Annotated in this window: 203 protein-coding genes, 1 tRNA gene and 3 pseudogenes (1 of these 207 running past the window's edge); 86 read left to right on the top strand and 121 right to left on the bottom strand. The window is 71.1% G+C overall.

The window, feature by feature from the left end; all coding sequences use genetic code 11:
* The 3 genes in view from OG456_RS29850 to OG456_RS29840 are tightly spaced (at most 6 nt apart) and all read right to left on the bottom strand, a layout consistent with a single transcriptional unit that may run on beyond the window.
* Positions 1–136, bottom strand: partial view of a 3-oxoacyl-ACP reductase gene (locus OG456_RS29850; RefSeq protein WP_266566344.1) — the 5' end (the start) only. The gene continues 644 nt to the left of window position 1, outside the view; only the first 136 of its 780 coding nucleotides appear in the window; it begins with the start codon at positions 134–136; the stop codon falls past the left edge of the window.
* Positions 137–142: 6 nt separating this feature from the next.
* Positions 143–1,507 (bottom strand): aldehyde dehydrogenase, encoded by a 1,365-nt coding sequence (locus OG456_RS29845; protein ID WP_266566342.1) that lies wholly within the window; start codon positions 1,505–1,507, stop codon positions 143–145.
* A gap of 1 nt (position 1,508) precedes the next feature.
* The gene (locus OG456_RS29840; protein ID WP_266566340.1) at positions 1,509–2,885 is read right to left on the bottom strand and encodes a glutamine synthetase family protein; all 1,377 of its coding nucleotides are present in this window, start codon (positions 2,883–2,885) and stop codon (positions 1,509–1,511) included.
* An 86-nt stretch (positions 2,886–2,971) separates the two neighbouring features.
* On the opposite strand from OG456_RS29840, the gene OG456_RS29835 reads away from it, so the two are divergent.
* The 3 genes from OG456_RS29835 to OG456_RS29825 all read left to right on the top strand — a co-directional run bounded on the left by OG456_RS29835 (position 2,972) and on the right by OG456_RS29825 (position 5,976).
* Positions 2,972–3,697 carry a FadR/GntR family transcriptional regulator gene (locus OG456_RS29835; RefSeq protein WP_266566338.1) on the top strand — a complete coding sequence of 242 codons (726 nt, stop codon included), beginning with the start codon at positions 2,972–2,974 and terminating at the stop codon, positions 3,695–3,697.
* Positions 3,698–3,808: 111 nt separating this feature from the next.
* Positions 3,809–5,257 (top strand): ethanolamine permease, encoded by a 1,449-nt coding sequence (gene eat / locus OG456_RS29830; protein WP_266566336.1) that lies wholly within the window; start codon positions 3,809–3,811, stop codon positions 5,255–5,257.
* A 26-nt stretch (positions 5,258–5,283) separates the two neighbouring features.
* The gene (locus OG456_RS29825) at positions 5,284–5,976 is read left to right on the top strand and encodes a gamma-glutamyl-gamma-aminobutyrate hydrolase family protein (RefSeq protein ID WP_266569482.1); all 693 of its coding nucleotides are present in this window, start codon (positions 5,284–5,286) and stop codon (positions 5,974–5,976) included.
* Positions 5,977–5,991: 15 nt separating this feature from the next.
* Here OG456_RS29825 and OG456_RS29820 read toward each other — a convergent pair whose 3' ends face one another.
* Entirely contained in the window at positions 5,992–6,933 is a 942-nt protein-coding gene (locus OG456_RS29820; RefSeq protein ID WP_266566334.1) for a LysR family transcriptional regulator, read from the bottom strand.
* A 70-nt stretch (positions 6,934–7,003) separates the two neighbouring features.
* Between OG456_RS29820 and OG456_RS29815 the strand changes: the two genes are divergently transcribed.
* The gene (locus OG456_RS29815; RefSeq protein ID WP_266566332.1) at positions 7,004–8,161 is read left to right on the top strand and encodes a TDT family transporter; all 1,158 of its coding nucleotides are present in this window, start codon (positions 7,004–7,006) and stop codon (positions 8,159–8,161) included.
* Here the strand turns inward: OG456_RS29815 and OG456_RS29810 are convergent.
* The 4 genes from OG456_RS29810 to OG456_RS29795 all read right to left on the bottom strand — a co-directional run bounded on the left by OG456_RS29810 (position 8,088) and on the right by OG456_RS29795 (position 13,295).
* Positions 8,088–8,822: a helical backbone metal receptor gene (locus tag OG456_RS29810; protein ID WP_266569481.1), complete on the bottom strand. Its 735-nt coding sequence runs from the start codon at positions 8,820–8,822 to the stop codon at positions 8,088–8,090. The genes OG456_RS29815 and OG456_RS29810 overlap by 74 nt on opposite strands.
* Positions 8,823–8,824: 2 nt before the next feature.
* Positions 8,825–9,400, bottom strand: a complete 576-nt coding sequence (locus OG456_RS29805) for a helix-turn-helix domain-containing protein (RefSeq protein WP_266566330.1) — start codon at positions 9,398–9,400, stop codon at positions 8,825–8,827.
* 159 nt (positions 9,401–9,559) lie between these two features.
* Positions 9,560–12,178: an ABC transporter permease/substrate binding protein gene (locus tag OG456_RS29800; RefSeq protein WP_266566328.1), complete on the bottom strand. Its 2,619-nt coding sequence runs from the start codon at positions 12,176–12,178 to the stop codon at positions 9,560–9,562.
* Positions 12,171–13,295, bottom strand: a complete 1,125-nt coding sequence (locus tag OG456_RS29795) for a glycine betaine/L-proline ABC transporter ATP-binding protein (protein ID WP_266566326.1) — start codon at positions 13,293–13,295, stop codon at positions 12,171–12,173. Before OG456_RS29795 ends, OG456_RS29800 begins: the two co-directional genes overlap by 8 nt.
* Before the next feature lie 249 nt (positions 13,296–13,544).
* On the opposite strand from OG456_RS29795, the gene OG456_RS29790 reads away from it, so the two are divergent.
* Both OG456_RS29790 and OG456_RS29785 read left to right on the top strand, forming a co-directional pair.
* On the top strand, positions 13,545–14,492 hold the full coding sequence (locus OG456_RS29790) for a 5'-3' exonuclease (protein WP_266566324.1): 948 nt from the start codon (positions 13,545–13,547) through the stop codon (positions 14,490–14,492).
* 51 nt (positions 14,493–14,543) lie between these two features.
* Positions 14,544–15,377 carry a siderophore-interacting protein gene (locus tag OG456_RS29785; RefSeq protein ID WP_266566318.1) on the top strand — a complete coding sequence of 278 codons (834 nt, stop codon included), beginning with the start codon at positions 14,544–14,546 and terminating at the stop codon, positions 15,375–15,377.
* A gap of 61 nt (positions 15,378–15,438) precedes the next feature.
* On the opposite strand, the gene OG456_RS29780 is transcribed toward OG456_RS29785, so the two are convergent.
* From OG456_RS29780 to OG456_RS29765, 4 genes are all read right to left on the bottom strand, one after another.
* Positions 15,439–16,215 (bottom strand): ABC transporter permease, encoded by a 777-nt coding sequence (locus tag OG456_RS29780; RefSeq protein WP_266566316.1) that lies wholly within the window; start codon positions 16,213–16,215, stop codon positions 15,439–15,441.
* The gene (locus OG456_RS29775; protein ID WP_266566314.1) at positions 16,212–17,240 is read right to left on the bottom strand and encodes an ATP-binding cassette domain-containing protein; all 1,029 of its coding nucleotides are present in this window, start codon (positions 17,238–17,240) and stop codon (positions 16,212–16,214) included. The genes OG456_RS29780 and OG456_RS29775 overlap by 4 nt, the downstream gene beginning before the upstream one ends.
* Before the next feature lie 306 nt (positions 17,241–17,546).
* Positions 17,547–18,194 (bottom strand): PadR family transcriptional regulator, encoded by a 648-nt coding sequence (locus OG456_RS29770; RefSeq protein ID WP_266566312.1) that lies wholly within the window; start codon positions 18,192–18,194, stop codon positions 17,547–17,549.
* 182 nt (positions 18,195–18,376) lie between these two features.
* Positions 18,377–18,973 carry a GNAT family N-acetyltransferase gene (locus OG456_RS29765; RefSeq protein WP_266566310.1) on the bottom strand — a complete coding sequence of 199 codons (597 nt, stop codon included), beginning with the start codon at positions 18,971–18,973 and terminating at the stop codon, positions 18,377–18,379.
* A 78-nt stretch (positions 18,974–19,051) separates the two neighbouring features.
* Here OG456_RS29765 and OG456_RS29760 point away from each other — a divergent pair, with 78 nt between their 5' ends.
* Entirely contained in the window at positions 19,052–20,026 is a 975-nt protein-coding gene (locus OG456_RS29760; protein ID WP_266566308.1) for an RluA family pseudouridine synthase, read from the top strand.
* A gap of 18 nt (positions 20,027–20,044) precedes the next feature.
* Here the strand turns inward: OG456_RS29760 and OG456_RS29755 are convergent, their stop codons facing one another.
* From OG456_RS29755 to OG456_RS29670, 17 genes are all read right to left on the bottom strand, one after another.
* Positions 20,045–21,535, bottom strand: coding sequence for a cytochrome P450 (locus OG456_RS29755; protein WP_266566306.1), 1,491 nt, complete (start codon positions 21,533–21,535; stop codon positions 20,045–20,047).
* A 74-nt stretch (positions 21,536–21,609) separates the two neighbouring features.
* The gene (locus OG456_RS29750; RefSeq protein ID WP_266566305.1) at positions 21,610–22,242 is read right to left on the bottom strand and encodes an ATP/GTP-binding protein; all 633 of its coding nucleotides are present in this window, start codon (positions 22,240–22,242) and stop codon (positions 21,610–21,612) included.
* Positions 22,223–22,621 (bottom strand): DUF742 domain-containing protein, encoded by a 399-nt coding sequence (locus tag OG456_RS29745; protein ID WP_266566303.1) that lies wholly within the window; start codon positions 22,619–22,621, stop codon positions 22,223–22,225. The genes OG456_RS29750 and OG456_RS29745 overlap by 20 nt, the downstream gene beginning before the upstream one ends.
* Positions 22,618–23,025 carry a roadblock/LC7 domain-containing protein gene (locus OG456_RS29740; protein WP_100597102.1) on the bottom strand — a complete coding sequence of 136 codons (408 nt, stop codon included), beginning with the start codon at positions 23,023–23,025 and terminating at the stop codon, positions 22,618–22,620. Before OG456_RS29740 ends, OG456_RS29745 begins: the two co-directional genes overlap by 4 nt.
* Positions 23,022–24,644, bottom strand: coding sequence for a sensor histidine kinase KdpD (locus OG456_RS29735; RefSeq protein ID WP_266566301.1), 1,623 nt, complete (start codon positions 24,642–24,644; stop codon positions 23,022–23,024). Before OG456_RS29735 ends, OG456_RS29740 begins: the two co-directional genes overlap by 4 nt.
* Before the next feature lie 651 nt (positions 24,645–25,295).
* Entirely contained in the window at positions 25,296–28,121 is a 2,826-nt protein-coding gene (locus OG456_RS29725) for an RNA helicase (protein WP_266566300.1), read from the bottom strand.
* A gap of 138 nt (positions 28,122–28,259) precedes the next feature.
* Entirely contained in the window at positions 28,260–29,150 is an 891-nt protein-coding gene (locus OG456_RS29720; protein WP_266566299.1) for a diacylglycerol kinase, read from the bottom strand.
* A 30-nt stretch (positions 29,151–29,180) separates the two neighbouring features.
* Entirely contained in the window at positions 29,181–30,125 is a 945-nt protein-coding gene (gene tatC / locus OG456_RS29715; RefSeq protein ID WP_266566297.1) for a twin-arginine translocase subunit TatC, read from the bottom strand.
* Positions 30,126–30,175: 50 nt separating this feature from the next.
* A complete protein-coding gene (tatA, locus tag OG456_RS29710) occupies positions 30,176–30,463 on the bottom strand; it encodes a Sec-independent protein translocase subunit TatA (RefSeq protein ID WP_266566295.1) in 288 nt (95 codons plus the stop codon).
* A gap of 261 nt (positions 30,464–30,724) precedes the next feature.
* Positions 30,725–30,922 carry a hypothetical protein gene (locus OG456_RS29705; protein ID WP_266566293.1) on the bottom strand — a complete coding sequence of 66 codons (198 nt, stop codon included), beginning with the start codon at positions 30,920–30,922 and terminating at the stop codon, positions 30,725–30,727.
* Positions 30,923–30,931: 9 nt separating this feature from the next.
* Entirely contained in the window at positions 30,932–31,177 is a 246-nt protein-coding gene (locus tag OG456_RS29700; RefSeq protein WP_266566291.1) for a hypothetical protein, read from the bottom strand.
* Between the two features lie 138 nt (positions 31,178–31,315).
* Positions 31,316–32,284, bottom strand: a complete 969-nt coding sequence (locus OG456_RS29695; RefSeq protein ID WP_266566289.1) for a YafY family protein — start codon at positions 32,282–32,284, stop codon at positions 31,316–31,318.
* A 15-nt stretch (positions 32,285–32,299) separates the two neighbouring features.
* Complete coding sequence (locus OG456_RS29690) at positions 32,300–33,253, bottom strand: YafY family protein (RefSeq protein ID WP_266566287.1); 954 nt, start codon at positions 33,251–33,253, stop codon at positions 32,300–32,302.
* Positions 33,254–33,472: 219 nt separating this feature from the next.
* Complete coding sequence (locus tag OG456_RS29685; RefSeq protein WP_116503132.1) at positions 33,473–33,847, bottom strand: FKBP-type peptidyl-prolyl cis-trans isomerase; 375 nt, start codon at positions 33,845–33,847, stop codon at positions 33,473–33,475.
* A gap of 59 nt (positions 33,848–33,906) precedes the next feature.
* Positions 33,907–34,923, bottom strand: coding sequence for an FKBP-type peptidyl-prolyl cis-trans isomerase (locus OG456_RS29680; RefSeq protein WP_266566283.1), 1,017 nt, complete (start codon positions 34,921–34,923; stop codon positions 33,907–33,909).
* 144 nt (positions 34,924–35,067) lie between these two features.
* The gene (gene pafA, locus OG456_RS29675) at positions 35,068–36,429 is read right to left on the bottom strand and encodes a Pup--protein ligase (protein ID WP_030606492.1); all 1,362 of its coding nucleotides are present in this window, start codon (positions 36,427–36,429) and stop codon (positions 35,068–35,070) included.
* A 9-nt stretch (positions 36,430–36,438) separates the two neighbouring features.
* On the bottom strand, positions 36,439–37,698 hold the full coding sequence (locus OG456_RS29670; protein ID WP_266566281.1) for an MFS transporter: 1,260 nt from the start codon (positions 37,696–37,698) through the stop codon (positions 36,439–36,441).
* Between the two features lie 123 nt (positions 37,699–37,821).
* Between OG456_RS29670 and OG456_RS29665 the strand changes: the two genes are divergently transcribed.
* A complete protein-coding gene (locus tag OG456_RS29665) occupies positions 37,822–38,859 on the top strand; it encodes a LacI family DNA-binding transcriptional regulator (protein ID WP_266566279.1) in 1,038 nt (345 codons plus the stop codon).
* 66 nt (positions 38,860–38,925) lie between these two features.
* Here the strand turns inward: OG456_RS29665 and prcA are convergent, their stop codons facing one another.
* The 6 genes and pseudogenes from prcA to arc form a co-directional block, all read right to left on the bottom strand.
* On the bottom strand, positions 38,926–39,684 hold the full coding sequence (gene prcA / locus OG456_RS29660; protein WP_266566277.1) for a proteasome subunit alpha: 759 nt from the start codon (positions 39,682–39,684) through the stop codon (positions 38,926–38,928).
* Positions 39,685–39,767: 83 nt separating this feature from the next.
* Complete coding sequence (gene prcB / locus OG456_RS29655; RefSeq protein ID WP_266566275.1) at positions 39,768–40,610, bottom strand: proteasome subunit beta; 843 nt, start codon at positions 40,608–40,610, stop codon at positions 39,768–39,770.
* Positions 40,562–40,718 (bottom strand): annotated as a pseudogene (locus OG456_RS29650) (endonuclease domain-containing protein); the annotation flags it as partial. The pseudogene OG456_RS29650 and the gene prcB, both read right to left, overlap by 49 nt.
* Before the next feature lie 114 nt (positions 40,719–40,832).
* Positions 40,833–41,051 carry a ubiquitin-like protein Pup gene (locus OG456_RS29645; protein WP_011027899.1) on the bottom strand — a complete coding sequence of 73 codons (219 nt, stop codon included), beginning with the start codon at positions 41,049–41,051 and terminating at the stop codon, positions 40,833–40,835.
* A 120-nt stretch (positions 41,052–41,171) separates the two neighbouring features.
* Positions 41,172–42,683, bottom strand: a complete 1,512-nt coding sequence (gene dop / locus OG456_RS29640; RefSeq protein ID WP_341483354.1) for a depupylase/deamidase Dop — start codon at positions 42,681–42,683, stop codon at positions 41,172–41,174.
* 278 nt (positions 42,684–42,961) lie between these two features.
* Positions 42,962–44,728, bottom strand: a complete 1,767-nt coding sequence (arc, locus tag OG456_RS29635; RefSeq protein ID WP_266566270.1) for a proteasome ATPase — start codon at positions 44,726–44,728, stop codon at positions 42,962–42,964.
* A gap of 254 nt (positions 44,729–44,982) precedes the next feature.
* Here arc and OG456_RS29630 point away from each other — a divergent pair, with 254 nt between their 5' ends.
* Positions 44,983–45,297, top strand: coding sequence for a ferredoxin (locus tag OG456_RS29630; protein ID WP_227293762.1), 315 nt, complete (start codon positions 44,983–44,985; stop codon positions 45,295–45,297).
* Positions 45,298–45,397: 100 nt separating this feature from the next.
* Here OG456_RS29630 and OG456_RS29625 read toward each other — a convergent pair whose 3' ends face one another.
* The 3 genes from OG456_RS29625 to OG456_RS29615 all read right to left on the bottom strand — a co-directional run bounded on the left by OG456_RS29625 (position 45,398) and on the right by OG456_RS29615 (position 48,678).
* A complete protein-coding gene (locus OG456_RS29625; protein ID WP_266566266.1) occupies positions 45,398–45,976 on the bottom strand; it encodes a hypothetical protein in 579 nt (192 codons plus the stop codon).
* A gap of 219 nt (positions 45,977–46,195) precedes the next feature.
* A complete protein-coding gene (locus tag OG456_RS29620) occupies positions 46,196–47,101 on the bottom strand; it encodes a tRNA (adenine-N1)-methyltransferase (RefSeq protein WP_116503110.1) in 906 nt (301 codons plus the stop codon).
* Positions 47,102–47,163: 62 nt separating this feature from the next.
* Positions 47,164–48,678 carry a site-2 protease family protein gene (locus OG456_RS29615; RefSeq protein WP_266566263.1) on the bottom strand — a complete coding sequence of 505 codons (1,515 nt, stop codon included), beginning with the start codon at positions 48,676–48,678 and terminating at the stop codon, positions 47,164–47,166.
* 206 nt (positions 48,679–48,884) lie between these two features.
* Here OG456_RS29615 and OG456_RS29610 point away from each other — a divergent pair, with 206 nt between their 5' ends.
* Together OG456_RS29610 and OG456_RS29605 are read left to right on the top strand one after the other, a co-directional pair.
* Positions 48,885–49,742, top strand: a complete 858-nt coding sequence (locus OG456_RS29610) for a RecB family exonuclease (RefSeq protein WP_266566261.1) — start codon at positions 48,885–48,887, stop codon at positions 49,740–49,742.
* Between the two features lie 38 nt (positions 49,743–49,780).
* Positions 49,781–50,452: a response regulator transcription factor gene (locus OG456_RS29605; protein ID WP_116503106.1), complete on the top strand. Its 672-nt coding sequence runs from the start codon at positions 49,781–49,783 to the stop codon at positions 50,450–50,452.
* An 83-nt stretch (positions 50,453–50,535) separates the two neighbouring features.
* Here OG456_RS29605 and OG456_RS29600 read toward each other — a convergent pair whose 3' ends face one another.
* From OG456_RS29600 to metH, 4 genes are all read right to left on the bottom strand, one after another.
* Positions 50,536–52,125: an ABC transporter substrate-binding protein gene (locus tag OG456_RS29600; protein WP_266566257.1), complete on the bottom strand. Its 1,590-nt coding sequence runs from the start codon at positions 52,123–52,125 to the stop codon at positions 50,536–50,538.
* A gap of 77 nt (positions 52,126–52,202) precedes the next feature.
* Positions 52,203–53,807: an ABC transporter substrate-binding protein gene (locus OG456_RS29595; RefSeq protein WP_266566255.1), complete on the bottom strand. Its 1,605-nt coding sequence runs from the start codon at positions 53,805–53,807 to the stop codon at positions 52,203–52,205.
* Between the two features lie 369 nt (positions 53,808–54,176).
* Complete coding sequence (locus tag OG456_RS29590; protein WP_266566253.1) at positions 54,177–54,872, bottom strand: HAD family phosphatase; 696 nt, start codon at positions 54,870–54,872, stop codon at positions 54,177–54,179.
* A gap of 142 nt (positions 54,873–55,014) precedes the next feature.
* On the bottom strand, positions 55,015–58,536 hold the full coding sequence (metH, locus tag OG456_RS29585; protein ID WP_266566251.1) for a methionine synthase: 3,522 nt from the start codon (positions 58,534–58,536) through the stop codon (positions 55,015–55,017).
* Between the two features lie 288 nt (positions 58,537–58,824).
* On the opposite strand from metH, the gene OG456_RS29580 reads away from it, so the two are divergent.
* From OG456_RS29580 to OG456_RS29560, 5 genes are all read left to right on the top strand, one after another.
* A complete protein-coding gene (locus tag OG456_RS29580; protein WP_266566249.1) occupies positions 58,825–59,589 on the top strand; it encodes an IclR family transcriptional regulator in 765 nt (254 codons plus the stop codon).
* 366 nt (positions 59,590–59,955) lie between these two features.
* Positions 59,956–60,747: an MIP/aquaporin family protein gene (locus OG456_RS29575; RefSeq protein ID WP_266566248.1), complete on the top strand. Its 792-nt coding sequence runs from the start codon at positions 59,956–59,958 to the stop codon at positions 60,745–60,747.
* A 60-nt stretch (positions 60,748–60,807) separates the two neighbouring features.
* Positions 60,808–62,352, top strand: coding sequence for a glycerol kinase GlpK (gene glpK / locus OG456_RS29570; RefSeq protein WP_266566246.1), 1,545 nt, complete (start codon positions 60,808–60,810; stop codon positions 62,350–62,352).
* Positions 62,353–62,355: 3 nt separating this feature from the next.
* A complete protein-coding gene (locus OG456_RS29565) occupies positions 62,356–63,978 on the top strand; it encodes a glycerol-3-phosphate dehydrogenase/oxidase (protein ID WP_266566244.1) in 1,623 nt (540 codons plus the stop codon).
* A gap of 125 nt (positions 63,979–64,103) precedes the next feature.
* The gene (locus tag OG456_RS29560) at positions 64,104–65,162 is read left to right on the top strand and encodes an LLM class flavin-dependent oxidoreductase (protein ID WP_266566242.1); all 1,059 of its coding nucleotides are present in this window, start codon (positions 64,104–64,106) and stop codon (positions 65,160–65,162) included.
* A gap of 68 nt (positions 65,163–65,230) precedes the next feature.
* Here the strand turns inward: OG456_RS29560 and OG456_RS29555 are convergent, their stop codons facing one another.
* From OG456_RS29555 to OG456_RS29535, 5 genes are read right to left on the bottom strand one after another with little or no spacing between them, the layout of a single operon-like run.
* The gene (locus OG456_RS29555) at positions 65,231–65,767 is read right to left on the bottom strand and encodes a MarR family winged helix-turn-helix transcriptional regulator (RefSeq protein WP_266566241.1); all 537 of its coding nucleotides are present in this window, start codon (positions 65,765–65,767) and stop codon (positions 65,231–65,233) included.
* Between the two features lie 56 nt (positions 65,768–65,823).
* Positions 65,824–66,450: an SRPBCC family protein gene (locus OG456_RS29550; RefSeq protein ID WP_266566239.1), complete on the bottom strand. Its 627-nt coding sequence runs from the start codon at positions 66,448–66,450 to the stop codon at positions 65,824–65,826.
* Positions 66,451–66,488: 38 nt separating this feature from the next.
* A complete protein-coding gene (locus tag OG456_RS29545) occupies positions 66,489–68,900 on the bottom strand; it encodes a xanthine dehydrogenase family protein molybdopterin-binding subunit (RefSeq protein ID WP_266566237.1) in 2,412 nt (803 codons plus the stop codon).
* Between the two features lie 5 nt (positions 68,901–68,905).
* On the bottom strand, positions 68,906–69,478 hold the full coding sequence (locus OG456_RS29540) for a (2Fe-2S)-binding protein (protein WP_266566235.1): 573 nt from the start codon (positions 69,476–69,478) through the stop codon (positions 68,906–68,908).
* Positions 69,475–70,344, bottom strand: a complete 870-nt coding sequence (locus tag OG456_RS29535; RefSeq protein WP_266566233.1) for a xanthine dehydrogenase family protein subunit M — start codon at positions 70,342–70,344, stop codon at positions 69,475–69,477. Before OG456_RS29535 ends, OG456_RS29540 begins: the two co-directional genes overlap by 4 nt.
* A gap of 117 nt (positions 70,345–70,461) precedes the next feature.
* On the opposite strand from OG456_RS29535, the gene OG456_RS29530 reads away from it, so the two are divergent.
* Together OG456_RS29530 and OG456_RS29525 are read left to right on the top strand one after the other, a co-directional pair.
* Positions 70,462–71,556: an XdhC family protein gene (locus tag OG456_RS29530; protein ID WP_266566231.1), complete on the top strand. Its 1,095-nt coding sequence runs from the start codon at positions 70,462–70,464 to the stop codon at positions 71,554–71,556.
* A 170-nt stretch (positions 71,557–71,726) separates the two neighbouring features.
* Positions 71,727–72,866 carry a TetR family transcriptional regulator gene (locus OG456_RS29525; RefSeq protein ID WP_266566229.1) on the top strand — a complete coding sequence of 380 codons (1,140 nt, stop codon included), beginning with the start codon at positions 71,727–71,729 and terminating at the stop codon, positions 72,864–72,866.
* A 101-nt stretch (positions 72,867–72,967) separates the two neighbouring features.
* Here the strand turns inward: OG456_RS29525 and OG456_RS29520 are convergent, their stop codons facing one another.
* Positions 72,968–74,329, bottom strand: coding sequence for an MFS transporter (locus OG456_RS29520; RefSeq protein WP_266566227.1), 1,362 nt, complete (start codon positions 74,327–74,329; stop codon positions 72,968–72,970).
* Positions 74,330–74,611: 282 nt separating this feature from the next.
* On the opposite strand from OG456_RS29520, the gene OG456_RS29515 reads away from it, so the two are divergent.
* The 14 genes from OG456_RS29515 (at position 74,612) to OG456_RS29450 (ending at position 87,940) form a co-directional block, all read left to right on the top strand.
* Positions 74,612–76,099 (top strand): aldehyde dehydrogenase, encoded by a 1,488-nt coding sequence (locus OG456_RS29515; protein ID WP_266566225.1) that lies wholly within the window; start codon positions 74,612–74,614, stop codon positions 76,097–76,099.
* A 26-nt stretch (positions 76,100–76,125) separates the two neighbouring features.
* On the top strand, positions 76,126–77,064 hold the full coding sequence (locus OG456_RS29510) for a VOC family protein (protein WP_266566223.1): 939 nt from the start codon (positions 76,126–76,128) through the stop codon (positions 77,062–77,064).
* The gene (locus tag OG456_RS29505; protein WP_266566221.1) at positions 77,061–77,858 is read left to right on the top strand and encodes an aspartate dehydrogenase domain-containing protein; all 798 of its coding nucleotides are present in this window, start codon (positions 77,061–77,063) and stop codon (positions 77,856–77,858) included. The genes OG456_RS29510 and OG456_RS29505 overlap by 4 nt, the downstream gene beginning before the upstream one ends.
* A complete protein-coding gene (locus OG456_RS29500; protein WP_266566219.1) occupies positions 77,855–78,634 on the top strand; it encodes an alpha/beta fold hydrolase in 780 nt (259 codons plus the stop codon). Before OG456_RS29505 ends, OG456_RS29500 begins: the two co-directional genes overlap by 4 nt.
* A 10-nt stretch (positions 78,635–78,644) precedes the next feature.
* The gene (locus tag OG456_RS29495; protein ID WP_266566217.1) at positions 78,645–79,166 is read left to right on the top strand and encodes a cupin domain-containing protein; all 522 of its coding nucleotides are present in this window, start codon (positions 78,645–78,647) and stop codon (positions 79,164–79,166) included.
* The gene (locus tag OG456_RS29490) at positions 79,159–79,911 is read left to right on the top strand and encodes an SDR family oxidoreductase (protein ID WP_266566215.1); all 753 of its coding nucleotides are present in this window, start codon (positions 79,159–79,161) and stop codon (positions 79,909–79,911) included. The genes OG456_RS29495 and OG456_RS29490 overlap by 8 nt, the downstream gene beginning before the upstream one ends.
* Before the next feature lie 19 nt (positions 79,912–79,930).
* Complete coding sequence (locus OG456_RS29485; protein ID WP_266566209.1) at positions 79,931–80,713, top strand: SDR family oxidoreductase; 783 nt, start codon at positions 79,931–79,933, stop codon at positions 80,711–80,713.
* A 10-nt stretch (positions 80,714–80,723) separates the two neighbouring features.
* Positions 80,724–82,349, top strand: coding sequence for a thiamine pyrophosphate-binding protein (locus OG456_RS29480; protein ID WP_266566206.1), 1,626 nt, complete (start codon positions 80,724–80,726; stop codon positions 82,347–82,349).
* Positions 82,350–82,364: 15 nt separating this feature from the next.
* On the top strand, positions 82,365–83,309 hold the full coding sequence (locus OG456_RS29475; protein ID WP_266566204.1) for a PDR/VanB family oxidoreductase: 945 nt from the start codon (positions 82,365–82,367) through the stop codon (positions 83,307–83,309).
* Between the two features lie 20 nt (positions 83,310–83,329).
* Complete coding sequence (locus OG456_RS29470; protein ID WP_266566202.1) at positions 83,330–83,554, top strand: recombinase-like helix-turn-helix domain-containing protein; 225 nt, start codon at positions 83,330–83,332, stop codon at positions 83,552–83,554.
* A 4-nt stretch (positions 83,555–83,558) separates the two neighbouring features.
* A complete protein-coding gene (locus OG456_RS29465; RefSeq protein WP_266566200.1) occupies positions 83,559–84,581 on the top strand; it encodes an aromatic ring-hydroxylating dioxygenase subunit alpha in 1,023 nt (340 codons plus the stop codon).
* Entirely contained in the window at positions 84,578–85,846 is a 1,269-nt protein-coding gene (locus tag OG456_RS29460; protein WP_266566198.1) for an MFS transporter, read from the top strand. Before OG456_RS29465 ends, OG456_RS29460 begins: the two co-directional genes overlap by 4 nt.
* A 197-nt stretch (positions 85,847–86,043) precedes the next feature.
* Positions 86,044–86,715: a FadR/GntR family transcriptional regulator gene (locus OG456_RS29455; RefSeq protein WP_266566196.1), complete on the top strand. Its 672-nt coding sequence runs from the start codon at positions 86,044–86,046 to the stop codon at positions 86,713–86,715.
* A gap of 184 nt (positions 86,716–86,899) precedes the next feature.
* Positions 86,900–87,940 carry a PAC2 family protein gene (locus OG456_RS29450; RefSeq protein WP_266566194.1) on the top strand — a complete coding sequence of 347 codons (1,041 nt, stop codon included), beginning with the start codon at positions 86,900–86,902 and terminating at the stop codon, positions 87,938–87,940.
* Between the two features lie 160 nt (positions 87,941–88,100).
* Here the strand turns inward: OG456_RS29450 and mshC are convergent, their stop codons facing one another.
* The 5 genes from mshC to OG456_RS29425 all read right to left on the bottom strand — a co-directional run bounded on the left by mshC (position 88,101) and on the right by OG456_RS29425 (position 92,163).
* A complete protein-coding gene (gene mshC, locus OG456_RS29445) occupies positions 88,101–89,330 on the bottom strand; it encodes a cysteine--1-D-myo-inosityl 2-amino-2-deoxy-alpha-D-glucopyranoside ligase (RefSeq protein WP_266566192.1) in 1,230 nt (409 codons plus the stop codon).
* A gap of 92 nt (positions 89,331–89,422) precedes the next feature.
* Positions 89,423–89,863, bottom strand: coding sequence for an SRPBCC domain-containing protein (locus OG456_RS29440; protein WP_116503052.1), 441 nt, complete (start codon positions 89,861–89,863; stop codon positions 89,423–89,425).
* A 122-nt stretch (positions 89,864–89,985) separates the two neighbouring features.
* Complete coding sequence (locus OG456_RS29435; protein WP_266566187.1) at positions 89,986–90,822, bottom strand: SCO1664 family protein; 837 nt, start codon at positions 90,820–90,822, stop codon at positions 89,986–89,988.
* On the bottom strand, positions 90,786–91,376 hold the full coding sequence (locus OG456_RS29430; RefSeq protein WP_266566185.1) for a DUF3090 domain-containing protein: 591 nt from the start codon (positions 91,374–91,376) through the stop codon (positions 90,786–90,788). The genes OG456_RS29435 and OG456_RS29430 overlap by 37 nt, the downstream gene beginning before the upstream one ends.
* A gap of 100 nt (positions 91,377–91,476) precedes the next feature.
* Positions 91,477–92,163 carry a histidine phosphatase family protein gene (locus OG456_RS29425; protein WP_266566183.1) on the bottom strand — a complete coding sequence of 229 codons (687 nt, stop codon included), beginning with the start codon at positions 92,161–92,163 and terminating at the stop codon, positions 91,477–91,479.
* 62 nt (positions 92,164–92,225) lie between these two features.
* On the opposite strand from OG456_RS29425, the gene corA reads away from it, so the two are divergent.
* Positions 92,226–93,224 (top strand): magnesium/cobalt transporter CorA, encoded by a 999-nt coding sequence (gene corA / locus OG456_RS29420; protein WP_266566181.1) that lies wholly within the window; start codon positions 92,226–92,228, stop codon positions 93,222–93,224.
* Positions 93,225–93,243: 19 nt separating this feature from the next.
* Here the strand turns inward: corA and OG456_RS29415 are convergent, their stop codons facing one another.
* Positions 93,244–94,032: a ferritin-like domain-containing protein gene (locus OG456_RS29415; RefSeq protein ID WP_266566179.1), complete on the bottom strand. Its 789-nt coding sequence runs from the start codon at positions 94,030–94,032 to the stop codon at positions 93,244–93,246.
* A gap of 237 nt (positions 94,033–94,269) precedes the next feature.
* A complete protein-coding gene (locus OG456_RS29410; protein WP_266566177.1) occupies positions 94,270–95,325 on the bottom strand; it encodes an LLM class F420-dependent oxidoreductase in 1,056 nt (351 codons plus the stop codon).
* A gap of 128 nt (positions 95,326–95,453) precedes the next feature.
* Here OG456_RS29410 and OG456_RS29405 point away from each other — a divergent pair, with 128 nt between their 5' ends.
* Both OG456_RS29405 and OG456_RS29400 read left to right on the top strand, forming a co-directional pair.
* Entirely contained in the window at positions 95,454–96,437 is a 984-nt protein-coding gene (locus OG456_RS29405) for an aldo/keto reductase (RefSeq protein WP_266566175.1), read from the top strand.
* Positions 96,434–98,722, top strand: a complete 2,289-nt coding sequence (locus OG456_RS29400; protein WP_266566173.1) for a helix-hairpin-helix domain-containing protein — start codon at positions 96,434–96,436, stop codon at positions 98,720–98,722. Before OG456_RS29405 ends, OG456_RS29400 begins: the two co-directional genes overlap by 4 nt.
* A gap of 82 nt (positions 98,723–98,804) precedes the next feature.
* On the opposite strand, the gene OG456_RS29395 is transcribed toward OG456_RS29400, so the two are convergent.
* A complete protein-coding gene (locus OG456_RS29395; protein WP_266566171.1) occupies positions 98,805–99,506 on the bottom strand; it encodes a hypothetical protein in 702 nt (233 codons plus the stop codon).
* 47 nt (positions 99,507–99,553) lie between these two features.
* Between OG456_RS29395 and OG456_RS29390 the strand changes: the two genes are divergently transcribed.
* Positions 99,554–99,742 carry a DUF5703 family protein gene (locus OG456_RS29390; RefSeq protein ID WP_067429589.1) on the top strand — a complete coding sequence of 63 codons (189 nt, stop codon included), beginning with the start codon at positions 99,554–99,556 and terminating at the stop codon, positions 99,740–99,742.
* A gap of 76 nt (positions 99,743–99,818) precedes the next feature.
* Here OG456_RS29390 and OG456_RS50545 read toward each other — a convergent pair whose 3' ends face one another.
* The 3 genes from OG456_RS50545 to OG456_RS29370 all read right to left on the bottom strand — a co-directional run bounded on the left by OG456_RS50545 (position 99,819) and on the right by OG456_RS29370 (position 102,413).
* Positions 99,819–100,562 (bottom strand): chaplin, encoded by a 744-nt coding sequence (locus OG456_RS50545; RefSeq protein WP_323136364.1) that lies wholly within the window; start codon positions 100,560–100,562, stop codon positions 99,819–99,821.
* 140 nt (positions 100,563–100,702) lie between these two features.
* The gene (locus tag OG456_RS29375) at positions 100,703–100,936 is read right to left on the bottom strand and encodes a chaplin (protein ID WP_266566167.1); all 234 of its coding nucleotides are present in this window, start codon (positions 100,934–100,936) and stop codon (positions 100,703–100,705) included.
* A gap of 151 nt (positions 100,937–101,087) precedes the next feature.
* Positions 101,088–102,413: a M20/M25/M40 family metallo-hydrolase gene (locus OG456_RS29370; RefSeq protein WP_266566165.1), complete on the bottom strand. Its 1,326-nt coding sequence runs from the start codon at positions 102,411–102,413 to the stop codon at positions 101,088–101,090.
* Between the two features lie 188 nt (positions 102,414–102,601).
* On the opposite strand from OG456_RS29370, the gene OG456_RS29365 reads away from it, so the two are divergent.
* Positions 102,602–102,689 (top strand) — tRNA-Leu (locus OG456_RS29365).
* A gap of 79 nt (positions 102,690–102,768) precedes the next feature.
* On the opposite strand, the pseudogene OG456_RS29360 reads toward OG456_RS29365, so the two are convergent.
* The 15 genes and pseudogenes from OG456_RS29360 to tkt form a co-directional block, all read right to left on the bottom strand.
* Positions 102,769–103,929 (bottom strand): annotated as a pseudogene (locus OG456_RS29360) (ROK family protein); the annotation flags it as partial.
* The gene (locus OG456_RS29355; RefSeq protein WP_266566163.1) at positions 103,926–104,912 is read right to left on the bottom strand and encodes an ABC transporter ATP-binding protein; all 987 of its coding nucleotides are present in this window, start codon (positions 104,910–104,912) and stop codon (positions 103,926–103,928) included. The pseudogene OG456_RS29360 and the gene OG456_RS29355, both read right to left, overlap by 4 nt.
* Complete coding sequence (locus OG456_RS29350) at positions 104,909–105,880, bottom strand: ABC transporter ATP-binding protein (protein ID WP_266566161.1); 972 nt, start codon at positions 105,878–105,880, stop codon at positions 104,909–104,911. The genes OG456_RS29355 and OG456_RS29350 overlap by 4 nt, the downstream gene beginning before the upstream one ends.
* On the bottom strand, positions 105,873–106,796 hold the full coding sequence (locus OG456_RS29345) for an ABC transporter permease (RefSeq protein ID WP_266566159.1): 924 nt from the start codon (positions 106,794–106,796) through the stop codon (positions 105,873–105,875). Before OG456_RS29345 ends, OG456_RS29350 begins: the two co-directional genes overlap by 8 nt.
* A 7-nt stretch (positions 106,797–106,803) precedes the next feature.
* A complete protein-coding gene (locus OG456_RS29340; protein ID WP_266566157.1) occupies positions 106,804–107,793 on the bottom strand; it encodes an ABC transporter permease in 990 nt (329 codons plus the stop codon).
* Between the two features lie 10 nt (positions 107,794–107,803).
* Positions 107,804–109,498: an ABC transporter substrate-binding protein gene (locus tag OG456_RS29335; protein WP_266566155.1), complete on the bottom strand. Its 1,695-nt coding sequence runs from the start codon at positions 109,496–109,498 to the stop codon at positions 107,804–107,806.
* Positions 109,499–109,529: 31 nt separating this feature from the next.
* Positions 109,530–110,396, bottom strand: coding sequence for an ROK family protein (locus OG456_RS29330; RefSeq protein ID WP_266566153.1), 867 nt, complete (start codon positions 110,394–110,396; stop codon positions 109,530–109,532).
* A gap of 197 nt (positions 110,397–110,593) precedes the next feature.
* Positions 110,594–112,285: a carbohydrate binding domain-containing protein gene (locus tag OG456_RS29325; RefSeq protein ID WP_266566151.1), complete on the bottom strand. Its 1,692-nt coding sequence runs from the start codon at positions 112,283–112,285 to the stop codon at positions 110,594–110,596.
* Positions 112,286–112,397: 112 nt separating this feature from the next.
* A complete protein-coding gene (locus OG456_RS29320) occupies positions 112,398–112,997 on the bottom strand; it encodes a histidine phosphatase family protein (RefSeq protein ID WP_266566149.1) in 600 nt (199 codons plus the stop codon).
* Positions 112,998–113,016: 19 nt separating this feature from the next.
* Positions 113,017–113,892: a phosphogluconate dehydrogenase (NAD(+)-dependent, decarboxylating) gene (gnd, locus tag OG456_RS29315; RefSeq protein ID WP_266569480.1), complete on the bottom strand. Its 876-nt coding sequence runs from the start codon at positions 113,890–113,892 to the stop codon at positions 113,017–113,019.
* Positions 113,893–113,909: 17 nt separating this feature from the next.
* Positions 113,910–115,556 (bottom strand): glucose-6-phosphate isomerase, encoded by a 1,647-nt coding sequence (pgi, locus tag OG456_RS29310; protein ID WP_266566147.1) that lies wholly within the window; start codon positions 115,554–115,556, stop codon positions 113,910–113,912.
* Entirely contained in the window at positions 115,549–116,484 is a 936-nt protein-coding gene (gene opcA / locus OG456_RS29305; RefSeq protein ID WP_266566145.1) for a glucose-6-phosphate dehydrogenase assembly protein OpcA, read from the bottom strand. The genes pgi and opcA overlap by 8 nt, the downstream gene beginning before the upstream one ends.
* On the bottom strand, positions 116,481–118,013 hold the full coding sequence (gene zwf / locus OG456_RS29300; protein ID WP_266566143.1) for a glucose-6-phosphate dehydrogenase: 1,533 nt from the start codon (positions 118,011–118,013) through the stop codon (positions 116,481–116,483). Before zwf ends, opcA begins: the two co-directional genes overlap by 4 nt.
* Positions 118,010–119,155, bottom strand: coding sequence for a transaldolase (gene tal / locus OG456_RS29295; RefSeq protein ID WP_266566141.1), 1,146 nt, complete (start codon positions 119,153–119,155; stop codon positions 118,010–118,012). Before tal ends, zwf begins: the two co-directional genes overlap by 4 nt.
* Positions 119,156–119,184: 29 nt before the next feature.
* Complete coding sequence (gene tkt, locus OG456_RS29290; RefSeq protein WP_266566139.1) at positions 119,185–121,269, bottom strand: transketolase; 2,085 nt, start codon at positions 121,267–121,269, stop codon at positions 119,185–119,187.
* Positions 121,270–121,462: 193 nt separating this feature from the next.
* On the opposite strand from tkt, the gene OG456_RS29285 reads away from it, so the two are divergent.
* From OG456_RS29285 to OG456_RS29250, 8 genes are all read left to right on the top strand, one after another.
* Positions 121,463–122,377, top strand: coding sequence for an AraC family transcriptional regulator (locus OG456_RS29285; RefSeq protein WP_266566137.1), 915 nt, complete (start codon positions 121,463–121,465; stop codon positions 122,375–122,377).
* Positions 122,378–122,556: 179 nt separating this feature from the next.
* Positions 122,557–123,837 carry an ABC transporter substrate-binding protein gene (locus tag OG456_RS29280; protein ID WP_266569479.1) on the top strand — a complete coding sequence of 427 codons (1,281 nt, stop codon included), beginning with the start codon at positions 122,557–122,559 and terminating at the stop codon, positions 123,835–123,837.
* A gap of 40 nt (positions 123,838–123,877) precedes the next feature.
* Entirely contained in the window at positions 123,878–124,816 is a 939-nt protein-coding gene (locus OG456_RS29275) for a carbohydrate ABC transporter permease (protein ID WP_266566135.1), read from the top strand.
* A gap of 14 nt (positions 124,817–124,830) precedes the next feature.
* Entirely contained in the window at positions 124,831–125,676 is an 846-nt protein-coding gene (locus OG456_RS29270) for a carbohydrate ABC transporter permease (protein WP_266566133.1), read from the top strand.
* A 47-nt stretch (positions 125,677–125,723) separates the two neighbouring features.
* Positions 125,724–126,722 carry a LacI family DNA-binding transcriptional regulator gene (locus OG456_RS29265; RefSeq protein WP_266566131.1) on the top strand — a complete coding sequence of 333 codons (999 nt, stop codon included), beginning with the start codon at positions 125,724–125,726 and terminating at the stop codon, positions 126,720–126,722.
* A 31-nt stretch (positions 126,723–126,753) separates the two neighbouring features.
* Positions 126,754–128,688 carry a cellulase family glycosylhydrolase gene (locus OG456_RS29260; RefSeq protein WP_266566129.1) on the top strand — a complete coding sequence of 645 codons (1,935 nt, stop codon included), beginning with the start codon at positions 126,754–126,756 and terminating at the stop codon, positions 128,686–128,688.
* Positions 128,685–130,946, top strand: a complete 2,262-nt coding sequence (locus OG456_RS29255; protein ID WP_266566127.1) for a glycoside hydrolase family 3 N-terminal domain-containing protein — start codon at positions 128,685–128,687, stop codon at positions 130,944–130,946. Before OG456_RS29260 ends, OG456_RS29255 begins: the two co-directional genes overlap by 4 nt.
* A gap of 49 nt (positions 130,947–130,995) precedes the next feature.
* Entirely contained in the window at positions 130,996–131,388 is a 393-nt protein-coding gene (locus tag OG456_RS29250) for a YchJ family protein (RefSeq protein ID WP_266566125.1), read from the top strand.
* 15 nt (positions 131,389–131,403) lie between these two features.
* Here the strand turns inward: OG456_RS29250 and OG456_RS29245 are convergent, their stop codons facing one another.
* The gene (locus OG456_RS29245; protein ID WP_266566123.1) at positions 131,404–132,105 is read right to left on the bottom strand and encodes a FadR/GntR family transcriptional regulator; all 702 of its coding nucleotides are present in this window, start codon (positions 132,103–132,105) and stop codon (positions 131,404–131,406) included.
* Between the two features lie 130 nt (positions 132,106–132,235).
* Between OG456_RS29245 and OG456_RS29240 the strand changes: the two genes are divergently transcribed.
* The 4 genes from OG456_RS29240 to OG456_RS29225 all read left to right on the top strand — a co-directional run bounded on the left by OG456_RS29240 (position 132,236) and on the right by OG456_RS29225 (position 136,096).
* Complete coding sequence (locus OG456_RS29240; RefSeq protein WP_266566121.1) at positions 132,236–132,748, top strand: gluconokinase; 513 nt, start codon at positions 132,236–132,238, stop codon at positions 132,746–132,748.
* 72 nt (positions 132,749–132,820) lie between these two features.
* A complete protein-coding gene (locus OG456_RS29235) occupies positions 132,821–134,218 on the top strand; it encodes a gluconate:H+ symporter (RefSeq protein WP_266566119.1) in 1,398 nt (465 codons plus the stop codon).
* Between the two features lie 46 nt (positions 134,219–134,264).
* Entirely contained in the window at positions 134,265–135,038 is a 774-nt protein-coding gene (locus OG456_RS29230; RefSeq protein ID WP_266566117.1) for an SDR family oxidoreductase, read from the top strand.
* Positions 135,039–135,064: 26 nt separating this feature from the next.
* On the top strand, positions 135,065–136,096 hold the full coding sequence (locus tag OG456_RS29225) for an L-idonate 5-dehydrogenase (RefSeq protein WP_266569478.1): 1,032 nt from the start codon (positions 135,065–135,067) through the stop codon (positions 136,094–136,096).
* Positions 136,097–136,106: 10 nt separating this feature from the next.
* Here OG456_RS29225 and OG456_RS29220 read toward each other — a convergent pair whose 3' ends face one another.
* From OG456_RS29220 to OG456_RS29200, 5 genes are all read right to left on the bottom strand, one after another.
* The gene (locus tag OG456_RS29220; protein ID WP_266566115.1) at positions 136,107–136,712 is read right to left on the bottom strand and encodes a cytochrome b/b6 domain-containing protein; all 606 of its coding nucleotides are present in this window, start codon (positions 136,710–136,712) and stop codon (positions 136,107–136,109) included.
* A complete protein-coding gene (locus OG456_RS29215; RefSeq protein ID WP_266569477.1) occupies positions 136,696–137,361 on the bottom strand; it encodes a molybdopterin-dependent oxidoreductase in 666 nt (221 codons plus the stop codon). The genes OG456_RS29220 and OG456_RS29215 overlap by 17 nt, the downstream gene beginning before the upstream one ends.
* Before the next feature lie 141 nt (positions 137,362–137,502).
* Positions 137,503–139,065, bottom strand: coding sequence for an APC family permease (locus tag OG456_RS29210; protein ID WP_266566113.1), 1,563 nt, complete (start codon positions 139,063–139,065; stop codon positions 137,503–137,505).
* A 71-nt stretch (positions 139,066–139,136) separates the two neighbouring features.
* Positions 139,137–140,096, bottom strand: coding sequence for a hypothetical protein (locus tag OG456_RS29205; RefSeq protein WP_266566111.1), 960 nt, complete (start codon positions 140,094–140,096; stop codon positions 139,137–139,139).
* 236 nt (positions 140,097–140,332) lie between these two features.
* A complete protein-coding gene (locus tag OG456_RS29200; protein WP_266566109.1) occupies positions 140,333–142,000 on the bottom strand; it encodes an FAD-binding dehydrogenase in 1,668 nt (555 codons plus the stop codon).
* A 186-nt stretch (positions 142,001–142,186) separates the two neighbouring features.
* Here OG456_RS29200 and OG456_RS29195 point away from each other — a divergent pair, with 186 nt between their 5' ends.
* From OG456_RS29195 to OG456_RS29180, 4 genes are read left to right on the top strand one after another with little or no spacing between them, the layout of a single operon-like run.
* The gene (locus tag OG456_RS29195; protein WP_266566107.1) at positions 142,187–143,077 is read left to right on the top strand and encodes a DMT family transporter; all 891 of its coding nucleotides are present in this window, start codon (positions 142,187–142,189) and stop codon (positions 143,075–143,077) included.
* A 37-nt stretch (positions 143,078–143,114) separates the two neighbouring features.
* Positions 143,115–143,693, top strand: a complete 579-nt coding sequence (locus OG456_RS29190; protein WP_266566105.1) for an NUDIX hydrolase — start codon at positions 143,115–143,117, stop codon at positions 143,691–143,693.
* Between the two features lie 10 nt (positions 143,694–143,703).
* Positions 143,704–144,096, top strand: coding sequence for a YidH family protein (locus OG456_RS29185; RefSeq protein WP_266566103.1), 393 nt, complete (start codon positions 143,704–143,706; stop codon positions 144,094–144,096).
* Positions 144,093–144,449 (top strand): DUF202 domain-containing protein, encoded by a 357-nt coding sequence (locus OG456_RS29180; protein WP_266566101.1) that lies wholly within the window; start codon positions 144,093–144,095, stop codon positions 144,447–144,449. Before OG456_RS29185 ends, OG456_RS29180 begins: the two co-directional genes overlap by 4 nt.
* A gap of 80 nt (positions 144,450–144,529) precedes the next feature.
* Here OG456_RS29180 and OG456_RS29175 read toward each other — a convergent pair whose 3' ends face one another.
* On the bottom strand, positions 144,530–145,465 hold the full coding sequence (locus OG456_RS29175) for an NADP-dependent oxidoreductase (RefSeq protein WP_266566099.1): 936 nt from the start codon (positions 145,463–145,465) through the stop codon (positions 144,530–144,532).
* 86 nt (positions 145,466–145,551) lie between these two features.
* On the opposite strand from OG456_RS29175, the gene OG456_RS29170 reads away from it, so the two are divergent.
* The gene (locus tag OG456_RS29170; RefSeq protein WP_116502976.1) at positions 145,552–145,848 is read left to right on the top strand and encodes a hypothetical protein; all 297 of its coding nucleotides are present in this window, start codon (positions 145,552–145,554) and stop codon (positions 145,846–145,848) included.
* A 99-nt stretch (positions 145,849–145,947) separates the two neighbouring features.
* Here the strand turns inward: OG456_RS29170 and OG456_RS29165 are convergent, their stop codons facing one another.
* The 3 genes from OG456_RS29165 to OG456_RS29155 are packed head-to-tail and all read right to left on the bottom strand — an operon-like array spanning position 145,948 to position 148,999.
* Entirely contained in the window at positions 145,948–146,541 is a 594-nt protein-coding gene (locus OG456_RS29165) for a TetR/AcrR family transcriptional regulator (RefSeq protein WP_266569476.1), read from the bottom strand.
* A gap of 26 nt (positions 146,542–146,567) precedes the next feature.
* Entirely contained in the window at positions 146,568–148,235 is a 1,668-nt protein-coding gene (locus OG456_RS29160; protein ID WP_266566097.1) for an AMP-binding protein, read from the bottom strand.
* Positions 148,232–148,999: an SDR family oxidoreductase gene (locus OG456_RS29155; protein ID WP_266566095.1), complete on the bottom strand. Its 768-nt coding sequence runs from the start codon at positions 148,997–148,999 to the stop codon at positions 148,232–148,234. Before OG456_RS29155 ends, OG456_RS29160 begins: the two co-directional genes overlap by 4 nt.
* 149 nt (positions 149,000–149,148) lie before the next feature.
* Between OG456_RS29155 and OG456_RS29150 the strand changes: the two genes are divergently transcribed.
* Together OG456_RS29150 and OG456_RS29145 are read left to right on the top strand one after the other, a co-directional pair.
* Positions 149,149–150,399 (top strand): DUF1343 domain-containing protein, encoded by a 1,251-nt coding sequence (locus tag OG456_RS29150; RefSeq protein ID WP_266566093.1) that lies wholly within the window; start codon positions 149,149–149,151, stop codon positions 150,397–150,399.
* An 87-nt stretch (positions 150,400–150,486) separates the two neighbouring features.
* Positions 150,487–151,812 carry an MFS transporter gene (locus tag OG456_RS29145; RefSeq protein ID WP_266566091.1) on the top strand — a complete coding sequence of 442 codons (1,326 nt, stop codon included), beginning with the start codon at positions 150,487–150,489 and terminating at the stop codon, positions 151,810–151,812.
* Positions 151,813–151,856: 44 nt separating this feature from the next.
* On the opposite strand, the gene OG456_RS29140 is transcribed toward OG456_RS29145, so the two are convergent.
* Positions 151,857–154,712 (bottom strand): penicillin acylase family protein, encoded by a 2,856-nt coding sequence (locus OG456_RS29140; protein ID WP_266566089.1) that lies wholly within the window; start codon positions 154,710–154,712, stop codon positions 151,857–151,859.
* 257 nt (positions 154,713–154,969) lie between these two features.
* Between OG456_RS29140 and OG456_RS29135 the strand changes: the two genes are divergently transcribed.
* Positions 154,970–155,572, top strand: coding sequence for a hypothetical protein (locus OG456_RS29135; RefSeq protein WP_266566087.1), 603 nt, complete (start codon positions 154,970–154,972; stop codon positions 155,570–155,572).
* Positions 155,573–155,679: 107 nt separating this feature from the next.
* Here the strand turns inward: OG456_RS29135 and OG456_RS29130 are convergent, their stop codons facing one another.
* The 3 genes from OG456_RS29130 to OG456_RS29120 form a co-directional block, all read right to left on the bottom strand.
* Entirely contained in the window at positions 155,680–156,192 is a 513-nt protein-coding gene (locus OG456_RS29130) for a hypothetical protein (protein WP_266566085.1), read from the bottom strand.
* A 111-nt stretch (positions 156,193–156,303) separates the two neighbouring features.
* The gene (locus OG456_RS29125; protein WP_266566083.1) at positions 156,304–157,146 is read right to left on the bottom strand and encodes an ABC transporter permease; all 843 of its coding nucleotides are present in this window, start codon (positions 157,144–157,146) and stop codon (positions 156,304–156,306) included.
* A complete protein-coding gene (locus OG456_RS29120) occupies positions 157,143–158,081 on the bottom strand; it encodes an ABC transporter ATP-binding protein (protein WP_266566081.1) in 939 nt (312 codons plus the stop codon). Before OG456_RS29120 ends, OG456_RS29125 begins: the two co-directional genes overlap by 4 nt.
* A gap of 133 nt (positions 158,082–158,214) precedes the next feature.
* Between OG456_RS29120 and OG456_RS29115 the strand changes: the two genes are divergently transcribed.
* Positions 158,215–159,444 carry a sensor histidine kinase gene (locus tag OG456_RS29115; RefSeq protein WP_266566079.1) on the top strand — a complete coding sequence of 410 codons (1,230 nt, stop codon included), beginning with the start codon at positions 158,215–158,217 and terminating at the stop codon, positions 159,442–159,444.
* Entirely contained in the window at positions 159,441–160,103 is a 663-nt protein-coding gene (locus tag OG456_RS29110; protein ID WP_266566077.1) for a response regulator transcription factor, read from the top strand. Before OG456_RS29115 ends, OG456_RS29110 begins: the two co-directional genes overlap by 4 nt.
* Before the next feature lie 11 nt (positions 160,104–160,114).
* On the opposite strand, the gene soxR is transcribed toward OG456_RS29110, so the two are convergent.
* Positions 160,115–160,582: a redox-sensitive transcriptional activator SoxR gene (gene soxR / locus OG456_RS29105; RefSeq protein ID WP_266566075.1), complete on the bottom strand. Its 468-nt coding sequence runs from the start codon at positions 160,580–160,582 to the stop codon at positions 160,115–160,117.
* A 125-nt stretch (positions 160,583–160,707) separates the two neighbouring features.
* Between soxR and OG456_RS29100 the strand changes: the two genes are divergently transcribed.
* The gene (locus OG456_RS29100; protein ID WP_266566073.1) at positions 160,708–161,169 is read left to right on the top strand and encodes a MaoC family dehydratase; all 462 of its coding nucleotides are present in this window, start codon (positions 160,708–160,710) and stop codon (positions 161,167–161,169) included.
* A gap of 12 nt (positions 161,170–161,181) precedes the next feature.
* Here OG456_RS29100 and OG456_RS29095 read toward each other — a convergent pair whose 3' ends face one another.
* The 3 genes from OG456_RS29095 to OG456_RS29085 all read right to left on the bottom strand — a co-directional run bounded on the left by OG456_RS29095 (position 161,182) and on the right by OG456_RS29085 (position 163,490).
* The gene (locus OG456_RS29095) at positions 161,182–161,820 is read right to left on the bottom strand and encodes a TetR/AcrR family transcriptional regulator (protein ID WP_266566071.1); all 639 of its coding nucleotides are present in this window, start codon (positions 161,818–161,820) and stop codon (positions 161,182–161,184) included.
* A gap of 74 nt (positions 161,821–161,894) precedes the next feature.
* Positions 161,895–162,185 carry a YiaA/YiaB family inner membrane protein gene (locus OG456_RS29090; protein ID WP_266566069.1) on the bottom strand — a complete coding sequence of 97 codons (291 nt, stop codon included), beginning with the start codon at positions 162,183–162,185 and terminating at the stop codon, positions 161,895–161,897.
* Positions 162,186–162,338: 153 nt separating this feature from the next.
* On the bottom strand, positions 162,339–163,490 hold the full coding sequence (locus OG456_RS29085) for an acyl-CoA dehydrogenase family protein (protein ID WP_266566067.1): 1,152 nt from the start codon (positions 163,488–163,490) through the stop codon (positions 162,339–162,341).
* A 79-nt stretch (positions 163,491–163,569) separates the two neighbouring features.
* On the opposite strand from OG456_RS29085, the gene OG456_RS29080 reads away from it, so the two are divergent.
* The 3 genes from OG456_RS29080 (at position 163,570) to OG456_RS29070 (ending at position 166,215) form a co-directional block, all read left to right on the top strand.
* Positions 163,570–164,217, top strand: a complete 648-nt coding sequence (locus OG456_RS29080; RefSeq protein ID WP_266566066.1) for a TetR/AcrR family transcriptional regulator — start codon at positions 163,570–163,572, stop codon at positions 164,215–164,217.
* Positions 164,218–164,260: 43 nt separating this feature from the next.
* Positions 164,261–164,971 (top strand): helix-turn-helix transcriptional regulator, encoded by a 711-nt coding sequence (locus OG456_RS29075; protein ID WP_266566065.1) that lies wholly within the window; start codon positions 164,261–164,263, stop codon positions 164,969–164,971.
* Between the two features lie 188 nt (positions 164,972–165,159).
* Complete coding sequence (locus tag OG456_RS29070; RefSeq protein WP_266566064.1) at positions 165,160–166,215, top strand: urea transporter; 1,056 nt, start codon at positions 165,160–165,162, stop codon at positions 166,213–166,215.
* Here OG456_RS29070 and OG456_RS29065 read toward each other — a convergent pair.
* The 3 genes from OG456_RS29065 to OG456_RS29055 all read right to left on the bottom strand — a co-directional run bounded on the left by OG456_RS29065 (position 166,181) and on the right by OG456_RS29055 (position 170,190).
* On the bottom strand, positions 166,181–167,509 hold the full coding sequence (locus OG456_RS29065) for an MFS transporter (RefSeq protein ID WP_266566062.1): 1,329 nt from the start codon (positions 167,507–167,509) through the stop codon (positions 166,181–166,183). The two genes, OG456_RS29070 and OG456_RS29065, sit on opposite strands and share 35 nt — an antisense overlap.
* 193 nt (positions 167,510–167,702) lie before the next feature.
* Complete coding sequence (locus tag OG456_RS29060; RefSeq protein WP_266566060.1) at positions 167,703–168,785, bottom strand: Zn-dependent alcohol dehydrogenase; 1,083 nt, start codon at positions 168,783–168,785, stop codon at positions 167,703–167,705.
* Positions 168,786–168,801: 16 nt separating this feature from the next.
* Entirely contained in the window at positions 168,802–170,190 is a 1,389-nt protein-coding gene (locus OG456_RS29055; protein ID WP_266566059.1) for an aldehyde dehydrogenase family protein, read from the bottom strand.
* A gap of 268 nt (positions 170,191–170,458) precedes the next feature.
* Between OG456_RS29055 and OG456_RS29050 the strand changes: the two genes are divergently transcribed.
* The 3 genes from OG456_RS29050 (at position 170,459) to OG456_RS29040 (ending at position 179,264) form a co-directional block, all read left to right on the top strand.
* Positions 170,459–173,023 (top strand): S8 family serine peptidase, encoded by a 2,565-nt coding sequence (locus OG456_RS29050; RefSeq protein WP_266566057.1) that lies wholly within the window; start codon positions 170,459–170,461, stop codon positions 173,021–173,023.
* The gene (locus tag OG456_RS29045; protein ID WP_266566055.1) at positions 173,020–175,932 is read left to right on the top strand and encodes an FG-GAP-like repeat-containing protein; all 2,913 of its coding nucleotides are present in this window, start codon (positions 173,020–173,022) and stop codon (positions 175,930–175,932) included. Before OG456_RS29050 ends, OG456_RS29045 begins: the two co-directional genes overlap by 4 nt.
* 89 nt (positions 175,933–176,021) lie before the next feature.
* Positions 176,022–179,264 (top strand): AAA family ATPase, encoded by a 3,243-nt coding sequence (locus OG456_RS29040; RefSeq protein ID WP_266566053.1) that lies wholly within the window; start codon positions 176,022–176,024, stop codon positions 179,262–179,264.
* 127 nt (positions 179,265–179,391) lie between these two features.
* Here OG456_RS29040 and OG456_RS29035 read toward each other — a convergent pair whose 3' ends face one another.
* The 3 genes from OG456_RS29035 to OG456_RS29025 all read right to left on the bottom strand — a co-directional run bounded on the left by OG456_RS29035 (position 179,392) and on the right by OG456_RS29025 (position 182,921).
* Positions 179,392–180,666 carry an MFS transporter gene (locus OG456_RS29035; protein ID WP_266566051.1) on the bottom strand — a complete coding sequence of 425 codons (1,275 nt, stop codon included), beginning with the start codon at positions 180,664–180,666 and terminating at the stop codon, positions 179,392–179,394.
* Positions 180,667–180,671: 5 nt separating this feature from the next.
* Positions 180,672–182,102 carry a CitMHS family transporter gene (locus OG456_RS29030; protein WP_266566049.1) on the bottom strand — a complete coding sequence of 477 codons (1,431 nt, stop codon included), beginning with the start codon at positions 182,100–182,102 and terminating at the stop codon, positions 180,672–180,674.
* Positions 182,103–182,306: 204 nt separating this feature from the next.
* Positions 182,307–182,921 carry a TetR/AcrR family transcriptional regulator gene (locus tag OG456_RS29025; protein ID WP_266569475.1) on the bottom strand — a complete coding sequence of 205 codons (615 nt, stop codon included), beginning with the start codon at positions 182,919–182,921 and terminating at the stop codon, positions 182,307–182,309.
* A 119-nt stretch (positions 182,922–183,040) separates the two neighbouring features.
* Here OG456_RS29025 and hmgA point away from each other — a divergent pair, with 119 nt between their 5' ends.
* The 3 genes from hmgA to OG456_RS29010 are packed head-to-tail and all read left to right on the top strand — an operon-like array spanning position 183,041 to position 186,390.
* Positions 183,041–184,366, top strand: a complete 1,326-nt coding sequence (hmgA, locus tag OG456_RS29020) for a homogentisate 1,2-dioxygenase (protein ID WP_266566047.1) — start codon at positions 183,041–183,043, stop codon at positions 184,364–184,366.
* Between the two features lie 41 nt (positions 184,367–184,407).
* Entirely contained in the window at positions 184,408–185,157 is a 750-nt protein-coding gene (locus OG456_RS29015) for a GntR family transcriptional regulator (protein WP_266566045.1), read from the top strand.
* Positions 185,158–185,169: 12 nt separating this feature from the next.
* Positions 185,170–186,390 carry a type ISP restriction/modification enzyme gene (locus OG456_RS29010; RefSeq protein WP_266566043.1) on the top strand — a complete coding sequence of 407 codons (1,221 nt, stop codon included), beginning with the start codon at positions 185,170–185,172 and terminating at the stop codon, positions 186,388–186,390.
* A gap of 22 nt (positions 186,391–186,412) precedes the next feature.
* On the opposite strand, the gene OG456_RS29005 is transcribed toward OG456_RS29010, so the two are convergent.
* Positions 186,413–187,123: a TetR/AcrR family transcriptional regulator gene (locus tag OG456_RS29005; protein ID WP_266566041.1), complete on the bottom strand. Its 711-nt coding sequence runs from the start codon at positions 187,121–187,123 to the stop codon at positions 186,413–186,415.
* 63 nt (positions 187,124–187,186) lie between these two features.
* On the opposite strand from OG456_RS29005, the gene OG456_RS29000 reads away from it, so the two are divergent.
* Entirely contained in the window at positions 187,187–188,137 is a 951-nt protein-coding gene (locus OG456_RS29000; RefSeq protein ID WP_266566039.1) for an ATP-binding cassette domain-containing protein, read from the top strand.
* A 43-nt stretch (positions 188,138–188,180) separates the two neighbouring features.
* Entirely contained in the window at positions 188,181–188,966 is a 786-nt protein-coding gene (locus OG456_RS28995) for an ABC transporter permease (RefSeq protein WP_266566037.1), read from the top strand.
* Positions 188,967–188,992: 26 nt separating this feature from the next.
* Here the strand turns inward: OG456_RS28995 and OG456_RS28990 are convergent, their stop codons facing one another.
* Together OG456_RS28990 and OG456_RS28985 are read right to left on the bottom strand one after the other, a co-directional pair.
* Positions 188,993–190,744: an amidohydrolase gene (locus OG456_RS28990; RefSeq protein WP_266566035.1), complete on the bottom strand. Its 1,752-nt coding sequence runs from the start codon at positions 190,742–190,744 to the stop codon at positions 188,993–188,995.
* 506 nt (positions 190,745–191,250) lie between these two features.
* Positions 191,251–191,523 carry a hypothetical protein gene (locus OG456_RS28985; RefSeq protein WP_116502944.1) on the bottom strand — a complete coding sequence of 91 codons (273 nt, stop codon included), beginning with the start codon at positions 191,521–191,523 and terminating at the stop codon, positions 191,251–191,253.
* A 341-nt stretch (positions 191,524–191,864) separates the two neighbouring features.
* Here OG456_RS28985 and OG456_RS28980 point away from each other — a divergent pair, with 341 nt between their 5' ends.
* On the top strand, positions 191,865–193,412 hold the full coding sequence (locus tag OG456_RS28980) for a serine/threonine-protein kinase (protein ID WP_266569474.1): 1,548 nt from the start codon (positions 191,865–191,867) through the stop codon (positions 193,410–193,412).
* A gap of 32 nt (positions 193,413–193,444) precedes the next feature.
* Here OG456_RS28980 and OG456_RS28975 read toward each other — a convergent pair whose 3' ends face one another.
* Positions 193,445–194,254: an SGNH/GDSL hydrolase family protein gene (locus OG456_RS28975; protein WP_266566032.1), complete on the bottom strand. Its 810-nt coding sequence runs from the start codon at positions 194,252–194,254 to the stop codon at positions 193,445–193,447.
* Between the two features lie 442 nt (positions 194,255–194,696).
* Between OG456_RS28975 and OG456_RS28970 the strand changes: the two genes are divergently transcribed.
* The 6 genes from OG456_RS28970 (at position 194,697) to OG456_RS28945 (ending at position 202,964) form a co-directional block, all read left to right on the top strand.
* Positions 194,697–195,035 (top strand): hypothetical protein, encoded by a 339-nt coding sequence (locus OG456_RS28970; protein WP_266566030.1) that lies wholly within the window; start codon positions 194,697–194,699, stop codon positions 195,033–195,035.
* Between the two features lies 1 nt (position 195,036).
* Entirely contained in the window at positions 195,037–196,131 is a 1,095-nt protein-coding gene (locus OG456_RS28965; protein WP_266566028.1) for a GNAT family N-acetyltransferase, read from the top strand.
* A 375-nt stretch (positions 196,132–196,506) separates the two neighbouring features.
* On the top strand, positions 196,507–197,307 hold the full coding sequence (locus OG456_RS28960; protein WP_266566026.1) for a glycosyltransferase family 2 protein: 801 nt from the start codon (positions 196,507–196,509) through the stop codon (positions 197,305–197,307).
* Entirely contained in the window at positions 197,304–198,317 is a 1,014-nt protein-coding gene (locus OG456_RS28955; RefSeq protein ID WP_266566024.1) for a glycosyltransferase family 2 protein, read from the top strand. Before OG456_RS28960 ends, OG456_RS28955 begins: the two co-directional genes overlap by 4 nt.
* On the top strand, positions 198,314–199,114 hold the full coding sequence (locus tag OG456_RS28950; RefSeq protein WP_266566023.1) for a polysaccharide deacetylase family protein: 801 nt from the start codon (positions 198,314–198,316) through the stop codon (positions 199,112–199,114). Before OG456_RS28955 ends, OG456_RS28950 begins: the two co-directional genes overlap by 4 nt.
* 82 nt (positions 199,115–199,196) lie before the next feature.
* A complete protein-coding gene (locus tag OG456_RS28945) occupies positions 199,197–202,964 on the top strand; it encodes a lipopolysaccharide biosynthesis protein (protein ID WP_266569473.1) in 3,768 nt (1,255 codons plus the stop codon).
* A gap of 39 nt (positions 202,965–203,003) precedes the next feature.
* Here OG456_RS28945 and OG456_RS28940 read toward each other — a convergent pair whose 3' ends face one another.
* Entirely contained in the window at positions 203,004–204,428 is a 1,425-nt protein-coding gene (locus OG456_RS28940) for a xylan 1,4-beta-xylosidase (protein ID WP_266566021.1), read from the bottom strand.
* Between the two features lie 155 nt (positions 204,429–204,583).
* Between OG456_RS28940 and OG456_RS28935 the strand changes: the two genes are divergently transcribed.
* Positions 204,584–205,678, top strand: a complete 1,095-nt coding sequence (locus OG456_RS28935; protein ID WP_266566019.1) for a DUF5925 domain-containing protein — start codon at positions 204,584–204,586, stop codon at positions 205,676–205,678.
* A 37-nt stretch (positions 205,679–205,715) separates the two neighbouring features.
* Here OG456_RS28935 and OG456_RS28930 read toward each other — a convergent pair whose 3' ends face one another.
* On the bottom strand, positions 205,716–206,096 hold the full coding sequence (locus tag OG456_RS28930; protein WP_266566017.1) for a GntR family transcriptional regulator: 381 nt from the start codon (positions 206,094–206,096) through the stop codon (positions 205,716–205,718).
* 70 nt (positions 206,097–206,166) lie between these two features.
* On the opposite strand from OG456_RS28930, the gene OG456_RS28925 reads away from it, so the two are divergent.
* On the top strand, positions 206,167–207,087 hold the full coding sequence (locus tag OG456_RS28925) for a GNAT family N-acetyltransferase (protein ID WP_266566016.1): 921 nt from the start codon (positions 206,167–206,169) through the stop codon (positions 207,085–207,087).
* Positions 207,068–207,568, top strand: coding sequence for a DUF402 domain-containing protein (locus OG456_RS28920; protein WP_266566015.1), 501 nt, complete (start codon positions 207,068–207,070; stop codon positions 207,566–207,568). The genes OG456_RS28925 and OG456_RS28920 overlap by 20 nt, the downstream gene beginning before the upstream one ends.
* On the opposite strand, the gene OG456_RS28915 is transcribed toward OG456_RS28920, so the two are convergent.
* Positions 207,565–208,200, bottom strand: coding sequence for a class I SAM-dependent methyltransferase (locus tag OG456_RS28915; protein ID WP_266566014.1), 636 nt, complete (start codon positions 208,198–208,200; stop codon positions 207,565–207,567). The two genes, OG456_RS28920 and OG456_RS28915, sit on opposite strands and share 4 nt — an antisense overlap.
* Positions 208,201–208,310: 110 nt before the next feature.
* On the opposite strand from OG456_RS28915, the gene OG456_RS28910 reads away from it, so the two are divergent.
* Complete coding sequence (locus OG456_RS28910) at positions 208,311–208,454, top strand: hypothetical protein (protein WP_165914448.1); 144 nt, start codon at positions 208,311–208,313, stop codon at positions 208,452–208,454.
* Positions 208,455–208,473: 19 nt separating this feature from the next.
* Here the strand turns inward: OG456_RS28910 and OG456_RS28905 are convergent, their stop codons facing one another.
* Complete coding sequence (locus OG456_RS28905) at positions 208,474–208,953, bottom strand: GNAT family N-acetyltransferase (protein WP_266566012.1); 480 nt, start codon at positions 208,951–208,953, stop codon at positions 208,474–208,476.
* Positions 208,954–209,132: 179 nt separating this feature from the next.
* Between OG456_RS28905 and OG456_RS50840 the strand changes: the two are divergent.
* Positions 209,133–209,692, top strand: a pseudogene (locus OG456_RS50840) (lytic polysaccharide monooxygenase); the annotation flags it as partial.
* 336 nt (positions 209,693–210,028) lie between these two features.
* A complete protein-coding gene (locus OG456_RS50835; protein ID WP_353963587.1) occupies positions 210,029–210,121 on the top strand; it encodes a hypothetical protein in 93 nt (30 codons plus the stop codon).
* A gap of 75 nt (positions 210,122–210,196) precedes the next feature.
* Here the strand turns inward: OG456_RS50835 and OG456_RS28895 are convergent, their stop codons facing one another.
* On the bottom strand, positions 210,197–211,066 hold the full coding sequence (locus tag OG456_RS28895; protein WP_266566010.1) for a triacylglycerol lipase: 870 nt from the start codon (positions 211,064–211,066) through the stop codon (positions 210,197–210,199).
* Positions 211,067–211,238: 172 nt separating this feature from the next.
* Positions 211,239–211,685: a MarR family winged helix-turn-helix transcriptional regulator gene (locus OG456_RS28890; protein ID WP_266566008.1), complete on the bottom strand. Its 447-nt coding sequence runs from the start codon at positions 211,683–211,685 to the stop codon at positions 211,239–211,241.
* Positions 211,686–211,791: 106 nt separating this feature from the next.
* Here OG456_RS28890 and OG456_RS28885 point away from each other — a divergent pair, with 106 nt between their 5' ends.
* Complete coding sequence (locus OG456_RS28885; protein ID WP_266566006.1) at positions 211,792–212,166, top strand: cupin domain-containing protein; 375 nt, start codon at positions 211,792–211,794, stop codon at positions 212,164–212,166.
* Positions 212,167–212,170: 4 nt separating this feature from the next.
* On the opposite strand, the gene OG456_RS28880 is transcribed toward OG456_RS28885, so the two are convergent.
* Entirely contained in the window at positions 212,171–213,145 is a 975-nt protein-coding gene (locus OG456_RS28880; RefSeq protein ID WP_266566004.1) for a hypothetical protein, read from the bottom strand.
* Complete coding sequence (locus OG456_RS28875) at positions 213,142–216,642, bottom strand: DNA polymerase III subunit alpha (protein ID WP_266566002.1); 3,501 nt, start codon at positions 216,640–216,642, stop codon at positions 213,142–213,144. The genes OG456_RS28880 and OG456_RS28875 overlap by 4 nt, the downstream gene beginning before the upstream one ends.
* A 164-nt stretch (positions 216,643–216,806) precedes the next feature.
* Here OG456_RS28875 and OG456_RS28870 point away from each other — a divergent pair, with 164 nt between their 5' ends.
* On the top strand, positions 216,807–217,880 hold the full coding sequence (locus tag OG456_RS28870) for a DUF3533 domain-containing protein (protein WP_266566000.1): 1,074 nt from the start codon (positions 216,807–216,809) through the stop codon (positions 217,878–217,880).
* Between the two features lie 58 nt (positions 217,881–217,938).
* Here the strand turns inward: OG456_RS28870 and OG456_RS28865 are convergent, their stop codons facing one another.
* The 11 genes from OG456_RS28865 to OG456_RS28815 all read right to left on the bottom strand — a co-directional run bounded on the left by OG456_RS28865 (position 217,939) and on the right by OG456_RS28815 (position 230,159).
* On the bottom strand, positions 217,939–219,021 hold the full coding sequence (locus OG456_RS28865; protein ID WP_266565998.1) for a S1 family peptidase: 1,083 nt from the start codon (positions 219,019–219,021) through the stop codon (positions 217,939–217,941).
* A gap of 237 nt (positions 219,022–219,258) precedes the next feature.
* Positions 219,259–220,092 carry a slipin family protein gene (locus tag OG456_RS28860; RefSeq protein ID WP_266565996.1) on the bottom strand — a complete coding sequence of 278 codons (834 nt, stop codon included), beginning with the start codon at positions 220,090–220,092 and terminating at the stop codon, positions 219,259–219,261.
* A 218-nt stretch (positions 220,093–220,310) separates the two neighbouring features.
* Entirely contained in the window at positions 220,311–221,216 is a 906-nt protein-coding gene (locus tag OG456_RS28855) for a S1 family peptidase (protein WP_266565994.1), read from the bottom strand.
* Positions 221,217–221,471: 255 nt separating this feature from the next.
* Positions 221,472–222,260: a DUF1684 domain-containing protein gene (locus OG456_RS28850; protein WP_266565992.1), complete on the bottom strand. Its 789-nt coding sequence runs from the start codon at positions 222,258–222,260 to the stop codon at positions 221,472–221,474.
* On the bottom strand, positions 222,257–223,615 hold the full coding sequence (locus tag OG456_RS28845) for an NtaA/DmoA family FMN-dependent monooxygenase (protein ID WP_266565991.1): 1,359 nt from the start codon (positions 223,613–223,615) through the stop codon (positions 222,257–222,259). The genes OG456_RS28850 and OG456_RS28845 overlap by 4 nt, the downstream gene beginning before the upstream one ends.
* Positions 223,612–224,694 carry an LLM class flavin-dependent oxidoreductase gene (locus tag OG456_RS28840; protein WP_266565990.1) on the bottom strand — a complete coding sequence of 361 codons (1,083 nt, stop codon included), beginning with the start codon at positions 224,692–224,694 and terminating at the stop codon, positions 223,612–223,614. The genes OG456_RS28845 and OG456_RS28840 overlap by 4 nt, the downstream gene beginning before the upstream one ends.
* A gap of 46 nt (positions 224,695–224,740) precedes the next feature.
* Positions 224,741–225,712: an ABC transporter substrate-binding protein gene (locus OG456_RS28835; RefSeq protein ID WP_266565989.1), complete on the bottom strand. Its 972-nt coding sequence runs from the start codon at positions 225,710–225,712 to the stop codon at positions 224,741–224,743.
* A gap of 60 nt (positions 225,713–225,772) precedes the next feature.
* Entirely contained in the window at positions 225,773–226,603 is an 831-nt protein-coding gene (locus OG456_RS28830; protein ID WP_323136363.1) for an amino acid ABC transporter ATP-binding protein, read from the bottom strand.
* Entirely contained in the window at positions 226,600–227,496 is an 897-nt protein-coding gene (locus tag OG456_RS28825) for an amino acid ABC transporter permease (protein ID WP_266565987.1), read from the bottom strand. Before OG456_RS28825 ends, OG456_RS28830 begins: the two co-directional genes overlap by 4 nt.
* Before the next feature lie 42 nt (positions 227,497–227,538).
* Positions 227,539–229,296, bottom strand: a complete 1,758-nt coding sequence (locus OG456_RS28820) for an FAD/NAD(P)-binding domain-containing protein (protein WP_266565985.1) — start codon at positions 229,294–229,296, stop codon at positions 227,539–227,541.
* Complete coding sequence (locus OG456_RS28815; protein ID WP_266565983.1) at positions 229,293–230,159, bottom strand: amino acid ABC transporter permease; 867 nt, start codon at positions 230,157–230,159, stop codon at positions 229,293–229,295. The genes OG456_RS28820 and OG456_RS28815 overlap by 4 nt, the downstream gene beginning before the upstream one ends.
* Positions 230,160–230,686 lie beyond the last annotated feature (527 nt).

The raw sequence follows: 230,686 nt of genomic DNA, 5'->3' as shown, positions 1-230,686 counted from the left end.
TCTCGTCGATGTCGGCGCAGACCACGTTCGCGCCCTCGGAGGCGAGGCGGCGGGCGGTGGCGAGGCCGATGCCGCTGCCGGCTCCGGTGATGACGGCGGTGCGGCCGGTGAGGCGGCGGCAGATGATGTCGGTCATGGTGCTTCAGGCCTCCGTGCTTTCCGTGCTGATGAAGACGTTCTTGGTCTCGGTGAAGGCGGTGAGGGCGTCGGGGCCCAGTTCGCGGCCGACGCCGGACTGCTTGTAGCCGCCGAACGGGGTCGAGTAGCGGACGCTGGAGTGGGAGTTGACCGAGAGGTTCCCGGCGCGGACCGCCCCGGCGACGCGCAGGGCGCGGCCCACGTCCCGGGTCCACAGGGATCCGGAGAGCCCGTACTCGGTGGCGTTGGCGAGCCGGATCGCGTCGGCCTCGTCGTCGAAGGGCAGGACGACGGCGACGGGCCCGAAGACCTCCTCGGCGGCGGCGGGCGCGTCGGGGGCGGTGTCGGTGAGGACGGTCGGCGGGAACCAGAATCCGGCGCCCTCGGGGGCGCTGCCCCGCACGGCGGGCGCTCCCCCGTCGACGTACGAACGGACCCGTTCCAGCTGGGACTTGGAGATGAGCGGGCCCATCTGGGTCTTCTCGTCGGCGGGGTCGCCGACGACGACGGACTCGATCGCGGGCGCGAGCAGAGCCAGGAACCGGTCGTGGACGGACCGCTGTACGAGGATGCGGGTGCGGGCGCAGCAGTCCTGGCCGGCGTTGTCGAGGAACGACATGGGGGTCGCGGCGGCGGCCGCCTCGATGTCGGCGTCGGCGAACACGATGTTCGGGCTCTTGCCGCCGAGTTCGAGGGTCACGCGCTTCACCTGGGCGGCGCACTTGGCCATGATCTGTTTGCCGACGCGGGTGGAGCCGGTGAACACGATCTTGGCGACGCCTGGGTGCTCCACGAGGGCGGCTCCCGCCACGTCTCCCGCGCCGGGAAGGACCTGGAAGAGGTGCTCGGGAAGGCCCGCCTCCAGGGCGAGTTCGGCGAGGCGGAGCGCGGTGAGCGGGGTCGTCTCGGCGGGCTTGAGGATCACCGCGTTCCCGGCGGCGAGCGCGGGGGCCGTGCCCCACGCGGCGATCGGCATGGGGAAGTTCCAGGGCGCGATGACACCGACGACGCCGAGGGGTTCGAGGATCGTGATGTCGAGGCCGCCGGCGACGGGGATCTGGCGGCCGGTGAGGCGCTCCACTCCCCCGGCCGCGTAGTCGAGCAGGTCGCGGACGTTGCCCGCCTCCCAGCGGGCGTTGCCGATGGTGTGTCCGGCCTCGCGCACCTCGATGCGGGCGAGTTCCTCGACGTGCTCGTCGACGACGGCGGCGAAGCGGCGCAGAAGGCGGGCCCGGTCGGCGGGGGCCGCGGCAGCCCAGCCGCGCTGCGCCCGGTGGGCCCGCAGGACCGCGGCGTCGACCTGGTCGCGGGAGGTCGCGTGGATCGTGGCGATGACTTCTTCGGTCGCCGGGTTGAGGATGTCGTGCACGCTAGAGCCTTTCGAACGACCTGCGGAGTTCCCAGTCGGTGACGGCGGCGTCGAACGCGTCGAGTTCGACCCGCGCCATGTTGCGGTAGTGCGCGACGACCTCGTCGCCGAACGCGGCCTTGGCGATGGGGCTGTTCTCCCACAGCTCGGCTGCCTCGCGCAGCGTCGTGGGAACGTGCTCGTACTCGCCGGTGTAGGCGTTTCCGGTGCACTCCTCGGGCAGTTCGAGCTTCTGCTCGATGCCGTACAGGCCGGCGGCCACGAGTCCGGCGACCGCGAGGTGCGGGTTCACGTCGCCGCCGGGCAGGCGGTTCTCGAAGCGCATCGAGCGGCCGTGGCCGACGACGCGGAGTGCGCAGGTGCGGTTGTCGTAGCCCCACGCGGCCGCGGTCGGCGCGAAGGAGCCCGGCTGGAACCGCTTGTACGAGTTGATGTTGGGCGCGTAGAGCAGCGAGAAGTCGCGCAGCGCGGCGAGCTGGCCCGCGAGGAAGTGCCGCATCACCGGCGACATCCCGCCGGGGTCGTCCGCGGTGCCCGCCATGACGTTGGTGCCGGGCTCGTCGACGGACTGGAGCGAGAGGTGGATGTGACAGGAGTTGCCCTCGCGCTCGTTGAACTTGGCCATGAAGGTGAGCGAGACACCCTCCTGGGCCGCGATCTCCTTGGCGCCGGTCTTGTAGATGGCGTGCTGGTCGCAGGTGACGAGGGCCTCGTCGTAGCGGAACACGATCTCGTGCTGGCCGGGGTTGCACTCGCCCTTGGCGGACTCGACGACGAGACCGGCCGCGGCCATGTCGTTGCGGATGCGGCGCAGGAGCGGCTCGATGCGTCCGGTGCCGAGGACCGAGTAGTCGATGTTGTACTGGTTGGCGGGGGTCAGGTTCTTGTAGCCCGCGTCCCAGGCCTGCTCGTAGGTGTCCTTGAAGACGATGAACTCCAGCTCCGTGCCGACGTGGGCGGAGTAGCCGAGTTCGGCGAGCCGGTCGAGCTGGCGGCGCAGGATCTGCCGGGGCGCGGCCACGACGGGCGAGGCGTCGTTCCACGCCAGGTCCGCGATGAGCATCGCGGTGCCGTCGTTCCAGGGGACGCGGCGCAGGGTGGAGAGGTCGGCGTGCATGGCGAAGTCGCCGTAGCCGCGGTCCCAGGAGGACATCTCGTATCCGTCGACCGTGTTCATCTCGGTGTCGACGGCGAGGAGGTAGTTGCAGCCCTCCGTGCCGTGGGCGAGGACCTCGTCGAGGAAGAAGCGGGCGGCGAACCGCTTGCCCTGGAGCCGCCCTTGCATATCGGGGAAGGCCAGGACGACAGTGTCGATCTCTCCACTCTCGACGAGGGACGTGAGCTCCTCGACGCCGAGCGGGGGTGTGCGGTCTGCCACGGGAAGGCCTCCTTCGGGCTTCTTCGGTCAGCCGGAAGCCATAAGGTATTGCGGAGAACCATTGCTTGGGAAGGGGGTACGGCCATATGTCGCACACGGATGGCGACGACCGGCTCACGCCGGTGCTGCGGCCCGTGCGGGCGGGCAACGGATTCGAGGAGGCCCTGGAGCAGATCCTCCAGGTCGTCCGGCTCGGCCTGGTGCGAGGGGGTGAACGCCTGCCCTCCGAGAGGGAGTTGGCGGACCGGCTCGGCATCAGCAGGGTGACGCTGCGGGAGGTCCTGAAGGTGCTCCAGGACCAGGGCCTGGTCGAGTCGCGGCGCGGGCGCTACGGCGGCACGTTCGTGGTGTCGCGCACGGACGCGCCGGGCGAGGACGAGCTGCGCCGCCGCCTCAAGGACGTGGACGTCGAGGACGCGCTGCGCTTCCGGGAGGTCCTGGAGGTGGGGGCGGCGGGCCTGTGCGCCGCGCACGGCCTGACCGACGAGCAGGCGCAGCGGCTGCGCGACGCGCTCGCCCGCACCCACGACGCACCCCTCGCCGACTACCGGCGCCTCGACACCCTGCTCCACCTCACACTCGCCGAACTGTGCGGGTCGCCCTCGCTCACGGCGCAGTACGCGGCGGTGCGCGCGACGGTGAACGACCTCCTCGACTGCATCCCTCTGTTGGTACGGAACCTGGAGCATTCACAGCGTCAGCACACGGCCCTGGTGGAGGCGGTGCTCGACGGGGACGCCGACGGGGCGCGGGAGATGATGCGCGAGCACTGCGCCGGCACGGCCGCTCTCCTGCGGGGCTTCCTGACCTGAGCCCGTGATGAACCGGCGCGTAACGCAGGGGTCTTGATTTCTTCGCGCGCTCTCCGCAAAGGTATGGATTCACTCCATTGAGCATCCACCGCACGACGGGGAGCCCGCGCCATGACCTTGGACACCCAGAACACCCGCCCCACCGGTGATACGGGGGACGACTATCTGGAACGCAGAACGCTGCGCCGCGGCAGCGCGGGCTGGCTGCTCCTGACCGGGCTCGGCGTCGCGTACGTCGTCTCCGGCGACTACTCGGGCTGGAACTTCGGCCTGGCGCAGGGCGGCTTCGGCGGCCTCGGGATCGCGATGGCCCTGATGGGCGTCATGTACGCGTGCATGGTGTTCTCGCTGGCCGAACTGTCCTCGGTGCTGCCCACCGCGGGCGGCGGCTACGGCTTCGCCCGCCGGGCCCTCGGCCCCTGGGGCGGCTTCCTCACCGGCACGGCGATCCTCATCGAGTACGTCCTCGCGCCTGCCGCCATCTCCCTCTTCATCGGCGACTACGTCGAATCGCTCGGCCTGTTCGGCCTGACCTCCGGCTGGCCTGTCTACCTGGCCTGCTTCCTCGTCTTCATCGGCATCCACCTGTGGGGCGTGGGGGAGGCGCTTCGCTTCAGCTTCGTCGTCACCGGCATCGCGGTCGCGGCGCTGCTCGTCTTCGCGGTCGCCGCGTTCACCGACTTCGACGCGTCGAAGCTCAACGACATCCCCGTGGACACGAGCGCGTTCGGCGCCAACTCCTGGTTCCCCATGGGCCTGTTGGGGATCTGGGCGGCGTTCCCGTTCGGCATGTGGTTCTTCCTGGGCGTGGAGGGTGTGCCGCTCGCGGCCGAGGAGACCAAGGACCCGGCACGCACGCTGCCGCGCGCCATCCGCTGGTCCATGGCGATCCTCGTGGTGCTCGCCGTCCTGACGTTCCTCGCCTCGTCGGGGGCACGCGGCTCGGCCGCGATCCAGGGGGCGGGCAACCCGCTCGTCGAGGCGCTCCAGCCCGGCGGCAGAGCGACCGCGCTGAGCCGCATCGTGAACTACGCGGGGCTCGCCGGCCTGGTCGCGTCGTTCTTCTCCCTCATCTACGCGGGCTCGCGCCAGCTCTTCGCTCTCTCCCGCGCGGGCTACCTTCCCCGCTTCCTGTCGCTCACCAGCCGGCGCAAGGCGCCCTACCTCGGCCTGCTCGTGCCGGGCGCGATCGGCTTCGCGCTGGCGGCCGCGACGGGGGACGGTGCCCGCATGCTGAACGTCGCGGTGTTCGGCGCGACGATCTCGTACGCTCTGATGTCCCTGTCGCACATCGTGCTGCGGCGCCGGGAACCGGGCCTCGAGCGGCCGTACCGCACTCCGGGCGGCGTGCTCACGTCCTCCGTGGCGCTGGTCCTCGCGTGCGCGGCGCTGGTCGCCACCTTCCTGGTGGACGTGACGGCGGCGCTGATCGCGCTCGGGGTGTACGCGGTGGCGATCGGGTACTTCGGGGCCTACAGCCGCAGGCATCTGGTGGCGCGGGCCCCCGAGGAGGAGTTCGCGGCGCTCGCGGCGGCAGAGGCCGAACTGGAACGGGACTGACCAAGGCGAGGGAGCACGGGCACATGATGGGCAGGCCGCTGATCGGGGTCAGCACCTACTTGGAGGCGAAGGCGAGCTGGGGCGTGTGGGAGTTGCCCGCCGCACTGCTGCCCGCCGGGTACCCGCGGCTCGTGCAGTCCGCGGGCGGCCTCGCCGCGATGGTGCCGCCGGACGACCCCACGTACGCGCCCTCGGTGGTCGCCCGGCTCGACGGGCTCGTCGTCGCGGGCGGTCCCGACGTGGAACCGGGCCGGTACGGCGCCGAGCGCGAGGACCGCACCGGGCCGGCCGCGGTCGAGCGGGACGCGTGGGAACTCGCCCTGATCCGCGCCGCGTTGGCGTCCGGCAAGCCGCTGCTCGGCATCTGCCGCGGCATGCAGCTCCTGAACGTGGCCCTCGGCGGCACGCTCACCCAGCACATCGAGGGGCACGTCAAGGACATCGGCGTCTTCGGGACGCACGCGGTGACGCCCGTGCCCGGGACGCGGTACGGCGAGCTGGTGCCCGATGAGTCGGACGTGCCGACGTACCACCATCAGGCGGTCGACCGGCTCGGCCGGGGTCTGGTCGCGTCGGCCCACGCGGCGGACGGCACGGTCGAGGCGGTCGAACTCCAGGGCCTCACCTGGGTACTCGGCGTGCAGTGGCACCCCGAGATGGGCGAGGACGCACGCGTCATGGGCGGCCTGATCCGAGCGGCAGCGCGGGGCGGCTCCTGACGTCACGGGCGACGCTCAGGCCGGCCCGCGCGTGAGAGCGAGCAGCTCCCTGGCCGGCCCCACCGGCCGGTGCCCGGTCGGCCAGACCGCGCGCAGGTCCCTGCGCAGCCGTACGCCTTCGAGCGGGATCTCGACGAGCCTGCGGGCGGCGAGTTCTTCGCCGACGGCGAGCTCGCTCAGGACGGAGGGGCCCGCGCCGCTCACCGCCGCCGCCTTCACCGCGGTCGTCGACGACAGCTCGATGAGGGGGCGCGCCAGGCCGCCGAGCGCGGCGTCGAGGACCTGCCGGGTGCCCGAGCCGCGCTCGCGCAGGATGAGCGGGGTCGCCGCCAGCTCGTCGGCCGACAGCGGCTTCCTGCGCCGGGCCCACGGGTGTCCCGGGGCGGTGACCACGATGAGCCGGTCGTGGGCGATGACCGTGGCGTCCAGGCCCGCGGGCACCGCGAGGCCCTCGACGAAGCCGAGGTCCGCGTCGCCGGACAGGAGGCGCTCCGCGACCGCCGCCGAGTTGCCCGCGTGGAGCGACACCGCCGTGTCGGGGCGCTCCGCGCGCAGCGCGAGCAGCCAGTTCGGCAGCAGGTACTCGGCGATCGTCATGCTCGCGGCGACCCGCAGGCGCGAGTCACGGCGGTCGCGCAGCGCCTGTGCCCCGGCGTCGAAGGCCGCCGCCGCCTCGACGATCCGCCGCGCCCAGTCCGTGACGAGCGCGCCCGCGTCGGTGAGCCGTGAGCCGCGCGGCGACCGGTCGACCAGGGCCACCCCGAGCTGGCGTTCCATGGAGCGGATGCGGCTGCTGGCGGCGGGCTGCGTGATGCCCGTCTCGCGGGCTGCGCGGCCCAGACTGCCGAGCCGCGCCACGGCGAGCAGGAGTTCCAGCGCGCCGAGGTCCGGGACCCGGTGGGCGAGCCCCGCCCCCGTCGTGGAACCGTCCACCGCACCCGCCGTATCGCCACTCATAAATCCAGCTTATGCCCTCATAGAGGCATGGTCCCTGGTGGGGGGATCGGCCCGGCGCGACCGTGGACTCATGGTCACCGCCGCCCAGCCGCTGACAGCGGCCCGCATCCCGTCCCTTCGATGTCCCGCCGTCCGCCACCTCGGTCCCAACTGGTACGCGTCGGTGATGGGTACCGCGATCATCGCGAACGCGGGCGCCGCGCTCCCCGTACACGTTCCGGGCCTGCGGGCCCTGTGCACCGTGATGTGGGCACTGTCCCTCGTGGCCCTCCTCGTCCTCCTCACGGCCCGCGCCCTGCACTGGACACACCACAGCGACCGCGCGAAGGAACATCTGCTCGACCCGGCTGTGGCCCCCTTCTACGGCTGCCTCGCGATGGCATTGCTCGCTGTCGGCGGCGGCACGATGCTCGTCGGCCAGGACTGGATCGGGACGCAGGCGGCCGTGGCCCTGGACACGGTGCTGTTCACGGCGGGCACGGTGATCGGGCTGGTCGCGGCGGTGGCCGTCCCGTACCTGATGGTGGCCAAGCACCGGATCGAGCCGGGTCAGGCGTCCCCCGTGTGGCTGCTCCCGGTCGTGGCGCCCATGGTGTCCGCGGCCGTCGGCCCGCTCCTGGTGCCGCATCTCCCGTCGGGCCAGTGGCAGCAGACGCTGCTCCTCGCCTGTGTCGCCATGTTCGGGCTCAGCCTGATCGCCACCGCGGTGATGCTTCCGGTGATCTTCGCGCGCCTGGTGACGGCGGGACCGCTGCCGCTGATACTCACGCCCGCGCTGTTCCTCGTGCTCGGGCCCCTCGGCCAGTCGACGACCGCCGTCAACAAGTTCGCGGACACCGCGCCGGGCGTCCTGCCGGCCCCGTACGCCCAGGGGTTCGGCGTCTTCGCCGTCCTGTTCGGAGTCCCCGTGATGGGGTTCGCGCTGCTGTGGCTGGCGCTCGCGGCGGCGCTCGTGGTGCGGGCCCGCCGTCGCGGGATGCGGTTCTCGATGACGTGGTGGGCGTTCACCTTCCCCATCGGCACCTGTGTCACCGGCGCGGAGGGCCTAGCCAAGCACACGGGGCTCGCGGCGTACGACGTGCTCGCGGTCGTCCTGTACGCCGTGCTCGTCGCCGCCTGGGCCTTCGCCGCCGTGCCCACGGTCCGCGGCCTGATCAGCGGAGAGCTGCTCGCAGCGCCGCGCGCAGCACAGCCGGCGCCTGCGTCAACGACGGCCCGTACCACGTGAGATGACGCCCGCTGACGAGCGCGGCGGGCACCGGGAACTGCTCGGGCCCGTCGTCGCGCGTGAAGCGGTACGGCTCGTCGGGCAGCACCACCAGGTCGATGTCCGCCGAGCGCAGTTCGTCGGCCGCCAGGCGCGGGTAGCGCTCGCCGTGGTCCGCGTACACGTTGTCCACGCCGAGCCGGGCGAGCACGTCACCGGCGAAGGTGTCCCTGCCGAGCACCATCCAGGGGCGCCGCCACACCGGCACCGCCGCCCGCAGCCGCCGGGTGGGGGGCTCAAGTCCGTCCCAGGCCGCCGCGGCCTCGTCCAGCCAGCGGGGCCGGCGGGGAGAGCCGCAGGCCCTGAGGACCCGCTCCAGCTCACGCAGCGCGCCCGGCAGATCGCGGATCTCGGTGACGAGGACGTCGAGTCCCGCGGCGCGCAGGGCCGCGAGGTCGGGCGCGCGATTCTCCTCCTCGTTGGCGATCACCAGATCGGGGGCGAGGGCGATGATCCGCTCGACGTCGGGGTTCTTCGTACCGCCGATCCGTACGAGACCGCTGCCGAGGTCCGCCGGGTGTGCGCACCAGTCCGTGGCACCGACGAGGGCTCCGGGCAGCGTGACGGCGACCGCCTCGGTCAGCGAGGGGACGAGGGAGACGACGCGCGGGCCGCGGGGCACGGTCACCGCCCGGGTTCGTCCCGCGCCTCGATGTGTTCGGCGACCGCGACGACGAGCACGCGCGCGTCCGCGGCGGTGGCCCGCCAGCGGTGCCGTACGCCACCGGTGAGGTACAGGCTGTCACCGCGGCCCAGCCGATAGGCCCTGCCCTCGGCCTCGACCTCGACGGCGCCTTCGGTGACGTACATCAGCACGTCGTTGCGGAGCTGGAACTCGCGACGCGGGTCGTGGTCGCCGATGAACTCCTCGGCGTGGAGCTGGTGATGGCCGCGGACGAGGGAACGCACGACCGATTCGGGGGACGCGTCCTCGGCGACCGTGGTGTCGTCCGCGCGCACCAGGTCCACGGTGTGTGCGGGGTCGGCGGCGGCAAGGAGCTCGACCGCCGTGGTGCCGAGCGCGTCGGCCACCTTCTCCAGGGAGCGCCGGCTCGGCCGGGCTCGTTCGTTCTCGACCTGGCTCAGGAACGGGACGGACAGGCCGCTGCGCTCGGCCACGGTGGCAAGGGTGAGCTCCTGGGCCCGGCGCCTGCGCCGCACGGCCGCGCCCACCCGAAGAGTCTCCTTGTGTTCGTCCATCGCTCCGGCTGCCTCCCGCGCGTCGTCATCTGCTCGGCTCCTTGCACCCTACGCAGGTTCGCCGGACGGTTTCATGTGAGCGGCGGAACGCGCGTGGGCGGCCGGTGCTGAACACCGGCCGCCCACGCGCTTGGAACTGTTTCGGAACGTACTCGGGAACTACTGCGGAGCCATCCGGTCCGCGACACCCTTGTGCGTCTTCAGCCACGCGTCCACGGCCTCTTCCTCATGGCCCTGACCGCGCTTCTTGATCTCCGCCTCGAGGCTGCCCAGCTCGCTCTCGCTCATCTTGAAGTTCTTGAACCACTTCGTGAGCTGCGGGTACTTCGAGGGGAAGCTCTTGTTGGCGATGGTGCGGATCGTGTTGCCCTCACCGAAGAGCTTCTTGGAGTCGGTCAGCTTGTTGAGCTTGTACTCGTTGTACGCCCAGTGCGGCGACCAGAGCACGACGGCGACCGGCTGCTTCTTGGCGTACGCGCGCTTCAGCTCGGCGAGCATCGCGGGCGTGGAGCCGTCGACGACCTTGTACTCCTTGTCCAGGCCGTAGCCCGGCAGGACGTTCTTCTTCAGCAGGTTCATCTCGCCGGTGCCCGGCTCGATACCGATGATCTTGCCGTCGAAGGTGGAGCCCTTGCCCTTGAGGTCCTGGAGGGACTTGACGCCCTTCACGTAGGACGGCACGGCGACCTCGAGCGACGTCGGGCTGTACCAGGAGCCCAGGTCCGTCAGGTTGTCCTTGTGCTTGTCCCAGTAGTTCTTCTGGGCATAGGGCAGCCAGGCGTCGAAGTTGACGTCCAGGTCGCCGGAGCCGAGACCCGTGTAGACGGGGCCGACGTCCATCTGCTTCAGGTTGAGCTTGTAGCCGCGGTCGCCGAGGACCCGCTTCCACAGGTAGGTGACCGCGACGTCCTCGTCCCAGGGGAACCAGGCGACGTTCACCGGACGGGCGGCCTCGCCCTTGCCGCCGGCGGTCGACGACTTCTTGACCGGGGCCAGCTTGTCGACGACGCCGGGGTTGGACTTCAGCCAGGTCTTGACGGCGTCCTGCTGCTTGCCCTTGCCGGCCTTGTTGATCTCGGCTTCAAGACTCGTGAGCTGCTTCTCGGTCATCTTGAAGTTCTTGAGCCACTTGCCGACCTCGGGGTTGTCCGCGGCGAAGCCCTTGCGGGACAGCGTGTGCACGCCGTCACCCTTGCCCCAGGCACCCTTCGGGTCCTTGAGCTTCTTCAGCTTGTAGTCGCTGTACGCCCAGTGCGGCGACCAGAGCGTCGTGACGATCGGCTGCTTCTTGGCGTACGCGCGCTTCAGCTGCGCCAGCATCGCCGGCGTGGAGCTGTCGACGACCCTGTACTCCTTGTCGAGGCCGTACTCCTTGAGGACCTTGTCCTTGAGGAGCCCCATCATTCCGGCGCTGGACTCGATGCCGGTGATCTTGCCGTCGAAGGTGGCGCTCTTGCCCTTGAGGTCCTCGAGCGAGTCGATGCCCTTCATGTAGGCCGGCACCGAAAGCTCCAGGGACGTCTGGCCGTACCAGGCGCCGAGGTCGTCGAGCTGCTTGCCGTACTTCTTCCAGTACTGCGCGTGCGTGGTCGGCAGCCAGGAGTCGGTCTCGAAGTCGATCTGGCCGGAGGCCAGCGACGTGTAGAGCGGACCCGCGTCGAGCTGCTTGGCCTGCACGTCGAAGCCGCGCTGCTCCAGGATCTCCTTCCACAGGAAGGTGGAGGCGACGCCCTCGTCCCACGGGATGTAGCCGATGGAGATCTTCTTGCCCTGGCCGACGTCGGACGCGTCCGCCACGGGGTTCTCGCTCTTCGAACCGCCGAAGATGCCCATGCCGCCCGCGACCAGCGCGAGGATGACCACACCGACGACCGCGACCTCGGGCCGCGGGCGGTAGTTCCAGACCGTGAGACCGTGCGCGGCGCGCACCTTGGCGAGCGCGCGGCGGCCCATCGGGGACGCCTGGGTGCCGAGCGCGCTGGTCATGCGGTCCAGGTAGATCGCGAGGATCACGATGGCGACGCCGGACTCGGAGCCGAGGCCGACGTTCAGCTGGCCGATCGCCTCGTTCACGTCGGCGCCGAGGCCCTCGGAGCCGACCATGCCCGCGATGGCGGCCATGGACAGGCCCAGCATGATGACCTGGTTGACACCGGCCATGATCGACGGGAGCGCGAGCGGCAGCTGGACGCGGAACAGCGTGTTGCGCGGGGTGTCACCGAACGCGTCGGCGGCCTCGACCAGTTCCTTGTCGACCTGCCGGATGCCCAGCTCCGTCATGCGGACGCCGGGGGCCAGGGCGAAGATCAGGGTCGCGACGATGCCCGCGGGGGCGCCCGAGCCGAAGAACAGGATGGCCGGGATGAGGTAGATCATCGCGGGCAGCGTCTGCATGAAGTCCAGGACCGGGCGCACGACCGCGCTGACCCGGTTGGAGCGGGCCGCCCAGATGCCGACCGGCACCGAGATGACCAACGCGATGATCGTCGCCACGAGGACGAGCGACAGCGTCATCATCGCGTGGTCCCACAGTTCGAGGGAGTCGATGAAGGCGAATCCCACGAAGGTCAAAACACCGGCCACCGTGCCGCGCAGCCAGAAGGCGACCACCGCGAAGATGCCCGCGAGGATCAGCGGCTGCGGGGCCTGGAGGACCCAGTTGATGCCGTCGTAGGCACCGTTGAAGACGTTCTTGAAGAAGTCGAAGAGCCACGCGGCGTTGCTGAGCAGCCACTCGACGACATCGTTGACCCAGTCACCGAAGGGAATCCTAGGCACCGGTGCTCACCTTCTTCACCGGCTCGTCGCCCTCGCCACGCGGCGTGGGGACGGCGTCCTTCGCAGTCTTCGTCATGGAGGTCTGCGCGGTGGGCTTCATCGGCTCACCGAGCACGGCGAGGAGCCGTTCCCGCGTCACGACGCCTGTGAGCTTGCCACTCTCGTCGGTCACGGCGACGGCGACGCCGTCCTTGGAGCACGGCGTGAACAGCTCGATCACCGGGGTGTCCTCGGTGACCGTCGCGGGCGCGTCGGCGGGGTCGTACCCCTTGCCGGGGGCGGCCATGATGGCGCCCGCGGTCAGCACGCGGGAGCGGTCCACGTCCTGGATGAACGAGGCGACGTAGTCGTTGGCCGGCGTGACGAGGATGTCCTCGGCGCTGCCGATCTGGACGATGCGGCCGTCGCGCATGACGGCGATGCGGTCGCCCAGGCGCATGGCCTCGTTCAGGTCGTGGGTGATGAAGACGATGGTCTTCTTCAGGGTCTTCTGGAGCTCGAGGAGCTGGTCCTGCATGTCGCGGCGGATCAGCGGGTCGAGCGCGCTGAACGACTCGTCCATGAGGAGCAGGTCCGCGTCGGTGGCGAGTGCGCGGGCCAGGCCCACGCGCTGCTGCATACCGCCGGAGAGCTCGTCGGGCCAGGACTTCTCCCAGCCGGCGAGACCGGCCAGGCGCAGCGCCTCGACGGCGCGCTGCTCGCGCTCCTTGCGCGGGACGCCCTGGACCTCGAGGCCGTACGCGGCGTTCTCGAGCACGCTGCGGTGGGGGAAGAGCGCGAAGTGCTGGAAGACCATGCTGATCTTCTTGGAGCGCACGGCCCGCAGGTCGCGGGGGCTGAGCGCGGTCAGATCCTGGCCATCGAAGCGGACGTGCCCGGCGGTGGGCTCGAGCAGTCCGTTCAGCATGCGCAGAAGCGTGGACTTGCCGGAGCCCGACAGACCCATCACGACGAAGATCTGGCCCGGCTCGACGGTGAAGGAAGCGTCGATCACGGCAGCGGTGGTGCCGCCGGCGCGCAGTTCCTCACGGTCTGCTCCGTGGCGGAGTTTCTCCACCGCTTCATCGGGTCGTCTGCCGAACACCTTGTACAGGTCTTCGGCTTGCAGCGTGGACACATACACCTCTCGGGTAGAACCATGACGGCCCGCCTCCCCCGCCGGCGGGCCGTGGAGCGATGCGAGGTCCGCTCGCAGGCCGGAAACACATCCATTGGTTGAATGAGGGACCGGGTTCGCTCCGGGGGCGCGCCTGCCCTCACTTATGCAGATCAAACGGAAGAGTGTTCCAGTTCACATCTCGTTCACTTCCGGAACCGAATACGCCACATCCTCGCGAGACGGTGGCTGTCGGTGCCGTGCGGCAGGATGTGGGACGTGACCCAGCGAACCGATCGCCTGATGCTGCTCGACACCGCGTCCCTGTACTTCCGGGCCTACTTCGGGGTCCCCGACTCCGTGAAGGCCCCGGACGGGACGCCGGTCAACGCGGTGCGCGGCCTGCTCGAATTCATCACCCGGCTCGTGCACGACCACCACCCCGACTCGCTGGTGGCCTGCATGGACGCGGACTGGCGCCCCCAGTGGCGGGTCGACCTGATCCCCTCGTACAAGGCGCATCGCGTCGCACAGGAGACCGGGACCGAGCGGGACGGTTCCTACCCGGAGGAGATCCCCGACACCCTCTCCCCCCAGGTCCCGATCATCGAGGACGTGCTCGACGCGGTGGGCATCGCGCGCGTGGGCGTCGAGGGGTACGAGGCGGACGACGTCATCGGCACGTTCACCGGGCGGGCCACCGGTCCGGTCGACATCGTCACCGGCGACCGTGACCTCTTCCAGCTCGTCGACGACGCGCGTGAACGCCGCGTCCTGTACCCCCTCAAAGGCGTCGGCACCCTCCAGGTCACCGATGAGGAACTGCTGCGCGAGAAGTACGGGGTCGACGGCTCCGGTTACGTGGATCTGGCACTCCTGCGCGGCGACCCGAGCGACGGCCTGCCGGGCGTGCCCGGCATCGGTGAGAAGACGGCCGCGAAGCTGCTCGCGCAGTTCGGGGACCTGGCCGGGATCATGGCCGCCGTCGACGACCCGAAGTCGAAGCTGACGCCCTCGCAGCGCAAGCGCCTGGACGAGTCGCGCCCGTACATCGCCGTCGCGCCGACGGTCGTACGGGTCGCAGGGGACGTGCCCCTGCCGGACGTGGACACGGCGCTGCCGCGCGAAGCGCGCGATCCCGAGGCCCTCGACAAGCTCGCGGAGCGCTGGGGCTTGGGCGGTTCTTTGCAGCGGCTGCTCACCACCCTGGAGCACTGAGTGTTAACTTAGGTAAACCTAAGTAGCCAGTGATCTTCAGGGGAGGCCGCCATGGCGGAACGTCCGGAACGCAGGAAGCCGACGGCACACCGGGGCGAGGTCCTGCGCACCGAGCAGCTCACCCCGCACATGCAGCGCGTGGTCCTCGGCGGGGACGGCCTCGCCGCGTTCACCGCGGGCGGGTGCACCGACCACTACGTGAAGCTGCAGTTCCCGCTCGACGGCGTCACCTACCCCGAGCCGTTCGACCTCGGCCGGATCCGCGAGGAGCTGCCGCGCGAGCAGTGGCCTGTGACGCGTACGTACACCGTGCGCGCCTGGGACCCGGTGGCGCGCGAGCTGACGCTCGACTTCGTGGTGCACGGCGACGAGGGCATCGCCGGCCCCTGGGCGCGGGACGTACAGCCGGGCGCGAGCGTGCATCTGGCCGGTCCCGGCGGCGCCTACACCCCGGACTCGACTGCCGACTGGCATCTGCTCGCCGGTGACGAGAGCGCCCTGCCCGCGATCGCCGCGGCCCTGGAGGCGCTGCCCGAGGGCGCCGTCGCCCACGCCTTCGTGGAGGTCTCCGACGCCGCCGAGGAACAGAAGATCGACTCCGCCGCAAAGGTCGTCTGGCTGCACCGCGGCGACCGGCCGGTGGGCGAGGCCCTGGTGGAGGCCGTACGCGGGCTCGCGTTCCCGGCCGGCCGGGTGCAGGCCTTCGTGCACGGCGAGGCGGGCTTCGTGAAGGAGCTCCGCCGCCATCTGCGCACCGAGCGGGAGATCCCGCGCGAGGACCTCTCGATCTCCGGGTACTGGCGCCTCGGTCACAACGAGGACGGCTGGCAGGCCTCGAAGCGGGAGTGGAACGCGCAGGTGGAGGCGGAGCAGGAGACGGCGTAGGGCCATCTCCTGCTCCGCCTGGGCGCCCCCTCAGAGGGGCGCCTCCCCTGGGGCGTCGTGCTCAGACGGACCGCTGGTACGAGCGGAAGGTGCGGGTCGACAGCCACACCGCCGCGACGGCCAGCACGAGGAGCGCCCCGCCGCGGGTCAGCACGTCACTCGGGTCCGGGTGGCCGGACATCGCCGAACGGCCCGCGACCATCGCCCAGTTGAGCGGATTGAAGTCGGCCATGTGCCGCATCCACGACGGCATCTGCGACGGCGCCATGAACGCGGAGGACAGGAAGGTCAGCGGGAGCAGCAGGAACGTGTTGATCCCGATGATCGACTCCCGCTCCCGGACCAGCATGCCCAGCGCGTTCGACAGTGCGCCGAACACCGTGCCGAGGAGCACCGCGGCGACGACGAGGATCAGCACTCCGCCCGCCCCGCCCGGCAGTTCGGCCCCGCCGAGGAGGCCGAGCAGCACGATGACGACGGACTGGAGCGCGGTGACCAGACCGTTGCTCACCACATTGCCGTTCATCAGGGCCCCACGGCTCACCGGCGTGGTGAGGAAACGATTGAGCGTGCCGCGCTGGATCTCGTCGAGCGTCGCCATGCCCGCCCACATGTTGGAGCTGAGCGCGCTCATCACGACGACGCCGGGGATGAGGTAGTCGAGATAGGTCGTGGTCCCGAATCCACCGAGCTCGACGACCTTCTTGAACAGATTGCCGAACAGGAACAGCCAGACCACCGGCTGGATCAGGGTGATCAGCAGATACGCGGGCTGGCGCAGGAACACCATGAGCTGACGCTGCGTCATGTACCAGGTCTGCGGGATCGCGGTACTCATCGGGCACCTCCGGCGGGGGCGAGGGCGTCGGCGGCGGACTCGTCCCCGGTGGCGGCCTGCGCCTCGGAGTAGCGGCGGCCGGCGTAGCGGAGATAGACGTCGTCGAGCGAGGGGCGGGCCACAGTGGCGGCGGTGACCGCTACGCCCGCCCGCTCCAGCGCGCCGAGCAGGGCGGGCACGGCGGCGGCCCCGTCGTCGGCGCGGACACTGACGCGGCGACCGTCGAACTGGGTCTCGCGCACGCCCGGCAGCGCGGCGAGCGCGCCCTCCAGCAGCGTGCGGCCCGCGTCCTGGACGGGGGCGCGCAGCTCCAAGTGGACGGCGTCCCCGCGCAGTTCACCCTTGAGGCCGTCGGGGGTGCCCTCGACGACGACATGGCCGCGGTCGACGACGGCGATGCGATCGGCGAGCCGGTCGGCCTCTTCGAGGTAGTGCGTGGTGAGCAGGATGGACAGGCCCTCGTCGCCGGCGAGGCGCGTGATCTCGTCCCACATCGCGGTGCGGGCCTCCGGGTCGAGGCCGGTGGTGGGCTCGTCGAGGAAGAGCACCTCGGGCCGGTGGACGAGGCCGAGCGCCACGTCGAGGCGGCGCTGCATGCCGCCCGAGTAGCCCTTGACCTGGCGTCCGGCGGCGTCGGAGAGGCGGAAGCGGTCGAGGAGTTCGGTGACGCGCCGGTTCAGGTCGGCTCCGCGCAGGCCGTAGAGCCTGCCCTGGAGCTGGAGGTTCTCGCGGCCGGTGGCGACGGGGTCGGCGCCGGACTTCTGGGCGACGACACCGATGGCGCGGCGCACGCGGTCGGCGTGCCGCAGCACGTCGTGGCCCGCGACGGTGGCGGTCCCGGAGTCGGGGCGGGCGAGGGTTGTCAGGATCTTGACGGTGGTGGACTTCCCTGCGCCGTTCGGGCCGAGCAGGCCGAAGACGGTGCCGGGTTCCACGGTGATGTCCAGGCCGCTGAGCGCGGTGACATCGCCGGGATAGGTCTTGACGAGTTGACGCGCCTGCACTGCGGGCGCACGGGTACTCATGACGACGGCTCTCCTGTGTGAGCGGACGACGGTGGATCCGCTCGCGGGTGTGAGCGGATGACGGCCGATCCACGTGAAGAGCGCCGGGCTATCCTGGGTGTGCCGCACCTCGATCGCCTGGCTCGCCGCACGGTGGGTCGGTCCGGGGTTCGAGACCCTGGCGGGACTGCTGCAACAGTCCTGCCGGGGTCTGTTTGTCTCTCTCGGCTTGCTTCTCTCCGGGTCTCTCTTCTCTTCCTACGGTTGGGCCCCACCGGTTTCCGGGTGGGGCACCGGTTCACGAGTGGCCACCGGCCTACGGGTGAATCACCGGTCGAGGCGGGTTTCCTCCAACTCGGCGAATTCCGGAGGGATTTCACCGGTCTCCTGGAACGTCCGCCACTGTTCGACGCCGTCGAGCGTGCCCTCCTTGACCTCCCGCAGGAAGCCCCGGAGCCACTCGGCCTGCGCCTCGACCATGTGCAGCTGGTACTCGGTCTCCACGAGGAAGATCCGCGGCAGCGTCTCGTACAGCTTCATGAGTCCGCCACGCGCGCTCGCCGCCTGGACCTCGAGCGAGGCGAGCCGCTCCTCCAGCAGTCGCGTCACCTCGTCGGGGTGCATGACCCCCATGAGGGAGAGCGCCGTCTCGAAGATCGGGTACTCACGCGCGGGCACGGCGAGCAGGTCGGAGAGCCACTCGAGCGCTTCCTCCCGGCCGTCGTCGGTGATCCCGTAGAGCGTGCGCTCCGGCCGGTTCCCCTGCCGCTGCACGTCCGCGACCTCGACGAAGCCGTGCTTCTCCAGGTTCTGGACGACCGTGTAGAGCGAGCCGTAGTTGATCTTCGTCGTGGTGTCCTTGCCGCGCCGGCGCAGGGTCTGCGCGATCTCGTACGGGTGCATGGGCTTCTCCATGAGCAGCACCATCACCGCGAGGGCCAGCGGATTGCCCAGCTTGCGCCGCTTCGTGGCCACGGACCTCACCTCACCCCTCGCACCCGACACCCCGTATCCGAATATCCGTAGCCGAACATATCGCGATAGACCATCAGCGTCAATACACGATGTATCGCGAACGAGGCGCGTGCGCAAGAGGTGCGCACTTCGGCGCGGGGATCTGGCGGGAGCGGCCCCGGCAGGTTCAGGTCGCGGCCGCGTCACGCCTCCGGACGGCGGTCCCCCTGCACGCGCGCGTGGAGGTGGCAGTCGTGCCAGCCGTCCGCGTGCAGGAGCGCGCTGCGCTTCGTGCCCTCCAGGGCGAACCCCGACTTGAGGGCGACCCGGCAGGACGCCATGTTGCCGACGGCGTGCTGGAGTTCGAGGCGGTGGAAGCCGATCTCGTCGAGCGCCCAGCGGGACAGCGCGGCGACGGCGCGCGGGGCGATGCCCGCGCCCCTCGCCGCGGGCAGGACCCAGTACGCGACCTCGGCCAGCCCCTCGTGCAGGGAGAGGGAGCGCAGCGCCGTGCGGCCCACCACCTCGCCGGTGTCCGCCGCGACAAGGGCCCAGCTGGCCCTCTGCTCGCCGTCCCAGGCGTCCCGCCACTCCTGCATCCAGCCGCGCGCCTCGTCCTCGGACTCCGCGACCCGCGCGTGCCAGTGCTGGATCGTCGGGTCACGGAACGCCGTATACACGGCGGACACGTCCTCGTCCCGCCAGGGCCGCAGGACGAGGCCGCCCTCGGCCTCGATGGTGGGCTGGGGGCCGCGGGCGAGCGTGCCGGTGGCCAGGACCTGCGCAATCGTGATCGGCATGGGCCCCATCCTGCCCCCGGTGACCCGCCTCCGTCCGTGGTTCCTGGGGACCGGCGGCCGCCCGTAGGCTGGGCCGCGATGAGACGTAAGCGGCGCATTCCGCCCTCCCCGCTGCCGCAGCGCGACGGCATCGACGCCTTCCGGGTCATGCTGCCGCTCGACGGCGCCTGGAGCACGGTGCGCGACCATCTCGTGGAGCGGCTCGCGGCCGGGCCCGCGGTGATCGACGTGATGCTGCGCGAGGGGCGGATCGTGGGCGCGGACGGGGCCGCGGTGCCGGCGGACGCGCCGTACGTGCCGGGCGCCTGGGTGTGGTTCCACCGCGACCTGGCGCCCGAGGTGCCGGTGCCGTTCCCCATCGGGATCGTGTACCGGGACGAGCACATCGTCGTGGCCGACAAGCCGCATTTCCTGGCCACGACGCCGCGCGGCAGCCATGTCACCGAGACCGCGCTGGCGCGCCTGCGGCGCGAGTTGGACCTGCCCGCGCTCGGGCCGGCGCACCGGCTCGACCGGCTCACCGCGGGCCTCGTCCTGTTCGTCGTCCGGTCCGGGGAACGCGGCGCGTACCAGACGCTGTTCGGCGACAAGCTCGTACGCAAGGAGTACGAGGCGGTGGCCGCCCACGACCCGGGAATCGCCCTGCCGAGGACCGTGCGCAGCCGGATCGAGAAGGAGCGCGGGGTGCTCGCCGCGCGCGAAGTGCCGGGCGCGGAGCCGAACGCGGAGAGCCGGATCGAGGTCGTCGAGCAGCGCGGGGGGCTCGGCCGCTACCGGCTGCTCCCCCACACCGGCCGCACCCACCAGCTGCGCGTCCACATGAACGCGCTCGGCCTGCCGATCCTCGGCGACCCGATCTACCCCGTGATCGCCGACGAGGTGGCGCCGGACGACTTCCGCCGCCCGCTCCAACTTCTCGCCCGTACGCTGGAGTTCAGGGATCCCGTGACGGGCCGGGAGCACCGCTTCGAGAGCGGGCGGACGCTCCAGGCCTGGTCGGCGTACGAGGAGTGGGCGGGCGGCGGGCCGACGGCGCCCGCGCACCCCTCGTAACGCCTGGGCGCGGCCCGGTCAGTAGCCGCGCCACCAGCGCAGGAAGCGCCGCCAGGCGCCCTGCGGCGGTGCGGCGGGCTCCGGGAACGCGACGGGCGGCTGCTGCGGTTCCGGAGCCCCGGCCGGAACGGGGGCGGGCTGCGGGGCCGGCGGGGCGTGGGTCGACACCTGCCACTCGTCGCGCGACTCCGGGACCGGCCGGATACCCGGCTTGGCGACGACGTCCTGCGGCGGGCGCGGCTCGAACTTCACCGGCAGCTCCACCAGATGCTGCGAGAGGATCGAGGAGCGCCAGCGCAACTCGTGCTCGTGCACCGAGAGTTCGACGTCGGGAAGGCGCATCAGGAGCGCGTCGACACCGATGTCGGCGATGGCGCGGCCGATGTCCTGTCCGGGGCACTCGTGCGGTCCGCCGCCGAAGGCGAGGTGCGAGCGGTTGCCCTGCATGTTGGCGGTCAGGTCGGGGCGTACGACGGGGTCGACGTTGCCGGGCGCGATGCCGAAGATCAGGCCGTCGCCCCGGCGGATGTGCCGGCCGCCGAGCTCGGTGTCCTCCTTGGCGAAGTAACCGACCATGGCGCTGAACGGCGGCTCGTCCCACAGGGACTGCTCGACCGCCTCGGGCACGGTCATCTGGCCGCCGTTGAGCCGGGCGCGGAAGCGGGGGTCGGTGAGAACCACGCGCAGCACGTTCGCGATGAGGTTGGCCGTGGCCTCGTACGCGGCGATCAGGACGAGGCGCAGGTGCTGGGCGACCTCGTCGTCGTCGAGGGCGGCGGGCTGGGCGATGAGGTGACTGGTGAAGTCGGCCTCGGGGTGGGCCCGGCGGCGGGCGGTCAGCCTGGTGAGGACGCCCATGATGTATTCGTTGCTGGCGATGGCGGTCTCGGTGCCCTTGATCATGTCGCGGGCGGCCTGCACCATCCGCTCGTTGTACTCCTCGGGCATGCCGAAGATCCGGCACATCACCATCATCGGCAGATGCTCGGCGAACTGGCTGACGACGTCCGCCTCGCCGATCTCGCAGATCTTGTTGACCAGCTCGTTCGAGGCGCGGTTGATGAAGCGCCGCAGGCCCCGGGCCTCGATGGTGCCGATCGCCCCGGTGACCGCGCCGCGCAGCCGCTGGTGGTCGGCGCCCTCGGCGAAGCTGCAGATGGGCTGCCAGCTGAAGACGGGCGCGAGGGGGTTGGTGGGGGTGACGCTGCCGTCGAGGACGGCGTTCCAGTGGCGCGCGTCGCGGTTGAACTGGGAGGTCGAACGAACCATGTGCAGGTTCTCGCTGTGCCCGAGGACCGCCCACATCGGCACGTCGTCGTGGATCAGGACGGGGGCGACGGGGCCGTGTTCGGCGCGCAGCTTCTCGTACACGGCCGCGATGTCGTCGTCCGCCTCGGGACCGTAGAGCCGACGCAGGCCGCCGGGGCCCAGGGCGTGGGCCGGGCAGCCGGGCGGCGGACTGAGCGCGGCCTCGTCCGTGCCGGCGCGTGAGTGGGAGGGAGTCGTCACGGTGATCGCTCCGGTGGTGTGGAAAGGCTGTGTGGAAAAGGCTGTGTGGAAGCAGGGGGCCGGCACCGGCCGGGTCAGACGCGGGCGAGCGCCAGTTCGTGCAGATAGCGCATCAGCGTCATCAGGACGTCCCGGCTGGAGGCCCGGCGCCGGGCGTCGCACTCGAGGATCGGGACGTCCGGGTCGAGGTCCAGGGCCTGGCGCAGTTCTTCGGCGGGGTAGCGCGGGCCGTCGGGGAAGGCGTTGTTGGCGATGACGAACGGCACGCCGCGCTCCTCCAGGCGCCCGATCACGTCGAAGCTGACTTCGAGGCGGCGGGTGTCGATGAGCACGACGGCGCCGAGTGCGCCCTCGAACAGGCCGTTCCACAGGAACCAGAAGCGCTCCTGGCCCGGGGTGCCGAAGAGATAGAGCACGAGCTCGTCCGTGATGCTGATGCGTCCGAAGTCCATGGCGACCGTGGTGGCGGTCTTCGTCTCGGAGCCGTAGTTGTCGTCGACCCCGATGCCCGCCTGGGTCATGGTCTCTTCGGTGGTGAGCGGCCTGATCTCGCTGACGGATCCCACCATCGTGGTCTTGCCCACGCCGAATCCGCCGACGATGACGACCTTCACGGCGGCCGAGACCGTGTCAGGGAGGTGGTCCCCGCTCCGGGGACCCGGAATGTGGGGTCCGTCCCGGAGCGTGTCAGAGCTTTTGAAGTCCATGCATCACCGCTTCGAGGAGGGAACGATCGGCGACGGCGCCGCGGATGACGGGCGCGCGCGCCTGAACCAGTTCAGCCGCGAGGAGTTCGCCGAGCAGCACGGTGACCACGCTGAACGGCAGACTGAGGTAGGCCGAGATCTCGGCCGTGGACAGGGGTGACTTGCACAGCCGTAACAGGGCTGCCTGCTCGGGCGGCGCCGCGGGCGGGGGGTCGGCGCGCGCGATGATCAGGGTGACCAGGTCGAGCGGCGCGCGCTCGGCCCCCTCGCTGCCGCCCGTGATGGTGTACAGGCGTTCGGGGTTGGCGCCCTTGCCGTCCGGCCCGCGGCGCTCGCGCTGCGGCGGCTCCGCCCGGGAGGGTTGCGGGGGATGCGTCATACGGTCTGCCCGTTGCGCCGGGGCGGACTGGTGAGGTGCGCTCCGATGCGTACGACGAGGTCGCGCATGCGGTTGCTGATGAGTCCGGCGTCCACGTGGGCGTCGGCGAGGACCGCGAGGTACGCGCCCTTGCCCGCGGCCATGAGGTAGAAGAACCCTCCGCTGACCTCGATGATGACCATGCTCATCCGGCCGTCGCTGTCCGGGATCTCGCTGGCCACCGCGGTGGCGAGGCTCTGGAGTCCGGCGCAGGCGGCGGCGATGCGGTCGGCGGCGTCGGGGTCGCCGCCGTAGCGGGCGATGCGCAGGCCGTCCGCGGAGAGCACCACGACCTGCCGGGTCTGGGGCACGCCGTCGGCTAGCTCCTTGAGCATCCAGTCGAAGTTTGCCCTTTGCTGGATCACTGGCGGTCTCCCTCGTCGACCTGCTGGTTGGTCCCGGTGGGCTCGCCCGACGCGTCGCCCTGCCCGTCACCCTTGAGCCCGTTCATGAACGCCTCGACCCACAGGCCCGGTTCGGGCTGGTCCGGCTTCTCGGGTTCGGCCTCGGAGGCCGGCACCGGGATGGGCGTCCACTGCGGGGGCTGGTCCGCGCGGGGCGCCGCCCCGCTGCCGTTCTCGGGCGCCCTGGGCGTCACGATGATCTGCTGGTCGATGACCTTCGTGTCGACCTTCCTGCGGCGCTGCGGCAGGCCGTTGGCGCGCCACTCGGTGACGACGGGGACGTCGTCCTCCATGGCGGCCACCAGCGGCGCGGAGGGGCGGGGACCCGTGGTGGGGCGGCGCAGCTTCTTCTTGCGGGGCTCCTCCACGATGGGCTCGCCGTCGTTGTTGACGCGAGGCACACCAGAGGCGCCGATGCCGTGGGCGAGACCGGGCGCGGCGTCGCTCGTCACCATGATCCGCGGCACGATGAGGACGGCGCGGACACCGCCGTACGCGGACTGGCGCAGCGCGATCTGCATGTCGTACATCTGCGCGAGCCGGCCGACGACGGCCATGCCGAGGCGGGGGTTCTCGCCGAGGTCGTTGAGGTCGATACCGGCCTTGGCACGGGCGAGCATCTCCTCGGCGCGGCCGCGGGCCTCCTCGCTGAGGCTGACGCCGCCGTCCTCGATCTCGATGGCGATGCCGGTCTGCACCTCGACCGCGGTGACGTGCACCTTGGTCTGCGGCGGCGAGTAGCGCGTCGCGTTGTCCATGAGTTCGGCGAGCGCGTGGATGAGCGGCTCGACGGAGATGCCGCGGATGGCCACCTTGGCGATCGAGTGCAGCTCGATGCGCGGGTATTCGAGGATGCGCGACATGGCGCCGCGCAGCACGCTGTAGAGCGGCACCGGCCGGGGCCACTGGCGGCCGGGGCGGGCGCCGCCGAGGACGGTGATGGAGTCGGCGAGCCGGCCGATCAGCGCGGTGCCGTGGTCGATGCGCAGGAGGTCGTCGAAGACCTCGGGGTTGCGGCCGTGGTCCTCCTCCATCTCGCGCAGTTCGGCGTTCTGCTTGTGCACGATGGACTGGACGCGGCGCGCGATGGAGACGAAGGCGCGCTGCGCGGCGTCGCGCATGTTCTCCTCGCGGTCGATGAGGTCGAGCACCTCGGCCATCAACCTGCGTTGCGCGTGCGGGAGTTGAGAGTGCGCGGGGTCGCTCTCGACGACGACCTTGACGGCTTCCGAGGCCGTGTCGCCGGAGCGCAGCCGGTAGAGGGACTCGGGCAGCAGATACCTGGCCATCCACTGGGCCTCGTCGTCACGGGCGGCGAGGCTGCGTTCGAGGTGCTCGACGTGGCGGGCGGACTGGGCCCGCTCCCACTTGATCGTGCGGCCGCGGCGCACCGCCTCGGCGGCCACCAGGATCAGCAGAAGCGTGGCGAGGCCGCCGCACAGGGCGACGGCGAGCCGGGCGGGCTGCGCCACCACCGCGACGGCGGCTCCGGTCGCCGCGGCCATGGCCACGGCGGGCAGCAACAGCACGCGTGTGTAGGGGATTTCTCGGCCACCGGGAGGCGATTGAACACTCACCATGTATGCCCTCTGAACGGTCGGATCGGGGAAATGTGTGGTTACGGGGATGTACTGACGTGCACATGGGGGATGAACTCGAACCATCTGCAAGATTGGGAACAAACGCGCGAATATGTGCCAACTCGGTGCGCTGCGGGCGAGCTTAGTCCCGCGGGATCACCGCTGTGTCATATTCCGCAAGCACCTGAAATGGCCGGACGGGAGGAATACACTCGGCCCCATTTACACGCTCAGCGGCGGCTCGCACACATGGAGTGATCACGTCCGACCGTGCGAAATCCCCGCCACGGAAGGGCTGTTGGGCCCTCGGCGCGTGACGTGTGTGAGGTCAGAGGCCCGCGATGCGCGGGGCCGCGTCCCCGGTCGTCGCGGCGAGGACCGGGACAGCGACCGGTACGGAGCGTTCGGGATCGCGGCGGTGCACGAGAATGACACCTTCGGTCAGACCGGGGAACAGATCGGTACGCGCGGAGAGTTCACCCTTGGCGCGTGCACGCCCTGATCGGTGGCGGCAGCAACTGCCCCTAGATTTCGTCGAGTTCGGCGCGAACGGGCACCGACGGCAGTAACGGCACGGGATCACGTACGGCCTGTGTCCCCGCGCCCGTCAGGGGCACGGGGACAGCGCGACCGGTCACCACCGGCCGCGTCCTAACCGACGGACGAGTACGCCACCACGCCGCGCCGCAACGCGTCCACGGCCTTACGGGCGTTCTTGGCGACCGTGTCCCCGTCCCCCGCCCCGGAGACGGACGGCGCCGCGGCCGCGATCTGGCCGAGCACGTCGATGACCTGCTTGCACCAGCGCACGAAGTCACCGGCGGGCATGTCCGCCTCACGCAGGACCTCGTCGAGGCCCTTGCCGGACGCCCACTGGTGCGCGGCCCAGGCGAAGCCCAGATCGGGTTCGCGCTGGCCGACGCCCTCGGTCTGGCTGATCTTGAACTCTTCCTCCAGGGCGTCGAGCCGGCCCCAGATGCGGACCATCTCGCCGAGTGCCGCCTTCGCCTTGCCGGACGGCAGCTTGGGGGCGAGGGCGTCGTCGGCGGCACGGGCCTCGAATACCAACGCCGAGACGCACGCGGCCAGTTCGGCCGGGCTGAGGCCTTCCCAGACCCCGTCGCGCAGGCACTCGCTGGCGAGCAGATCGAGCTCGCCATAGAGACGCGCGAGGCGCTTGCCGTTCTGCGTGACCTCGTCGCCGCGCAGATAGTCCATCTCGGTCAGCAGGGCCACGATGCGGTCGAAGGTGCGGGCGATCGTGTTCGTCCGGCCCTCGATGCGGCGCTCCAGCTGCTGCGTGTCGCGCCGCAGCCGGTAGTAGCGCTCGGCCCAGCGGGCGTGGTCCTCGCGCTCGTCGCAGCCGTGACAGGGGTGGGCGCGCAGCTCGGCACGCAGCCGCGTGATCTCACGGTCGTCGGCCGCCGCCGCGCGGCCCTTGCGGTGCCGGTCGGGCACGATGTGGCCTGCCTTGGTGCGCAGCGCGGACGCGAGGTCCCGCCGCGACTGGGGCGAGCGCGCGTTGAACGACTTGGGGATCCGCATCCGCTCCAGCGCCTCGACGGGCACCGGGAAGTCGATCGACGCGAGCCGCTTGACCTGGCGCTCGGCGGTCAGGACCAGCGGGCGCGGGCCGTCGTGCTGCTCGAAGCCACGGTGTCCGTTCGACCGGCCGGCCGGGATGCCGGGGTCGAGGACGAGCGCGAGCCCGGCGAACTTGCCGGAGGGGACGTGGATGACGTCGCCCGGCTTGAGCTTCTCCAGGGCGGCGGCCGCCGCGGCGCGCCGCTGCGACGCGCCCTGCTTGGCGAGCTCCGTCTCGCGGTCCTTGAGGTCGCGGCGCAGCCGCGCGTACTCCTCGAAGTCCCCCAAGTGGCAGGTCATGGAGGCCTTGTAGCCCTCCAGGCCCTCCTCGTTGCGCTGGACCTGACGGGAGATCCCGACGACCGACTTGTCGGCCTGGAACTGCGCGAAGGACGTCTCGAGCAGCTCGCGCGAGCGGTGCCGGCCGAACTGCTCGACCAGATTCACCGCCATGTTGTACGACGGCTTGAAGCTGGAGCGCAGCGGGTACGTGCGCGTGCCCGCCAGTCCCGCCAGGTGCTCGGGGCTGAAGGCGCGCTGCCACAGGACGACCGCGTGGCCCTCGACGTCGATGCCACGCCGGCCGGCCCGGCCGGTGAGCTGGGTGTACTCGCCGGGTGTGATGTCGGCGTGCTGCTCGCCGTTCCACTTGACGAGCTTCTCCAGCACCACGGACCTGGCCGGCATGTTGATGCCGAGCGCCAGGGTCTCCGTCGCGAAGACTGCCTTCACGAGACCGCGTACGAACAGCTCCTCGACGACCTCCTTGAACGTCGGCAGCATGCCCGCGTGGTGGGCGGCGATGCCGCGCTCCAGGCCTTCGAGCCACTCGAAGTACCCGAGGACGTGCAGGTCCTCGTCGGGGATCGCGGCCGTGCGCTCCTCGACGATCTCGCGGACGCGGGCGCGCGCCTCGTCGTCGTTGAGCCGCAGGCCCGCGTACAGGCACTGCTGTACGGCGGCCTCGCAGGCGGCGCGGCTGAAGATGAACGTGATCGCGGGCAGCAGCCCCTCGCTGTCGAGGCGCTCGATGACCTCGGGGCGGCCGGGCGTCCAGATCCGGGAGCGCTGTCTGCGCTCGCGCTCGCGGTCCGCCTCGCGCACCATCTTGCCCTTGCGGCGCTCACGCGGGTTGTACGAGCGGCTTGCCTCCATGCGGGCCATGCGCGTCAGGTCCGGATTGACGGCCTTCTTGCGGCCCTCGCCCTCCTCGAAGAGGTCGTACATCCGGCGCCCGGCGAGCACATGCTGGAACAGGGGTACGGGCCGGTGCTCGGAGACGATCACCTCGGTGTCGCCGCGCACGGTGTCGAGCCAGTCGCCGAACTCCTCCGCGTTCGACACGGTCGCCGAGAGGGAGACCAGGGTGACCGACTCCGGGAGGTGGATGATCACCTCTTCCCAGACGGCGCCGCGGAAGCGGTCGGAGAGGTAGTGCACCTCGTCCATGACCACATAGCCGAGGCCGAGGAGGGTCTGCGAGCCCGCGTACAGCATGTTCCGCAGGACCTCGGTGGTCATGACGACCACCGGAGCGTCCGCGTTCACACTGTTGTCGCCGGTCAGCAGGCCGACCTTCTCGGCGCCGTACCGCTTGGCGAGGTCGGCGTACTTCTGGTTCGACAACGCCTTGATGGGTGTCGTGTAGAAGCACTTCTTGCCCTGCTGGAGGGCCAGGTGGACGGCGAACTCGCCGACGATCGTCTTGCCGGAGCCGGTGGGCGCGGCCACCAGAACGCCCTTGCCCGTCTCAAGGGCCTGACACGCCTCGATCTGGAAGGGGTCGAGGCCGAAGTCGTACATCTCGCGGAAATCGGCGAGCGCGGTGGCCTGCTCGGCAGCGCGCTTACGTGCTGCCGCGTACCGCTCGGCCGGTGAGAGGTCCTCTGTCATCGTGCTTTCGAGACTACCGGCCACCACTGACAACGGACGATCTTTATTGTGATCGGTCCCTTCCGGGGCCGGGGCGCCATGATTTCCGGGGCCGGGGCCCCACGGTCTCCAGGACTTGGGCCCCGCGCTCTCCGGTCGTCAGGGCCCTACGATCAGCCCGGCCTGCGGTACGCACTCGACGGTGAGGGGCAGGCTTCCGAGCGGCTCCCCGTCGGCGTACCCGGTGATCCCCTCCGCGGCCAGTTCGACCTTCTTCGCGCGGTGGACGGTGACCACGGGGTGGTCGAGGTGGGTCCCCTTGTACACGCGCGGGAAGACCTTGAGCAGCGTCGCCCGCGAGCAGTCCCCGACGACCGTGATGTCGAAGAGCCCGTCCGTCATGTCGGCGCCCGCACAGATCTTCATGCCACCGCCGTACGACGTTCCGTTCCCCACGGCGACGAGCGTGGCCTCGACCTCCAGCACGGGGCCGTCGTCCAGGGTGATCCGGTACGGGATGGGCTTGAACGCGGCGAGCTCGGCGACGATCGCGAGGTCGTACTTGAAGCGGCCGCCGGGCCAGCGCATCCGGTTGCCCCGGTCGTTGACCCGGGAGTCGAAACCCGAGGCCAGGACGGTGCCGAACCAGTGTCCGTCGGCCCGCCCCAGGTCGAGCTCGCGTATCCGCGATCCCTTGAGCGCGTCGGCGACGAGGGCGCCTGCCGCCGCCGGGTCCCGCACGGGCAGTCCGAGGGAGCGGGCGAAGTCGTTTCCTGTCCCGACGGCGATCACGCCGAGCGGGGTGCGGGTGCCCGCGACGGCCTGGAGCGCGAGGTTGGCCATGCCGTCACCGCCGACGGCTATGAGCGCTCCGGTGCCGGCGTGGACGGCGGCACGCGCGCGCGTGAGCGCGTCGTCGGCGTCCTCCCCCACGACCGTACGCACGGAGAAACCGGCCGCCCGCAACGCGGAAGCGGCCGGTTGCGCCGCCTGGGCGCCCCGGCCACGTCCGGCGGTGGGATTGACGAAGAGGGTGATCTCGCTGGTCACGGGCGGACCTTACAAGATCGTGCCGCTCTGTCAGGTCACGTCGTCATAACCGTTGACCCGGTCAAGGTCCGAGCTCGCCTGCTCGGGCAGCGCGCGGCTGGCCGAGACGGGCTCGGGCGTGAGGTCCAGGTCCGAGGCCTCGTCGTCGTCCAGGTCCTCGCGCTCCCTGGCCTTGCGGCGGTCGTTGAGCAGGGAGAAACCGGCGGCCGCGAAGTACAGGACCCAGATGGGTCCGGCGAGCGCCAGCATGCTCAGCGGGTCGGTGCTGGGCGTGGCCACGGCCGCGAAGACCGTGATGCCCATGATCATGCCGCGCCACCAGCCGATCATCCGCTTGCCCGTGATCACCCCGGTGAGGTTGAGCATCACCAGGAGCAGCGGCAGCTCGAAGGAGAGCCCGAACACGACCACCATGCGCGTGATCAGGTCCAGGAGATCGTCCAGCGGCAGCTGGTTGTCGACACCGCCCGGTGAGAAGTCGAGCAGCACCCGCGCCATCGTGGGGAGGGTCTTGTACGCGAAGAAGGCGCCGCACAGGAACAGCGGGAAGCCGGTGGCGACGAAAGCGGTCGCGTACTTCTTCTCGTGCCTGTGCAGGCCGGGCGCGACGAAGCCCCACAGCTGGTAGAGCCAGACCGGCGACGCGAGCACGACGCCCGCCATCAGCGAGATCTTCAGCGCGAGCGTGAACGGCGTCAGCAGACCGTTGAGCACGATCCGCGCGCACGTCTCGTCGTGCTGTCCCTTGTTCGCCTGCTCGGCGAGCTCGGCGAAGCTCGACTTGCAGCCCACCGAGTCGAGCACCGGGTTGGTGAAGAACTCGATGATGTCCTTGTAGAAGAAGGCGGCGACGATCGTGACGACGACGATGGCCAGCAGGGCCTTCGCGAGCCGGTTGCGTAGCTCACGCAGGTGTTCCGCGAGCGGCATCCGCCCCTCGGGATCCTTCTCCGTCTTGCGGGCAGACTTGAGCAACCCACGTCCTCATCTCGTGCGACAGGCCGCCTTCGCGGGGCGGCCCGGGATCAGCGCTGCGAAGTCTGGTCGGTCGGCTCGGTGACCGGGCGCGCGTTGGTCACGTCGCCGGGGGCGGCCTTGATGGTGCGCTGAGCCGGGGTCTGCTCGTCGTTCTTCGGCGGGTCCGTGGGTGCGGTCTGCTGACCGTCGGACTTCATCGCCTTGGCCTCGCTCTTGAGGATGCGGGCCGACTTGCCCAGCGAGCGCGCCATGTCGGGAAGCTTCTTCGCGCCGAACAGCAGGACGATGACGACGAGGATCAGAATGATCTCAGGGGCGCCGATCTTTCCGAACATAAGCGTTTACCTTCTCACCGAGGCGGCAGGGGCGGGGCTGCCGGTACAGGTCGGACTGGTGTCCGACCACCGTGCTGGCAGCGATCGTATCCCGTGGGGGTGAACAGGGGGCAATCCCTCTGCGTACTCCCAGTTGCGGGCCGCGCCTCGCTCTTCGGGCCGCGCATCGCAGCGTACCCGCCCGTCCCGGCAACCGGACAGGGCACAGAGGTAAAGCGCTTACCAGCATGTCTCCCCCGTCACATTCGGCGGGTCGTGCGGTCAGAGAAGTTCGCGGCTCGTGCGGGCCGTGCTCGTCGCCGCCCGCTCCAGGTCCTCCGCCGCGCGGTTGATCTGCTGTGTGGTGTCGGCGACTTGGCGCCCCAGGCGCTGCGCCTCGACGAAGACCTTGACCGCGAGCACGCCGAGCACGGCGAGTCCCACGAACCCCACAGCAATCGCCAGCATCGCCCAGAACATGCGCCGAGCCTAGACGGTCTGGTGGAGGCGGAGCGTGCTCACCCCTCCACCGGTGAGGAGTTCGATGATGCGCTCCCCGGCCGGCTTGCGTACGGCGGCGCCGCACTCGGGGCAGGTGAACGAGTAGAACGTGGTGCGGCGGGTGGCGCCGATCGCCAGGCGCAGGGCGCCCGCGGAGAGTTCGAACCGCTCACGGCACTCGGGGCAGGCGGCCTTGAAAAGCACCGGACCCACCACCGCAGACAACCCGCCCATTTCGACCATCCCAGACTTTTCAGAGCTTCCCGAACTTCTGGCACCCCCCGGGCCGCACCGCGGTCAACGGCACGCCCACCCTTCTCACCCCGGCCGCGCGCGTGAGGGTCGTCACAGACCCGCCCGCGGCCAACGGCCCTACCCCTGCCCGTCGTACGCGGCCAGCGCCTCCCCGGCAGCCTGCCGCGCACTCTCGGCGAGCCCGAGCGGCGAGACGATACGGCCGTCGCGGCCGAGCCGGAGCGCGAGCCGCCTCAGCGAGGACGGGTCCGGCGTCCGCAGCGTGATCCGCAGCCCGCCGTCCGCCAACTCCTCGGCGCTGTCGTGCGGGTAGTACTCCGCGACCCAGCGTCCGCCGGGACCGACCTCGACCACGACCTCGGGGTCCTCGGCCGCGGGCTGTACGAGCCCCTCGGACAGGTCCCGCAGTTCGATCTCCGGCGGCGCGGACGGCTCGTCCAGGATCCGGATCTCGGCGACCCGGTCGAGGCGGAAGGTGCGGCGCGCCTCGGAGCGCCGGCACCAGGCCTCCACGTAGGTGTGGCCGACGCTCACCAGGCGAATGGGGTCGATCTCCCGCTCGGTGAGCTCGTCGCGGGCCGGGGAGTAGTAGCGGATCCACAGCCGGCGCCGCTCCGAGATCGCCCGGTCGACGTCGGCGAAGACGCCACCCTCGGACTCGAAGGTCACCGAGAGCCGGGCGCTCGCGCCGGCCGCCTCGCCGGCCGCGGCCTCCAGCTTCGCGGTGGCGCGGAGGAGCGCGAGCCGGTCGCTCTCCCTGAGGCCGGGCAGTGTGGACACGGCGCGGGCGGCGACGAGCAACGCCGTCGCCTCGTCGGCGGCGAGCCGCAGCGGCGCGGCCGCGTCTGCGCTGAGGGCGCTCGGGTTGCGCCACCAGATGCGGTCGCCGTCCGTGTCGATGTCGAGGAGGTCACCCCCACGGAAGCTCGTCCCGCACAACGGCAGGATGTCGAGGTCCGAGATCAGCTCGTCCTCGGTGATCCCGAAGGCGCGGGCGACATCCTCGACGCGCGCTCCGGGGCGCTCCCGCAGATACGTCACGAGGGACAGCATCCGCCGGGTCTGGTCGATGGCGTTGGTGGCCATTGGTCCTCGTTCCCCTCAGCCCTTGGCCACGGCGCGCAGCCGGTCGACGACCTCGGCCCGCAGATCGGCGGGTTCGAGTACGACCACGTCGGGCCCGAACTCGACCAGCCAGGCGTCGAGCCCGTGCCCGTAAGGAATCTCCAGCTCGTCCCAGCCGTCGCCGAGGTCGCGTACGGCGGAGGCCTTGGCGCGCAGTGGATAGCCGGAGCCGGTGCGCAGCCTGATGAGGGCCGTGCGGTCGGCGGTCTCGCCGGCCCAGCTCGCGACGGTCTCGCGGACGGTCACGACGTCGGGCACGTCGGCGGTGAAGCGGCCGGCCCGGGAGCGGACCTTGCCGGTGATGCGGGAAAGCCGGAAGACGCGCTCGGCGCCGCGGTCGCGGTCCCAGCCGGCGAGGTACCAGTGGCCGCGCCAGCACTCCAGCGCCCACGGCTCGACATGCCGCTGCTCGGGCCGCGCGGCGGTGGCCTTGCGGTAGTCGAAGACGACCGGTCGCCGGTCGCGGCAGGCCAGCATCAGGGGTTCGAAGGACGCCTCATGCGCGGGGATCCGGGGTTCGAGGGCCGAGTGCGCCTCGTACGGGTCGACGTCCTCGGGGAGTCCGGCGGCCCGCAGCTTCTGCAGGGCTCCGCTGGCGGCGCCGGCGAGGCGGGCCTGCTGCCAGACCTTCGCGGCGAGGCCCAGCGCGGCGGCCTCCTCGGCATCGAGGGTGACGGGCGGCAGCTGGTTGCTGTCGCGGCGGGCGAGATAGCCGATCTCCCCGTCGAGGCTCTCCACGGTCGCGATGACCAGGCCGAGCTCCCGCAGGTCGTCCTTGTCGCGCTCGAACATCCGGTTGAAGCTGTCGTCGGAGTTGGCTTCCAGGTAGGCCTCGATGGAACCGCGCAGCTCACGCTTGCTGAGCGGGCGTCCCGTCCCGAGCAGACACAGCGCCAGATTCATCAGCCGCTCGGCCTTCGCAATGGCCATCGACGCCCTACGTCCTCTCTTCGAGAGCCCCCTGGCTCTCCCCCATCCGAACGTCGACCGTACCGCTCCGGGGTGTCGTGGCAAAAGCCGAGGACAAGGGGTGCATCCCAAAAGGGATTCGGTGGAGGGAGACGGGCTGGGCCCATGCCAGGAGGCATGGGCCCAGGGTTGACCACTTGCGGTCACAGTCTGATCAGACAGCGACCGCGTCGCTGACGATCAGACGCCGATCAGGTCGCAGACGAAGATCAGCGTCTCGCCGGGGGCGATCACGCCGCCGCCGGCGCCACGCTCGCCGTAGGCGAGGTGGGCGGGGATGGTCAGCCGGCGGCGGCCGCCGACCTTCATGCCCTGGATGCCCTTGTCCCAGCCGGTGATGACCTGGCCGGCGCCGAGCTGGAACTCCAGCGGGTTGCCGCGGTTCCAGGAGGCGTCGAACTCCTCGCCGGTGGAGAAGGCCACGCCCACGTAGTGGACCTTGACGTAGTCGCCGGGCTTGGCGACGGCGCCGTCGCCCTCCCAGATCTCCTTGATCTCCAGGTCAGCCGGCGGCTGGCCCTCGGGGAAGTCGATCTCGGGCTTCTCGATGCTCACGTCTCTTGCTCCTGCTGCTAAACGGTTGGGCAACCCGGACAGTCTTGCATCCCGCAGGGTCAGGACGTGGCCAGGATGTCGACGACGAACACGAGCGTCGAGTTGGCCGGGAGCGTGTCGCCCTTGGCCTGCTTCCCGTACGCCTGGTCGGCCGGGATCACCAGCAGGACGCGGTCACCCACGTGCTTGCCGACGAGACCCTTGTCCCAGCCCGGGATGACCTGGCCCTGGCCGATGACCGTGGTGAAGGGCTGGCCGGCGTTCCACGAGGAGTCGAAGAGCGTGGCCTTCGGCTTACCCTCGTTGATCTTCCAGGCGGCGCCGCTGTACTGCATGGTGACCGTCTTGCCGCTCTTGACCTCGGCGCCCTTGCCCTGGATCAGGACCTGGTCGACCAGCTTCTTCGGCGGGTCGTTCTTCGGCACGGAGATCGTCGCGGGCTCCGGCTTGTCGGCCTTGATCTGCGGCAGGTTCGACGGGATGGACGCCTGCGTGCCCGTCGCCATCTTCGGGGTGACCTTGCCGACATCGATCGCGAAGACCAGCGTGTCGGTGCCGGTGACGCCCGCCTGCTGGTTGCCCTGGCTGCCGAAGCCGGCGGCGGGCGGCGCCACGACGAGGACGCGGCTGCCTTCCTTCTGGCCGACCAGGGCGTCCGCGAACGCCGGGATGACGGACTTCGAGCCCGCGGTGATCATCTGCGGGCTGCCGCCCTGCTGGTAGGAGCTGCCGAGGTCCTTGCCGCTCTTCCAGACCTTGCCGGTGAAGTTCATCGACACCAGGTCGTCCTTCTTGACCACGGCGCCGTCACCCTGCGACAGCGTGTGCACGACGAACTTGCCGCTCGGCTCGGCCTTCGGCACGGTGATCTTCGCCTGCTTGCCGACGGCGCCGCTGATCTCCGGCATGGGCGAAGCCGAGTCGACGGGCTTGGGCGCGGCCGCCTCGGCCTGGGGCGAGGAGGACGCCGAATCCGCCTTGTCCGTGTCGCTCTTCTTGTTGTCATCACCCCCGCACGCCGTCGCGGTCAGCGCCAGAGCCGGGACGATGAGCAGAGCAGCAAGTCGGCGTCGCACAGTGATCCTCAGGTTGCGGGTTACGTGAGTACGGTCCAGCCACTGTAGGCCCTCACGTCACATACCCGGGGTACCGCACACGCACCAAAGGGCCCCGTACGCAGATCACGTACGGGGCCCCGGGCCGACGGTGAGCCGGTCGTCCTACATTCCGGCGATCAGCTTCTCCACCCGGTCGTCCACCGACCGGAAGGGGTCCTTGCACAGCACCGTCCGCTGCGCCTGGTCGTTCAGCTTCAGGTGCACCCAGTCGACCGTGAAGTCACGGCGCTGTTCCTGGGCCCTGCGGATGAAGTCGCCCCGCAGCCGCGCGCGCGTGGTCTGCGGCGGCACCGACTTGCCCTCGAAGATCTTGAGGTCGTTGCAGATGCGGGCCGCCTGTCCCTTCCTCTCCAGGAGGTAGTAGAGGCCCCTGCGGCGGTGGATGTCGTGATACGCGAGGTCTATCTGCGCGACCCGCGGATGCGACATGGTCATGTTGTGCTTGGCCCGGTACCGCTCGATGAGCTTGTACTTCATCACCCAGTCGATCTCGGTGCCGATCCGGTCGAGGTCCTCGGCCTCGATCGAGTCGAGAACGCGGCCCCACAGTTCAAGGACCTGCTCGACGGTGCCGGTGCGGATCCCGCGGCGCTCGCAGAAGTCCACGGCCTTCTCGTAGTACTCGCGCTGCACCTCGAGGGCGGATGCCTCGCGGCCGCTGGCCAGGCGCACCTTGCGCCGGCCGGTGATGTCGTGACTGACCTCGCGGATGGCCCGGATCGGGTTCTCCAGTGTGAGGTCACGCATGACCGTGCCGGCCTCGATCATGCGGAGCACGAGGTCGGTGGCGCCCACCTTGAGGAGCATCGTGGTCTCGGACATGTTCGAGTCGCCGACGATGACGTGCAGGCGCCGGTAGCGCTCGGCGTCCGCGTGCGGTTCGTCGCGGGTGTTGATGATGGGGCGGGAACGCGTGGTCGCGGAGGACACGCCCTCCCAGATGTGCTCGGCACGCTGGCTCACGCAGTACACGGCGCCGCGCGGAGTCTGCAGCACCTTGCCCGCGCCACACAGCAGTTGCCGTGTGACCAGGAACGGAATGAGGATGTCCGCGAGTCGCGAGAACTCCCCGTGACGGGCCACCAGATAGTTCTCGTGGCAGCCGTAGGAGTTTCCCGCCGAGTCGGTGTTGTTCTTGAAGAGATAGACGTCGCCCGCGATTCCCTCCTCGTGCAGGCGGCGTTCGGCGTCGACGAGCAGGCCTTCCAGAATGCGCTCGCCCGCTTTGTCGTGCGTGACCAACTCGGTCACGTTGTCACATTCGGGAGTTGCATATTCCGGATGTGACCCGACATCGAGATAGAGGCGGGCGCCGTTCCGCAGAAAGACATTGCTGCTGCGGCCCCATGACACGACACGGCGGAAGAGGTACCGCGCCACCTCGTCAGGAGACAGGCGGCGCTGTCCCCTAAACGTACATGTGACGCCGTACTCGTTCTCCAGCCCGAAAATGCGGCGGTCCATGAGTGAACATTACGCCTGATGCCCTGTGCTGAAACCGGGTTCGACAGCACCGTTTCGATCATTTTCCGATGAGCCCGCGACACGCCCGGCGTTACGGGGAGCTGCGAGGACACGTCCGGTGGCGAGGAGCACGAGCAGCGCGGCCACGCCCGCGGCTCCGGGAACGGCGAAGCCCCACACCGTGCCGCCCCACTCGACGACCGGTCCGGCCGCGGCGGTTCCGATCGACGTACCCACCGTGAACGTCGTCACGAGCCACGAGAACGCCTCCGTCACCGTGCCGCGCGGCGCGTGCCGGTCGACGATGATGAACGCGCACGCGATCGACGGGGCGAGGAACACCCCCGCGAGCGCCGTCAGGGCCGTCATGGCCACGACCCCCGGCATCAGTACCAACGGCACGTAGAAGAGGGCCAGCAGGGCCACCAGCCACCGCAGCCGCCGCTCGGGCACACCGGCCCACTGCCGCACCCCGTAGACCGAGCCGCCCGCCAGCGCGCCGAGCCCGAGCGCCGCCATCAGCCAGCCGTACGTCACGTCGCCGCCGTGTCCGTCCGCGTACGAGACGCCCGCCACCGTGATCGAGCCCAGCGCCGTCCCGATGAACAGGAACGCCCCGAGGAGTGCGAGGAGTCCGGGCGAGCGCAGGGCGCCCAGCCAGTGCGCCTCACGCGGCGCCGAGCGCCACGCGCGCGACGGCTGCGACACCACCACCGACAGCGCGCCGAGCACGCCGACGACGTTCACGACGACGAGCGCGGCCTGCGCCGACCACAGCGAAACGCACACGGTGACGAGCAACGGACCGACGGTGAACATGACTTCCTGCGCCACCGCGTCCATGGCGTACGCGGTGTGCACCTGGTCCTCGCGCGGCAGCACGTTCGGCCACAGCGCGCGCAGCCCGCCTTCCAAGGGCGGCGTGAACAGGCCGGCCGCGCCCACGGCGATGTACGCGAGCGCCGGTGACCCGGTCCCGGCGAAGGCGAAGACGGTCATGGCCACGGCCGACGCCAGCGCTGCCGGGAGCTGCACTCGCGGCTGTCCCCGCAGGTCCACGAGCCGGCCGAGCAGCGGCTGCCCCACCGCGTTGGAGACGCCGTACACCGCGGCGAGCGCCCCGGCCAGGCTGTACGTGCCGCCCTCGGCGCGCACGAACAGCACGATCGCGATGGCGGCCGTAGCGTTCGGCAGCCGCCCCACCAGGGTGCCCGCCAGCAGCCGCGCCGCGTGCCGCGCCTTGAGGATCTCTGCATATCCCGCGGCCATCGCCCGCCCTCTCGCCGCCCCGAGGCGCTTAGGTTTTACGTATAACTTCGAGGGTCATACGTACCATGTCCGCAGGCCACGGGTCCACCCGAAGGCCCCGCCGCACACCCCACGGAGGCATGAGTGACGACCGGGTCAGACGAGACGGCCCCCGCGCGTCCCACCAGCCGCGACGTCGCCCGCGCCGCCGGAGTCTCCCAGGCCGCCGTCTCCCTCGTACTCGGCGACAAATGGCGCGGCCGCGTCGCCGAAGCCACCGCCGAACGCGTCCGCGCCGCCGCCCGCGACCTCGGCTACCGCCCCAACCTCGCCGCCCGCAACCTGCGCCTCGGCCGCACCCGCACGGCCCTCCTCGTGGTCCCCGCCCTCACCAACGAATTCTTCGCCGGCGTCTACACCGGGGCCGCCCGCGTCGCCGCGGAGCACGGCTTCGGCGTCGTGCTCTACCCCTCCCCCGAAGGCATCGGCCCCGCGCGCGACCCCTTCGACTCCGCACGCGCGGCCCTCGACGGCGTCCTCGCCTCCTCCATGGCCTCCGACGCCGTCACCGCCATCCGCGGCGGCGGACTCCCCCTCGTCATGCTCGACAGCGACCCCGACGACACGGCGGGCACCGGCGGCGCGGCCACCGTCAACCTCGACATCGCCGACGGGATGCGCCAGGTGACGGAGCATCTGCTCGCCCTGGGCCACCGCAGGTTCCTCCACCTCGCCTCGGCCGTGCCCTCCTGGACCTTCGACGTACGCGCCCACGAGCTCGCCGACCGCACGGCCCGCGTCCCCGAAACCCACGTGAGCACCGTGCGCTCACCCCTGACGGTCGAGGCGGCCCGCACCGCCGCGCAGGCCGCGCTCACCGCCCCAGGACCCCGCCCCACCGCCATCGTCTGCGACGACGACAAACTCGCCACCGGCGCCTACAAGGCCGCCCGCCGACTGGGCCTGCGCGTCCCCGACGACCTCTCCGTCACCGGCTTCGACGACCTCTCGCTCGCCACCGCCGTCGAGCCCGAACTCACCACTGTCCGGCTGCCCGCGGAGCTCTTCGGCGAGCGGGGCATGGCCGCGCTCCTCGCCGTCCTGGACGGCCGCACCCCGGAAACCACCGCGCTCCCCGTGGAGTTGGTCGTCCGCGGCTCCACGGCCGCGCCCGCGGGCTGACACGACGAACGGCGCCCCGACCGCTTGCACGGTCGGGGCGCCGGACACCTCGGCAGGAAACCCTGCTCACTCCTCGTCGTCGGACTCCTCGTCACTGCTCTCCACCGGCTCGGCGGACGTCGCCGCACCGGCCTCGAGCAGCCGCGACAGCTGCGGCCCCACGATGCGCTTGAACTTCCGCTGCTGCGGGCGCGTGCGGTCGAGGACCGCCACCTCGAGCCGCTCCGCGGGGATCTCCCGCTCACTGCCGTTGGTGTCCCGCGACAGCGCCTGCACCGCCAGCTTCAGCGCCTGAGCGAGAGTCATCCCGTCCCGGTGGCGCTGATCCAGATAGGTGCTGATCTGCTCCGCGTTTCCCCCGACCGCGACCGAGCCGTGCTCGTCGACGATCGATCCGTCATGCGGAAGGCGGTAGATCTGGTCACCCTCGGGCTCGGACCCGACCTCGGCGACCACCAACTCGACCTCGTACGGCTTCTCGGCGCTGCTCGAGAAGATCGTGCCCAGCGTCTGCGCGTACACGTTCGCCAGGCCACGCGCCGTCACATCGTCGCGGTCGTAGGTGTAACCGCGCAGGTCGGCGTAGCGCACACCGCCGATCCGCAGGTTCTCGTACTCGTTGTACTTGCCGGCGGCGGCGAAGCCGATCCGGTCGTAGATCTCGCTGAACTTGTGCAGCGCACGGGACGGGTTCTCGCCGACGAACACGATGCCATCGGCATACTGCAGCACAACCAGGCTGCGACCGCGGGCGATGCCCTTGCGGGCGTACTCCGCCCGGTCGGCCATGGCCTGCTGGGGTGAGACATAGAACGGCGTCGACACCGGCTGTCCGTCCCTTTCTGTCAGTGACTCAGTGACTCAAGTCTCGGGCGAATGGCGCTTCGGGCATGACGGATGCGTACCGGTCAGAGAAGCGCGGCCCGCGGGCCGTCGGGCTGCTCCAGCCGGCGCTCGAGGATGGAACGGGCGATCTGCGCACCCTCCTCGTCGGTGAGCCTGCGGAACCCGTCGTCCGTGATCACGGTGACGATCGGGTAGATCCGGCGCGCCACGTCGGGACCACCGGTCGCCGAGTCGTCGTCGGCCGCGTCGTACAGGGCCTGCACGACGAGCGTCGTGGCCTCCGCCTCCGTCAGATCGTCGCGGAAGAGCTTCTTCATCGCCCCACGCGCGAAGATCGACCCGGAGCCGGTCGCCGCGTACCCGCGCTCCTCGCTCCGCCCGCCCGTGACGTCGTACGAGAAGATGCGGCCCTTGCCGCGGTCCACGTCGTACCCCGCGAACAGCGGCACCACGGCCAGACCCTGCATGGCCATGCCGAGGTTCGACCGGATCATGGTCGAGAGCCGGTTCGCCTTGCCCTCCAGCGACAGCTGGGCGCCTTCCACCTTCTCGAAGTGCTCCAGCTCCAGCTGGAAGAGCTTCACCATCTCCACGGCCAGACCGGCCGTACCGGCGATACCCACCGCCGAGTACTCGTCCGCCGGAAAGACCTTCTCGATGTCGCGCTGAGCGATCATGTTGCCCATCGTGGCCCGGCGGTCACCGGCGAGGATGACACCGCCGGGGAACGTGACGGACACGATCGTCGTGCCGTGCGGCGCCTCGATCGCGCCCTTCACCGGCAACGCACGGTTCCCGGGCAGGATTTCCGGCTGATGCACGGACAGGAAGTCCACGAAGGACGAGGATCCAGGCGTCAGGAAGGCTGCTGGTAGACGCCCGGTGCTACGAGTGTTGGCTTCCACGCGATTCCTTCCACGTAGGCGGCGGCGCGACGGATGACATCGGGACGAATGTCCCAACTTGCCGATGGCCGAATTGCAGTTGAAGCACAGTACGTCAGGGACCCTACCCGCGGAACGGCGGTGATCCACATCCGTGGCGGGGTGCTTGGGACGGCTTCGGTCGACGACCCGCCCGCCCCCGGCACCCCGGCCACACCACCTTCAGTTCAAAGGTGGAACGAGCTACTCGCCGCCCTTTTGAACGAAGCTCCGCACGAAGTCCTCGGCGTTCTCCTCGAGGACGTCGTCGATCTCGTCCAGCACGGAGTCCACGTCGTCGCTCAGCTTCTCCTGGCGTTCCTTGAGGTCCTCGGAAGCCTGCGCGTCCTGCGCCTGCTCCTCGACCTCCTCGGTGGAACGCGTGGCCTTCTGCTGTCCGCCGCCGGTGTCCTTGGTCGCCATCTACCTCACCCCGCTCGGTTCGACGTTCTTGATCAGACCCTACAAGCCGGGTCCGACATCGGCCCCGCACTTCGTCCAACGTGCGAGGCCCACCTCTGTGATTCCCCTGCCGCAGGCTTTTCAGCCTCCGGACAGCACCCGGACCAGATCTTCGGCCGTGCGGCACCGGTCGAGCAGCTCCTTCACGTGATTACGCGTTCCGCGAAGGGGTTCGAGGGTTGGGACCCGCTGCAGAGAGTCACGGCCGGGCAGATCGAAGATCACCGAGTCCCAGGAGGCCGCGGCGACGTCGTCCGCGTACTGCTCCAGGCAGCGCCCGCGGAAGTACGCCCTGGTGTCCTCCGGCGGCTTCGTACGGGCCCTCTCGACCTCCGACTCGTCCAGGAGCCGCTTCATCCTGCCGCGGGCCACGAGACGGTTGTACAGGCCCTTCTCGGCCCTTACATCGGCGTACTGGAGGTCGACGAGGTGGAGCCGCGCGGCGTCCCAGTCGAGGTTGTCGCGACGGCGGTAGCCCTCCATGAGCTGCCGCTTCGCGACCCAGTCGAGCTCTCCGGCCAGGCTCATCGGATCGCTCTCCAGGCGGCCGAGCACGTCCTCCCAGCGGGTCAGGACGTCCTTGGTCTGCTCGTCGGCGTCCGCCCCGTAGCGCTCCTCGACGTACTTCCTGGCGAGCTCGAAGTACTCCATCTGGAGCTGCACCGCGGTGAGCGTGCGGCCGCTGCGGAGTGTGACCAGGTGCTGCAGGCCGGGATCGTGGGAGACCTGGTGGAGGGTGCGCACGGGCTGGTCGACGGCCAGGTCGACAGCGATGAAGCCGTCCTCGATCATGGAGAGGACCAAGGCCGTCGTGCCCAGCTTGAGATAGGTAGAGATCTCGGAGAGGTTCGCGTCGCCGATGATCACGTGCAGGCGGCGGTACTTCTCCGCGTCCGCGTGTGGCTCGTCCCTGGTGTTGATGATGGGGCGCTTGAGCGTCGTCTCAAGGCCGACCTCGACCTCGAAGTAGTCCGCGCGCTGGCTGAGCTGGAAGCCGTGCTCATGGCCGTCCTGGCCGATGCCGACGCGGCCGGCGCCGGTGACGACCTGGCGGGAGACGAAGAAGGGCGTCAGGTGACGCACGATGTCCGAGAAGGGGGTTTCCCGCTTCATCAGGTAGTTCTCGTGCGTGCCGTAGGAGGCACCCTTGTTGTCGGTGTTGTTCTTGTAGAGGTGGATCGGCTGGGCCCCGGGGAGCTGGGCGGCGCGCTCGGCGGCCTCGGCCATGATGCGCTCGCCGGCCTTGTCCCACAGGACGGCGTCCCGCGGGTTGGTGACCTCGGGGGCGCTGTATTCGGGGTGTGCGTGGTCGACGTACAGGCGGGCACCGTTGGTGAGGATCACGTTGGCCAGGCCGATGTCCTCGTCGGTGAGCTGGCTGGAGTCGGCGACCTCCCGGGCGAGGTCGAAGCCTCGCGCGTCCCGCAGCGGATTCTCCTCCTCGAAGTCCCAGCGGGCGCGGCGCGCCCGGTGCATCGCCGCCGCGTAGGCGTTGACGATCTGGGACGAGGTGAGCATGGCATTGGCGTTGGGGTGGCCGGGGACGGAGATCCCGTACTCCGTCTCGATGCCCATTACTCGCCGTACGGTCATGCGGCCCTCCTTGCCCGGCGGCGCCCCCGTTCGGGGGCGGCGCTCAAGTACCGCTGGTTCTCCGGTGCGCGTGCGGTGCCCGTCCCCGCGCTGCGCGACTCGGCGGTACCGAAGAGCCTAGAACGCCTATGCGCTGGTGGGGAGATCATTACCGTCATTGCTGTTGCTGAGCCTGCGAGCCGGCCGCTGCCGGGAAACCGGAAAGTCGGCCGGAATTGTTGCCTGGAAAACAGTCGGCTGCGGGTACCCGGTAGAGGCACCCGCAGCCGCCCTGCCTTTTACAGGTACTGCCCGGTGTTCGCCACCGTGTCGATGGAGCGTCCGGTGTCCGCGCCCTGCTTTCCGGTGACGAGCGTACGGATGTAAACGATCCGTTCGCCCTTCTTACCGGAGATGCGAGCCCAGTCGTCCGGGTTGGTGGTGTTCGGCAGGTCCTCGTTCTCCTTGAACTCGTCCACACAAGCCTGGAGGAGGTGGGAGACCCTGAGGCCCTTCTGGTTGTGCTCGAGGAAGGCCTTGATGGCGGCCTTCTTGGCGCGTCCGACGATGTTCTCGATCATGGCGCCCGAGTTGAAGTCCTTGAAGTACAGGACTTCCTTGTCACCGTTGGCGTACGTGACCTCGAGGAAGCGGTTCTCCTCGCTTTCCGCGTACATCTGCTCCACGGCGGTCTGGATCATCCCGTGGACCGTACTGGCGCGGTCGCCGCCGTGCTCCCCGAGGTCGTCGGAGTGCAGCGGGAGGCGGGCGGTCAGGTACTTGGCGAAGATGTCCTTGGCCGCTTCGGCGTCCGGGCGCTCGATCTTGATCTTCACGTCGAGTCGTCCGGGCCGCAGGATCGCGGGGTCGATCATGTCCTCACGGTTGGAGGCACCGATCACGACCACGTTCTCCAGGCCCTCCACACCGTCGATCTCGGCGAGCAGCTGGGGGACGATGGTGTTCTCCACGTCCGAGCTGACGCCGGATCCGCGGGTGCGGAAGAGGGACTCCATCTCGTCGAAGAAGACGATGACGGGCGTCCCCTCACTGGCCTTCTCACGCGCACGCTGGAAGACGAGGCGGATCTGCCGCTCGGTCTCGCCGACGTACTTGTTGAGCAGCTCCGGACCCTTGATGTTGAGGAAGAAGCTCTTGCCCGTGGCCTGTCCGGTCACTTCCGCGACCTTCTTGGCAAGGGAGTTGGCCACTGCCTTGGCGATCAGGGTCTTGCCGCAGCCGGGAGGCCCGTAGAGCAGGACGCCCTTGGGCGGCCGCAGCTCGTGCTCCTTGAACAGGTCCGGGTAGAGGTAGGGGAGCTCGACCGCGTCGCGGATCAGCTCGATCTGGTTGCCCAGACCGCCGATCTGCTCGTAGCCGATGTCCGGGACCTCTTCCAGGACGAGCTCTTCGACTTCGCTCTTGGGTACGACTTCGTAGACATAGCCGGATCGGGGTTCGAGCAGGAGGGCGTCGCCGGGGCGGATGGTGATGTCGAGGAGCGGTTCGGCGAGCCGGACCACCCGTTCTTCATCGGTGTGCCCCACCACCAGGGCGCGCTCGCCGTCCTCGAGGATCTCCTTGAGGGTGACGATGTCGCCGACGCTCTCGTACTCCATGGCCTCGACCACGTTGAGCGCTTCGTTGAGCATCAGTTCCTGGCCGCGCCTGAGCTCTTCGAGCTCCACGCTGGGGCTGACGTTCACCCGGAGCTTGCGGCCGCCGGTGAAGATGTCGGCGGTACCGTCCTCGTTCGCCACGAGGAAGACTCCGAAGCCGGCCGGCGGCTGCGCGAGCCGGTCGACTTCCTCCTTGAGGGCCACGATCTGGTCGCGGGCCTCCCGGAGCGTGTTGGCGAGCCGCTCGTTCTGTGCGGACACGCCGGCCAGGTTGGTCTGCAGCTCGACGATCCGCTCTTCGAGAATCCTCGTATGGCGCGGAGAGTCGGCGAGCTTGCGTCGCAGGACGGCGATCTCCTGCTCAAGATAGGCAATCTGACCGGCGGGGTCGTCGGACCCTCTTCCCGGGCGGATGCCGCGGTTCATGTCGTCGTCGTGGGCTGCCACGGTCCTCACCTCCTCCAAGGGGAGCTGGACGCTTCCAGACCCTACCTGGGTGGGTGTCGATTGAAACCCCTAGATCACAAAGACGAAGGGGGTGTGTCCGATCTTCACCCTTGCGCTCTCCCTCACGCCAGGGGAATACCCACCCAACAACATCGGAAAGCGGCCGGTTGTAGGGTCGAAGTGTTCAACACCCGTCGGAGCTGGCCCGACTTGCTGGTACGCGGGGTGCTTCGAGGCAGGAAACGGCAGGAGATATGAGCGTGCAGCAGGAGGCCGGATCCGGCATCGACAGCGGTGTCGCCCTTGAGGTGTGGATCGACCAGGACCTCTGCACCGGCGACGGGATCTGCGTGCAGTACGCGCCAGAGGTCTTCGAGCTGGACATCGACGGACTGGCCTATGTGAAGGGCGCGGAGGACGAGCTGCTGCAGGCGCAGGGGGCCACCACTCCGGTGCCGCTGCCGCTGCTGAACGACGTCGTGGACTCCGCGAAGGAGTGCCCGGGCGACTGTATTCATGTACGTCGCGTTTCGGACAGGGTGGAGGTCTACGGCCCTGACGCGGAGTGACCGCGGGGTTCCCGCACGTCACTCAACGTGGGAGAAGGCCAACGAAAGGGGCCCGTGCCGCCGTTCCCGGCGGGCAGGGCCCCTTTTCGTATGCCGTGCTTCAGACGCTGCGTGCCTCCGCGGGAGTGGAGCGCACGAACGCGTCGCCCTTCCACTGCCACTTGGCCTTGTCCTGGGTGTCGGGGCAGCAGCTGGGGACGGCGGAGTTGGAGTAGCCGAGGAGTGTTGCGGTGACGGCCTGGTCGCGCACCGCCACGTCGTCGGCGGTGAGCCGGTTCTTCGGGTCGACGAGGGTGGCGACGATGCGCGGCTTGGCGTGGGCTTCGTGGGGCTGGGTGAGGACGTAGACGCCGTTCGGCGGGGTGCCGGAGCCGGCGTCGCAGCGGACCACGGCGACGGTTTCCGGCCTGCCGTCACCGTCGAGGTCCCCGGTGGCTTTCTTCACCACGAGGATCTTGGCGGGGCCGCACTCGAGCGGGAAGTGGACTGCGGCCGCGTCGGGCGGTGCGGCGGCGGTTCTGGTGCCGACGGGTGGTGTTCCCGGCTGGGCCGCGGTGGCCGCGCCGGGCTGCAGGAACGAGGAGGCCGCGACGACGGCCGATACGGCCGCGGCGGTCGCGAGCCAGTGGATGGGGCGGGTGGTGGTGTGCGCCAGTTCCGGGACGGCGGGGTGCTGCACTAGGAGTGTCTCCTGTGAGGGCTGTGCCGGTGGGGGTGGCCAGCATCGTGCCATACCTCACACCGTGGGGGAACGTCAGGGTCCGCTGATTCTCAGCTTCCTCACGTGTCCTTGCCGTATCGTGCGCGCCACTCCTCAACGAACGGGCGCCGCCGTCGAGTTCCCCCGATATGCGGGGAACTCGACGGCGGCGCCTGTGCGTTGTGTCGGGTGTCCGGGTCAGCGCCCGGCGTTGCCGCCGTCCGCGTTCGGGCCCGAGTAGTCCTCGCCGTACGCGCCCTTGGCGGGGCGGCGGCGGCGCATGGGCGGCTCGACGCCGTCCGCGAGGCGGCGGGCGGTGAGGAGGAAGCCGGTGTGGCCGATCATGCGGTGGTCCGGGCGGACGGCCAGGCCCTCGACGTGCCAGTTACGGATCATCGACTCCCAGGACGTCGGCTCGTTGAAGCAGCCGATCTCGCGGATGGACTCGACGGTCCGCGCGAGCTGGGTCGTGGTGGCGACGTAGCAGCAGAGGATGCCGCCGGGGACGAGTGCCTTGGAGACGACCTCGAGGCACTCCCAGGGGGCGAGCATGTCGAGGATGACGCGGTCCACGTCGGCGTCGCTCAGGTTGTCCTGGAGGTCGCCGACGGTGAGCTGCCACGCGGGGTGGGGGCCACCGAAGTAGCGCTCCACGTTCTGCGTGGCGATCTCGGCGAAGTCCTCGCGGCGCTCGTAGGAGTGCAGCATGCCCTCGTCGCCGATGGCGCGCAGCAGGAAGCTGCTCAGCGAGCCGGAGCCGACGCCTGCCTCGACGACGCGTGCGCCGGGGAAGATGTCGGCGAAGGCCAGGATCTGCCCCGCGTCCTTGGGGTAGACCACGGCGGCGCCGCGGGGCATGGACAGGACGTAGTCGGGGAGCAGGGGGCGCAGCGCGAGGTAGGCGACGTTTCCGGTGGTGCGGACAACGCTGCCCTCGGGAGCGCCGATCAGCTCGTCGTGGGGGAAGGAACCCTTGTGGGTGTGAAAGTTCTTCCCGGCCTCGAGCGTGAACGTGTAGTGGCGGCCCTTGGGGTCGGTCAGCTGTACCTGGTCCCCGACCTTGAAGGGCCCGCGTCGGCGGGCGGCACCGGTCGGTTCGGACATGTGACCAGCCTACCGGTCCGCGGAGGGCCCGCGGACCAGGGGCGCAGGGAGTGCGGGCCCGGTCAGGAGGGGCGGGCCATGGCCTTGACGAAGGCGCGCTCCACGTCGGCGGCGGACAGGACGCCGTAGATGGCTCCGCTCTCCTCGACGACGAGGTACTCGGTGGCGGGGGTGGCGCGGAGGGTGTCGAGGAGCTCCTCGCCGGCGAGTTCCGCGGAGACGCGCATGCCGTCGGTGAGGTCATGGGCGAGGCCGCTGACGGCGACCCAGGGGCGGCGGTGTTCCGGTACGCCGACGATGGCGGCCTCGCGCACGAGGGACCTGGGTTCCCCGTCGGCGTCGACGATGACGAGGGCGCGGGCGCCCGCCTCGTTGGCGCGGCGCAGGGCCTCGGACAGCGGGGTGGCGCTCTCCACGGGGACGGCGCGGCGGGTCAGGGTGCGGGCGCGCAGCTCCGGGAGGTGTTCGCGCAGGCGGGCCATGCGGAGGCTGTTGCCGGCGCCTGTCCAGATGATCGCGGCGAGGATGGCGGCCAGCAGGGCGTCGGTGACGGTGTCCATGCCGCTGACGTCAGCGGCGCCTTCGCCGAGGGCGCCGGACTGGGTGAGCAGCGGGAGTCCGATGAGGACGGTGATCGCGAGGGCCCGGCCGACCCAGGCGGCGGCGATGGTGCCGCTCATGGGCTTGCCGGTGATCTTCCAGACGATGGCGCGGAGCATGCGGCCGCCGTCGAGGGGCAGGCCGGGCAGCAGGTTGAACGCGGCGACGATGAGGTTGGAGATCATCAGTCCCGCGAGCAGGACGCCGGGCACGGTGCCGGGTTCCACGGCGAGCATGCCGAGGTAGAAGACGCCGGCCAGGACGAGGGAGAGCAGCGGTCCGACGAAGGCGAGTACGAACTCGCGTCCCGGCGTCTCGGATTCCTTCTCGATCTCGGAAACGCCACCGAAGAACTGGAGCTGGATGCGGCGCACCGGCAGCTTGAAGCGGAGCGCGGCGACGGTGTGCGCGAGTTCGTGGACGAGTACGGAGGCGTAGAACGCGACCGCGAAGAAGAGCGAGACCAGATAGCGGACCGCGCCGAGTCCGGGCAGGACGTGGTCGAGTTGTCCGCCGAAGACCCAGGTGATGAGGGCGGCGACGAGGAACCAGCTGGGCGCGACGTAGACGGGGACGCCGAAGGGGCGCCCCATGAGGAGTCCGCCACGGGGCTCGGGAGCCTTGGTGGGACGGCGGCCGCTTGTCGCGGGGGTGCGGGTGGGCGGGGAGTCGCCCTGGGACACGGGGTCCTGAGCGGGCGGGGCCGTGTCATCGCCGCCGGCCGGGGGCTGCTTGGTGAACGGGTCCGGGCCGGGGGCGGTGTCCGGGGCAGTGTCCGGGGTGTCGCCCTCGTCGGCCGGGGTGGCGTCCTCGGGGTGCTCCTTGTGCGGCGGCTCTTCCGGGTCCCGGGGCGTGTGCGGGACGGAGTTCGCGCGGGCCGCGCCGTTCGCGCTCGCGGGTGGTGGGGGCGTGGGGCGGGCGGCCTGATGGTCGTCCGTCGTGCCGCTGCCGGGCTGCGGCCGGCCGCTCTCGTCCACGGTGATCCCTCGGTCCCCTCGTTGGAAATCCCTCGCTCCTGCCGTTGCACGATCATGCAGGGCGAGGGGGTCTGCCGTCGATGGTATGCGTCCGGTGTGGCGCGGCCCTCGTCGACTCCCCTGCGGCGGCGCCGTGCCCCGCTTCCCAGGACGCCCGTGACGCGTTCGTACCTGACTGTCAGTGGCGGCCCGTAAGGTCTGTCGTCATGGAAACCAGCACCGAAGGGGCCGCCGCGGCGGCTCGCCCTGCGTCGCTCTCGCCGTCGCGCGCGAGCGACTTCATGCAGTGCCCGTTGCTCTACCGATTCCGGGTGATCGACAAGCTGCCCGAGAAGCCGAGCGAGGCGGCGACCCGCGGCACGCTGGTGCACGCCGTGCTGGAGAGACTGTTCGACGCTCCGGCGGGAGAGCGGACGGCCCCGCGGGCCAAGGCGCTCATTCCCGGCCAGTGGGACCGGCTGCGCGAAGTGAAGCCTGAGCTGGCCGAGCTGTTCGCGGACGACGGCGAGGGTGAGCGGATGGCGCGCTGGCTCGGCGAGGCCGAGCAGCTCGTCGAGCGCTGGTTCACGCTCGAGGACCCGACGCGTCTGGAGCCCGCCGAGCGGGAGCTGTTCGTCGAGGCCCAGCTGGACTCGGGCCTGAAGCTGCGCGGCATCATCGACCGGGTCGACGTGGCGCCGACGGGCGAGGTCCGGATCGTCGACTACAAGACGGGCAAGGCCCCGCGCCCCGAGTACGCGGAGGGCGCCCTCTTCCAGATGAAGTTCTACGCGCTGGTGGTGTGGCGTCTGAAGGGGGTCGTGCCGCGGCGGCTCCAGCTGGTCTATCTGGGCAGCGGTGACGTGCTGACGTACGACCCGGTGGTGGCGGACCTGGAGCAGGTGGAGCGCAAGCTGCACGCGCTGTGGGACGCGATCCAGCTGGCCACGGAGACGGGCGAGTGGCGGCCGCGCCCGACGAAGCTGTGCGGTTGGTGCGACCATCAGGCGGTTTGTCCGGAGTTCGGTGGGACTCCCCCGCCGTATCCCCTTCAGATCAGGGCGTCCGGGTCGGACGCCGGCTAGCAGGGCAGAATGGGCCCGGACTACCGAAGGAGAGTTACGTGGCGATCCGCGTCCTACTGGTCGACGACCAGCCGCTGCTCCGTACCGGGTTCCGGATGATTCTGGAGGCCGAGCAGGACATCGCGGTCGTCGGCGAGGCCGGAGACGGCCTGCAGGCGCTCGACCAGGTCCGGGCCCTGCAGCCCGATGTGGTGTTGATGGACATCCGTATGCCGCGGATGGACGGTGTCGAGGCGACCCGGCAGATCACCGGTCCCGGCCGGGACGGTCCGGCGAAGGTGCTCGTCCTGACGACGTTCGACCTCGACGAGTACGTGGTGGAGGCGCTGCGCGCCGGCGCCAGCGGCTTCCTCCTGAAGGACGCCCCGGCCAACGAGCTGGTGCAGGCGATCCGAGTGGTCGCGGCGGGCGAGGCGATGCTCGCGCCGAGCATCACGCGCCGGCTCCTCGACAAGTACGCGGACCATCTCCCGTCGGGCGACGACCCGGTGCCCGACACCCTGCACACGCTGACCGAGCGTGAGGTCGAGGTCCTGAAGCTCGTGGCACGCGGCCTGTCGAACGCGGAGATCGCGGCGGATCTGTTCGTCAGCGAGACGACGGTGAAGACCCATGTCGGCCATGTGCTGACGAAGCTGGGGCTGCGCGACCGCGTGCAGGCTGCCGTGTACGCGTACGAGAGCGGTCTGGTGCGTCCCGGCGCCCAGTAGAAGGCTTCAGCGAGAACAGCGGCGTCTGAGAGAACAGGCCGGTGGCCGCCTCCCGCGAAGGGAGGCGGCCACCGGCCTGTTGGTTACGCGGTGCCCTTGCTGATCTCCCAGAAGCGGAAGACGGTCGAGGCGTCGAGGCAGGACTCCAGGCCGTAGACGCTGTCGCGGACGACGGCGTACTGCTTGGCCTGCCAGACGGGCAGGACCGGTAGCTGGTCGGCGACGATGTTCTGGAGCTGCTCGAAGTCCCGGTCGGTGGAGGCGCGGTCGCTCTGTGCCCCGGTCTCCGGGATGATCTTCCCGGTGATGGTGCTGTTGGTGTAGTTGTTCCCGAGGACGTTGCCGGCGCCGAAGAACGGCTGGGTGAAGTTGTCGGGGTCCGGGTAGTCCGGGACCCAGCCCTTCACGTACACGCCGTACTTGCCGGTCTTGATGTCCTTCTCGTACTGGCCGTACTCGATGGACTTCATGTCGGCGTCGAACAGGCCGCTCGCGTTGAGCTGCTTGGCGATGGCCGTCAGTTCCTGGTCGGTGGCGGGGCCGTAGCGCGAGGGCGTGGACCAGAGGGTGATCTTCACCTTGCCGGTGATGCCGTCGGCGCGCAGCGCGGCGCGGGCCTTGTCGGGCGAGGGGTGCGCGCCGTAGGTGTCGAAGAAGGCGGTGTTGTGGCCGCTGATGCCCGCCGGGATGATCGAGTACAGCGGGGTGGCGGTGTCCTGGTAGACCTCGTCGACCAGGGCGTCCCGGTCGATCAGGTACGCCATGGCCTTGCGGACGGACAGGCGTCCCGCGACGGGGTCCTTCATGTTGAAGACCAGGTGCTGGACCTCGGCGCTGGTGCCCTCGACGACGTCCATGGTGTTGCTCGTCGAGGTGGAGTTCTCGATGCCGGCGATGTCCTTGGCGGCGAGTCCGCGGTAGGCGAGGTCGATGTCGCCGCCGACGAGGGCCTTCTTCAGGCCCGCCTGGTCGCCGTGGAAGAACTTGATGGTCATGCCGGAGTTCTGGACCCTCGCGGTGCCCTTGTAGCCCGGGTTGACCGAGAAGACGGCCTTCTTCTTGTCGAAGGAGTCCAGCTTGTAGGGGCCGGAGCCGATGGCCTTGCCGTCCGTGCGCAGGCCGTCCATGGAGTAGGCGGCGTGGTCGACGATGGAACCGGCGCCGGACGCGATCTTGCTGGGGAAGGTGGCGTCCGCGTGCTTCAGCTTGAAGACGACCGTCTTGGCGTTCGGCGTCTCGACCTTGTCGAGCATGGGGAACATGATCGCCGGGCCGGCGTCGTCACCGATGTTCATCATGCGGTCGAAGGAGAACTTGACGTCCTTCGAGGTGAGCTTGTGGCCGTTGCTGAACGTGAGTCCGTCGCGCAGGGTGCAGGAATAGACGCGGGTGCCGGAGTCCGTGAAGGAGCACTCCTTGGCCGCTTCGGGTTCCGGCTCCGTGCTGCCCTTGGGGAAGCTCAGGAGCGACTGGAACACGTTGTTGAACAGCAGCCACGACCCCGGGTCGTAGCCGGACGCCGGATCGGTGGCCTGGATGTCGTCGGACATTCCCATGACCACGGCCCCGCCCTGCCCGGCGGCATCGCCCTGGTCGGTGCCACAGCCGGCCAGCAGGGCCGCGGTGAGTCCCGTCCCGAGGGGCAGGACCAGCCACTGGTTGCGCATTCTCACGTACGTGCCTTGTCGTCAGTGGTGCGGAAAACGGGCGAGCCGGCCGCCCTGGAAGGGGAGGCCGGCTCGCGCGGGGATCAGCCGCTCACGCCGCGGCCGAGCTCCCAGAGCTGAAGGATCGAGGAGGAGCTCAGCGCCCACTCGACTCCGGTGATGTCGTCGCGGGCGGCGACATACTGCTTGCCCTGCCAGAGCGGGAGGACCGGTACGTCGTCGGCGACGATGTTCTGGATGCTGGTGAGGCTCTTGGAGGCGGTCAGCCGGTCGGCCTCACGACGGGACTCGGGGATGAGCTGGTCCCGGATCGTGCTGTTCGCGTACGGGGACGCGAGGAAGTTGTCCTTGTCGAGGAACGGCGCGATGAAGTTGTCGGCGTCGGGGAAGTCGGGGAACCAGCCGAGGCCGTAGACGTCGTACTTGCCCTTGAGTTCGGAGGCACGGTACGTGTCCCAGGCGTCGCCCTTGATGCCGACGTCGAACAGGCCGCTGGAGTTGAGCTGCTTCTTGAGCACCTCGAACTCCCGCTTGGTGGCGGGGCCGTAGTGGTCGGTCGTGTAGTGCAGGGTCAGCTTCACCGGCGTGGTGATGTTGGCCCGCGACAGGATCGAGCGGGCCTTGGAGACGCTCGGCTCGCTGTACCTGTTGAAGAACGAGTTCGTGTGGCCGGTGATGCCGGCGGGCACGAGCGAGTAGAGCGGCTCGGCGGAGGTGCCGTAGACGTCGGCCGTGAGCTGGCCGCGGTCGACGACCTGCGCCATGGCCTGCCGGACGGCCTTGCTCTTGACCACCGGGGCGCTGGTGTCGAACCCGAGGTAACGGATCTCCATGCCCGGCATCTCGACCAGGTTGACGTTCTTGCCCGGGTTGTCCGAGAGCTGCTTGATCTGCTCCGGCGACATGGTGCGCGTCATCATGTCGACGTCGCCCTTTTCGAGGGCCTTGCCCATGGCGTCGGCGTCCGCGAAGGAGACCAGTTCCACCTTGTCGTTCTTCGGCTTCAACTGCCCCTTGTAGTGGGGGTTCTTGGTGAAGACGGCCTTGACGAGGGTGTTGTCCTTGACCTTGGCGTCAAGGGTGTACGGGCCGGAGCCGTCGACCGCGAAGCCGTTGCGCAGCTTCCCCTTCGTGTAGTCGTCGGGGTTGACGATGCCGGCCGTGGGTGTGGCCAGCTTGTACGGGAAGGTGGCGTCGGGGCTCTTCAGGTGGAAGATGACCTCGCTGCGGCCCTTGGTCTCGATCGTGTCGACGCTGGAGAGCAGCGCGGAGGAGCCGCTGTCGCTCTTGATACCGAGCACACGGTCGATGGAGAACTTCACGTCCGAGGCGGTGACGGGGGTGCCGTCGGCGAACGCGAGACCCTTGCGCAGGGTGCAGGAGTAGCGCTCGTTGCCGGTGTCGGTGAAGCCGCAGGTCTGGGCGGCCTCGGGCACCGGCTCGCCGCCGCCGCGCGGCATGGCCATCAGGGTCTGGATGGTCTGGCGCAGCACGTTCCAGGAGCCCGCGTCGTAGGCGTACGCGGGGTCGAACGGGGCCGGGACCGCCTTCGAGGCAACGAACCGGTCGGTGGTACCGACGGCAATCGGGTTGCCGTCCTTGCCCCCGCTGTCGGACCCGCCGCAGGCGGCGAGCACAGGCGCGAGCAGGCCTATGACGGCCGGCAACACCAAAGTCTTGCGGTTCATGCTCGAAGTTCTCCAGAGCTGTCGATCCCGTGGGCCCGGCAACGGGGGTGGTGTCGACGGGACACGAGGGGTTACGGCGATGTTCTCGCCACGACATTAATGCGCACGGCGAAGCGTCCCGAAGGGGCCGGAGCCACGGCTTCATCACGCTACGAAACCGGGCGCGGACACACCGATAACCCCACAGGGGTCGCTTCGGCTCAGGGTCCGACCAATCGGGACACAAGGTCACTCAGGGTGGGATGGGGGGTGGGGTCGCAGCACAGGTCCGTATACCTGTCGACCCCACGTCGAGTGGGAAACGTCACATGCTCAACTAGGTTGATGGGCGCAGCATTTCGGCCACGCGCGAGCGGTGTTACCGAAGGTTCAGTAGCCCATCAGGCCATGTAGAAAAGGGAGGTTGACGTGTTCGAGCGAGGGGACGACGGTGCGCCGGTAGGCGGGTGCGATGGGGGCCACGGAGGGTACGGCGACGACGTGGCAGCCGGCCGCCTCGGCGGCGGCGACACCGGTGGCGGTGTCTTCGATGACGGCGCATCTGGCCGGATCCGCACCCAGTCCCGCGGCGGCGAGCAGATACGGGTCGGGGTACGGCTTCGTCCGCTCGACCTCGTCACCTGCGACCGTGAGCGAGAAATGCTCGGGGCCGAGCGAGGTCAGGACCCGGTCGATGATGCGGCGGTGCGAGGCGGACACGAGGGCCGTGGGGACCTCGTGGGCGGCGAGTTCGGCAAGGAGCCGCGCGGCGCCCGGCATGAGCGGCAGGACGCTGCTGATGCGCTCCTCGAAGCCGTCGTTGAGCAGCACGGTCAGCTCGGGGAGCGTGATGTCCGCGCCGGTCGCCTCGATGAGGAAGCCGGCACTGCGGGTCATGGGGCCGCCGACGACGACATGGCGCCACGCCTCGTCGAGCGCGTGCCCCAGGGAGCCGAAGACGGCGACCTCGGCGTCCCACCAGAAGCCTTCGGTGTCCACCAGAGTGCCGTCCATGTCGAGGAGCACGGCCTGCAGGGCGGAGCCTTCGGCCGTTCGGGTACCGAGAGCGGGGACCGTACTGGTCATCCGGGCACACCTCCGTGAGGGACGAGAAGGCCGGCCGCCTCCTTTTGACAGGAAGGCAGCCGGCCTGCACTGGACCGACCAGTGTACGACTTCTGCGGATCAATGCGCGCGCCGACATCTCGCGGGCGGCCTCCGCACCGCGCTAGCGCGCGTTGAAGTACTTCGCCTCGGGGTGGTGGATGACGATCGCGTCCGTGGACTGCTCCGGGTGGAGCTGGAACTCCTCTGAGAGGTGGACGCCGATGCGCTCGGGCTCCAGGAGCTGAGCGATCTTGGCGCGGTCCTCGAGGTCCGGGCACGCTCCGTAGCCGAGCGAGAAGCGGGCGCCGCGGTACTTGAGCGCGAACATGTCCTCCATCTCGGCGGGGTCCTCGCCGGAGAAGCCCAGCTCCGAACGGACGCGTGCGTGCCAGTACTCGGCGAGCGCCTCGGCCAACTGGACGGACAGGCCGTGCAGTTCCAGGTAGTCGCGGTACGAGTTCGACTCGAAGAGCTTGGCGGTCTCCTCGCCGATCCGGGAGCCGACGGTGACGACCTGAAGGCCGACGACGTCGGTCTCGCCCGACTCCTCGGGACGGAAGAAGTCCGCGAGACACAGCCGGCGGCCGCGGCGCTGGCGCGGGAACGTGAAGCGGGTGCGCTCGTTGCCCTGTTCGTCGAGGAGGATCAGGTCCTCGCCCTTGGACACGCACGGGAAGTAGCCGTAGACGACGGCCGCTTCCAGGAGGTTCTTGGTGTGCAGTTCGTCCAGCCAGCCGCGCAGCCGCGGGCGGCCCTCGGTCTCCACCAGCTCCTCGTACGTGGGCCCGTCGCCGGTGCGCGCCTGCTTGAGGCCCCACTGACCCTTGAACAGGGCGCCCTCGTCCAGCCAGGACGCGTACTCCTTGAGCTGGATGCCCTTGATGACGCGGGTGCCCCAGAAGGGGGGCTCGGGGACCGGGTTGTCGGTCGACGTGTCCGAGCGCGCCGGCTCCTCGTCGGGCCGCTCATCGATCTGTACGGCGCCCGCCTTGACCCGGCGCTGCTTGAGCTCGGGGAGCGTGGCGCCGGGGACTCCCCGCTTGACGGCGATGAGCGCGTCCATGAGGCGCAGGCCCTCGAACGCGTCGCGCGCGTAACGGACTTCGCCCTCGTAGATCTCGTGGAGGTCCTGCTCGACGTACGCCCTCGTCAGCGCCGCGCCGCCGAGGATCACGGGGAAGTCGGCGGCCATCTTGCGCTGGTTGAGCTCCTCCAGGTTCTCCTTCATGATCACAGTGGACTTGACGAGGAGTCCGGACATGCCGATGACGTCGGCCTTGTGCTCCTCGGCGGCTTCCAGGATCGCGGAGACGGGCTGCTTGATGCCGAGGTTGACGACGTTGTAGCCGTTGTTCGACAGAATGATGTCGACGAGGTTCTTGCCGATGTCGTGGACGTCGCCGCGCACGGTGGCCAGGACGATGGTGCCCTTGCCCTCGGCGTCGGACTTCTCCATGTGCGGCTCCAGAAAGGCCACCGCGTTCTTCATGACCTCGGCGGACTGGAGGACGAACGGCAGCTGCATCTGGCCGGAGCCGAAGAGTTCGCCGACGACCTTCATGCCGTCCAGGAGCGTCTCGTTGACGATTTCGAGGGCGGGGCGGGTCTGCAGCGCCTCGTCGAGGTCGGCCTCCAGACCGTTCTTCTCGCCGTCGATGATGCGGCGCTTGAGGCGCTCGTCCAGGGGCAGCGCGGCCAGTTCCTCGGCCTTGCCGGCCTTGAGGGACTTCGCGGTGGCGCCCTCGAACAGCGCCATCAGCTTCTGCAGCGGGTCGTAGCCCTCCGCGCGACGGTCGTGGATCAGGTCGAGAGCCGTCTGCACCTCCTCCTCGCTGAACCGGGCGATCGGCAGGATCTTCGACGCGTGCACGATCGCCGAGTCGAGGCCCGCCTTCACGCACTCGTCGAGGAAGACCGAGTTGAGGAGGATGCGGGCGGCCGGGTTGAGGCCGAAGGAGATGTTCGACAGGCCGAGCGTGGTCTGCACGTCGGGGTGACGGCGCTTCAGCTCACGGATCGCCTCGATGGTGGCGATGCCGTCCTTGCGCGACTCCTCCTGGCCGGTGCAGATGGTGAAGGTGAGGCAGTCGATGAGGATGTCCGACTCATGGATGCCCCAGTTGCCGGTCAGGTCGTCGATGAGGCGCTCGGCGATGGCGACCTTGTGCTCGACGGTGCGGGCCTGGCCCTCCTCGTCGATGGTCAGCGCGATCAGGGCGGCGCCGTGCTCCTGCGCGAGCCGGGTGACCTTCGCGAAGCGGGACTCGGCGCCGTCGCCGTCCTCGTAGTTGACGGAGTTGATGACCGCGCGGCCGCCGAGCTTCTCCAGGCCGGCCCGCAGGACCTCGACCTCGGTGGAGTCCAGGACGATCGGCAGGGTGGAGGCGGTGGCGAAGCGGCCGGCCAGCTCCTCCATGTCGGCGACGCCGTCACGGCCCACGTAGTCGACGCAGAGGTCGAGCATGTGCGCGCCCTCGCGGATCTGGTCGCGGGCCATCTCGACGCAGTCGTCCCAGCGGCCCTCCAGCATGGCCTCGCGGAACTTCTTGGAGCCGTTGGCGTTCGTGCGCTCGCCGATCGCCATGTACGAGATGTCCTGGCGGAACGGGACCGTCTGGTAGAGCGAGGCGGCGCCCGGCTCGGGGCGCGGCTCGCGGACGGTGGGGGTGAGGCCGCGGACGCGCTCGACGACCTGGCGCAGGTGCTCGGGCGTGGTGCCGCAGCAGCCGCCGACGAGGGAGAGCCCGTACTCGCGGACGAACGTCTCCTGCGCGTCGGCCAGCTCGGGGGCGGTCAGCGGGTAGTGCGCGCCGTTCTTGCCGAGGACGGGCAGGCCGGCGTTGGGCATGCAGGACAGCGGGATACGGGAGTGACGGGCGAGGTAGCGCAGGTGCTCGCTCATCTCGGCCGGGCCGGTGGCGCAGTTCAGGCCGATCATGTCGATGCCGAGGGGCTCCAGGGCGGTCAGCGCCGCGCCGATCTCGGAGCCGAGGAGCATCGTGCCGGTGGTCTCGACCGTGACCGAGCAGATCAGCGGGAGGTTCGTACCGGTGGCGTCGAGGGCGCGGCGGGCGCCGATGATCGAGGCCTTGGTCTGGAGCAGGTCCTGCGTCGTCTCGACGAGGAGCGCGTCGGCGCCCCCGGCGATCATGCCCTCGGCGTTCTGCTGGTAGGCGTCACGCAGCGCGGTGTACGCGGCGTGACCGAGGGTGGGCAGCTTGGTGCCGGGGCCCATGGAGCCGAGGACCCAGCGCTGCTGTCCGGTGCTCGTGGTGAACTCGTCGGCGACCTCGCGGGCGATGCGCGCGCCGGCCTCGGAGAGCTCGAAGACGCGCTCGGGGATGTCGTACTCCCCCAGGGCCGCGAGATTCGCGCCGAACGTGTTCGTCTCGACGCAGTCGACGCCGACCGCGAAGTACTCCGCGTGGACCGAACGGACGATGTCGGGGCGGGTGACGTTCAGGATCTCGTTGCAGCCCTCGAGGTTCTCGAAGTCCTCGAGGGTCGGGTCCTGCGCCTGGAGCATCGTGCCCATCGCGCCGTCGGCCACGACCACACGGGTGGCCAGGGCTTCACGGAGGGCGTCGGCTCGGGTCCGGCCGGCGGAGTCGGTGGACGGGACGGGCGTTGGCAACGAGGCCATGAAAGTGCTCCCTGAGGTGCGACGGCTGTCGGCTTTGCGGCTCCCATGAAGGAGGCGCACCCGGTCAGGGTAGCCGGGCCGGTGGTTTCCGCGCGGAGGCGTCCACTGGCCGGAACGGCCATGTGGCGCGGGGCGCGGGTGTGTGCGGGTGCGTTCCGAACCGGGGCGTCGAGCCAAACGGGGCGAAATATAGGCTCCTCGCGTATTCGCACGAGGTCGGCAACGACCGATAGTGTTCAGCATTGTCGAACGTTGCTCGGCGAGAGGATCGAGGGAGGAAGGGCTGGGATGGCACGGAACATCCAGTCACTCGAGCGGGCAGCCGCCATGCTGCGGCTCCTTGCGGGCGGTGAGCGCCGGCTCGGCCTCTCGGACATCGCCTCGGCGCTGGAGCTGGCCAAGGGCACGGCGCACGGCATTCTGCGTACGTTGCAGCACGAGGGCTTCGTCGAGCAGGACGCCGCGTCGGGCCGCTACCAGCTGGGCGCGGAGCTGCTGCGCCTCGGCAACAGCTATCTGGACGTGCACGAGCTGCGGGCGCGCGCGCTGGTGTGGACGGACGACCTGGCGCGTTCCAGCGGCGAGAGCGTCTATCTCGGCGTCCTGCACCAGCGGGGCGTACTGATCGTGCACCACGTCTTCCGGCCCGACGACAGCCGTCAGGTCCTGGAGGTCGGGGCGATGCAGCCGCTGCACTCCACGGCGCTCGGCAAGGTCCTGTCGGCGTACGACCCGGTGGCGCACAGCGAGGTGGTCGAGGTGGAGCGCAAGGCGTTCACCGGGCGGACCGTGAGCGACATGGCGGAGTTCGAGACCCTCCTGGACCTGACCCGCGCGCGCGGGTACGCGGACGACGTCGAGGAGACCTGGGAGGGCGTCGCGTCGGTCGCGGCCCCGATCCACGACCGGCGGCGCATGCCGGTCGGCGCCGTCGGCGTCACCGGCGCCGTGGAGCGCGTGTGTGTCGACGGGGAGCTGCGCCCCGAGCTCGTCGCCGCCGTGCGGGACTGCGCCCGCGCCGTCTCCCGGGACCTGGGCGCCAGCCGCTTCTGAGCGCCCCGCGCCGCCCCGCCGGCGCCCCCGTACGGACCGAAGGCCCCGCTTCCCGGCGGGGCCTTCGACGTTTCGGCGTGCAGGCCTCACCTTTCCGGGACACCATCGACGAACGCGCAGTCCAGACACGGAACCGATAGCCCGGCCCGATCAATAACGATCGAGTTTTCGATAACAGAACCCTTGACTAGCGAGTAACCCCGGGGTGAGACTCGCGTCCATCGGTCGGCATTGTCGAACACCTACCGGCAATAGACGTTAGAGTGTGGCAAGCCAGGGCCGAAAACGCTCTCACCTGAGGGCGCGAACCACCGGAGAGGGACCCGGGGTTCGGCTTCCCCTGGACGAAGGACAAAGGAGTCGCGGGTGTCCAGCTCCGACATCTTCATCGGCGAGACCATCGGTACCGCCCTACTCATCCTGCTGGGCGGTGGCGTGTGCGCCGCCGTCACGCTGAAGCGCTCCAAGGCGCGCAACGCCGGCTGGCTCGCGATCACCTTCGGGTGGGGCTTCGCGGTACTGACCGGTGCCTACGTGGCGGGGGGCGTGTCAGGCGCCCACCTCAACCCGGCGGTCACCATAGGTCTCGCCATCGAGGGCGGCACCAAGTGGAGCGATGTTCCGCTCTACCTGGGCTCGCAGCTCCTGGGCGCGATGATCGGCGCCGTGCTGGTCTGGGCCACGTACTACGGCCAGTTCCAGGCGCATCTGACCGACCCGGAGATCCTCGCCGCCCCGCCGGCCGAGGAAGGCATGGTCCAGGAGAAGGCCGCTCCCGACGCGGGCCCGGTGCTCGGCATCTTCTCGACCGGCCCCGAGATCCGGAACGTGGTGCAGAACCTCGTCACGGAGATCATCGCCACGGTCGTGCTCGTCCTGGCCATCCTCACGCAGGGCCTCAACGACGGAGGCAACGGCCTGGGCGTCCTCGGCGCCATGGTCACCGCGCTCGTCGTGGTCGGCATCGGCCTCTCCCTCGGCGGGCCCACGGGCTACGCGATCAACCCGGTCCGCGACCTCGGACCGCGCATCGTGCACTCCCTGCTGCCCCTGCCGAACAAGGGCGGCTCCGACTGGACGTACGCCTGGATCCCGGTCGCCGGCCCTCTCATCGGCGGCGCCATAGCGGGCGGTCTCTACAACGTCGCCTTCAAGTAGGCGACCGACCCCCTGCGCACCCTCCGCCAGAGCCGCACCGAGAACTTCCAGGAGCAGACCGTGACCGACGCACACACCGCGGGCCCGTTCATCGCAGCGATCGACCAGGGCACCACCTCCAGCCGTTGCATCGTCTTCGACAAGGACGGCCGGATCGTCTCCGTCGACCAGAAGGAGCACGAGCAGATCTTCCCGAAGCCGGGCTGGGTCGAGCACAACGCGACCGAGATCTGGACCAACGTCCAGGAGGTCGTCGCCGGGGCCATCACCAAGGCCGGCATCACCCGCGACGACATCAAGGCCATCGGCATCACCAACCAGCGCGAGACGACGCTGCTGTGGGACAAGAACACGGGTGAGCCCGTCCACAACGCCATCGTCTGGCAGGACACCCGCACCGACGCCCTGTGCAAGGAGCTCGGGCGCAATGTGGGCCAGGACCGCTTCCGCCGCGAGACGGGCCTGCCGCTGGCCTCCTACTTCGCGGGCCCCAAGGCCCGCTGGCTGCTCGACAACGTCGAGGGCCTGCGCGAGCGCGCCGAGGCGGGCGACATCCTCTTCGGCACCATGGACAGCTGGGTCATCTGGAACCTGACCGGTGGTGTCGACGGCGGCAAGCACGTCACCGACGTGACCAACGCCTCCCGCACCATGCTGATGAACCTCCACACCATGGAGTGGGACGCGAAGATCGCCGAGTCCATCGGCGTCCCGCTGACCATGCTCCCGGAGATCCGCTCCTCCGCCGAGGTGTACGGCGAGGTCAGCGGCGGCCCTCTCGGCGACCTCCTCGGCGGCATTCCCGTCGCGTCCGCGCTCGGCGACCAGCAGGCGGCCCTGTTCGGCCAGACCTGTTTCTCCGAGGGCGAGGCCAAGTCGACGTACGGCACCGGCACCTTCCTGCTGATGAACACCGGCGACAAGCCGGTCAACTCGTACAACGGACTGCTGACCACCGTCGGCTACCGCATCGGCGACCAGAAGGCGGTCTACGCCCTGGAGGGCTCGATCGCCGTCACCGGTTCGCTGGTGCAGTGGATGCGCGACCAGATGGGCCTGATCTCCACCGCCGCCGAGATCGAGACCCTCGCGTCGTCGGTCGAGGACAACGGCGGCGCGTACTTCGTGCCGGCCTTCTCCGGTCTGTTCGCCCCGTACTGGCGCTCCGACGCCCGCGGTGTGATCGCCGGCCTGACCCGGTACGTCACCAAGGCGCACCTGGCGCGTGCCGTCCTGGAGGCCACGGCCTGGCAGACCCGTGAGATCACCGACGCCATGACGAAGGACTCCGGCGTCGAGCTCGCGGCGATCAAGGTCGACGGCGGCATGACCTCCAACAACCTGCTGATGCAGACGCTCTCGGACTTCGTGGACGCCCCCGTGGTGCGCCCGATGGTCGCCGAGACCACCTGCCTCGGTGCCGCCTACGCCGCCGGTCTCGCCGTCGGCTTCTGGACCAGCACCGACGACCTGCGCGCCAACTGGCGCCGGGCCGCCGAATGGACCCCCAACATGGCCGCGGAGAAGCGCGACCGTGAGTACAAGAGCTGGCTCAAGGCCGTTGAACGCTCCATGGGCTGGCTCGACGAAAGTGGCGAGGAGTAAGACATGACCACCCTGCAGAGCGTCCCTGCCCTCGGGACGCATCCGGCCGCCGGCTCGACTGCGTCGTTCAAAGCAGCGAGCCGCGCCGAGACCCGGGAGCAGCTTTCCAAGGCTCAGTACGACCTCCTGGTGATCGGCGGCGGAATCCTGGGCATCTCCACCGCCTGGCATGCCGCGCAGTCGGGACTGCGGGTGGCCCTGGTGGACGCCGGCGACTTCGCCGGTGCCACCTCCTCCGCCTCCTCCAAGCTGCTCCACGGCGGTCTGCGCTACCTGCAGACCGGCGCGGTGAAGCTGGTGGCGGAGAACCACTTCGAGCGGCGTGCGGTGTCGCGTCAGGTGGCACCGCACCTCGCCAATCCGCTCACCTTCTATCTGCCCGTCTACAAGGGCGGCCCGCACGGCGCCGCGAAGCTGGGCGCGGGCGTGTTCGCGTACAGCGCCCTGTCGGCGTTCGGTGACGGTGTCGGGCACCTGCTCTCCCCCGCGAAGGCACAGCAGGACGTGCCCGAGCTGCGGACGCAGAACCTCAAGGCCGTGGCCGTGTACGGCGACGACCAGATGAACGACGCGCGCATGGCGCTGATGACCGTCCGCGCGGCCGTCGACTCCGGGGCCGTGGTCCTCAACCACGCCGAGGTCACGGGCCTGCGCTTCACCCGGGGCCGGGTCACGGGCGCGGATCTCAAGGACCGCGTCGACGGCGAGGAGTTCGGCGTGAACGCCCGGCTCGTGCTGAACGCGACCGGCCCCTGGGTCGACCACCTGCGCGCCATGGAGGACCCGAACGCGGCCCCCTCCATACGTCTGTCCAAGGGCGCCCACCTCGTCCTCAAGCGCACCTCCCCGTGGAAGGCCGCGCTCGCGACGCCGATCGACAAGTACCGCATCACGTTCGCCCTCCCGTGGGAGGACATGCTGCTCCTCGGCACGACCGACGAGGAGTACGAGGGCGACCCGCGCGACGTGTCGGTCACCGAGAAGGACACCGACCAGATCCTGGACGAGGCGGCCTTCTCCGTACGGGACCAGCAGCTGAAGCGGGATCTGATCACGTACTCGTTCGCGGGTCTGCGCGTGCTGCCCGGCGGGCCCGGCGACACGTCTAAGGCCAAGCGCGAGACGGTCGTCACCGAGGGCCGCGGCGGGATGCTGTCCGTCGCCGGCGGCAAGTGGACGACGTTCCGCCACATCGGCCGCACGGTCATGAAGAAGCTGGAGTCGCTGCCGGGCCACCCGCTGGGCGAGGACTTCGAGCCGGTCAAGGAACTGCCGAAGCGGATGCCGCTGCCGGGTGTCGCCAACCCGCGCGCCGTCGCGCACCGTCTTCTGGTCGACCACCCGGCCCCGGGGCCGCGCATGGCGGCCGACACGGCCAAGCACCTGGCCACGCACTACGGTTCGCTGGCCTTCGACATCGCGCGGATGACCAACGAGAACCCGGAGCTCGGCGAGCGGGTCCACCCGGACGCCCCGGAGATCTGGGCGCAGGTCGCCTACGCCCGCGACCACGAATGGGCCGAGACGGCGGACGACGTGCTGCGTCGCCGCACCACGCTGACGATCCGCGGCCTGGCCACGGACGACGTGCGCGCCAAGGTCCAGGACGTGCTCGACAAGAAGTAAGCACCTCTGGATCCATGTGACTTGAGGGGCGGCTGCCACGGGGGGAGCCGCCCCTCTCGCCTGTCCCGGTGCGCTGCCATGCCGCGTACACACGCCCGCAACGCCCGGGCGCGAGAGTGGGGGGCATGAAGTTCCAGGTCCTGTCCATCATCGGCCATGCGCCGCACCCCCTCACCGGTGAACTCCCGTCCGCCGCCGACCGGTTGACGCAGGTCGTCGACGTCGGTGTCGCGGCGGAGGAGTTCGGCTTCGACGCGTACGCGGTCGGTGAGCGGCACGCGGGGGCGTTCCTGTCGTCGAGCCCGACGGTGCTCCTCGGCGCGCTGTCCGCCCGTACGTCCCGCATCAAGCTGCTGACCGGCGTGACGGTCGTCGCGATCCTCGATCCCGTACGGGTCGCCGAGGACTACGCGACCCTCGACCAACTCTCTCGCGGACGCGTCGAGTTGGTCATCGGCAAGGGCGCGGAGGCCGGCCACTTCGACCTCTTCGGGCTTGACGAGGAGCGGCAGTGGGACCTCCAGAAGGAGAAGTACGAGCTCCTTCGGCGACTGTGGAGCGAGGAAGGCGTCGACTGGGAGGGCGAGTTCAGGCCCGCCCTGAAGAACGTGACGACGGTGCCGCGTCCGTACGACGGCCCGCCGCGCGTCTGGCACGGGTCGGCGACCTCGTTCAACTCCCCCGAGCTGGCGGCCCGGCACGGCGATCCGCTGTTCACGGCCAACGCCATCCAGCCGCGGGCGGCCTACGCGAAACTCATCGACCACTACCGCGAGCGGTTCGAGGCGTACGGGCACGATCCGGCGCGGGCGCACGTCGCGGCGGGCTCGGGCGGCCTGCTCATCGCGGACTCGCACGAGCGGGCGGTGGCGCGCTTCAAGGAGCTGTACGAGGCGAAGGTCGCGCAGACCTTCAAGCCGCACCTGGAGGGCAGGGCGGGGTACAACACGCCGTTCCGCACGATCGAGGACGCCATCGCGGACGGGCCCCAGCTGATCGGTTCGCCGCAGCAGATCATCGACAAGATCCTCGGCTACCACGAGGTGTACCGGCACGACCTCCAGTCGGTCACCGTCGACGCCTACGGGCAGGGAACGGGCGAGCAGGTCGAGACGCTCCAGCGGTTCGCCGAGGAGATCGCGCCGGCGATCAGGAGAGAGGCGCCCAGCTCCCTGTGGGAGTGAGCGCCTCCGCCCCAGGAAGCCGCATCGTCGCCCGGAAACCGCTTCGTCTCTATGAAGCCGCTTCGTCTCTATGAAGCCGCTTCGTCCGGGGTGTCCGACGCAAGGATGGAGTTCTCCAGCTTGCGCAGGAGCCTCGCCAGCTGGCGGCACTCCGCCGGGGAGAGCTCGCCGAGCATCCGGCGTTCGTTGTCCAGGTGCTCGGTGAACACCTCGTCGACCGTGGCGAGGCCCGCGTCGGTGAGCCGTGAGTAGACGACCCTGCGGTCGCCGGCGTCGCGCTCCCTGACGATCAGGCCGTCCTTCTCCAGGCGGTCTATGCGCAGGGTGACCCCGGCCGACGAGACGAGCCCCTGGTCGGCGAGCTGCCCCGCGGTCAGGCGGTACGGCTCGCCGGAGCGGCGCAGCGCGGTCAGCACGTCGAAGCCGGCGACGGAGAGCCCGTGCCGCTCTATCGAGGCGATGAGCTTGGTGTTGTACCGCAGGAACGAGCGGTGCAGCCGGGCGAGGACCTCCAGCGGGGCCGTGTCCAGCTCGGGCCGCTCACGCGCCCAGTCCTCGATGATCTGCGCCACGGCGTCGCGCCGCGCCGCCTTCCGTTCAGCCATCCCCGTCCCCTCGGCCTCTTCCGGGTGGGACGCGATGTCCTACGCCCCTGAAAATCCTACCCCTGAAGAGATCGCGGACCGGAGGCGCGTCGCCCGACGAGGCGGATCACGGCGATCGTGACGAGAACGGCCACGGCCGGGACGGCCGCCTTCCGGAGGAGGACGGGCAGGGCAGCCGCGCCGAGGTCCACCGCTTCGGGCTCGCGGGCCGGGGACGAGACCGCCGTAGGTTCCGTGGTGGCCGGCTCCCTCAGCAACTCCTCCAGCCGGTCGGCGAATTGACGCACGATGCGGTCGCCGACCTCGGTCATGATGCCGCGGCCGAACTGGGCGGGGCGGCCCGTGATGTCGAGGTCGGTGCTGACGCGGACCCGGGTGCCCGCCGGGTCGGCGGCGAGCGACGCGGTGACGGTGGCGGACGCGGTGCCCGCGCCCCGGGTCTCGCTGCCGCTGAGGTCGAGGACCATCGAGCGCCCGCTCCCGTCGCGGGTCACGGTGCCCTCGCCGCGGTAGCTCATCTGCACGGCGCCGACCTTCACCTTGACGCGTCCGGTGAACGCGTCGCCGTCGAGGGTGTCGAGCACGGCGCCCGGCATGCAGGGGGCCACACGGCCGAGGTCGAGGAAGAGTTTCCACGCGTCGTCGGGCGCGGCCGGGACGGTGAAGGAGTGGTCGAGTCGCATGGGTGGGTGTCCAATCGTCGGGTCGGAGGGGCGCCGGGTCAGCGGGCGGTCGTGGGCCGGCCGGCCGCGCGGAGCAGGTCGCGGACGCGGCTGGGTGAGAGGGGGCCGCGCCGGACGACCACGCCGAAGGGGCGCAGCGCGTCCTCGACGGCGTTCGCGAGGACGGCCTGCGGGGCGATGGCGCCGCCCTCGCCGAGGCCCTTGACGCCGAGGTCGTTCATCGGACTCGGGGTGTGGATCTCGTCGAGGTCGAGGTCGGGTATCTCGGACGAGGTGGGCACCAGATAGTCCATGTAGGTGCCGGTACGGGGCTGGCCGTCGGGGCCGTAGATCATCTCCTCGTAGAGCGCGCCGCCGATGCCCTGGGCGATACCGCCGGTGACCTGGCCCTCGGCGATCATCGGGTTGACGATGACGCCCGCGTCGTGGACGGCCACGTAGTGCAGGATCTCGGTCTCTCCGGTGTGTTCGTCGACCTCGACGACGGCGGCGTGCGCGCCGCTCGAGACGGCGAAGCCGGGCGGGCGGAAGTGCACGGTCTCGCTGAGCTCGGTGCCGTGCCGGCCGTCGGTGGGTTCGGGGGTGCCGGGAAGCGGGGCCCGGCCGGCGAGTTCGGCGAGGGTCAGAGCCGGCTTCTCGGCGTCCTTGGCCGTGATGACGCCCTCGCGCAGGTCGAGGCCGTCGGCGGGGACGCCGAGCCGGCGCGCCGCGGCCTCGATGATCTTCTCGCGGACGAGGCGGCCGGCCCGGTGCGTGGCGTTGCCCGCGTTGACGAGGGCCCGGCTCGCGATGGTGCCGACGCCGAACGGCGTCGCGGAGGTGTCCCCGCCCACCACGTCGACGGCGTCGAAGGGCACCCCGATCGCGTCGGCGGCGATCTGTGCCATGGACGTGCGATGCCCCTGCCCCTGGGAGGGTGCGCCGATCGCGAGCTTGACCCGGCCGCTGGGCGCGATGTCGATGCGGGCGGTCTCGAACGGGCCGAGTCCGGTCGCCTCGATGTACATCGCGAAGCCGATCCCGACGAGCCTGCCGTCGCGGCCGCCCTCGCGCTGCCGGGCGCGCACCCCTTCGAGGTCGGCCTTGGCGACGGCGCGCCGCAGCAGCTCGGGGAAGTCCCCGGAGTCGTACGACTGCGGCTTGCCGGAGCGGTCCACGAGGCCCGTCGCGTACGGCATCTCGTCGGGGCCCACGAGGTTGCGCGCTCTCAACTCGGCCGGTTCGAGACCGAGTTCGGCGGCGAGGCGGTCCATCGCGCGCTCCATCGCGAAGACGCTCTCGGGGCGGCCCGCTCCCCGATAGGGCGTGGCGAAGGTGGTGTTGGTGAGGACACCGACGACGTCGATGTCCACGTGCGGGACGCGGTAGGGGCCGAGGAGGTGGCACACCGAGTTGTAGGGCACGACCAGGCCGGTCATGTTGTACGCGCCGAAGTTGACGGTGATGCGGTCGCGTACGGCGAGGAGGTGGCCCTCGGCGTCCGCGGCGAGTTCGATGCGGTGGATCTGTTCGCGGGCGTGCGAGGAGGCCGTCAGGTTCTCGTTGCGGTCCTCGCGCCAGAGCACGGGGCGGCCAAGGACGCGGGCCGCGTACGGGACGAGCATCTCCTCCACGTAGAGGATGCCCTTCTGGCCGAAGCCGCCGCCGACGTCGGTGGCGATGACGCGGACGCGCTCCGGGTCGAGGCCGAGCGTGTGCGCCGTGGCCTCCCGCACCCGGTGCGGGGTCTGGGTGTTGGACCAGACGGTCAGCTCGCCGCTGTACGGGTCGACCTGGGCCGAGACCGCGCGGGTCTCGATGGGCGAGGCGACGTAGCGGTGGGCCTGGAACTCCTCGCTGACGACGGTGTGGGCCGAGGCGAACGCCGCGTCGGGGTCGCCCACATTGGTGGCCACGGCGACGGCGGTGTTGTCGCGGAGGTCGTCGTGGAGCAGCGGGGCGCCCTCGGTCAGTGCGCGGTCGGGGTCGACGAGGACGGGCAGGGGCGCGTAACGGACGTCGACGAGTTCGAGGGCGTCCTCGGCGAGGTAGCGGTTCTCGGCCAGGACGACCGCGACGGGCTGACCGACGTAGAGGACCTTGTCCGTGGCGAGGAGCGGCATCGGGGTGATCGCGACGTACGGGTCGAGGAGTTCGGCGAGGCCGGGCGGGGTACGCAGCTCCTCCCTGTTGAGCATGGCGGGCAGATGGGCCACGTCGGCGCCGGTCCAGACGGCGACGACCCCGGGGGCGGCGAGCGCGGCGGTGACGTCGACCGACCGGATGCGGGCGTGGGCGTGCGGGCTGCGCAGGAAGGCGGCCTCGGCGGCGCCGGGCAGGGCGACGTCGTCGACGTAGCGGCCGTTGCCCCGCAGGAGGCGGTCGTCCTCGACGCGCGGAACGGGGCGGCCGGTCCAGGGGCCGCCGTCCGGCGCGGGCTGCTGGGGTGCGTGGGACGGTCCGTGGGACATACGGGTCACTCCCCCCGCCCGGCGGGGCCGTCGGCGAAGCGCTCGTCCAGCGCCTGGCACACGGCACGGCGGATGTTGCGGTAGCCCGTGCAGCGGCACAGGTGTCCGCTGAGGGCGTCGGCGACATCAGCCGCGTCGGGCCGCTGGGGCTGTTCGGTCAGCGCGGTCGCCGTCATCACGAATCCGGGGGTGCAGAAGCCGCACTGCATCCCGTGGCACTCGTGGAACGCCCGCTGTACGGGGGTGAGCGGGGCGTCCCCGGGGGCGAGGCCCTCGACCGTGCGCAGCTCGGCGCCCGCGCACTGCACCGCCAGGGTCAGGCAGGAGCGCGCCGGCTCCCCGTCGACGAGGACGGTGCAGGCGCCGCAGACGCCGTGCTCGCAGCCGACGTGGGTGCCGGTGAGGCGCAGCCGGTCCCGCAGGAAGTCGCTGAGCAGCAGCCGGGACTCCACCTGGGCGGTCACGGGCGCGCCGTTGACGGTCAGGCGGATCTCGTGCCAGCCGGAGGGTTCGGCGAGCGGCGGCGGGGCGGCGTGCGTGGCCGTCGCCGGGTCGGAGGTGGCGAGGTCGGTGGTCATGAGCAGCGCTCCCAGGCGAGGGTGCAGGCACGGACGAGGAGGTGGGCGGCGGCCTCGCGGCGGTAGGCGGCCGTGGCGTGGACATCGTCGGCGGGCATGAGCCCGGCGAGCGCGGCGGACGCGGCCGCGTCGAGGGCCGCCGCACCCGCGTCGGTCCCGGTCAGCGCCTCCTCGACGGCGGGCAGGCGGACGGGTACGGGGCCCGCGCCGCAGAAGACAGCGCGGGCGGCGGCGACCGTGCGCCGGTCCGGCGCCCGGCGCAGGGTGACCGCGACACCGACGGTGGCGAAGTCGCCGTGTCTGCGGGCGAGTTCCTCGAAGGCCCAGCCGTCACCGGCCCGGGGCGGCAGGACGACCTCGGTGAGGAGCTCGTCGGGCGCCACGGCGGTCTGGAAGGTGGCCACGAAGAAGTCGGCGGCGCCGACGGTACGAGTGCCGCCGGGTCCGGCGATCACGAAGCGGGCGTCGAGGGCGAGCGCGGCGGCCGGCAGTTCGGCGGCGGGGTCGTGGTGCGCGAGGCTGCCGCAGACCGTGCCGCGGTGGCGGATCTGCGGGTGCCCGATGCGCCGGATCGCCGCCGCCAGCAGGGGCCACCCGTCGCGCACCACGGGGTCGTCCGCGGCCCGGGACTGGCGGACGGCGGCGCCGATGTGCAGGGCGCCCGACGCGTCGGCGTACAGGCGGTCGAGGCCGGGGACCCGCGTGATGTCGACGAGCAGCCCCGGGCGGGCGAGGCGCATGCTGAGCATGGGGATCAGGGACTGGCCGCCGGCCAGGACCTTGGCCTCCCGCTCCTCGTCGGCGAGGAGGGCAAGCACCTCGCCGACACTGCCTGGAGCGCTGTAGTCAAAGGGTGTCGGTTTCAACCGGCTTCCACCAGGCCTCTCGGGTCGACGCATCTATCTAATGCCTAAAATGATTTACACTAAAGTTTCTCCTTGGCAAGAGGGTGCAGCCGATTCGATGTGCTCGAGGTGAGAGACATGCGACACGTGATCGACCAGGCAGCCGCGTGGCAGGCCTCCACGACCCGCTTCGCGATGGCGACGGTCGTCCACACCTGGGGCTCCGCCCCGCACGCCGCGGGTACGTCGATGCTGGTCGCCGAGGACGGCCGCGTCGTCGGCAGCGTCTCCGGCGGCTGCGTGGAGGCCGCGGTGTGCGCGGTCGCGGAGGACGTCCTCGCCGGTGCGGGGCCCGCCCGCGAGACGTACGGGGTCAGCGACGACGACGCCTTCTCGGTGGGCCTGACCTGCGGCGGAACCATAGAGGTGCTGATCCGCGAGGTCACCGCCGCCGCACCGCTCGCCCGGGTGGCCGCCGACCTCGCGGCTCATGTCCCGGTGGCACTGGTGACACCGACGGAGGGCGGGCCGGGAAGCCTCGCCGTGGGTGATTCCGGGGTGAGCGGGTCGCTGGGCGACGCACGGCTCGACCGGGCCGCGGCCCAGGCCGCCGAAGCGCTGCTCGCCCGTGGCACGAGCGGCCTCGTACGCGTCGGCGAGCCGGGCCCGGACCCGTCGTGCGCGCCCGAGCGGGAGCTGTTCGTGCAGGTCTTCGGGGCGCCGCCGCACCTCCTGGTGTGCGGGGCGGTCGAGTTCGCGCGCCCCCTCGTGCGGATCGGAGCACTGCTCGGACACCGGGTGACCGTGTGCGACGCCCGTCCCGTCTTCGCGACGGCAGCGCGCTTCCCCGAGGCGCACGAGGTCGTCGTGGACTGGCCGCACCGCTGGTTCGCGGCACACGAGGACCAGGTCGACGCGGCCACCGCCGTGTGCGTGCTGACCCATGACGCCCGCTTCGACGTGCCCGTCCTCGAACTGGCGCTGCGCAGCAGGGCCGGGTACGTGGGCGCCATGGGCAGCCGGCGCACGCACGAGGACCGGCTGGCACGGCTGCGGTCCGCGGGGCTCGGCGAGGCCGAACTGGCGCGTCTGCGCTCACCGATCGGCCTCGATCTCGGCGGGCGCGGGCCGGAGGAGACGGCCGTGTCCATCGCGGCGGAGCTCATCGCCGTGCGGCGGGGCGGCAGCGGACGGGCGCTGAGCGGCCTCGCGGGGCCGGTGCACGCGTCGTGAGCCGTTTTTGAACGGGCGTTTTTGAACGGCTGTTTTTAAACGTGCCCCGCTAGGACGCGCCGGTCCGGCGATGGCGGCCCGGGCGCGCGGCGGCGCTGCTGTCCCGGGCGGGTCGCCCCATACGACCGGCCCGAACGCCCCATTCTGAACACTCGTTTAATCTGAGGCACGTGGACGCAGAGCACAGCACCCCGGACCGGACCGCCCCCGAGCCTCGTCGCGGCCGCTCCCACGACCCCGAGGGGCGGCGCGGCGCCGTGCTGGCGGCGGCCCGTCGGCTGTTCGCGGCCCAGGGCTACAAGGGGGTCGGCATCCGGGCCATCGCCGCCGAGGCGGGCGTCACCCCCGGCCTGGTCATGGCGTACTTCGGCTCGAAGGACGGACTGTTCCGTGAGGTCGTCGGCGGCGGGACCGGGGTCACCGAGGGCGTGCTCGACGACCCCTCGGTCGGCCGGGACGAGCTGCCGCACGCGCTCGCCCGCGACTATCTCGACCGCTGGGACCGGCTCCCCGCGCACGACCCCTGGCCTGCGCTGATCCGCTCGGGGCTCAGCCATCCCCCCAGCGCCGAGCTGCTGTCCACGGTCCTCGACCGGCAGGTGAGCGAGCCCCTGCGGCGACTGCTCGGCGACTGCGACGCGGCGGACGCGCGGATCGCCATGATCCGCAGCATCCTCTTCGGCGTGATCATGGAGCGTTATCTGTTCGCCCACGAACCGGCCACGTCGGTGCCGACGGACACCCTGGAGCCCGTCCTCGCGGACGTCCTGACGGCGGCGCTGACCGGGCGGGTACCCGAGCCGGCCCCCGAGCCGGACCTTGAGACGGCGCCCCGGCCGCCCGTGCGCGAGGCTCCCGGCGCGTCCGCTCCGGCGGTATTCGCCGCGCTGAACGACTGCACCGCGCGCTACCGGACCCTGATCGGCCGCGTCGTGAAACGGCACGGCATCAGCCTGGCCGCCTTCGAGGTGCTGGCCGCCCTGCGGACGGTGGGCGCCCCCTACCGGCGCACGATGGGCGAGATCGCCGCGGCCGGCGCGGTCAGCGCGGGCGGCGTCACCCAGCACGCGGACCGCCTGGTGGAGGCCGGTCTCCTCACCCGCGAGCGGGACGGCCAGGACCGACGCATCGTCCATCTGAGCCTCACCCCGGCCGGGCTCGACCTGGTCGGCCGCGTGTCCGAGGACCGCCGCACGCACGAACGGGAACTGCTCGCCGGGCTCGTGCCGGGTGATCAACGGCAGCTCGCCGCGCTGCTCGGCAGCCTGCGGCGGTCACTGACGGACCCGGAGACATCCGGCGGTCACTGACGGACCCGGAGACATCCGGAGACACAGAGAGCCGGGTCCCTCGCAGCCCCTGCGAGAGACCCGGCACCGAACACCCCGGCATCTGCCGGGAGTTCGGAAGGTCAGGAGTTGAGCTCCTCCAGTGTCTTCCCCTTCGTCTCCACCGCGAAGAGGGCGATCACCGCGCCCACCGCCGCGACCACGGCGAGCTGGGCGAAGACGAGCGTCAGGCTGCCGCCCCCGCCGATGATCGCGCCGACTGTGATCGGGCCCAGGATGACGCCGAGGCGGTTCCACAGGCCGCCGAACGCGGCGCCCTTGGCGCGGTTGCGCGTCGGGTACAGCTCGGGCGAGTACAGGTACAGGCCCGCGTTGATGGCGTAGACGAAGAACGTCGTGCAGGAGGCGAAGATCGCGACCTGACCGCCCGAGGTCGCGCCGACCAGGGCGAGCGTCGCGAGGGTGAGTGCGCTGCCGAGGAGTGCTGCCACGAGGGAGGGGCGCCGGCCGACGCGGTCGATGACGAGGGCGACGGCGAAGGTGCCGAGGAGGCCCGTCACGTTGCTGAGCAGCGTGTACTCGAGCGCGGTGGTCAGGTCGAGCCCGAAGTGCTTGGTGTAGAGCGACGGCAGCCAGGTGGAGATGCCGTGGTTGACGTAGTACGCGACGAACCAGAGCCCGGAGAGCACGGTCGTGCGGCGCAGGTACCGGCCGGTGAACAGCTCCCGCAGGCGGCCCCGGGCGGTGTCCTCGGCGCGGGCCTCGGCCGGCTCTGGGAGCTCCGCGCCGGTGGCGGCCGCGACCTCCGCCTCGATGCGGGCGATGACCTGCTCGGCCTCTTCGGTACGGCCTTGGGAGAGCAGCCAGCGGGGCGACTCGACGACCTTCTTGGGCAGGGCGACGGCGAGCAGGACGGGCAGGGCGCCGATCACGAACATGGCGCGCCAGCCGAAGGTCGGCACCACCCATACGGCGACCAGGGTGGCCACGGCCAGTCCGAGCGGGAAGATCATCTCGTAGAGCAGGACGAACCGGCCGCGCTTGTCGGAGCGGGCGATCTCGTTGATGTACGTGGCCGCCACGGGGACGACGCCGCCGATGCCGAGGCCCTGCACGAAGCGGAACAGCGAGAACATCTCGATGTTGTTCGAGAAGGCCACCGCAAGGCTCGCGAGCGCGGTGACGGCGACGCCGAGGGCCACGGTGCGCACGCGGCCGACGCGGTCTCCCATCCACCCGGCGACCAGGGCGCCCAGGAGCATGCCCACGGATCCCGCGGTGATGGCGAAGGTCGCCTGGCCCGTGCTCAGGTGCCAGTCCTTCATCAGGACGGGCAGCGCCGACGCGGAGAGGAGCTGGTCGAACGCTTCGAAGAAGGTGACGGCACCGATCAGGAATCTGACCTTCACGTGCCATCGGGATTGTGGAAGTCGTTCGAGTCGGGCGGCTATCGAGCCGAGACCTGGCTTGGCCACAGTCGTCATGAGGGTGGGTCCTTCCGCGGCAACGCGAACAGAGGAGTTGCGCAGACACTAGGAGGACTTATCTAAGTGGTCAATGGTTAATGGCTTAGATACATCCACGGTGACTTGACCTTTACCTTCACGCAACCGACCTCGGGCACCCTGCGCCAACTGCTTCACCCGGGGGTCTTGCGGGAAATTACTTAAGCCCTTAGATTTCTAGCACTTCAGCGCTCAGGCATCGCCGCGCTGAACGTTCCACCCCCCTCTCCCGAAGGCCGTAGACCCCTGGAGGTCCCGCCCGTGCCTCACGACATCTCCACCGACATCCTGATCGCGGGCCAGTGGCGACGCGGCGCGGGCGAACCGGTCGAGACCGTCGACCCGGCGACCGGAGAGGTGCTCGCCACCGTCCACTCCGCGTCCGCGGACGAGGTCGACGAAGCCGCTCGGGCCGCCGCGCTCGCCGTGGCCGACCCGGCCTGGCGCGATCTCCTCCCCCACCAGCGGGCCCGACTCCTCTACCGCGTAGCGGAGTTGACCGAGGGGGCCGCCGGCGAGCTCGCGGCCCTCCAGACCGCCGACACCGGCAAGACCCTCACCGAGACGAAGGCCCTCGCGCTCAGCGCGGCCGGCACCTTCCGGTACATGGCGGCGGCCCTGGAGACGGCCGAGGAGACCCTCACCCCGTCCCGCGGCCCGTACGTGACGATGAGCGTGTACGAGCCGATCGGCGTCGTCGGCGCGATCAACCCCTGGAACTCGCCGGTCGCCAGCGACGCGCAGAAGATCGCGCCCGCCCTCGCCGGCGGCAACGCCGTCCTGCTCAAGCCCGCCGCCTGGACCCCGTTGGTCTCCCTCGCGCTCGGGCGCCTGATCCACCAGGCGCTCGGCGAACTCGGACTGCCCACCGCCCTGCTGTCGGTCCTGCCCGGCAGCGGCCGGGTCGTCGGGGACGCGATCGTGCACCACCCCCTGGTGACCAGGATCGGCTTCACCGGCGGCACCGAGACCGGCCGGTCCATCGCGGCGGTGGCGGCCTCGAAGCTGATCCCCGCCTCCCTCGAACTCGGCGGCAAGTCGCCGACGATCGTGCGCGCGGACGCGGACGTCGAGCAGGCTTTGGCGGGCGTGATGTTCGGGATCTTCTCGTCCAGCGGTCAGTCGTGCATCGCCGGTTCGCGGCTCTTCGTCGCGCGCGAGATGTACGACAGCTTCGTCGGCGAACTCGTCGCGCGGGTGAGCAAGTTGCGCGTCGGTCCCGGCACGGACCCCGACACCCAGGTCGGACCGCTGGTCCACCACCGGCACCGGGACTCCGTCGCCGCCTACGTCGATCTGGCCCGCTCGGAGGGCGCCCGGGTGCTGTGCGGCGGCCGGGCGCCCGAGGGCGACGCGTACCAGGGCGGCGCGTACTACCTGCCCACCGTCCTCGACGGGCTCCCCAACACCTCACGGACCTGCCAGGAGGAGATCTTCGGGCCCGTCCTGGTCGCCCTGCCCTACGACGACGAGGACGACCTGGTCCGCCAGGCGAACGACTCCGTCTACGGGCTCGCCTGCGGGATCTGGACCCGTGACCACCGGGCCGCGTGGCGCCTGGCCCGCCGGATCGAGGCGGGGACGGTCTGGATCAACACGTACAAGCAGTTCAGCGCCTCCACCCCGTTCAGCGGGGTGAAGGACAGCGGTCTCGGTACGGAGAAGGGCCGCGACGCCATCCGCGCCTACCAGCGCCAGAAGTCCCTGTACTGGGGCACTTCGGACGCGCCCCTGCCCTGGGCCAACTGACCGCGCCCCGTCGTCTGGAGACACTCATGCCCCACCCATCGCCAGGACCCGTCGCCCGCCTGCGCTCCCTGCGCTACGTCGAGCTGCTCACCCCCGCCTTCACCGAGGCCGCCGACTTCTACGAGGAGGTCTGGGGCCTGCGGACCGTCGAGGCGGAGCGCGGCGCGGCGGCGTGGCTGCGCGGCACCGGCGAGGAGCACCACGTCCTGCACCTCACCCGCGCGGACCGCACGGGACTGGGCCGGCTCGCGTTCGCCGTCGCCACGCCCGCCGAGGTCGACGAGGCGGCCCGGCGCCTGGAGGCCCGCGGGATCACCCCGGTCTTCGGCCCCGGGCCGCTCGACCAGGTGGGCGGCGGCTACGGCCTGCGCTTCACCGACCCCGAGCAGCGGCTCGTGGAGATCAGCGCTCAGGTCGAGGCGGTCGCACCGCGCGGCAGGGACGCAGCCGTCCCCGTCGGCGTCACGCACGCCGTCCTGAACACCGCCGACATCGACGCGTCCGTCGCGTTCTACTGCGACGTCCTCGGGCTGCGCGTCTCCGACTGGTCCGAGCACCAGATGGCGTTCCTGCGCTGCCACGCCGACCACCACTGCATCGCGTTCAACCAGGCCGAGTGGGCTTCCCTCAACCACGTGGCGTACGAGATGAGTTCGGTCGACCACTTCATGCGGGGGCTCGGCCGGCTCAAGCACCACGGCATCGACCCGCAGTGGGGGCCGGGCCGCCACGGTCCCGGCAACAACACCTTCTCCTACTTCACCGACCCGTCCGGGCTCGTGTGCGAGTACACGTCCGAGGTCGCGCAGATCGTCGAGGACGCGTGGATCGCCCGGGTGTGGCGGCGCGTGCCCGAGCTGTCCGACCTGTGGGGCACGGCGGGCCCGCCGTCGAAGGAGATCCGCTGTCACATGGCCGGCACCCCCGACCCCGGCCCGCTCTCTTCCCTGGAGGTCAACGCATGAGCACGGTACGCAAGGTGGGCCTCGTCGGCTGGGGCGCGATCGGCCGCGTCGTCGGCACCGCACTCGCCGAACAGCAGGTCCCCGGCGCCGAGTTGACGTGCATCATCGACAACCGCCCTCTCGGTGACACGGCGCCCGCACCCCAGCGGACCTTCGACGAGGCCCTGGAGTGCTGCGACCTGATCGTCGAGGCGGCCGGGCAGGGTGTCGTACGGGAGTGGGGTGAGCGGGTCCTCGCCTCCGGCACCGATCTGCTCGTCGCGTCGACCGGGGCGCTGACCGACGACGAGCTGGCCAAGCGGCTGCTCGCGGCGGGCCCCGGCCGGGTGTACTTCACCGGCGGCGCGGTCGGCGGCCTCGACCTCCTCCAGGCGGTGCGCTCCCTCGGCCCCCTCGACGAGGTGCGGCTCACCACCACCAAGCTGCCGTCCACCCTCGAACAGCCCTGGATGGACGAGGAGTTGCTGTCCAGGCTGCGGACGGCGACCGGGCCCGTCGAGGTCATGTCCGGCACGGCGCGCGACATCCCCGTGAAGTTCCCCAAGTCGACGAACGTGGCCGCCTCGGTCGCCCTCGCCGTCGGCGACCTGGACGCTGTGCGGGTCCGGGTCGTCGCCGACCCCGGCGCCCGCCACACGCGGCACGTCGTCGAGGCGTCCGGCGCGCACGGTGCGTACCGCTTCGACGTCGCGCACCTGCCGGACCCGGGCAACCCCGCGACCAGCCAGGTCGTGCCGTACGCGGTGCTGCGCAGCCTGGCGGCGCTGGCCGGGCGGACGGGCCAGATCCTGTGAGCGACGTCCATGTCGAGGAGGCGGGCGACCACGGCCCCCTGCTGCTGTGCCTGCACGGCATCGGCTCCTCGTCGGCGGCGTTCGCCCCGCAGCTGGCGGAGCTGTCCGCGTACGCGCGGGTCGTGGCCTGGGACGCGCCCGGCTACGCCAAGTCGCCGGATCCCGAAGGTCCGCTGGACCTCGACGGGTTCGCGGACGCGGCGGCCGAGGTCATCCGGGAGCGCGGCGGACGCGCGCACGTCCTCGGTGTCTCCTGGGGCGGGGTGATCGCGCTGCGGCTCGCGGCCCGCCACCCGGACCTGGTCGAGTCGCTCGTCGTCGCCGACTCCAGCGCGGGCTCCGGCACGGACCCCGCCAAGGCGGAGGGCATGCGGGCGCGGGCCGCCGAGCTGGCCGAGCTCGGACCGCGCGCCTTCGCCGAGAAGCGCGGGCCGCGGCTCGTGTCCGGCGGGGCGCCCGAGGAACTCGTACAGCGCGTCGTCGACACCATGGCCGGGTCCGTGCGACTGCCCGGCTACGCCTACGCCGCCGAGTCCATGGCCGGCGCCGACCTGCGGCCCGAACTGCCCCAGATCGCCGCGCCCACGCTCGTCCTGTGCGGCGACCAGGACCAGGTCACCGGCGTCGAGGCCTCGCAGGTCCTCGCCGGCGCCCTCCACAAGACCGCCTACGTGATCGTCAAGGACGCCGGTCACCTGGCCAACCAGGAACAGCCCGCGCGCTTCGACGCGTGGGTCCTGTCCCACCTCCGCATCACCGCCCGCATCCCCGAGTAGGAGTCCAGCCATGCCTCTGACCACCACCGACTACGACAACGGCAGCGACCTCGGCAAGTACACCGACTCGCTCATCGCCACCAAGGAGTCCCGCGTCGCGGACTTCGACACGCTCTCCTTCCAGGAGAAGGCGGGCCCGCAGTACCGCCGCGGCCAGATCCGCTACGTCGGCTCCGGCGCCACCGGCAACCACGAGAACGACTCGCGGATCCTCCCGTCCGGCGGCTTCACCTTCTCCAACATGCTGCTGCCGCCCGGCGCCGAGGGCCCCGAGCACACCCACCACGACGTCGAGGAGGCCTTCTTCGTCCTGGAGGGCCAGGTCCGCGTCGGCATCCACCGCGGCGCCGACGAGGTCGAGTACCGCACCCTCGGCTACCGCGACATGATCGTCGTCCCGGCGGGCGTGGCCCGGTCCCTGAAGAACGAGGGCGACACCGACGCCCTCTTCTGCGTCGTCATCGGCACGCAGAAGCCGCAGGTCCCGACGTACCCGGAGCACTCGCCGATGCACGGTGTCACCCGTGACTGACCCCTCAGGGGGCGCCGGCACCGTCGTCGTCACCGGGGCGGGCCGTGGCCTGGGACTGGCCATGGCCCGCCGGGCCGCCGAGGACGGCTTCCGCGTCGTGGTCGCCGAGCTCGACACCGAGCGCGGGACCCAGGCGGTCGAGGGTCTGCGAAGTGACGGGCTCGACGCCCACTTCGTGCGCTGCGACGTGGCCGACCCCGAGTCGGTCGGCGCACTCGCGGACCGCGTGAGGGAATTGGGTCCGCTGTACGGCCTGATCAACAACGCGGCTCTCGCCAACGGCGTCGGCGGCAAGGAGTTCCAGGACATCGACGTCGAGGTGTGGGACCGCCTGATGACGGTCAACGCCCGCAGCCCCTGGCTGGTGTCGAAGGCCCTGTACCCGCTCTTCGGCTCGCCGGGTCGGATCGTGAACGTCGCCTCGGACGCCGCGCTCTACGGCTCCCCCCGCCTCGCCCACTACATCGCCTCGAAGGGCGCGGTCATCGCGCTGACCCGGGCGATGGCCAGGGAACTCGGCGACAAGGGCATCACCGTCAACGCGGTCGCACCCGGCCTCACCGAGTGCGAGGCCACCGAGACCGTCCCCGAGGAACGGCACGACCTGTACCGCTCGGGCCGGGCCATCTCGCGGCCGCAGGAGCCCGGCGACCTCATCGGTCTCGTCGCCTTCCTGCTCGGCGAGGAGTCCCGCTATCTCACCGGACAAGTGATCGCCGTCAACGGCGGCTTCACGATGAACTGACCCACAGGAGTGCAGAATCATGGATCTGGGCCTCGCCGACCGGACCGTCCTGGTCACCGGCGGCAGCTCGGGCGTCGGCCTGGCCACGGTCCGCGCCCTTCTGGACGAGGGCGCGCGCGTCGCGACCTGCGGCCGTGACGCCGACCGCCTCGCGAAGGCGGCGGCACGCCTCGGCAGCGACCGGCTCCTGACCGGCGTCTGCGACGTGCGGGACGCGACGGCCGTACGGGACTTCGTCCGGCATGCCGCCGACACCTTCGGGGGCCTCGACGGGCTCGTCAACAACGCGGGCCAGTCCCGCATGAAGAGCCTCGACGAGTCGACGGCCGAGGACTGGCGCGACGAGCTGGAGCTGAAGTTCTCCGGCGTCCTCAACCCGCTGCACGCCGCCCGCCCCCACCTCGCCGCCTCGGACGCCGCGTCGATCGTGAACGTCAACGCCGTCCTGGCCAAGCAGCCGGAGACCCGGCTGATCACGACGAGCGCCGCCCGCGCCGGCATCCTCAACCTCTCCAAGTCCCTCGCCACCGAGCTCGCCCCCGAGGGGATCCGCGTCAACTCGGTCTGCCTCGGCCTCGTCGACACCGGCCAGTGGACCCGCCGGCACGCCGCCGCGGAGTCCGGGCTCTCCTACGAGGACTGGCAGGCCGAGCTCGCCGCCGACCGCGGGATCGCCCTCGGGCGGCTCGGCCGGGCCGAGGAGGTCGCGTACGCGATCGTCGCGCTGCTCTCGCCGCGTGCCTCGTACATCACCGGAACCAGCATCGACGTCTGCGGCGGAGTCGGCCGCTCCATCCTCTGAGGAGACCACCATGCGTTACGACACCGGAGGCGATCTCCTCGTCGCCGTCCTGCGGGAACTGGGCATCGACACGGTCTTCGGGATCGTCAGTGTGCACAACCTGCCGCTCGTCGAGGCCGTCGACCGCGAGCTGCGGTTCGTGCCCGTGCGCCACGAGGCGTCCGCCGTCAACGCGGCCGACGCGTACGGCAGGGCCCGCGGCACCCTCGGCTGCGCCCTGACCTCGACCGGGACGGGCGCGGGCAACGCGGCCGGCTCCCTGATCGAGGCGCTGGCGTCCGGCACCTCCGTCCTGCACATCACCGGGCAGGTCGAGTCGGAGTTCCTGGGCAGCGGCCGCGGCTTCATCCACGAGACCAAGGACCAGCTGGGCATGCTGACGGCGGTCTCCAAGTACGCCGCGACCGTGCCGTCCGCCGACGCGGCGGGCCGCATCCTGCGCGAGGCGGCCCGCGCGGCGCTGACCGCCCCGGGCGGCCCCGCGAGCGTGGAGTGGCCCGTCGACCTCCAGTACGCGGCCCAGACCGACACGGCCGTGGAGTTCACGGAGGCCGCCGTGCCCGCGCCCGGCGAGGATGAACTCGCCGCCGCGGGCGCCCTGCTGGCCTCGGCCGAACGCCCGGTGATCTGGGCCGGTGGCGGCGCGACCCGTGCCCGTACCCAGCTCGCGGACCTGCTGGCCGCGACCGGAGCCGCGCTCGTGACGTCCAACTCCGGGCGCGGCGCCGTCCCCGAGGACCACCCGCAGGTCGTCGGCAACTTCGCGACGACGCCGGCCGGGCGGGCCCTGCTCGCCGACGCCGACGTGCTGCTCACGATCGGCACCCACTTCCGGTCCAACGAGACCGCCGACTACGGGCTCGGACTCCCCGCCGCGCACATCCAGATCGACCTGGACGCGGACGCGCTCGGCCGTGTGTACCCGGCGCCGCACGCGCTGCACGGCGACGCCGCCGGCGTACTGGAGCGGCTGCTCCCGTACGCGAAGCCCGCCGAGCCGGGCTGGACGGCGCGGGTCACCGCGGTCCGCGACGAGGTGCGCGCCACCCTGCACGACAACATCGGCCCGCAGGCCGCCATCTGCGACGCGATCCGGGCCGCGCTCCCCCGCGAGGCCGTCGTCGCCCGCGACGTCACCATCCCGTCGAGCAGCTGGGGCAACCGGCTCCTCGACATGTACGACCCGCGCGACAACGTCTTCCCGCGCGGCGGCGGCATCGGGCAGGGCCTCGGCATGGGCATCGGGGCCGCGCTCGCCAGGCCCGACGCGCCCACGGTCGTCATCGCCGGCGACGGCGGGCTCGCCGTGCACCTCGGCGAGCTGCTCACCCTCGCCCAGGAGCGCCCCCGCCTGACCCTCCTCGTGTTCAACGACGGCGGCTACGGCGTCCTGCGCAACATGCAGGACCGGCACAGCGACCGGCGCTCGGGCGTCGACCTCGCCACGCCCGATTTCGAACTCCTCGCCCGGGCCTGCGGGTTGCCGTATCTGCGGATCGCCGCCGCCGAGCACGCGGAGCCCGTCATCTCCGAGGCCGTCGCCTCCGACGGGCCGACGCTCGTCGAGGTCGACCTCGCGGCGCTCGGCCCGATGAAGAACCCGTTCACCCCGCCCGTGAAGATCCCCACCGCGTAGGGAGGCCCCGCAGCCATGACCGCAACCGACGAGACCCTCCTGAACCTCCTCGTACACCGCATGACCTGGGAGGCCGACGGCGTCCTCTCCGTCGAACTGACCCACCCGGACGGCAAGCCCCTGCCCGCCTGGGAGCCCGGCGCGCACCTCGACGTCCACGTGGGCGGGCAGGTGCGCCAGTACAGCCTGTGCTCGGACCCGCGCACCACGGCGTCGTACCGCATCGGCGTCCTCAACGAGCCGTCGTCACGCGGGGGTTCGCGCCATGTGCACACGAAGCTCCGCCCCGGCGGGCGGGTCACGGTGTCGGCGCCGCGCAACCACTTCACGCTTGAGGACGCGCCGGGCTACGTCTTCGTCGCGGGCGGCATCGGTGTGACGCCGATCCTCGCGATGGCCCGCGAGGCAGCGCGCCGGGGTGCCGCCTGGCGCATGGTGTACGGCGGTCGCAGCCGTGCGTCGATGGCCTTCGTCGACGAACTCACCGCGCTGGGCGGCGACCTGACGGTGGTGCCGCAGGACGAGCAGGGTCATATCGACCTCGCGTCCACTCTCGCCGGGCTGCCGGACGGGACGCTCGTCTACTGCTGCGGGCCCGAGCCGCTGCTCGCCGCCATCGAGGCCCTCTGCCCGGCGGACCGGCTGCGCGTCGAGCGGTTCGCGGCCCCGGTCGTCGAGCGGTCCGCGGACGACGAGGGCTTCGAGGTCGAGTGCCGCACCTCCGGGCTCACGCTCACCGTCGGCGCCGACACGTCGATCCTGGAGGCGGCGGAGGCGGCCGGCCTGGACGTGGCCAGCTCCTGTCGCGACGGGATCTGCGGGTCCTGCGAGACCCGGGTGCTCGACGGCACGCCCGACCACCGCGACTTCCTGCTCTCCGACGCCGAACGGGCCGCGGGCGCCTCGATGATGATCTGTGTCTCGCGCTGCGCCTCCGGCCGCCTGGCCCTCGACCTGTAACCCCTTCCCTGGAGGCACGTGTGACCACCACCTGGCCGTACCTGGACGTCCACCAGTCCCGTACGCACGAACCCACCCCCTACGAGTACAAGCTGGCCGCCACCCTCGAAGAGGTCTTCACCAAGGAGGGCCACGAACTCAGCGACGTCATCCGTGGGCTGAACGCCCGCCAGGTCCACGCCCCCGACGGCGCCCCGTGGACCGAGGACTCGTTCCGCGCCGAGATGCACCGACTGGGAGCGTGACCCGATGACCGCCACCACGACCGCCTCGGCGACTTCCTCCGCCGACCACATCTACGCGACGGGCCTGCGCAACCAGTGGCACCCCGTCGTGCCGTCCTCGTTCGTCGCGCCCGGCGCCATGCGCAAGGTGACCGCGCTCGGCGAACAGTGGCTCCTGTTCCGCCGCTCCGACGGCGCGCTGTCCATGCTCGCGGACCGCTGCCCGCACCGCGGCGCGCCCCTGTCGCTGGGCAAACACCTCGGCGACCGGGTGGCGTGCTGGTACCACGGCGTCGAGGTCGAGGGCGACGGCACCGTCTCCTCGGTGCCCGGCCTGCCCGGCTGCAGCCTGGAGGGCAAGAAGCTCGTCAGGTCGCTGCCCGTGCGCGAGGTCGGCGGCGCGGTCCTCGCCTACTTCGGCGACGAAGAGCACCCGGAACCGGCCGAGTTGACGCTCCCGGAGCCGCTCACCGACCCCGGCACCGACGCGATCCTGTGCTACGCGGAGTGGGACGTGCCGTGGCGTTACGCCGTCGAGAACCTCCTCGACCCGATGCACGGCGCCTTCCTGCACCACGACTCGCACACCATGTTCGATGGTGACACGACGGCCAAGTTCCGCATCCGCGAGACCGACCGGGGCTACTTCTTCGAGAAGACCGACCAGCGGGGCGTCAACTTCGACTGGGTCGAGCTGTGCCACACCGGCGTCGACTGGGTCGACCTGTCGATCCCGTACCCGCCGTCGGCCGGCCCCGGCGGCCCGTTCGGCATCGTCGGCATGGTCTGCCCCGTCGACGAGAAGCGCTGCGGCGTCTTCTTCTGGCGCTACCGCACGGTCGAGGGCTGGCAGCGCGACACCTGGCGCTTCCTCTACAAGACCCTCATCGAGAAGCGCCACTGGGATGTGCTCGAACAGGACCGCGTGATGCTGGAGGCCATGCCGGCCGACGCCGACCAGCGCGAGAACCTCTACCAGCACGACCTGGGCGTGGTGCGCCTGCGCCGCATGTACCGGGCGGCCGCCGCGCAGCAGGCACCTGCATGAGTCCGAGAGCCCGCTGGTCGGGTGTCCTCAGCCTTCTGGTCATCGTCCTGATCAGCTACGTGGACCGGGTGAACGTCTCCGTCCTCATCACCGACGAGGCGTTCACGGACCACTTCGGCATCACCGGTGACCGGGTGGCGCAGGGCGCCCTGTCGACCGTCTTCCTCCTGGGGTACGGCGTCGCGGCGTTCTTCCTCACCCCGTTCTACGAGACGACGCTCGGGGTGCGGCGCGGCCTGTTCGTGAGCGTGGCCCTGTGGTCGGTGATGACCCTGCTGTCGCCGTACGCCCTGGGCGCGCTCACGCTCACGGTGCTGCGTGCCCTGCTGGGCGCGGCCGAGGGACCGCTGTTCTCGCTCAAGACGATGTACGTGCGCGAGCACTTCTCGCCGCACGAGGCGGGAAGGCCGAACGCGGTCAGCTCGATGGGGGTGTCCCTGGGCACGGCCGCGGGCCTCCCCCTGATCACGTATCTCGTCTACCGCTTCGACTGGCACACGTCCTTCCTCGCCCTGGCCGCGCTCAACGCGGTGATCGGCCTGCCGCTGATCGCCCTGTTCGTCCGCGGCCGGGGTGTGGGGAGGGCCCGCCGGCCCGGGTTCGGTGCCACCCTCAAGGGCGCCCTGCACATGCCGCGCCTGGCGCCGATCCTGCTCATCGAGATCGCCACGCTCGCGTATCTGTGGGGTTCGAGCGCCTGGCTGCCGTCGTATCTGCTGCAGGAGCGGCACTTCTCTCTGGCCGCCATGGGCGCCGTGTCGTCGCTGCCGTTCCTGATGTCGCTGGTGTCCGGGTTCCTCGGGGGTCTGCTGCTCGACCGGCTGCCGCGGCGGCTGCTCGCGCTGCCGTTCGTCGTCGGCTCGGCTGGTACGGCGGTCTGTGTCCTCCTCGTCGCCGGGGCGGACAGCGACGGGGCGGCGGCGACGGGACTGATCCTCGCGGGCGGGTTCTGGGGCCTGCAGGGCCCGGCGATACCCACGCTGGTCCAGCACTGCGCGCCGGCCCGTTTCGTGGGCAGCGCGTACGGGGTGGTCAACGGGGTCGGCAACCTGGTCTCGGCATTCATGCCGACGCTGATGGGCGTGGCCATCGCGGCGAGCGGCGGGCATGGCTTCGGCGCCGGGTTCGCGCTGCTGGCCGGGGCACAAGCGATCACGCTGGTGTGCGGGGCGTGGCTGCTCGCGCGGCCGGTGCAGGCTCTGTCGGACGCGAGTGCGCAGTCCACGACGGACCGCTCCGACTTGGCGAAGAGCCAGGCGAGTTGAGGACGCCCGGCCGGGGAGATCCCGGCCGGGCGTGCGTCGTCCGCCGTGCGCGTGTTCCGCTCCCGCACCCGCACGATCAGGTCGTGGTTACGGGACTACGTCCCGCCTACCGCGTCCGTGCACACATAATGAGCCGATACATCGGAGGTATCGGCGCTCCAGACGGTGGCGCTCCAACCGAGGACAGGGAGGCCGCCATGGCTGTCACCGACGAGGCCATCGAGAAGATCAAGGGCATGATCGTCTCCGGCGCCCTGCGCCCGGGCGACCGGCTCCCCAAGGAGAGCGAACTCGCCGCCGATCTCGGCCTGTCCCGCAACTCCCTGCGCGAGGCCGTCCGCGCCCTGTCCCTCATCCGCATCCTCGACGTGCGGCAGGGCGACGGGACGTACGTCACCAGCCTCGACCCCCAACTCCTCCTCGAAGCCCTGAGTTTCGTCGTCGACTTCCACCGCGACGACACCGTCCTCGAATTCCTCGCGGTGCGTCGCATCCTGGAGCCGGCCGCGACCGCGATGGCCGCCACCCGGATCGACGAGGCGCGGCTCGACACGCTCGCGGCCCAGCTGGACGCACTCGGCGCCGCTCCCTCGGTCGAGGAACTCGTCGCCTCCGACCTGGAGTTCCACCGCGGCATCGTGCAGAGCTCGGGCAACTCGGTCCTGTGCTCGCTCCTCGACGGCCTGTCCGGCCCGACGACCCGGGCGCGCGTCTGGCGCGGTCTGACGCAGGAGGACGCGGTCAGCCGGACCCTGCACGAGCACCGGGCGATCCTGGCGGCGCTGCGCGACGGTGACGCGGAGGCGGCGCGGTCCTGGGCGACGGTGCACATCGCGAGCGTGGAGCAGTGGTTGCGCTCCACACTCTGACGCGGGTTCCGCTACCTGCGTGAAGGGGGAGTGCGAGGGCGGCTCGCGGGGCAGTGATCCGGTCACTCCCCCGTACAAGGGGACTGCGGATGGCCCTCGCGGACGCCGTAAGGTGGGCAGGTACGCGATGGGGGTACCTCCCAGGCCGTCAGGGCACTGGGGGAACGTCGGAAGGAGGCGCTGGGTGATCGAGCTCGAGGGGGTTCCCGAGCTGGTCGACCCGGTCATGGTGGCCGCGTTCGAAGGCTGGAACGATGCCGGTGACGCCGCCTCAGCCGCGGTCGCGCATCTCGACAAGGAGTGGAAGGGCGAGGTGTTCGCGGCGCTCGACGCCGAGGACTACTACGACTTCCAGGTCAACCGGCCGACGGTGTGGCTCGACGGCGGCGTGCGCAAGATCACCTGGCCGACGACCCGGCTCTCCGTGGTCAGGGTCGGCGGCGACAAGCCGCGCGACCTGGTCCTGGTCCGGGGCATCGAGCCGTCGATGCGGTGGCGTTCGTTCTGCAACGAGCTGCTCGGCTTCGCGCACGAGCTGGGCGTCGAGCTGGTCGTCATCCTGGGCGCGCTGCTCGGCGACACCCCGCACACGCGGCCCGTGCCGGTCAGCGGCGTCACGTCCGACGCGGACCTGGCGCGCACCATGGACCTGGAGGAGACCAAGTACGAGGGTCCGACGGGCATCGTCGGCATCCTCCAGGAGGCCTGCACGCACGCGGGCGTCCCCGCCGTCTCCCTGTGGGCGGCGGTGCCGCACTACGTGTCGCAGCCGCCGAACCCGAAGGCGACGCTGGCGCTGCTCAACCGCCTGGAGGACCTGATCGACCTGCGCATCCCGCTGGGCGAGCTGGCCGAGGACTCCCGGGCGTGGCAGCTGGGCGTGGACCAGCTGGCGGCTGAGGACAGCGAGGTCGCCGAGTACGTGCAGTCGCTGGAGGAGGCCCGGGACACCGCGGAACTTCCCGAGGCGTCCGGCGAGGCGATCGCCCGCGAGTTCGAGCGCTATCTGCGGCGCAGGGACGGCGGCGGCCCTCCGGGTGGTCCGGCCGGCCACGCGACGGACGGCGGCGACACGGCGTCGTACCTGCGGGACACCCCGAGCGAGCGCACCCGGCCGCCGCGGCCCCAGCGACCCGATCCGGGCACGGAGACCCCCGGCGGGACGGGTGACACGGACACGTCCTCGGACTCCGGGGACGATTCCTCCGAGGACTCGCCGGAGTAGGGCGACACACGGCTCGGCAGGGGCGGTGCACACAGGGTGTGCACCGCCCCTTCGCAGTGCGCCTGCCGTCACCCGGGCAAACGTGACCGCCCCCGAACTCCGTTGAGTTCGAGGGCGGTTGAGGGATGTGTGCCCCGGGACCGGGCCCGGGGCACGGTGTCTAGAGCGCCACTCCGAGCAGGGCGTCGACCGCGCGGGACACCACGCCGGGCGCCCCCTCGTCCGTACCGCCCTGCTCCGTCTGAAGGGCGGCCCAGCGGTCCACCGCGAGGAGCGCGGACGGTGCGTCGAGGTCGTTCGTCAGCGCCTCGCGGATCTCCTCGACGAGTGCCGCGGCGGACGGACCGTCGGGTCGGGACACGGCGGCACGCCAGCGGCCCAGCCGCTCGACGGCGTCGCTCAGGACCTGGTCGGTCCACTCCCAGTCGGCCCGGTAGTGGTGCGCGAGGAGCGCGAGACGGATCGCGGCCGGGTCGACCCCGTCGCGCCGGAGCTTCGAGACGAAGACGAGGTTGCCCTTGGACTTCGACATCTTCTCGCCGTCGAGCGCGACCATGCCGGCGTGGACGTACGCCTTGGCCATCGGGAACTCGCCGGTGAGGACCTGCGCGTGCGAGGCACCCATCTCGTGGTGCGGGAAGGCCAGATCGGACCCTCCGCCCTGCACGTCGAAGCCCATGCCCAGGTGGTCGAGGGCGATGGCGACGCACTCGATGTGCCAGCCGGGCCGGCCGCGGCCCAGCGAGCCGCCGTCCCAGCTCGGCTCGCCCTCGCGGGCGGCCATCCACAGCATCGGGTCGAGCGGGTTCTTCTTGCCCGGGCGATCCGGGTCACCGCCCCGCTCGGCGGACAGCAGCCGCATCGCCGCGGCGTCCAGGCGGGAGACCTGGCCGAAGTGGGGGTCGGACTCGACGGAGAAGTAGACGTCGCCCTCGAGCTCGTAGGCGGCGCCCATGTCCCGGAGGCGTTCGACGAGCGGCACGATGCCGGGTATCGCCTCGACGGCTCCGATGTAGTGCTGCGGCGGCAGCATCCGCAGGGCGGTCATGTCCTCGCGGAAGAGGGCGGTCTCGCGCTCCGCGAGACCGGTCCAGTCGACGCCGTCACGGATCGCGCGCTCAAGCAGCGGATCGTCGACGTCCGTCACGTTCTGGACGTAGTGAACCTGCCGCTTGGTGTCGAGCCACACGCGCTGAACGAGGTCGAACGCGTTGTAGGTCGCCGCGTGACCCATATGGGTCGCGTCGTACGGGGTGATCCCGCAGACGTAGATACGGGCGACGGGACCGGGCTCGAGGGTGACGAGGCCATCGGTCGCGGTGTCGTGGATCCTCAGGTCGCGGCCCTTGCCAGGCAGGACGGGGACCTCAGAAGCGGGCCAGGCATACATGCCATGAGCGTAACCGGACGGAGCTTCCGCATACGAACCGGACCGGGTCCGATGGCCGGGAAGGCCCTCTTGCGGTCTGCTCGGGTGCCATGTCAGGCCTCGACGGTGGCACGGATGGCGCCCGAGAGTCCGAAGTGGCGGATGCCGTGCAGCAGATGGGCTCTGAGCCCCGTCACGAAGTACGTCCACCCCTGCGTCTGCCCGACGGCCCGCGCGGCGCCCTCCAGGTTCTCCCCCATGGGCTGCTCGGTGATCGTGAGCAGCGTGGCCGCGCCGTCGTCGGCCCGCTCCAGCTCGATGGTCACGTCTCCCCCGGGCCAGCTCCACGAGATCAGCCGGTCCGTCTCCACGGGCCCGACCTCGACGTCGAAGGTCGCGTCGACATGGCCGAAACGCCAGGTCACCGTGGTGTCCGGGATCATTGGGGCGGATGCGTCAGCCGTGAAGAAGCTGGACAGCCCCTCCGGGCTCACGATGGAGTTGAACACGTCCTTCACGGGCCGGTCGATCCGGTCCTCGACGATCAGTTTCACGGCGTGGCCTCCGTTCCGGGGATCCCCTGAGGGATCTCTTCGAACGTAGCCGCAGCCACTGACATGCGCCCCCGGACGACGCGGACCGCAGGGCTCGAACAGGTCGGCTCGAACAGGCCGGCTCAGACGGGCGGCCACGGGATGGCCGGCCACTCCCCGCTCGGCTCCCGGTGCTTCCCGGCCGTGAGCATCGCGTCGACCCGCGCGCGTACGGCGTCCAGCTCGGCCCCGGTGATCAGCTCCGCGAGCCGCAGCGCGAGGGGTTTCCCGGCCCCCAGGGCGCCCGTGAGCGCCTTCAGGGCGTCGGTCGCCTCTCCGGTCAGGGGCTCCCCCGCCCAGCCCCACAGGAGCGTGCGCAGCTTGTCCTCGGTGTTGAAGGAGACACCGTGGTCGATGCCGAACAGGTTCCCCTCGGCGTCGACCAGGAGGTGGCCGCCCTTGCGGTCGCCGTTGTTGATCACCGCGTCCAGCACGGCGAGGCGCCGCAGCCGCACGTCGTCGGCGTGCACGAGCAGCGCCGTGCGCCCCTCGCCGACCTCCGCGAACCCGACGGCCTTCCAGCCGTCGCCCGGCTCCTCACCCTCCACGAGAGCGAGCAGCTCAGCACCCTCGGCGGGCTCCTCGGGCTGGTCGATCCAGAGCTGGCACATGCCTTCGCCGTACGGTCCGTCGCGCAGCACGGTCGGCGGTACGAGGCTCCACCCGAGGGCCTCGGAGACCTCGTAGGCGGCGACCTCGCGCCGGGCGAGGTTGCCGTCGGGGAAGTCCCACAGGGGGCGCTCGCCGGCGACGGGCTTGTACACGCACGACGCCTCACGGCTCGCGTGGGTGACCGTGCACAGGAGCACCGCGTTCGACGCCTCACGGATGCGCCCCTGGACCGCCAGCTCGCCCCTGATGAGGAGGTCCGTGTCCGAGACGGTCACGCTCCTCGCCGGTATCCGTTCTGACGCGGGCATACGTGTCCCTCCGGGTCGAGCGGCAGACTGCACAGGGGGCACGGCGGACGCCCCGCGTTCACGACGTCCAGGGCGCGCTTGGCGAACGCGCGGGCCTGGACGCCGGTGAGCCGGACCCGCAGCATCGGGGGGCCGTTCTCCTCGTCCTGGAGCAGCCGTTCCTCGGCCTCCGCGAGGTCCTCGTCGGAATCCGCGTCGAGCTCGACGAGCGCCTGCGCCTCGACGATCATCCGCTCCTCCTCGCCGTCCCAGGCGAGGGCCATCGTGCCGACTCGGAACTCCTCGTCGACGGGCGCCTCCAGAGGCGCGGTGTCGTGGATCTCCGTGGGCACGACGGCGGGCACCGGCGCGTTCCCGCCGCTGCGGCGCACGACCTCGTCGAGGAGCTCGTCCATGCGCTCGGCGAGGGCGGCGACCTGGGTCTTCTCCAGGGCCACACTCGTCACACGGGCGCCGGCCGAGGCCTGGAGGAAGAAGGTGCGGCGCCCGGGGAGCCCGACCGTGCCGGCCACGAAGCGCTCCGGGGGGTCGTAGAGGAACACCTGACGGGACACGTCCTGTCTCCATTGGAATCGACTGATGGGACCGACTGCTTGATCGGGCGCGGCAACAACTGCAGCTACTGCGACGGCTTCACCCTACTGCGGCGGACGATCACGGGGCGCCCGCACCGCCCCCGACCGGGGCGTCCCCCTCGGCCGGCTTCTCGCGCGGGGCGAGCGAGGCGAAGTCGCCGGTGTCGCCGAGGCGGACGAGATAGGGGCGGAGCCGGGTGTAACGGATCGCCGTGACCGAGCAGGGCTCCACGGAGATGCGCTGGAAGAGGTCCAGATGAAGCCCTAGGGCGTCCGCGACGAGCGACTTGATGATGTCGCCGTGGGAGCACATCAGATAGGTGGCGTCCGGGCCGTGATCACGCTCCACGCGCGCGTTCCATTCGCGTACGGCCTCGGCCGCGCGGTGCTGCATGGCCCGCATGGATTCGCCGCCGGGGAACGCGGCGGCCGACGGGTGCTGCTGCACGACCTCCATCAGGGGGTCGTCGACGAGCTCGGCGAGCTTGCGGCCCGACCAGTCGCCGTAGTGGCACTCGCCGATGCGGTCGTCGGTGTGCGGGGTGAGTTCCGGGCGGGCGGCGAGCAGCGGGGCCAGGGTCTCCTGACAGCGCTGGAGGGGGCTCGTGACGATCTCGGCGAGGGGCACCGCGGCCAGCCGCTCCGGAAGCGCGGCGGCCTGCGCGGTGCCGCGCTCGTCGAGGGACACACCGGGGGTCCACCCGGCGAGCAGGCCCGCGGTGTTGGCGGTGGAGCGTCCGTGCCGGACGAGGATCAGCGTGGGCATGCGGGCCAGCCTAGGCCCAGTGCGACGTGCGGCCCGGGCACCCCCTGGGAAGAATACGAAGCGTGATCGTCGACTGCGGCATCTATCGCGACGGGCGCAGGACCGAGGGGCCCGCGGACTTCTCCCACGCGCTCGCCGAGGCCAGGGCCGAGGGCCACTCCTTCGTCTGGATCGGCCTGCACGAGCCGACGGAGGACGAGTTCGAACGGGTCAGCGAGGCGTTCGGGCTGCATCCGCTGGCCGTCGAGGACGCGCTCAAGGCGCATCAGCGGCCGAAGCTGGAGGTGTACGACGACTCGGTGTTCGTGGTGCTCAAGCCGGTCGTGTACGAGCCGGACAGCGACAGGGTCTCGTCCGGTGAGGTCATGCTCTTCATGGGCGACTCGTTCGTGGTGACCGTCCGGCACGGCGAGGGCGCACCCCTGAAGGCCGTACGCAAGCGGCTCGAAGCCGACCCCGATGTGCTGCGGCACGGGCCGACCGCGGTCCTGTACTCGATCGCCGACGCGACCGTCGACCACTACCTGGAGGTCGCCACCGAGCTCCAGACCGACATGGAGGGGCTGGAGGCGGAGGTGTTCTCGCCGGAGGGTGGCGGCTCGCGCAACACGGCATCCAGGATCTACACCTTCAAGCGCCAGATCCTGGAGTTCCGCAGGGCCACGGGCCCGCTGTTGCTCCCGATCGCCCGGCTGTCCGGAACGGGTCAGTCCATAGGGCCCGTGCCCTTCGTGAACAACTCGGCGCGGCCGTTCTTCCGCGACGTCAGCGACCACCTCCTGCGCGTCAACGAGTCGGTGGACGCCCTCGACCGACTCGTCTCGGACATCCTGTCGGCGCACCTGGCGCAGATGGGCGTGCGGCAGAACGACGACATGCGCAAGATCTCGGCGTACGCCGCCATGGCCGCGGTCCCGACCCTGATCGCGGGCATCTACGGCATGAACTTCGACCACATGCCGGAGCTCCACTGGATCTGGTCGTATCCCATCGTGATCCTCGGGATGCTCTGCCTGGAACTTCTGCTGTTCCGGACGTTCAAGCGGCGCGGCTGGCTGTAGCGCGCACCTGTGGCGGGGGCTAGGCGAACTCGACCGCGCTCGTCGCGGGCCCGCCCAGCGCGTTGCGCCGCTCCGGCATCTCCAGGGACACCATCCGCCGCCAGCCGACCAGGCGTTCGTACGCGTACACGGCGTGGATGCAGGCCGCGAGCAGGGCCGCCTTGGGCTTCGGCCAGCGCAGGATGTGCCCCATGTGCTCCATGACGGCGAGGCTGACGTCGCGGTAGACGCGGATCTCCTCCAGGGCGCACTCGCGCAGGATGCGCTGGATGTCACGGCCGTGGCCCGCGTACGCGAAGCGCAGCAGCTCCTCGTGGCAGTACGCCAGGTGGTTGTCCTCGTCAGCCGAGATCATCTTCACCGCGCGGCCGATGTCGGGGTCGTCCGCGAAGTACTTGCGCAGCAGGTCCATCTGCTCGGAGGCCCGCTGCTCGGTGACCCGGCTGTGGGCGAGATACGTGACGACGTCCCGCACGGTGAGCGGCTCGTCGGCCTTGAGCTGCTGGTGCGCGAGGCCGATGCCGTGCTTCTCCAGGAGCATCGTGTAGTCGGTCTCCGGCGGTACGTCCACGGGTCGCAGGCCGCGCTTCCTCATCAGCGCGTTGAAGATCCGCCCGTGCTTGTCCTCGTCGGCGCCGTGCCGCGCCACCTTGGGCGCGAGGTCCCGCTCGCTGAGGGGGACCAGCGCGGCGATACGGCCGTTCTCCCAGCCTCCCTGCGACTCCCCGCTCGCCGCGATGGAGCAGAAGAGCCGGAAAGACTCGTCGTCGTCGAGGATCTCCTGGAACAGACTCTTGGCCGACAGCATCTCTGGCACCTCCGTGCGCGCCGCGCGTTCCGTGCGGGGTTCCGCCGAAAACGAGTCAAATACGGCATGCCGGACCGGGCAACAGCTGTGTGGGGCCACTCGGCCGAAGGAAGGACCCCTAGAGAGGGTCCCGGGGCGTAACCAGGTGCCCGATGAGACGTTGTTACCCGTGACGGCCGTGGCGGGGAAGACCCCCGAGCCCCCACCACGGCCGCAGAACTTTCCCTCTCCCCGCGGTTACGCCAGTCCGGCCCGCTCCAGGGCCTCCGTGCCGGCCCGCAGGGCCGCGATCCGCTCGTCGAGCGTGAAGCCCGCGGGGGCCAGCGTCAGGGTCGTCACCCCGGCAGCCGCATAGGCCTGCATCCGCTCGGCGATCCGGTCCACGGAGCCGAGCAGCGTCGTCGAGTCGATCAGCTGATGCGGCACCGCGGCCCCCGCACCCTCCTTGTCGCCGCCCAGGTACTTGTCCTGGATCTCGGCGGCTTCCTTCTCGTAGCCCATGCGCTGGGCGAGCTGGTTGTAGAAGTTCTGCTTCCGGCTGCCCATGCCGCCGACGTACAGGGCGGTGTACGGGCGGAACATGTCGGCGAGCGCGGGCACGTCCTTGTCGGCGCCGAGCGCGAGGGGCAGCGTCGGGACGACGTCGAAGCCCTCCAGGGTCTTGCCGGCCTTCTCGCGCCCCGCCCGCAGGTGCGTCAGGGCGGTCTCCTCCAGGTGCTCGGCGGCCGGGAAGATCAGCAGGGCGCCGTCGGCGATCTCGCCGGTCTGTTCCAGGTTCTTCGGGCCGATCGCCGCGATGTAGAGCGGGATGTGCTCGCGCTGCGGGTGCACGGTCATCTTGAGCGGCTTGCCCGGGCCGCCCGGAAGCGGCAGCGTCCAGTGCTCGCCCTCGTACGACAGCCGCTCGCGGCTCATCGCGCGGCGCACGATGTCGACGTATTCGCGGGTGCGGGCGAGGGGCTTGTCGAACTTCACGCCGTACCAGCCCTCGGAGACCTGCGGGCCGGAGACACCGAGGCCGAGGCGGAAGCGGCCGCCGGACAGGGAGTCGAGGGTCGCGGCCGTCATCGCGGTCATCGCGGGCTGGCGGGCGGGGATCTGCATGATGGCGGAGCCGATGTCGATGCGTTCGGTCTGCGCGGCGACATAGGAGAGCACCGTGGGCGCGTCCGAGCCGTAGGCCTCCGCGGCCCAGCAGACGGCGTAGCCGAGCTTGTCGGCCTCCCGTGCGACGGCCAGGTTGTCCGCGTCCATTCCGGCGCCCCAGTAACCGAGGTTGATGCCGAGCTCCATGACCGATCCCCTTACTGATCAGTAACGTCCTTTGTCCGGGCACCCTAGCGCGCCGGTTCGGGGGTCGGCAGAGGCCGGTTGTCCACAGGCCCCCAATAACCGACTTCCGGCCAGTAATCTCAGCGCCCATGGAGCAGAGGCATCTCGGCCGCACCGGCCTGCGCGTGTCCCGGATCGGGCTCGGCACCCTCACATGGGGCCGCGACACCGACGAGCACGACGCCGCGGACCTGTTGAAGACCTTCTGGGAAGCGGGCGGCACACTCGTCGACACGGCCGATGTCTACGGGGGCGGGGAGGCCGAGTATGTCCTCGGGCAGCTCGTCGAGGGCCTCGTGCCACGGCGCGATCTGGTCATCGCGACCAAGGCCGGCAGCGTGCCCGACCCGGACCGCCGCTTCGACGGCTCGCGCGCCCATCTCCTCTCCGCCCTCGACGCGTCCCTCGCCCGCCTCGGCACGGACTACGTCGACCTGTGGCAGGTCCACGCCTTCGACCCGGCCACGCCGCTCGACGAGACGCTCCAGGCCCTCGACATCGCGGTGAGCAGCGGCCGCGCCCGGTACGCGGGCGTGTCCAACTTCTGCGGCTGGCAGCTGGCCAAGGCCGGCACGTGGCAGCTGGCCGCACCGGGGATACGCACCCGGCTCGCCAGTACGCAGATGGAGTACTCCCTGCTCCAGCGTGGGGTCGAACGGGAGGTCCTGCCCGCGGCGCTCGACCTCGGCATCGGTCTGCTCCCGTCGTCACCGCTCGGCCGCGGGGTCCTCACCGGCAAGTACCGCAAGGCCACGCCCGCCGACTCGCGGGGCGCGTCCGACCACATGGCGCCCTTCGTCGCGCCCTACCTCGACGACGCCGCGACCCGCATCGTCGACGCGGTCACCACGGCGGCGGACGGCCTCGCGGTGACGCCGCTCCAGGTCGCCCTCGCCTGGATCCGCGACCGGCCCGGGGTGGCCGCCCCCATCATCGGCGCGCGCAACTCGCAGCAGCTCACGGCGGCATTGTCAGTGGAGGCCCTTAGTCTTCCTGACGAGATCTGCCAGGCGCTCGACGACGTGTCGGCGCCCGTGCACCGCTATCCCGATCAGGACTGGAGCACGCTGTGAGTACGGAGCCCGCTGCCGCGGAGGGCCACCCGGGCCCGGCCGATACCGACGCGCCCCGCGCCGGGCAAGGCGCGGAGGCCACCGGCCCCGAGGAGACCGCCGCCGAGGAAGTCGAGGAAGGGGCCGGCGCCCCTGATCCGGCTGAGACGGACGACGGTGCCGATGCCGGTGCCGGTGCCCCCGCGGCGGAGCCCGCCGCCGAGGGCGAAGGCGTGTCCGAGGCCGCTGCCGAGATCGCCGCGCAGCGGGAGTTGCAGGAGCGGATCGCCCAGCGGAAGGCGGCCAAAGAAGGGCCCATCACGGCCGGGGGGAAGCTGAGCGGTACGGCCGCCGATCTCCTCGCCGCGGTCCGGGCCGTCGAGAGCGGTGAGCGGCCCGCCGCCGTGTTCGGCGACCCGGCACCGGCTCCCCGCAAGGTCGTCGCCGAGCCCGTCCGCCGTGCGCCGGCCGCCGCGCCCGCGGGGCCTGCCGAACCGGCCGCGGAGGCCGTCGACGCTGTGCTGGCCCTCCTGGCCGAGGGCGGCGCCCCCGCCTCGCTCGCCGCACCCGCCGCCGCGACGCTCGGCGAGGGCGCGGACAGCGCGCTCCGGGACGACCCGTGGCAGCTTCTGCGGGTCCCGGGCGTGCGCCCCGAGCAGGCGGACGGCTTCGCCCGCGCGCTGCTCGGCGCCGAGTGCGGCCCCGACGACGAGCGCAGGGGCCGTGCCGTGACCGTATGGCTGCTGGAACAGGCCGCGGTCGCGGGGCACACCGCCCTGGACGCGCCGCTGCTCGCTCAGGCGCTGGGCAAGCGCGCCGTGCCCGACCCGGACGAGGCGGTGCAGAGCGTCATCGCGGAGGGCGACGCGCTCGTCTTCCAGGACGCGTTGGAGGAGCCGCCCGGCGGGCCCGCCCGCGCCCCGGAGAGCGCCCAGGAGACCGCAGCGCAGGACGGCTCGGACGACGGCTCGGACGACGGCTCGCAGGACGGTGACGAAGCCGAGCGGCCGGTCCGGGTGCTCGTCGGCCTCGAGCGGTACACGCTGGCCGAGGAGAGCCTCGCCGACGGGCTTGCCCGGCTGGTCAACTCCCTTTCCAAGGAGGACAGTTCGCAGGCCCTCGCGGACTGGGAGCCGGCCGCCGCGGCGGCCGCCGGTTCCACCGCCGAGCTGATCAGGGCGGCCGCCGGACACGGCCTCGTCCTGCACACGGGCGCCGAGGCGGCGCGCGCCGAACCCGCCGCACTCGTCCAGGCCGCGGCCCGCCTCGGCCTGCGCGTGTGCGCCGCGGCGCACAGCGTCGACGGGCGGCACCGCCTCGCCGAGCACTTCGGCCCCGGCGCCCCGGAGGGCACCGCGGTCACCGTGTCCGGCCTGCTGTCCGGCACCGAGGGCCCTGGCCGGGACCGGGACGGCGCGCTCGCGGTGGACCTGCTGGTGGTCCTGGACGCGCCGCAGCTCGACGTGGAGACGGCCGCGATGCTCGCCGAGTCGCTCCCGGACGGCGCGCGGCTCGTCCTCAGCGGCGACCCGTCCGTCCTGTGGTCCGCGGGTCCCGGCCGGGTCTTCGCGGATCTCCTCGCGGCCCGCGTGTGCCCCCAGATCGCCTCCCGCACCCCGGACCCCGGCCCGGTCGGCGAGCTGGTCTCCGGCATCGGCGTGGGCGAGCTGAACGAGGTGGCGGCCCCCGGCAAGGAAGTCGTGATCGTGCCGGTGCGCGACGCCGCCGAGGCGATCCACCGGGCCGTGCAGCTGGTCGCCGACTCGGTGCCGCGGGCGATCGGCGTGCCCTCCGAGCAGACCCAGGTCATCACCCCCGGCCACGGGGGCGCCGCCGGGACACGCGCGCTGAACGCGGCCCTCAAGGAGCGCCTCAACCCCGGCCCCGGCCGCTTCGGCGGCTTCGACCCGGGCGACCGGATCGCGTACGTACCGGCCGCTGGCCGCACGGTGCCCGGCCGGGTGGTGCGGGCCGACACGGACGGCCTGCACCTGGACTGCGCCGGTGCCCCGGTCGTCGTACCGCAGGACGCGGTGGAGCGGACCGTACGGCACGGGTGGGCGCTGACCGCGCACCAGGCGGTGGGGCTGCGGTGGCCCGCGGCGGTGGTCGTGCTGCCGGGCGACGCGACGCAGGCGCTGAGCCGCCCGTGGGTGTACACGGCGTTCGGACGCGGTGAGCGACACCTCTCGGTGGTGCACGGCGTCGACGCGGCCCTGCCGCGCGCCGTGGCCGAGGTCCCGGCCAAGCCGCGTACGACGCGCCTGCAGACCCTGCTGCGCGCGCAGGTCCCGCCGACGCAGTAGGCACACAGCAGCAAGCGGGAGGGGCGGGCGGACCGAAGTCCGCCCGCCCCTCCCTCACTCGCTCACGACGTCACCGGCCGAGTCAGGTCGGTTCCAGCTCGTCGTCCGTGGCACCCGCGCCCGCGTCGGGCCCGTCGTCCGCGAGGTCGCCGTCCAGCTCGTCGTCGAAGACGGAGCTGACGTCGAAGCGGCAGACGACCCGCTGCGGATCGGCCTGGTCGAACGGCGCGTCCAGCCACTCCCCCGGCTCCGCCGGTTCGTCCGAGGCCGTCACCCACAGCGTGGAGTCGCCCTCCTCCAGGCCGAACTCCTTGTGCCGGGAGGCGATTTCGTCGGGTTCGAACTCTCCGAAGAGGACCCCGAGTGCAGCGTGCACGCTGTTCCCGATGGTCCCGACCGCCGCCGCGGCGCCGTCGCCGAGGTCCGAGTCGGCCTCCACGTCGGCGACCCGCTGGGCCTGTGCGAGCAGTCGCTGCGGCTCCACCACGGCGTAGTCGCGGCGGATGAGCACGCTCAGGGCGTTCGGTTCCTCGGGGCCGGTGTACGGGGGCAGCGAGTCCTCCGTACCGGGAATCTCGAAGGGGGTGACCTCGTCGTAGCGGTCGTAGAGGAGCTCGTCGTACTCCTCGGCCGCCGCGGCCAGTTCGTTGAACGCTTCATAGACGGCCGGATCGTCCTCACCCGACCTGCGCTCGACAGCCGCCAGGTGGCGGTCGAGCGCAGCCTTGACCGCCTCGGCGGCGGCGCGTACCTCGGCAGCGGTGGGCTGCGCAGCATCAGACATAGAGCAGACGCTATCCGTACACGGCCGGTGCCCGCACAATAGATGCGATGCCGGAATACGAATTTGTCGACGTGTACGTCCCTCGCGGGGTCTCCCGCAAGGACGCCACACGCCTGCTGACCGACCATGCCGAGTACGGACACTGGGAGTTGGACCGCCTGAGCCTGCTGCGTGACGGCAGCCGCAGAGTGCGGTTGCGCCGGCGGATCATCCGCCAGCTGCGCGCCACGTGGTGAGTGAACGGAGCGGGCCCCGTCACTACTGGGCCCGCTCCGTTCCGCACCTTCTCAGTCACGCCGCGTCACGCGGCGGTCACACGCCTGCCCGCGCCCGCCGGTAGAGGAGCGCGCCCGCGAGCAGGGCGCCCGCACTGGCCGGCAGGACGGTACCCAGCGGCATCGAGCTGCCGGTCTCGGCGAGCTGCTCCGAACCCTTGGGCTGGGTGACGGTCTGCGTCCCCGGGTGGTTCGGGGTGACGGGGTGGCTCGGATTCGACGGCGTGACCGGGTGGTGGGGCGTGCCCGGGTGGTGGGGCGTGCCCGGCACGGTCTTCGTCGGCGGCTTGGTCGGCGGGGTCGTCGGGGTCGTCGGCTCGTGGCCTCCCGGCGAGTTCGCGCAGTCGTTGCCGCCCGCGGGGTTGAGAAGCCCGATGACCGAGACGCTGTTGCCGCAGGCGTTGACCGGCACGTGGACCGGGACCTGCACATGGTTGCCGGAGCCGACACCGGGCGAATCGCTCGTGCCCCCCTCGGCCGTGGCGCCACCGCCGTGGTGGTGGTGGTGACTCCCACCGGGGTGGCCGCCTCCCGGCTTCGACGTGTTGGCACAGTCGTTGCCCAACGTGGGGTTGAGCAACCCGACGACGTTCACTGTGTTGCCGCACGCGTTGACCGGGATGTCCACGGGGAGCTGGATCGTGTTGCCGGAGAGGACGCCGGGCGATCCCGACGAGCCCCCCTCGGCACCGGAGTCGGCGTGTGCGTAGCCACCGGACACGGCGAGTACGCCGGTCGCGGCCGCCACGGTGATCAGGCCTTTGCGCGTGACCTGTCGCATAGCTTTTAACCTGCCTTATGCCTTGCGGAATGCGCACGGGCATCCATACGCGTGCGCGGAATGGCCATCGGCCCCGGAGCGCATGGCGCGCACTCCGGGGCCGACGGACTCAGGCCCTCAAGGGGCGATGCACAACAGCGTCACTTGTTGACGCAGGCGTTGCCGAAGGTGGGGTTCAGCAGCCCGATCACGGACACCGTGTTGCCACAGGCGTTCACCGGGATGTGGACCGGAACCTGGATGACGTTGCCCGAGATCACACCGGGAGCCTTCACGGCGGCACCCTGGGCACCGGCGTCGGCAGCGGCGATGCCCGCACCAGCGAGCACGAGACCACCAGTGGCAGCCGCAGCAGCGACGACCTTCTTGATCATTATTCCTCCTTGTTGGCAATGCAGTCCCAGCCGCGGACTGCACTCCCTGTAACGAGGAGGGACTGATGAGGCTACGAGCCTATGTTTCCTTTCACTCTTTCCAGTCCCGTGCGTACGCGCAGTCGAATACCGGCGGCGCGGTCCCGCCGGGTCAGGACGCGTCGATGAACCGGTCGAGCACACGCACACCGAACTTGAGCCCGTCGACCGGAACCCGCTCGTCGACGCCGTGGAACATGCCCGCGAAGTCCAGCTCCGGCGGCAGCTTCAGGGGGGCGAAGCCGAACCCGCGGATGCCGAGGTCGTCGAAGGACTTGGCGTCGGTGCCGGCGGAGAGCATGTACGGCACCGCGCGGGCGATCGGGTCCTCGGCCTGGAGCGCCGTCTGCATGGCGTCGACGAGCGCGCCGTCGAAGGTGGTCTCCAGGGCCTTGTCGGCGTGCACGTCCTCGCGCTTCACGTTCGGGCCGAGGATGCGGTCCAGGTCGGCGAGGAACTCCTCCTCGTAGCCCGGCAGATAGCGGCCGTCGACGTGCGCGGTGGCCTGCCCGGGGATCACGTTCACCTTGTAGCCGGCGCCGAGCTGGGTCGGGTTGGCGGTGTTCTGCAGCGAGGCGCCGATCAGCTTGGCGATGCCGCCGAGCTTGGCGAGCGTCTCGTCCATGTTCTCCGGGTCGAGCTCGGTGCCGAGCGCGTCGCCGAGCTCGTCGAGGAAGTGCCGCAGCGTCTTGGTGACCCGCACCGGGAACTTGTGCCGCCCCAGGCGCCCGACGGCCTCGGACAGCTCGGTGATCGCGTTGTCCCTGTGGATCATCGAACCGTGGCCGGCGGTGCCGTCCACGGTCAGCTTCATCCAGTGCATGCCCTTCTGGGCCGTCTCCACGAGGTAGAGCCGCAGCTTCTCGTTGACGGTGAAGGAGAACCCGCCGACCTCGCTGATCGCCTCCGTGCACCCCTCGAAGAGGTCCGGGTGCTTGTCGACGAGGTGCCGCGCGCCGTACGTGCCGCCCGCCTCCTCGTCGGCGAGGAAGGCCAGGACGATGTCGCGCGGGGGCTTGCGGCCGCTGCGCAGCCGGTCGCGGACGACCGCGAGGGTCATCGCGTCCATGTCCTTCATGTCGACCGCGCCGCGGCCCCAGACGCACCCGTCGGCGATCTCGCCGGAGAACGGGTGGTGGGTCCAGTCCGCCGCGTTGGCCGGTACGACGTCGGTGTGGCCGTGGATCAGGAGCGCGGGCCGCGAGGGGTCCTCGCCCTGGATGCGGGCGACCGTGGAGGCCCGGCCCGGGTGCGACTCGAAGATCTCGGGCTCGAGGCCCACCTCGGCGAGCTTCTCCGCCACGTACTCGGCGGCCTTGCGCTCGCCGGGGCCCGAGTGGTCGCCGTAGTTGCTGGTGTCGATCTGGATCAGCTCACGACAGAGGTCGACGACCTCGTCCTCGCCCGAGACCGTCCTGCCCGTGCTCGACTCGCTCACGCCTGTTCCTCCCACTGTCGTTGCTGGTGGTCCCCCTCATCCTCTCTCTCCGGAGGCCGCGGCCCAAGGGCGGGCGGGGGTCGTCATCCGCCGTTCACAGCGCAGAGGTGGCGGGATCGGGCACCCCTTCGGGCCTGGTAATGTTCTCTCTGTCGCCGCGGGGAACACCCCGCGAAGACAGACACCTTGTCCGGGTGGCGGAATGGCAGACGCGCTAGCTTGAGGTGCTAGTGCCCTTTATCGGGCGTGGGGGTTCAAGTCCCCCCTCGGACACCAGCTGAGACCCCAGTTCACCTGGGGTCTTTTGCGTTTCCGGAACTCTCGCAGGCCCTCTCCCCGGCCCGCGCCCCGTCAGACGCTCGAAGAGCAGCGGGCGGGCTGCGCGCAGGGCCGTCGTGATCGCTCCGAGAAGCACCGCGTCCGCTCCCGTCCTGCTGGGTTCGACGCGGGGACGCAGCGGGGTGAGGCGGTGCAGGGTCTCGCCGACCGTGGCGAGCAGGAGGTCCGCGCCCCGGCCGACGCCGCCGCCGAGGACCACCAGATCGGGGTCGAGGACGGCGGTCACGGAGGCGACGGCGAGGGCGAGGCGCTCGCCCTCCTGACGTACGGCGGCGAGAGCGGCACGGTCGCCGGTGCGGGCGGCGTCGAAGACGCGCTTGGCGGTGAGCGGCCCGGTCATGCCCAGGGCGCGGGCGGCCCGGACGACGGCGTCGGCGGAGACCGCGTCCTCCAGCATGCCGCGCCGGGGGGCCGCTCCCGACGCCGGTACGCCGTCCAGCGGCAGGAAGCCGATCTCGCCCGCGGCGCCGTGCGCGCCGAGGAAGAGTTCGCCGTCGGCGACGACGCCCATGCCGAGGCCGGTGCCGATCAGGACGTACACGAACAGATGGCTGTCCGCGCCCGCGCCGAAGGTGTACTCGCCGAGCGCGGCGAGGTTGGCGTCGTTGTGGACGGAGAGCGGGGTGCCGAGCCTGTGGCGCATGCGCTCGATGAGGCCGGGGCGCCCCCAGCCGGGCAGGTTGACGGCGTAGCGGACCCGGCCGGTGTGGCGGTCGAGGACGCCGGGGGTGGCGACGGCGGTGTGCACGATGTCCGCCTGGCTCAACCGCGCGTCCGCGAGGGCCTGTTCGGCGCAGGTGACGGCCGCGTCGGCGACCGCTCCCGCGCTGCGGCCGCGGTTGCGTACCTCCGTGCGGGAGACGATCGCGCCCGTGAGGTCGGCCACCGCCGTGCGCAGCCGGGCGCGGCCGATGTCGATGCCGAGGACGTGTCCGGCACGCGGGTCGGGTTCGTAGAGGACGGCGACGCGTCCCCTGCTCTGCGCGTGGGTGCCTGCCTCGCGGACCAGGCCCGCGCGTTCCAGGGCGGCGAGGGCGGAGGAGACAGTGGGCTTGGACAGGCCGCTGTCGCGGGCGAGTTGGGCGCGGGAGGCGGGGCCTTCGAGGCGTAGGCGTTCGAGGAGCAGCCATTCGTTGTTGCTGCGCAGGCGCAGGCGGTTCCAGGGGGGTGTCGTCACTGGGCGCCCTCGGGCGGGGCGGTGACGTGGCAGGCCGCCGTGTGGCCCTGGGCGACGGGGTGCAGGCGCGGGGTGACGTGGTGGCACCGGTCGACGGCGAGCGGGCAGCGGGTGCGGAAGCGGCAGCTGGGGGTGGGGTCGATGACGACGGGCGGGTCGGTCTTGGCGGCGGCCGCGTCGACGTCGAGCGGGGCCCGCGGATCGGGGACTGCGGACAGGAGCAGCTCGGTGTAGGGGTGGCGGGGGTGGGCCAGGACGTCCTCGGTGGGGCCGGTCTCGACGACGTGACCGCCGTACATGACGGCGATCCGGTCGGAGAGATAGCGGGCGCCGGCGATGTCGTGGGTGATGTAGAGGATGGAGACGCCCTCGGTCTCGCGCAGGTCGGCCATGACGTTGAGCAGGCCGATGCGGATGGAGACGTCGAGCATGGAGACGGGTTCGTCGGCGAGGATCAGTTTGGGGCGGTGGGCGAGGGCCTGGGCGAAGCCGATGCGCTGGCGCTGGCCGCCGGAGAGTTCGTACGGGAAGCGGGACAGGACCTCGGCGGCGGGGGTGAGGCCGACCGCCTCGACGACCCGCTCGGCCTCCGCCTGGCGCTCGGCGCCGCTCAGTTCGGGGCGGTGCAGCTTGAGGCCCCGCAGGATGCCGTGGGAGACGCGGTAGGCGGGGTTGAGGGAGGCGAAGGGGTCCTGGAAGACCATGGGGACGTCGCCGCGGTAGGCGAGCTTGGCCCTGCGGCCGCGGTGGGCGGTCAACGGCTGTCCCTGGTAACGGATTTCGCCGCGGGTGGGTTTGTGGACCTGGGCGACGAGGCGGGCGAGCGTGGACTTGCCGCTGCCGCTCTCGCCGACGAGGGCGACGATCTCCCGTTCGCCGATGGCGAGGTCGACGTCGTCGACGGCGTGCAGGACGCTGCGGGTGAGCCCGGTGCCGACCTTGAAGTGGCGGGTGAGGCCGATCGTTTCGAGGAGAGGGCTCATGAGGCGGCCTCCGTGAGGTGCAGCAGGCAGCGGGAGCGGGCCGCGCCCACTTCGTACAGGGCGGGCTCGCTGACGTGGCACCGCTCGTGGACGAGGGGGCAGCGCGGGGTGAAGCGGCAGCCGGCCGGGGGTGCGGCGAGGTCGGGCGGGCTGCCGGGGATGCCGTGCAGCGGGACGCGGGGGCCACGGATCGAGGGAAACGCTTCGAGGAGGCCGCGGCTGTAGGGGTGGGAGGGGTGGTCGAAGACGGTGCGGGTGGGCCCCTGTTCGACGACCTGGCCCGCGTACATGACGAGGAGCTGGTCGGAGAAGTGGCTCACCAGGGACATGTCGTGGGTGACGAACACGACGGCGAAGCCGAGGAGCTGCTGGAGTTCCTTGATCTGGACCATGAGGGAGCGCTGGGCGACGACGTCGAGCGCGGAGGTCGGCTCGTCCATGATGACCAGGTCCGGGGTGAGCAGCAGCGCCATGGCGATCATGGCGCGCTGACGCATGCCGCCGGAGAGCTGGTGCGGGTAGCTGTGCAGATGGACCGGGTCGATGCCGACGAGGTCGAGGACCTCGCTGGAGCGGGCGCGGATCTCCTCGTTCGTGTGAGTCCCGTGGGCGGCCATGGCGTCCTTGTACTGGGCGGCGAGGGTGGCCACCGGGTTCAGGGCGTTCATGGCGGACTGCAGGACGACGGAGTAGTCGCGCCAGCGCAGGGCATTGAGTTCGCGTTCGCCGAGGGTGACGAGGTTCTCGCCGCGGAAGCGGACGGTGCCGCCGGCGATGCGGGCGGGCGGGTTCAGCAGCTGCGCGACGGCGAACATCAGGGTGGACTTGCCGCAGCCGGATTCGCCGACGACCGCGGTGAACTGTCCCTTTTCCACGATGAGTTCGACGTGGTCGACGGCCGTGACCGGGCCGCGGGCGGTGTCGTAGACAACAGTCAGGTCGGTGACGCTCAGCAGGGGTTCAGGCACCTTTGCGCCTCCTTCGTACGGGACGCAGGGCCGGGTTGCCGATCTCGTCGAAGGCGTAGTTGACGAGGGCGAACGCGACGCCGAGCAGGGCGACGCACAGGCCGGGGGCGATGGACCACAGCGGGGTGCCGGTCTGCAGGGCCTGCTGGTTCTGGGCCCAGTAGAGCATCGTGCCCCAGCTCTGCGAGTTCGGGTCGCCGAGGCCGAGGAACTGCAGGCCGGCCGCGCTCAGTACCGAATAGAGCGCGGCGCCGAGGAAGTTGGCGACGATGAGGGACGTCATCGTCGGCAGGACTTCGCAGACGATGATGTACGAGCGCCGCTCGCCGCGTACCCGCGCCGACTCCAGGAAGTCCCGGTTGCGCAACGACAGGGCCTGGGCGCGCAGTTGGTTGGCGCCGTAGGACCAGCCGGTGAAGACGAGGACGGCGAGGATGACGGTGAGCGAGCCCTTGCCGGCGTACTTGGCGAGGATGATCACCAGAGGGAACGCCGGGATGACGAGGACAACGTTCGTCAACAGGGACAGCAGGTCGTCGGCGAGGCCGCCGAGGTACGCGGCGGAGACTCCGATGATCACGGACAGGACGGTGGCGAGGGCGCCGGCGACGACGGCGATGACGAGCGACTCCCGTGTGCCGTAGACGAGTTGGGAGTAGATGTCCTGGCCGAGCGCCGTGGTGCCGAGGAGGTGGGCGGTGGACGGGGCGAGGCGGGGGGCGAAGTTCGCCTCGTCGGCGTGGTCGACGGAGGTGAACAGGCCCGGGAACGCGGCGACGACGGTGAACACGAGCAGGATCACCGCGCCCGCCATGGCTTTCCGGTTGCCCCGGACGGCCCGCCAGAGGCCGCCGCCCGCCCGGGTGCGGCCGGGGGCCTTCTCCGGGGGCGGTGCGGTGACGGCGGTGGTGGTCATCGGGCGCTCACCCCTTCGCCCTGGCTCGCGGATCCAGCCACACGGTCGCGATGTCCACCGCGAGCAGCGCCACCAGGACCGCGACCGTGAACAGCATGAACAGGGCCTGCATCAGCGGGTAGTCGACGTTCTGGACGGCGTTGTAGAGGAGGTAGCCGATGCCGGGGTAGTTGAAGACGTACTCGATGAGGATCGCGCCCGAGATGACGAAGCCGAGGGACATGGCGAAGCCGGCGAGGTTGGGCAGGATCGCGTTACGGGCCGCGTAGCCGTACATGATGCGGCGCGAGCCGAGGCCCTTGGCGCGGGCCATCCGGACGTAGTCCTCGGCCAGGGTGGTGATCATGTTGTTGCGCATGGTGAGGATCCAGCCGCCGATCGTCGTGATGAGCAGCGTCGCCGCGGGCAGGACCGCGTGGGACAGGACGCTGCCCACGAAGCCCGGGGAGAAGCCGGGCACGATCGTGGTGTCGTAGTTGAAGTTGGCGGGGAGCCAGCCGCCGGTGCCCTGCGAGAAGACCAGGATCAGCAGCAGGCCCACCCAGAAGTACGGCAACGCTGAGGTGATCACGAAGATCGGCGGGAGGATCGCGTCGAGGGCGCCGCCGCGTCGCCAGCCCGAGACCGTGCCGATGAGCGTGCCCAGCACGAACGCGAGGACCGTGGTGATGCCGACGAGGCCCAGGGTCCAGGGCAGGGCGCCGCCGATCAGCTTGGTGACCGGCTCGCCCAGCGTCTGGCCGATGGAGCGGCCCCAGTTCCCGGTGAACATGTGACCCAGGTAGTCGACGTACTGGACCACCACGTTCTGGTCGGGCTTGAAGCCGAACGACGTCAGCATCTGTTCGAGCGCGTCGCGGGAGACCCGGCCACGGGTGCGCACGACGAGCGCGTCGACCGGGTCGCCCGGCATGAAGCGCGGGATGAAGAAGTTCAGGGTGAGGGCCGCCCAGAGCGTGAGGAGAAAGAACCCCAGGCGGCGCAGTATGAAGCGCACAGGTCACCGCCTACTGGGCCGACTTGGAGTACAGGTGGGTGAGCACCTGGCCCGTGTCGGGGAAGTTGTAGGCCGCGGGCTGGGCGTAGGGGTTGTCCTCGGTGGGCCAGCCGGCGATGTCCTTGGTGTTGTACTGGAACCAGTCCACCGCCTCCACGACGGGGATGACGGGGACGTCGTCGAGCATGTACTGGGCGACCTGCTTGACGATGGCGACCTGCTCGGTCTCGCTCGCGGACGCGTAGTCGTTGAGGAGCTGGTCGACCTTCGGGTTCTTGTAGCGCTCCCAGTTGCTGGCGGCGTTCTTGCCGAGCGGCGCGGTGTTCGCGGAGTGCAGCACCTGACGCAGCTCGTAGTACGGGGTCGGGCCGCTGGTCTGCTGGCTGTAGTAGGCCAGGTCGTAGTCGCCGGTGTAGAGCTTGCCCACCATGGTCTGCTGGGCGAGGTCCTGGACGGTGAGGTCGATGCCGACGGCCTTCAGGTTCTGCTTGATGACGTTCAGCGAGGCGTCCCAGTCGGTGTAGCCGGTGATCGTGATGATCTTCAGCTTGAGCGGCTTGGACGGGGAGTAGCCGAGGCCGGACATGAGCTTCTTCGCGCGGGCCGGGTCGGGCCGGTCGAAGCCGGCCTTCTCGACGGCCGCCTTGTCGTAGTACTTGTCGAACGTCGGGGTGACGATGCCCGACTGGTTGGCGGCCGGTTCCTGGCCGCCCACGCCGATCTTGGAGACCTTGTCCCGGTCGATGGCGAGGGAGATCGCCTGGCGGACCTTGAGGTTGCTGGTCATCTTGTGGGACGGGTCGAGGTTCGGGTGGATGCTGACGTTCTGGACCGGCGGCGACCACGTGTGGTTGTCGGCCGACTTGTCCAGGTAGAACTGCTTGATGCCCGGGATGAACTGGCTGCCCCACTGCGCCTTGCCGTTGGCGAGGTCGAGGTTGGCGGGGCCGTTGTCGAGGTAGGCCGGGTACTCGACCTTCTGGATGTACGGCTTGCCCTGCTGCCAGTAGTCGGGGTTGGCCGTGTACTGGATGTTGTTCGGCGAGCAGGGGTCGACCTCGAACGGGCCGGTCCCGACGGGCTTCTTGTCGACCCAGGTGTCGGGGTGGGCGGCGGCCGCGCCGGTGCCGAAGACGTGCTCGGGCACGATGGCGACCTGGTGGGCGAACGCGTAGAAGTAGGGCTGCGCCGCCTTCTCGAACTTCAGGGTGACCCGGTCGCCGGAGGCGGTCGCCGACTGGAGTCCGGCCGTGGTCCACAGGGCGTACAGGTCGGTGGACTTGACGCGCTTCATGAGGTTGAAGGTGAAGGCGACGTCCTTGGCGGTGAGCGGCTTGCCGTCGTTCCACTTCACTCCGGAGCGGATCGTGAAGTCGATCTGCGTCTTGTCGGCGTTCCACTTGTAGCTCTTGGCGAGCATCGGTGTCTCGGCCTGGTTCTTGAGGGTGTTGACGTAGATCAGGGGTTCGTAGACGAAGCCGATGGAGGTGTTGTAGACGGCCGGGTTGAACGGGTTGAAGTTGCAGGTCCAGGTCTGCCCCGCCGTGTTGGCGATGGTGACCGTGCCGCCCTTCTTCTTCGGGCCGCTGCTCTGTGTGGCGTCGTTGCTGTCGGAGCCACCTTTGTGCTTGGTCTCCGAACAGGCCGTCGCCGTCACGGCGAGCACGCCGATGACCGCTGCGGCAAGGATGCGCGTGGGCCTCATGTCCTGCCAGTCCCTTCGTGGGCCGGGTGCGTCAGGTTCCGGTGCGCACGGCCTCGACGGCCAGCGCGAGTGCCCCGAGCAGGGGCGCGTCGTACGGGTGCGCCGCGGGTACGAGCTGCGGCGGGTAGGGCACGGCCGCGTCCAGGGCGGTGCGCAGCGGTGCGTGCAGAGAGGCCCAGGAGCGGACCATGCCTCCGCCGACGACGATCCGCTGGGGATCCACGGCGATGGCGAGATTGACGAGATGGAAGGCCAACTCGTCGATGAACTCCACCACGTGGCAGGCGAGTTCGGCGGATCCGTTCGCCCGCGCGGCCAGGCTGAGGGCCTTGCCGCTGACGACGTCCTCCAGCGGGATCCGGTCGCCGGAGCGCCGTCCGACGTCGGCGACCGTACGCAGGTTGTAACCGATCTCGCCGGACGCACCGTGCCGTCCGGCCACGACCGTGCCGCCGGCCACGATGGCGACGGCGAGCCCGGTGCCGAGGTTGATGTACAGGCCCGGGTCGCAGCCCTTCAACGCCCCGGCATCGTGCTCGTAGCGGGCCGCGGCCTTCACGTCGGTGGCCAGGCGAAGCTCCGACTTCGGGAATTCCAGGGCGAGTTCATGGCCCAGGGCGAGCTCTTCCCAGCCGGGGATGTTCGGGGCGAGGGCGACGCCTTCGGCGCCGGGGATGCCGATGGTGGACACCCCGACGGCGAGGGGTTCGCGGCCGTCGAGAAGTGTTCGGGCGGCGCCCACGGCCCTTTTGAGGCTGGCCCGTGCGCCGTGCTCCGCCGCGGTCTCGACGGTGAGGTCGTGCAACCGGGTGCCGTGCCGGTCTGCGACGGTCAGGGCCGTCTTGGTGCCGCCGAAGTCCAGTGCGAGAACGACGGCCGCGGCGGGGGGAACGTTCACATGGAGCTCCTCACGCGGGTGGGAGGCGCCAGTAAAGTTACGTAACTAAACGAGGTTGCCCGGGACTGTACGCGCGATGCGTCTCCTGCGTAAGCCTTCGCGGTCACAGCGAAGTTGAGGATCTTCCGGGCCTGTCGCGGCGTTCGGCAACGACAAGGCCCCCGGGAATCCCGGGGGCCTGTCCGGTGCGCGGGTGCTCAGCCGGTGAACCCGGCGGTGATCTTCGTGAACTGCCAGTTGTCCTGGCTGATGCCGGAGCAGTTCTCCGCCACTCCCCCGCCCGCGCACGGCCGGTCACGGTTGACCGACCAGAAGGCGAGGCGTGCGATGTGGTGGCTGTTGGACCAGTCCTTGACCTGGGTCCAGATCGCCGGCGTCGTGGTCTCCTGCTGGTCGCTGAGGCCGTTCATGCCGGAGATGCCGATGTGCGCGTACGCCGTTGTGTCGTCCCAGCCGAAGACCGACTTGAGCTTGGTCTTGACACCCTCGGCGGCGTTCACGGTGCTGCCGTACATGTCGGAGCCGCCGCCGAAGTCGAACGGCATGATCGTGAAGACGTCGATGTCCGCGTTCAGGGCCTTGGACTGCTCGATGAGGCGGTTGCCGTAGTACGTCGGTCCGGTCGTCGAGGTGCCGAAGGTGAGGATGGTGCGCAGGCCCGGGTTGTTGGCCTTGACGATCTTCAGTGCGCCCAGGATGCGGTCCTGGACGGCTTCGTTCTCGAACTCGTCGGAGTTCTCGATGTCGACGTCGATGGCCTTGAGCCCGTACGCGTCGATGACCTTCTGGTAGGCGCCAGCGAGGGCTTCGGGGGTCGAGCAGTTGGGTCCGAGCTTGTTGCCGCTCCAGCCGCCGATGGACGGGACAACGTCGCCGCCCGCGGAGCGGATGGCGTTGACCGCGGTCTGGTCCTGGCCTCCGGTGAGGGCGCGCTGGCCGTCCCAGGCGGGGTTGCAGCCGCCGGAGGAGAGGACGAACGCCATCGTGAACCACTTGACGCCGGTCGCGTTCATCACCGTGGCCGGGCTGGGCGGGTCACCCCAGCCGGTGTAGAAGTACGGGGCCGCCTGCTTGAAGCCGGTGCCGCCGCCGGAGCCCTGGTCCGTGGTCACGGAGACCGAGTTGGAGGCGGCCGAGGCGTTGCCCGCCGCGTCATGGGCCTTGACGGTGAAGGCGTACGCGGTGCTCGGGGAGAGGCCGCTGACGGTGGCGCTCGTGCCGGAGACCGTCAGGAGCTTGTTGCTGCCGCCGCTGTAGATGTCGTAGCCGGTGACGCCGACGTTGTCGCTCGCCCCGGTCCAGGACAGGGAGACGCTCGTCGAGGTCTTGCCGGTGGACTTCAGGGCCGTCGGGGCGGTGGGCGCCTGGGTGTCGCCGCCCCCGCCGCCGGGCCCGTCGAGGCTGATGTCGTCTGCGTAGTAGGTGCCTTGCGCGTACCAGCCCTGGGTGTAGACGGTGGCGCTGGTCTGGGAGGCGCCGGTCGTGAACTGCACCGTGAGCAGGCTGTACGCGGTCGGGGACTGCGTCCAGGTCGAGGCCCCGCCGTCCACGCCGAGGTAGACGTAGTTGCCGCGCACCCAGCCCGAGAGGGTGTACGCGGTGTTCGGCTGGACGGAGACGGTCTGGCTGCACTTCGCGTTGTCGCTGGAACTGGCCGCCCCCGACAGGGCTTTGGTGCCGCCGTGGACCGGGCTGGACACGACCGAGCCGAGCCCGCCGGAGCAGGTCCACGGGCTCGTGCTGCCGCTTTCGAAGCCCGCGTTGGACAGCACGTTCGCCGCCTGCGCGGTGGCGGGGAGGGCGACCGCGCCGGCCACCGCGAGTGCGGCGGATCCGATGAGGGCGAGAAGGCGGGGCCTTGAGGAGCGTCTCTTGCGTCTGGAGAACACATGAACTCCCGGTGGGGGCAAGGGGATTGGACCGGACACCAGTGGCGCGCGAGGCGCGACCACCAAGTTGGTATGGACCAATCCCCTTGTCAAGACCCCGCGTTCACTCGGCTCACTCGTGTCCGGGCGCCCGCACGTTCCACTCCGCGATCACCGGTCGCCCGTGCTCCGTCGAAAGGCGGCTCACCGTCCCGGTCGCCAGCTGGAACAGCCGGCCGTCCGCCGGGGCGAGGCCCAGGCGGCGGGCCGTGAGCACGCGCAGGACGTGGGCGTGGGCCACGAGGACCACATCGCCCTCCGCGAGCGCGGGCGCCACACGGGCCAGGACGCGGTCGGCCCGCTCGCCCACGGCCTCCGGGGACTCGCCGGGCCCGTCTTCGGAACCCTGCGGGACGCCCTGGGTCCACAGGTCCCAGTCGGGGCGGGTGCGGTGGATCTCGCGGGTGGTGACGCCTTCGTAGGCGCCGTAGTGCCACTCGTGGAGAGCCGGTTCGGACCTGGCCCCGCTCAGGCCCGCGAGGTCGGCGGTGCGGACCGCGCGGCCGAGCGGGCTGGTGAGGACGAGGGCGTACGGACGTCCGGCGAGGAGCGGGGCGAGGGACTTTGCCTGTTCCTCGCCGTGCTGGGTGAGAGGCTTGTCCGTCCAGCTGGTGTGCTGTCCGGACAGGCTCCACTCCGTTTCGCCGTGGCGGACCAGCAGGAGGTCGCCCATGGCTGCCGTCTCCCCCTGATCACTTCTTCTCGACGGCGTGGCCGCCGAACTGGTTGCGCAGCGCCGCGATCATCTTCATCTGCGGCGAGTCGTCCTGGCGCGAGGCGAAGCGCGCGAAGAGGGACGCGGTGATCGCGGGCAGCGGCACCGCGTTGTCGATGGCCGCCTCGACCGTCCAGCGGCCCTCTCCGGAGTCGTCGGCGAAGCCGCGCAGCCCCTCCAGGTGCTCGTCGTCGTCCAGCGCGTTGACCGCCAGGTCGAGCAGCCAGGAACGGATGACCGTGCCCTCCTGCCAGGAGCGGAAGACCTCACGCACATCGGTGACGGAGTCGACCTTCTCCAGGAGCTCCCAGCCCTCGGCGTAGGCCTGCATCATGGCGTACTCGATGCCGTTGTGGACCATCTTGGAGAAGTGCCCGGCGCCGACCTTGCCGGCGTGGACGTAGCCGAAGTCGCCTTCGGGCTTGAGGGCGTCGAAGACGGGCTGGACGCGGGCGATGTGCTCCTTGTCGCCGCCGACCATGAGGGCGTAGCCGTTCTTCAGGCCCCACACACCGCCGGAGACACCGGCGTCGACGAAGCCGATGCCCTTGACGGCGAGCTCGGCGGCGTGCTTCTCGTCGTCGGTCCAGCGGGAGTTGCCGCCGTCCACGACGATGTCGCCGGGCGAGAGAAGCTCCTTCAGCTCGTCGACCGTCGACTGGGTGGCGGCGCCCGCGGGGACCATCACCCAGACCACGCGCGGGCCTTCGAGCTTCTCGACGAGCTCGGTGAGGGAGTCGACGTCGGAGACCTCGGGGTTGCGGTCGTAGCCGATGACGGTGTGGCCCGCGCGGCGGATGCGCTCGCGCATGTTGCCGCCCATCTTGCCGAGGCCGATGAGTCCGAGCTGTATCGCGGTCATGTCTGTCTTCACTTCTTCCGGAGCGTGCGGTAAGTGGCGACGAGCGCCTGGGTGGAGGCATCGAGGCCGGGGACGTCGGCGCCCTCGGTGAGGGCGGGCTCGACGCGCTTGGCGAGGACCTTGCCGAGTTCGACGCCCCACTGGTCGAAGGAGTCGATGTTCCAGACGGCGCCCTGGACGAACACCTTGTGCTCGTAGAGGGCGATGAGCTGGCCCAGGACGGAAGGCGTCAGCTCCTTCGCCAGGATGGTGGTCGTGGGGTGGTTGCCCCTGAAGGTGCGGTGGGGCACCTGCGCCTCGGCGACACCCTCGGCGCGGACCTCGTCCGCGGTCTTGCCGAAGGCGAGGGCCTGACCCTGCGCGAACAGGTTGGCCATCAACAGGTCGTGCTGGTCGGCCAGTTGAGCCGAGAGCTCGCCGACCGGGCGGGCGAAGCCGATCAGGTCCGCCGGGATGACCTTCGTGCCCTGGTGGATGAGCTGGTAGTAGGCGTGCTGCCCGTTGGTGCCGGGGGTGCCCCAGACCACGGGTCCCGTCTGCCAGTCCACCGGTCGGCCCTCGCGGTCCACGGACTTGCCGTTCGACTCCATGTCGAGCTGCTGGAGGTACGCCGTGAACTTGGACAGGTAGTGCGAGTACGGCAGGACCGCGTGCGACTGGGCGCCGTGGAAGTTGCCGTACCAGATACCCAACAGCCCCATCAGAAGAGGGGCGTTGGATTCGGCGGGGGCCGTGCGGAAGTGCTCGTCGACGAGGTGGAAACCGTCGAGCATCTCCCGGAAGGCGTCCGGGCCGATCGCGATCATCAGCGAGAGGCCGATGGCCGAGTCGTACGAGTAGCGCCCGCCGACCCAGTCCCAGAACTCGAACATGTTGGCCGTGTCGATGCCGAAGTCGGACACCTTCTCGGCGTTCGTCGACAGGGCGACAAAGTGCTTCGCGACCGCGGAGTCGTCGCCGAGCGCCTTGAGCAGCCAGCTGCGTGCCGCCGTGGCGTTGGTGATCGTCTCGATCGTCGTGAACGTCTTCGAGGCGATGACGAACAGCGTCTCGGCCGGATCGAGGTCACGCACCGCCTCGTGCAGGTCCGCACCGTCCACGTTCGACACAAAACGGACCGTCAGGTCCCGGTCGGTGAAGGAGCGAAGCACCTCGTACGCCATCGCGGGACCGAGATCGGAGCCACCGATCCCGATGTTCACGACGTTCTTGATCCGCTTGCCGGTGTGGCCCGTCCACTCCCCCGAACGGACCTTGCCCGCGAAGACGGCCATCTTGTCCAGCACGGCATGCACCTGCGGGACGACATCGACACCGTCGACCTCGATCACCGCGTCACGCGGGGCCCGCAGCGCCGTGTGCAGCACGGCCCGGTCCTCCGTCGTATTGATCTTCTCGCCACGGAACATGGCGTCCCGCTGCCCGAACACGTCGGTGGCGGTGGCCAGTTCCTGGAGCAGGGCGAGCGTCTCGTCCGTGATCAGGTGCTTGGAGTAGTCGATGTGCAGGTCGCCGACCTGGACGGTGTAGCGCCCGACGCGGTCCGGGTCGGTGGTGAACAGATCCCGCAGATGGACCTGGCGCTGCTTCGCGCGGTGGTCCGAAAGGGCCGTCCACTGGGGGCGGACCGTGAGATGCGGGGTGGTGTCAGGCATGTTGAACGCGCTCCTTGGTGCCGTCGCCGCGCAGGGCGATGGCGTACATCTCGTCCGCGTCGAGGCGGCGGAGTTCTTCGGCGATCAGCTCGGAGGTGGTGCGGACCTTGAGGGCCAGGGTGCGCTGCGGCTGGCCGGGCAGGGTGAGCTGCGCGAGGGGCCCGTCGGGGCGGTCGATGCGGATCTCGCCGCCGGCCGTGCCGAGGCGGACGGCGGTGATGACCGGGCCCGCGGTGGTGACGCGCTCGACGGGCACGCCGAGACGGACGCCCAGCCAGCGGGCGAGCAGCTCGGCGCTGGGGTTCTCGGCCTCGCTCTCGACGGCCGCCGAGGTGATCTCGGCGCCGGCCTGGTCGAGGGCGGCGGCGAGCATGGAGCGCCACGGGGTGAGGCGGGTCCAGGCCAGATCGGTGTCGCCGGGGGCGTACGAGGCGGCGCGGGCGGCCAGCGCGGACAGCGGGTCCTCGACGGCGTACGTGTCGGTGATACGGCGCTGGGCGAGCGCACCCAGGGGGTCCTTGGCGGGAACCTCGGGGGCGTCGACGGGCCACCAGACGACGACGGGCGCGTCCGGGAGCAGCAGCGGCAGGACGACGGAGTCGGCGTGCTGGCTCACCTCGCCGTACAGGCGCAGCAGGACGGTCTCGCCGGTGCCGGCGTCCGCGCCGACCCGCACCTCGGCGTCGAGGCGGTTGCCCTGGCGGTCGCGGGGCGAGCGGGCGTGCCGCTTGATCACGACGAGGGTGCGCGAGGGGTGCTCGCGGGAGGCTTCCTCGGCGGCCTTGATGGAGTCGTAGGCGTTCTCCTCGTCGGTCACGATGACCATCGTGAGGACCATGCCCACGGCCGGGGTGCCAATCGCCCTGCGGCCTTCCACCAGGGCCTTGTTGACCTTGCTTGCCGTCGTGTCGGTGAGGTCGATCTTCATGGCCTGCGCCAGCTCCGTCCGTCTCGTGCGAGCATCTCGTCCGCTTCCTTCGGGCCCCAGCTCCCCGAGGCGTACTGCGCGGGCCGGCCGTGGGTGTCCCAGTGGCCCTCGATCGGGTCGAGGATCTTCCAGGACTCCTCCACCTCCTCCGTGCGGGGGAAGAGGTTGGCGTCGCCGAGCAGGACGTCCAGGATGAGCCGTTCGTACGCCTCCGGGCTGGACTCGGTGAAGGACTCGCCGTAGGCGAAGTCCATCGACACGTCCCGGATCTCCATCGAGGTACCCGGGACCTTCGAGCCGAAGCGTACGGTCATGCCCTCGTCGGGCTGGACGCGGATGACCACGGCGTTCTGGCCGAGTTCCTCCGTGGCGGTGGAGTCGAACGGGGAGTGCGGGGCGCGCTGGAAGACGACGGCGATCTCGGTGACGCGGCGGCCGAGGCGCTTGCCGGTGCGCAGGTAGAACGGGACGCCCGCCCAGCGGCGGTTGTCGACCGACAGCTTGATGGCCGCGTAGGTGTCGGTCTTCGACTCGGGGTCGATGCCGTCTTCCTGGAGGTAGCCGGGGACCTTCTCGCCGCCCTGCCAGCCGGCCGCGTACTGGGCGCGGACCGTGTGCTCGCCGAGGTTCTCGGGCAGCCGCACCGACTTGAGGACCTTGAGCTTCTCGGTGAGGAGCGACTCGGCGTCGAAGGAGGCGGGTTCCTCCATGGCGGTGAGCGCCATGAGCTGGAGGAGGTGGTTCTGGATGACGTCACGCGCTGCGCCGATGCCGTCGTAGTAGCCGGCGCGGCCGCCGATGCCGATGTCCTCGGCCATCGTGATCTGCACGTGGTCGACATAACTCCGGTTCCAGATGGGTTCGTACATCTGGTTGGCGAAGCGGAGGGCCAGGATGTTCTGGACGGTCTCCTTGCCGAGGTAGTGGTCGATGCGGAAGACCTGGTCGGGGGCGAAGACGTCGTGCACGATCGCGTTGAGTTCGCGGGCGCTGGCGAGGTCGTGGCCGAACGGCTTCTCGATGACGGCGCGGCGCCAGGAGCCCTCGGGTCCGTCGGCGAGGCCGTGCTTCTTGAGCTGCTGCACGACCTGCGGGAAGAACTTCGGCGGCACGGAGAGGTAGAAGGCGTAGTTGCCGCTGGTGCCGCGCTTCTCGTCGAGGTCGTCGACGGCCTCGCGCAGCTGCTTGAACGCCGTGTCGTCGTCGAAGTCGCCGGGGATGAAGCGCATGCCTTCGACGAGCTGCTGCCAGACCTCCTCGCGGAACTCGGTGCGGGAGTGCTCGCGCACCGCGTCGTGGACGACCTGGGCGAAGTCCTGGTCCTCCCACTCGCGGCGGGCGAAGCCGACGAGCGAGAAGCCCGGCGGCAGCAGTCCGCGGTTGGCGAGGTCGTAGACGGCCGGCATCAGCTTCTTGCGGGACAGGTCGCCGGTGACGCCGAAGATGACGAGCCCGGAGGGGCCCGCGACGCACGGCAGGCGGCGGTCGCGGGGGTCCCTCAGCGGGTTCTGCCAAGCGGTGATGCTCACTTGGCCTGCGCCTCCTTGCCGGCGAGGCGGTTCGCGACGGTGCCGAGCAGGTCGTTCCACGCGACGTCGAACTTGGCGACGCCCTCGTCCTCGAGCTGCTGGACGACCTCGTCGTAGGAGATGCCGAGCGCGTCGACGGCCTTGAGGTCGGCGCGGGCCTGCTCGTAGCCGCCCGTCACCGTGTCACCGGTGATCACGCCGTGGTCGGCGGTGGCCTTCAGGGTGCCCTCCGGCATCGTGTTGACCGTGCCGGGGGCGACGAGCTCGTCGACGTACAGGGTGTCCTTGTACGCGGGGTCCTTGACGCCGGTGGAGGCCCACAGCGGGCGCTGCTTGTTGGCGCCGGCGGTCTCCAGCTTCGTGGCGCGCTCGGAGGCGAAGACCTCTTCGTACGCCTCGTACGCGAGGCGGGCGTTGGCGAGGGCGGCCCTGCCCTTGAGGGACCTGGCCTCGTCGGTGCCTGCCTGGTCGAGGCGCTTGTCGATCTCGGCGTCGACGCGCGAGACGAAGAAGGAGGCGACCGAGTGGATGCCCGCCAGGTCGATGCCCGCGGCCTGCGCCTTCTCCAGGCCCGAGAGGTAGGCGTCCATGACGGCGCGGTAGCGCTCCAGGGAGAAGATCAGCGTGACGTTGACGCTGATGCCGAGGCCGATGACCTCGGTGATGGCCGGGAGGCCCGCCTTCGTCGCCGGGATCTTGATCATGACGTTCGGGCGGTCGACCAGCCAGGCCAGCTGCTTGGCCTCGGCGACGGTGGCCGCCGTGTCGTGGGCCAGGCGCGGGTCGACCTCGATGGAGACGCGGCCGTCGCGGCCCTGCGTCGCGTCGTACACGGGGCGCAGGATGTCGGCGGCGGCGCGGACGTCGGCGGTGGTCATCATGCGGACCGCCTCGTCGACGGTGACGCCGCGGGTGGCGAGGTCGGCGAGCTGCTCCTCGTAGCCCTCACCGGAGCCGATGGCCGCCTGGAAGATCGAGGGGTTCGTCGTGACGCCCACGACGTGGCTGTTCTCGATCAGTTCGGCGAGGTTGCCGGACTCGATGCGCTTGCGGGACAGGTCGTCCAGCCAGATGGAAACGCCTTCGCCGGCAAGGGACTTGAGGGGCGTGACGGTGGAGTCGGCGTTGCTCATGTTCTTCATCTTCTTTCGGGTGTACGGGTGCGTACGGGTCAGGCGCGGGCGGCGGTGAGGGACTCGCGCGCCTGGGCGGCGATGTTGTCGGCGGTGAAGCCGTACTCGGCGAAGAGCGTCGCGGCGTCGGCGGAGGCGCCGAAGTGCTCGAGGGAGACGATGCGTCCGGCGTCGCCGACGTAGCGGTACCAGGTCAGTCCGATGCCGGCCTCGACGGCGACGCGCGCCTTCACGGACGACGGCAGGACACTGTCCTTGTAGTCCTGCGACTGCTCCTCGAACCACTCGACGGACGGCATCGACACGACGCGCGTGCCGACCCCCTCGGCCTCCAGCTGCTCGCGGGCGGCCACGGCGAGGTGCACCTCGGAGCCGGTCGCGATCAGGATGAGGTCGGGCGTCTCGGTGGAGGCCTCGCGCAGCACGTAACCGCCCTTCGCCGCCCGCTCGTCGAGCTCGTACGTGGGCACGCCCTGGCGGGTCAGCGCGAGGCCGTGCGGGGCGGGCGTGGTCGTGCCGCGGCGCAGGATCTCGCGCCAGGCGACGGCGGTCTCGTTGGCGTCGGCCGGGCGGACGATGTTCAGGCCCGGGATGGCGCGCAGGGAGGCGAGGTGCTCGACGGGCTGGTGCGTGGGGCCGTCCTCGCCCAGGCCGATGGAGTCGTGGGTCCACACGTACGTGACGGGGAGCTGCATCAGCGCGGAGAGGCGGACGGCGTTGCGCATGTAGTCGGAGAAGACGAGGAAGGTGCCGCCGTAGATGCGGGTGTTGCCGTGCAGCGCGATGCCGTTCATCTCGGCGGCCATCGAGTGCTCGCGGATGCCGAAGTGGATCGTGCGGCCGTACGGGTCGGCCTCCGGCAGCGGGTTGCCCTTGGGCAGGAACGAACTGGCCTTGTCGATGGTCGTGTTGTTCGAGCCCGCCAGGTCGGCGGAGCCGCCCCACAGCTCGGGGATGACCGGGCCGAGCGCCTGGAGGACCTTGCCGGACGCGGCGCGCGTCGCGACACTCTTGCCGGTCTCGAAGGTCGGCAGGTGCGACTCCCAGCCCTCGGGGAGGCGGCCGGCGACCACGCGGTCGAGGAGGGCGGAGCGCTCGGGCTCGGCCGTGCGCCACTCGCCGAGCCGCTTGTCCCACTCGGCGTGCGCGTCGGCGCCGCGGTCGAGGGCCCCGCGGGTGTGGGCGATGACGTCGTCGGCGACCTCGAAGGTCTGCTCCGGGTCGAAGCCGAGGACGCGCTTGGTGGCGGCGATCTCCTCGGCGCCGAGGGCGGAGCCGTGGGACGCCTCGGTGTTCTGCGCGTTCGGGGCGGGCCAGGCGATGATCGTGCGCATCGCGATGATGGACGGGCGGCCGGTCTCGGCCTTCGCCGCGGCCAGGGCCTCGTACAGGGCCTGCACGTCGGTGTCGCCGTCGGCCTTGGGCTCGACGCGCTGGACGTGCCAGCCGTAGGCCTCGTACCGCTTCAGGACGTCCTCGGAGAACGCGGTGGCGGTGTCGCCCTCGATGGAGATGTGGTTGTCGTCGTAGACGAAGACGAGGTTGCCGAGCTGCTGGTGGCCGGCGAGGGAGGAGGCCTCGGCGGAGATGCCCTCCTCCAGGTCGCCGTCGGAGACGATCGCCCAGATGGTGTGGTCGAAGGGGGACTCGCCCTCGGGGGCCTCGGGGTCGAAGAGGCCGCGCTCGTAGCGGGCGGCCATCGCCATGCCGACGGCGTTGGCGACGCCTTGGCCGAGGGGTCCGGTCGTCGTCTCGACACCGGCGGTGTGGCCGTACTCGGGGTGGCCGGGGGTCTTCGAGCCGTGGGTGCGGAACGCCTTCAGGTCGTCCAGCTCCAGCTCGTAGCCGGAGAGGAAGAGCTGGGTGTAGAGGGTGAGGCTGGTGTGGCCCGGGGAGAGGACGAAGCGGTCGCGGCCGGTCCACTCGGGGTCGGCCGGGTCGTGGCGCATGACCTTCTGGAAGAGTGTGTACGCGGCGGGGGCCAGGCTCATCGCCGTACCCGGGTGTCCGTTGCCGACCTGCTGCACGGCGTCGGCCGCGAGCAGGCGTGCGGTGTCGACGGCACGCCGGTCGAGGTCAGTCCACTCGAGGGGGCCGAGGGCGTCCGGTGTCTGCGTGCTCATCTGTACGACTTCCTTCGCATCCGTTGTGCATCCGAGGTACCGAAAGGCACCGCCCGACCGGAGCTAAAGCCCTGGTCGAACCACCTACGAATCTAAAGGTCATACTTTTGGCGCGGCAGGTGCCCCCGTGCCAGCGTTCGGTGAAAATGGGACACCTACCAGTGGCCGAGTCGGTTTGAGCCAAGGAAAGTGGATGACGGAGCAGGGTGGCGCCCATCCGAGCGCACATATGGGAGACGGGGAGCACATCCGTACGTATCCCTTCGACCCGAGCGCCAGCGTGTCCGGGGTCGGGATACAGATCGGCCCGATGGGCACGGAGGGCCCCTGGGCGGGCGGCGTCGGCCTGTCGCGCCGTGTGCACCGGATCGACTTCCACGTCCTGCTCCTCTTCCGCGAGGGCCCGGTCCACCACATGATCGACTTCACGGAGTATGAGGTCGGGGCCGGCGACATCCTGTGGATCCGGCCCGGCCAGGTGCACGGCTTCTCGACGAGCGAGCGTTACGTCGGCACCGCGCTCACCATGCAGCCCGGCTTCCTGCCGCGCGCGATCGTCGAGGCGACGGGCCTGTACCGCTACGACCGGCCGCCCCTGCTTCACCCCGACGAGGCCCAACTCGCCGCCCTGGATGCCTCGTTGGAGCAGCTACAGCGCGAGTACCTGGACACGGCGACGCTGCCGCTCAGCCTGCACACCTCCGTGCTGCGGCACTCGCTCACGGCCTTCATGCTGCGGGTCGCACATGTGTCGGCACAGGCGGCGGCGGACGAGTGCAGGCCGCAGCCGGACACGACGTTCAGCCGCTTCCGCACGGCGGTCGAGCAGGGCTTCACCACGAACCACAGCGTGAGCGCGTACGCCGACGAGCTCGGCTACTCCCGGCGCACCCTCGTCCGCGCGGTGCGGGCGGCGACCGGCCAGACCCCGAAGGCGTTCATCGACCGCCGGGTGACCCTGGAGGCGAAGCGCCTGCTGGCCCACACGGACCTGCCGGTGGGCCGGATCGGCGTGGCCGTCGGTATCGGGGACTCGGCGAACTTCTCGAAGTACTTCCAGCAGCACACGGGTGTGACACCGGCGGCGTTCCGGGCTGAGCAGGCCTGACAGGATCCCACTTTCCCCAGGTGTGCACGGGCCCGCGGCGGCCCCGTTTCAGCATGCGCAACGGGGGGTTGACCGTTCTTCTCCCGCCCCTTACGGTGCTCGCACCTCCCACAGGTATATCGATTAACCACTCCGTCGTTACCCGTAACCCCGGTTGGAGACATACCGCTGTGCGCTCTGTGCCCTCGACGATGAGTCGGCGCGGATTCCTCGCCGCCGGCGGCGGACTCGCCGCCGCCTCCGCCCTGTCCGGCTGCTCCGCCCTCGCCGCCACCGACGACGACCCCGGCACCCTCGTGGTGCACAGTCAGCTCGGCACCACCGCCCCCGGCTCCCCCACCTACCTCTCCGCCCTGGACCGGTTCCGCATGGAGAACCCCGGTCTCAAGGTCAGGAACCTCGTCAACGGCGACGACCTCGCGCAGGTCTACGAGACCTCGCGGCTGGCCCGCAAGGAGCCGGACGTCGTCATGGTGAACCTCTACGACAAGACGCTGGCCTGGACCGACGTCGGCGCCACCGTGGACGTCAAGGGCTACCTCGACGACTGGGGGCTGCGCAAGCGGGTGCTGCCCGTGGCCCTGAACGCGTGGACCGACGGCAAGGGCCGGGTGAGGGCCTTCCCCTACTTCGCCACCAACTGGCCGGTCGCCTACAACCGGGCGCTCCTCGACAAGGCGGGCGTCGACCGCGTCCCGGCCACCGGCGACGAACTGATCGCCGCGGCGGGCAAGCTGCGCAGGAAGGGCATCGCGCCCGTCACGGTCGGCGGCAACGACTGGACCGGCCAGAAGCTGCTCGCCCAGATCATCCAGACGTTCCTGACCGAGGACGAGGCCAGGCACGTCTACGTGACCGGGGACTTCGGCGGCCGGGGAGCACGGCAGGGCCTCGAGTACTTCGTGGAGCTGCGCGACGCCGGGGTGTTCGCCGACAAGGCCCAGGGCCTGACGTCGGACTCGATGACCACGCAGTTCAACACGCAGGCCGCGGCGATGCAGTCCGCCATGTCGTCGGCCCTGGCGAAGGTGCCTGCCGAGGTGGCACGGCACACCGACGTGGGTGGCTGGCCGCTGGCGCCGGGGACGGCGCACGACAAGCCGACGATCCTGCGGACGTACACGCTGATCGGCTTCTGGATCAGTCCGAACGGCACGAAGAAGATCGACGCCGTCGAGAAGTTCCTGCGGTTCATGTACCGCCCGGACACCGTCTCGCGGTTCATCAAGGAGGCCGGGCGCGACATGGCGCTGCGGTCCGACACGGTCAGCTCGGACTTCCCCCTGGTGGCGGCGGCGCAGCGGCTCGGCGGTGACGTGAGCCAGGTGCTGCTGCCCGACCTGTTCGTCCCGCCGGCCGCGACGCAGCCGCTGATCACGGCGACGAGTACCTCCTTCACGCGCGGCACGAGCGCGGCCAAGGTCCGCTCGGTCCTCGAGGCCGCGTACCGCGGCGCCTGACCGCACGCCCCCTCTCTCCTCACCCGTAAGGGAGTTGCTCATGACGACGATGACGTCGACAGCGGGCGAGACCGCGGTCCGCCGCCCCACCCCGTCTTCCCCCGCCGCCGCCCGGCGGCCGCGCCGCCAGGGCGGCACGATCCTCGCCCTGCCCGCCCTCGTCTGGTACCTGGTCTTCATGGTCGGCCCGCTGGTCGCCATCTTCGTGGTCGCCGCCCTGCGCTGGCCGGGCATGCTGCAGCCCGTCTCGTTCGCCGGTTTCGACAATGTGCGCACGGTCCTCGACGACCCGGTGTTCTGGGACGCGGTGAGCAACACGGCGATCCAACTCGTCGTCGCCGTCCCGGTGATGGTCGTGTGCGCGTACATGCTCGGCTACTACGTCGCGCAGAAGCCGCCCGGCCACAAGGTCATCCGGTATCTGCTGTTCATCCCCGGGCTGATCTCGACGCCGGCCAAGGCGATGGTGTTCTACGCGGCGCTGTCCCCCGACGGCCTGGTCAACGGCGGCCTGAAGGCGGTCGGGCTCGGCTCGCTCGCCGACGCGTGGCTCGCCTCCCCCTCCACCGCGCTCGCCTGCCTGATCGCGCTGGACATCTGGGCCGGGATCGGCTTCACGGCGGTGCTGTTCGCGGCTCGGCTCGGGAGCGTGCCCGAGGAGATCGGCGAGGCGGCGCAGCTGGACGGCGCCGGGCACTGGCGGACCATGTGGCGCATCCACTTCCCCGTGATCCGCGACTACGTGGGGGTGGTGACGATGCTGCAGTTCCTGTGGACGCTCTTCGGGTCGGCCCAGCATGTGCTGCTGCTGACACAGGGCGGCCCCGGCAGCTCGTCGACCACGCTGTCGTTCCTCGTCTACCAGAAGGCGTTCATCGCGGCCGACCTCGGCTACAGCCAGACCGTCGGTGTCTTCCTCTTCCTCACCGGGCTCGTCGGACTGCTCGCCATCCGGCGCGCGTTCCGCCGGAACCACTGATCGGAGCCGTCGCCATGAAGTCCGCCAATCACAGCCGCCTCGGCAGGTCCTGGCTGCCCGCCCACATCCTCGTCTGGCTCTACGCGGTGCTCCTCGTCGTGCCGCTGTACTACTTCGTCGCCTCGGCGTTCAAGACGAACGAGGAGATCTTCGCCAGTCCGTTCGCGCTGCCGTCGTCGTTCGGCCTCGGCAACTTCGGTACCGCCTTCCACAGCGCCGACCTCGGGCTCGCGGTCGTCAACTCGGCCCTGGTGACGGTGTTCTCGCTCGTCCTGACGCTGGCCCTCTCGATCCCCGCGGCGTTCGCACTGGCCCGTTCCACGGGCCGGCTCGCCTCCCTGGTCGAGAGTGTCTTCTCGCTGGGGTTCCTGATCCCGACGTTCGCGGCGCTCTTCCCGACGTTCCTGCTCGCCGCGGCCACCGGCCTGTTCCACACGCGCACGTTCATGATCCTTTTCCTGCCGGCCACGGCGATGCCGCTCTCGGTGGTGATCCTGGTCCAGTTCATGCGAACCGTCCCCAGGGAGATGGAGGAGGCGGCCCGCATGGACGGCGCCTCGACCTTCGCGGTGCTCCGGCACGTGTACACGCCGATGTGCCTGCCCGGCATCGCGACGGTACTGCTCCTGAACTTCCTGACGTTCTGGAACGAGTACCTGTACTCGCTCGTCATCATCGGCCCGGACCCGGCGCAGCGCACGGTCCAGGTGGCGCTGCCCACGCTGAAGTCCATCACCGGGACGGACTACGGGGTCCTGACCGCGGGAACCGTCCTCACCCTCGTACCGGTGTGGATCGTCTATACGGTGCTCCAGAAGCGGATGCAGCAGGCACTCGTCAGTGGGGCGGTGAAGATGTGAGCGGGACCCGACCGAAACGGCCGACCGATCGTCCGACCATCAAGGCGGTGGCGGCCGCGGCGGGGGTGTCGACGGCCGCAGTGTCGCAGGCGTTCAACGAGAAGGGCCGGCTCGCCGAGCCGACCCGGCGGCGGATTCTCGACACGGCGGCGGAGCTCGGCTGGTCGCCGAGCGCGTCCGCCTCGGCACTGCGCAGCGCGCGTACCCGCACGCTCGCGCTCGTCGTGCGCAGGCCCACCGACGTGCTCGGGGCCGACCCGCACTTCAGTGAGCTGATCACCGGTATAGAGGGCGAGTTGGCGCCGCGCGGCTACGGTCTGCTCCTGCATCTCGTCGCCGGTGTCGACGAGGAGAGCGCGCTGTACGAGCGGCTCGCCTCGGAGGGCCGGGTCGACGGTGCCGTCCTGACGGACGCGCGGGCCGACGACCCGCGCCCGGCGCTGCTGCGCCGCATCGGCCTCCCTTCGGTACTGCTCGGCGCGCCCGACCCGGAGGCGTCCGTGCCGACCGTCGGGCTCGGCAACCAGGGGGCGGGCGTCCACGAGGCGGTCGAACACCTGCTCGGGCTCGGCCACCGGCGCATCGCGTACGTCTCCGGGCCGGCCGAGCTCCAGCACACCCGGCTGCGCCGCACGGTTTTCGAGGAGACGGTCGAACTCGCCGGACTCCGTCCCGCCGCCGTCCTGAGCACCGACTTCTCGGAGTCGGCCGCCGTCGCCGCGACCGAGGAGCTCATCGGGCGCGCCGAGCGTCCGACCGCGATCGTGTACGCCAACGACTCGATGGCCGTGTGCGGCATCGGCACCGCCCAGCGGGCCGGCCTCGCCGTGCCCCGGGACCTGTCCGTCGTCGGCTACGACAACCTCCCCCTCGGCCGCTGGCTGCACCCGCGCCTGACCACCGTCGACCAGCAGGTGCAGCGGGTCGGCGCGGCCGCCGCGCGCGTGCTGCTCGCCCGGTGCGGCGAGGACGTCCCCGAGACACCGCTCGAAGGGCGCCCGCACCTGGTCGTCCGCGAGTCGACCGGCCCCGCAACCCCCTGTTAGATCCCGCATTTCAACGGAGCTAGGTACCACCATGCGACGCCACAGCGCCCACCTCACCCACGACTCCGCCGTCCTGCCCTGGCTCGGCGCCAACTTCTGGGCCCGCACCGGCGGTCCCCTGATGTGGCGCGACTACGAGCCGAAGACGGTGCGCGAGGAACTGGCGGTGCTGCGCGAGCACGGTCTGAACATGACCCGCTCGTTCTTTTACTGGCCCGGCTTCCACCCCGAACCGCACCGGATCGACGAGGAGTTGTGCGAGCGCTTCCGCGACTTCCTCGACGCGCACACCGAGGCGGGCATGGGCACCGTACCGACGTTCATCGTCGGCCATATGTCCGGCGAGAACTGGGATCCGGCCTGGCGCGGGGGCCGGGACCTGTACGAGGACGTGTGGATGGTCGGCCGCCAGGCGTGGTTCGTGTCGCAGATGACGCGCCGCTTCAAGGACCACCCGGCGGTCACGGGCTGGCTGATCACCAACGAGATGCCGGGCTACGGGCGGATCTACCAGGTCGACCCGCCCTCCAGTGACGTCGTCACGGCGTGGGCGCAGGCCATGTGCAACGCGGTGCGCGCGGCCGGCGGCACCCAGCCCGTCTCCCTGGGGGACGGGGCGTGGGGCATCGAGGTGACGGGCCGCGACAACGGTTTCTCGCTGCGGGACACCGCCGAGTACGTCGACTTCGTGGGCCCGCACGTCTACCGCTCCGACACGGACCGGCCGCGCCAGCACTACCGGGCCGCGTTCGAGTGCGAGCTCGCGGCCGTCACGGGGCAGCCGGTGGTCCTGGAGGAGTTCGGCCTGTCGACGGACACGGTCTCCGCCGAGAACGCGGGCGTGTACTACCGCCAGACCCTGCACAACTCACTGCTCGGCGGCGCGACGGGCTGGGTCGCCTGGAACAACACGGACTACGACGATCTGTGGGACCGGTCCCCCTACGACCACCACCCCTTCGAGATGCACTTCGGCATCACGGACAGCACGGGCGCCCCGAAGGCCCCGCTCGTCGAACTCGCCGCGTTCGCCGAGGTGTTGGAGCAGGTCGACTTCGCGCGCTGCCGCCGCTCGGACGCCGGGGCCGCGCTGGTGGTGCCCGCCTTCCTGGAGCGCGGCTACCCCTACAGCCGCCCCGCCGACCGCCCGCTCATCTTCACCTCGCTCCACCAGGGGTACGTCGCGGCGCGCGCCGCCGACCTGGCGGTGGGCCTCACCCGGGAGGCGGACGGCATCAGCGAGGACGCGTCGCTCTATCTCCTGCCCGCGACACGGCAGTTGACGACCCGCACCCGGCGCGCGCTCGCGCGGCGGGCCGCCGAGGGAGCGACGGTCTATCTGTCCTTCTGCTCGGGCGAGCACCCCGGGACGCGCGGGCCGTGGTTCGACGACCTGGACGGGCTGTTCGGGGTCGAGATGCAGCTGTCGTACGGGGTGGCCGAGCCGATCGAGGACGACGTCCTGGAGATGACGTTCACGAAGGACTTCGGGGGCATCAGGGCCGGTGAGACCCTGCGCTTCCCCGTCGCGGGCAACGAGGACAGCCGGGCGTACCTGCCGGTCGAGGCGCGCGACGCGGAGGTCGTCGCCGTCGACGCGCACGGCCGCCCCGCGCTGCTTTCGCGGACCACGGGCCTCGGCCGCACCGTCCTCGCGACGTATCCGCTGGAGCACATGGCCGCCCGCACGGCGCACGTCAACCCGGAGCAGACGCACCGGCTGTACGCGGCGCTCGCCGAGGTCGCCGGTGTGGCACGGTCCGTGACGGTCGAGAGCCCGTACGTGTCGGCCGATGTGCTGGTCCATGAGGACGGGCGGCGGTTCGTGTGGCTGGTGAGCCAGTCCGGGCAGGAGGTGGCGGTGCGTCCGGAGGCGGACGGGGCCCTGCACGACGCGGGGACGGGCGAGCCCGTCACGGACGTCACCCTGGACCCGTACGGCGTGCGCGTTCTGGAGCTGCGATGAACGAGCCGCTGTACCGCGATCCCGCGGCCCCGGTGCGCGAGCGCGTGCGGGACCTGCTCGCCCGTATGACCCTGACCGAGAAGGTCGGGCAGCTCAACCAGAGGATGTACGGCTGGCACGCGTACGAGCGCACCGGCTCGGGCCACCGGCTCACGGACGCGTTCCGCTCCGAGGTCGCCGCGTACGACGGCATGGGCGCCCTGTACGGGTTGCAGCGCGCGGACCCGTGGTCCGGGGTGACGTTCGCCGACGGGATCACGGCGGCGGACGCGGCGGGCGTCGCGGACGCGGTACAGCGGCATATGGCCCAACAGACGCGCCTCGGCATCCCGGTGCTCCTGGTCGAGGAGGTCCCGCACGGCCACCAGGCGCTCGACGGCACCGTCCTGCCGGTGAACCTGGCCGTCGGCTCGACGTGGGACCCGGACCTCTACGAGGAGGCGGCGGCCGCGGCGGCGGCCGAACTGCGGGCCAGGGGTGGCCATCTGGCCCTGGTGTCCGCGCTCGACCTCGTCCGCGACCCGCGCTGGGGTCGGGCCGAGGAGTGCTTCGGCGAGGACCCTTATCTGGCGGCCCGGTTCACCGAGGCGCTCGTACGGGGCATGCGGCGGTCCGGAGTCGGGGTGGTGCTCAAGCACTTCGCGGGCCAGGGTTCCTCGATCGGCGGGCGCAACAGCGCGGCCACCGAGTTGGGCGCCCGCGAGCTGCACGAGATCCACCTGGCGGCGGCGCGGGCGGGGGTCCGCGAGGGCGCCGCGGGCGTGATGGCGGCGTACAACGAGTTCGACGGCCTGCCGTGCGCCGCGAGCCGCCATCTCCTGACCGAACTCCTGCGGGAACGCTGGGGATTCGACGGCATCGTGATGGCGGACGGCGGCGCGCTCGACCGCCTGACGCGACTGGCCGGCGATCCCGCGGCTGCGGGCGCGCTCGCCCTGGCGGCGGGCACGGATCTGAGCCTGTGGGACGACTGCTTCCCGCGACTCGGGGAGGCCGTCGAGCGGGGGCTCGTGGCGGAGGAGACCGTGGATACGGCGGTGGAGCGCGTCCTCGCGCTCAAGTTCCGCCTCGGCCTCTTCGAGCGGCCCTACGTCGGAAAACCTGAACAGCGTTCCGATGTGCGGGAGTTGAGCGAACGCGTGGCCCGGGAGTCGATCGTGCTCCTTGAGCACGACGGGGTGACGCTGCCGATCAGCCCTTCACCGCACCGCATCGCGGTCGTGGGTCCCGGCGCGGACTCCGTTCCCGGTCAGATCGGGGACTACACCGCGCCGCAGCGGCCCGGCTCGGGTGTCACCGTGCTCGACGGGATCCGGGCGGGGGCCGCTCCCGGCTCCGAAGTGACGTACGCGCGCGGCTGCGAGCTCGTCGGCGGGGATCTCTCCGGCGTGCCGGAGGCGGTCGCTCTGGCCGCATCGGCGGACGTGGCCGTGCTCGTCCTCGGCGGGTCGAGCGCCCGCGAGGCCGACACGCGCTTCGAGGCCAACGGGGCGGCCGTCGTCGCCACGGAGAACCCGGTCGGCATGACCTGCGGCGAAGGCGTCGACCTGGCCGATCTGCGACTGCCCGACGGGCAGTCGGCGCTGCTCGACTCGGTGGCAGCGACGGGCACCCCGGTCGTCGTGGTCCTCGTCCAGGGCCGCCCGCACGCGCTGCCCGACCTCACGGGGAAGGCGAAGGGCGTGCTGTGCGCCTGGTATCCGGGGCCGTGGGGCGGACGGGCGGTGGCCGACGTCCTGTTCGGGACCGCGTCGCCGGCGGGCCGGCTCCCGGTGTCGGTGCCGCGGTCCGCCGCGCAGCTGCCGGTGTTCTACAACGCCAAGGACCACGGCTACCGCGGCTACGTGGACCAGAGCGCCACCGCGCGGCACGCCTTCGGCCACGGCCTCTCCTACTCGACGGTGGAGTACGCGGCGCCCCGCCTCGCGCACGCCACCGTCACGGCCGGTGAACCCGACACCACGTGCTCCGTCACGGTCACGAACTCCGGGGCGCGGCCCGTGCGCGAGACGGTGCAGCTGTACGTGCGCCGGGTGTCGGGGGGTACGTCGTGGCCGCGTGTGCGGGAGTTGCGCGGGTTCGTACGGCTCGACCTGGAGCCCGGCGGGAGCGCGGAGGCCGTGTTCGCCGTCGACGCCGAGGTGCTCGCGTCGGTCACCCGCGACCTGGACCTCGCCGTGGAGCCCGGCGAGTTCTCGATCGAGACAGGACCCTCGTCGGACCGCACGCGGGGCGCGGCACTGACCGTGACGCGATGACGGGGGTGGGGGCCGGGTGATCGGCGGCGGAGCTGGTTGAATCGTCCGCATGTCACGCCCCGCCCCCACCTGCCCCTGCGGGCTCCCGTCCGCGTACGACGCCTGCTGCGGCCGGTATCACTCCGGACGAGCGAACGCGCCGACCGCCGAGGCCCTGATGCGGTCCCGCTACTGCGCCTTCGCCGTCAAGGACGCCGCGTATCTGCTGCGGACCTGGCACCCGGCCACCCGGCCCCCGGCCGTCACCTTCGAGCCGGGTATGAAGTGGACCGGTCTGGAGATCCTGGGGACGACCGAGGGTTCGGCCTTCCACACCACCGGCACCGTGACGTTCCGGGCCCACTACACCGACGGCGGGCGGCCCGGCTCGCTGCACGAGCGCAGCAGGTTCATACGGCTCGACGGCGCATGGGTGTACGTCGACGGCGACTTCATCGAATAGTGCGCGCTGGCGCGCTCAGGGCGCGAGGATGTCCAGTTCCTCGAGCGCGCCCACCGCGATCTCGCGCGTGAGCGCCTCCGCGCGGGCCGCGTCCCCCTCGCGGACGGCCTCGGCGACGTGCACATGGAGGGACACGGCCGCCGGGTCCGGGTCCTCGAACATCACCTGGTGGTGCGTGCGGCCCGCGAGGACCTCCGCGACCACGTCACCGAGCCGGGCGAACATCTCGTTGCCCGACGCGTTCAGGACGACCCGGTGGAACTCGATGTCGTGGACGAGGTACGCCTCCAGCTGCTGGCCGCGTGACGTGGCGACCATGCCGAGCGCGCACTCGGTGAGCGCCGCGCACTGCTCGGGCGTGGCGTGCGTCGCGGCGAGTCCGGCCGCGACCGGCTCGACCGCGGAACGCAGCACCGTGAGGGAGCGCAACTGCCGCGGCCGGTCCGCGCCGGCCAGCCGCCAGCGGATGACCTGCGGGTCGTAGACGTTCCACTCCTCCGTGGGCCGGACGGTCACGCCGACCCGGCGCCGGGACTCCACGAGGTGCATCGACTCGAGCACCCGTACGGCCTCCCGCATGACCGAACGTGACACCTCGTACCGCTGGGCCAGCTCGTCCGTGCGCAGCACGCTGCCCGGTGGGTACTCCCCGGCGGTGATGGCGGGGCCGAGGTTCTCCAGTACGTGGGCGTGCAGCCCCCGGCCCTGTGTGGTCATGACGTCAGCGTACGAGGCGGGTCGACGGAATAAAAAGTCAGACTTTTATGTCACAGCCTCTTGAATTTGTCCGACCATTTAGGTTTCAGTGACGTGACACAGCGATGTCGAAGAAGACAGCGAGGACGCGATGAAGACACGACGCACCCCCCACGTCGTCGTAGTCATGGGCGTGGCAGGGACCGGCAAGACCACGATCGGCCCCCTGCTCGCAGACAAGCTTGGCGTCCCGTACGCCGAGGGCGACGACTTCCACCCGCCGGCGAACATCGCCAAGATGTCGGCCGGCACCCCCCTGACCGACGACGACCGGTGGCCATGGCTCGACGCCATCGGCGAGTGGGCGCACGGACGGGCGGGACTCGGCGGCGTCGTCAGCAGCTCCGCCCTCAAGCGGAGCTATCGCGACCGGCTCAGGGCCGAGGCCCCCGGAGTCGTGTTCGTCCACCTCACGGGCGACCGCGCCCTGATCGAGGACCGGATGTCGCACCGCCAGGGGCACTTCATGCCCACGGCCCTGCTGGACTCGCAGTTCGCCACGCTCCAGCCGCTCGCGGCGGACGAGGCGGGCGTCGACGTCGATGTGTCGGGCAGCCCCGAGGAGATCACGGAGCGGGCCGTCGCGGCCCTCGACGACCTCTAAGGCCAGTCCCTGTCCCCCAGCGCCCGGCGCTGAAGTAGTTCCCGAAGTCCCCACCCACACCAAGGAAGAACCGTGACCAGTCTCAGCGTCGAGACGCTGGCAGCGGATGCCGTCGAACCGATCACCTCGGCGGGCCACGCCCAGCTGGGGATCGCCGTCCTCGCGGGCATCGCTGTCATCGTTCTGCTCATCACGAAGTTCCGGGTCCACGCCTTCCTGGCGCTGACCATCGGTTCTCTGGCCCTGGGAGCCTTCGCGGGCGCCCCCCTCGACAAGACCATCGTCAGCTTCACCACGGGCCTTGGTTCCACGGTGGCCGGTGTGGGTGTGCTGATCGCGCTCGGCGCGATCCTGGGCAAGCTGCTCGCCGACTCGGGCGGCGCCGACCAGATCGTCGACACGATCCTCGCCAAGGCGGGCGGGCGCGCCATGCCGTGGGCGATGGTCCTGATCGCCTCGGTGATCGGTCTGCCGCTGTTCTTCGAGGTCGGCATCGTGCTGCTGATCCCGGTCGTCCTGATGGTCGCCAAGCGCGGCAACTACTCGGTGATGCGCATCGGCATCCCGGCCCTCGCCGGCCTGTCGGTCATGCACGGCCTGATCCCGCCGCACCCCGGCCCGCTCGTCGCGATCGACGCCGTCGGTGCCAACCTCGGCGTCACGCTCGCCCTGGGTGTTCTCGTCGCCATCCCGACGGTGATCATCGCGGGTCCGCTGTTCTCGAAGGTCGCCGCCCGGTGGGTGGACGTCCAGGCCCCGGACAAGATGACCCCGGCCCGGGCCAGCGACGACCTGGAGAAGCGTCCCAGCTTCCGCGCGGCCGTCGCCACGATCCTGCTCCCCGTCGTGCTGATGCTCGCCAAGGCGCTCGTCGACATCGTCGTGGACAAGCCCGAACACACCGTGCAGCGCGTCTTCGACGTCATCGGTTCGCCGCTGATCGCCCTGCTCGCCGCCGTGATCGTCGGCATGTTCACGCTGGGCCGCGCGGCCGGGTTCACCAAGGACCGGCTGTCCTCCACCGTCGAGAAGTCGCTCGCCCCGATCGCGGGCGTCCTCCTCATCGTCGGCGCGGGCGGCGGCTTCAAGCAGACCCTCATCGACTCGGGCGTGGGCCAGATGGTCCTCGACATCTCCAAGGACTGGTCGATCCCGGCCCTGCTGCTCGCCTGGCTGATCGCGGTCGTCATACGCCTCGCCACGGGCTCCGCCACCGTCGCGACCATCTCGGCGGCCGGTCTCGTGGCGCCGCTCGCGGCCGACATGTCGACCGCGCACACGGCCCTGCTGGTCCTCGCGATCGGCGCCGGCTCGCTCTTCTTCAGCCACGTGAACGACGCGGGCTTCTGGCTGGTGAAGGAGTACTTCGGCCTGGACGTCGGGCAGACCATCAAGACCTGGTCCGTCATGGAGACGATCATCTCGGTCGTCGCCGGTGGCCTGGTGCTGCTGCTGTCCCTGGTCATCTAGCCACCTCGTGATCTGGCTCCCTTCGGAGCGACTGGAGTACTGAGCGATGACCCACCCCCTCTTCGACATCAGCGGCCGCACGGCCCTGGTGACCGGTTCCAGCCGCGGGATCGGGTTCGCCCTGGCCCGCGGCCTCCTGGAGGCCGGCGCGACCGTCGTCCTCAACGGACGTGACGAGTCCGCCCTCGCGGACGCGGCCGAGCGGCTGTCGGAGCAGACAGGAAACAGCCCGGTCCACACCGCGGCGTTCGACGTCACGGACGGACCGTCCGTCGTCGCCGGGGTCGCCGGGGTCGAGGAGCGGGTGGGTCCGCTCGACATCCTCGTCAACAACGCGGGCATGCAGCTGCGCGCCCCGCTCCTGGAGTTCACCGACGCCGACTGGCACCGGGTCCTGAACACCAATCTGACGAGTGCGTTCCTGGTGGGCCGTGAGGCGGCCCGCGGCATGGTGGAACGCGGTCACGGAAAGATCATCAACATCTGCTCGCTGCAGAGCGAGGTCGTGCGGCCCGGCATCGCGCCCTACGCCGCCACCAAGGGCGCCCTGAAGATGCTCACCAAGGGCATGTGCGCCGACTGGGGCCCTTCCGGGGTCCAGGTCAACGGGCTCGGCCCCGGCTACATCGAGACCGAGCTGACCGAACCGCTCGTCCGTGACGAGGAGTTCAGCGCCTGGGTCCGCCGCAGGACCCCGGCCGGCCGCTGGGGCCGCACCGACGACCTCGTCGGCGGCACCCTGTTCCTGGCCTCCCCCGCGTCCGACTTCGTCAGCGGGCAGATCCTCTACGTCGACGGCGGCATGACGAGCGTTCTCTAGAAGACCTCATGGCTGGAGGAGACCTGATGCTGGGCTGCGTGATCCACGGCGCGGGAGATCTGCGCGTCGACGAACTCCCCTCCCCCGAACCCGGCCCGGGCCAGGCGCTCGTCGCCGTCCGCTACGGCGGGGTGTGCGGGTCGGACCTGCACTACTGGCGCCACGGCGGCGTCGGCGACTTCCGGCTCCAGGAACCCATGCTGCTCGGCCACGAGGTCGTGGGCACGGTCCTGTCGTACGGGGACGGCGCCACCGGTCCCGCGCCCGGCACGGCCGTCGCCGTGCACCCGGCGACCCCCTGCGGAACGTGCCCCGAGTGCCTGGACGGGCGGCGCAATGTGTGCCGTGACACCCGTTACCTGGGCAGCGCGGCCCGTACCCCGCACGTCCAGGGCGGCTTCGCCGCGCGGATCGCCGTCCCCGCCGGCCAGTTGAGGGCCGTGCCCGACGGGCTTCCGCTCGACCGGGCCGCCCTCGCCGAGCCCCTCGCGGTGGCGCTGCACGCGGTGCGCCGGGCGGGCCCGGTCGCGGGCAAGCACGTCCTGGTGACCGGCGCGGGCCCGATCGGCTGCCTCGTCGTCGCCGCGGCCAAGGCCGCCGGAGCGGCACATGTGACCGCCACCGACCTCCTCCCCGAAGCCCTCCGTTACGCGCAGGTCGCCGGCGCCGACACCCTCGTACGCGCCGACGACCCGGCCGACAAGGGCTGGCCCGACGAGGCCGACGCGGCGGTCGAGGCGTCGGGCGTGGCCGCCGGGCTCGACAGCTGCCTGCGCCATGTGCGGCGCGGCGGTGCGGTCGTCCAGCTGGGGATGCTGCCGCCGGGGCAGAGCCCGTTCGCGGGGAATCTCGTGGTCAGCCGGGAGATCGAGCTGCGCGGAGCGTTCCGCTTCGACACGGAGTTCGACGACGCGCTGCGCCTGCTCGCCGAGCGGCCGGGGCTCGCGGAGCTGATCAGCGCGGTGGTCCCGGTGGCGGCCGCGGAGTCGGCATTCGCGCTGGCCGCGGACCGCGCACGGGCGTGCAAGGTCCTCCTGGACTTCGGCGCGGGCGCCTAGTACGGCGCCGTCACGGCAGCCACTCGCCGTGCTCGCGATCGGCCCACTCCCTCCCCACGAACCCGGTCCGCATCCCGAGCCGTGCCTCGGGATCCGCCCACGCCTTCGCGATGTGCCCGGCGACCACGATGCCGAGGGCGAGGGACAGCCAGTCGTGCACGAAGGTGCTGCCGGTGCGCCAGGTCAGCGGCGCGAGGTGGGTGAACCACATGAGCAGGCCGGTGCCGAGCATCACCAGGACCGCTCCCGCGAGCCAGCCCGCGTACAGCTTCTGGCCCGCGTTGAACTTGCCCGCGGGCCTCGGGCCCGAGCGGCGCAGAGCGGAGCGCAGCCAGGTGCGGTCGTGCGGGACGAAGCAGTTCAGGCGGCGCAGGTCGGCGCGGAAGGCGCGGGACGCGAGGCCGGCGAGGTAGGGCGCGGGCAGCAGGAGACCGGACCACTCGTGGAGCCTGACCACGAGCTCGCGGCGGCCGACGAGCTCCGCGAACTGGGGTACGTACAGGCAGGCCGCCGTCAGGATGCACAGCCCCATGAGGGCCGCCATGGACCAGTGGACCCAGGTCTCGGAGCGGGTGAAGCGCCTTACGCGCGCCGGGAGTTCAGTGGGTGGGTTCATCGTCGCGTCCGTTCGAGCGGCCGACCCACGCGTCCACGTCGTAGCCGCGGTTCTCCCAGTAGCCGGGTTCGACGCGGTCGGTGACGGTGATGCCGGACAGCCATTTCGCCGACTTGTAGAAGTACATGGGGCCGACGTAGAGCCGGACGGGCCCGCCGTGGGTGTGGCCGAGGGGCTTGTCCTGCATGCGCAGCGCGACGAGCACGTCGGCGCGGCGGGCCTGCGGCAGGGTGAGGCTCTCGCTGTACGTGCCGTCGAAGCAGGTCAGCCGCAGCGCCTTGGCCGAGGGCCGGACTCCGGCCGCGTCGAGGATGCTGGAGAGGCGTACGCCCTCGAAGGGTGTTTGCGGCACGCGCCATCCGGTGACGCACTGGACGTCGCGCACGAGCCGGGTCTGCGGGAGCGCCCGCAGCGCGGGGAGCGTGTAGGTGGTGGGCCGGTCGACGAGGCCGTCGACGGTGAGGCGGTAGTCGGCGGCCGATCTGTGCGGGACGGAGGAGGCGACCGAGTAGTAGCGGAAGCCGCCGCCGTTCGGCAGGAGGTCCGTCAGACCGGTGGGGTCCTTGTCCGCGGCGCCGCCGAGGAAGGATTCGAGGCCGCGCTGGAGGGTGGGCGCGGCGGCGACGCCGAGGGCGCCGAGTCCGAGCATGCCGAGGACGAGGCGGCGGCCGACGGGCGCGCCGCGCTCCTCGTCCCGCTCGGACGGTACGGGTTCTTCCGGGTTCACACACTGATTCGAGCACCCGTGGCCTCCGGGGGCCAGGGGCCACGGGTGTTCGTCAGCGTTCTGTCACTTCTCGGCGGGCACGCCGGCCGCCTTCTCCAGCTGGAACGCCTCGTTGCCGAGACCGATCCCGGCGTGCGCCTCGGGGTTCCTGCCGCGCAGGACGACGCCGTGGACGAGCCCGATGACGGCGGCCAGCGCGATGATGCCGGGCAGCACCCAGTTGAGGGAGGAGCCGGGGCCCGAGCCGACGAGGACGTCGAAGTCCTTGACCGTGTAGAAGGCGATGACGAGCAGCGCGATCCCGGCGATCCCCGACGCGATGAGGCGCCAGATCTGAGCACCCGCGGCGCCGCGCCTGGCGAAGAAGACGATCACGGCCAGCGAGGCGGCGGCCATCAGCAGGATGATGCCGAGCGCGCCGACGTTGCCGCCCCAGGTGAAGAGCTTGAGCACGGGCGCCGTCGGGTCGCCCGCCTTGCCGTCGTCGGTGACCGCGAAGGCCACGACGACGATCAGGGAGAGGGCGGTCTGGAGCAGGGAGCCGGTGCCGGGCGCGCCGCTGGAGCTGTTGGTGCGGCCGAAGGCGGCGGGCAGCAGGCCCTCGCGGCCCATGGCGAAGGCGTAGCGCGAGACGACGTTGTGGAAGCTGAGGAGGGCCGCGAACATGCCGGTGACGAACAGGACATGGACGATGTCCGTGAATGTGCCCCCGAGCCTGCTCTCCGTCAGGAAGAACATCAGGCCCGCGCTCTGCTTCTGCGCGGTCGGGATGATCACGGAGGGCCCGGCGGCGACGGTGAGTGCCCATGAGCTGATGGCGAAGAAGACGGCGACGAATCCGACCGCCATGAACATCACGCGCGGCACGAGGATGTGCGGGCGGCTGGTCTCCTCCGCGTACACGGGCGCCTGCTCGAAGCCGGTGAAGGCGGCGATGCAGAAGCACAGGGCGGTGCCGACGCCCGCGCCGGTGAGGGTGTCCGGGTTGAAGGCGTGCAGCGACAGGCCTTCCCTGGCCGGGTCGCCGATCGCCGCGATGTCGAAGACGACGACGAGCGCGACCTCGACGAGCAGGAGTACGCCGAGCACGCGCGCGTTCACGTCGATCTTCAGCAGGGCGAGCGCGCCGACGGCGAGCACGGCCACCAGCGCCGGGATCCACCAGGCGATGCTCAGGTCGAGATAGGTGGCGAAGAGGTTGGACACCTCGAAGCCGAACATCCCGTAGATGCCGACCTGGAGGACGCTGTAGGCGACGAGCGCGACCAGGGCGGCGCCCGCGCCGGCGGTCGGGCCGAGGCCGCGGGATATGTACGCGTAGAAGGCGCCGGCGTTGTGGACGTGCCGGCTCATCTCGGCGTAGCCGACGCTGAACAGGGCGAGGACAACGCCCAGGATGAGGAAGAGGAGCGGCTGCCCGACCACGCCCATCACGGCGAACGTGGTGGGCATGACGCCGGCGACCACCATGAGCGGGCCCGTCGCGGCCAGCACGGACAGGAGCAGGCCCGCCGTGCCGAGGCGGCCGGCGCGCAGGGCGCTGTCCTGCCCCTTGAAGGTGCTGATCCCCGCGTCGGACTCGGGGGGTCGTGCCGTATCGCTCGTGCTCGAACTGCCCGTCGTCATGGCGGGGTTGTCCCTTCCCTGTGGATGAGCGCTGCTGGTGCGGGTGTCTGGGGTTTTCTGGGGGCGTCGTCCTAGGCCGTGCCGAGCGCGGCACCGCGCGCGGCACGGAACGCTTCGTGCGGATCGCGGTCCGGGTACGACCAGGGGGCGGCGGTGGCGTGCCGGCCGATGCGGTGGAACAGCGCTGCGGCCTCCGCGGGCCTGCCCTCGCAGGACTTGGCGTGGGCGAGGAAGTTCAGGTCGACGCGGCCGCGCGGATGGGCGGGGCGCTCCGGAGTGCCCCATTCGAGCCACCAGTCGAAGGCGGTCTTCATCACGAGGCGGGCGCGGCGGCCCGTCCAGTGTCCGGACGCCTTGGGGTCGGGCGGTTCGCTGCCGGCGGCGGCGAGGACCCGGTAGCGCTCGGCGTGCGCTACCACGGGGAGGACGGCGAGCGGTGAGCCGGGGCCCGCCTGTTCGGCGGCCCAGGACGCGAAGTCGTACACCTCGTGCAGGGGGTCCTGGCCCGCGTCGGGGCGGCGTTCGGCGAGCCTGGCGACCATCAGATGGTGGGCGTGGTGGTGCTCGGCGTGGCGGTGGCGGATCTCGTCGAAGAGGCGGACGACGTCCTCCTCGCGGCCCATGTCCCGTTCCAGGAGCAGGAGTCCGAGCCAGGGCGTGGGGTCGGCGGGCACGAGGGCCGCTGCGTCGCGGCAGGCGTCGCGGGCCTTCTCGGGGCGCGTCTTGCCGATCCGGGCGCGCTGCACGGCGGCGAGGGCGAGCAGGACGGCCGCGTCGGCGGATTCGGGTTCGGCGAGCCGCCAGTCCCTGACCCATGCGGTGGTCGTCGGTTCCTCGGCGAGGACGACGATGCGGTGGCCGCGGCGGTCCCAGTCGTCGCCGGTGGCCGAGATCAGTTCCCTGACCTCGGTCCAGCGCCCCTGAGCGAGGGCCGCGCGGGCGGCGACGAGGTCGCTGTCGTCGAGCGCGGAGTCGAACGGGGGAGCGGCCCGCTTGCGGGCACGCCCGAGTGGTGGTGGGGGTGGGGGCACCGCAGGAAATCCTCTACGACGCGGCTTGCTTGAGGTGATCACGCACAGCAAAGCGGTACCGGGCGCTCCGAGTCAAGGGCATACCAAGGGATGGCCTTCACCAACTCGTTTCACAATCCTCCGAGTTCACCCTCGCGATACGCCAATTCCCGCTCCCACCTGGTCGGTTGAACCGGTGACACGAGACAGCACCCCGAACCGTGAAGAAGGGGGCCGGGGTGCTGTCAAGGCGAGATTCAGCCGGTCGCGGCGGCCGCGGCGCGGCCCGCCGTGCGGCCCGAGAAGAGGCAGCCGCCGAGGAAGGTCCCTTCGAGGGAGCGGTAGCCGTGCACTCCCCCGCCGCCGAACCCGGCCGCCTCCCCCGCCGCGTACACGCCCGGCAGCGGCTCGCCGCCCTCGGTCAGGACGCGCGAGGACAGGTCGGTCTCCAGACCGCCGAGGGACTTGCGGGTGAGGATGTGGAGGCGCACCGCGACCAGCGGACCCGCCTTCGGGTCGAGGATGCGGTGCGGCGCCGCGGTGCGGATGAGGCGGTCGCCGAGGAACTTGCGGGTGCCGCGGATGGCGGTCACCTGGAGGTCCTTGGTGAAGGGGTTGACGATCTCGCGGTCGCGGGCGACGAGGGTGCTGCGCAGTGCGGCCTCGTCGATCAGCGGACCCGACGACTTCTCGGCGAGGGCGTTCATGCCGCGCACCAGGGCGGGGAGGTCCTTCTCGATGACGAAGTCGGCGCCGTTGTCCATGAAGGCCTTGACGGGCGCCGGTACGTCGGCGCGGGCCCGGTCGATGACGCCGCGCACGGACTTCCCGGTCAGGTCGGGATTCTGCTCGGAGCCGCTGAGGGTGAACTCCTTGCCGATGATGCGCTGGTTGAGCACGAACCACGTGTAGCCGTACCCGGTCTTCATGATGTGGTCGAGGGTGCCGAGGGTGTCGAAGCCGGGGAAGAGCGGCACGGGCAGACGCTCGCCGCGCGCGTCGAGCCAGAGCGAGGACGGGCCCGGCAGGATGCGTATGCCGTGCTTGTCCCAGATGGGGTTCCAGTTCTCGATGCCCTCGGTGTAGTGCCACATGCGGTCGCGGTTGATGAGGTGCGCACCCGCGTTCTCCGTGATCCCGAGCATCAGGCCGTCGACGTGCGCGGGCACGCCGGAGAGCATCTTCTCGGGCGGGGTGCCGAGGCGCTCGGGCCAGTTCGCGCGGACGAGGTCGTGGTTTCCGCCGATGCCGCCGGAGGTGACGATCACCGCCTGTGCCGTGAGCTCGAAGGAGCCCGTGACCGTACGGGTGCTGCCCTGGCCGCGCTCGATGGACGACGGTTCGAGGATCTCGCCGGTGACGGTGTCGACGGCACCGGCGCTGCGGGACAGGCCGGTCACCCGGTGCCGGAACTTCAGCTCGACCAGACCGCGCGCCACCCCCTCCCTGACCCGGCGCTCGAAGGGCGCGACGAGGCCGGGGCCGGTCCCCCAGGTGATGTGGAAGCGCGGCACCGAGTTCCCGTGCCCGTTGGCGTCGTAGCCGCCGCGCTCCGCCCAGCCGACCACGGGGAAGAACCGGACGCCCTGCTGGTGCAGCCAGGACCGCTTCTCGCCCGCGGCGAAGTCGACGTACGCCTCGGCCCACTTGCGCGGCCAGTGGTCCTCGGCGCGGTCGAAGCCGGCGGTGCCCATCCAGTCCTGCAGCGCGAGCGCGTGGCTGTCCTTGATCCGCAGGCGGCGCTGCTCGGGCGAGTCGACGAAGAAGAGGCCGCCGAAGGACCAGTGCGCCTGCCCGCCGATGGACTGCTCCGGCTCCTGGTCCAGGAGGATCACCTTGCGGCCCGCGTCCACGAGTTCCGCCACCGCGGCGAGCCCGGCGAGGCCCGCCCCGATCACGATCACGTCCGCGTCGTACGTCGTCATTGGGGTCCGTCCCTCTCGAAAGTTACCGGTGGGTCAGATCTTGGGTACGGGGGTGGTCGGCGTCAACCTCGCCGACCGGGTCACTCGCGGGGCAGCCCGTGCCGCGGGGCGCTATCGTCGGCCTTACACCCGTGCAACGACCCGCCCATGGCCGATCTTGATACCTGCATTCTCGAGGTGCGCAGCGTGTCGGTTCTCGTACTCGTCCTCGCCGTTTCCGCGGCCTTTTGCCTAGGCATCGGATTCGTGCTCCAGCAGAACGCGGCGCAGCACGCCCCGCTGAGCGACTTCCTGTCGCCGCGCCTGCTCCTCGACCTCGTACGGGTGCCCCGCTGGCTGGGCGGCATAGGTTTCATGGTGTGCGGCATGGTGCTCGGCGCGATCGCGCTGGGCAACGGGGAGATCTCCCTCGTCGAGCCGCTGCTCGCGACGAACCTCCTGTTCGCGCTCGCCCTCTCGCGCCACCAGACCCGCCAGCCGCTGGGCAAACAGGGCTGGGCGGGCCTGGCCCTGCTCGCTGGCGGGGTGACGGCCTTCATCGTGGCGGGCGAGCCGCGCGCCGGGGACGCGGTCACCGACCCGCTGCGGCGCTGGCTGATCATCGGCGTGATGGTGGGCGGCGCGCTGCTGCTCACCGGCTACGCGAAGAAGTCACGGATGAGCTCGGCCCCGGTCCTGCTGGGCGTGGCGGCCGGGCTCCTCTACGGGGTGCAGGACGCGCTGACGCGGATGAGCGGGCAGCTGTTCTCGTCGGGCGGCTGGGGCGGGCTGTTCACCAGCTGGCAGCCGTACGGGGTCCTGGTGCTCGGCATCACGGGCCTGATCCTGGTGCAGAGCGCCTTCGAGATGGCACCCCTGCGGATGTCGCTGCCCGCACTAACGGCCGCGCAGCCGCTCGCGGGCATCGCGTGCGGCGTCGGCTTCATGGGCGACCAGCTGCGTACGGACGCCGGGGCGCTCGCCTGGCAGGCGACCGGGCTCACGGCGATCGTGGCGGGGATCGTGCTCCTCGGGATGCATCCGGCGATGCCGACCACGGGCCCCCGGGAGGGGAGCCGGGCAGGGGTCGAGGTCTGATCCGCCGGGGGTCCGCCGGGTCTGGTCTGATGGGCGCATGACCCCTCCCACCGATCCCACGCACGCCGCTGACGCCCCGGATCCGGCGGCGGAAGTCCTCGACATCGTCGACGAGCACGACCGGGTGGTCGGGCAGGCCCCGCGCGGCGAGGCCTACGCCCGCGGACTGCGCCACCGGTGCGTGTTCATCCAGGCCAGGGACGGCGCCGGCCGGATCTTCGTGCACCGCCGCACGCCGACGAAGCTGGTGTTCCCGTCGTTGTACGACATGTTCGTCGGCGGCGTCGTGGGCACCGGGGAGTCCTACGACGACGCGGCTCTGCGCGAGGCGGAGGAGGAGCTCGGCGTCTTCGGGCTGCCCCGCCCCGAGCCCCTGTTCAAGTTCCTGTACGACGGCGGGGCGGGCCTGAGCTGGTGGTCGTACCTGTACGAGGTGCGCTGCGAGCTGCCCGTGAACCCGCAGGCCGAGGAGGTGGGCTGGCACGGCTTCCTCACCGACGAGGAGCTGGAGCGGCGGCTTCCCGAGTGGCCGTGGGTGCCGGACGGGCTCGACGCGTACGAGCGGCTGCGGGCCTACCGCGCAGGGGCTGCGGGCCTGCCCCGGCCGCCCGGATAGGGTCGCCCCCGTGATCGAATTTGTGCGCAGTGTCCGCCTCTGGTTCGCGCCCGAGCGGGTACGGGACGACGGTGACACGCCCGACTACCGCTTCTCGCTGGCCAACGAGCGCACGTTCCTGGCCTGGCTGCGCACGGCGCTCGCCCTGATCGGCGGCGGGTTCGCCGTGGACCAGTTCCTGCCGGACCTGCGCTGGGCCTGGCGCGCCGGTCTCGCGCTCGCGCTGCTCGCGGCGGGCGCTCTGTGCGCGTTGCGGGCGGTCAGCCACTGGGTGCGCTGCGAGCGGGCGATGCGGCGGGGCGAGGACCTGCCCGTCTCGCGGTTCCCGGCGCTGTTGAGCGTGCTCGTGGCACTGGTTGCCGTCGCGATGGTGGTGGTCGTGCTGGCCGGGTGGGCAGGGTGAGCGGCCCGTCGGAGCCGCCCGGCGACGGACGAGGCGGCGCGGCGGCGGCCGGGCGCGATCCGGGGCTCCAGCCCGCGCGGACGCGGCTCGCCTGGCGGCGGACGACGCTGTCGTGCACGGTGGCGGCGATCCTCGCGGCCAGGGCGGCGCTGCACGGCGGCTCGGACACCCTCGGTGTGCTGGGCGCGGCCCTGTGCTTCCTGGCGTGGCTGGGGTTCCTGGCGGTGGCGCACCGCCGGATCCGCGATCTGGCACTGCACGAGGCGCGGCCGCCCGTGATGACCGCCCGCGCGGCCGTGGTGGCGGTGGCCTGCTCAGTGGCGTTGGCCGCGTTCGCGGCGCTCGTGGTGTGACGCCCCCGACGCGGTGGGCTGTCGCCGATCCCCGGCAGCCGGTCGGTCGATCGGGGTCAGTCGGTCAGTCGGTCAGTCGGTCAGTCGGTCCACGGCACGGTGACCACGATCTTGCCCCTGGTGCGGCCCTCGGCGCTCAGCCGCTGGGCGTCGGCGGCCCGCTCCAGCGGGAACGTCTCGTCGACGTGCACCGTGACCACGTCCTGTTCCGCGAGGTCCGCGAGGCGCGCGAGGTCGGCGGCGTCGGGGCGCACGAAGACGTAGCGGCCGCCCAGGTCGACGACCGAGGCGTCCGCGATGGACGCGAGACGGCCGCCCGGCGCGAGCAGGTCCGCGGACGCCTTCAGCGCCTCCCCGCCCACCGTGTCGAACACGGCGTCCACTCCCTCCGGCGCGAGGGCCCGCACGCGTTCGGCGAGGCCTTCCCCGTACGTGACGGGTTCGGCGCCCAGTTCCCGCAGGAAGTCGTGGTTGCGCTCGCTCGCCGTGCCGATGACGCGGGCGCCGAGGTGGCGGCCCAGCTGGACCGCGATCGACCCGACGCCGCCGGCCGCCGCGTGGACGAGCACCACGTCGCCCTCCTGCACGGCGAGGGCGCCGGTCAGGACCTGGTAGGCGGTGAGCCCGGCGAGCGGCAGCCCGGCGGCCTCCTCGTAGGTCAGGTTCCGGGGCTTGCGGGCCAGGGTGCGCACGGGCGCGGCGACGTACTCGGCGAACGTCCCGCGGGAGAGGAAGTCCTCGCGTACGTAGCCGATCACCTCGTCGCCGGTGACGAACTCGGTGACGGCGGCGCCCGGTCGGATCACGACGCCGGACACGTCCCAGCCGGGGATCACCGGGAAGACGGCGTCGAGCACCGGGTCGAGGTAGCCCTCGCGGGCCTTCCAGTCGACGGGGTTCACCGCCGCGGCCCTGACCTTCACCAGGACGGAGTCGGGCCCGACCTTGGGGTCGCGCGCCTCCCCGTACTCGAGTACCTCGGGACCGCCGTAGCCGCTGTAGCTGATCGCCTTCATCCGATGTACTCCTCGCGACGGTCACAGGAACAGGCACAAGATTTCCATAACGGAATGATTCGGGCATTTCCGGCTAGCCTGACCTCATGACCACTCTCCACCAGGAACACCCCGTCCACGAGCACACCCACGGCGAGGGCTGCGGCCACACGGCGGTGCCGCACGGCGACCACGTCGACTACGCGCACGAGGGGCATCTGCACGCGGAGCACAACGGCCACTGGGACGAGTGCGAGCCCGGCGCCCACACCACGCACCAGGGCCACGAGCACCAGCACGGCCAGGACTGCGGGCACCAGGCCGTCACCCACGGCGATCACGTCGACTACGTCCACGACGGTCACCGGCACGCGCAGCACGACGGCCACTGGGACGACCACTGACGGCGCGGGCAGTGACGCGGTGACCGTGTGACAGCGAAGGGCCCCCGCACCCGGCGTGAGTGCGGGGGCCCTTCGCTGTGTGTCCGGGCCTGAGCGGCGTCAGGGACGCAGTGCGCGCAGCAGCAGGTCCGCCAGGTGGTCCGCGACCTCCTGCGGGGCGAGCGGGCCGCCCGGGCGGTACCAGGTGGAGAGGTGGTGCACCGACCCGAAGTGGTAGTCGACCACCAGGTCGGCGGGCGTGGCCGTGGAGAACACGCCGGCCTGCTGGCCCTCCTCGATCAGGGCCCTGAACCGCTCGTGGTAGCGCCGCCTCTCGGCCCGTACCTGCTTGTCCTTCTCAGGGCTGAGGTGGTGCATGGAGCGGAAGAAGATCGACGCGTCGTCGAGGTTCTCGATGGTCGTGACGACCACATCGGCCGCGGCGTCGCGCAGCCGCTGCTCCACGGGCGCGTCGGCGTCCGCGAACGCGTCGAGGCGCTCCTGCTGCACGCGGAGCACGCGCGCGTACACCTCGTGCAGCAGGTCGTCCTTCGAGCCGAAGTAGTGGTAGAGCGCGCCCTTGGTGACGCCGGCCGCCTCGACGATCTCCTGCACCGAGGTGCGGTCGTAACCGCGCTCGGCGAAGAGCCGGGTGGCGGCGGCGAGCAGCCTCTGAGGGACGGGCGTACCGTCTCCGTCCGACGTCCTGGGCACTGCCGCCACCTGCCTTTCTCCTGCGATCAGCTGTTCTGTGTACGGGAACGCAGTTCCCGCCGGAGGATCTTCCCACTTGTCGTCTTCGGCAGCTCCGGCAGGATCTCCACCTCGCGCGGGTACTTGTACGCGGCGAGCCGCTCCTTGCAGTAGGCGGACAGGTCGTCCGGGCCCACCGAGGCGCCCGGGCGCAGACTCACGTACGCCCTGACCGTCTCCCCGCGGTAGGGGTCGGGGACACCCACGACGGCGGCCTCGCGCACGGCCTCGTGCGTGTAGAGGACGTCCTCCACCTCGCGGGGCCAGACCTTGAAGCCGGAGGCGTTGATCATGTCCTTCTTGCGGTCGACGACGTAGAGCCAGCCGTCGGCGTCCATGAAGCCGATGTCCCCCGTGCGCAGTTCGCCGTCCGGGAAGGACTCGGCGGTGGCGTCGGGGCGCTTCCAGTAGCCGGGCACGACCTGGGGGCCGCGGACGGCTATCTCGCCCTGCTCCCCGAAGGGCACCTCCTGGCCGAGGTCGTCCACGATCCGGACGATGCTCTCGGGTCCCGGGACGCCGACGGCGAGGGTGCCGGAGACGGGGTCGACGGGGGCTTCCCTGCCGGGCGGCACGGAGGCGCAGGGAGCGGTGCACTCGGTGAGGCCGTAGCCGTTGTGGATGTAGGGGCCGAAGCCGGCCCGGAACTTCTCCACGAGGGCGGGCGGCACCGGCGCGCCGCCGGACGAGATCGACTGGAAGGAGGCGAAGTGCTCGCGGGTCGCGGCCGGGTGCGCGGCCAGCGCCATGAACGCGGTCGAGGGGCCCACGGTGTAGGCGGGCCGGTGCTCGGCGAACGCGTCCAGGACGACGCCCGCCTCGAAGCGGTACGCGAGGACGAGGGTGCCCGTGTTCGCGAAGGAGGAGACCAGCTCGCAGACCATGCCCGTGATGTGGAAGAGCGGCGCGAGCCCGAAGTACGTGCCGCCTTCGGGGATGCCGAGTCCGGTGCGCTGGCGCTCGGCGTTGTACGTGATGTTGCGGTGCAGGTTCGTGGCGCCCTTGGGCGTGCCGCTGGTGCCGGAGGTGTAGCTGATGAGCGCGATGTCGTCCGGGCCCGGGTCGCGGCCTTCGGGCGCCGCGTGGCCCGCGCGGGCGACCGTCAGGAGGTCGTCGGCGTCTTCGGCCTGTGGCTCTACGCGCTCGAACTTGAGGACCCGCTCGTCGCCCCGCGTCTGGAGGTCCAGCTCGCAGGCGGTGAGCACGATCCGTACGGGAGAGTCCGCCGCGGTCTCGCGCAGATACGCCTCCCAGGCCCGGTCCGAGCAGATCAGGGCGGTCACGTCGGCGTCGTGCAGGACGTGGGTGACCTCGCCCGACTTGTACATCGGGTTGACCGGGACGACGGTGGCGCCCGCCTTGTAGGCGGCGAGCAGGCCGATCACGAAGTGCGGGGAGTTCTGCAGCATGAGGGCGGCACGGTCGCCGCGCTCGAGGCCGCGCGCGGCGAGGTGCCCGGCGACGGAGTCGCTGAGCTCGTCGAGCTCGCGGTAGCTGAGGCGGCCGTCGAAGTAGGCGACGGCGGTGCGGTCGGGGGCCTTGCCGACGGCGGCGCGGAATGCGTGCAGCACGGACTCGGCCGGGGTGACCGGGGCCCGCTGCGCCTCGGAGAGCTGCCCGAGCCAGGGCATGGCCGCGTAGATCGAGGAGCTCACTTCTGTGCCGCCTCCCACTTCTGCTGGATGTGGTTCATGTTCGACAGCCAGCGGTCGGGCGTCGCCGCCCTCGCCGCGTAGTACCCGGCGACCTCGGGGTGCGGGAGGATCAGGAAGCGGTCCTCCGCCATGCCCGCGAAGAGCGCGTCGGCGACGTCCTCGGGCTCGATCGCGGTCGGCGCGAGGACGAGCTCCCCGGCCGATCCGGAGGCGGTGAGCATGTCCGTACGCACGCCCTGCGGGCAGATCGCGTGGACCTTGAGCCCGCGGTGGCGGTAGGTGAGGGAGAGCCACTCGGCGAAGGCGTACGCGCCGTGCTTGGTGACGCTGTAGGGCGCGGCGCCGACCATCGTGAGCAGTCCGGCCGCGGAGACGGTGGAGACGAAGCGGCCGCTGCCGCGCTCCAGCCAGCCGGGCAGCAGGGCCTTCGCGGCGCGGACGTGCGCCATCACGTTGACGTCCCAGGCGGCGGCCCAGATCTGCTCGTCGGCGTCCTCGGTGCCGCCGGAGGCGAGCCCCGCGTTGGCGCAGTAGACGTCCACGGTGCCGTCCAGGGCGTCCAGCGCCTCGGGCACGATCTCGGAGGCGTCGCCCGGCACCGCCGTGGCGCCGATCTCGTCCGCGACCGCCTTGGCCTTCCCCGCGTCCAGGTCGTTCACGACGACGCGCGCTCCCGAAGCGGCGAAGCGGCGGGCGAGCGCGGCTCCGATGCCGCATCCCGCGCCGGTGACGACGACCCCCGTGCCGTGCAGGCTGTCCACCATCGGTCTCCCTTGACTCGACTTTCCGTCACAGACTAAGCAGTCGGTCAGCCCAACGGAAGAGGTGTCGGCGGTCGGCTTCGTTCCGCGGGGGCTCGGCGCACGCTAGCGTGCGTGCACATGCCACCTTCCGCGATCACGGAGGTCACCACATGAACGTGTCCAGACGGAGCCTGCTCGCCGCCACCACCGCCTCGGCGGTGGCCGCCACGGCGGGCGCGGCGTCCCCCGCGCTCGCCGCGGAGAAGGACGCCGGCCGGCTCCGCACCGGTTTCGAGCGGCTCGCGGCCGACGGATACCGGATCCTCGCCGGGCAGAAGGTCGGCTTCGTGACGAACCCGACCGGCGTCACGCGCGACGTCAAGCACATCGTCGACGTGATGCACACCGACGAACGCGTGAAGCTGACCGCGGTGTTCGGGCCCGAGCACGGCTTCCGCGGCACGGCGCAGGCGGGCGGCTCGGAAGGACGCTACGACGACCCGGCGACCGGACTGCCCGTCTACGACACCTACTTGAAGAGCGGGCAGGCACTGGCGGACATCTTCACCGCGTCCGGTGTCGACACCGTCGTCTTCGACATCCAGGACGCGGGCGCCCGCTTCTACACGTACATCTGGACGCTCTACGACTGCATGGAGGCCGCGCAGCTCGCGGGCAAGAAGTTCGTGGTGCTCGACCGCCCCAACCCGGTGACCGGCCGGAACGCCTACGGACCCGTCCTCCACAAGGAGTTCGCGACGTTCGTCGGCCGGCGCGAGATCTCCCAGGCCCACGGGATGACGGTCACGGAGCTGGCGCGCCTGTTCAACGGCGAGTACCTCGCGAAGCCCGTCGAGCTGGAGACGGTCCGGATGACGGGCTGGAAGCGGCGCGACTTCTACGACGCGTCGGGGCTGCCGTGGGTGCCGCCGAGCCCGAACATGCCGACCCCCGACACCGCGCTCGTCTACTCGGGCACCTGCCTGTTCGAGGGCACGAACCTCTCCGAGGGCCGCGGCACGACCCGCCCCTTCGAGCTGCTCGGCGCCGAGGGCCTCGACGGGCGCTGGGCGGCCGCCGCCAATGAACTGCACCTGCCCGGCGTGGACTTCCGCGAGGCGTACTTCGCGCCGACCTTCTCCAAGTTCCAGGGCAAGACGATCGGCGGCGTACAGATCCACGTCAGGGACCGGGCCGCGTACGACCCCGTACGCACCGGCATCGCCCTGCTGGTGACGGCGAAGAAGTCCTGGAGCGACTTCGCGTGGCGCTCGGACAACTGGATCGACAAGCTCACGGGGTCCACCCAGGTCCGGACGATGATCGACGCGGGGGCGTCCACGGACGAGGTGGTCGCGGGCTGGCAGGGCGAACTCGCGGCGTTCCGCGCGGTGCGCAGCCGCTATCTGACGTACAAGTAGGACCCGTCGTCCCGTAGCGTCTCGCGATACGGGACGACCCATTCCGCGTATTGACTGCCATGTACACGCACAACCACAGTGCAGTACGTGCTCAAAGACGACTCCACCAGGCAGAACACGGTCACCGGCGCGGATTCTGACGGGGACAGCCCCGAGAGCCTGCGCCGCGTGGCCGTCGCCAGTTTCATCGGGACCGCGATCGAGTTCTACGACTTCTACGTCTACGGAACGGCCGCCGCCCTCGTCCTCAACGAGGCGTTCTTCCCGAACCTCTCCTCCCTCAACGCGACCCTCGCGTCCTTCTCGACCTACGCGGTCGCCTTCGCGGCCCGCCCCATCGGCTCACTCCTGTTCGGCCACTTCGGCGACCGCGTCGGCCGCAAGTCCGTCCTCGTCGCCTCGCTGCTCCTGATGGGCCTGTCGACGGCGTGCGTCGGCCTGCTGCCCGGCTACAGCACCTTGGGCGTGTGGGCGCCGCTGCTGCTCGTGCTGCTGCGCTTCCTCCAGGGCGTGGGCCTCGGCGGCGAGTGGGGCGGGGCGGCGCTGCTCGCCGTGGAACACGCGCCGCGCGGCAAGCGCGGTCTCTTCGCTGCGTTCCCCCAACTCGGCCCGTCCGTGGGCTTCTTCGCGGCGACCGGCATCTTCTGGATCCTGTCGACGACACTCGACGACGAGGCGTTCCACTCGTGGGGCTGGCGCGTGCCGTTCCTGCTCTCCTTCCTGCTGGTCGCCGTCGGCCTCTTCGTGCGGCTGAAGATCAGCGAGACGCCGGTGTTCGCCAAGGTGATGAAGGAGCAGGAGGCCAGCAGGGCGCCCGCGCTGGAGGTCTTCAAGCGGCACCCCCGCGAGATCCTGCTCGGCGCGGGCGGCATGGTCGTCGCGTACGGGCTCTTCTACACCGCGACCACGTACTGCCTCGCCTACGGCACGACGACCCTCGGCGTCCCGCGCAACACGATGCTCGCGGTCTCGCTCGTCGCCTGCCTCTTCCTCGCGGGTGGCACCTGGCTGGCCGCGACCCGCTCGGACGCGGGCGGGCGCCGCAGGCTCGTGCTGGCCGGCGCCGGGCTCGCCGTGGTCTGGGGCCTGGTCCTCTTCCCGCTCATGGACACCGGGCAGCCCGTGCTGATCGCGCTCGCCCTGGGCGGCGCGCTGTTCTGCATGGGGGTCGTGTACGGGCCGATGGGCGCGTATCTGCCGGAGCTGTTCGGGGTGCGCGTGCGCTACTCCGGGGCGTCCTTCGCGTACAACCTGGGCGGGGTGCTCGGCGGCGCGGTGTCGCCGCTCGTGGCGACGCGGCTCCAGGGCGAGTTCGGCTCGTCCTCGGTGGGCTGGTACGTCAGCGCGATGGCCGTCGTCTCCCTGCTCTGTGTCCTCGCCCTGCCGGAGACGCGGGAGCGCGAACTGGGCTGACCCCCATGGGGCACGCGTGTGCGTGCCCCATGGAAGCGGCCGGACTACGGCCGGTGCGACGGGAATTCGACGACCTGCTGGTACGTCGGACGGTTCTGCCACTGGATCCCGCGGTGCGTGATGCCGCCGAGCGCCCGGTGGATGATCGTGTCCGAGCACCACTGGTCCCCGGCCTTGCACGCGTCGTCGCCGGGGTAGACCCCGGCGGCGGGCTCGGCGACCGCCTGCACGAGCGTGGCGAGCAGGGTGTCGCGGCAGGCGTCGAGCTTGCCGCCGCCGCAGTAGGCGGCGCCGAGCTTGCCCTTCACCGGCTGCCCGAGGACCGTGCGCAGGTCCTTGTCCACATAGCCCCACCAGCCGTACTGGAAGGCCGATCCCGCGTGCGCGCCGGTCGGACCGTGGCCGGCGGACGGCGACTCGTCGATGGTCAGTTCACCGGTGAGCGCCCCGTACAGGTCGCCGCCGAGGCCGGGCTCGAACTCGGCCTTCACCAGGAGCGGCCACCAGGCATCCATGATGCGTACGGCGTCCGGGTGCGCGTAGGTGTGCGAGCCGGCCGACGTCTGGTTGCGCTGGGCGCCGCCTTTGCGCCAGGCCTCCAGCTGCCGCACGGCCTTGTTCAGGGCGGGGTCGTCGACGGGCTTGCTGCGGATGACCTCGAGGATCTCGGGCAGCACCTGCTCGCCCCGCAGGTCCGTGAGGGCGGCCTCCTCCATGGCCTGGGTGAGCGAGGCCCTGGTGACGCCGCCCTCGGCGACCAGCCGCTTCACGCGCCCGTCGAGCAGATCGGCGCGATGCACGGCGCCGAGGCTGAAGTTGGCGGCGCCGAACCCCTTGGCCTGCTTGTTGTTCCAGGAGACGTAGTAGTCCTGGTCGACGGAGTTCGGGTGCTGGGACGGCGGCGCGTACGCGGCCGTGTTGTCCGTCGGGTCGAAGTCCCGCCACTCGTAGGCCTTTTCGGCCTTCACCGGGAAGGAGGCGTCGACACCGGCCGCGCGCACCGGGTTGGCGCCGCTGTTGTAGTACGCGATGTCGCGCGAATCGGCGTAGAACCAGTTGAAGGCGTAGCTGATGTGCTGCACGGCCTTCTCGAAGGTCGCCGCGTCCTTCACGTAGGACGGGTCGTTCAGCATCTGGAAGCCGATGATGGAGTCGGCCTCGTGCCGGTACGTCGAGCGCAGCGAGGTGTACGCGACGGGTTTGCCGCCGACCGTCGCACGGTGCGTGACGATGCCGTACTTCGTGCGGAAGACCTGCATCCGGTAGGAGCCGGCCGCTGTGGAGTCGGCGAGGGTCGGCTTCCAGGCGTTCTTCCTCTCCAGCTTCTCCATGGGGGTGCAGGTGCCGCGGTACAGGTAGTTCGTGGACTGCCGGGTGGGCGTCGCGCCGTCCGGCTCGCATAGTTCCACGGCGTACGTGTCCGTGATGTCCTGGCCCGCCGAGGTCGCCGACCAGGCGTAGTCCTGGCCGCGGCCGAGCTGGATGTACATGCCGACGCCCGCGAACGAGACGCCGCGCGCGCTGATGCCCGGCCCCTGGAGCTCCTGCATCATCAGGAGCTGCGGGGCGAAGTACCCAGTCTGCGGGCCGAACACGGCGACCGGGTGGCCGGACGCGGTGTGCTTGCCTGAGACGAGGAGTGCGTTGGACATGCCCTTCTTGGAGTCGGAGTTCCTGAACGTGTCCGCGGGCAGCACGCCCTTGTCGTACATGCCCTGGAGCGGCTTGAGCTTCGCCGGTGCCTTGACGGGGGTCTTGCGCCCCGCCTCGGCCGGCTCGGCCGAGCCCTCACGGTCGTACACGAGGGGTTCGCTCTCGACGGTGCCCTTGTCGGGCAGCGCCTCGCCACGCGGGTTCTCGGGCTTGGCACCGTAGGGGAAGCTCGTGCCGTCGTGAATGGTCGTCACGGCCTCGGGGTCGTCGCGTCCGCGGAAGGACTCCCAGACCTCGGTGCCCCGCTCGACGCCGTACTTCTGCTGCGCCGACAGGAGCGAGAGGGCCTGGCCGACCTCTCCCCCGCCGCCACCTCCGAAGAGGCCGCCGACGACCGAGGCGAGCGCGATCATGTCGGTCACCTTGAACGGCTGGATCTCGCCCACGTTCGTGATCGCGTCGATCTTGCCGGTCAGGACGTACTCGCCGGGGAAGTAGCGGCCGTTCTTCGCCTTCTCGCGATAGGCGTTGAGTCCGTCGATGTAGGCCTGCGCGTCGTCCATGGCCTGCTTGCCACGGGCGCCCTGGGTGGTCCTGATGTACTCGACCTGCTTCTCCAGGTCCTGCTCGGTGTACGGGGCCTGCGGCCAGAACTCCTGCTCGAGTCCCTGGTTGGCGAGGGCCCCGCCCGCGAACGACGTGAGCTCGCCGCGGCCGATGTGCCGGAACAGGTCGATCAGCCAGAGCCGGTCCTGACCTGCGGCGTAGCCGGCGCCGAACTCTGTTCCGTAGCGCGTGGAACCTTTGACATGGGGTACACCGTTCTTCTTGTCACGGGTGATCGTCACATCGTCGCGGGGGCGCGTGACGGAACCGACCTGACCATCGGGGACCCCGAAGGAGGAGTCGTTGAAGAACTGGGTGAGGGTGTCGTCCGTCAGGGACGGATACCCGGCGGCGAGCGCATCGTAGGGGCCGAGTTGATCGTCGGCGTGGGCGGGCTGGGTGCCGAAGAGGCGGTGGCCGAGAATCTCGGCCAGCGTGGCGCTGCCGTTCGCGCCGGGCGGCAGGATGTCCGCGCACCGGCCCGCGCAGTAGTCGGGCGCCGGTGCCGGCTCCGCGGCGGACGCCTCGCCGACCGGGGACAGCAGCCCCGCCGTGAGGACGAACACCGCGGTGGCGGCCGTGCGCTGGAGAGTTCTGCGGAGGCTTCTGTGCTGGGTGGTTCGTATGGTGCGCCGTCGCATGCCTGATCCTCCCGACGATGGTGCGCCGGAGGTTACCGGCGGTAGGCAGCCGACTGGAGATGAACATGCGTCACCTTTTCGGAATCGCCACACGCGACCCCCTGGGACGAAAGAGCCCCAGGAGGTGCCGCTGATGGAGTCCATCGGAAATCGGATGGAACGGCATGGATCCGAATCGAGTGTCGATACGTCTATTCGGCGACGTCCTTTCGACGACGACGCCGAAGTACATGTACGTGTGACGGAGGTGCAGGGCGATGGCCGGATTCCGGAGTCTGGCGAGACAGGTGCGCGACCCGCGCAATGATCTGGCACTGCGGCGGTACTCGCTGCGCAAGTGCCTGGAGCGGTTTGCCCCTTACGGGCACCGGGCGACCTGGGACCACCTGTGCTCGCGGGCCGGGTTCGACCCCGAGGACCGGTCCCCCGAGCCGGCGCGGCTGACGGCCGCGCTCGACGAGCTCGAAGAGGCGCGGGCGGTCTGGCTCGCGTACGAGACGCAGTTCGCGGAGCGCCGCCGCAAGGAGAAGCACGACGGGCTGCGCAGACCGGGCACGGTCGACGACTGGCACCGGCTGACCTGGGGCGGCTTCGGCGTCGCCTGGTGCGACGACCCGATGGTGCATCCCTCCGAGCCTCTCGCGGAGGTTCTGAACCGGCTGATCGCGGCCCTGGAGCGTGAGCCCGGCACGGCCTGTCCCGTCTGCACCGGCACGGCACTGCGCTGGGAGCACGACCTGGCGCACGAACCGTCGTCAGGACCGGTGTGCACCCACTGCGGCATCGTGGTGCCGCGCCCCGTCCTCACCCCCGCGTCCCTGGCCGGAGCCTGGCGGGCACGGGTTCTTGTCTCGGCGTGAGCGCATCGGCACGGGCACGACTGCACGAGCACGACTGCTGGAGCACGGCTGTGTGAGCACGACGGGGGTGCCGCCCATGAGCCGCACCCCCGGTCCACTCACCTGCCTCAGCCGCTCGGTGTGATCACGTCCGTCTGGACGGCCAGCTTGAACTCGGCGAGGACCAGCGGCGTACGGATCAGCGCGTCGCCCGCCCCGCGCACCGAGATCTTCAGGCCGACCGGGGTTCCCGGGTGCACGAACATCTGCCAGGTGTACGACCGGTACTGACCGCCGCCGGTCGGCGCCGAGTCCGTCGTGGCGGTCGAGTCGTAGCCGGTCGAACCTGCGAGCGGGTCGCGCACGAAGCGTGCCCTGAACTCGCGCGGTCCGGAGTCCGGCTCCCAGAAGACCAGCGCGGACAGGGTGCCCCACCCGTCGTGACTCGGCCGGATCAGACCCGAGTGGGTGTCCGGGTACGTGGACCCCTTCGGCGGGTCGTGCATCTTCCAGGGGTCGTACGACTCCTCGCCCGCCGCGTAGGGGAAGCGGACGAGGTGATAGCCGTCGCGGTCATAGGTGATCTTCTGCGGGCCCGAGCGTGCGGCCTCGTACTTCAGCGAGCAGATGGCGAGTCCCATACGCGTCTCCCCGTCCCCGTGATACGTCCTGCCGTCCTGCCCTCATGCATCCCCAACTCCCTTGCGGGTGAAGACATCCGGATGCCCGGATCCGGTTGCGGACGGATACGGTCACACGTCGCGGCGCCGTACGACGAGCAGCGCCAGGGCGAGCGCGACCAGCGGCCAGAGCACGTACACGGTCCAGCTCCCGGCAACCGTGGCCCCGTTGTACGCCTCGGGCGGCGTTCCGTAGATCTGGGCCAGGCGCTGCCACGCGTTGCGCACCATCGCGTTGGCGAAGGTGACGGACAGCGGCTTGCGGGACGAGAAGAACACCGGCAGCAGGAGCAGGACGAAGGAGCCCGCGACCACGGTGGTGGCGCTGTGCCGGATCAGGACGCCCAGGCCGAGGCCGACCAGGGCGCACACCGGGGCGAGCAGCGCGGACGCCGCGAAGGCCCGCAGTGCGTTGGGGTCGCCGAGGGAGATCGCGGCGTCGCGCCCGCTGAGGATGGCCTGGGCGACGAAGAAGGAGCAGAGGGCGACGAGCGACCCGACCACGGTCCACAGGACGGCCTGTACGACGGCCTTGGCGAGGACCACCGCGCCGCGCGCGGGGACGGCCACGGTGGTGGTGCGGATGAGGCCGCTGCCGTACTCGCTGACCGTGGCGATCGCGCCGACGGCCACGGCGGCGAGCATCACCGTCAGATACGCCTCGGCCGGAAAGGCGTCTCCCAGCGAGAACGGGTGGTCCCGTCGGGTGAGGGCGCTGTAGGACGGGAAGTTGTTGTAGTCGGCGAGGGCGCGGGCCGCGGCGACGCCGGTCACGACCAGCGTGACCAGGACGATCACCCAGGGTGTGGAGCGCAGCGACCGCACCTTGATCCACTCGGCGGCGACGAGGTCGAGGAAGCGGGCCGGCGGTTCGTCCACCGCCGTGGCGGTCGTTGTCGTGGTGGTGCTCGTCATCGGGGCTGCCCCGCCTTTCCCGCGTCTCCCGACAGGTACTCGACGCTGCCGGCGGTGAGTTCCATGAATGCCTCCTCCAGCGAGGCCGTGCGGTTGGTCAGCTCGTGCAGCATGATCCGGTGCTCGAAGGCGAGCGCTCCGATGCGCTCGGCTGGCAGCCCGGTCACGGCGATCCTGGCCGCGTCCGGCGGGCCGTGCCGCTCGACGGACGCGCCGGCCGCCGTGAGAACGGCCCTCAGCTCACCGGACTGCGGCGTCGCGACCAGCACGCTGAAGCGGGTGCTGCGAGCCGCGAACTCCCGTACGGACTCGGCGGCGATGAGACGGCCCTGTCCGATCACGACGAGCTGGTCCGCGGTGCTCTCCATCTCCGTCATCAGATGGCTGGAGAGGAAGACGGTGCGTCCCTCGGCGGCCAGGCGGCGGAAGAGCCCACGTACCCAGAGCACGCCTTCCGGGTCCATGCCGTTGATCGGCTCGTCGAACATCAGCACAGGAGGGTCGCCGAGCAGGGCCGCCGCGATGCCGAGCCGCTGCTTCATGCCGAGCGAGAACCCGCCGATGCGGCGCCCGGCCGCCTCGGTCAGGCCCACCTCGGCGAGCACCTCGGCCACGCGGCTCGCCGGGATGCGGTTGCCGCGGGCCAGGGCGCCGAGGTGCGCGGTGGCGCTGCGCCCGCCGTGCACCTGCTGGGCGTCGAGCAGCGCGCCGACGTGGCGCAGGCCGCGCGGGTGGGTGCGGAAGGGGACGCCGCCGATGGTGGAGGTGCCGGCGGTGGGCGCGTCCAGGCCGAGGAGCATCCGCATGGTGGTCGTCTTGCCCGCGCCGTTGGGGCCGAGGAAGCCGGTGACCTGCCCCGGTCGGACGGTGAAGGAGAGATGGTCGACGGCGGTCTTGTCGCCGTACCGCTTGGTGAGTTCGCTGACTTCGATCACGAGGGCAACGGTGCCGGTGCGGGTGGGGGGTGCGCATCGGCCCGTCGGTGGCCCTCGCAGGAGGCGGTATGCACCCGTGGGATGCAGCCCGTGGGCTCATGACGGGCATGGGCCGCGCACCTACGATCCCTGTGTGGACGCCACCTCGACACCCTCGCCGCCCCAGCGCACGTTCGGGCGCTCCCGCTCCGTCCTGACCTGGACCGGCGCGGTCCTGTACCCGTTCATGGCGCTGCTCCCCGTGGTCAACACCGACCGGCGGGCGCCCGGCATCCTCCCGGCCTGCGCCGCGGCGCTCGCGACGGTCCTGCTCGTCGGCGTGATCCGGCGCAGGCCCATGGCGGCCCTGGTCATGGTGCTGCTCGTCACCGCCCTCCTGCCGCCGGTGGCCAAGTACCACGGCCCTGTGTGGTTCGTGCCGTTCGTCGCGGTCGACATCACGCTCGGGTACGTCGTCGCGACCCGCACCCTGCGGGCGTCGGTGGTCGCCGTCTCCCTCACGTTCCTCACGCAGTGCCTGACGATCCTCGGCTTCACGAGCGGGCCCGACAATCTCATCGTGATCGGGACGATCGCCCTCCTGGCGCTGGTCACCGCCTGCGTCGTGGGCCTCCTCGGCCGCGAGCGCCGGCAGCACGCGACGGAGCTGCGGTCGCACGAGGTGGCCGAGGCGATCACGGCCGAACGGCTGCGGATCGCCCGCGAGTTGCACGACCAGGTCGCGCACAGCATCGGCATCATCGCGATCCAGGCCGGTGTCGGCAGCCGGGTCATCGAGACGCAGCCGCTGGAGGCGCGGGCCGCGCTGAGCGCCATCGAGGCCACCAGCAGGGAGACCCTGTCGGGGCTGCGGCGCACGCTCGTCGCGCTGCGCAGGTCGGGCCCTTCGGCCGAGCCCGGCGCTGCGCCGTACGGCCCCGCGCCGGGCCTCGGCGACCTGGAGCGCCTGGCCGCCACGACCACGGACGCGGGCGTCGAGGTCGACCTGCGCCGGAGCGGGCGGCGGCGTCAACTGCCGCCCGACATCGGCCTGTCGGCGTACCGGATCGTGCAGGAGGCGCTGACGAACGTGGTGCGGCACTCGGGCGCCGGGCAGTGCCGGGTGACCGTCGGATTCGGGGAGGATGAGCTGTCCGTGGAGATCGTCGACGAGGGGCGCGGGATGCGAGGCGCGGGGCCGGGCGTGGGGTTCGGGATCACCGGGATGCGGGAGCGGGTGGCGCTGCTGCACGGGGAGTTCAGCGCGGGGCCACGGCCCGAGGGAGGCTTCCGGGTGGCGGCACGGCTGCCGCTGCCGGAGCCGACGGCCACGGCCACGACCACGGATGACGCCGCCGCCGCGGCCGGGGCGGACGCCCGATGACCGTGCGCGTGGTGCTCGCCGACGACCAGCCGCTCGTACGCTCCGGGCTGCGCGTCCTCATCGCCGACACCCCCGATCTGGAGGTCGTCGGGGAGGCCGCGAACGGCGAGGAGGCCGTCCGGCTGGCGAGGGAGGTCAGCCCCGATGTGATCGTGATGGACATCCGGATGCCGGGCATGAACGGGATCGAGGCCACGAGCCTGGTCACCTCGGGCCCGGGGGCGACCCGTGTGCTGGTGCTGACGACCTTCGACGAGGACGACTACGTCTACGGCGCGCTGCGCGCCGGCGCGAGCGGCTTCGCCGTCAAGGACATGGCGCTCGACGACATCCTCGCCGCGATCAGGGTCGTCGCCGCCGGGGACGCGTTGATCGCGCCGGGGATCACGCGCCGTCTCATCGCCGACTTCGTGGGCCGCCCCGAGCCGTCCCCCGCCCGCGCGCCGCGTGCGGTCGAGGGCATCACCGAGCGGGAGCGTGAGGTGCTGACGTTGGTGGGGCTCGGCCGGTCGAACAGCGAGATCGCCGAGGAGCTGTACATCACCGTGGCCACGACCAAGTCGCACGTGGCGCGCCTGTTCACCAAACTGGGCGCCCGGGACCGGGTCCAACTCGTCATCACCGCCTACGAGTCGGGGCTGGTCTCCGCGCCCCGCTGAGCGGCGGCCCCTCAGGCGCCTTCCCGGTTCTCCTTCATCAGGCGGGACCCCGTGAGGCGCTCGCCGAACACGTCGTCCGGGTTCGAGAGGACACAGTTCTCCAGGGACAGACAGCCGCACCCGATGCAGTCGGTCAGGTGGTCGCGCAGCCGCCCCAGCTGGGTGATGCGCTGGTCCAGTTCGGAACGCCAGGCCTCGGAGAGGTGCGCCCAGTCCTCGCGGGTCGGGGTGCGCCCCTCGGGCAGCTCGGACAGCGCGTCACGGATCGTGGCGAGCGGGATGCCGACGCGCTGCGCGGCGCGGATGAACGCGACCCTGCGCAGGGTGTCGCGCTGGTAGCGGCGCTGGTTGCCCGTCGTACGGCGGCTGCTGATCAGGCCCTTGGCCTCGTAGAAGTGCAGGGCCGAGACGGCGGCTCCGCTGCGCGCCGACAGCTGACCGACGGTGAGTTCGTGGATCTTCACTGGAATCTGGGGCACCGTGCCGAGCCTACTGGGCCGACCCTGCCGTCGTTGACAGAGGTCGCCCGCCCTAGCATGCTGAGCAAGCGCTTAGACATCCGCCTTAGACATCCGCACATGGTGCACACATGGGAGGCCAGGACATGGCAGAGCCGAGGGTTTTCGCGACGGTCGACGAGCTGCGCGCGGCGGTGGGCGAGCAGCTGGGGTACAGCGACTGGGTCGAGATCGAGCAGAAGCGGATCGACCAGTTCGCGGATGCCACGGGTGACCACCAGTGGATCCATGTCGACCCCGAGCGCGCCAAGGACGGGCCGTTCGGCACGACGATCGCGCACGGTTATCTGACCCTGTCGCTGCTCCCCCTCTTCGGGCCGCAGCTGATCAAGGTCGACGGCATGAAGATGGGCGTGAACTACGGGACGAACAAGGTCCGCTTCCCCGCCCCGGTGCCGGTCGGCTCCCGGCTGCGCGCCACCGCGAAGATCACCGGCGTCGACGACGTGCCCGGCGGCGTCCAGGTCTCGGTCGCCTTCACCGTGGAGCGCGACGGCGGCGACAAGCCGGTGTGCGTCGCCGAGTCGGTGTCCCGCTACTACCTCTGAACCCCGCCGGGGTCAGGAAACCCGGGCCCCCACCATCCGCAGGACGAGGTCGGCGTACAGCGCGCCGACCTCGTCGGGTGTCCGGCGACCCTCCGTGTTGAACCAGCGCGCCACGTCGATGCAGAGCGACAGCACGGCCAGCGTGGTGCCCGGGACGTCGGGGACGTCGAACTCCCCCGCCTTCACGCCGTCGTTGATGATGTCGCGCACGGTGGCGTCGCTCTCGCGGCGCAGGGCCACGATCTCCGGCCGGTGCTCCTCGCCGAGCGAGTCCAGCTCGTACTGCACGACGCGCGCCGTCAGATGGCGGGCCGCGTGCCAGCGGACGAAGGACCGTACGGCCTCGGAGAGCCGCTCGGAGGCGGTGCCCTCCTCGGCGGCCGCGTCCTTGAGGATCTCCAGGGCCTTCTCGTGGCCGATGCGGCTGATACGGAGGAGCAGGTCCTCCTTGGTCCGGTAGTGGATGTACAGCGCGGCCGGGCTCATGCCGGCCCGGCTCGCGATGTCCCGGGTGGTGGTCGCGTGGTAACCGCGCTCCGCGAACGCCTGGACAGCGGCGATCAGCAGCCGCCGTGCCGCGTCCGGGGTGACCTCGGCCCAGGACATGTCGTCCGTGGCAGCCTCGTTCTGGCCGTGCCGCTCCGCGCTCATCGCTCGCTCACATCCTCCCGTGGACAGGACGAACACCATACCCCTAGAGCTGAGCGAGCGCTTAGTTCCGTACGTCAGACGACGGGCTTGAAGGGGTCGTGGTCGGCGAGGATCTTGTCGATGCGGGCCTGGTCGATACGGCTGACGACCTGATCGACCTCCTGACGGTCGCGGATGACCTTGGCGAGCGTGAACGCGGAGGTCGTCAGATAGAGGACGGCGATGGCGAGGAAGCCGCGGACCCAGCCACTGGCGTCGATGCGGTAGACCCCGACGGCGGTCGCCACGAGCGCGAGCGCGAAGGAGGCGACGGCCTGTCCGTAGAAGGCGTTGGTGGTCCTGTGCTTGACCGGTGTGTCACTCATGGGCGACAGCATGGAGCGGACGGGGGCGCACCCCCATCCGCTCGCGTACTCAGAAACGTACTCAGAATCCGGACTAGGAAGCCGGACCCGGAAGCCGGGCTCGGAAATCTGACGCGCGAGCCGGACCCGACAGCCGGACTCGACGGCCCGGTCTCAGAAGGCCGATACGCCGGTGATCGCGCGGCCGATGATGAGCTTCTGGATCTGGCTGGTGCCCTCGTAGAGGGTCATGACGCGGGCGTCGCGCAGGAGTTTGCCGACCGGGTACTCGTCGATGTAGCCGTAGCCGCCGAAGACCTGGAGGGCGTTGTTCGCGCAGCGCACCGCGGCCTCGGAGGCGAAGAGCTTCGCCTTGGAGGCGGCGGTCGCGAAGTCCTCGCCGCGGTCGATGAGGTCGGCGACGCGCCAGGTCAGCAGGCGCGCGGCGTCCACGTCCACAGAGATGTCGCTGATCAGCTCCTGCACCAGCTGGTACGAGGCGATGGACTTGCCGAACTGCTCGCGCTCCGCCGCGTATCCCACGGCGGCGTCGAGCGCGGCCTGCGCGATGCCGACGCAGCCCGCGGCCACGGACATCCGCCCCTTGGCGAGCGCCGACATGGCGACGGAGAAACCCTTGCCCTCGGGCCCGAGCATCGCGGAGGCGGGGACCCGGACGTCCTCGAGGACCAGCTCGGCGGTGGCCTGGCCGCGCAGGCCGAGCTTGCCGTGGATGGTGCGGCGGGTGAGGCCGGGGGTGTCCGTGGGGACGAGGAAGGCGGTGACACCCTTGTGTCCGGGGGCGTCGGTGGAGCGGGCGAAGAGGAGGACCACGTCGGCCCAGGTGCCGTTCGTGATGAACATCTTGGAGCCGTTGATCACGTAGTCGTCGCCGTCGCGGACGGCCCGGGTCGTGAGGCTGCCGGCGTCGGAGCCGGTGCCGGGCTCGGTGAGTCCGAAGCAGCCGAGGGCCTCGCCGGCCGTGAGCCGGGGCAGCCACTCCCGCTTCTGCTCCTCGGTCCCGTAGGACTGGATGGTCTTGGTGACCAGACCGAGCGAGACGGAGACGATGCCGCGCACGGACGAGTCGCCGCGGCCGAGCTCCTCGGTGACCAGGCAGTACGCGAGGTGGTCGCCGCCCGAGCCGCCGTACCGCTCGTCGATGGTCAGGCCCAGGAAGCCGACGTCGCCGAGCTTCTTGACGATGCCACGGTCGACCTCTTCGGCACGGTCCCAGCCGACGACGTTCGGGGTGATCTCGCGCGCCACGAAGTCCCTGGCGAGCCGCTTTACGGCCGCCTGCTCCTCGCTGAGCTCCAGATTCATGGACCACACCTCAGGCATAAGTGAATGAGCACTAAATTAGCACTGCTAGTTTTCGGCTGACAGCCCTACTATGTGCCGCATGGCCCGACCGCGCAAGCCCCTCCTGAGCAGAGACCGCATCGTCATAGCCGCGCTCTCTCTCGTCGACGCCGAGGGCCTCGCTGCCGTCTCGACGCGGCGGCTCGCCGCCGAGCTGGGCGTGAGCGGCCCCTCGCTCTACAACCACTTCCGCACCAAGGACCAGATCCTGGAGGCGGTCGCCGACTCGGTGAGCGCGCAGGTCGACCTGGCGATGTTCGACCCCGCGGACGGGCGCGACTGGCGCACCTCCCTGCACGACTGGGCGGTGTCCTACCGGGCGGCCCTCCTCGAGCACCCGAACATCGTTCCCGTGCTCGCCCAGGGGCCCGGCCGCAGGCCCGCGGGACTGCGGCTCGCCGACGCCGTGTTCGGCTCGATGGTGGACGCGGGCTGGCCCCCGGCGCAGGCCACGTCGATCGGCGCGCTCATGCGGTACTTCGTGACGGGCTCCGCGCTCGGCTCGTTCGCCGGGGGCTTCGTCGACGACGAGACGGCGTACGACCCCGCCGACTACCCGCACCTCGGCCAGGCCCATCTGCTCGCCGACCGCCAGGAGCTGATCGACGAGCGGGCCTTCGAGACGGGCCTGCGGGCGCTCCTCGACGGGCTCACGCAGCAGTACGAACAGGTCGCGGCGCTCCACTGACGTTTCGGCCGTCACCGAACCGTTCCCGGCGCATGCTTGACCCATGAAGTCCAGGGAACCCGGCGCACCGCGCCTCGCCGCGCTCGCCGCACTCATGGCCGACGAGACCCGCGCCGCCTGTCTGCTCGCGCTGCTCGACGGGCGGGCGTGGACCGCCGGTGAGCTCGCGCGGCACTCGGGGGTGGCCGCCTCGACCGCGAGCGAGCATCTGGGCAAGCTCGTCGCGGGCCGCCTGCTCACCGAGGAACGGCAGGGGCGCCATCGCTATGTGCGGCTCGCGGACGCGCGCGTGGCCGGGCTCGTCGAGGAACTCGCCGCGTACGCGGCGCCGGACGGCGGGGAGCGGCCGGCGACGCTGCGGGCGGTGAGCGCGCGGGACGCGATGGCGCGCGGGCGCACCTGTTACGACCATCTCGCGGGACGCCTCGGCATCGCGCTCACGGACGCGCTGGTCCGGCGCGGGGATCTGCAGACGGACACGGGATTCGCACTGACCGCCCAAGGGGTGGACCTGTTCGGGGCGTTGGGGATCGGGCTCGAGCGGTCGGGGCGGCGGCCCATGGCGCGGGCGTGCCTGGACTGGACCGAGCGCCGGCCGCATCTCGCGGGGGCGGCGGGCGCGGCGCTGTGCAGCCACGCGTTCGACGCGGGCTGGGTCGTGCGGATCGGGTCCGAGCGGGCCGTGAAGGTCACGCCGGACGGGGAGCGGGCGTTCGGGGACGCCCTGGGGATCGGGGCGGAGTCGCTGCGCTAGCGACGCCCTGGGGATCGAGGCAGCGGCGCCGCGTTAGCGACGCCCGGGGATCGAGGCAGCGGCGCGGCGACGGCCGGGAGGGCAGGTGCTTCCTGCCGCGATAGGCCCCTTCTTCCGGACTTCGGGGGATGTCTGTAAAGTGCCTCCGTTCTGCTCGGTGAAACAGGGACGTAACACGGGAGCACGGGATGCGGCAGGCCAAGAACGGCCCAACTCCTGGCGAATCACCCCTTGATTGGGGTGCGGGTTGTAGGCAATTCGGCGTTCAGGTCCTTCGGGGGCAGGCTCAGGTCGCCTTTCTGTCCAGCGTCCCGGCCGGACTGCTCTTCGCCGTGGCGCTGTTCGCGGCGGGGTGGGAGTACGCGCTCTACGCGATCGCGGGAACGGCGCTCGGCACGGCCACCTCGCGGCTGCTCGGCGCGGACCGCGAGCGCGTATCGACGGGCCTCGAAGGGTTCAACGCCTGTCTGACGGCCCTGTGTTTCGCGGTGTTCCTGGGCGCCGACCATCTGTCGACCGCGCTGCTCGCGGCGGCCGGCTGCGTCGTCGTCACCGTCGTCACCGCGGCCGTCGTCAATCTGCTCGGCGTGTGGAACCTGCCGTCGCTGACGCTCCCCTACTGCCTCCTCGCGAGCGCGATGACCACCGCGGCACCGGGGTTCGAGCGGATCTGGCACCACGGCGACGGCCTCGCCGCCCTCACGAGCGCGGCGACCGGGCCGACCTCGCCCGGCTTCTCCGACCTGTGGCACGGGTTCTTCACCGGCTTCGCCGAGATCTTCTTCATGCCGCAGTGGTACGTCGGCGCGCTGGTGCTCGCCGCGCTCCTCGTCGCGAGCCGCCGGGCCGCCGCCGTGGCGGGCGTGGGCAGCATCGCCGGGATCCTCTCGGCGTGGGCGCTCGGCGCTCCCGCCGCCCAGATCGCGGACGGGACCATGGGCTACAACGCGATCCTCGTGACGCTGGCCCTGTGCGGGGTGTTCCTCGAGGCGGGCCCGCGCACTCTGGGGTACGCCGTGGTGGGCGCGTTCACCGCGACGGCCGCGACGTCGGCCATGGCCGCGGTGTTCGCGCCGTCCGGCGGGCACACGTTCACCTGGCCGTTCGTCCTGACGACGTTCGCCTTCCTGGCGGCGGCCCGCTCCTTCCCCAGACTGCGGACATCGGCCCCGGCGCCCACGGCGCCGGAGCCGATGACGGCGGGGGCGCTCAGCGCGCAGCCGCCCGCCCCGCAAGCACCTTGATGGAGATCAGGGCGATCACGCCGAGCCCGATGATGTAGCCGGAGACGGCCATCGACGTGCCGGTCGCCTCCAGGAGCAGCACCATCACGAACGGCGCGAGTCCGCCGCCGAACACGGCCGCGATCTGATAGCCGAGCGAGGCTCCCGTGTAGCGCATCTCGGCGGTGAACAGCTCGGCGAACAGCGCGGCCTGAGGGCCGTACATGATGCTCAGGAAGCAGCTGGTGACGAAGGTGCCGACGGCCAGCCAGAGCAGTGAGCCCGTGTCGATGAGCAGGAACATCGGCACGGCCCACACGACGAGGCCCGCCGCGCCGAGTGCGTAGATCCGCAGCCGTCCGATGCGGTCGGAAAGGGCCGCCGACGCGGGGATCAGGGCGAGCTGGGTGAGGCTGATGCAGAGCGAGACGGTCAGGACGGCCTCGCGCTTCATGCCGAGTTCACGGGTCGTGTAGTCGAGGACTCCGGTGATGATGATGTAGAACGTCGCTGTGTTCACGGCGAAGGAGCCGCCCGCGAGGAAGACCGTGCCGAGGTGCTCGCGCAGGATCCTGCGCAGCGGGGAGCGGGAGCGGTCCGCCTCCGCCTTCGCCAGTTCCGCCTCCGCCGCCTTGAACTCGGGGGTCTCCTCGACCTTCGCGTGGATGTACCAGGCCAGGGCGAGGACGAGCAGGCCCACCAGGAACGGGAGCCGCCAGCCCCACGCGGTGAAGGCGCTGTCGCTGGTGAGGGCGCCGGCGACGAGGAAGACGGTGTTGGCGGTCACCACGCCGATGGGGACGCCGAGTTGGACGAGGCTGCCGTAGAGGCCGCGCTTGCCCTCGGGGGCGTACTCGGTGGCCATCAGCATCGCGCCGCCCCACTGGGCGCCGACGGCGAGGCCCTGTACGACCCTCAGGGCGACGAGGAGGATCGGCGCGGCCACGCCGATCGTGTCGTACGTGGGAAGCAGGCCGATGCCCGTGGTGGCGAGGCCCATCAGGGTCAGGGCGAGGACCAGCATGGGCTTGCGGCCGCGCTTGTCGCCGAGCTGGCCGGCGATGACCCCGCCGAGCGGGCGGGCGAGGAAGCCGACGGCGAAGGTCGCGAAGGCGGCGAGCACGCCCGCCGACGAGCTGCCGGAGGGGAAGTAGAGGTCGCCGAGCACGAGGGCGGCCGCGATGCCGAAGACGAAGTAGTCGTACCACTCGACGGCCGAGGCGAGCGCGGCGGCGGTGGCGACCTTTCGTCGGGCACGGGTCTCGGCTTCGGGGGAAGCGGTGGCTGCGGGGCGAGCGGATGGTGCCGTGTCCATGCGTGCACACTCCGGTGACTGCGGGGAGGGGACGGTCCGCGGCGCCGCGGTCCCGGGAACATACTGACCGGACGGTACGCGGGTCAACGGGTTGCGCATCAGCAGTTTTTGCCTGCGTATGGGAAAGCGCCGGCCGTGTGCGGGCAGCCCTGTGACCCCGGCCGCGCGGGGGCGGCCGGGGTCATGTGCGGGCCTAGAAGACGACCAGCGCCCGTCCGCCCTTGCCCGCGACCATGTTGTCGAAGGCGGCGGGGATCCCGTCGAGTGCGATGTGTTCGGTGACGAGTGCGCTCAGGTCGAGGCGGCCCGCGCGGATGTGCTCGGCCAGGACCGGGAGGTCCTTCGCCGGGTCGGAGTTGCCGTAGACGCAGCCGGCGAGCGTGCGGCCGAAGTGGAAGATCTCCAGGGCGTTGAAGGTGACCTGCTGATCCTTGCCGCCGATGCCGACGACCGTGGTGCGGCCGCCGCGCCGCGTGGACTCCCACGCGGTACGGATGGTCACGGCGCGGCCCACGCACTCGACCGCGACGTCCACGCCCTGCTTGCCGGTGAGGCCGCGGATCTCGCGTGCGGTGGTCTCGGAGGCCACGACGTAGTCCGTGGCGCCGGCCTTGCGGGCCAGCTCCTCCTTCTCCGGCGAGACGTCCACGGCGATGATCTTCGAGGCGCCGGCGATGCGGGCCGCCTGAAGCGTGGCGAGGCCGACCCCGCCGACGCCGAAGACGGCGACCGTCTCGCCCTCACGGACCCGCGCCGAGTGGTGCACGGCGCCGTATCCGGTCAGGACGGCGCAGCCGAGGAGGGCCGCGTCGGTGAGGGGGACGCCCTCGGGGGCGCGCAGGACGCAGTTCGCGGCGACCACCGTCTCCTGGGCAAACGCCGCGACGTTCAGGCCCGGGTGGAGGTCGCTGCCGTCGTCGGAGCGGTGGGCGTACACGGAGCCCGCGCCGGTGAGGGCGTCGGCACACAGCCACACCTCGCCGAGTGAGCAGGCGTGGCACTTTCCGCACGCGGGCGCCCAGTTGAGGACGACCCCGTCGCCGGGTGCGACATGGGTGACGCCCTCGCCGACGGAGACGACCGTGCCGGCGCCCTCGTGGCCGAGCACGGCGGGGACGCGCACGCGCATCGTGCCGTTGGTCAGGGACAGGTCGGAGTGGCAGACCCCGGCGGCGGCGAGTTTGATGCGGACCTGCCCGGGGCCGGGCTCGGGCAGGTCGATGTCGGTGATCTCCAGCGGTGAGCCGACGGCGGGCAGGACAGCGGCGCGGACCATGATGCGGGGGACTCCTCTAGAACTGGAGGGACTTGGTCTGGAGGTACTCGGACAGGCCGTGCGCGCCCAGCTCGCGGCCGACGCCGGACTGCTTGTAACCGCCGAACGGGGCAAGGGGGTTGAAGCGGCCGCCGTTGATGTCGACCTGGCCGGTGTCCATGCGGCGCGCGAACGCGACCGCCTCGGCGTCGTCGGCCGCCCAGACGGCGCCCGCGAGGCCGTACACCGTTCCGTTGGCGATGCGCAGGGCGTCGCCCTCGTCCTCGTAGCGGATGATCGAGACGACCGGGCCGAAGATCTCCTCCTGGGCGATGGTCATCTCGGGGGTGACGTCGGCGAAGACGGTCGGGCTGACGAAGTAGCCCTGCTCGCGCGGGGCTTCGGGGCCGCCGACGACGAGGCGGGCGCCCTCGGCGACGCCCTTCTCGATGTAGCCGCGCACGCGCGTGTGCTGCTTGGCGTTGACGAGCGGGCCGATGCGGTCGCCGTACTTGGCGGCGGCCTCTGCGGCGAGCGCGACGGCCTCGTCGTACTGGGACGTGTGGACGAGCATGCGGGTCCAGGCGCTGCACGTCTGGCCGGAGTTGCCCATGACGTTCGCGATGCCGACACCGACCGCCTTGGCAAGGTCGGCGCTCGGCAGGATGACGTTGGCGGACTTGCCGCCGAGTTCGAGGGCGACGCGCTTGACGGCCGCGCCCGCGGTGGCGCCGATCTGCTTGCCGACGGCGGTGGATCCGGTGAAGGAGACCAGGTCGACGCCCGGGTGCTCGGCGAGGGCCTGGCCCGCGACGGGGCCGAGGCCGGTGACGAGGTTGAACACGCCCGCGGGGATGCCCGCTTCATGGACGGCCTCGGCGAAGAGCTGGGCGGTCAGCGGGGTGTCCTCGGCGGGCTTGAGTACGACGGTGCACCCGGCCGCGAGCGCGGGGGCGACCTTCGCGACGATCTGGTGGAGCGGGTAGTTCCAGGGCGTGATCGCGCCGACGACGCCGACCGGTTCGGCGTAGACGGTGGAGTTGCCGACCTTCTCCTCGAAGGCGTACGAGGCGGCGAGTTCGGCGTACGAGCCAGCCACCAGGATCGGCACGCCCGCGTGCACCATCTGCGAGAACTGCAGGGGCGCGCCGAGTTCGGCGGTGACCGTCTCGGCGATCTCGTCCTTGCGGGCGACGAGGACGTCGCGCAGGGCGGCGATCCGCGCGGCGCGTTCGGCGGGCGGGGTCGCGGCCCAGGCGGGGAACGCCTCGTGGGCGGCGAACACGGCGGCGTCGACGTCCTCGGCGACGCCCGCCGGGACATGGGCGATGACCTGCTCGTCCGCCGGATTCACCACGGCGATCGTGTCCGTGCCGGCGGCGGCCCGCCACTCGCCGCCGATGTACATCCCGTCGTGGGCCTTCATCGCATTCCTCCCGAGGGTGCCGTGGCTACGGCGTAGTCGATCCGCGCCCAAACTAGCGCCGTTAGTTTTTGGGCGCCAGGGGCCCCATTCATGGCCCCCGTCACCGTGTCCCGGCAGCCGCCCGAAGTGCGCCGGGTCCAGGCCGGTAATGCGCCAGTAACGGCCCCCTCCTAGCGTGCCCGGCCAGCCCGCCCCTCCCCGTGTCTCCCCCCCCCGTAGGCCCGGAGGGAGGGCGAGTCCCCCGTACCAGTCCTGGAGGAGCACTCCCATGCACCTGCCCCGATCTCCCCGGCGCAGATCCGCCGCGTGGGCGGCGGCCGCCCTCACGTCGGCGGCCCTGCTGATCGGCCCGTCCCCCGCCGTGGCGCAGTCGCCCACCCCGCCGGACGCCACCCCGTCGGACACCACCGCGAAGGTCGACTCCGCCGTTCTCGACACCGTCGGGAAGGGCAAGGAGTCGACCTTCTTCGTCGTACTGAAGAAGCAGGCGGACCTGTCCGCCGCCGACGGCAAGAAGTCCCATGCCGCGAAGGCGAGGTCGGCGTTCGCCGCGCTGCGCGCCGAGGCCGGCAGCAGTCAGCGGTCCGTCCGGTCCTTCCTCGACAAGGAGAAGGTCGGCTACCAGTCCTTCTGGATCGCCAACGCCCTGAAGGTGACCGGCGGCGCACGGCTCGTCGACGACCTGGCAGCACGCTCCGACGTCGCGAGCATCGTGAAGGAGCACCACTACAAGCTCGACGCCACCGAGAGCGCGGTCTCGGGCGCGGCCACCGACGCCGACCCGGTCACCCCGGAGTGGGGCGTCAAGGACATCAAGGCCGACCAGGTCTGGGACCAGTACGACGACCGTGGCGAGGGCATCGTCATCGCCAACGTCGACTCGGGCGTCCAGTACGACCACCCGGCGCTGAAGGCCAACTACCGCGGCAACAACGGCGACGGCTCCTTCACGCACGACTACAACTGGTACGACCCGACCGGCCAGTGCCCCACCTCGGCGCCCTGTGACAACAACGGCCACGGCACGCACACCATGGGCACCATGGTCGGCGCGGGCGGGGTCGGTGTCGCGCCCGGCGCGAAGTGGATCGCCGCCAAGGGCTGCGAGTCCAGCTCCTGCTCGGACTCCTCGCTGCTCGCGGCGGGCCAGTGGATCCTCGCCCCGACCGACCACACCGGTCAGAACCCGCGCCCGGACCTCGCACCCGACATCGTCAACAACTCCTGGGGCGGCGGTGACACGACCTTCTACCAGGACATCGTCGAGGCGTGGAACGCGGCCGGGATCTTCGAGGCGTTCGCCTCCGGCAACGACGGTGACGGCGTGACCTGCTCGACCGGCCACGCACCGGGCTCGCAGGCCCCGGCGTACGGCGTCGGCGCGTACGACGTCAGCGGCAGGATCGCCGACTTCTCCGGCTTCGGCCCGTCCAGGCTGGACGGCTCGATGAAGCCGAACATCTCGGCCCCGGGCGTCAACGTCCGCTCCACCTGGCCGGGCAACACGTACAAGGCCATCTCCGGTACGTCGATGGCGACACCGCACGTCGCGGGCGCCGTCGCGCTGCTCTGGTCGTCGGCACCCTCCCTCATCGGCAACATCGACGCGACACGCGCGCTGCTCAACGAGGGTGCGCGCAACGTGGACGACACCCACTGCGGCGGCACCGCCGACGCGAACAACGTGTGGGGCGAGGGCAAGCTCGACATCTTCGCGTCCGTCGACGAGGCCCCGCACACCGCGGCCACGATCACCGGAAAGATCACCGACAAGGCGACCGGCAGCCCCCTGGCAGGCGTCACCGTCAAGGCCGCGGGACCGTCGACGTCCCGCTCCGTGACCACCGCGGGCGACGGCTCGTACGGGCTGAACCTGCCCGCCGGCACCTATGACTTCACCACGAGCGGGTACGGCTACGCCGCCGGCTCCGCGTCCGGCGTCACGGTCGCCACGGGCGAGAACGTGACCGAGGACTTCGCGCTCACCGCGGTCGCCGCGCACCCCGTGACCGGGACCGTCCTCGACGTCACCGGCAAGGCACTGGCCGGCGCGACCGTCACCGTCCAGGGCACCCCGATCCCGTCGGTCAAGAGCGGCGCCGACGGCCGCTTCACTCTGCCGAAGGTCGCCGAGGGTTCGTACAAGCTCTCCGCGGCGCCCGCCGCGCCCGTCCTGTGCAACGGCACGTACAGCGGCACGCTGACCGTGGACGGCGACGAGACACAGACCGTACGGATGCCCGCCCGCTCGGACGCCTACGGCAACAACTGCGCCCCGACGGCGTACAGCTGGATCAGCGGAACCACCGCGGTCGCCCTTTCCGGCGACGAGAACGCCAAGACCGTGGCCCTGCCCTTCCCGGTGAAGCTGTACGGCGTCCCCTACACGAACGCCAGCATCACCACCAACGGCCTGGTCAACTTCCTGGAGCCGCGGCTCGGCGACTACGCCAACACCGCGCTGCCGTCCGCCGCGAAGCCGAACGGCATCGTCGCGGCCTTCTGGGACGACCTGATCGTGGACAAGAAGTCCAGCGTGCAGACGGCGACGACCGGCACCGTCGGCAGCCGGAAGTTCGCGGTCGTCTGGAACAACGCGGCGCTCGCCTCCGACACCACGGCGCGCGTCACCTTCGAGGCCGTCCTCGACGAGGCCACCGGCGCCGTCACCCTGCAGTACCAGGGCCTTTCCACCGCGTCGGGGGAGAACGGTTCGAGCGCGACCGTCGGCATCGAGAACCAGGCCGGCACGGACGCCCTCCAGTACTCCTTCAACCAGCCGGTCCTCACCGACCGCTCCGCCATCCGTATCGCGCAGGGGGCCACCGCATGAGCCGCTCCGTACCGAAGTCCTCCCGGCGGGGACTCAGACTCGCCTCCGCCCTCGTGGCGGCCGGTCTCGCCCTGAGCTTCGCACCGCCCGCCCTCGCGGACGACAGCGGCAGCGACCTCCTCGTCCTGACGGACGGCCAGGCCGAGACGCTGGAGTCCCACGCGCAGGTCGACCCCTACGCGGCGGCCGACGGCAAGTCCGTGACGCCCGACGGCGCCGGCCGCGAGGACACGGCGGCCTCCGGCTCCGGGTCGAGGCTCGACGAAGACACCGGCACCGACGCCGGCACCGTCTCGGTCAACGCGAAGTCCAACCTGGAGGGCGTCCGCGGCATCGCCGCCACCAGCCCCGTCGGCGGCACGAGCGGCGACTACTTCACGCTGCACAGCCTCGGCACCGTCGCCCGCTCCGCCCCGGACGGCAAGCAGCTGTGGCGGCGCGACAACGCTTCCCTGTACGCCGACTGGAAGGTCACGCCGACCCGCCCCTGGCAGACCGAGCGGTACCCGGCCCGCATCGCGATGGGCTACAACGCGGTCAGCCCGTTCAGCCCCATGTCGGACCAGGGCTACGCCACCGGTGACCTGACCGGCGACGGCATGGACGACGTGGTGTTCTCGGCGAGCGTGGGCATCAGCCCCTACCGGCCGTTCACATCCCCTGGATCGTCGCTGGCCAACGGCACCTTCGTCACCGTCCTCGACGGGAAGACCGGAAAGACGCTGTGGACCAAGCTGTACGCCTACGCGTTCAGCGTGAAGCTCGTCGGCAAGACCCTCCTGATCGGCGACTCGCCCTACTACAACCTCAACTCCGACAAGGCCGCCACGGCCACGCTGACCGGCATCCGCTTCTCGTACGCCGACGGCGCACTGGCTCCGGCCAGTACCTGGACGTACGACGCGGGGGTCAGGGACCGTACGACGTGGGGCGCTCTGGAGGACGTGGGCGACGGCCTGGTGGCCGCCTCGTGGAGCAAGCGCAAGACCACGGCGACGGCCGGAGCCGCCCGCACCCTGCTGCTCGACACGAAGGACGGCTCCGTCAAGTGGCAGACGGACAGCTCCCTCTACACGCGCCAGCTGCATCTGGACGCCTCCCGCGGCCGGCTCGTGGCGCTCGAACAGGCGGACCCCACCGACGGGGTGAAGTACGAGCTGGCGTCCTACGCCGTGTCCGACGGAGAGCGGAGCACGCTGGACACCCGGGTCAACGCCCTCCCGCTCGACGTCGAACTCGGTGATCTGAAGGGCGACCGCAAGCCCGAGTACGTGGTGAGCGAGTCGACGCTCGACGAGAACTTCTACCTCAACGCCAACACCGTGCGCGCCGTCGACGGCTCGGACGGCAGCACCGAGCTGTGGTCGCGCACCGTCAAGCGTGACCCGGCCAACTCCCATGACAGCGGTGGCGCCTGGGGCCTGAGCGTCCTCGACCACAAGGTGGTCGCCAGCTACCTCGACGACGCGTCGAACGACTCGGCCGAGAACCGCGGCGCGTCCCGCCTGGCCCGCCTCGCCGTGCTCGACGGCTCGGACGGCGCGGTGCGCTGGGAGCAGCGCGGGGCGCTCGCCTCGCCGCTGTACGCGCAGCCGTTCAAGGACGGCGACGGCTGGCATCTGCGGACCGTCGACGAGGACCAGAACCTGCGCACGTACGGGTTCGGCAGCGGCAAGCAGCAGAGGCTCCTGCCGCTCCAGGGCGACATCGCGTACGCCAGGTCCACCGACGTCAACGGCGACGGCAAGAAGGACCTGGTCGTCGGCGGCCAGTCGCGCGGCGTGTGGGCCTACGACGGTCCCTCGCTCGTGGCGGGCAAGCCGAAGCTGCTGTGGAAAGCCACGCTGCCCGGCCAGATCCACGGCATCGAGAACGCCGACACGGACGGCGACGGGCGCAAGGACGAGCTGGTGATCGCCGCGGACACGGCGGCCGCCGTGCTCGACGCGCACACCGGCCGCGATCTCGCCACCATCGACGGCGCCGGACAGTACGTGCACTCGGCGACCCCCGCCGACCTCGACGGGGACGGCCGCGACGAGGTCGTCGTCCCGACGGACAAGGTGCGCGCCTACCGGGCGAGCGGCAAGACCCTGTGGACGTACGCGGCGCCGGCGGGCTCGGGCGACGTCGTCTTCGGAGACGTGGCCGTGCGGGAGGGGCGGGTGTACGCGCAGTACAACAGCGTCAACTCGTTCGCGCTCGACGCTCCCGTCGTCAACGGCGTGGCGCTGAAGGCGAAGGACGGCTCCACGCTGTGGACCGCCGACCCGAAGATGCCGGCCGACACGGACGGCAAGGTGCGTGCGACGGTCCTGGTGAACGGCGTGTTCTCCGCCAGGGAGATCCTGTACGCGGACGGGCACGCGGTTGTCTACACCTGGATCACCGAGGACGACATCACGCCGCGCACCGTGGTCGACATCCGCGACAGCCGCACCGGGAAGCCGCTCTCCGTCACCGCCGCGGGCGGGCTCTACACGCTGGGCGACTTCTTCACAGGACCCGAGGGCCTCGTGCTCGCCGGGACGGCCAGCCTGCGGACCTACGCGAACGACGGCAGCGACTACGAGATCTTCACGCTGCCCACTCTCCAGAACGCGGGCTTCGTCACGGGCCCCGGCGGTCGGCGGCTCATCGCCGGCGGTGTCGAGGGCGGCGTCTACCTGTGGGACCCCAGCGTCCTCAAGGCGGCCCACAACTACCCGGACCACGTGGCCAGGATGTCGCTCATGGGCACGCGCAACACCTTCACCAGTGACCTGAACGGTGACGGTGTGGACGAGATCGTCGCGCTCAACTTCGACGTCACGGGGTACGACCGGTCGGCCGGCCTGATCGGCGGCGGCTACTACCTCCCCGACACCGCCATCCACCAGGTGACGGTGGCCACGATCGACGCTTCCTGATCCTGTTCCTGCCCCCGCAGGCCCTCCGGCGTCTCGACTGCCGGAGGGCCTGTGGGTGTCATGGCCACGGGGGTTACAGTGACGCCCTTATGGGCGCGGAACGAGCGAACAACGACAACTCCCCCGCTCCCCCAGTGCTTCACCTGCACCTTTTCGGCGGTTTCCGGGCGACTCGTGACGGCGGCCCCGCCCTCGCCGAACGATGGCCTCGGCCCAGCGCCCGCGCCCTGGTGAAACTGCTCGCCGTCACCCCGGGGCACAGCCTCCACCGCGAACAGGCCATGGACATCTGCTGGCCCGACGCCGACGCACAAGCGGCGACGGGCAGCCTGCGCGTCGCCCTGCACGCCGCGCGCCGCGCCCTCGAACCCGAACTCGCACCGCGCGCCGCCTCCTCGTATCTCATATCGGACGGCGCCCTGCTGCGCCTCGATCCGCGGACGGTCTGGATCGACGCCGACCACGCGGAACAACAGGCGGAAAAAGCGCTCGACTCGGGCAGATCACCTCGACTCGCCGAGGCCCTCGGCCTGTTCACGGGCGAGCTGCTCCCGGAAGACCGGTACGCACCCTGGACCGAGTCGAGGCGTGAGCGGCTCGCCGTGGTGGGCGAGCGGCTGCGCATCGCGCTCGCCGAGGCGCTGCTCGACGAGGGGGACGCCGACGAGGCCGCGACAGTGGCACGGTCGGCGCTCGACGAGAACCCGGCGGACGAGCGCGCCCACCAGCTCCTCATGAGCTCCTATCTCCGCCAGGGCTTGCGACGGCAGGCGGTCCGGCAGTTCCACGCCTGCCGCGAGGCCCTCGACGCCGAGCTCGGTGTGCGCCCGGGGCCCGAGACACAGCGGCTGCACCTGCTGGCCCTCGACGCGGGCAGCGCGGCGTCGCCGGTGGCCAGACCGGTCGGCGGATACGCCCCACCCGCCGCTCTGCGCGGCCCCGCGCCGGCGCCGCTGCGCGGACGCGACAGGGCACTCGAACGGCTGCTCTCGCCGGACGCGCCCCCGGTGCAGCTCATCGGCGGCGAGGTGGGGCTCGGCAAGACGCGGCTCGTGAGCGAGGCGGCGCGCCGGGCGGCGGCCGACGGCGCGGCGGTCCTGTGGGGCGCCGGCCACGACGCCGAGGGGCACACACCGTACGGGGCGTTCGTCGAGGCGCTGGACGGATGGCTGGCGGAACGGCCGCCCGCCGAGCGGGCACGGGCGGGCGCCGAGTTTCCCGAACTGGCCTCACTGCTCCCGTCACTGGGGCAGGCGGGAGCGGGCGCCGAGCGCAGCCCGGAGGAGGAGCGGGAGCGGCTGTTCGGAGCGGCGGCCGGACTCATCGGCGAACTGGCCGCGACGGCACCCGTCCTCGTCGTGCTCGACGACCTGCACGCCGCCGACTCGGGTTCGTTCCAGCTGCTCAGCCATCTCGCGCGGCGCACCGGCACGGCGCCGCACCCCGTACGGTTCGCGGTCACCTACCGGTCCGAGGAACTGCCCGAGTTCGATCCGCGCCGGACCAGTCTCGAAGCCCTCGCGCGCGGGCGGCTCGCCGAGTATCTCGACCTGGGGCGGCTGAGCCGCGCCGACTGCCTGGCACTCGCCGCGGACGCGCTCGGGCTCGCCGACGGCACGAACGCCCCGGAGCGGGTGTGGGACCTCTCCCTGGGAAACCCTCTCTTCGCCCTGGAACTCGCCCGCGCCCTGAACGACGGCGGGCTCCAGGCCCCCGACGGCGTACGGCAGTTGGTGGCCGCCCGGCTGGCCCGGCTCGGGCCTGCCGCGCGCCGGGTCGTGGAAGCCGTGGCGGTGGCGGGCGGGGACGCGGCGCTCGCCGAGGTGCTCGACGTCGCGAGCGCCGGACTGCATCCGCTGCTCTCGGTGGCCGAGGCCACCGCGGGCGCCGACGCGGCCGTCGCGGCGTCGGTCCTCGCCGAGCGGGACGTCGTCGCCGACGGGCGGGGCGTCCCCGGCCTCACCTTCCGCCACCCCTTGGTGCGGCTCACCTGCTACGAACGTCTCTCGACCGCCCGCCGCCGCCTGCTTCACTCGGCGTACGCGGAAGCCGTGCTGCGGCGCAGGCCCGACGCCGTGGACACGCTCGCCGCGCATCTGACGCGCGCCGACGACCCGCGCGCCACGGGCTACCTCCGGCAGGCCGCCGAACGCGCCGCGGCGCTGTGCGCCAACGACACCGCGGACCACTACTACGCCCAGCTCACCGAGCGCCTCGACGCGTTCGCCGCGGAGTCGGCGCGGGCCCGTATCGACCGGGCGGCCGTGCTGCGGCGCATGGCGAGGTACCACGACGCGGCGCAGGTGCTCCGCGAGGCGCTCGACGATCTGGAGCGCCGCGGCGACGCGGACGGGCGGGTGCTCGCCGCCGCCCGGCTCACCGAGGTCCTCGCGAAGACCCGCTCCACGGAGGAGGGGTTCGCGCTGCTCGACGCCGCGCCGCCCGGCGAGGACACCGCGCCCGAAGCGGCCACCGCGCACCATCTCGCCCGGTCGATGCTGTGCTTCGTGACCGGGCGGTACCCGGAGGCGGTCACCGCGGGGGAAGCCGCGCACGCCGCGGCGCAGCAGGTGACGGGGCCCGAGCACCGCGGCCTCCTCGCGCGTTCGCTCGCCGCGCAGGCGACGTCGCTGGCGCTCGCGGGGCGTTTCGCGCAGGCCCGCCCCGTGGCGGACCGGGCCCTGCCGCACGCGGAGGCCTACGGGGACCCGCAGTTGCTCGGCTCGGTCCTCTCCGTGCTCCGGGAGCATTCCCGCAGGTCGGGGCAGCTGCGCGAGGCCATTGTCACGGGCGAGCGGGCCCTCGCGCTCGCCGAGCGCTCCGGCGACCCGACGGCGGCCGCCTTCGAACGGGCCAACCTCGCCGAACTCCATCTGCTCCTGGAGGAGTCCGACGCGGCGCAGCACCTTGCGCAGGACGCCGTGAACGCGACGGAGCCGCACACCGGCTGGTGCGCGCCGTACGCGCTGGCCGCGCTGGCGCGGGTACGGATGCGATCGGGTGGCGCGGAGTCCTGCGCAGCACTGCTCGACCGCGCGGGCCTGACCGCCGACGCACAGGGCGACCGGCAGGCCCAGCAGGAAGTACGGCTGGCCCGCGCCGAGTTGGCCGTGCGCAGGGGACGGGCCGAGGAGGCGCTGGCCCTGCTGGCGGGCGCGACGGATGCGGGCCATCTCACGGCATGGGCCCACCTGGAGGCGGGGCGCGCCGCACAGGCGGCAACGCTGGCCGAGGCCGAGGCCACCCGCGCCCAGGAGGCAGGCGAACGCCTGGCGGAGGCGGAGGCACGGGCCATATACGGGCGAGCACGAGCAGCACTAGAGCATCCCTAGCCCCGGCGCTTGAGGAACGGAGTCCGGGGCGAAGTCCCGGTTGCGGCAAAGGGCCCAGCCATGACCCTTCGCCCCCTCCCACCCCGTTGCCCAGCCCTGCCCGTCAGCCCTCCGCCGCCCCAGCAGTTCAGCCCCTCCGGCGTTTGAGGAGCGGGGTCCGGGGCGGAGCCCCGGTTCGGGAAGGGGCGGGCTTGGGGGAGAGACCCCGCCCCGAGGACCCCCCACCCCCACTCCCACCCCGCACCCCGACCCCCGCCGCCCCCACCAGCAGCACGCCGAGCATCAGGAACGGCGCGGCAACCCCCGCGACCCCCGCCACCAGCCCGGCCGCGGCCGGCGCCGCGACCTGCCCCAGCCGGTTACCGGTGAGCCGCAGCGCGAGCGCCGTGGACCGGGCGTCGTCGGGCGCCGCCTGGACGACCGTCGTCATGGAGAGCGGCTGCCCGACACCCAGGCAGAAACCGAGCACGGCGAGCATCAGGGCGAGCGCCCACACGGGCACGGGCAGCGCGATGCCCGCACACACGACCCCGGCGACCAGACAGGTAGTGGCGAGAAGAGTCGCCCTCCCGAGGCGCCGCAGCATCGGCGTCATGACAAGCCGGCAGGCGATCGTGGCGGCCGCGCGCAGGCTCAGGAGCAGGCCGACGACGGACGGCGCGATCCCCCGGTGCTCGCCGACGACCGGCAGATACGCCGTGAGGATGTCCGTCGCGGACAGGACGGCGAGGGAGATGAAGATGCCGCCGGGCACGCCCCGGGTGCGCAGGATCCGGCCGACCGGCACGCGCGGCCCGGCAGGCGCGGCCGCGCCCGTCGTCGTACGGGGGTGCTCGATGCGCCACAGCGAGGTGAAGGAGACCGCGGCGACGGCTGCCGCGACGAGCAGCGCGAGCGCGCTCGTGGCCCCCAGGTCGGGCCCGCCGATGAGCGCGCCCGCGGCGATCGGCCCGACGAGCTGGCCGAGGGACGCGCCGATGGTGAAGTGACCGAAGTTGCGGTCCTGTTCGGCCGGAGCGGACTGGCGGGCGACGATCGACTGCGCGCCGATCACGAACGACAGATGGCCGAGGCCCATCACGCCGCTCCAGGCGGCCATCGCGGCAAGGGAGCCGGCCGTGCCGCTGAGCGCGCAGCCGCCGGCGATGAGGACGACGCCGACGGGCAGCAGGGGCGCGCACCGGCCGTGGTCGGTGCGCCGGCCGAGCGGTACGGCCGCGAACAGCGGAAGGAGCGCGTACACGCCCGCGATCACACCGATCGCGCGCTCGTCCGCGCCGAGCGCGAGAGCCCGGTAGGAGACGGCGGGCCGCGCCATCGACACCGCCCCCTGCGCGAAGCTGAAGGCGATGACGAGGCGGAGCAGCCAGCTTCTCCTGCCGGGCTCTGTAGTGAGACTCATCGAGGTCAGAGGATCCCGAAGAGGAGTCCGGCGCCGAGCATCACCAGCGCGGTGAGCGCGGCCCATTTGACCGTGAATTTCGTGTGGTCGCCGAACTCGACCTTGGCCATGCCGACGAGGACGAAGACGGCGGGGACGAGCGGGCTCGACATGTGCAGCGGCTGGCCGATGAGGGAGGCGCGGGCGATCTCGAGGGTGGAGACGCCGTGCGCGTTCCCGGCCTCGGCGAGGACGGGCAGGATGCCGAAGTAGAAGCCGTCGTTCGACATGAAGTACGTGAACGGGATCGACAGGACGCCGGTGACGAGGGCCATGTGCGGGCCCATCCAGTCGGGGATGCCGCCGACGACCCACTTGGCCATGTGGTCGACCATGCCGGTGCCCTGGAGGACGCCGGTGAAGACGGCGGCGGCGAAGACCATGCCGGAGACGTTCAGGACGTTCTCGGCGTGGGCGGCGAGGCGGGCCCTCTGGTCGGGCATGTGCGGGAAGTTCACCGTGAGGGCGAGCGCGGCGCCCAGGATGAACAGGACCGGGATCGGCAGCCACTCCATGATCATCGCGGTGAGCAGGGTCACCGTCATGAGCGCGTTGAACCAGTAGAGCTTGGGGCGCAGGGTGGCGCGGTTCGGGTCGAGGGCGGCGAAGGTCTCGCCGTCCTCGTTCTCGTACGAGGGCGCGTCGGAGCCGGAACCGGAGCCGCCGGAGGCCTTCTTGCCGGAACCGGAGCCGGAACCCGTACCCGCGGAGGCACCCGCACCGACGAGCACCTTCTCGTCGGACGTCTCGGTGACGGTCTCGGTGACCTCGTCGAGGGACAGGTAGCCGAGGCGCTTGCGCTCGCGGCGGCCCAGCACGTAGGCGAGGGCGAAGACGAAGAGCAGACCGACGGCGAGCGCCGGGATCATCGGCACGAAGATGTCGCTGGCGTCCAGCTTCAGCGCGGTCGCGGCGCGGGCGGTGGGGCCGCCCCAGGGCAGCGTGTTCATGACGCCGTTGGCGGTCGCGGCGACGCCGGTCATCACGATCAGGCTCATCTTGAGGCGCTTGTACAGCGGGTACATCGCCGAGACAGTGATCATGAAGGTGGTGGACCCGTCGCCGTCGAGGGAGACGATCGCCGCGAGCACCGCGGTGCCGACGACGATGCGTACCGGGTCGGCCTTCGCGAACTTCAGGATGCCGCGCACGATCGGGTCGAAGAGGCCGACGTCGATCATCAGCCCGAAGTAGACGATGGCGAACATCAGCATCGCCGCCGTGGGCGCGAGGTCACCGATGCCCGCGACGACATAGTCGCCGAGCTTGGCTCCCTTGCCCACGAAGACGCAGAAGAGAGCGGGGATGAGCACGAGCGCCGCGATCGGCGACACCTTCTTCATCATGATCAGCACCAGGAAGGTGGCAATCATGACGAATCCGAGGATCGTCAGCATGAGGTTCCTATCGTTCGCCGTCGAACTTTCGCCTGAGGTGGCGGTCAGCGAGACGCTAGGGCGCGCGCATCAGTGTTAACAAGATGTTGACGTGCGAGCAATAAGCGCAAAACTCCAGGTCACGGGGTTGGGCGGCGATCGAGGGTGTCAGCGAGGACGTTTTCGGTGCTCCCGATGCCCGCCGCCGGCGGGGCGGGCCCCGGATCAGTCCAGCACCCGCGCCAAATACACCCGCAGCAGCTCCCGCGTCTCCGCGATGACGTTCTCGTCGCCCGTCGGGTCGAGCCGGAACGCGAGCCGGACCAGGGCGTCCGCCGATTCGACGGCGACCAGGAACGCGCGCCGCAGGGTTTCGTCGGGGGTGCGGTCGAGGTGGACGGCGAGCAGCTCGGTGAGGCGGTCGGTGAGGCGGTGGTTGGGGCCGGCGTCGGCGCCGACGGGGATCTGGTTGCCGAAGTCGACGAGGGAGAAGCCGGGAGCGGTGCGCTTCATGGCGAGGTACTCGTCGAGGACGGCGTCCATGGCGGCGCGCCAGTCGGCCGCGGGGATCGCCGCGAGGCACCCGGCGATCCGCTCTGCGTAGCGCTGCAGATTGCGTTCGGCGAGGGCGTCGACGAGGGCGCGTTTGTTGCCGAAGAAGCGGTAGACGGAGCCGATGGGCACCCCGGCGCGGACCGCCACGGCCCGGGTGCTGAGTTCCTCGTAGCCGCCTTCGTCGAGCAGTTGCGCGCAGGCGTCGAGTATCCGGCTCAGGCGTTCGGCGCTGCGCTGCTGGACGGGCGCGCGGCGCAGGGACGTGGAGTTGGTCACGGGTTCCACGGGCGGCGTCCACGGCATGACCCGGAGAGTAGAGGACTGTTCAGCTTCGCGGGGTGCTCTTGCGCGAGGAAAAAGGGAATCCTACGGTAGAGCATAGGAATCGTGGACGAGGGAGCGACATGCGTGACGCGAGGAAGACCGCCGAGAGGCTTGCCTATCTCTCGGGCTTCGGCAACGAGCACAGCTCGGAGGCGGTGCCCGGCGCTCTGCCCCACGGACGCAACTCGCCGCAGCGCGCCCCGCTCGGTCTGTACGCGGAGCAGCTGAGCGGCGCCGCGTTCACCGAGCCGAGGGCGCACAACCGGCGTTCGTGGCTGTACCGGATCCGCCCCTCGGCCGCGCACCCGGCGTTCGTACGGGCGGACAACGGCGCGCTGCGCTCCGCCCCCTTCACCGAGTCCGTCCCCGACCCCAACCGGCTGCGCTGGAACCCGCTGCCCGAACCGGCCCCCGGCACGGACTTCCTGGCGGGCCTGTGGACCCTCGGCGGGAACGGCGACGCGACCCAGCGGGCCGGTATGGCCGTGCACCTCTACCACGCCAACTCCTCCATGACGGACCGGGTGTTCAGCGACGCGGACGGCGAGCTCCTGATCGTCCCCGAGCGCGGCGGCCTGCTGCTGCGTACCGAGTTCGGCCTGTTGCACGTGGACCCCGGGCACGTCGCGCTGATCCCGCGCGGGGTCCGTTTCCGCGTCGAGCTCCTCGACGGCGATGCCCGCGGCTATGTCTGCGAGAACTACGGCTCCCCCTTCCGGCTGCCCGATCTTGGCCCGATCGGCGCCAACGGCCTGGCGAACGCCCGGGACTTCATGGTCCCCGTCGCCGCGTACGAGGACACCGAAGGGCCGGTGGAGGTGGTGAACAAGTTCTGCGGAAACCTCTGGCGTGCCACGTACGACCACTCGCCGCTCGATGTCGTCGCCTGGCACGGCAACCATGTCCCGTACGTCTACGACCTGCGTCGTTTCAATGTCATCGGGTCGGTCAGCTACGACCACCCGGATCCGTCGATCTTCACGGTCCTCACCTCGCCGAGCGACACCCCGGGGCTCGCGGGCGTGGACTTCGTGGTGTTCGCGCCGCGCTGGCTGGTCGGCGAGGACACGTTCCGGCCGCCGTACTTCCACCGGAACGTGATGAGCGAGTACATGGGCCTGATCGAGGGCGCGTACGACGCCAAGGCGGCCGGCGAGGGGGGTTTCGTTCCGGGTGGTGGTTCGCTGCACAACATGATGTCGGCGCACGGCCCGGACCGTGAGACCTTCGACAAGGCGTCGGCGGCCGAGCTCGGGCCGCAGAAGGTCGACGACGGGCTCGCCTTCATGTTCGAGACCCGGTGGCCGGTGACCGCGACCGCCCAGGCGGCGCAGGCCGATCACCTCCAGCGCGGCTACGACGACGTGTGGAGCGGCCTCGAACGGCACTTCAGGCCGTCTCACTGAGCCCGTTGCACTGAACGCGCCTGACCGATACGGATAGCCCCGTGACCTCTTTCGCTCCGGACTCGATCGTCCTGAACCGCAAGCTGCCGCTCTGGTATCAGGTGTCGCAGTCCCTGCGCGCCTCCATACTGGGGCGCTCCCCCGACGACCCGCTGCGCCTGCCCACCGAGGAACAGCTCGCGGGGCACTACGGGGTGAGCGTCCTGACCATGCGGCAGGCGCTCAAGGAGCTGGAGGACGAGGGGCTCATCACCCGGCACCGCAGGCGCGGCACCTTCATCGAGCCGGCCGCGCGGCGGGGAGCGCCCGTGCGCCTGCTCGGCTCGGTCGACGCCATCGTGGCCCAGCAGTCCGGCATGACGACCGAACTCCTTGACCACGGCACGGTTCCGGTTCCCGGCACGATCGCCGAGTACTTTCCGGAGGCCGAGACCGTGGCCACGTACCACCGGCTGCGCTGCGACGAGAAGACCGGTGAGCCGACGAACCACGCCCGCAACTACATCAGGGCCGACCTCGCCGACCGTGTCGACCTGGACGACCTGGTGCGCTGGCCGATGACGAAGGTCCTGCGCGACATCGTCGGCGTGCGCATCAGCCGGATCACCGACACCGTCGAGGCCCGGCTCGCGGACCCGGAGACGGCCCGCCTGCTCCAAGTCCCGCTGCTCAGCCCGATCCTGCACTACACGGGCATCACGTACGACGAGGACGGCCGGCCGCTGGATGTCGCCGTCATCCACTACCGCGGCGACCGGTTCTCCTTCACGGTCACTCTCGACGCGCACTGACCGCGTCGTACGATGCCGGGCGTGACGCCCGACAGCCTCGAAAGCCTTGTTGACGCGCCGCTGCTCGCGGACCTCATGCCGTGGTCCGTCGCGCCCCTGCGCCTGGGCCGCGCCTGGCCGCTGGCCCCGGACCCGGCGTCGCTGAAGGCCCGTTGGGCCGCGTTCGTGAAGGCCGAGGCGGCGGAGCGCGAGTCGCTGCTCGAACCGAGCCGGGCGCGCACCCTGCGCACGGCCGTCGCCCAGCTCCCCGGCCGGCGCACCCCGACGGACGACCTGACCCACGCCGAGGGCCCCTGCCCCGAACCCGTCCAGGTGCTGCACGCCCCCTTCGACGAGCAGTGGCTGATACCGGACCACCGGCTGATCGACGCGGCCCGACCCGAGCTGTGGCGGGTGGCCGACGAGAGCCAGCTGTTCCTCGTCGAGCAGGGGTTCGTGCCCGGGGCGGGCGGACCCGCGGTGCTCGCCTGCGCGATCCTGCCCGAGGGCCGCTCCCCCGCGGGACGCCCCGGCCGCATCCGCCCGCTGTACCGGCGCCCCGAAGGGCGCGAACCGAATGTGACGCCCGGCCTGCTCACCGAGCTCTCCGGCCGGTTCGGGCACGAGGTCGGGGCGCGCGACCTGCTCGCCTGGACCCTCGCCGTGGCGCGCCCCTCGCCGCAGGGCCCGCGGGTCCCGCTCACGGATGACGCCGGAGTCTGGGCTTCCGGCACAGCGCTCGGCGAGCGGATCCTGTGGCTCTTGCGCCGCGGCGGCGAGGGCGACCGCCCCAAACTCCCCGGGGGCCGCCGCCCGTACGTGCGCGCCCCGCTCCCGGACCGCCCCACCGAGCTGCTCTACGACCGCGAGGAGGAGGCCCTGCTCGTCGGCGACGGCCGCATCTCCCCGGTCCCCGCCGAGGCCTGGGACTTCCAGGTGAGCGGGGTACGGGTGATCGAGCAGTGGTTCGCGCGCAGGACCGCGGCCGCCGAGCCGGGGACGCTGGCCGGGATCCGCCCCGGTACCTGGCCGCAGTCGTGGACGTCGGAGCTGCTGGAGATCGTCACGGTACTGGCGCTGCTGGCCGAACTGCGGGCGCGGCAGCAGGAGTTGCTGACGGACGCCGCGTCGCTCATCACGGCGACGGACCTGCGCGGGGCGCGCGTCCTGCCCCCGGCGCCGGCCACGCGCAGGCCGGCCTCGGTCCTCGACCATCACGAGGAGGGCCCGGGCGGCCAGTTCGCGCTGCTGTGAAGCCCGGTGCTCCTGCCGGGACTCAGGAGGGCACGAATCCGTCGAGGGTGCGCCCGAGGGCCCGCTCGAAGGCCGCTTCCATGTCGACGGGCCCGGTGCTCTGGGCGAACGCGGCGGCCAGGTGCGGATAGTCGCCGGTCGAGATCCGGCTGACCAGGTAGGCGGTCCGCGCGGCGAACTCCTGCTCCTCCGACCAGGGCAGCGAACGGGTCCGCTCGGCGGAGGCGATCTCGTTGGCGACGTAGAACGTCACGACGCCGGTGAGGGACGCGACGAGTTCCATCTTCGTCCCGGCCGGCAGGTCGACCGGTTCGAGGCAGGTCATGCAGTACTCCAGGTACCGCAGCGCGTTCGGGCTGAAGCCGTAGACGGGTGACATGAGCCGGGGCATCCACGGGTGCCGGATCATCAGGGCGCGGGCCTGCCGGGCGAGGGCGAGCAGGTCGGCGCGCCAGTCGCCGGTCGGCTCGGACAGGTCGTACTCGGCGCTCACCGCGTCGACCATCAGCTCGTAGAGGTCGTCCTTCCTCGGCACGTAGTTGTAGAGCGACATCGTGCCGAGGCCCAGCTCCCCGGCGATCCGCCGCATCGAGACGGCGTCGATCCCGTCCGCGTCCGCGACGCGCACGGCGGCGGCCGCGATGTCACCCCTGCCGTAGGCGGGTTTCGGGCCACGTCCCGCGCGCTCGGGGCGCGTCCAGATCACTTCGGGTTCGGCCGCTCGGCCCGTCATCGGTCATCACCTCGCCCACCATCGTAGTTACGTACATCGTACGTAGTGCGCTACGGTGCCTTCATGACTTCTACGTACACCGTACTTAGTGAAGGTCTGGAGAAGCGTTACGGCTCCGGGGACCAAATGGTCCACGCCCTGCGGGGCCTCGATCTCGCCGTCGAGGAGGGCACGGTCTGCGGGCTGCTCGGGCCGAACGGCGCGGGCAAGACGACGGCCGTCCGGGTGCTCACCACCCTGCTGCGGCCCGACGCGGGGTCCGCGCGCGTCGCGGGCCACGACGTCCTGACCGAGGCGCCGGCCGTACGCCGCCGGATCGGCGTCACCGGGCAGTACGCGTCGGTCGACGGCGACCTCACCGGACGCGAGAACCTGCGCCTGTTCGCCCGCCTTCTGCGGCTGCCGCGGAGCCACGCCGACGAACTGCTCGACCGCTTCGGCCTCACCGCGGCGGCCGACCGCACGGCCCGTACGTACTCCGGCGGGATGCGCCGCCGCCTCGACCTCGCGGCGAGCCTGCTCACGCGGCCCGCCGTGCTCTTCCTCGACGAGCCCACGACCGGCCTCGACCCGCACAGCAGAAGCGCCATCTGGGACGCGGTCCGGGAGCTGACCCGCCAGGGCACGACGGTGCTGCTCACCACGCAGTACCTGGAGGAGGCCGACCAGCTCGCCGACTCCGTGGTCCTGATCGACGGAGGACGCGCCGCGCATCGCGGAACCCCCGCCGAACTCAAGGCGCAGACCGGCAGTTACGCGGAGGTGGTGGTCGCCGAGGACGCGGCCCTGCACGCCGCCGCCGTCGTCCTCGACCAGCTCACCGGCGCCGAGCCGACCCTCGACCCGGACCGCAGGGCGGTCGGCGTCGTCACCCTCGACCAGGCCCTCACCCTCCCCCGCATCGTCCGCGAACTGGACGCGTCGGGCGTCCCGATCGTCGACGCGACCCTGCGCCCGCCGACCCTGGACGAGGCCTTCCTGCGCCTCACCGGCGGCCGGGAGCTCGTCGCATGACCGCACCCACGACCGTCCCCAACTCCCCTTCGGAGGCGACCTTATGACCACCGCGTTCCTGTACGACGGCACGGCGATGCTCGGCCGGCACCTCCAGCGGATCCGGCACGCGCCCGCGATCCTCGTGATGACGCAGACGATGCCGATCGTCTTCCTGCTCTTCTTCGGATACGTCTTCGGCAGCGCCCTGGCGATGCCCGGCGCGGACTACCGTGCCTTCCTGGTGCCGGGCATGCTCGTCGCGACCGCGGCGAACGGGATCATGACCGGGATGTTCACGGCGGCCCAGGACTCGCACCGGGGCGTCATGGACCGCTTCCGTACGCTGCCGATGACCCGCGCGGCCGTCCCTCTCGGGCAGGCGGCGGCCGACATCGTGACGACCGCAGCCGGTCTCGTGCCGCTGCTCCTCGTCGGGCTCGCGATGGGCTGGCGGATCGAGGGCGGCGCGCTCGAAGCGGCGGGCGCCTTCGGCCTGTTGCTGCTGTTCCGCTTCGCCGCGACATGGGTCGGCATCCTGTTCGGGCTCGTGTCGCGCAGCGAGGAGGCGGCGGGCCAGCTCGGCGGCGCGACGTTCATGCTCCCGCTGCTGTCGAACGCGTACATCCCGACGGCGGGCTTCCCCGGCTGGGTGCGCGTGCTCGCCGAGTGGAACCCGATCAGCGCGGTCGCCACGGCCGTACGCGACCTGTTCGGCAACGCCCCCGTGCCCGGCGGCTCCTCGTGGCCGGTGGCGCACCCGGTGGCCGGCTCGCTCGCCTGGTGCGCGGTGCTGCTCACGGTGTGCGTGCCGCTCGCCGTCCGCCGGTACACGACCGGCGGACGCTGAGCGAACTGCGGGCCGCTCGGACCGCGCTACTTCTGCGGGGTCAGCTCGGGTCCGAGGGAGGAGAACTTCTCCTGCGAGACGACCCGCCGGGGCGGCCAGGTGATGTTGTTCGGCGGCCACTTCTGCCCGGTCTTCTTCAAGAACCAGGCCGGCGGCTCGTACATGGGCGGTTCATAGCCGTCCGGCAGGGCCGTCTTCCACTCGACGTCCTTGGTGCGCTGCTTGAACTCGTCCTTGAGGGCCTTGAGCCGCTCGGGCTGCGTGATCAGGTCGACCGCCGTCGCCGCCAGGTACTTCGCGGCGGCGATCACCGCGGCCTGACCAGGCGCCGCGGCGGCGCACGCCGCGGTGGACCAGGTGTGGAACTTGCCGCCGATCGGGGCGAGCGCGGCACCCATCGACACGGTGGGCACGTTCCAGCTGATGTCGGCCACGTCCGTCGAACCGCCGCCCAGGAACACGGGGTTGGGCGGGGTCAGCTCGGCGACCTTGTCGTGCATGCCGACCTCCGCAAGCCCCAGGGACTTCTGCAGGTCCTTCGCCAGCTGGTGCGCCTCGGCGGTGAACGCGGGCGGGCCTATCTGCCGCATGTTGTCGTACAGCAGTTCCGCGGCCGCTTTGTTGGGCAGCTGGTTCCAGCAGGCGGAGGTGATGCGGTGCTGCACCTTCGTCTGCGAGGCCTTGGCGGCCGCCTCGGAGATCGCGATCACCTTGTCCAGCAGCACCTGGACGCGCGCGGTACTGCCCTCGCGCACGTAGTAGGAGATCTCGGCGATCTCCGGGGTCACGTTCGGGATGTCGCCGCCGTTGTTGATGACCCAGTGCAGGCGCGCGGCCGGAGCCATGTTCTCCTCGCGCAGGAACTCCGACATCGTGGCCATCATCACGGCGGCGTCCAGCGCCGACTTGTTGCCGAGCGGGGTGCCGCCGTGGCCCGCCACGCCGAGGAACGTGAAGGTGACCGCGGTCATGGCGTTGCTGGTGCCCCAGCCGGTGGCGTTGGCGGTGGAGGGGTGCCAGTCGAGGAACGCGTCGAGCCCGTCGTACACGCCCCTGCTGACCGCGTACGTCTTGCCGATCAGCGCCTCCTCGGCCGTGGAGCCGAAGAACTTCACCGTGACCGGCAGCTTGTGCTTCTTCGCGGCCTGCGCGACCGCGGCCGCGGCTGCCGCCGCCGCGGTTCCGAGGGCACTGTGCCCACAGCCGTGGCCGGGCCCGTAGCTCGGGGAGAAGGGGTCGTGGATGTACTCGCGCGGATCGTGGTGGCCGACGCCCTTGTTCTGGGAGAGCCCGGGCAGCGCGTCGTACTCGCCGCTGAAGCCGAGGACCGGGCCGCCGCTGCCGTACGAGAAGGTCGCCGTGAAGGCCGTCGGGAAGCCGGCCGTACCGAACTTGACGTCGAATCCCGCCTTTTCGAGGAATCCGGCCTCGGCGACCGAGGAGTTCCACTCGCGCAGCGACAGCTCCGCGTGCTCCCAGATCTCCTCGTTCAGGCCCGTGATGCGGGAGGAGTTGGAGGTGATCCAGCCGAGGGCGGAGGACTTGGCCGGGCTGTCCTCTGCGAGGCCCTCGGGCGCCTTGTAGGCACCGGCCTCCTCGACGATGGAGTCGGCCGCCGCGGCCATCGCCGGGTCGGCCTCGGCGGTCATGGCGGCGGCGGTCACTCCGGCCGCGCCGAGCAGTTGCATGATGCGGCGCCTGCTGAGCTGCGGGCCGGCGGCGGTCTGGCTCGTCCCGTGCTCATGGTCGTGCTCGTGCTGGTCGTGCAGGTCACACACGCGCGTACCTCCGGGGGTGAGGTTTCCGTGTACAGGCCAAACGATCAGGATCAGGCGCAACATTGGCCCCGGAACATTGCCCCGTCAACATCCGTGCATGACAAAGCTGTTACGCACCGGACATGGACGACTGCGCGCGGCGATGCCCGCGGGGGGCGTCAACAGGCCCCGGAATGACGGAAAACCGACCGTGCGGAGGGCACGCGTCGGAGGTGAGAGGAGATGTACGGCAGCGCGGGGGCGACAGGGATGCACGACGGCGCACCGGGAGCGGGAAGGGTGCGGCTCACATGCCGTTTCGACGCGTGTCAGCGCCGTTTCAGTGCCGGGCGGCCCGATGGGGAGAGCGATGCCGGGGCGGCAGGGGATTTCTGTCCCGCGTCAGGCGAACACACCTGGATGACGCCGCGTGCCGTGGGGATGACGGTCGCGGAGATCGCGGCGCCGTGCCGGTACGGCATGGTCGCCTGAGCGCGGGACCGGGCTGTGCCGGTGATGACCGCCTGTCAGCGGCGGCCGCCGAACAGCGAGCGGCGCAGTCGCCGCAGTGGTGCGAAGAGCGAGACCCGGCTCACTCGCGCGCCCCTGCTGCTGCGCTCGTGCGCGACGTCACGCGAGGTGAGCTCACGCATCAGCGACGTCGCCTCGGCCGCCTCGCGCTGCGGGACGGCAGGGCCGCCCAGCACCGAGAGATGGCGGTCGAGACGCGAGCTGGTCGCGCTGCTCCCGCAGGTGATCGCAGGCACACGTGGCCTGCTGCGCACTGTTATCTGTTCCATGTCACTCCCCACCCGTACGAGGGCACCCGGCCCGGGCAGGTTAACCCTATCGCCCCGTCGTGACACTCGTGTATCCCGGTCGCAGGATTCACCTCCCCTATAAGGAGGTTGACGATTACTCACCGAATTCGACTGATTCCAGGGCGAGTTGGACATGGCGGGCAGGAACGGGCCCGTCCGGAACGTGGGCGATCTCACGGACACTGGGCTAGCTTTGTGGAGAATCGCACCGCTACGGATGGGGGTCGCCCGTGAGCGAGAATCCGGGCCGTGGAGAGACCGGTGAAGCGCGGGTGATCGCGGGGCGCTACCGGCTGCTGAGCCCCCTGGGCGAGGGCGGCATGGGTACCGTCTGGCGCGCCCGCGACGAGGTCCTGGGCCGTGAGGTCGCCGTCAAGGAGGTGCGTGCCCCGGCCGGGCTCCCGACGGGCGAGGTCGACCGGATGTACGCGCGCCTGGAGCGGGAGGCCTGGGCAGCGGCCCGTATCTCGCACCGGAACGTGGTCACCGTGTACGACGTGGCGGCCGAGGAGGGCCGCCCCTGGATCGTGATGGAACTGGTGCGCGGGCTCTCCCTGTCCGACCTCCTGGACGCCGAGGGACCGCTGCCCCCGCGGCGCGCGGCGCACATCGGGGCCGAGGTGGTCTCCGCGCTGCGCGCCGCGCACGAGGCGGGCGTCCTGCACCGGGACGTGAAGCCGGGCAACGTACTGATCGCGAACGACGGACGCATCGTCCTGACCGACTTCGGCATCGCCACGGTCGAGGGCACTTCGGCGATCACGATGACGGGCGAGGTGATCGGCTCGCCCGAATTCCTCGCTCCGGAAAGGGCGTTGGGTCGCACACCGGGCCCCGAGTCCGACCTGTGGTCGCTCGGGGTCCTGCTGTACGCGGCCGTCGAGGGGCAGTCGCCGTTCCGGCAGGAGACGCCGCTGAGCACGCTGCGGGCGGTCGTGGACGAGGAACTGCCGCCCGCCCACCGCGCGGGCCCGCTGGCGCCCGTCATCGAGGGGCTGTTGCGCAAGGATCCGGCCGAGCGGACGCCGGCGGCCGACGCCGAGCGCGATCTGCGGCTGCTGGGCGCGGGGGGCACGCCCCGCGCGGGTACGGTCCTGGCGTCCCCGGAGTCGACGCCGACGCAGACGTCGTGGCAGGGAACTCCGCCGGCTCCTGTTCCTGCCGGATTCGCCTCGGGGCAAGGCGCGACGCCCTCCCCGGAACCGGCCACGCCGCATCCGGAACGCCCCCGCCGCTCCGTCGCCGTCCTGCTCGCCGGCGTCGTGGCGCTGCTCCTGGCACTCGGCGGCCTCACGTACGCGCTGATGAACCGGGGCGACGGCAGTGACAACTCCGGGGACAACAGCGCCAGTTCCGGCGGAAGCGCCTCCGGTGCCCCGCGCAGCCCGTCGGACGATGATTCGAAGGGTGGCGGAGCAGGATCGCCCAGCGGGGGCGACGCCAGCAGCAAGGGCTCCAGCGGAGAGCACTCGACGCCACCGCAGCAGTCCGTGCGCGTCAGCGTCTCGGCGGTGCGCGGGAGTTACAGCGGTACCTGCCCACCGCCGGGAGGGGAGGCTCCGGCCTTCAGGGCGACCTTCACGGTGGGCCGCGTGCCCGTCGACGTCCAGTACCGCTGGGTGACGGAGAGCGGCGAGTCGAGCGACCCGGGGTGGAAGACGCTCAGCTTCGCGTCCGGCGGCCCGAGGACCAGGTGGGTCGACCATGTCGAGACGGGTTACACGGACGGGGCCACGCTCCACAACCAGGTGAGTGTGGAGGTGCGCGACCCCGTCCGTGCCACGTCGAACTCAGTGGCGTACTCGGTGACGTGCGAGACGGAGTCCCCTACGGGCGGGACCTCTCCCTCGCCGTCATCGTCGTACTAGGTGAGCGGACGTACAGGGCGGTACTCGAAGTACTAGGCGGCCGCGCTGAACACGGGGAGGTAGCCGCCGGACTGGCCGGCCGCGGTGGGGTGGTAGGACTCGCCGGGGTCCAGCCAGTTGACGCTGTGCAGCCAGGCGCTGCCCGAGCAGATCTCGTGACCGGTGAAGGTCGAGGTCACGTTGCCGAACGTGAAGCCGTGGTCGGCGGCCCGCTTGGCGGTGGTGGAGTTGATCAGGTCGGCCGCGCCGTTGATCGCGGCGCGCTCGGTCTCGGTCAGGCCCGCGACGCAGGAGCCGTTGAGCTGGTAGAAGCGCGGGTATCCCAGGACGACGACATGGGCGGCCGGTGCCCTCGCGGTGATCGCGGAGTACACCGAGTCGAGCTGGCCGGGCAGGGTGTTCTGGACGTAGGCCTTGGCCTCGTTGACGCGGGCGACACAGGTCGACTCGGACTGCAGGACGCAGGTGGTCATGACGTCCGCGAAGCCCGCGTCGTTGCCGCCGATCGACAGCGAGACGAGGCCGGTGCCGGGGCCGAGCGGGCCCAGCTGTCCGGAGAGGACATCACTCGTGCGGGCGCCCGAGCAGGCGGTGAAGCTGAAGCTCGAGGGTGAGTGGGCGGCCGCCCAGAGTGCGGGATAGGCCTTCGTGCTGCGCTTGCAGGAGCCGCTGGAGCTGTCGTAGCTGCCGGCACCCACGCCGGACGAGTACGAGTCGCCGAGTGCCACATAGCCCGTGGCCGCTGCCTGTTCGGACGCCTGGGCCGCTGTCGCTCCGGTGAGGGCGACGCCGACCGCGAAGAGGATTGAGGTCACGTACGCCGTAATGCGGAAACGTCTCATGAAAACCTCCTTTAGCAGGATCTCTGCCACAACTGTGGTAGCACGCCCCACAGTTCACGGGAAGTGTCCATGTCAATCTTTTTCTCGTACGCCTCACGAGAGTTCGCCCGACGCCCGATTGCAGGTACATGTCAGGCTTATGACATACCCTCAACTTCCTTGCGCTACGCCCGTAGACCGGTCATTCCCAACTGCACCTGTGTGAACGTGAGTTCGCTGGTGACACACCCGGTCTCCGGGGAACGCGCGTATGACATCTGCACACTCCCTCCGCACCTTGACTGGGGCCCCGGGACTGCGCGACATTGAAGCCCGGCATCCGGCGCTTCGGGGGGCAAAGTCGCCAATGCAGACCATCGGCATCAAGCCACCGTCATCAGACAGAGCACCGTCACCTGCGCAGTGGGGGCGCAGCAGGGACGTATCACCCCTCCTGGCAGGGGTGGCCGCCGCTGTCGCAGGGGTCGGCGCGGTACTGGCGCTCGCGGACATCTCGTCGCCGTTGCGTGGCCCGTTGACGCTCTTCTTCCTGCTCGCGGCGCCGGGCGCCGCGATCGGTTCGGCGCTGCGCGGACTCGATCCGTGGGGCCGCTGGATCTCCGCCGTCGCGGGAGCGGTCGCGCTCGACCTGCTCGTGGCCGAGGCGATGCTCGCCACGCACCGCTGGTCGATGACCGGCGGGGTCGTCACGATCGCGGCGATCAGCGTCGTCGGCCTCCTCGCACCCATGGTCCCCGCGCGACGGCTGCTCGGCCGCGCACCGGGAAGGCGGGACTCCTGACGTGGACATCACCCTGCACCGGCCCGGTGAGCTGACCGCCGCCGACCGGGCCGCCTGGACCGCCATGCAGTCCAAGGCGCATCTGCACGGCACACCCGAGCTGGCGAACCCTTTCCTCTCTCCCGAGTTCACCCTCGCGATGGGCCGCTGCCGGCGCGGGGTGCGGATCGCCGTCGTGCGCGAGGACGGCGAACCCGCGGCGTTCTTCCCGTTCCAGAGATCCGTGACCGGCGTCGGCAGGGCCGTCGGCCTCGGCGTCTCCGACAGTCAGGGCCTGGTGCACAGACCCGGCTTCGAGTGGGACGCCCGCGACCTGCTGCGGGCCTGCGGGCTCTCGGTATGGGAGTTCGACCACCTGGCGGGAGGCCAGGAGCCGTTCGAGGCGGAGGCCTCCGGCAGCTTCCCTTCCCCGGTCATGGACGTCGACCAGGGGTACGAGACGTATCTGCGCCTGCTGCGCGAGCGGTCGCCGAAGTTCGCCAGGACGACGCTGGCCAAGGACCGCAAGCTGGGCCGGGACGCCGGCGAGGTGCGCTACGTGCACGACGAGCGCGACCCGCGGGCCCTGGCGACGCTGATGGAGTGGAAGTCGGCCCAGTACCGAAGGACCGGCCGCAGCGACCGCTTCGCGCACGCCTGGATCACCCGCCTCGCGCAGCAGCTCTTCCACACCTCTTCGGAGCCGTTCGCCGGGATCCTGTCGGTCCTGTACGCGGGCGGGCAGCCGGTCGCCGCGCACTTCGGGCTCCGCTCGGAGCGCGTGCTCGCCTGCTGGTTCCCGGCCTACGACCCGGCGTTCGCGAAGTTCTCGCCCGGGCTGATCCTGCATCTGCGCATGGCCGAGGCGGCCGCCGCCGACGGCATCGCCTATCTGGATCTCGGCCGCGGCCAGAAGGAATACAAGGACTCCCTCAAGACACGGGAACTGATCGTGCACGAGGGTTGGGTGACGCGCCGTCATCCGGTCGCTCTCGGACACCGGGCGCGCCGCGCTCCGGTCCGGGCGCTGCGTAACACCGTGCTGTCCCGGCCCGAGTTCTTCGAGCCGGCCGACAAACTCCTGAAACGGATGGGGAAAATCCGTTCGGGGAGTTAAGGGCGAGGGTCAGGTAAAGGCCAAAACAACAGAAAGGTGAGGCCCGGATACAGGTCTTGCCATACAGTCTCAATCATCAATACCGTCGTACATCCACCCGCATCGGACCATCAACGCAATAGCGATCTAGGGGAGGGCTCAGGATCGCGATGGTCAGGCGCGGGGCGCGGTAGGGGGGTGCCGTGCTCGGTGACCGAGTTTCCGCCGAGTCGCGTGCCGCGTGGCCGATTTAGTCGATCGGTCTATTTTGCCAGCTCACCCGGCCTGTACAGAGCTCTATTTGTCATGGCCGTAAGTGAGAACCCCCCTTTCGAACCGGACAGACAACCGGACCGCCCGGGGCGGGCGGTCCACCGGACGAGAGGGACCAGACTCATGAGTTCTTTTGTGCGTCCTGCGATAACCAGCCAGTACAGGGCGATCTCGACCCATCTCGCGATTGCGCCGCCGGTGAGCGTCGTGATCCCCGCCATGAATGAGGCGGAAAATCTTCCGTATGTGTTCAAGACACTTCCCGACTGGATCCACGAAGTGGTTCTCGTCGACGGGAATTCCACCGACAACACGGTGGAAGTCGCCCGCGAACTGTGGCCCGACGTGGTCGTCGTCCCGCAGCGCGGCAAGGGCAAGGGCGACGCCCTGATCGCGGGCTTCGAGGCGTGCACCGGGGACATCATCGTGATGGTCGACGCGGACGGTTCCGCGGACGGCCAGGAGATCGTCTCCTACGTCTCCGCCCTGGTCTCGGGCGCCGACTTCGCCAAGGGCTCCCGCTTCGCCAACAGCGGCGGCACCGACGACATGACGCCGATCCGCAAGCTGGGCAACTGGGCGCTGTGCACGGTCGTCAACAAGAAGTTCGGCGCCCGCTACACCGACCTCTGCTACGGCTACAACGCGTTCTGGAGGCACTGCCTGGACCAGATCGACCTCGACTGCACCGGCTTCGAGGTCGAGACCCTGATGAACATCCGGGTCGTCAAGGCCGGCCTCAAGGTCCAGGAGATCCCGAGCCACGAGTATCTGCGGATCCATGGCGCGAGCAACCTGCGGGCCGTGCGGGACGGGCTCCGGGTCCTCAAGGTGATCCTCAAGGAGCGCTCGACCCGGCGCGCCCAGCGCCGCCGCCGGACGCAGGCGACCATGCTCAACACGGGCCGGGGAGAGGTGTCTTGAGCGCTCACGCCCCGCACGGCGGCGTGTCCGTCGTGATCTGCGTCTACACCGAGGACCGCTGGGAGGACATCCTCGCGGCGGTGTCCTCGGTGCGGGCGCAGTCGCTTCCGGCGCTCGAGACGCTGCTGGTGGTCGACCACAATCCGGCTCTCCTGGAGCGACTCGGCCAGGAGTTCAAGGAGTCCGAAGACGTCCGTGTGCTCGCCAACGCGGGCCCCCGCGGCCTGTCCGCGGGACGCAACACCGGCATCGCGGTCTCGCGCGGCGGGATCATCGCGTTCCTCGACGACGACGCGGTCGCGGAGCGGGACTGGCTGCGTCACTTCGCCGCCGGGTACGACGATCCCCTGGTCATGGCGGTGGGCGGCCGCACGGAACCCGTCTGGGCCTCCGGCCGCCGCCCCGCGTGGTTCCCCGAGGAGTTCGACTGGGTCGTCGGCTGTACGTACAAGGGGCTGCCGCGCGGGAAGGTGCGGGTGCGCAACGTGCTCGGCGGGAACGCCTCGTTCCGGCGCTCCGCGTTCGACGCGGCGGGCGGCTTCGCGACGGGCATCGGCCGCGACGGCGACAAGCGGCCGCTCGGCTGCGAGGAGACGGAGCTGTGCATCCGGCTCACCCGCGCCAGGCCGGACGCGGTGCTCCTGATCGACGACCGCGCGGTGATCCACCACCGGGTCCCCGCGGGCCGCGAGCGCTTCGCCTACTTCCGCACCCGGGCGTACGCCGAGGGGCTTTCCAAGGCACTGGTCGCGCAGAGCGTGGGAGCGGACAAGGGCCTCGAGTCCGAGCGGCGCTACGCCACGCGGGTCCTGCCGGCCGGAGTGGCCCGCGGGGTACGGGACTTCGTCCTCGCACGGCCGGGGGGCGCGGGACGGGCCGGGGCGATCGTGGCCGGAGTCCTCACGACGGCCGGCGGGTACGCGCTCGGCAGTTTCCGGGCGCGCAGGACGGGCGCGACGTTCTCGGTCGTGGAGATCGGGGCCGCCGAGGGGGGTGGTGGGCCGTCATGAGCACGCCCGTACCCATCCTCATGTACCACTCGGTGGCGCGTGAGCCGAACGACGCGACGCGTGAGCTGTCGGTGACGCCAGAGGCGTTCACCGAGCAGCTCGCGGCCGTCGCCGACCTCGGCCTCACTCCCCTGACGACCGCCGAACTCGCCGCGATCTGGCGCTCCCCGGGGCGCGCCCTGCCCGAGCGGCCCGTCCTCATCACCTTCGACGACGGCTACGAGGGCGTGCACCGGCACGCGCTCCCCGTCCTCGCCAAACACGGCTTCCCGTCGACGCTGTTCGTGTCGACGGGCTGGCTGCGCGGGGCGTACGACACCGGGCGCGGGCTCGACACGATGCTCGGCTGGGACGAGGTGCGCGCGCTCGCCGGCGCCGGGACGGAGATCGGCGGGCACAGCCACACGCATCCGCAGCTCGACCAGCTCGACGACGACGCGCTCGGGTTCGAGCTGCTGCGCTGCAAGGAGATCGTCGCCGACGAACTCGGCTCGGCGCCACAGTCGTTCGCGTATCCGTACGGCTACTCCAGCCGGCGGGTGCGCGCCGCCGTGCGCGGGGCCGGGTTCGCCCAGTCCCTGGCGGTCGGCAACGGCCTGGCCCGGCGGCGGCAGGGCCCGTACGCCCTGCAGCGTGTCACCGTGCGCCGGACCACCGGTATCGAGGAGTTCACGCGGCTCCTGGAGGGCCGCGCGATCGCCCGCAACTTCGCCAGGGACCGTGCCCTCACCAAGGGGTACGCCCTCGTCCGCAGAGCCCGACAGGTCCGCCGGAAGGCAATCCGAACCCGTGTCTGACACGACCACCGCCCAGGCCGCCACGACCACACCGCCGACCGAGCCCGAGCAGCCGGCCGGCCGCAAACTGCGGCTGCCCGGCATGGGCAAGGGTGGCAAGGGCAACAAGGACGGCATGGGGTCGGGGGGCGGGAACCAGCTGTTCCGCAACGCCTATGCCCTGATGCTCAACACCGGCATCTCCGGAGTGCTCGGCGTCGGCTTCTGGCTTGCTGCCGCCCGCTACTACTCGGCGGACTCCGTGGGCCAGGGCTCGGCGGCCATCGCGGCGATGAAGTTCCTCGCGGGGCTGACCGCGGTGACCCTGACGGGCGCGCTGGCCCGCTTCATCCCGATCGCGGGGCGGCGCACCGGCAGCTTCATCTTCCGTACGTACGCGGGGAGTTCGCTTGCCGTCGCGTGCGCGGCGCTGGTCTTCCTGCTGACGCTGGACGTCTGGGGCCCGTCGTACCGGTTCCTGCACGGCCCGGTCAACGGGCTCGGTTTCATCGCCGCCGTGGTCGCCTGGTCGCTGCTCACGCTCCAGGACGGCGTGCTGACCGGGCTGCGCAGCGCGCTGTGGGTGCCGGTCGGCAACACCGTCTTCTCCACGGTCAAGCTGGGCCTGCTGATCGCGTTCGCCGTGGCGATCCCCACGACCGGCGTCTTCGTCTCGTGGGTCGTGGCCATCGCGACGTCCGTGATCCCGCTGGGCTGGCTGGTGTTCCGGCGCCTGGTGCCGCGGCACGTCGAGCTCACGGCGCACCGGACGAAGCCGCCGACGCTGCGCGAGGTGGGCCGCTTCCTGGCGGGCGACTACACGGGCTCCCTGTTCTCGCTCGCCGTGGTCTATCTCGTCCCGGTCCTGATCGCTTCGCAGGTCAGCTCCGCCGACAACGCGTACTTCTACATCACCACCACCATCGGCGGCACCGTCAACCTGCTCGCCATCAACATGGGCGCCTCACTGACGGTGGAGGGCTCGCACGACCCCGCGCAGCTCGCGGCGAACACCCGGGCGGCGCTGCGCCGGATGGCGCGGATCATGCTGCCGATCTGCGGGCTGCTGTTCCTCGCGGCGCCGCTGGTCCTGCACGTCTTCGGCGACGACTACGCGCACGCGGCGACGCCGCTGCTGCGCTGGTTCGCCGTCGGCGCGGCCCTGCGCGTGGTCATGGAGACGTACTTCGCCGTGCTGCGCGCGCAGAGCCGGACGGCCGGACTCGCCTGGCTGCAGGGCCTGTTGTGCGTCCTGGTCCTCGGTCTGACGCTGCTGCTCCTGCCCCGGATGGGCCTGACGGGCGCGGGCGTCGCGGAGATCTCCAGCCTGGCCGTGATCGTGGCGCTCGCCGCGCCGAAGCTGTACCGCATCGTGCGGACCGCTCCCCCGGCGCCGGCCGTCGTGGGGGCCCCGGACGGCGATCTGGCCGACCTCGGCACTCCGGACAGGACCACGGGGGCCAAGCGGCAGGGTCCCGGGCAGGCGCTGCGCGGCACACTCGACTCCGACACACTGCACCTCGCGGTGCAGCTCAATCTGGACCATCAGGAGCGGCGCCCCGACGTCCGGCCGGGGCCCGCGACACCCGCGCACGGGACGCCGTCGGCGGGGGGCGGGGAGGACGACATGGGTCACCGGCCGACCTGGGCGCTGAAGTCCCCACCGGCGCCAAGACCGCCCGCCGAGCCGGAGCCGGCCTCGGCCTCTGCCACATCCGAAACTTCTGCCACGTCCGAGGCTTCTGACACCTCAGGCATCAATGGCACCTCTGACACGTCAGGCGCCTTCGACACCGCAGTTCCCGCCCCGCCTGCCACGCCCGCAGCCACCCCCCGGACCCTGCGGGACCGACTCGCGCTGCTGAGCCCGCGCGTCGTCGTCCTGGCACTGCTGCTGGTCGCCGCGCTCGGGCTGTACTGGGGACCCGTACTCGGCCTGAGCGACGGCGATCTCGACGGGATGGGCGGGCTCGGGCTCATCTCGGTGCTGCCGCCCGCGACGCTGCTCGGCGCGGCGCTCCTGATCGGCGTGTTCGCGTCCCTCCTGTGGCTCGAACGCCCGCACAAATGGCTACTGTTGCTGACGCTGCTCGCCACGGTCGTCTCGCTGCACGCCCTGCCCGCCGTGATCGAGGCCGAGCCGCGGTTCGCGACGGCATGGCAGCACCTGGGCTTCATGGAGTACATCGACAGGACCGGCTCGGCGGTGCCCGACCTGGACGCGCGCTGGAGCTGGCCGGGATTCTTCGCCGCTGCGACATTCGTCGCCAAGGCGTGCGGCGTCACAAACATGACGGAGGTCATCCGCTGGTGGCCGCTCGCCATGCAACTGCTCTACCTGGCACCGATGTTCCTGCTGACACGCTCGATGCGGGCGAGCTGGCGCGCCCGGTGGACCGGGCTGTGGATCTTCGTGCTCAGCGGCTGGGTCGGCCAGGACTACTTCTCCCCGCAGGGCTTCACGTACCTCCTCTACCTGGCCTTCGTCGCCATCCTGCTGGTGTGGTTCCGGGCGCCGAGGGTGCTGTGGACGAAGCGGCGGCCCGGCGAGCTGGAGGTCGAACCCACCGACCGGCGCCAGCGGGCGGTGCTGCTGCTCGTCCTGATCGGCCTGTTCGCGGCGACAGTCCCGGCCCACCAGCTCACCCCGTTCGTGATGCTCGGGGTCCTCGCGGTCCTGGTGCTCGTGGGCCGCTCCGAGCTGCGCGGCCTGCCGATCCTGTTCGCGGTCCTGGTCGCCGTCTGGGTCTCGTTCCTCGCGGAGCCGTACTGGTCGGGCCACTTCGACGAGCTGTTCGGCGGGCTCGGCGGCGTCGGCGGCAATGTGTCGTCGTCGGTCTCCGGGCGTATCCAGGGGGGTAGTTCGGCCCACAAACTCGTCCTCTACGCGCGCGTGCTGCTCGCCGGCGGTGTGATGGCGTTCGCGTGCTGGGGCTGGTGGCGGCGGCGCGACGCCAAGTACCGGGAGCGCTCCCTCCTCGTCCTCACGTTCGTCCCGTTCCTGGGCTTCGGCATGCAGTCGTACGGCGGCGAGATGGCGCTGCGCGTCTTCATGTTCGCGCTGCCGGGCGCGGCGCTGCTCGCCGGGCTCGCGCTGTTCCCGCGCACCGGGATCACCGCGAAGGAACGCGACCGCGACCGGGTGAGCCTCGCGCCGCTCGCCGCGCTGCTGGCCGGCCTGATCCTGATGGGCGGGTTCCTCGTGGCGCGCTGGGGCAACGAGCCGTTCGAGCGGATCAGGCCGGGCGAGGTCGCGGCGATGGACTACGTCTACGCGCACGACGACCCGACGGTCCGCCTGTTGTGGATGAGCAACGACATCGTCGACAACGTCACGCCCGCGATGCCGTGGGGCACACGTGACATGGAGAAGGTGCAGTACGTTCCCACCCTCGCGCCCGTCGACCCCGTCCTCGTCTCCAGCCTGGTGAAGGCGCTCAAGGACGCGGGCCCGAACTCGTACCTCGTGATCAACAAGAGTCAGGTCGTCTATCTGCAGATGGACGTCGGCTACTCGAAGACCTGGGAGACGCGGCTCATCCGCAACCTCGACGAACGCCAGGAGCTGACGAAGGTCCTCGTCAACGACGACGTCACGATGTACACGCTGCGCAAGCAGCCGAGCGGTGAGGTGCCGAAGGCCGAGCCGGGGCCGATCGGCCCGCAGATCACCTGGACCCCGTGGTCCGTGGTGGGCGGGCTCGCGGCCGTCGCCCTGGTCCTGCTGCTCGGGGCGCGCGAGATCGTGCGGGTGGCGGTACGGCCGGGTGTGCGACAACTGCGCTGGCTGCAGAGCAGTTTCTGGTTCTCGCTGCCGCTGCTGGCGGTGCTGCTCGCGTCCATCCTCCAGAGATTCCTGACGATGGCGTAGGCCCCGCGGGTCCTGTGAGCAGTCGGTGGCTCGGGCGGACTACTTCCGCTCGAGCCACTTCACTTCGTAGGCACCCATCTCGAACCGCTTCCCGTCGACCTTCGCGCTGATCTTCCGGTTCAGGGTGTTCACCACGACGACCGTCCTGTCGTCGGCGAGCACCCGCACGTTCGGTACGTCGTCCGCGGCGACCGGCACCGTCTCGTACGCGGTGCCGGGCGGGAACGCCCTGTGGAAGCGGGAGATCAGGTCGTACATGGGCAGTTTCGTGCCGCCGTCGCCCGACTGCGTGGGCGTCCACAGGCAGCCGGCGCACGTCGTGCCCGTCTTCTCCTCCGGGTTCCAGTAGAAGCCGGAGGACGCGCCGCCCTTGGCCATCGCGACGAGGCCGGACGCCTGGACCGCGACGCGGTGCGGCTCGCTCCAGCCCTTGCGGTCGTCGTTCCGGTCGCCGGGCTCCACGTAGTACTCGGCCCACCACAGGGGCAGGTCACGGGTCTGCCGCTCCACCCACTTGCCGACGGCGGTGAGTTTGTCGGTGGCCTTGAACGCGTCGGGCAGCAGCTCGTCGTCGACGGTGTAGCTGGAGCCGTCGACGACGACGAAGTCGGCGCCCGCCTTGTTCTTGTTCCAGTAGTCGAAGGCGTCGAGGACCCGCTGGTCCATGCTGCCCCAGGGCCCCTTCACGTCCGCCGACGCGTTCTCGCTCTGGCGCGGGTCGACGCTGTCCATCACCAGGTAGGGCCCGCCGACCATGATGTCCTTGTCGACCTTCTTGAGGGCCTTGTAGACGAGGTTGTACAGCTCTGTGTAGCCCTCGTAGTCCCAGCGCTGCTTCCCGTTGTTCCAGAAGCCCTTGAACTCGTTCCAGACGATGAAGTGACGCACGTCCGGGTATTGCTTGGCGACCGTCGCGGCGAGCGCGGCGAAGTCCTTGAAGTGCGCGCGGTCGGGCGCGGTCTCCAGGGACTGCCGGCTCCAGTCCGTGTTGTCGACCCCCGCCTTGCCGCCCTTCATCCAGTCCGGGGAGCAGCACAGCGTGACGACGGGGGTGCCGCCCGACTTCCTGATGAAGTCGATCCGGCGGTCCATCTCGTCGAAGTCGTAACGGCCCTTGACCGGCTCGGGGTTCCCGGCGCCCCAGCCCATGATGTGCTGGATCTGCGGAACCCCCTGGCCGGAGAGCATGTCCTCGACCCGCCGCGTCGCGCCGTCGTCTCCCTCGTCCGCGCTGTACTGGGTGTGCGTGAAGCCCCACCCGACCGCCGGCCCCAGCTGCGCGGACGGGTCGGACGGGGAGCCGTGCACCTTGTCACCGGCGCTCGTGGTGCCCCTGTCGTCGGCCCGGTCGTTCGGCAGTGTGCTGATCACCGTCAGCACCAGGGCCAGAACGGCCACCCCCACGCCGAGCAGAGCGGTGAGCCGCCACCGCCCCGCCCCCGAATTCCACCCATGACGTCCCATCAAGGGCAAGAGTAACTACGGTCCTTCACGGAGGGACAGACTCCGCTGCGACAGGGTCGTAACGGCGAACGGGAGCGGGCCGCCGTGCGGGCAAGCGTGTGACGCGCTGCGGAAATCCCGTGCGGGAGCGCCGTGCGTGGCGGATCATGGCGGGCATGTCTGCGAACCCACACGACGCGCTGCCGATCCGGCTCAACGTCGACGACAGCGACTCTCCGGCCGACGTCGTCGACGCGCTGTTCCTCGGCCGTTTCGCGACGGGCGAGCAGCCGCACTCGCACGCGGCGAACATCGACCGGGTGCGGTCGGGGGCCACCCTCCTGCCGCCCCACGCGGTGGTCCTGCGCTCCGCGCGCGACGACGACCGCAGCGCGACGCTCGCCGAGGGCGACGGCTGGACCGTCCTCGTCTCCCGCTGGAACAGGGGCGCCGACGTCACGGTGACGGCGACCACCGCGGAGCTGGCCGAGAAGGTGCTCGGGCAGGCCACGGACGGCGCCGCCGACGAGCCCGAACCCCAGCCGGAGAACGTGACGATGGGGTTCTGGTACGTCTCGCCCCGGCGCGGACCGCACCGCACCACGCGGCAGATCTCGGCCGGTACGTGGGACGATGTGCGGGAGAACTACACGGCGCCGGTGGCCGGGGCCATGGACCAGCTGATGAAGACGACCCCGGAGGACATCGCCGGCCGGCTGCTCCTGCTGCACGGGCCCCCCGGCACGGGCAAGACGTCCGCGCTGCGCACGCTGGCCCGGTCGTGGCGGGACTGGTGCCAGGTGGACTGCGTACTGGACCCGGAGCGGCTGTTCTCCGACGTCGGCTACCTCATGGACATCGCGATCGGCGAGGACGACGGCACGGCGAAGGGCCGCTGGCGCCTACTCCTCCTGGAGGACTGCGACGAGCTCATCCGCGGCGAGGCCAAGCACACGGCGGGGCAGGCGCTCTCACGCCTGCTCAACCTGACGGACGGCCTGCTCGGGCAGGGGCGGAACGTGCTGGTCGGCGTCACGACGAACGAGGACCTGGAGCGTCTCCACCCGGCGGTCGTACGCCCCGGCCGCTGCCTGGCCCGTATCGAGGTGGGCCCCCTCACCCACCGTGAGTCGGTGGACTGGCTCGGCAACGAGGAAGGCGTGGGCCGCGACGGCGCGACGCTCGCAGAGCTGTACGCGCTGCGCCGCGGCACCAGCCCGGCGTCGGTCCCGGACCAGCGCGATTCGGCGGACGCGGGGCTGTACCTGTAGGTGGCTCAGGACCTGGGTGCCCAGGGCTGCTACCCGGTCACCCCTTGTCCCCGTACGACGCCCGCAGCGCGTCCCGTACCGCGGCAAGCGCCTGCGCCTCGGAGAGGCCGAGGCGGTGGGCCCGTTCCGCGAACGCGGCGGCCGCCGCCGAGGCCTCCCGGGCCGACGCGTCACCGGCGGCGGCCACGAACGTGCCGTTGCGGCCGCGCGTCTCGATCACCCCGTCCGACTCGAGCGCCCGATACGCCTTGGCCACCGTGTTCGCGGCCAGGCCGAGCGTCTCGGCGAGCCCGCGCACCGTCGGCAATTTGTAGCCGACGGGCAGGGTCCCGGAGAGGGCCTGTCCGGCGATCTGCGCCCGTACCTGTTCGTAGGGCGCCGTCGCCGCGCCCGCATCGATGTCGATCTTCAAGGTCACGGGCCGATTGTCCCGCACCTCGCAAAAATGGGAGGCACCCCGGCGCGCCCCGCGCGTAGCGTGCGGCCGTATGACTGTGATCGTCCGGGCCCTTCGGCCCGAGGACGCGGCTGCGTTCGCCCGGGTTCGCCGCGCCGCACTGCCCGCCATGCTCGCCACCGCCGAGTCGGTCGCCTTCGATCTGGCACACGCCCATCCGGACGCCCGGTACCGGCCGTTGGTCGCCGAGGCCGACGGCGAGGTCGTCGGCACCGCGCAGGTCGGGATCGCGTACGACAGCCCGGACCCGGGGCAGGGCTATGTGAACGTCTATGTGGATCCCGGGCACACAGGTCTCGGAGCCGGGTCCCTCATCGTGCGGGCGGCGGAGGAGTATCTCGCCGGTGAGGGCGCCGTCGCCGTCTACTCGTGGGTGCTGGACACCCCGCGGGACCGGGCGTTCGCCGCGCGCCGCGGCTACCGGGCGAGCCGGCCGGCCCACTTCCTCCGCCTCGATCTGGCGCACGGCACGCTGCCGCCGCTCGCCGCGGCGCCGGCCGGAGTGACGCTGCGGACCGGCGCGGACTTCGCGGACGACCCGCGTCCGCTGTTCGAACTGGACGCGGAGACCGTGAGCGATGAACCGAGCGACGTGGCCACGGAGTTCACGGACTACGAGCACTGGCTCGACGAGACCTGGCACCATCCGCTGACCGACCACGAACTGACCTCGGTGGCCGTGGCCGACGGCCGGCCCGTGGCGTTCAGCCTGTCCCGCACCGATGACGAGACCCGCTACACGTCGGGCATGACCGGCACCGCGCGGGGGTTCCGCGGCCGCGGCCTGGCCAAGCTGGCCAAGAACGACTCCCTGCACCGCGCACGCGAGGCGGGCATCACGGAGGCGTTCACGGGCAACGACGCGGGGAACGGCCCGATGCTCGCGATCAACAAATGGTTCGGCTACGAGATCTGTGCCACGGAGGTACGCCATGTCCGCACTCTCACCTGAGACGACCGAGACGCTTGAGGTAGTCCTGCTCAAAGCGGGCCGCACGAAGATCCGTTATCCCGCGGACGTCGTCCGCGACGACGGCACGCGCGTGACCGTCACCGCCGCCTGGGCCTCCCCCGGGGTCAGGGACTTCGGGTTCGTGCGCTTCGGGCCGGGCGACACCTTCACCGAGCACTACTGGCGGGACCGGTGGTACGCGGTCAAGGAGGTGCGCACCGGCGGCGGCACGCTCAAGGGCTGGTACTGCGACGTGACCCGGCCGGCGGTCCGCGAGGGCGGCGAACTCGTCGTGGAGGATCTCGACCTCGACCTGTGGGTCTCGGCGGACGGCCGTGACGTACTGCGGCTCGACGAGGACGAGTTCGCGGAGAGCGGGCTCGCGGAGAGCGACCCGCACGCGGCGGCGGCCGCGCTGCGCGCCCTCGACGACCTCGAACTCCTCGCGCGCACCGAGGGGTTCGCCCGGCTGCTCGCCTAGAGCCGTGCGGTCGCGACCACCGCGTACCGGTCGTCATCGACCTGTCTCCCCCACAACAGCGCGTCGCCGGAGAGCGGTTCGTGCCGGACGTGGGTGGCGAGCGGGGCGAGGGCGCCGGTGAGCCGGACCGCCGGGACGCCGACGGGGCAGAGCGTTCCCCACACGCCCTCCACCAGGATCAGCCGCCCGCCGGGCCGCAGCAACGAGAGCCAGTGCGCGAGGGCACCGTCGAGGTCGGGCAGTGTCCACGCGACGTGCCGCACGAGTATGACGTCGAAGGTCTCGCCTGCGACGGGCGGCGCTGCGGCGTCCCCGACGAGCACCCGCGCGGCGCGGCCGGCGAGCTTGGCGCGCGCGAGGTCGACCATGGCGGGCGACAGGTCGACCGCGGTCACGCTGTGTCCCTGGTCGGTGGCGAGCAGCGACATGCTGCCCGTGCCGCAGCCCAGGTCGAGCAGGTCGCAGGGGTGGTCCGGCAGCCAGTCCCGCAGGCGTGCGGCCCAGGCCCCGCGCACGGCGGGATCACGCAGACCATGGTCGGGTTCGTCGTCGAAGGCCGCGGCCTCGGCGTCCCAGTCGACCGGATCGAGGGGCGCCATGTCCCGGTTCGTGGTGTCCTCGCTCATACTCATGCCCAGATCGTGACACCTGCCACTGACAATCACGCTTCGATGCGTCACCCTCCGGGGAACACGTCTACAGCGGTACCGCAGTGGAACCGGGGTAGGCACAGGAGGCAGTCATGCGCCGTGTGACCATCAACAAGCCCGTGGCGAAGACCAGCACCACCCGCCGGCAGCAGCAGGAAGACGCCGCCGCCGAGCGCCGCCACGACCGTCCGGAAGTGCGCAAGGACATCCGGCGCACGTGGTGGCCCGACGAGTGAGCGGGCCGGGGCGCACGCGTCACGCGGGCCGGTCGATGGAGAGCCCCTTGCGGTAGTGGATGCGGTCGTAGGGGCCATCGACGCGGCGCTCCACCACCTCGTATCCGTACCGCGGATAGATCTCCTGGTTCTCCCACATCATCGCGTTCGTGTAGAGCCGTACCTCGGGAAGGCCGAGCACGCGCGCGTGCTCGTCGACGAATGCCAGCAGCCGTCGCCCCACGCCCTGTCCATGGGCGTCGGGGTGCACGGCGATGCTGTCGAGGAACAGATGGTCCTCGCGGGGCTCGACGACCACGAGCCCGACGACGGCGGGCGCTCCGCCCCGCTCCCCGTCCACGACGTAGACCCTGCCCGCGGCCACTTCGGCGCCGTGGTCGGCCTCCATGGGCGCGGGCACCACTCCGATGCGGTCGATGTAGTGGTGGTAGGCGGCGTCGGTCACCGTTTTCACGGCGGGTACGTCGGCTGCCACTGCGCGGCGAACTGTGTGAGTCATGGCCGCACAGTACGGGACCTGATCGCAGCCTGAGCACCTCCTTAAACCCACCATAAAGATCGCCATCGCCTGCTCTCAGCAGGCGATTTCGCGGTTTTCAGGGGCTAGCTTTCTCACCGCCGGGGCCGTCGTCGCGGCCCGTCCCCCCACCCCTGAACCGCCGTTGAGGAGTTCCACTCATGACAGTTCGCCGCAAGGCCGCCGCGTTCGCCGTCGCAGGTGCCGTCCCGTTCGCCCTGACCGCGCTGGCCGCCGCGCCCGCGTCGGCGCACGGCTCGATGACGGACCCGGTCAGCCGCGTCTCCGCCTGCTACGCGGAGGGCCCGGAGAGCCCGCAGTCCGCGGCGTGCAAGGCCGCCGTCGCGGCCAGTGGCGCGCAGGCCTTCTACGACTGGAACGCGGTCAACATCGCGAACGCCGCGGGCAAGTCGAAGGAGATCATCCCCGACGGCAAGCTGTGCAGCGCGGGCAACGACAAGTACAAGGGGCTCGATCTTGCGCGCGCCGACTGGCCGTCGAGCCCGATGTCGGCGGGCAGTCACACGTTCCACTACAAGGGAACGGCCCCGCACAAGGGCTCGTTCGAGCTGTACATCACCAAGGACTCATACGACCCGACGAAGCCGCTGAAGTGGTCGGACCTGGAGGCGCAGCCCTTCGTCAGGTCACCGACCCGAAGATGGAGAACGGCGACTACGTCTTCGACGGTGACGTCCCGGCGCGGTCGGGCCGCCACCTCATCTACTCGATCTGGCAGCGCTCCGACTCCCCCGAGGCCTTCTACACCTGCTCCGACGTGGTGTTCGGCAAGGACAGCGGGGCCGGTGCGGCCGCTCCCGCCGCCTCCGCGCCCTCCGACCAGGAGATCGCGGACGGCGCCGGCAAGTCGTCCGTGGAGCACCACCACGGTGCCGCCGGGGGCAGCGCCGAGCCGCAGACCGAGGAGTCCGCGGCGCCGGCCGCCGATGCCTCGTCGGGCGGCAACGGGCCGGAGGCGAAGGGCGGTGCCACGAAGCCTCTCGCCGACGAGAACCTCGCCGAGACCGGCGGCGACAGCACCACCCCGTACATCGCGATGGGCGGCGCCGCGGTCCTGGCGGTCGGTGCCGCGACGATGTTCGCGTCGGTGCGGCGCCGCTCCGTGACGGGCGGGCGCCACAGCCGCTGACGCCCCCAGCCGGGCCGCCGTCCCCCTGCCCACGCCCGGGGACGGCGGCCCTTTTTCTTGCTCACTGCTCCGGGCTCAACTCACCGCCGAGGCGCAGGTGGTGGGGGTGGCGTGGGCCGGGTCGAGGGCGTTCGCGACCTCGTGGAAGGCGACGCGGTCGATGGTGCCGATGGCGACGTGCTCGGACAGGTCGACGGCGCACAGGTCCTGGAGCTTGACGTTGTGGACGTCGGGGCCGCTCAGGAACTGGGTGCCGTACGGGGTGACGACCTCGTCGTACTTGGTCGCGATGACGGTGTAGTGGACGCCGGGGACGGTGTCCCCGCCCTGGTTGAGCTTGGTGATGAACGGGGAGCCCGCCATCTGGTCGGCGAGGCCGGGGGTGGCGAGGGTCAGCAGGTCACCGGCCCCGGGGAAGTACGGCAGGAGATTGGTCAGGCCGTTCAGGGTGGTGCCGTGGTTGTCGGGTGCGACACCGACGAGGGAGTTCACCTTCGCGGCGCCGCCGAGGAACTTGAGGTAGTAGCGGGGCATCATGCCGCCCTGCGAGTGGCCGACGAGGTCGGCCTTGGGGGCGCTGGTGGCGGCGAGCACCTTGTCGACGAACGTGTCGAGCTGGCCCGCCGACTTGTCGATCGGGCCGAGGCCGTTGAACAGCGGGACGCCGGGCAGCTGTCCGTAGTCGAGCGAGAAGACGCAGTAGCCGCGGTTCACCAGGTAGGGGGCGAGGACGAGCCAGTTGTCGACGGAGTTCCCGAAAGTGCCGTGGACGAGGACGACGGGGCGCGGGTGGGCGGCGGACGGCTTGCAGTTGTAGTTGTTCCAGCCGCTGCTGGGGGCGGTGTCGGCGTGAACGGCGGCGGCGGGGACCGCGGTGGCCGCGGCCGTGAGCAGCAGGGCCGCGGTCAGGGATCTGACCGCACGTTTCCAGTTCCGGGGCAGCATCGTGTGATCTCCTTGCGGCTCAAGGGAGTGGCGATGTGGGGTGCGTGCCCTGTGATCCGGATCACGAGGATGCCGTACTGCCAGTAAATTACGCGCCAGTAGTAAAAGAGTGAAGTTACGCGTCAGTAAAAACTCTCCGTGTCGACTGGACGCTCCTGATGCTGACGCGATGTCACCACGTGGGCCTGATGGGCCCGTCGGGCGCGACGGCGGTCAACTGGTCGAGCAGTGCCCGGGCCTTGCGCTCGCCGAGCCGCTCGACCCACGGTCGCACCGCGTCGGCGGCGGACTCCTCCGCGGCGTGCGCGCACGCCCAGCCGCGTTCGGTCATGACGACGAGCCGGGCGCGGGCGTCGTCCGGGTGAGGCCGGCGCTCGGCGTAGCCCTTGCGCACCAGCTCGTCGACGAGCTGGCTCGCGGCCTGCTTGGTGACCCCCAGATGCGCGGCGAGGTCGGTGGCGGTCGCGCCGCCCCGGGAGAGCCGCGTGAACGCGAATCCGTGCGCGGGCCGCACCCCCTCGAAGCCGCGGGCGACGACCCCTTCATGGATGCGTTGCGTCAGCTCGCCGGCGGCGGAGAGCAGGGCGGCGGAGAGGGCCATGGCCTGGGAGTTCTGCACGGAGCCATTCAAACACCCTTGACGATTTGGTCAAGCTGCCTGACTATATAGTCAAGTCACTTGACCACTTAGCCGCCACTCGGTCGGCTGAACCACTGGGAGTCGCATGCCAGTCATCCGCGCATCCGAGGCCGCCGTCCATGAGATGCACGGCGCCCGTTTCGTCTCGTACGCCAAGCCCGCCACCGGCAGCAAGGAGCTGTGCGCCTGGCGGGCCGAGATCCCTGCGGGCACCCCGGGCGTCGCCCACACGGTGTCCCGCGAGGAGATCCTGCACGTGCTCAGCGGCAGCCTGCGCTTCACGGTCGACGGGCGCACGGACACGCTCGCCGCGGGCGACACCGCGATCGTCAATCCGGGCGCGACCCTCACCGTCGAGAACCCGGGCGACCTGCCCGCCACCATGTGGGTCACGACGTCCGTTGGCCTGGAGGCCACACTGGCGGACGGCTCGCGCGTCACGCCGCCCTGGGCTCGGTAGGGGCTCACGCCGCGAGCCGACCGGGCACGATCGCCCCGGGTCCGAACCGCGCCCGGGCCCGGTCGGCCACCGCCTCCAGCGCCCGCGCCTTCTCGTCCGCGGGGTCGAAGGTCAGCTGGCGGGCGGAACCCTCCACCGGGCGGAGCCCCTCCGCCCGCAGACCGAGCGCCCGCACCCTGGCCCGTTGCAGGCCGAGCGCCTCGTACATCCGGTACGCGGCCGTGGACAGCGCGGTCGTGTGCGCGGTGGGCTCGGGGAGCGTACGGCTGCGGGTCGTCGCGGACCGGTCCGCGTAGCGCACGGTGAGGGTCAGCGAGCGGCACACCTGCTTCCCGTCGCGGAGCCGGGCGCCCAGCTCGTCGGCGAGGGAGAGCAGGGCGCGGCGGTGCCGGTACGGGTCGAGTTCGTCGCGCGTGAAGGGGCGTTCGGCGGCGGTGGACCGCGTGGCGGCGTTGGGGGTGACCCGGGTGCGGTCGACGCCACGCGCCTTCTCGTGCAGTTCACGGCCGATGCGGGCGGTGGTGAGCCGTTGCAGGGTGCCTTGCGGGGCGGCGGCCACCCGGTCGAGGGTGTCGAGCCCGTACTCGCACAGGGTGCGGGCGGTGGCGGCGCCGACGCCGGGCAGCGCGGCGACCGGCTGCCCGGCGAGGAACTCCGCCACGGCGCCGGGGTCCCCCGGCACCACCCTGGTCACCCCGGGCGAGGCCGTCCGCGCCGCCATCCGCGCCAGCATCGGGCCGGGGCCCGCGCCGATCACGCACTCCACCCCGTACAGGGCGAGCGCCCGCACCCTGATCACCGCGGCGAGTTCGACGGCGTCCCGCCCGAAGTAGCGCACCGCCCCGCCCAGGTCCACGAGGGCGGCGTCGGGCGGCAGCGCCTCGACCGTCGGGCTGAACTCGCCCAGCAGGGCGATCAGTTGGGGCAGCGCTGCCTCGTGCATGGGCGGCGGCAGGAACCGTACGTACAGAGTCGTCATCCCGCGCTCCCGGGGCTCTGGTGCCACAGTTTGCGCGGTGGCCCGGACTGGCCGTCGCCCGCCGGGCGCAGGTCCGCCCAGGGGTGCATCTCGTATCCGGTGGTCATGCGGATGCGGCGGCCGTCGACCCGGTCGTCCCCGTCGGACGGCGGCTGTTCGGGCGGCTCCGCCAGACGCAGCGCCACCGCGTCCAGGCCGCCTTCCCTGCGGACCTCGGCCAGGTCGGCGAGGTTCCACGCGGCCGCGCCCACCACGCTGAGGCTGCGCGGGCCGCGCCGCTGGACCGTGCCGCGGACGAGGAGCAGCCACGAGTGGAAGACGGTGTGCGCGCACGCGGCGTGCGCGTCGTCGAAGAAGGCCAGGTCGACCAGGCCCGTGCCGTCGTCCAGGGTCGTGAAGATGACGCGCTTGCCGGAGCGGATCGGCGGGGTCTGCGTGGCGACCTTGGCGCCCGCGACCAGTACGACCCTGCCGTGCTCGGCCTCGCGCAGGCGGCGCGCCGTCAGCACTCCCAGCTCCTCGAGGAACTTCTCGTGGTCACCCATGAGATGGCGGGACGCGTCCATGCCGAGGACACCGAGCTCGGCACTGAGCCGCTCGGCGTCGCCGAGGTCGGGCAGGCCGGCCCGCGCGGTCCCGTGGCCGCCGGACAGGGGAAGTTGGGCGCCGCGGGCACCCCGGGACCCGCGCGTCCCCCGGTGCAGTTCCGTCAGGTGCAGTTGCAGGTCACGCCGGTTGGCGCCGAACGCGTCGAGCCCGCCGACCTGGGCGAGCCGCTGCGCGAGCGGCCGGCTGGGCCTCGCCCGCTCCCAGAAGTCCAGCAGCGAGGAGTACGGCTGCCCCTCCTCGATGCGGGCCGCCTCGGCCTCGCTGATGCCGTGCACGTCGGAGAGCGCGAGCCGCACGCCCCACTTCTCCTCTTTGTGACCGCCACTCTTGTGGTCGCCGCCCTCTTTATCAGACACCAGTTCGATACGGTGAGCGACCGCGGACTTGTTCACGTCCAGCGGAAGGACCGGCACCCCGCGCCGCCGCGCGTCCGCGAGGATCAGCCGCTTCGGGTACATCCCGGGGTCGTGCGTGAGCAATCCCGCGTAGAACGCGGCCGGGTGATGGGCCTTCAGCCACGCCGACTGGTAGGTCGGCACCGCGAAGGCGACGGCGTGCGCCTTGCAGAACCCGTACGACCCGAAGGCCTCGACGATCTCCCAGGTGCGGGCGATGGTCTCGGCGTCGTATCCGTGCGCCGCCGCCTGCTGCGCGAACCAGAACCGGATGCGCCCCTGCGAATCGGGGTCGGACAGCCCCCTCCTGACCCGGTCCGCCTCGTCGCGGCCGCATCCCGTCATGATGTTCACGATCTCGATGATCTGCTCGTGGAAGACGACGACCCCGTACGTCTCCTTCAGGGGCCCCTCAAGGTCGCGGTGCGGATAGCGGACCGGGGCGCGCCCGTGCCGCGCCTCGATGAACGGCCGCACCATGTCGGCGGCGACGGGACCCGGGCGGAACAGCGAGATGTCCACCACGAGGTCGTGGAAGGTGGCCGGCTGGAGCCGTCCCACCAGGTCCCGCTGGCCCGGCGACTCGATCTGGAAACAGCCCAGCGTCTCGGTGGACTTGATGAGCCGGTACGTCTCCGGGTCACCGGGCGCCACCGCGTCCAGGTCCACCGTGGAGCCGGTCGCCCGCTCGGTCTCCGCGACCGCGTGTGCCATCGCCGACTGCATCCGCACCCCGAGGACGTCGAGCTTGAGCAGGCCGAGGTCCTCGACGTCCTCCTTGTCGAACTGCGACATGGGGAAGCCCTCGCCGCTGGTCGGCATGACGGGCGTACGGGCGAGCAGCGAGGCGTCCGAGAGCAGCACCCCGCACGGGTGCATGGCGATACCGCGCGGCAGCGCGTCGAGCGCCTCGACCAGCTCCCACATGCGTCCGTACCTGTCCCCGCCCCGCCTGGACTCCCCAGCCAGTTCCCGCAGTTCGGGCAGTTCCTCCAGTGCGGCCCGCGCGTCGCGGGCCCTGATGTGCGGGAAGGACTTGGCGATCCGGTCGATGTCGGCCGGGTCCATGGAGAGGGCGGCGCCCACATCGCGTACGGCATGGCGGACGCGGTACGTCTCCGGCATCGAGACCGTCGCGACGCGCTCGGCGCCGAACCGGCCGATGATCGCCCGGTAGACCTCCAGGCGCCGGGCCGACTCCACGTCGATGTCGATGTCGGGCAGGACGGAGCGGCGCTTGGACAGGAACCGCTCCATGAGGAGGCCGTGTTCGACCGGGTCCGCGTGCGCGATGCCGAGCAGATGGTTGACCAGGGACCCGGCGCCGGAGCCGCGCGCGGCGACCCGGATGCCCATGTCCCGTACGTCGTCGACGACTTGGGACACCGTCAGGAAGTACGTGGCGAAGTCGTGGTGGGCGATGATGTCCAACTCGCGGTGCATCCGCTCCCAGTACTCCCGTTTCCGGTCGTACCCGAGGCGCAGCATCCCGGCCGCCGCCCGCGACGCGAGGACCCGCTGCGCGGTGCGGCGGCCGGCGCCGACGAGCCGCGGTTCGGGGAAGTGCACGGAGCCGATGCCGAGGTCGTCCTCGGGATCGACGCGGCATTCCGCCGCCGCGGCGTTGGTCTGTTCGAGCAGCCGGTACGCGGCGTCGCGGCGGAAGCCCGCCGCCTCCACCACCCGTTCGGCCGTCATCAGCATGGCGTCGGCGTCCTTCAGCCAGCGCTCTCCGCTGTCGAGTTCCTTCCGGGGGTCGACCGGGACGAGGCGGCGCGCGGCGTCGAGGACGTCGGCGACCGGACCGAGGCCCGGGTCGGCGTACCGGACGTCGTTGGTGAGGACGGGGCGGATGCCCTGTTCGGCGGCGAAGCCGACGGTGCGGGCGGCCAGGCGCAGAGATCCGGGGCCCGTGCCCTCACGGCCGTGGTGAACGGCTTCGAGGCGCAGGGCGTCGCCGTAGATCTCGCGCCAGGGGGCGAGGAGGCGCGCGGCCCGGTCGGGGCGGCCCGCGGCGAGCGCGCGGCCGACGTCGGACGCGGGTCCGAGCAGCACGGTCAGGCCGTCGCCGTGGTTGTCCTCCCAGGTCAGCCGGGTCTCGCCGGTGGCGTGGACGGCGGTGACCAGACGGCACAGGGAGGCCCAGCCCCTCGCTCCGTCCCGGGCAAGGAAGGTCACGCGCGGGGTCGACTCGTCGATGAAGGCACCACCGCGCACGGGCTGCCTGCGCCGCTCGGCCGGGGCGTGGCCCGGCGCGGCCGGTCCGGTCGGCGGGGGGCCGCTCACCGCGAGGTCCGTCCCGAACAGCGGCCGCACCCCTGCCTTGACGCAGGCCTTGGCGAACCTGACCGAGCCCGCGAGGGTGTCCCGGTCGGTGAGGGCGAGCGCGTCCATGCTCCGCTCGGAGGCACGCCCGGCCAGCCGCTCCGGGTGCGAGGCCCCGTATCTGAGGGAGAACCCGGAAACGGTGTGCAAATGCGTGAACCCTGGCACACGCACCTCCTGCACACCTCGAACCGACCCGCTCTCGCCTCCCCATCACCACCATAGACCAAGTATCGAACGCATGTGCGACATCCGAGCGAGGTCGCTGCCCCCGGCACCCGTTCAGCCCCACCCCGCCTGCGTACGGACCGGGCTCCCCGGACCGTGAGGGCATGACCCAGACAGCCGACACCCCGCCCGGGCCCCCGCGCGGGTCCTTCCTCGACGAGGTGAAGAGCGCCGTCACACCGCGGGCCGCGCTGCTCGTCATCGGCGTGATCGCCCTCCAGCTGCTCTTCATCGCTTCCTATGTAGGGGCCCTGCACAACCCGAAGCCGAAGGACGTGGCGTTCGGTGTCGCCGCGCCGGTCCCGGCCGTCGCGCAGCAGGCCGTGGACCGGCTGGACCGGCTCCCCGGCAGTCCGCTCGACCCGCGGCCGGTCACCGACGCGGCCGCGGCCCGCGACAAGGTCATGAACAGGGACGTCTACGGGGCCCTGATCATCGACCCCCGGGGCACCACCGACACCCTCCTGGTCGCCTCCGGCGGCGGCACCGTCCTCTCCTCCGCCCTCGACGGGCTCATCACCACACTGGAGGCGGCCCAGCACCGCACGGTGCGGACCGTCGACGTGGCCCCGGCCTCACCTCAGGACTTCGACGGCCTGTCGTCCTTCTATCTGGTCGTCGGCTGGTGCGTCGGCGGCTACCTGTGCGCCTCGGTCCTGGCGATCAGCACGGGCGCCAGGCCCGCCGACCCGCGGCGCGCGGTCATCCGGCTGGTCACGATGGCGCTCGTGTCGATCGTCGGCGGGCTCGGCGGCGCCGTGATCGTCGGACCGATCCTCGGCGCGCTGCCCGGCAGCATCATGGCGCTGTGGGGGCTGGGCGCGCTGATCATCTTCGCCGTCGGCGCCGCGACGCTCGCCCTTCAGGGGCTCTTCGGCATCGTGGGTATCGGCCTGGCGATCCTGCTCGTGGTGGTCGCGGGCAACCCGAGCGCGGGCGGCGCCTTCCCGCTGCCGATGCTGCCGCCCTTCTGGAAGGCGATCGGCCCGGCACTGCCGCCGGGCGCGGGCACCTGGGTGGCCCGCTCCATCGCCTACTTCAAGGGCAACGCGGTCACCTGGCCGCTTCTGGTGCTGGCCGCGTGGGCGGTCGCCGGCATCGTGATCACGATGGCCGCCTCCGTGTTCCGCGGCAGGCGGAAGCCGGGCCCCGGGGCGCCCCGGACACTCAGAACGTGAGGGGCCGGCCCGTCGATGACGGGCCGGCCCCTGTGTCGCTCTGACTCGCTGTTGTACGTCAGCCGATCTCGGCGCCGAACGTGGACAGCGCCTCCGTCACCGGCTGGAAGAAGGTCTCCCCGCCGGAGGCGCAGTCGCCGCTGCCGCCCGAGGTGAGGCCGATCGCGGTGTCGCCCGAGAAGAGCGAGCCGCCGCTGTCGCCGGGCTCGGCGCAGACGTCGGTCTGGATGAGTCCGTTGACGACGTCGCCGTTGCCGTAGTTCACGGTGGCGTCCAGGCCGGTGACGGAGCCGTCGTGGACCTGGGTCGTGGAGCCGCTGCGGGTCACCTTCATGCCGACGGTCGCGTCGCCCGCCTTGGTGATCGGCTGCGTGGAGCCGTTGTAGAGGTCGACCTCGCTCGGGTGCTCGACGCCGGCGGTGTACTTGACCAGGCCGAAGTCGTTGTCCGGGAAGCTGGACTGCTCGTTCTTGCCGATCTCCTGGCCGTTGGAGTCCGACCAGGTCGAGATCGCCTCGGTGCAGTGACCGGCCGTGATGAAGTACGGCTGGCCGCCCTTGACCACGTTGAAGCCGAGGGAGCACCGGCCGCCGCTGCCGGTGATGGCGTCACCGCCCGCGATGAGGGGCTTGAACTCCCCCTTGGTGCGCCGGAGTTCGGCCTTGGAGCCGAGGCCGTCGACGACCTTGCCGAGCTTGTTCCACCCGGTGGTGTCGACCGTGCGGTCGGCGGTGACGACGACCTTGTTGGTGGACGGGTCGACCGCCCACGAGGTGCCGGGGATCGTCGCGTCCTGCTTCAGGGTGGTGCGGGCGCTCCTGAGTTCGGCCAGGGAGTTCTCGACGACTCTGGCCTTGGCTCCGGCCGCCCGCGCGATGTCCGCCGCGTCCTTGTTCAGGACGTTCACGACGAGGTGCTTGGCCTTCGCGTCGTAGTACGTGCCCGCCGAGTCCGCGCCGAGGTCCTTGGTCAGGGACGAGGCGAGATTTCCGGCCTTCGCGATCGACAGGGTCTGCGGGGCCACATCAGGGGTGTCCGTGCTCGCGTTCGCAGTCTGGAAGGTGACTCCCGCGGCGACCAGGGCGGCGATGCCCGCTCCTACCGCGGCGGCACGCCGCTTGGGTATGCGTCGGTGCTTCAACTCTCGTCCTCCTGTGGGGGGTCGGAACCGACCGCTGTGGGGTGAGCCGGTCCCGTAGGTTGACGCGCCCACTATCCCGACGGCCACAGGGGACACACAAGGTCGACTTCAGGACGCGCATGCGACTGACGCTATGCGCTCCCCCGGCCGCGTGCACCCCCGTCATACGCCTGTCGCACCACGTCGGTTCCCACTGCAAACACTCCGCGCAGAGGGGCGATCCGCAAAGGGTGAGGTCTAGTCCTGTCCTGATTCCGATGCCACCGGGCCGGGAATCGGCGGTTGTTCGGCGCCCGGCTGCCGCACCGCGTCCCCCGGGGTCGCCCGCTCCAGGAAGCGCAGGAGCTCCACCGGGAAGGGCAGTACGAGGGTCGAGTTCTTCTCGGCGGCGACGGCCACCACGGTCTGCAGGAGCCTGAGTTGGAGCGCCGCGGGCTGTTCGGACATCTCAGCGGCGGCCTCGGCGAGCTTCCTGGAGGCCTGGAGTTCGGCGTCGGCGTTGATGATCCGGGCGCGCCGCTCACGCTCCGCCTCGGCCTGCCGCGACATCGAGCGCTTCATGGTCTCGGGCAGCGACACGTCCTTGATCTCGACGCGGTCGATCTGCACGCCCCAGCCGACGGCCGGGCTGTCGATCATCAACTCGAGTCCCTGGTTGAGCTGTTCGCGGTTCGAGAGGAGGTCGTCGAGGTCGCTCTTGCCGATGATGGACCGCAGTGACGTCTGAGCCATCTGGGAGACGGCGAACCGGTAGTCCTCCACCTGTACGACGGCCTCGGACGCGTCGATCACCTTGAAGTAGATGACGGCGTCGACCCGCACCGTGACGTTGTCGCGGGTGATGCCGTCCTGCGCGGGCACCGGCATCGTGACGATCTGCATGTTGACCTTACGAAGCCGGTCCACGAACGGCACGATCATCGTGAACCCCGGACCGCGCACATCCGGCCGCAGCCGTCCCAGCCGGAAGACCACTCCCCGTTCGTACTGTTTGACGACGCGCGCCGCCGCCGTCGCGTAGATCACTAGGACGGACGCGCCGGCGGCTCCCGCCAGCAGTTCCTCGACCATGGAGGCCTCCAGGGTTCGGACCCAGGCACTCAGGCAGGCTTTTCGAAGGTGGCCTTCTCGACGGTGACGCTTCTCGAAGGTGACGCCTTCGACGGCTTCTCCTTCGAAGGTAACTCCGCAATGCCCACAAGAGGGAGCCCCCGCACGGCAGTTGCCGTGCGGGGGCTCCCTGCTGCTGGCTGCAGGTCAGGCTGTATCCGTCAGCCGACGGACACGGATCAGTAGACGCTCACTCCGTACGCACTCAGCGCCTCGGTGACCGGCTGGAAGAAGGTCGTCCCGCCGGAGGTGCAGTTGCCGCTGCCGCCGGAGGTCAGGCCGTAGGCGGTGGAGCCGCCGTAGAGCGGGCCGCCGGAGTCGCCGGGCTCGGCGCAGACCGTGGTCTGGATGAGGCCCGAGACGATGTCGCCGCCGCCGTAGTTCACCGTGGCGTTGAGCGCGGTGACGCGACCGCTGTGGATACCGGTGGTCGAGCCGCGACGGGTGACCGTGGTCCCCACGGACGGCGTGGCCGCACCGGTGATGTCCTGGCTGCCGACCGTTCCGGGCGGGGTCCCCGTGGTGCTGTACTTGACGATGCCGTAGTCGTTGCCCGGGAAGCTGGATCCCGCGGTCGACCCGATCGTCGTCGAGTGGGACGAGTTCGACCACCAGGTGCCGGCGCCGTCGGTGCAGTGGCCCGCGGTCAGGAAGTAGTAGGTGCTGCCCGAGCGGACGTTGAAGCCGAGCGAGCAGCGCCAGCTACTCGCATAGATGGCGTCGCCGCCGGAGACCAGCTTCTTGAACGTGCCGGGGGTGCGCTCGATCTTCAGGGCGCCCGCGTTGCTGCCGGCCGCCTTCTGGATCCTGGCGATCTCGGCCTGGGAGACCGTGCTGTCGGCGGTGACGACGACCTGCTTGGTCTTCTGGTCGACCGCCCAGGCGGTGCCGGGTACATCGGACTTCAGGACGGACGTGCCGGCCTGGGTGAGCTGGGTCGCGCTGAAGGTGTGCGCGACGGGCGCGTCCGACGCGCTGGCCGTGGGGACGGCGAGTGCGCCGATGGCGACGAGTCCGGAGGCCACGGAGATCATCCGGGCGCGTCTCGCTATGCCACTGCGGGGGGTGGTGCGCTTGATCCTCACTGGTCGTTCCTCCCGAGGGAAGTCGGGGGCCCGCGTGGGGTCGGGGCCCGTGAGGCGCAGTCAGCGGCCCGTAGTTCGGATTCCGGATTCCGGAATGTTCCGAAGATGCGGTGCCCCTGACAAGCGCTGCTCGGGAGTATTCGGCGTTTCAACTGACTGGCACAAGGGCGCCTTTCGGCCGTCCGGCCGGTACACGGCCACATGCCCCGACGGCTGCTGCGGTGGTTCGCAGGCCGCCGGGGCTCGGCTCCCCTGTCAGACGGAGGTACGCGCGACGAGGTTCCGTTCGCCGGCCTCGATCTTGACCGGCAGGGTGTTGCCGGGCGGCGGGAAGGGGCAGACGAAGTGGTCCGCGAAGGCGCAGGGCGGCAGCACCGCGCGGTTGAAGTCCACGCCCGTACGGCCTTCGGCGTCGGGCGCGGCGGGCCGCAGGAAGCGGAATCGGAAGGTCCCGTCGCCGCTGGTGGCGTCGGCGAACACGGCCCAGAGCGAGCCGTCCGCCTGCACGGCGACCTGGAGGGTGAGGTCCTGTCCTTCGAGGGCGAAGGCCAGTTCGCCGCCGAGGTCGAGGCCGCGCTCCTTGCCGTCGGCGTTCTCGACGCGGACCGTGCGGCTGGTCTCGTACGGCGTGAAGCGTCCCTCGACCGTCCAGCGGGGGTCGTGGGCGGTGGCCTCGATGCCGCGGAAGGCGCGCCGCGGCCCCGACTGTGGGTCGAAGTCGCGTACGGCCCACAGGCCTTCGCGCACGATCGCGACGAGGCGGCGCTCGCCGAGGCCGACCTGCGCGTCGGCCGTGAGCCGCACCTCGCCGGTGAGCGACTGTCCGTCGCGGGTGAGTCCGCCCTCGGGTGCGGCGGTCAGGACGACCTGGTCGCCGTCGGCCCGCCACTGCCCGGGAATGGCCGGAAGTTTGCCTTCCGGATAGTCGTCGAGCCAGTAGGTGCCGGTGAGGGCGAGCGGTCCGTAGGGCTCGGAGACGGACGCGGTCCGCTGCTCGTGCCACTGCTGCCAGGCGCCGGCTGCGCCGGTCGCGTCGTCGGTCATGCGGTCAGGCCTTCCTCGCGTGCGGGGGGTACGGGTTCTTTCAGCCCCAGGTGGGAGCGCAGCGTCGTACCGGTGTATTCCGTGCGGTACGCCCCGCGTTCCTGGAGCAGGGGCACCACCTGGTCGACGAATTCGTCCAGGCCGCTCGGGGTCAGGTGCGGTACGAGGATGAAGCCGTCGGCCGCGTCGCTCTGCACGAACTCGTCGAGCTCGGCGGCGACGGCCTGCGGGGTGCCGATGAACGACTGGCGTGTGGTGGTCTCGATGACGGTCTGCCGGATGGACAGGCCCTTGGCGCGCGACAGGGCCCGCCACTGCTCGGCGACGGCACGGGGGTCGCCCCGCTTGGTGCGGCCCTGCGAGAGCCCGGAGTCGACGACCGGATCGATGTCCGGCAGCGGCCCGTCGGGGTCGTACGAGGAGAGGTCGACGCCCCAGATCTGCTCCAGGGTGAGGAGCGCGTTCTGCGGGGACACCTGCTGGCGCCGGATCCCGGCGGCCCTCTCCTGTGCCTCCGCGGCGGTGTCGCCGAGGACGACGGTGACACCCGGCATGATCTTCAGGTCCCCGGCGGTGCGCCCGTACTTCGCGAGCCGGCCCTTCACATCGGCGTAGAACGCGCGGCCCGCCTCCGGCGTGCCGTGCCGCGTGAAGATCACGTCGGCCGCCGACGCCGCGAACTCGCGCCCCTCGGGTGAATCCCCGGCCTGGATGACGACCGGGTGCCCCTGCGGGGAGCGCGGCAGGGTGAACTCGCCCTCGATGTCGAAGTGTTGACCGGTGTGCGCGAAGGGCCGCGGCTGTCCTTCGGGCGTCCAGGAGTCCCACAGTTCGCGGGCCGTGGCGACGAACTCGGCGGCGCGCGTGTACCGGTCGGCCCGGTCGAGGTAGCCGCCGCGGCGGAAGTTCTCGCCGGTGAAGGCGTCGGAGGAGGTGACGACGTTCCAGGCGGCGCGGCCCCCGCTGAGATGGTCGAGCGTGGCGAACCTGCGGGCGGTCTCGTAGGGCTCGTTGAACGTCGCGTTGACGGTCGCGGCGAGGCCGAGGCGCTCGGTGACGGCCGCGAGGGCGTTCAGGACGGTGAGGGACTCCGGCCGCCCGACGACGTCGAGGTCGTGGACGCGCCCCTTGTGCTCGCGCAGCCGCAGCCCTTCCGCGAGGAAGAAGAAGTCGAACAGGCCGCGCTCGGCGGTGCGGGCGAGGTGCTCGAACGACGCGAAGTCGATCTGGGAACGGGAGCGCGGATCGGTCCAGACGGTGGTGTTGTTGACCCCCGGGAAGTGCGCGGCCAGGTGGATGTGTTTGTTGAGCTGCCTCCGGCCGCGGGGCTTGGGCTGCTTGGCAGTTGAGGTCATGAAAGGTCCCCCGCGAGCGCGGCGTACTGGTTGGCGGGCCGGGCGAGCCCCAGATGCTCCCTGAAGGTGCTGCCCGGATAGAACGTGCGGAACAGACCGCGGTGCTGGAGCAGCGGCACCGTGCCGTTGACGAGCCGCTCCAGGTCACGGCGCGGCACGACCGGCGTGAGGTGGAAGCCGTCCACGGCGCCGGCGCGGTGCCAGGCGGTGACGAGGTCGGCGAGGTCGACCGGGCCGCCCCGGTAGAGCGGGCCGAGGTCGCTCGGCAGCGGCCCTCCCCCGCCGTGACCGGGTACGGCCGCGTGCTCCCCGCCGCCGAGGTCGATGCGCAGCGCGGCCAGGACGCGCAGGGCGTCGGGATCGCGGCCGTACTCGGCGGCGCGGCGGCGCAGTCCGGCGCGGACGGCGGCGGCCTGCGCCGGGCCCGCCGCGTTCACCAGGGCGACGTCGGCGTGGCGGGCGGCGACGTCGTACGCGTGCTGCTGCGTGGTGTCGACGACCGTGACGGGGTGGCCCTGCGGCGGCCGCGGCACGATGGAGGGGCCGCGTACGGAGAACGTGGCGCCCTGGAAGTCGACGTAGTGCAGCTTCTCCCGGTCGATGAAACGTCCGGTCGCCACGTCACGGATCTCCGCGTCGTCCTCCCAGCTGTCCCACAACCGGGTTGCCACGTCGGCGACTTCACCGGCCTCGCCCCACAGCTCCGCGGCGGGCGCGGCGGCCCTGCGGCCGAAGAGGCGGGCTTCCTCCTCGGTGGCGGACACCTCGGGCCGCCAGCCGGCGCGGCCCCGGCTCACCCAGTCGAGGGTGGCGACGGCGGCCTGCACATGGAAGGGCTCGGTGTGCGTGGTGGTGACGGTGGGGACGAGGCCGATGCGGGCGGTGGCCGGAGCGACCCGGGACAGCACGGCGAGGGCGTCGGGCCCGGGTCGGCCGAAGGAGTCCCCGAGGGTGACGAAGTCCAGGGCGCCGCGTTCCGCGAGGCGCGTGAGCGTGAGATACGGATCGGCTTCGTAGGTGTCGGGCTGGTCGACGGCCGCCGCGAGATGCAGCAGGCCACGCCCGGTTGACGCAGTCATGAGCAGGTCCTTGGACGAGGAACGGAAGAACGGGGCAGCGGGCGGGCTACGGCTTGGGCAGGCCGGGCGGGTTGATCTCCGACTTCTCGACCGCCTCGGTCGACAGACCCCAGCGCTTCAGGACGCGCCCGTACGACCCGTCCTTGATCACGTGGTCGAGGGCGGCGGCGTACGCGTCGACGAGTCCGCTGTCCTTCTTCGTCGTGGCGGCGATCTTGCCCTGGATCCGGTCGCCGGCGCCGGAGAGCGTGCCGATGATCTGCGACTGGCCGGCGGACTCGACGTGGTAGGCGGCGCTGGGGCTCGGGCCGAGGTAGGCGTCGATACGGCCGGACTGGAGAGCCAGGTAGTAGTCGGTGTCCTTCTGGAAGTACTTGATGCTGACCGGCTTCAGGCCCGCCTTCTCGTCCTGCTTGCTCCAGTCGACGAGGATCTTCTCCTGGTTGGTGCCGGAGGAGACGGCGATGGTCTTCCCGGCCACGTCCTTGGGCTCCTTGACCCGCCAGCTCGTGCCCTTCTTCGCCTCGAACGCGATGTTGTCGAGCCGGTAGGTCGCGAAGTCGTACTTCTCCTTGCGCTCCTCCGTGACGGTGACGTTCGAGAAGACGGCGTCGAACTTGCCGCTGTCGAGGCCGACGAAGAGGTTCTCCCAGGACACCGGGGAGAACTCGATCTTCAGGCCGAGCGTGTCGGCGACGAGAGTCGCGAGGTCGATCTCGGAACCGATGCGGGTCTTGTCGTCGGTGGCGTAGAAGCCGAGTGGCGGCGAGGCGTCGGCGCTGCCGCCGAGCCTGAGCGTGCCGCGCTCGCGCACGGCGGCCGGCAGCTTGGCCGCGATCGCGTCGACCTTCTTGGCGTGGATGCGGTGCTGGTCGGGCCCGATGTTGATGCCGCCCACCTTCTCGGAGCCGCCCTTGCCGGTGCCGGTCGCGGCGTCGCTGTCACCTCCGCAGGCGGTGAGCAGGGGCGCGGCCACGAGCGCGGCGACGGACAGGGCGAGGGTGCGGCGGGACAGCATGAGAGAACTCCTGGGTGAGCAAGGTGAGTTGGAAGGAAGGGCCGAAAGGGGGCGCGAGGGTCAGAGGACCTTGGAGAGGAACGCCTTCGTGCGGTCGTGGCGCGGTGCGTCCAGTACGTCACCGGGGGCGCCCTGTTCGACGATGCGGCCCTCGTCCATGAAGACGACGGTGTCGGCGACCTCACGGGCGAAGCCGATCTCGTGGGTGACGACGATCATCGTGGTGCCCTGGAGCGCCAGGTCCTTGATGACGTCGAGGACCTCGCCGACGAGCTCGGGGTCGAGCGCCGACGTCGGCTCGTCGAAGAGCAGCAGCTTCGGTTCGAGGGCCAGCGCGCGGGCGATGGCGACGCGTTGCTGCTGCCCGCCGGAGAGCTGCTTCGGGTAGGCGCCGGCCTTGTCGGCGAGCCCGACGCGGTCGAGCAGCCTGCGCGCGCGGTCGAGCGCGTCCTTGCGGGGGCGCTTGAGGGCGGAGACCGGGGCTTCGGCGATGTTCTCCAGGACGGTGAGATGCGGGAACAGGTTGAAGTTCTGGAAGACGAAGCCGATCTGAGTGCGCTGCTTGAGCACCTCGCGCTCGCTCAGCTCGTACAGCTTGCCCGCCCGTCCCCCACCACCGCCCTTGCCGGAGGCCCTTCGGGCCGTAGCCCTGTTGTCGCGCCGGTAGCCGACGAGGGAGCCGTCGACGCTGATCCAGCCGCTGTCGACCTTCTCCAGGTGGTTGATGGTGCGCAGGAGCGTGGACTTGCCGGAGCCCGACGGGCCCAGGACGACGGTGACCTCGCCGGTGCGCACCTCCAGGTCGATGCCGCGCAGCACTTCCAGGGTGCCGAAGCTCTTGTGTACGGCCTTGATGTCGACCATGGTCCGGCCGGCGTCCGCGTCGCTCATCGGGTGGTTCCCTTCGAGAAGTGTCGTTCTACGTAGTGCTGGAGGACGGAGAGCGCGCTGGTCAGGAGCACGTACCAGACGGTGGCGACCATCAGGAGCGGGACCACGCGCCCGTTGCGGCCGTAGATGACCTGGACCTGGTAGAAGAGCTCGCCGATCGCCATGACGGAGACGATCGAGGTGCCCTTGAAGAGGGAGATCACCTCGTTGGCCGCGTTGGGCAGGATCGAGCGCATGGCCTGCGGCAGGACGATGCGGCGGATCTGCCGCAGCCGGGGGATGCCGAGCGCGGCCGCGGCCTCCAACTGGCCGCTGTCGACGGCCAGTACGCCGCCGCGCACGATCTCGGCGGCGTACGCGGCCTGGTGGAGCGCGAGCCCGAGGACGGCGGCGCTCATCGCGCCGACCAGGCCCATCGTGTCGAAGGAGAAGAAGCCGGGCCCGAAGGGGATGCCGAACTTCAACTCCTTGTACAGATACGCCAGGTTGAACCAGAAGAGCAGCTGGACGATCAGCGGGATCGATCGGAACGCCCAGATGTAGCCGAAGGCGACGGCCTGGAGGAACCGGCTGGCGGACAGGCGCATGAAGGCCAGGACGATGCCGAGCGCGAACCCGAGCGCCGTTCCGTAGAACGTCAGCTGAAGGGTGACCCACACCGCCTTGAGGACCACGTCGGCGGTGAAGTATTCGGCGAACACCCCCCATTCCCAGCCGCTGTTGGTGATGAATCCGTGCGCGAACTGGGCGAGCAGCACGACGGTCGCGACGATGGCGGCCCAGCGCCAGGGGTGACGGACGGGCACCACTTTCAGCGCGGCGTGGTCGTCGGCGCCGTCGGCGGTCGTGGCCGGTGTCGTTGTGTCGATGGGTGGATCACTGGTCAGGGACATGGCGGTTCCTCTGGAACAGGGGAGAGAAGGGGGCGAGCAGGTTCAAGCCGCGGCACGACAGGAGAGGTCGCGCAGGAACGCCAGGACCGCGCGGGCGGTGGCGTCGTTCTGCCGGAACGAGGGGCTGTTCGTGCGCGGCCGTGTGAACGCCCCGGCGCCGCGCGCGTTCGTGTGCGGGCCGAGCGCGAAGCGGCGCGGATGTGCCGTGCCGTCGCGGTGCAGGACGCGCCCGTCCTCGGGGTCGACCGCGAGGAGCCCGGCCGGGGTCGCCCGTGCCCCCTCCTCGTACAGCTCGCGCAGGAGCCGGTCGCGGGTGCGGGCGAGCGTGGGGTGCGGCAGGCGGGCCTCGACGAGGGCACGGGCCTCGATGATGGAACCGGGCACGGTGGCGCTCGTGGCGCGGAAGACGCCGTCCTCGGCGGTGACCCGCATGTCCGCGCCGGCGAACTTCACGACGCCGGCCCGGGAGAGCGCGAGCAGTTGCCGCAGCCGCGGTCCGGGCGGCCCGGAGGCGAGATAGCTGAAGAAGCCGTGCCACCAGGACCCGATGTCGCCGAGCCGCACGACCTGCCCGTACACGGAGAGCAGACCGAGGAACACGGCGAGGTCGGGGCTGTGCGCGGGGTCGTGGCGGCGTTCGAGGTCCGCGGTGATGTAGCCGCGCAGCCCGTCCTGGAGCTCCTCGTACGAGGTGTGGCGTACGCCGTCCAGCGGATGGTCGAGGGCCGTGAGGTCGAGGCGGTCCGCCGGGTCGGGCACGGCGGAGGCCACGAGGGCCTGGAGTTCGGCGCTCAGCGGTTCGGCGGCGGCGTACTTCTCCTCGAAGTCGGCCCAGGCGACGGCGGTGCGCTCGGGGTGGGCGGCGAACAGGCGGTGGTAGTGGGCGAAGCCGAGTTCCTTGTCGATCAGGGGCCACACGTCGCGGCGGAAGTCGTAGCCGTCGGGGCGGGCGAGGAGTTCGTCGATCTGGGCGGGGCCGAGGAAGCGGGGCAGCGGCGGGCGCTCACCGGTCCAGTCGTAGCCGATCTTGGAGTGGTAGGGGATGCCGCGCCGCGAACCGACGTGCAGGACCGGCTCGCGCCCCGAGGGGAGGTACGTGTCCCCCTCGTACCGTCCGCCGCGGCCCTCCGTCAGGAGCACCATCAGGTCGATGAAGGCCAGGCCGAAGCCGCGGACGAGGACGTCTTCGCCGGGCGCGAGCGCGGACAGGTCACTGTCCGCGGTGAAGTCGGGCGGCAGGTGGACGAGTCCGTGCTCGCGTGCGTACGCGCTCAACTCCCGCTGCTCTGCGTCGAGTTCGGCGTCCAGGTGCCCCTGGGCGAGGATGACGGTGTCGGCGAGGAGGGGGCGGGCGCGCCCGTCGAGCCACACCTGCTGGCGGCCCTCGCGGGGGCCGCTGACGCGCAGGGCGCGGCGCGGGTGGTGCCGGACGGTGACGCCCGGCGGGAGCGCGGCCACGGACCGCTCGTACACCCAGCCCAGATAGGCCCCCTGGAGCTGCCGGTCGGCGAACGCGCGGCCGTCGAGGTCCGCCCACTCGTGCAGGGCGGGCCCGGGGAGTACCGGACCGTCGAGTTCGACCGTGTCGTCGGTGAACATCGTGACGTCCTGAGACTGCGAGTTCATCCAGAGCAGCGGGGACTGCGCCTGCCGCCAGACCCGTCCGCCGCCCGGCGGGAAGGGGTCGACGAGATGGATGTCGAGTTCGAGCCCGGCGTACTCGGGTGCGTTCGCGGCGATCCGCTCCAGGATGCCGGTCCCCCGCGGACCGGCTCCCACGATCACCAGTGAGGGCCTCATCGGGTGCGCTCCGAACCGCGCGCGTAGTGCCGCTCGACGTAGAACTGGCCGGCGCTCAGGAGCGAGGTGACCACGACGTACCAGATGGTGGCGACCAGGAGCATCGGGATGACCTGGTAGGTGCGGTGGTAGACGAGCTGCACCGAGTAGAGCAGGTCCTGGACGGCGATGACACTGACGATGGAGGTGCCCTTGAGGGTGCCGATCAGCATGTTCCCGGCCGGCGGCACGATGGAGCGCATGGCCTGCGGCAGGATGATGCGCCGCCAGCGCCGCAGCCGGCTCAGCCCGAGCGCCTGCGCGGCCTCGATCTGCCCGCGGTCGACGGAGAGGATGCCGCCGCGCACCACCTCGGCGGCGTACGCGGCCTCGTGCAGGGTGAGGCCGATGATGGCGACGGTGATCGGCCCGAACAGGTCGACGGTCCTGACGCCGAGGATGTGCGGGTACAGCGCCCCGATGTTGAACCAGAACAGCAGCTGCACGAGGATCGGCATCGACCTGAACAGCCAGACGTAGCCCCAACTCACCGCGCGCAGCACGGGGTTGGCGGACAGGCGCATGACGGCGAGCAGGGTGCCGAGGGCGAAGCCGAGCGCCATGACGAGGGCGGTCAGCCAGAGGGTGAGACCGAGTCCGCGCAGGACGGACGCCGATGTGAAGTAGTCGGCGACGACGTCCCACTGGAAGGCGTCGTTGCGGATCACCGAGTTGGCGGCGAGCGCGAGGAGTACGAGGACGACGACGGCGGCGAGCCACTGGCCGGTACGGGGCCGGCTGACGATGCGAGGCTGCCCCTCACCGGCGTCGGCGGGCGGTCCGGCCGCGGCAGGCGCGGTCTTTGCGAGTGTGTTCGAGGACATGGGAAGGCTCCGTGGGCACTGGAATCCAGCACGGTCTTGCCTTCACACGGAACTTGCGGGCCGAGCCCCTCAGCAGCGGTCCCCTCACCGAGGGTACGGGGCTCGCTCCGCTCGCTGTCAAGGCTGTCCAGAGTGTGAGCCGTACGTCTCATGTGAGTTGACGCGGAAACGGATGCCTGTTCCACTTGCCCCATGCATCCGCAGCAGTGGCTGGTCACGCGCTCCCACATCGACTTCGGTCGAGTGTGGTCGGCGTCCTGTTGATGCCCTTCTGACGCCCGCTGCGCGTCTGTTTCTCTCTCTTCTCGACGCTTTCTGACGCTTCCAGACGCATGCCGCGTTTTGGGCTTTCCCGCGTCTCCCGCGTCTCCCGCGTCTCCTGAGTCTTCTGCGTTTTCTGCGTTTTCTGCGTTTTCCGGTGCGCCCAAGTGCGCTCACTCGTCCGCGCCTTCACACACCCACGCGTCCTCGCGTACCCCTCCCCTCAGCTGTCTCCTCATCCCTGCGTGCCTGTTGTCTTCGAAGGG

The sequence above is a fragment of the Streptomyces sp. NBC_01446 genome (assembly GCF_026340095.1).
GTDB lineage: Bacteria > Actinomycetota > Actinomycetes > Streptomycetales > Streptomycetaceae > Streptomyces > Streptomyces aureus.
The sequence above is the reverse complement of the archived record's forward strand: the minus strand, read 5'-3'. Positions and strand labels throughout refer to the sequence as shown.

Coding starts and splice junctions, on each gene's coding strand:
- OG456_RS28860 (WP_266565996.1), bottom strand. CDS start 220,092: ATGGTCGAGGAACTGCTGGCGGGAGCCGCCGGCGCGTCCGTCCTAGTG.
- OG456_RS50835 (WP_353963587.1), top strand. CDS start 210,029: ATGGGCGGCGCCGCGGTCCTGGCGGTCGGTGCCGCGACGATGTTCGCG.
- OG456_RS28985 (WP_116502944.1), bottom strand. CDS start 191,523: ATGGAACAGATAACAGTGCGCAGCAGGCCACGTGTGCCTGCGATCACC.
- OG456_RS29135 (WP_266566087.1), top strand. CDS start 154,970: ATGGCCGGATTCCGGAGTCTGGCGAGACAGGTGCGCGACCCGCGCAAT.
- OG456_RS29820 (WP_266566334.1), bottom strand. CDS start 6,933: ATGAGTGGCGATACGGCGGGTGCGGTGGACGGTTCCACGACGGGGGCG.
- OG456_RS28895 (WP_266566010.1), bottom strand. CDS start 211,066: ATGCTGCCCCGGAACTGGAAACGTGCGGTCAGATCCCTGACCGCGGCC.
- OG456_RS29425 (WP_266566183.1), bottom strand. CDS start 92,163: ATGCCCACGCTGATCCTCGTCCGGCACGGACGCTCCACCGCCAACACC.
- OG456_RS29620 (WP_116503110.1), bottom strand. CDS start 47,101: ATGTCCGAACCGACCGGTGCCGCCCGCCGACGCGGGCCCTTCAAGGTC.
- OG456_RS29790 (WP_266566324.1), top strand. CDS start 13,545: ATGTGGGACGTGACCCAGCGAACCGATCGCCTGATGCTGCTCGACACC.
- OG456_RS28925 (WP_266566016.1), top strand. CDS start 206,167: ATGACTGTGATCGTCCGGGCCCTTCGGCCCGAGGACGCGGCTGCGTTC.
- OG456_RS29510 (WP_266566223.1), top strand. CDS start 76,126: ATGCCCCACCCATCGCCAGGACCCGTCGCCCGCCTGCGCTCCCTGCGC.
- OG456_RS29085 (WP_266566067.1), bottom strand. CDS start 163,490: ATGAATCTGGAGCTCAGCGAGGAGCAGGCGGCCGTAAAGCGGCTCGCC.
- OG456_RS28905 (WP_266566012.1), bottom strand. CDS start 208,953: ATGACTCACACAGTTCGCCGCGCAGTGGCAGCCGACGTACCCGCCGTG.
- OG456_RS29140 (WP_266566089.1), bottom strand. CDS start 154,712: ATGCGACGGCGCACCATACGAACCACCCAGCACAGAAGCCTCCGCAGA.
- opcA (WP_266566145.1), bottom strand. CDS start 116,484: ATGAAGATCGACCTCACCGACACGACGGCAAGCAAGGTCAACAAGGCC.
- OG456_RS29590 (WP_266566253.1), bottom strand. CDS start 54,872: ATGACCAGTACGGTCCCCGCTCTCGGTACCCGAACGGCCGAAGGCTCC.
- OG456_RS29060 (WP_266566060.1), bottom strand. CDS start 168,785: ATGGTCCGCGCCGCTGTCCTGCCCGCCGTCGGCTCACCGCTGGAGATC.
- OG456_RS29080 (WP_266566066.1), top strand. CDS start 163,570: ATGGCCCGACCGCGCAAGCCCCTCCTGAGCAGAGACCGCATCGTCATA.
- OG456_RS29760 (WP_266566308.1), top strand. CDS start 19,052: ATGAGACGTAAGCGGCGCATTCCGCCCTCCCCGCTGCCGCAGCGCGAC.
- OG456_RS29055 (WP_266566059.1), bottom strand. CDS start 170,190: ATGAAGGCCCACGACGGGATGTACATCGGCGGCGAGTGGCGGGCCGCC.
- OG456_RS29070 (WP_266566064.1), top strand. CDS start 165,160: ATGCGGCAGGCCAAGAACGGCCCAACTCCTGGCGAATCACCCCTTGAT.
- OG456_RS29245 (WP_266566123.1), bottom strand. CDS start 132,105: ATGACCACACAGGGCCGGGGGCTGCACGCCCACGTACTGGAGAACCTC.
- OG456_RS29255 (WP_266566127.1), top strand. CDS start 128,685: ATGAACGAGCCGCTGTACCGCGATCCCGCGGCCCCGGTGCGCGAGCGC.
- OG456_RS29275 (WP_266566135.1), top strand. CDS start 123,878: ATGACGACGATGACGTCGACAGCGGGCGAGACCGCGGTCCGCCGCCCC.
- OG456_RS28880 (WP_266566004.1), bottom strand. CDS start 213,145: ATGACGACTCTGTACGTACGGTTCCTGCCGCCGCCCATGCACGAGGCA.
- tkt (WP_266566139.1), bottom strand. CDS start 121,269: ATGAGCACGCAGACACCGGACGCCCTCGGCCCCCTCGAGTGGACTGAC.
- OG456_RS29780 (WP_266566316.1), bottom strand. CDS start 16,215: ATGAGTACCGCGATCCCGCAGACCTGGTACATGACGCAGCGTCAGCTC.
- tatA (WP_266566295.1), bottom strand. CDS start 30,463: ATGTTCGGAAAGATCGGCGCCCCTGAGATCATTCTGATCCTCGTCGTC.
- OG456_RS29240 (WP_266566121.1), top strand. CDS start 132,236: ATGAAGACACGACGCACCCCCCACGTCGTCGTAGTCATGGGCGTGGCA.
- OG456_RS29125 (WP_266566083.1), bottom strand. CDS start 157,146: ATGACGAGCACCACCACGACAACGACCGCCACGGCGGTGGACGAACCG.
- OG456_RS29210 (WP_266566113.1), bottom strand. CDS start 139,065: ATGACGACGGGCAGTTCGAGCACGAGCGATACGGCACGACCCCCCGAG.
- OG456_RS29540 (WP_266566235.1), bottom strand. CDS start 69,478: ATGACCACCGACCTCGCCACCTCCGACCCGGCGACGGCCACGCACGCC.
- OG456_RS29065 (WP_266566062.1), bottom strand. CDS start 167,509: ATGGACACGGCACCATCCGCTCGCCCCGCAGCCACCGCTTCCCCCGAA.
- OG456_RS29045 (WP_266566055.1), top strand. CDS start 173,020: ATGAGCCGCTCCGTACCGAAGTCCTCCCGGCGGGGACTCAGACTCGCC.
- OG456_RS29005 (WP_266566041.1), bottom strand. CDS start 187,123: ATGACGGGCCGAGCGGCCGAACCCGAAGTGATCTGGACGCGCCCCGAG.
- OG456_RS29495 (WP_266566217.1), top strand. CDS start 78,645: ATGCCTCTGACCACCACCGACTACGACAACGGCAGCGACCTCGGCAAG.
- OG456_RS29270 (WP_266566133.1), top strand. CDS start 124,831: ATGAAGTCCGCCAATCACAGCCGCCTCGGCAGGTCCTGGCTGCCCGCC.
- OG456_RS29700 (WP_266566291.1), bottom strand. CDS start 31,177: ATGGGCGGGTTGTCTGCGGTGGTGGGTCCGGTGCTTTTCAAGGCCGCC.
- OG456_RS29485 (WP_266566209.1), top strand. CDS start 79,931: ATGGATCTGGGCCTCGCCGACCGGACCGTCCTGGTCACCGGCGGCAGC.
- OG456_RS29100 (WP_266566073.1), top strand. CDS start 160,708: ATGGCAGAGCCGAGGGTTTTCGCGACGGTCGACGAGCTGCGCGCGGCG.
- OG456_RS29750 (WP_266566305.1), bottom strand. CDS start 22,242: ATGGACTTCAAAAGCTCTGACACGCTCCGGGACGGACCCCACATTCCG.
- OG456_RS29355 (WP_266566163.1), bottom strand. CDS start 104,912: ATGAGCCCTCTCCTCGAAACGATCGGCCTCACCCGCCACTTCAAGGTC.
- OG456_RS29785 (WP_266566318.1), top strand. CDS start 14,544: ATGGCGGAACGTCCGGAACGCAGGAAGCCGACGGCACACCGGGGCGAG.
- OG456_RS28945 (WP_266569473.1), top strand. CDS start 199,197: ATGGGCAAGGGTGGCAAGGGCAACAAGGACGGCATGGGGTCGGGGGGC.
- OG456_RS28870 (WP_266566000.1), top strand. CDS start 216,807: ATGACCCAGACAGCCGACACCCCGCCCGGGCCCCCGCGCGGGTCCTTC.
- OG456_RS29320 (WP_266566149.1), bottom strand. CDS start 112,997: ATGGGCGACCTCCTGCTGGTCCGCCACGGCGAAACGGAGTGGAGCCTG.
- eat (WP_266566336.1), top strand. CDS start 3,809: ATGACCTTGGACACCCAGAACACCCGCCCCACCGGTGATACGGGGGAC.
- OG456_RS29645 (WP_011027899.1), bottom strand. CDS start 41,051: ATGGCGACCAAGGACACCGGCGGCGGACAGCAGAAGGCCACGCGTTCC.
- OG456_RS29095 (WP_266566071.1), bottom strand. CDS start 161,820: ATGAGCGCGGAGCGGCACGGCCAGAACGAGGCTGCCACGGACGACATG.
- OG456_RS29630 (WP_227293762.1), top strand. CDS start 44,983: ATGAGCGTGCAGCAGGAGGCCGGATCCGGCATCGACAGCGGTGTCGCC.
- OG456_RS29475 (WP_266566204.1), top strand. CDS start 82,365: ATGACCGCAACCGACGAGACCCTCCTGAACCTCCTCGTACACCGCATG.
- OG456_RS29110 (WP_266566077.1), top strand. CDS start 159,441: ATGACCGTGCGCGTGGTGCTCGCCGACGACCAGCCGCTCGTACGCTCC.
- OG456_RS29765 (WP_266566310.1), bottom strand. CDS start 18,973: ATGCCGATCACGATTGCGCAGGTCCTGGCCACCGGCACGCTCGCCCGC.
- OG456_RS29610 (WP_266566261.1), top strand. CDS start 48,885: ATGGAAACCAGCACCGAAGGGGCCGCCGCGGCGGCTCGCCCTGCGTCG.
- OG456_RS28950 (WP_266566023.1), top strand. CDS start 198,314: ATGAGCACGCCCGTACCCATCCTCATGTACCACTCGGTGGCGCGTGAG.
- OG456_RS29435 (WP_266566187.1), bottom strand. CDS start 90,822: ATGCCCGCGTCAGAACGGATACCGGCGAGGAGCGTGACCGTCTCGGAC.
- OG456_RS28835 (WP_266565989.1), bottom strand. CDS start 225,712: ATGCTGTCCCGCCGCACCCTCGCCCTGTCCGTCGCCGCGCTCGTGGCC.
- OG456_RS29530 (WP_266566231.1), top strand. CDS start 70,462: ATGCGACACGTGATCGACCAGGCAGCCGCGTGGCAGGCCTCCACGACC.
- OG456_RS29345 (WP_266566159.1), bottom strand. CDS start 106,796: ATGACCACCACCGCCGTCACCGCACCGCCCCCGGAGAAGGCCCCCGGC.
- pafA (WP_030606492.1), bottom strand. CDS start 36,429: ATGGACCGCCGCATTTTCGGGCTGGAGAACGAGTACGGCGTCACATGT.
- OG456_RS29250 (WP_266566125.1), top strand. CDS start 130,996: ATGTCACGCCCCGCCCCCACCTGCCCCTGCGGGCTCCCGTCCGCGTAC.
- OG456_RS29705 (WP_266566293.1), bottom strand. CDS start 30,922: ATGTTCTGGGCGATGCTGGCGATTGCTGTGGGGTTCGTGGGACTCGCC.
- OG456_RS28825 (WP_266565987.1), bottom strand. CDS start 227,496: ATGTCCCTGACCAGTGATCCACCCATCGACACAACGACACCGGCCACG.
- OG456_RS29415 (WP_266566179.1), bottom strand. CDS start 94,032: ATGCTGTCGGCCAAGAGTCTGTTCCAGGAGATCCTCGACGACGACGAG.
- OG456_RS29805 (WP_266566330.1), bottom strand. CDS start 9,400: ATGGACGAACACAAGGAGACTCTTCGGGTGGGCGCGGCCGTGCGGCGC.
- OG456_RS28850 (WP_266565992.1), bottom strand. CDS start 222,260: ATGACCGACGACGCGACCGGCGCAGCCGGCGCCTGGCAGCAGTGGCAC.
- OG456_RS29460 (WP_266566198.1), top strand. CDS start 84,578: ATGAGTCCGAGAGCCCGCTGGTCGGGTGTCCTCAGCCTTCTGGTCATC.
- OG456_RS28845 (WP_266565991.1), bottom strand. CDS start 223,615: ATGACCTCAACTGCCAAGCAGCCCAAGCCCCGCGGCCGGAGGCAGCTC.
- OG456_RS29225 (WP_266569478.1), top strand. CDS start 135,065: ATGCTGGGCTGCGTGATCCACGGCGCGGGAGATCTGCGCGTCGACGAA.
- OG456_RS29505 (WP_266566221.1), top strand. CDS start 77,061: ATGAGCACGGTACGCAAGGTGGGCCTCGTCGGCTGGGGCGCGATCGGC.
- OG456_RS29480 (WP_266566206.1), top strand. CDS start 80,724: ATGCGTTACGACACCGGAGGCGATCTCCTCGTCGCCGTCCTGCGGGAA.
- OG456_RS28995 (WP_266566037.1), top strand. CDS start 188,181: ATGACCACCGCGTTCCTGTACGACGGCACGGCGATGCTCGGCCGGCAC.
- OG456_RS29200 (WP_266566109.1), bottom strand. CDS start 142,000: ATGACGACGTACGACGCGGACGTGATCGTGATCGGGGCGGGCCTCGCC.
- OG456_RS29130 (WP_266566085.1), bottom strand. CDS start 156,192: ATGGGACTCGCCATCTGCTCGCTGAAGTACGAGGCCGCACGCTCGGGC.
- OG456_RS28920 (WP_266566015.1), top strand. CDS start 207,068: ATGTCCGCACTCTCACCTGAGACGACCGAGACGCTTGAGGTAGTCCTG.
- OG456_RS29410 (WP_266566177.1), bottom strand. CDS start 95,325: ATGGAGCTCGGCATCAACCTCGGTTACTGGGGCGCCGGAATGGACGCG.
- OG456_RS28975 (WP_266566032.1), bottom strand. CDS start 194,254: ATGAGACGTTTCCGCATTACGGCGTACGTGACCTCAATCCTCTTCGCG.
- OG456_RS29175 (WP_266566099.1), bottom strand. CDS start 145,465: ATGAAGGCGATCAGCTACAGCGGCTACGGCGGTCCCGAGGTACTCGAG.
- OG456_RS29565 (WP_266566244.1), top strand. CDS start 62,356: ATGACCACCCTGCAGAGCGTCCCTGCCCTCGGGACGCATCCGGCCGCC.
- OG456_RS28960 (WP_266566026.1), top strand. CDS start 196,507: ATGAGTTCTTTTGTGCGTCCTGCGATAACCAGCCAGTACAGGGCGATC.
- OG456_RS29335 (WP_266566155.1), bottom strand. CDS start 109,498: ATGAGGCCCACGCGCATCCTTGCCGCAGCGGTCATCGGCGTGCTCGCC.
- OG456_RS29725 (WP_266566300.1), bottom strand. CDS start 28,121: ATGACAGAGGACCTCTCACCGGCCGAGCGGTACGCGGCAGCACGTAAG.
- OG456_RS29735 (WP_266566301.1), bottom strand. CDS start 24,644: ATGGTGAGTGTTCAATCGCCTCCCGGTGGCCGAGAAATCCCCTACACA.
- OG456_RS28820 (WP_266565985.1), bottom strand. CDS start 229,296: ATGAGGCCCTCACTGGTGATCGTGGGAGCCGGTCCGCGGGGGACCGGC.
- OG456_RS29285 (WP_266566137.1), top strand. CDS start 121,463: ATGACGGAGCAGGGTGGCGCCCATCCGAGCGCACATATGGGAGACGGG.
- OG456_RS29595 (WP_266566255.1), bottom strand. CDS start 53,807: ATGAACCGCAAGACTTTGGTGTTGCCGGCCGTCATAGGCCTGCTCGCG.
- OG456_RS29405 (WP_266566175.1), top strand. CDS start 95,454: ATGGAGCAGAGGCATCTCGGCCGCACCGGCCTGCGCGTGTCCCGGATC.
- OG456_RS28815 (WP_266565983.1), bottom strand. CDS start 230,159: ATGTCCTCGAACACACTCGCAAAGACCGCGCCTGCCGCGGCCGGACCG.
- OG456_RS29030 (WP_266566049.1), bottom strand. CDS start 182,102: ATGCTGACGATCCTCGGATTCGTCATGATTGCCACCTTCCTGGTGCTG.
- hmgA (WP_266566047.1), top strand. CDS start 183,041: ATGCGTGACGCGAGGAAGACCGCCGAGAGGCTTGCCTATCTCTCGGGC.
- OG456_RS29455 (WP_266566196.1), top strand. CDS start 86,044: ATGGCTGTCACCGACGAGGCCATCGAGAAGATCAAGGGCATGATCGTC.
- OG456_RS29550 (WP_266566239.1), bottom strand. CDS start 66,450: ATGCGACTCGACCACTCCTTCACCGTCCCGGCCGCGCCCGACGACGCG.
- dop (WP_341483354.1), bottom strand. CDS start 42,683: ATGACCGTACGGCGAGTAATGGGCATCGAGACGGAGTACGGGATCTCC.
- OG456_RS29220 (WP_266566115.1), bottom strand. CDS start 136,712: ATGAACCCACCCACTGAACTCCCGGCGCGCGTAAGGCGCTTCACCCGC.
- OG456_RS29010 (WP_266566043.1), top strand. CDS start 185,170: ATGCCGGGCGTGACGCCCGACAGCCTCGAAAGCCTTGTTGACGCGCCG.
- mshC (WP_266566192.1), bottom strand. CDS start 89,330: ATGTATGCCTGGCCCGCTTCTGAGGTCCCCGTCCTGCCTGGCAAGGGC.
- OG456_RS29040 (WP_266566053.1), top strand. CDS start 176,022: ATGGGCGCGGAACGAGCGAACAACGACAACTCCCCCGCTCCCCCAGTG.
- OG456_RS29580 (WP_266566249.1), top strand. CDS start 58,825: ATGGCACGGAACATCCAGTCACTCGAGCGGGCAGCCGCCATGCTGCGG.
- OG456_RS29075 (WP_266566065.1), top strand. CDS start 164,261: ATGAAGTCCAGGGAACCCGGCGCACCGCGCCTCGCCGCGCTCGCCGCA.
- OG456_RS29825 (WP_266569482.1), top strand. CDS start 5,284: ATGGGCAGGCCGCTGATCGGGGTCAGCACCTACTTGGAGGCGAAGGCG.
- OG456_RS29745 (WP_266566303.1), bottom strand. CDS start 22,621: ATGACGCATCCCCCGCAACCCTCCCGGGCGGAGCCGCCGCAGCGCGAG.
- OG456_RS29170 (WP_116502976.1), top strand. CDS start 145,552: ATGACCACTCTCCACCAGGAACACCCCGTCCACGAGCACACCCACGGC.
- OG456_RS29035 (WP_266566051.1), bottom strand. CDS start 180,666: ATGAGTCTCACTACAGAGCCCGGCAGGAGAAGCTGGCTGCTCCGCCTC.
- OG456_RS28940 (WP_266566021.1), bottom strand. CDS start 204,428: ATGGGACGTCATGGGTGGAATTCGGGGGCGGGGCGGTGGCGGCTCACC.
- OG456_RS28910 (WP_165914448.1), top strand. CDS start 208,311: ATGCGCCGTGTGACCATCAACAAGCCCGTGGCGAAGACCAGCACCACC.
- pgi (WP_266566147.1), bottom strand. CDS start 115,556: ATGCCTGACACCACCCCGCATCTCACGGTCCGCCCCCAGTGGACGGCC.
- OG456_RS29560 (WP_266566242.1), top strand. CDS start 64,104: ATGAAGTTCCAGGTCCTGTCCATCATCGGCCATGCGCCGCACCCCCTC.
- OG456_RS28830 (WP_323136363.1), bottom strand. CDS start 226,603: ATGAGCGACGCGGACGCCGGCCGGACCATGGTCGACATCAAGGCCGTA.
- OG456_RS28935 (WP_266566019.1), top strand. CDS start 204,584: ATGTCTGCGAACCCACACGACGCGCTGCCGATCCGGCTCAACGTCGAC.
- OG456_RS29215 (WP_266569477.1), bottom strand. CDS start 137,361: ATGCTCGGACTCGGCGCCCTCGGCGTCGCCGCCGCGCCCACCCTCCAG.
- OG456_RS29555 (WP_266566241.1), bottom strand. CDS start 65,767: ATGGCTGAACGGAAGGCGGCGCGGCGCGACGCCGTGGCGCAGATCATC.
- OG456_RS29465 (WP_266566200.1), top strand. CDS start 83,559: ATGACCGCCACCACGACCGCCTCGGCGACTTCCTCCGCCGACCACATC.
- OG456_RS29050 (WP_266566057.1), top strand. CDS start 170,459: ATGCACCTGCCCCGATCTCCCCGGCGCAGATCCGCCGCGTGGGCGGCG.
- tal (WP_266566141.1), bottom strand. CDS start 119,155: ATGAAGAACATGAGCAACGCCGACTCCACCGTCACGCCCCTCAAGTCC.
- OG456_RS29000 (WP_266566039.1), top strand. CDS start 187,187: ATGACTTCTACGTACACCGTACTTAGTGAAGGTCTGGAGAAGCGTTAC.
- OG456_RS28885 (WP_266566006.1), top strand. CDS start 211,792: ATGCCAGTCATCCGCGCATCCGAGGCCGCCGTCCATGAGATGCACGGC.
- OG456_RS29835 (WP_266566338.1), top strand. CDS start 2,972: ATGTCGCACACGGATGGCGACGACCGGCTCACGCCGGTGCTGCGGCCC.
- OG456_RS29815 (WP_266566332.1), top strand. CDS start 7,004: ATGGTCACCGCCGCCCAGCCGCTGACAGCGGCCCGCATCCCGTCCCTT.
- OG456_RS50545 (WP_323136364.1), bottom strand. CDS start 100,562: ATGCGACAGGTCACGCGCAAAGGCCTGATCACCGTGGCGGCCGCGACC.
- OG456_RS29670 (WP_266566281.1), bottom strand. CDS start 37,698: ATGGCCGCGGGATATGCAGAGATCCTCAAGGCGCGGCACGCGGCGCGG.
- OG456_RS29375 (WP_266566167.1), bottom strand. CDS start 100,936: ATGATCAAGAAGGTCGTCGCTGCTGCGGCTGCCACTGGTGGTCTCGTG.
- OG456_RS29520 (WP_266566227.1), bottom strand. CDS start 74,329: ATGACGACTGTGGCCAAGCCAGGTCTCGGCTCGATAGCCGCCCGACTC.
- OG456_RS29690 (WP_266566287.1), bottom strand. CDS start 33,253: ATGGCCATTGCGAAGGCCGAGCGGCTGATGAATCTGGCGCTGTGTCTG.
- OG456_RS29545 (WP_266566237.1), bottom strand. CDS start 68,900: ATGTCCCACGGACCGTCCCACGCACCCCAGCAGCCCGCGCCGGACGGC.
- OG456_RS29260 (WP_266566129.1), top strand. CDS start 126,754: ATGCGACGCCACAGCGCCCACCTCACCCACGACTCCGCCGTCCTGCCC.
- OG456_RS29395 (WP_266566171.1), bottom strand. CDS start 99,506: ATGTCTGATGCTGCGCAGCCCACCGCTGCCGAGGTACGCGCCGCCGCC.
- OG456_RS29390 (WP_067429589.1), top strand. CDS start 99,554: ATGCCGGAATACGAATTTGTCGACGTGTACGTCCCTCGCGGGGTCTCC.
- OG456_RS28980 (WP_266569474.1), top strand. CDS start 191,865: ATGGGTACCGTCTGGCGCGCCCGCGACGAGGTCCTGGGCCGTGAGGTC.
- OG456_RS29190 (WP_266566105.1), top strand. CDS start 143,115: ATGACCCCTCCCACCGATCCCACGCACGCCGCTGACGCCCCGGATCCG.
- OG456_RS29090 (WP_266566069.1), bottom strand. CDS start 162,185: ATGAGTGACACACCGGTCAAGCACAGGACCACCAACGCCTTCTACGGA.
- OG456_RS28840 (WP_266565990.1), bottom strand. CDS start 224,694: ATGACTGCGTCAACCGGGCGTGGCCTGCTGCATCTCGCGGCGGCCGTC.
- OG456_RS28915 (WP_266566014.1), bottom strand. CDS start 208,200: ATGAGTATGAGCGAGGACACCACGAACCGGGACATGGCGCCCCTCGAT.
- OG456_RS29775 (WP_266566314.1), bottom strand. CDS start 17,240: ATGAGTACCCGTGCGCCCGCAGTGCAGGCGCGTCAACTCGTCAAGACC.
- OG456_RS29150 (WP_266566093.1), top strand. CDS start 149,149: ATGAACGTGTCCAGACGGAGCCTGCTCGCCGCCACCACCGCCTCGGCG.
- metH (WP_266566251.1), bottom strand. CDS start 58,536: ATGGCCTCGTTGCCAACGCCCGTCCCGTCCACCGACTCCGCCGGCCGG.
- OG456_RS29155 (WP_266566095.1), bottom strand. CDS start 148,999: ATGGTGGACAGCCTGCACGGCACGGGGGTCGTCGTCACCGGCGCGGGA.
- OG456_RS29230 (WP_266566117.1), top strand. CDS start 134,265: ATGACCCACCCCCTCTTCGACATCAGCGGCCGCACGGCCCTGGTGACC.
- OG456_RS29695 (WP_266566289.1), bottom strand. CDS start 32,284: ATGGCCACCAACGCCATCGACCAGACCCGGCGGATGCTGTCCCTCGTG.